The following is a 192,625-nucleotide window of genomic DNA, read 5'->3' on the forward strand; positions in this document are numbered from 1 at the left end:
CTGTTCACGTAGAGATTGTCTCTGTATTTCTTCTTGCTCTTTTACTTCATTTCGCTTACGGATTTGTTCATCATAAAATTTCTTCAACGCCTGTTCACGTAGAGATTGTCTCTGTATTTCTTCTTGCTCTTTTACTTCATTTCGCTTACGGATTTGTTCATCATAAAGTTTCTTCAACTCATCTTTGCGAACTTCTCCAACCGCAGCAATTGTGATCGAATCTAGCCATTCAGGAAGGGCATTAATAGGATTGCACCATAGTTGTTCAATATGAGCAACTAAACTATCTCGTTGCTGCTGAGGAATATCTTTTGGGTATAGCCAGACTTTACCGACATTTTCGCGATCGCTATTATCAACTTCGTACCAAAAGTTAATATTTGCGAAGGAACCCGCATCTAATTCTTTTGCCAAATTTGGGTAATCATACTTAAATTTTTTGATATGAAACCAAACATTTTTTTTATTTCGTTGATTAGCATTCCTAAATGTGCGGCTTACAAATCCGAAACCTCTTTCTGTATTGTATTCCTGAACATGACCAAATTCGACTTCCATTACTACAACTCCCAGTTAAATATTGTAGGTTATGTTGAGGGCAAGAAACCCAATTACCACCTGTCAGTTAATTGATTATAGCATAGTGGCATCCCGACCTCTGAACTAATCAACCTTGCCCAACTCCCCCAACTCCTGCTTTCCCCAACTTACGGAAACTAACCTCCACGCCTTCCCTCCAATTCCTCTGCATCGATCGCACCAAATTCGATAACGCCAACAACCCCGCCAACCATATCTACTGCATATCAAAAAATACCACTACACCAAATCCAAATAAGATAGTAGGGTGCGTCGCCATCTGCAATTTGCAAATCAAATCGACAATCGCACAGCGACGCACCGCCTGCACAGGGGTGATAGAAACCGAGTTTTTGCGCGGGGGTGAAAGAAACCGGGTTTTTTCGATAAATCAAACTGGGAAGCAAATATTGTGGCAAAAACCCGGTTTCTGATTTTAGGCATTATATGACCGCACGGATTCCCATGATGATATAATATGTCAATCCTGCAAAAAAGTCAAGCAAAATAAGTGCGATCGCCCGTAAAGATTTTGAGACATTCAAGAATGCAAGTATCAGATTAGATATAGGTTGGCGATTGAGTTGACTGGCGCTCGATCGCAACTACAAACTTATTAACACAGGACTCATAAATATGATTTTAGGTTTCGATCCAGGTAAAGATAAGTGCGGTATCGCCGTCATGGGTAGAGATAAGAAGGTCTGCTACCATCAAGTTGTGCAGTCGGAAGCAGCGATATCTACTATTCAATCTTTGTGCGAACAGTTTTCGATGGAGTTATTGGTAATCGGAGATCAAACGACTTCTAAGAGTTGGAAACAAAAACTGACGCAGAGTTTGTCGCCTGCGGTCAAAATTGTTCAGGTTGACGAGAGGTACAGCAGTTTAGAAGCGAGGGAACGCTACTGGCAAATGTACCCTCCGACGGGACTTTCGCGCTTGATTCCCGAGGGAATGCGGACACCACCGAGGCCGGTGGACGATATTGTGGCGATCGTATTGATTGAGAGGTATTTGAACAAAAGTTAGTCAATTTTATAACCGTTACCACTGATTCTCTTTGATTATGAAGGAATCAAGATGTTTTTGCAGCTCTTGAATTTTTAACTTAAATAAAATACACCCTAAATTTAGTGAATTTATCATTAAATAACTGTTAGTGTTACTTGATGACAGCTTCGGTCAAGATTACCTTACCATTCTGCCGGACTTGCAGGCGTTGCGGGTTAATCGAATAGATAATATTGCCGTTAGTCGCTTCATAAGTTCCGTCGTCACCTGTCCTTACTTGCATGACATTGATTTGGCTGCCATTTATTTTGCTGAGGCCGCGGTAAAAAATTTCGCCTTCCTGGGTTTTGCAAATGTATATAGAAAAGTTGGGCGTTGCGAAAAATTGCACCATTTGGGCTCTCGGACATCCCTCAACTTGAGCAATTTGCAGCGGTTGATTATTGCCCAAAGTGTTGGGTGCGATCGCCCGAACTTTGCCAATCGGTTGATTTAGTGCAGTTGCTTCTGCTGAGGCGGTCAAAAAGCCGTGAAACGAAGCTATCCCGTTCCCCGCAGGGGTTCCCGAAGGGTAGGGAATCGCACTAATGCCTGCTATAACTAGACCTACTCCTTTAATGCCCTTAACTCTATCTTTATAAAACATCTTGTCACTCCTGGTTTTAACTATATAATTACATCTTAAGCGATCTTTGCTGGATATTAATAATATTTAATATCAGAGGTGAAAGGTGCAGAAACACGCTACACTGTCGGTTAAAGTAAGGTGCGAGCTGTGCACCCTACACCAGTAAAAATACATAAGTATGTCAATGCGATCGAAGGAAAGCAATCTCTTGCATTTATGACATTTTTAAGATTTTATGACTTGTTCGCGCCGATCTGAGAAACCGGGTTTCTTCATATATTTCTCGTTACTAAACCTTTGATTTTCGTAGAAACCGGGTTTCTAGTCCCCCATGCGATCGCGAACTGACTCAGTTACACAGTAATTGTTTATTTGCGCTTAGCTATTTAGTGAATAATAAAAAGGGAAACAGAAGATACATTTTTTCTCCCATTTCCCATTTTTTAAATAACCGTCGTCCTGACTGCCAACCTGGTAATTAATTAACTGCTGCCAACTGTTTGCCTTTGATTTCCACAGGCGCGGTTAATGCCTCTTCCAATTCCGCACAGCCGAGTTTTTCCTCCAAAATAGCCATCACTTCGCGGCCGAAATCATTGGAATTACGCTGCCAAGCTTCTAAACAAATTTGCCCAAAAAACGAACCCAAAGGCTCGGGATTCCACAGCAACTTGCGCGCCGTCCAAGGCATCAAACTCATGGGATCGTAACCAGGTTGCAGAATCTCCTGTTTAAAAGCGTATTCTTCCAAAATTGTGTGCGGCTGCAACCCGATAAAGAAAATCGCGGGTTCTACTTTATCGGCTCCGAAAATTCGCTCTAATTCTCGGTGATAAGCAATAGTTTGCCGGATAGTTTCAAAGGTTTCGTCAATGACGTTAAACGAGTAATTAACTGAAACCACATCGTTGTAACCTGCTGCTTTTAAATCGCGACAATTTTCCAAAACTACTCGCAAGTTGTAGCCCATCCGCATTTTGCGAACCAGTTCCTGGGAACCGCTGGTGATGCCGATTTCAAAGTAATTCATCCCCGTTTTTACCATCAAATCGCACAATTCTGGTGTGAGATTGTCCGCACGGATGTAAGCGGCCCAGTGTATGTCGTCCATGCCGGCGGCGATGATTTTTTGCAATAATTCAACTGCATCGTCGATGAATTTGCGTGCTGGGATAAATTGAGCGTCGGTAAACCAGAAATTGCGGATACCTCGATCGTACAATTGCCGTATTTCCGCCACCACCTCATCCGCCGGATTAATTCGCACTTGCTTCCCTTCAATCACCGTATAAATGCAGTAACAGCAATTATGAGGACAGCCGCGCTTGGTTTGGACTCCCACGTAGAAGTCCATATCCTGTAGATAATAGGAAAATTCCGGCCAAATGGTTTCGATGTAGTTATAATCGCAGGCAGTTTTCTCGATGTTGGCGGGCTTTTCGTGAATTAGCTTCGCGCGCGGCACAGTTTCGCCCACCACATAACACCTTTCCTCGGCCAAATCTTCGCCCTTAATCAACTTCTCCAGCAAAGCTTCGCCTTCCCCCACCGAAACCACTGTTCCGGCCGGCAAACTGCGGCCCAACTGCTCGTAAAACACGCTCACAGCACCGCCTCCGACCACTGCACGAGCTTCGGGGCGGTATTTCCGGGCCCGCTTCAATCCGCGCTTAATCAGTCCCAAATTGCGCCAGAGTTCGGTGTAGTAAGACGCTGCTAAACGCAGTCCTCCGAGTGCTCCCCGGAACTTGATCAGCAGATTTTTGGCGTAGTAAAACTCGAAGGCATTTTGCAGCGGATTGCCGCCCCTGCCGCCCACGGGCGCGTAAATTTGAATGTCGCGCCAAGAGAAAACCAGCAGAGTCGGCTTAAACTCGTCTATGCTGGCATCTAAAGCTTTAGCGAAATCCAGGGGGGGTACGGCACCTAAATCAAAAATGCGCTGTTCGACATCGGGAAACAGCTTGTGTACGTGATCCGAAAGATACACAACTCCGATCGGGAAAATAGGATTGCAAGGGAGGCGAACGTACAGGACTCGGTTTTCTCGGTTTTCCATGATTGCCATATCCTAAAGTGGAACTTTTTCAGCTATGTTAATATTCTTTTAATATAACTTTACAATCTATCTAATTTTCGCAATTTGACATTAAATATTCTTAAATTTTTCTATTGGGATTAAGGCCGAGCTTGTTGGTGTCGATCGGCGACAGCAGCAGAAAAAAGCTAATTTTTAAGTCAATACAGCGTATTTTGACAGAAAATCCCAGCGGGGAGTTAAAAACCAGATATTTATCCGGTTAAATTTTAAGTTAGGTACGATCGGTCTCTAATGTGTAAGGGAGTTGGTAGTCGGCTTTACAGTAGGCTGGGATCGCCTAGTGTTAGCCTGAGAAGATAACTAAAACTTTTAGGCAAGGCTCCCTCAGCAGTTATGGCTCAAATTCTTGACCCCGTACCCTCAGACGCCGACAGCAAAATTCTGTGCTGCTACGTCAACGCCACCAGTCAGATTCAAATTGCTCGCATCGCCAACATTCCTAACTGGTACTTTGAACGAGTGGTGTTTCCCGGACAGCGCTTAGTGTTTGAAGCGATGCCGGCCGCAGCATTGGAAATTCACACCGGGATGATGGCCAGTGCAATTTTGTCGGATAAAATTCCTTGCGATCGCTTGCAGATTAACGAAGGCCCCTATTCAAACGTCAATCCTAGCAGATCCCTAGGGGAAGTTCAGGGCGATCGAGCAGTAATGGTCGGCCGCCCCAAATCCCGAGAAATCTCAGAACCTTTGACTGTCCCGGCACTAACCGCCGTCGATTAATCGCAGTTGTGAGTTTTGAGTTATAAATTGTCAGTTAATTGATAACTCCGCGCTCAAAATTCCAACTTCTGCAAAGCGGTAAAAACTCAACAGTTAAGAATCAAAGTTTCTGAAATGAATTTTAGATCAAGACTCACAACTGCAAATATTGTCTGGTTTTTCGTATTTCCCTGAGTTTTGTTGGCGGGTCCGAAAGCTGTGCAAAAATATCCTTAAACAGCTTCTCGAATTTCAGCCATGTCAGTAGAACCGATCGCCTCTTCCCCATCTTCTGCCCCAGTATTTGAGCCGGCGATATTCCGGCTTTCTCCCCTGATTAGAATCACGCTGTTGAGCTTGTACGCAGCCCTGACAATTCCGTTGCCGTTTTTGTCGGAAGTAACTAAAGCACCCGTTCCTCCCGCCGCACTCTGGGCAGCAATTGTTGTCGGCGCTGTGGGCCTGTACGGCGTGCTCAGTGAAAGGGTAATTTTGAGCGAGGAAGGGATTGAAGTCACGTATCCCAACTGGTTTCCGCGTTTTTTTCGTAAGGGTTGGTCGTTACCTTGGACTGAGGTGAAAGCTCTCAAACCTCGATCGACCGGTCAAGGAGGTTTAGTTTACTATTTTTTGAGTCATTCGGGAGAAGGTTATTTGCTGCCAATGCGGGTGGCTGGATTTGCTAAATTAGTCGGTTTGGTGGAAGCAAAAACAGGCATTGATACTAGAGATGTTCGCCCTTTGTCGCAGCCTTGGATGTATCTTATTTTGCTAGGATGTACGATGCTGTTGCTGTTGGTAGATGTGTGGACTATTGTCACGGCGATCGGGCTTAAAGGTAATCTGTAATATTACCTCGGGTATAATAACCGTTATAAATTTGGTAGTGAGGACTTCAGTCCTCATAAAACTTGCTCGGACTGAAGTCCTCACTAAGCTGTACTGCATTTAGTTTTTACCTTTGGGGCGGGCTAGAAGGCAACCCCAAAAGAGTTCCCATAAAAATACAGCATATTCCATGTAGATGTAGATCGCGAGAAACCGGGTTTATTGAACAGAATCAGTAAGGATGCGAGAACAGTAAAGAAACCCCGTGAGAGCGCGGTGTAATTCATAAAGCTGGAATACGCTGTAAAATACCTCTTATTGACTGTTATTAGAAATCAATGACAGTTTTTCGGATTTTGTAACATCGATTTCTGTGGTTTTTGATTCAGCCTCGACTTATTTTTACGTTGCGTCCAAGAGTGAAAAGCTAGTTGCGTGCCAGCACTCAAAAATTCTTTTTTGTTTGTGGTGAACATTATTGTTTAATTTTGTTTATAGCGAACTTTTTGGGAGACAATTTGGCTAATATTATTAAGTTTTTATAAAAAAAGTTACTACTAAAAGTAATTGGGATAAGATAAACATCATTGATTTTTAGGGCTTTCGACTTTCCTAAAACAACATTTTCCGCAAGAACTAATTCTTTATTAGAATTAGTTTTGGTTCCCCATGTATCTTTTACATTAAATTCAAGATGTGATTTGAATGTAAATACTTATTAACGCATTTAATCTCATTGTTGAATAGATAGACTAAAAGCTGACAAATTTAGCGTGAATATCTAGCAATTCCCAGCAAGTATAAGCGTTAAAGCTTAGCTATGAATTCCTCTTAAAGACTTTTAGTGAGAACATAGAGAATGAGTACCAAAAAGTCATTGTTTATACCTCGGCGTCAAGTAATTCGTGGGATTTTATCTACTACAGCGTTTGCAGTCACATCGCGCCTTTGGACTGGATGTAGTCCTGCTAAAGAGGTTCAAGCAAACTCGGCTGGCAAAGATAAGCCAATTGTGATGGGATTTATTTATGTTGGTCCCAAAGATGACTACGGCTACAATCAAGCCCAAGCAGAAGGGAACGCTGGGGTTTCAAAATTAGCCTGGGTAAAAACCGTAGAGGAAGCAAATGTTCCTGAAACTACATCGGTACAAGAAACCATGAGGAACATGATCGAACAGGATGGGGCAACGGTTCTGTTCCCTACGTCCTTCGGGTACTTTGACCCGCATATTCTCAAACTGGCAAAGGATTACCCGGAGGTACAATTCTTTCACTGCGGTGGACTTTATCAGGAAGGTAAGCATCCAAATAACGTTGGCAGCTATTTTGGCTACATTGATGAGGGTGAGTACGTAGCAGGCATTGTTGCCGCCCACGCCTCTAAAACCGGAAAATTAGGATTTATTGCTGCTAAACCCATACCGCAAGTATTACGCAATATCAATAGCTTTACATTAGGGGCACGGAGTATTAAGCCAGAAGTTACAACTCAGGTGATTTTTACAGGAGATTGGTCTTTGCCTGTTAAAGAAGCTGATGCTGCTAATAGTATGGCTGACCAGGGGGTTGATGTAATTACCTGTCACGTAGATAGCCCCAAAGTAGTGATAGAAACGGCTGAGAAACGAGGCATTTTCTGTACTGGCTACCATGCGAGTCAAGCCCAACTTGCGCCCAAAGGATATTTAACAGGTGCCGAGTGGGACTGGACGAATGTCTATTCTAAGTATGCTGAAATGCTTCAAGCTGGCAAGACGCTGATGAACGGAGGCATTCCCCATTTAGTACGCGGTGGCTTGAAGGATGGTTTTTTGAAGCTGTCGCCCTACGGTAGTGCCGTAACTGCCGAAGCGCAAAAGGATGCTGATGCTGCTAAGAGTAAGTTTCTTGATGGCAGCATGGTGATTTATAAGGGGGAAATAAAAGATAACACCGGGAAAGTTGTGATTGCTGAAGGTAAGGATTACAAGCAGCAAGACGCAGAACTAGAAAAGATGAATTGGCTGGCATCAGGTGTCATCGGCAAAGTTACGAGTTAATTAGGATCGCGAATTAAATAATTTACACTCTTGAAAGTGGGGAGTAGGGGTTGGGCTTATAGCCCGCCCTTTCTGGACGGGCGGGACGCCCATCCCACAAGAACCATCACGCATTGTAAGTTATTTAATTCTGATTCCTAAGAAAGTATTTCATGCCCGTCGGCAACTGCTATACAAGCAAGTTTTTCATTCAACACTCATCATTTTCTTAGTAATTCATCTTTTATTCTGATGATGATTAACCGTCAAAACTGGCGTACAACTTTGGAAGCGGTTTGTATCCCGATCGCCGCTATCCTCTTCTCATTGGTATTGTTTGGAATTTTTTGTGCTGCGGCTGGATCTAATCCCTTTGCTGTCTATGCCTCAATCTACAAAGCAGCGTTTGGCAGTTGGCATTCATTCCAAAACACCCTGATCAGGGCTGCACCGTTGATGCTGAGTTCCTTGTGCACGGCTCTACCTGCCCGTTTAGGGTTGATGATTATCGGCAACGAAGGCGCTTTAGTAGTTGGGGGTCTGGGGGCTGTCGCCGCTGGACTGGCTTTATCTTCTGCACCGCCGACGTTAGTTCAAATTGCAATGGCGGTGGCAGGAATTGTCTGTGGAGGTGTGTGGATTGGTGCAGTGGGAGCTTTGCGCTATTACCGGGCAGTGAATGAGACAATTAGCAGCTTGTTGTTGAATTATATTGCGATCGCCCTGCTGAATCATTTAGTCGGTGGCGTAATGCGTGACCCCAGCAGTGTCAATAAAATTTCTAGTTACCCGATTCCTGACGTGAATATGTTAGGAAATATTCCAGGAACCCGCGTTCACTACGGTCTAATTTATGGGTTGGTTGCTTGTGCGATCGCCTACTTCCTGATCCAGCGCACTACCTTTGGCTTTGCAGCTCGAACAGCAGGAGGTAACATCCGCGCTGCTCGAATTGCCGGACTTCCTGTCGGCAAGTTGACAATGGCAATCTGTTTCTTAGCTGGCTCTTGTGCGGGTTTGGCAGGCATGGTGGAAGTCGCAGCCGTGCATGGTCGAGCTAACGAATCACTTAATGCTAACTATGGCTACAGCGGTATCTTAGTCGCATTCATTGCTCGACACAACCCTCTTGCTGCGACTATTGTGGCAATTCTGCTTGGCGGCATTCTTGCTAGTGGTGGCATCTTGCAACGGGCACATGGACTGCCCGATGCAACGGTTTTAGTGTTCCAAGGGTTGGTCTTTTTGGTAGTTCTGTATAGCGAATCGCTCTACGGACGTTTGCCATTTTTCAAAGAACGGTCAACCGATAGCCCTCAGCAGCCACCTTCTAGCGAGCAGCCATCAGTAGCCACTATCTAACTAAGCAATACGTTAAGTCAAAATCTCAAATCGGAGGAATCAACAATGGCAGCAGAAGTATTAGGTTGGTGGGGAGTACCTTTGGGTATCTTGGCAGGAACTTTGCGGGGTAGCGCTCCGTTTCTGTTCGTCAGTTTGGGCGAATGCCTGACTGAAAAAAGCGGCAAGATTAATTTGGGGTTAGAAGGGACACTGTTAACGGGTGCGATGAGTGCCTATGCTATTTCTTATCAGACTGGATCGCCTTGGTTAGGTGTTTTAGCCGCTGGTCTAGCTGGCATGGTACTAGGTTTTATCCACGCTTGGCTGTGCATACAACCAAAAGTAAACGACATTGCCGTAGGCATCGCCATGATTATTTTTGGTAGCGGCATTGCTTTCTTTTTTGGCAAACCTTTTATTCAACCAAGTGCCCCCCAGTTGCCTAGTTTCCCTCTGGGTGCTTGGAGTCATCTGCCTCCGGTGCAATCAGCGCTGCAAATTTGTCCCCTATTTTTGTTAGGTGTAGCGATCGCCCCTCTAATGCAGTGGTTTTTTAAATCAAGTCGCTGGGGGTTATTCATTCGTGCAGTTGGGGATAGTCCCGATGCTGCCAAAGCAATGGGAATCTCCATTAATAAAGTTCGTATGCTCTGCATTATCGCGGGCAGTTTTTTAGCTGGAATTGGTGGTGCTTATTTATCCCTTTACTATCCCGGTAGTTGGACAGAACGCATCTCTAGCGGTCAAGGACTCATGGCGGTAGCGTTGGTAATTTTTGCCCGTTGGAATCCAGTTCAGTGCTTATACGCCTCATTGCTATTTGGGGGGGCGCAGGCGATCGGTCCGGCTTTGCAATCAGTAGGGGTGGATTCCTATTACTACTTATTCAATGCTTCGCCCTACATCTTGACCCTGGCGATCATGATTATTACTTGTTCGCCGAAACGAACTTTGACAGGCGCGCCTGGAGCTTTAGGAACTAGCACGTAAAACAGGAATTTATCGCAAGGAAGATAAACATGGGACGTTTTGTAGAAGCTGAACCATATCCTTATCCTTACAATGGCGATTTGCGCCCAGAAAATACGGTGCTGCTGATAATTGATATGCAAATTGATTTCTGCGGTATTGGTGGATATGTTGATAAGATGGGCTACGACTTGTCACTGACTCGCGCTCCTATTGAGCCAATCAAGCAAGTCTTAGAAGTAGCACGGGCGAAGCACTTTCATATCATGCACACCCGCGAAGGACACCGCCCCGACTTAGCAGATTTACCAGAAAACAAGCAGTGGCGATCGCGCCGAATTCAAGCCGGAATCGGCGACCCCGGACCCTGTGGCAAAATTCTAGTTCGAGGTGAAGCAGGGTGGGAAATCATTCCAGAACTCGCGCCTTTGCCTGGAGAAGCGGTGATTGACAAGCCGGGAAAAGGCTCATTTTATGCCACGGATTTAGATCTGCTACTGAAACGCAAAGGCATTCAAAATATTGTCTTGGCTGGCATTACAACCGATGTCTGCGTCCATACCACAATGCGAGATGCAAACGATCGCGGTTATGAATGTTTGCTCTTATCTGACTGTACAGGCGCAACAGATTATGGCAACCATCTGGCGGCGCTCAAGATGATCCAGATGCAGGGAGGAGTGTTTGGAACCGTCGCTGATTCAGAAGCATTTATCAAAGCTTTAAGTGTAGAAGCGTGAGGAAAAAATAAAGTAAATAGTTCCAGCATTGAAAGGAACCCCGCAATCTAATTAAAGAACCAAACCTCATAAATAGCCGAGAAACTGAAAACTTTACAGGAGATAAAAAAATGACTGAAGTGAGAGGATCTCTAGCCAAAAACTCAGCACTAAATACTCAGAATTATCTAGACACTCAAAACTCAAACTTCACAACTAAAAACTTTCTTAAACCACCAGAACTAGAGGTGGTTAACATGACTAAGCGGTTTGGCACGATGACTGCACTTGATAACTTCTCGATGACGCTAAAACCAGGGACGTTTCATGCTTTGCTGGGCGAGAACGGAGCCGGCAAAAGTACCCTTGTTAAATGTGTCATGGGTTTCTATAATCCTACTTCAGGCCAAGTCTTGATTGACAAGCAGGAAACCACGATCGCAAGTCCTCGCGATGCTCATAAGTACGGCATTGGCATGGTGTACCAGCACTTCACCTCTGTACCTGCGATGACTGTAGCCGAAAATCTGGTTTTGTCCCGCTTTGATAGCCCCAATTTGATTAATTGGAAAGCCGAGTACGAGCAGTTAAAGGCTTTTATGAAAACTGCTCCTTTCCGAGTTCCTCTAGATACCCCGGTGTTTCAATTAGCTGCCGGGGAAAAACAAAAGCTAGAAATTCTTAAACAGATATATCTTCAAAGCCGAATCTTGATTCTGGACGAACCTACTTCGGTGCTTACTCCGCAGGAAGCCGATGAGGTTTTAGGTTTACTGCGCGCAGAAGTTACTGCCGGAAGATTAAGTGTGTTAATTATCAGCCACAAATTCCGGGAAGTAATGGCGTTTTGCGATAGCATCACGGTGCTGCGTAAAGGAAAGTTTGCAGGTCAGGGTTTGGTAAAGGATCTGACTGTCTCGGATATGTCTGAAATGATGATGGGTGAAAGGCGTGAGCCAAAACAAGTTGAAAAGACAGCCCCCCCAACGACTATTCCTGTCCTTGAAGTTAAAGACCTTCACGCCAATAAAGACAACGGTCTGGAGGTATTGACAGGAGTAAACCTCACAGTTCACAGCGGCGAAATTGTTGGAATTGCAGGTATCTCTGGCAATGGTCAGCGGGAACTGGTGGAGGTGTTGGCAGGTCAGCGTTCTGCTACAGGTGGAGATGTGCTGGTCAATGGCGAAGTTTATACAGCAACACGAGCCGAGATGTTTAAACATCAGGTCTTCGCACTACCAGAAGAACCCCTTCATAATGCTTGTGTGCCACACATGAGTGTGGCAGAAAATTTAGCCCTGCGGACGTTCGATCGCCCTCCTCAAGCTAAAGCAAGTATCTTACTCATCCTGAAAGAAATTAGGCAGGCGGCTAAGAACTTAATTAATACTTTCAAAATAAAAACGCCTTCGCCAGATACACCTGTTGGCAATCTGTCGGGGGGAAATGTACAGCGCACAGTGCTAGCGCGGGAACTCTCTGCGGAACATATTAAGTTACTAATTGCAGCGAATCCTTGCTTTGGTCTTGATTTTGCTGCTGTGGAGTACATTCACGGTCAGATTGTTGAGGCGAGAAACCGAGGAGTAGCTGTGTTACTGGTGAGTGAAGACTTAGATGAACTGCTGAAATTGTCCGATCGGGTTTTGGTAATCAGTGGCGGGAATTTTACTTATGAAAGTGCGATCGCAGATGCAGATTTTGCTCAGATTGGTAAGAGCATGGCAGGACATTAATCAATTTTGGAATATTTATGACTGAATTACTGAAGCAAACTTTGCTCCTTAAGGATTTACCTAATATCGCGACGTGGCAGAATGAGTTGGCTTGGCAACCATTTCGTGATGGGGTGGAAATCTACCGACTTTATGGTGATAACGAAAGTGGATCGGCTGCTGCTCTACTGCGGTATGAGCCGGGAGCGAGTGTCCCAATGCACACCCATACTGGTTTTGAACATATTTATGTACTAACTGGCTCGCAAACTGACCAGAATGGCGAACACCAAGCCGGAACCTTTGTCATTAACCCCCCTAACAGTAACCACAGTGTTGTCAGCCAAGCTGGCTGCATAGTCTTAGTAATTTGGGAAAAACCTATATCAATATGGTCTTAATATCTGCCCAACCTTATGATTATGAACTGCCCGTCTCTGGCGGTGTGGCTTTGGTTATCATCGATATGCAGCGAGACTTTTTGGAGCGTGGGGGATTTGGTGAAGCTTTAGGCAATGATGTCAGCCAACTACAGGCGATCGTACCAACGGTAAAGCAGTTGTTAGAGGTATTTCGCGATCGCCATCTCCCGATTGTTCACACTATTGAAGGTCATCAACCTGACCTTTCTGATTGTCCTTTATCTAAGCAAAAGCGGGGTCAAAGTCAACTAAAAATTGGCGATAGAGGCCCAATGGGACGAATTTTAATTTTGGGTGAACCTGGCAATTCAATTATCTCAGAGTTGACACCTATGCCTGATGAAATAGTAATTAATAAACCCGGAAAGGGCGCTTTTTATCACACTAATTTGGAATTAATACTTCGTGAAAAAGCGATTACTCACCTAATTTTTACAGGAGTCACGACTGAGGTTTGCGTTCAAACCACTATACGTGAGGCTAACGATCGGGGGTTTGAATGTTTACTCGTTGAGGATGCTACAGCCAGCTACTTTCCAGAGTTTAAACAAAGCGCGATCGATATGATTTGCGCCCAAGGCGGTATTATTGGTTGGACTGCGAAGGCTGAAGTAGTAATACAAGCTTTGGAAAAATCGCTGGCTGGGTGACAACCCCTCAAGGGCGGCTTGTCACCCCTCCAGATGTGGAACATCTGATCAAACACGCGCAAAAAAGAAAAACCCGGTTTCTTTAAGAAGTCGGGTTTTTACGTATTCTATTGTTTATTTAAGCTACTTAACTTCAGCCGATCGCCGACTGTTAGGTGATTCGTAGTAAACTCCAGAACCTGTATCGGAGACAAAATGACAATCCCAGTAAGAGCGAATAAAGCTCTTCCAAATTGGCTCGGTTGACTTGCGATAATAATCGCCCAACACTGGTTTAATTGCTTCTGTTGCTTCCTTCAAGTGATAGTGCGGCATTGTCGAGAAAATGTGGTGGGCTACGTGGGTGCCGATATCGTGATGGATGGAATTGATGATTCCGTAGTCGCGATCGATCGTAGACAATGCACCTTTCAAGAAAGACCAATCTTTACCGCGATACCAAGGAATATCCGCTTCTGTGTGGTGCAGGAATGTTACCAAATCCAGCCACATCACGAACACTACATAGGGAACTAAGTAGAACTTGAGTAAAAACAGCCAACCAAACTGATAGGTTAGCGCGCCTAAAAAGCCTACCATCAGTACCAAGGATGCGGAACTCGTCAACACATCCCATTTTTCGGAGGGACGGAAAATCGGGCTACCGGGCATGAAGTGAGAACCTGCCCGATCGGGCGATCGGCGAAATAGATAAATTGGATAGGCAAATAACATCAAATAAAAGCGTCCCAGCTTTTCGTACCAAGGCATTTGATTGTATTTGCTCTCCGATACCGGATACCAGCTTTCATCGTTATCTAAGCTGCCTGTATTTGCGTGGTGGGTTCTGTGACTGATCCGCCAACCGTGGAAGGGCACGAGAATTGGAGCGTGGGAGAGGTGTCCGATCAGGTTGTTGAGCCATTTGCTCTTAGAAAATGAACCGTGTCCGCAGTCGTGGCCCACTACAAACAATGCCCAAAACATGGTTCCCTGCATCAACCAAAAGATTGGGTAAAAGAGCCAGGAATCGAGGGTGTAGGCGACCGCATACAAACCTGCGATAATTCCAAGATCTAAAAAGAAATAAGCCAGAGATCTCCATGCCGAGGGTTCAAAACAGTGGGCTGGAATAGCTGCCTTGATATCTTGAAGAGTAAAAGGTAACTCTGCTGTACGAGAGGATGAGCCTTGATTGCTCGGCTGATTGAGAACAGTATTTGATTGCACGAAGTTTCCGATTTAAGCTGACTTGAGAAACCGCATTCCGCCTTCTTTTAACAGTCACTTTCGGCTCGCAAGGAGCCATATTTTTTACTCTGCAAGGGTTTCTAAAGTTCTTTAGTTCGCATGAACCGCCCATCCGCAATTCTCAAGCAAGTTGGCTTGGGGAATACTTGTATGGAAAAAATTAGTGCGATCGACCCTGTTATCTGAAAAAATCTCATGTGCCCGTTGTTGGTGCGAAATGCGACTTCAATCTGAGAGTGGACATCTGGAGGAACTACCTCCAGTCTGCAGGTAGCATACAGCGTTTCGAGCAGGAATTGTGAACGAGAGTGTAGGGAAAAAGCATCGATTTTAGATTGGCGATTTTAGATTCAAGCACAAATCTCCAATCTCCAATCTCCAATCCGAGTGTTGGGTTTCACACAAGTGGTACCCAAGCGACTGTTTACTACAGTTCACCAATTCTGCAAGAATTGCTAAAGCTAAGTTAATGTAACATTTCTACACACATTCTGGCAATGACTTACCAGAAAAACTTGAAAATCCCTAAATTGCGGAAAGTGACGGGCGATTGCTTTCTCGCTTTTTGATTTTTTAGGTTCCAGCTTTTTCTAATATGAGCTTAGACCGTTTTACCATTTCTGGAACGTCGATCGGATAATCACCAGTGAAACACGCGGAACAAAAACTCATCGGGTCTTCGTTAGTCGCCTTCAGCATTCCATCCCAACTCAAGAAAGCCAAAGAATCAACCCCAATTTGGGCGCCGATTTCTGCGACTGACTTAGTAGCAGCAATCAACTGATCTTGATTGTCGGTGTCGATCCCGTAGAAACAAGGATGAGTCACCGGTGGCGAAGAAATTCTCATGTGAACTGCCGTTGCGCCCGCATCCCGCAAGGCTTTGACTATTTTGCGGCTGGTAGTGCCGCGCACGATCGAATCGTCGATAATAATTACTCGCTTCCCTTCCAACACATCTTTGAGAGGGTTGAGTTTCATGCGGATTCCTGACTCGCGCATTGTCTGAGTCGGTTGAATAAAAGTGCGCCCGACGTAGCGGTTTTTAATCAATCCTTCGGCGTAAGGAATACCGGAAGCTTGAGAAAAGCCGATCGCCGCCGGGATTCCAGAATCGGGAACGCCGATGACTATATCCGCATCAGCCGGAGATTCTGCTGCCAACAAACGCCCGATCCGCAGTCGGTAGCTGTACAAACTTTCACCTTCCATCTGGCTGTCGGGTCGAGCAAAATAGATCATTTCAAAGATACAAAGTTTGCGCTTCTGCTGCTGACTCCAGTGGAAGGAAGCCATACCTTCCTCTGTAATCCAAACTAATTCCCCCGGTTCTACGTCCCGCAAAAATTCAGCACCGATAATATCCAAGCCACAAGTTTCCGATGCTAAAACGTATCGTACCGGAGTTGTGGGGAGGATGCCAATTACCAGCGGGCGGACGCCGTGGGGGTCGCGGACTCCCATCACGCCTTGGGGGGTGGCGATCGTCAAACTAAAGGCTCCTTGGCACATACCAAAGGCACTGATCGCTGCTTCGAGCCAGTCTTTGCCCTTGTCTACCTCGGAACCGATCGCCACTGCGATCGCCTCTGAATCTGTCGTGCTGACAAATTCGCACTTCCGAGACAGCAATTCTTCCCGCAATTCTTTGGTATTGACAAGATTTCCGTTATGTGCTAGCGCGAGACTTCCCAAACGGGTTTGGACGACAACAGGTTGAGCGTTGACAACCCGCGACGAGCCGGTAGTAGAGTAGCGAGTGTGGCCTACGGCTAAGTTACCCGGCAAGTGACCTAAACTCGATTCGTTAAAGACTTGGGAAACCAGTCCCATATCTTTGTGAAGGTGGACTTTTTCACCTTCAAAGGTGGCAATTCCTGCTGATTCCTGACCGCGGTGCTGCAAAGCATACAAACCGAAGTAGGTCAACTTGGCGACATCTTCACCCGGTGCGTAGATACCGAAAACGCCACAAGCTTCCTCGGGCTTGTCGGGTTTGTTAGAATGCTCGTCAGCCGCGAAGGAATGGTTGGGAATCATAGATGAGTGGGTTCCTAATGGGGAAGGTGGGTTAGGGGGACAGTTTCAGCGGGAAATCTTGTTTGCGAAAGCGTCGCATAACTTAACATTCCCTTAATCTTGCCACGGATCTGTCATTATTTCCAAGTCGTGTAGCATTTCAGACAGAAGCGATGCGGCGTTTAATGGCATTGTAGTATCGATCGCCCCCTGATCCTATATTAACCTTGATTAATTGTGGGCGGTCGGGCGATCGATGGGGCGCGATCGATGGGGCGCGCTCTGGCGCTCGATTAGGCGATTAAAAGAGATTATTGGCGAATATCGCGGAGGGTGTTACCCCTCACATCTGGAATGCAGCATTGGGGTTCGCTATTGGTAGTTAATAGCTATATGGTTAATTAAATACTTAGTCCCGATCCACTATTTTTAGAGGTGAGGGGTGAAACCATTTTTTAAGGCACCTACAGTCTATTGAAATGGCTTCTTGTCAAACTCTCGTCCCAGCAGAGGGGGACTAAGAGATAGGCGATCGTGCAATGGAAAATAAATTATAAAATTGCTTCACGGGCTTTTTGAAATATTAGAATTTAAGGGCGATCAATCTTGACTTTTTCATTAAATTGACCTACTATATCATCATGGAAATCTGTGTGGCCATGTAAAGTCATTTTGGGCGCGGCAAGTGATGGCTATAGCACGGAGCAGATAAGTTTTTCAGTTTAATTTGTAGGGTGCCTCGCTGCGAGATTCTCGATCGAACTTGCAGATTGTTTCGGGCGACGCACCTTACTAATTTGTGGTGCGTGGGTGTGAAATAGTCGATCGAACTTGCAGATTGTTTCGGGCGACGCACCCTACGGCTTCAAGGCGCTAAATGGCTAGAGAGCAGAGAAGAGTCCTCGCCGGGAAAACTAGGACGAGGAAGAAACCGAAGCTACCACCACGCGAAAACCCCAGTTCCTCAACCTGTAGTCCGCCGAATTCCTGTCACGAAAGGCACTGCGGCAATGGACCGCATTGTAGTCCCAGGAACCACCACGCAGCACACGGTGATGACCTGTTCCAGTTTCCCAAGAACTTCCATCACTTGGTGCGCCATTGTAGTTATCATGCCAGCGATCGATGCACCATTCCCAAACATTCCCGTGCATATCATACAAACCAAACGGATTCGGCCCAAAACTCCCCACATCTGTTGTTTGTTTGCGGTAAAGTCCCTTCGGCGTAGCACCGTAGGGATAATTGCCATCATAATTAACTAAATCCGGGGTAATTGTCTCGCCAAAATAGAAAGGCGTTGTAGTTCCGGCGCGACAAGCATATTCCCATTCGGCTTCCGATGGTAAACGATAAGTCTTCCCTGTTTTTTCAGAAAGCTTGCGGCAGAATTTCACAGCCTCATCCCAGGTAACTTGTTCTACAGGGAGTTGTTTGCTTTTGAAAAAACCTTTGAAATGAGAAGGGTTATTCCCCATCAACGCTTGATATTGTGCTTGAGTGACTGGATATTTACCCATAAAAAAAGGAGAGATATTCACAGTACGCTGCGGCCCTTCCTTGTCCCTTCGTTCTGCTTCGGTATTAGGGGAACCCATCACGAAACTGCCGCCAGGAATTGCTACCATGTCTAAGGTTGCACCACTACCTAAATTTTCACTAATAAATTGTGCTTGACGGCGTTGACGGCTAGTTATATTACCCCGCACATCAACTGTCACCACTTCAAAGTCAAATCTTTGTAAAGTCTGCGCGGGAGTTGGTGTCTGTGCGGGAGTTTGTCTTGACTGATGTTGAAAATCTATTAAAACTTCCTCGGCTGATTGATAGCGCTGCTGGATATCTTTGGCCAACAACTTAGATAAAATCACTTCCAATCCTTTTTCTATGGGGCTTTTCAAATGTTGCTGCCAATTGGCCGTCCAACTATAACCTTGATCCACCCACAAATCAAAAGGATATAGCCCTGTCAGTAGATGAAAAGCAGTCGCCCCCAAGCTAAACAAATCGCTGGCTGGATAAGCTTCACCCCCTTTCATTTGTTCAAGCGGTGTATAACCATGCGTACCAACTTGTGTTCCCAGTATCGACATCACTGTTCCCGACAACTGTTTGGAAACTCCGAAATCAATCAGCAGGAACAAACCGTCACTGCGACGGCGCATAATATTCTCAGGGTTGATATCTCGATGAATAATTTTTTGTTCGTGAATAAACTTGAGAACAGGTAGAAGTTCGAGTAATAGTTGCTTAACTTGGGTTTCTTGCCAAATTCCCTGATTTTGGAAAAGCCTCAACAAATTATCCCCATCAACAAACTGTTGTACGAGATACAAATAGTTGTCTTCTTCAAAGTAGGCATCAAGAGAGGGAATTTGGGGATGTTGTCCTAGCTGTTGCAGTTGTCTGGCTTCTTGCTGAAATAATTCTACCGCTTTGCTAATAGCCCAAGTCCCCTGGACATTTGGTGCTAATTGTTTAACGACACAGGGTTGATTTAGTTTATCAATATCTTCTGCTAAATAGGTTCTGCCGAAGCCACCTTTACCGAGGAATTTGATCATGCGGAAACGATTTCGCAGGATGGGTACGAGTTTAACGCCACAACTGATGCAATATGTTTGTCCGTCGGGGTTGTCAGGCTTTTCGCAGTTGGGATTGATACAGCAAATCATTTATTTTAGGAATGATACTGTTTATATTGTATAGATTGACTGGGCGATTGACTCGACGATTAATTGGGCAATTAATTGGGCGTTTGAAATCGCTTATGCACAAACAAACTCCGCCTGCGCGGACTGAAAATTTTAAACCCGCGTCGGCGGGTTTCGTCTGTGTAGAGGCGGTTTCAACCGCCCTTTATATGGAATGCGATTAGACAGATGCAATCCGACGCTCGATCGCATTATAGAATCGATCGCCCATCTCACCCATCGCAACCTCAATTAACACTTGATTGTCAGCACTCACAACCCGCAAAGGTGATTCAGCACAGCAAACTAAACCAATTTTCTGCCACATTTTTGTCAAATGTTCTTGCAGGTAAGACTCCCAAATCTCTTGATTTTTCGGTGCGACTGAAACTACAATGCAGTTGCCCATTTCACCAAACAAAATTTCATCCCAGCGGCTGACATTTGCCGAGTTGAAACTGAGATGAATTTCCGCACCCATTTTAGCAGAAATACAAGATTCCGCGAGGGCGATCGCAATTCCGCCTTCCGCACAATCATGGGCAGAACCTACCCAACCTTGCCGAATTCCATCGCGGCAAACCGATTGCACTTTTCTTTCTAACTCAAAATCTATCCTTGGCGGTTTCCCAGCTACAATCCCGTGAATTGCCGCTAAATATTCCGAACCTCCGAGAGTAGGAGAAGTTTCGATTTTTGAGCTTTCCGATGGAAGTTCTGAGTTTTGGGATGATTCACCAATTCCCAGGACATAAATTAAATCACCTTTCTTTAGCCAAGCTTGGCCAGCAAGCTTGCTCAAATCGGGAATTAACCCCACCATTCCGATTACCGGAGTCGGATAAATTGGTTGAGGATTCCCCTCAGCATCAACCGTTTCATTGTAAAGAGAAACATTGCCACCAGTAACAGGCGTTCCCAACTCCCGACAAGCATCAGCAATCCCGCGACAAGCTGACGCTAACTGCCAATATCCGATAGGCTTTTCAGGACTGCCAAAATTCAAATTATCAGTAACTGCCAGAGGTTCAGCACCCACACAACTTAAATTTCTCGCTGCTTCCGCTACGACTGCTTTTGCACCTTCATAAGGATCGAGATAAACATAACGAGAATTGCAATCAACCGTTGCAGCAACTCCGGGAATAGCCCCCTGCGGCGCTTCCTCCTTGCTAAGGGGGGGAGAAAGTTTGGGAGTTTCCCTACCTTGTGCCTTTGTAAATAGAGGAATTACTTCTTCTTCCTGTTTGCTTTCGGAAGCTAGAGAAATAGCATTTTCTCTCTGTAGATCCCCCTTAGCAAGGGGGTGTACTTCTAACCCGTTAGCAAGGGAAGAGTGGCAAGGTTCTAGCGGACGCAATCTGACAACCGCAGCATCAGCGCCTCCCGGTAAAACAACAGTATTGTTTTGCACTTGATGATCGTATTGGCGATAAACCCAGCGTTTAGAAGCGATGGTGGGAGTATCTAAAAGCGTCAGCAAAATCTGATTCCAAGTTTGGAAATTGCCGTTAATTTCGATACCTGTAACTGTGGATTGTGGCAGGGAATCCGCCGTCCATTCCCATGCTTTTTTAGCATATTCGGGCGGCTCTGTCAACAGTTCTCGGTGATAAATTGGGGTGTTATCTGCCAAAGCAGTCGCGGTAATTTCCGCCGCGATTTCGCCTTTAAATAGAATTCGGACGATCGGCTCTTCGATGACTGTCCCCGCTACTACCGCGTGCAATCCCCAGCGGTGGAAAATATCGATTAATTCCTGTTCCCGTCCTTTTTGGGCAACAAACAACATCCGTTCTTGGGATTCTGAAAGCAGGTATTCGTAGGGAACCATACCGCTTTCTCGAACGGGAACTTTGTCTAAATCGAATTCAATGCCGACCCCGCCTTTGGCTGCCATTTCTGATGTGGAACAGGTGATTCCCGCCGCACCCATATCTTGGGCGGCGACGACTGCACCGGTTTTGAATGCTTCTAAACAAGCTTCAATTAAGGATTTTTCTAAAAATGGATCTCCTACTTGGACTGCAGGGCGATCGTCCATTGATTTGTCGGTCAATTCTGCACTGGCAAAACTTGCTCCTCCCATGCCATCTCGCCCGGTAGTTGAACCGACATAAAGCACGGGATTTCCGATGCCGGATGCCCCGGATTTGACGATTTCTTGAGTTTCCATTAAACCCAAGGCCATGACGTTTACTAGCGGGTTGCCGGAATAGGCAGGATCGAAGTAAACTTCGCCGCCAACTGTGGGCACGCCGATGCAATTTCCATAATGGGAAATTCCCGATACTACGCCTTTGAACAATCTCTGAGTTTTAGCATCGTCTAAGTTGCCGAAACGCAGGGAATTTAAAAGTGCGATCGGGCGTGCACCCATTGTGAAGATATCGCGGAGAATCCCGCCGACACCCGTTGCTGCACCTTGGAAAGGTTCGACTGCTGACGGGTGGTTGTGGGATTCAATTTTGAAGGCGAGTTGCAAGCCGTCTCCCAAGTCTACGACGCCGGCATTTTCTCCGGGCCCGACGAGAATTCGATCGCCCTCTGTGGGAAACTGTTTTAATAGTGGCCGCGAATTTTTGTAACAGCAGTGTTCGCTCCACATAACGCCGAACATTCCCAATTCAGCTTTATTAGGATGGCGACCGAGACGCTGAACGATTTCTTCATATTCTTCAGGTGTGAGTCTTTCACCGGCAATTTGTTCCGGGGAAAATGGAGATTCGGAGATGGGAGACATGGAAAGTCGTTATAAACCACAGGCTTTATTCTAAATGCCCTGTGCTTGGTTAATCTAAAATCTATAATCTAAAATCTACAATCCTAAGTATTTGGGTTGTGAATCTAAAATCTAAAATCTAAAATCTAAAATCGAATGACTCAACCTCGAAATCTCAATTTTGCTAACCAAAACTTGCGGAACCGTTCTTTTAAAGGGCTTGACTTGTCAGGGGCGAATTTCAGCGGTTGCGACATTCGAGGCTGCAATTTCACCGGGGCGATTTTGAGGGGGGCAAATTTTCAGGGTGTCAGAACCGGACAAAGCCGCAGGCGGGTGAGAAATTTGATTGCTAGGGCTGGGGTAACGGCGGTGACAGTGACGGCGGCTGGCGCTTTGACTGGACTGATAGCCGGGGCGGATGCGGGGGCTGTGGCGGTGGCTGGAACCGCTGCGACGGCGATTGCTGCGACTCGGGGCGAGGCTGGAATTGTGGCGGGGGCTGTGGCTGGGGCTGCTGCTGCGATCGGGGCTAGCGGTATTGTGACATTTTTGGGCGGGGATACTATCCGGGGAATTGTCTTATTTTTGGTTTCTGGGGTAATTCTTGGGTTAACGGCGATCGGCTTTTTTATCGCTGTTGAACAAATAGAAAAATTGTCGATAACGTCGTTTAGAAAAGCTGATTTAACTGATGCTGTATTCGATCCTGGGGCGGTTCTAGATGCCGATTTTTCCGATGCGCGAGGAGTGCGGTGGTAGACTGCACAATTACTGATTTTTTACCCATTCCCGGAATTCTCGCACTGCTGCGGTTGCGCCTGTAGTTTGAGTGCGATCGATAAATTCGTCAACTTTTGCAGTCGGTAGCATCTCACATCTTGCACCATTCTCCAGAACAGGCTTTCCGGCCTGTTCCACAACAAGTGCATTTTCTTGTGAGGTGGCCATCCTGCCCGCCCATAGAAGGCTTATCGAGAATGGTGCAAGATGTGAGTAGCATCGGGAAAGCCAGGGAAATTTTTCACTCGGTATATTCGCCATTTTGTAATTGATAAAACTCGATCCTTCGTCCGTCGTACCGCCAAATTTATGGCACGCCTAAATCTGCATATAAATCTAATTCAATTAAGGAAATGCTGATAATATCAATTAACTGCAAACTGATATTGAGGAGTAAAAGTCGCTGTTCGGGAGGCGTTGATATTGTTAGCATTTTACTTAGGTTTTAAAGCTTGAGTATATTTTAGTTTATCCTTTTCTTTTGCAAACCGCACAAAAAGTATCTGCAGACAGCTAGGGTCATGCGCTACTCTAGTTAATAATAGACTGTGGTCATTAGTCCTTGTTGTATGAAGCTGCGATCGTTCTTTTCTTTCCTCATTGCTGGCGTGTTGGCACTCTTAGGCTTGAGTGCCGGCGGTTTTTACTGGCTGACAACTCAAACTCCCCTGAATTTGCTCGCTGGCGGGCCGACAACTACTCCGGCTGCGGCTGTGTTTGTCTCGAAACAAGCACCTTTGTTAGCATCAATGCTGGTAAATCCCGATCGCCTCGAAGCATTGCGACAAGTTTTTGCCACTCCCGAAGAAAGAAGTCGATCGCACGCAGAATTTGAGCAAATCAAAAAAAGTTTCCTCGCCAATACAGGCCTGGATTACAGTCGAGATATCCAACCTTGGATAGGTGACGAAATTACTCTCGCCGTCACAACTTCCGATTTGGATGGCGACAGCAGCAACGGCAAAGAAACTGGGTTTTTGCTAGCTGTTTCTTCCCAAAATATCGCTCGCAGCCAACAATTTCTCGACTCCTACTGGCGAAAACAATCTCGGGCAGATAAAACAGTGCAGTCGGAACTCTATAAAGGCATCCAACTAACTTACAAAAAATCGCTTACAGCTAACAAAAAATCCGCTACAATTTCGCCTTTCAACCAGTTTTCCCTGCCGAATTCAACTTTGCCGCGTAGCTTCGCAACAGCGGCCATCGGCGGCAGTTCAAATTCTGGAAATAACCCCAGTTTTGTTTTATTTGCCAACAGTCCGAATGTGCTTCGAGATGCAATTAATAACGTTGAAGCAGCCACTCTAAATCTCAATAATAGCCCGGAATATCAAAAAGCTTTGCAGCAGCTAACTCAAGGCAGAATTGCTTTAGCATTTGTCAATCTCCCGCAGTCAGCAACCGAGCAAAATCCCCAAGTTTCTCTTAATTCTCTCGCAGTTGCTGTCGGAGTCAACCGACGGGGATTGCTGGCTCAAACTGCTTTAGTGACATCGCGAGAAAACACAGCTTCTCCCACACTCTCGGAACCTGTGCAAGCCTTGCAGTACATTCCCTCAGCCAGTCCTTTCGCCGTCGCCAGCACCGATTTAAAGAATTTTTGGGCTGATTTGTCATCTGCGGTGTCCACTAACCCTGAAGCCTCAAAATTAGTCGATCGCGCCCTGGCAGATATTCAGCAACTTTGGGGCGTCAACTTGCCGCAGGATATATTTGACTGGGTACAAGGAGAATATGCTTTAGCAGTGCTTCCGAATTCGTCAAATAGTGGTGACTGGATTTTCGCCGCCGAAAAATCTGCTGATTCCCAAAAGGCGATCGACAAACTCGATGAAATTGCCCGCAGCAAAGAATACAGCATCGGCAGCTTCAGTCTGAGAAACCAGAAAATTACCGCTTGGACGCAGTTGACAACAAGTCCAAATTATGGTAAAGAAAATAATAGAAAAAGTGCGCTCGAAACTGAGGCAAAAGGAGTCCGAGCAACCGTCGGCAAATACGAAATTTTCACCACCTCAGTAGAAGCAATGGACGCAGCACTAGAAGCAGCAGAAACAGGCTCTTTAGTTGCCAATCAAGATTTTCAAACCAGCATTGAACCCCTGCCACCATCTAACGACGGCTATTTTTATTTAGACTGGCCCTCCAGCAGGGCAATTTGGGAAAAACAAATCCCGCTGTTGAGGTTAATTGAACTTTCGGCAAGACCATTGTTCGACCACTTGCGATCGCTCACCGTCACCAGTACGGGAGAGATCGCAGGAATTCGCAAAGCTACAATATTTATGCGGCTCAATTAGTCAGAAGGAAGTTCGGCAACGGATTGTGTAACGGATGTAACGGATCTCAGGAAGAAGGAAGAAGGAAGTTCGGCAACGGATTCTGTAACGGATGTAACGGATGTCAGGAAGAAGGAAGAAGGAAGAAGGAAGAAGGAAGAAGGAAGAAGGAAGAAGGAAGAAGGAAGAAACTATGCCCAATGCCCAATGCCCCATTCCCAATGCCCAATGCCCAATGCCCAATTCCCAATTCCCCATGCCCAATTCCCAATGCCCAATCCCCAATAACTAAGGAGCAATCACTACTGGCTCCTTCACCTTTTTCGGTTTCCCAAAATAAGCTTGAAACACCTCTTTAGCGATCGGGGCCGCGGCAACAGAACCATAACCGCCATTTTCCACAACCGCGGCGATCGCAATTTCCGGCTTGTCAGCAGGCCCGAATGCCACATACAAAGAGTGATCCTCCTGTCCGATGACCTCCGAAGTCCCTGTTTTGCCCGCCGTCAGCGGAATCGAACCGTCATTCAATCCCTGTCCCGTACCCTCGGCAACCACCGCGATCAGTCCTTCCTTCACCACCTGAATTGTTGAAGGTTTCATCCCCGTATGTACCCGTTGAGTCTCCGCTGTGCCGGTCATAGAAGTCAAAAGATGGGGCTTCACCCGATAGCCGCCGTTAGCGATCGAACTCACCATCACCGCCGCCTCCAAAGGAGTCACCAAGACCAACCCCTGACCGATAGACATCGTTACCGTATCACCCGCATACCAAGGTTCTTTATAAATTTTCTCCTTCTCCTCCGGCGTCGGGATTTGACCGTGAGCGCCACCGCCTAGCCCCAAAAGATTCAAATCCGTATCCTTGCCAATTCCCAAGCGGTGTCCCCACTTAGAAATTTGCTCGGGCCCGGTACTAATCCCCACTTGATAAAAAAACGTATTGCTGCTGAAAGCCAAAGCATCCCGAAAGCCGATGTCGCCGTAACCGCCGCTGTGTTCGTTAAAATCAATTCCCCCCACAGTAATGTAAGACGAAGTACCGAGAATTGAGTCCGGCGAAAATTTGCCCGATTCCAGACCCGCGACGGAAGTCACAATTTTAAACGTGCTACCGGGGGGATAGCCTTGCATCGCCCGATTCAAAAATGGATTTTGCGGATCTTGAAGAGTTTCCCACTCATCCTTAGTGATTTTTCGCGTAAACAGATTGGGGTCAAAAGTCGGGTGGCTGGCCATAACTAATACCGCCCCGGTTTTGACATCCAGCGCCACTACTGCTCCCCGGCGGTTCCCCAGGGCCTTTTCGGCTGCTTTTTGCATTTCCAAGTCTATGGTTAGCTGCACCACCTCACCGGGTTTGGGCGGTGTCTCTCCCATCAGCCGTAATTCTTGATTTTGGGCATTTACCTCGATCAGCCGATCGCCCCAAACTCCCGCAATCTTCTTGTTAGAACTGGCTTCTATGCCCATCTGACCGACAATCATCCCCATCGGGTATTCCGGATGAGCTTCCAAGTCTGCTGCGGTAGCCTCGCCAATATATCCGATAACGTGAGCCGCCAAACTGCCTTCGGGATAGTAGCGGTTCGCTTCTGGGCGCACTTCCACTCCCCGCATTTGTCCCACCTGTTCTGCTAGCGGCACAAACACCTCTGGCGGCATTGCTTGCTTGAGCCGCACCGGTCTGTAGGATTGAGGATCGACCTCTTTTACTTTTTTTAAAATTTCTTGTACCGGGATTTTAACCAACGGACTCAACTTTTCTGCTGTCGCTTTCCACTCTTCCGGCGTTTGTTCTCTCGGCCACAAATATATCGATCGAGCTAAATTGTTTGCCGCTAGCAACTTGCCTTTGCGATCGATAATGTGTCCGCGATTCGCCGCCATTGGCACTAGGCGAACGCGATTGTTTTCGGCTCGTTCCCGGTTTTGCTTCCCTTGTATCAGTTGTAATTCCACCAGCCGACTAGCGTGCAGGCCCAGCAAACCTGTTGCCACCAGCATTAACACTATCGCCCGGTGTATCGGACGCTCCTGTTTCTTAGGAGTTTCTGCCAGGGTTTTGTCTGAAGAGTGAAATGCTGAGATCGAATAAACTTGTCGTTGCATCATTCTATAGGTAGATGTCAAATCCTAGATTTTAGATTTCTGATTGTCAATTGTGAAGTATACATCATCAAACCGGGGACAATCGGGCCTTGACTCTTGGGGGAAGGGGAATAATTGATGATTAACTTTTGACTAATCATTAATAACTCATGACTGGTAACTAATCCCCCAAGCACCAAGAAATAGCCAGAAAAATCAAGGTCAGGCTCAGCCAATTAGGGAGGTGGAGCCAGCCAGATAGGCCTATAGGTAACAATACCAAGGTCTGTGTCAATAGGGAACCGATCGCCAACAGCAAGGCTAGGAGTATCAAATTTATCATCTTGACACCGTACAATTTCGGACATGAGTCGCTCGCCTGTGGCAGAAATCCGAGTGGCACAAGCGAGCGCGATCGTACAGGGATTGTCCTGATAGACATAAGGAAGAGAACCCAGGAGGTTTTGAACTAATTAAAAAAAAATTCTTCTTCCTCCCCAGGTTGGATTCTAGGGGCTGCGATGGGTAAATTCTGAGTTGGGGTTTTAAGTTGTGACCGAGGAGTATTGCCATGTTGTTTAATCAGCCAGCCAATTTCAAAAACGGTGCGCTCTTGGCTGCGATCGCCGCGATCGTCGCCCTACCAGTTTTAGCAGAAACAGCCAATTTCGGCACTTTAACTTTATCGCGAGGTTTTGCAGCCCCAACAGCAGTTTTGAGAGGTTCCACAGGCGGATCGTACTCTCTATCTGTCATCGCCAACGCCGATCGCCACAAAAACAAATGTTTGGGTTTTGCCACCCCAACTCCCGACCACATCATAGTCTTGCAGGAAAAATTTTCAAAACTCACACTCCAAGTCAACAGCGGAGGCAAGGACACAACCTTACTCGTACAAGGCCCCGGTAATGCGGTGCGCTGCGGAGACGATCTAGGTCAGAATAAAGATGCTGGCATACTTGATTCTGACTGGCAAGCAGGCTCTTACAAGCTTTGGGTAGGTACTGTCGAACCCGGAGTCAAGTCTAACTATACAATCTCAGTACAGGAATAGAACGCAGCGGCGCTGTTGCATAGCCACAATAAAAAGTCGTCAAATTCTACCCCACTCTCCCCCCGGACGATCGACCGCTCACTTCCCCCGTCTAGTAAAATGTAAAATCGAAAGTGGCGTGTTTAACCAAAATAGGTAACTCCGAAAGTGCTAAAGACTCTTAGAGCTGACTTCAGTATAATTTTCGATCGCGACCCTGCCGCTCGCAACTGGCTGGAAGTTTTATTTTGCTACCCCGGTCTTCAGGCCCTAGTGCTGCACCGCCTCGCACACTGGCTTTATGTGTTGGGACTTCCCTTCATCCCCCGCTTGATTTCCCACATTGCTCGCTTTTTGACCGGAATTGAAATCCACCCAGGGGCAACCATCGGCAAAAGCGTATTCATCGACCACGGTATGGGGGTTGTGATCGGCGAAACAGCGATTATCGGCGATTTTGCCCTAATTTACCAAGGTGTCACCCTTGGCGGTACTGGCAAACAAAGCGGCAAGCGTCACCCTACCGTCGGCGAAAACGTAGTTGTAGGTGCCGGCGCCAAGGTACTCGGCAATCTGCAAATTGGCAATAACGTCCGCATCGGCGCCGGTTCCGTAGTGCTCCGCGACGTACCATCTGACTGTACAGTGGTAGGGATTCCCGGCCGCATCGTCTATCGATCGGGAGTGCGCGTCAATCCCCTAGAACACGGCAGTTTGCCGGATTCGGAAGCTGTGGTAATTCGCTCTTTGCTCGATCGTATCGAATCCCTCGAACAGCAAGTAAAAAGTTTGCTTCCTCAAGCATCTGTCTCCTTAAATTCTGTTCCCAATTCCCACAATTTCCACTCAGTATCAGAAGCTTTAAACCAAGCCAGCAATGTAGCCTTAGCCGAAAAAACACAGCTAGTTACAACCCCTAGCTGCAAGTTAAAAGATAAAGCAATTCAAGAATTTTTCGACGGCAGCGGCATCTAAAAATAGTTTTGAGTGTTGAGTTTTTCATTGGGAATTTTTCAACTTAAAACTTTCCTACTCACAACAGTCAACAGTCAACAGTCAACAGTCAACTGACTTCAAGGATTGACCGATCGCACAGACCAATTTCCCTCCCCGTCGCGCCGATAAAGCGACCGATTTTGCGGTTCCCCCCGCAACTCCAAAAAATCCACCGTTTCCGGTTCCAACAACAGCAAGCAAAAATTAGGCAGCGGCTCGATGGCATTTGGGGAAGCAGAATCAAAAGCACTAGCCTCGGCTTTGTCATCCCCCGGCTGCGGCCAAGCAAACTGCGCTCTAGCCGCCTCAGAAAGCTCCTGCCAAGTTGTACACCGCGATGAGCACAACTGGGCCTCTGGATAATCTGCCCCTACCAAAACTAGCTTTCCAGCAATCCGAAATTGTTCGCGAGTCTTAGGGAAATACCAGCAAATTTCCCCCCAAGGATAGAGGTTAATTTCCTCGGCTTTTTGGCTGCGAAGATCTGTAATAAATTTCAACTGATTAGTATCTGCTAAAAAGCCTCGAAACACCACAGTGCGGTTGGCAGGACGCCCGGTGGCGCGAACAGTTGCTAGTTGCAAGTAGCGGGCAAAAGCGAGACTGCGGTTCCGGTGGAGCGCGCGAGCTAAGGGCGATCGCCAAAGTGCTAAAGACATAATTAATAACCTATCATATTGGTAATGGGATTAGTCATTAGGAATTGGGAATTGGGAATTGGGCATTGGGCATTGGGCATTGGGCATTGGGCATTGTTAACCGTTGACTGTTGACTGTTAACGGTTAACTAATGACTACTGACTACTGACTACTGACTCTTCTTTCTGCTATTGGTAATTTTATGTCAAATTCACTTTCCAAACTAAAAACTATTGAAACTCCCCACAGCGGATACCACTGGGACGGCAGTTCCCGGCGCTTTTTTGAAGGCTGGTACTACCGAATAACATTACCGATTCACGGACAATCCTTTGCATTCATGTATTCCATCGAAGACCCCAGAGGCGGTCAACCTTACAGTGGCGGTGCAGCTCAAATTCTCGGCCCGGAAGATAGCTATTTGTGCCGCACTTTCCCCGATGTAAATAAGTTTTGGGCGCACCGAGAAAGCTTAGGTTTCGGACATTGGGGCAAAACAGATTTACAAATTAAACCCCAATATTTAGAGCCGCAAGTATTCGACAGCCGCGTCGAAGAAGGCTATCAAGCTACTGCTACTTTAAATCAAGGTTATCTGCACGATCCGGGAAGTGGCAGCCGCTGTTTTTGGCAGTACGAAATTCAACCTATTTATGGCTGGGGCAACTCTGAGGAAATCCAGAAATCTACGGCGGGAATGCTATCTTTTCTCCCCGTATTTGAGCCGGGATGGCAAATTTTAATGGCTCACGGTTTAGCCACTGGCTGGATTGATTGGAACGGCCAACGCTACGAATTTAAAGATGCTCCCGCTTACAGCGAAAAAAACTGGGGCGGTGCTTTTCCGCAAAAGTGGTTTTGGATTAATTGCAATTGTTTTCAAGGCGAAAAGGATTTAGCTTTAACTGCTGGTGGCGGCAAGCGGGGCGTGCTGTGGTGGATGGAATCGGTAGCAATGATTTGTCTGCATTACCGAGGCAAATTTTACGAATTTGTGCCTTGGAATTCGCAAGTTAGTTGGACTATTCAACCTTGGGGAAGCTGGAAAATGCAGGCTAGAAACAGCCAATTTGAAGTTGAGTTAATTGGCACTACAAACAGTCCTGGTACTTATGTGCGAACTCCGACAGAAAAAGGCATGGCTTTTTGCTGCCGGGATACGACGCACGGCGAATTGCGCTTGCAACTGCGAGAGTTGTTGGGGGGAAATGTGGAAAACAATGGCAAGCAGCGTTCTAGAATTATCTTAGAGGCTCAAAGCTCTTTATCGGGGTTGGAAGTTGGGGGCGGGCCTTGGGATGAAGTTTGGCGATCGAATTAAGTCAGCAGTCAGCAGTCAGTTAAGCTGTTGGGCCTTTAAATTGTATGTCAAAAAAAATTAAAGTCTTGTGGGGTGGGCGTCCCGCCCGCCCTCAATATACAATTTAAATGCGCGACAGCTTAATATAGCAATCCTAAATGATTCAGATAAATTTGTAGGGGTAGTGCCAAGAGTGCCTACCCCCTATCTATCGGGCAACCACGGGCGGATTGCCCCTACAATAATTATGCAAATGATTTAGGATTGCTATAGTTAACATTAGTCTGAACAGCCACGATCAATTTACTCGGTTGGCAATTAGGCCAATTCTACCGCAACCAGCGGTTACAAAAAACTTTCAAGGTGATTTTGGGAGTAATTTTATGTTTGAGTACAATCTTGATGCCGGCGGCAATTGCTAGTGCTGCCGGTGATTTGTCTCGGCAACCTGTCACCGAAATTACTGTTAGTTTGGGTAACGAAGCTGGCGAACTCAAATTTTTCCCCAATCTGCTAGAATTTGAATCGGGCAAGCGCTATAAATTAGTGCTGAAAAATCCCAGTTCCCAGAAACATTATTTTACTGCTAAAAACTTTGCTGATGCGAGTTGGACTCAAAAAGTTGAAGCGGGTAAGGTGGAAATTAAAGGAGCGATTCACGAATTGGAACTTAAACCGGGCGCTATGGCAGAATGGGTGTTTGTACCCATGAAATCGGGAAGTTACAACCTGCGGTGTACGGTAGCCGGACATACAGAGGCGGGAATGATTTGCAAAATTACGATCGCCTCTTAAATCCCAATCTCCGTCGCCTCAGCGGACATCCTATCAATTTCACATTAATTACCGAAAAACGATCGAACTTTCGGCCCTCTAGACACTTTTCAAGTAGACTCTAGCGGAGCCATTGTCAGTCCAGCACGGCTCAATTGCATATGATAAAGTTCTGCTTGCTCTTGCGGGCCAACCCAGACGGTGGCCTGGCCTTCGTGGTGGATTTGGTTGGCGAGTTTCCAAGCTTGATCGCTCGTCATCCCTGGAATGTATTTGGTCAAACATTCCACAACGTGCTGAAATGTGTTGAAATCGTCGTTGAGGACTATTACCCGATAGTTGGGATAAGGTTTGCGGGTAACTTGACTCGATCGAACGGGTGCTATGGTTGGTGAAGAGGTCATCGCGCGAACAGCCACTGAAACTACAAAATTCGTAAAATAGTTACCTCTAATATCATAACACAATTTCACAATTTTTCAACCCCTACTTGGTATTTTGATCCGCTTCGGGGTTTATTTTCACCGCCGGGCCTTGCGTTAGACTTCTCCAGAAACTCTTGTGGGAATTAGGGGTTAGGCATCCTGTCCCCCATTGACAGGCTTTTGAGGAGAAATCTATGGCACCGCACCGATTAAACGAAAGTTAACACTCGATCGACCTCAGAAGTGTCGCTGTGAGAGTACGCTTGCAGCAGAAGTTGCTTTAAATCTTCAATCAGCGGATAACGGGGGTTCGCTCCGGTACACTGATCGTCAAAAGCGCGATCGGCCATTTCCTCAACGCGAGCAAAAAAGAAATCATCGCTCATTCCCTGACTGGCGATCGCCTCCTGAATCGTGCTAGGAATATCTACCTGACGCTTCAGATTTTCTACCGCTGCGATCAACTTCTCCACTTTCTCCTCTTCTGTATCGCCGCCCAAATTCAGATAGTCCGCAATTCGAGCATAACGCCACTTGCTGTTAGGATACTTGTTTTGAGAAAAAATCGCTTGTTTGAACGGAACATCCGTTGCATTGTAGCGAATTACATGGGAAATCATCAGCGCATTCGCTAAACCGTGAGGGACGTGGCAAGTTGCACCTAATTGGTGAGCAATTGAGTGACAAACCCCCAGAAAAGCGTTGGCAAATGCCATCCCGGCGATCGTAGCAGCATAATGTACTTTCTCCCGCGCTTTCGGATCGTTAGCACCATTTTTGTAAGCGCTGGGCAGGTATTTAAACAGCAAACGAATCGCTTCTAAAGCCAAACCATTTGTATACTCAGAAGCCAACACCGAAACATAAGCTTCTAAAGCGTGGGTTAGCGCATCAATGCCACCGTAAGCAGTCAGTTTCCGTGGCATATTCAGCGTAAGTTCTGGATCGACGATCGCCATACTCGGAGTCAGAGCATAATCTGCAAGCGGATACTTAATCCCCGATCGTTCATCCGTAACAACCGCAAAAGGCGTGACTTCCGAACCCGTTCCCGAAGTAGTTGGAATTGCCACCATAATTGCTTTTGAACCCAAAGGCGGCAGTTCGTATACCCGCTTGCGAATATCCATAAACCGCATCGCCAATCCTTCAAACTCAATTTCTGGATGCTCGTACATCAGCCACATTACTTTAGCAGCATCCATCGGCGAGCCACCACCAAAGGCAATAATCACATCTGGATGGAAACTATTGCAGATTTCTAAACCTTTGCGAACAGTAGCCAGCGAAGGATCGGGTTCCACATCGTAAAATGTGTAATGATCGAGGCCGATTTCTTCCAAACTATCTGTGACTTCCTTAATCAATCCCAATTCAAACAATGGTTTATCCGTCACAATCAAAGCACGTTTCTTACCTGCAAGATCCCTCAAAGCTACAGGAAGACAACCCGACTTAAAATAAATCTTGGGAGGAATGCGGAACCAGAGCATATTCTCGCGCCTTTCTGCTACGGTTTTGATATTGAGCAAGTGATGGGGTGTCACGTTGACAGAAATAGAATTATCGCCCCAGCTACCGCAACCGAGGGTAAGGGAGGGATCGAGGCGGAAATTGTACAAATCGCCGATCGCACCTTGAGAAGAAGGCGTATTAATCAGCACCCGCGAAGTCTCTAGTTTGCTTTCAAAATAACGAATGTGCTTCTGATTGTGGGGGGCGGTGTAGAGTACAGAAGTATGTCCGTGTCCGCCAAAAATTATCAGCGCTTCAGCTTTGTCTACTGCTTCAGTAAAATCCTTGGCGCGATACATGGCAAGAATCGGCGAAAGTTTTTCACAAGCAAAGGGTTCTTCTTTACCTATCGCATCCACTTCTCCAATCAAAACCCTGATATTTGCCGGCACTACAAAACCCGCAATCTCCGCCACTTTTTGCACCGATTGTCCGACAATCTCGGCATTCAATCGCCCATCAATTAAGATTACCTGCCGCACTTTTTCCCGTTCTTGTGCATTGAGGAAATAAGCACCGCGCTTGATAAATTCCAGTTGCACTGCATCGTACACCTCATCCACAACAACCACCGATTGTTCCGAAGCACAAATCGTGCCGTTGTCAAAAGTTTTGCTGAGCAAAATTGAGCTGACAGCCATTTGGATGTGGGCGGTTTCATCAATGATGGCGGGAGTATTTCCGGCGCCGACACCGAGGGAGGGATGTCCTGAAGAGTAGGCAGCTTTTACCATTCCCGGCCCGCCAGTTGCCAAAATTAGTTTGATATCGGGGTGCTGCATCAAAGCTTGGGAAAGTGGCACAGTTGGCTCATCAATCCACCCAATAATATCCGGTGGTGCTCCGGCAGCTACAGCAGCATCGAGGAGGATTTTTGCCGCCGCAGCCGTGCAGGATTTGGCGCGGGGATGGGGCGAAAATATAATGCCATTTCTCGTCTTGAGCGTGATTAAAGACTTAAAGATGGTGGTGGAAGTCGGGTTAGTTACAGGAACGATTCCCGCCAGCAGTCCCACGGGTTCGGCAATGCGTTCGTAGCCAAAATGCCGATCGGACTCGATGATACCGCAAGTCTTGTCGTTTTTGTATTTGTTGTAAATCATTTCCGAGGCAAAATGATTTTTGATTGCCTTATCTTCGATGACTCCCATTCCCGATTCTTTGACTGCTGCTTTGGCTAAGGGAATGCGGGCGGCATTAGCGGCTAAAGCTGCTTGCTTGAATATGCGATCGACTTGTTCTTGAGTGTAGGTGGCAAATTCTGCTTGGGCTGCTTTTACTTTTTGAATTAGGACTTCTAATTCTTCTAAATTGGTAACTTTCATGTTATTTTTCCTGATGTTTCTTTCGGGGAGATTATTGCCTCAATCTTTGATTGGTAGGGAACCCGCAGATCGACGCAGATAATTTCAAGATTGTTGGTGAGTTGTGAACGCGGTCTCTTAATCACCACATACCGCTAGCTCCGATCGCATTGACCCCGCAACTGCGAAAAATATCAACTGTTTGTTGCACGAGTTCCGGTGAAGCTGGAGGTGTATCTTTTAGTTCGTAATCCAGTTTTAATTGTTCCCATTTGTATTCTCCCATTTTATGAAATGGTAATACTTCTACTTTTTCCACATTGGTCAGATTGGCAATAAAATCCGCTAGTTTTTCTACGTTTTTGATGTCATCTGTGAGGTAAGGAACTAGAACGAATCGAATCCACGTCTGTTTGCCAATTTCGCTGAGATATTTTGCCATTGCTAAAGTAGGTTCGATCGACACATTGGTGACTTTGTAATACAGTTCTGGAATGTAGGACTTGATGTCCAATAAAACCAGATCGGTCATTTCCAGAACCGGTTTAGCAACTTCTAAAACACAGAATCCTGACGTGTCTAGGGCTGTATGCAACCCCATTTGATGACAGCGGCTAAAGATTTCTCTGACAAAATCTGGCTGCATCAACGGTTCGCCGCCGCTGACTGTAACGCCTCCTTTCCGCAGGTATGATTTACATTTTGTAATTTGATCGATTAAATAATCAACGGTTACTTCTTTACCATCGTGGGAAGTGCGACAGTCGGGATTGTGACAGTAAAGACAGCGTAACGGACAGCCTTGGGTGAAGACGATAAACCGGATTCCGGGGCCGTCTACGGTACCAAATGTTTCGATTGAATGAATGCGGCCAATTCCAGACATTGATTTGGTTTTGAATTTTGCTTGGCTTCAACTCCGCTCAGTCAGCCGTCAAGTTAAAGTTTTAATTTGGGCTTCGATTCCGCTCAGCCAGCGGTTAAATCGTTAACGGAGCGAAATCGAAGTTTGAGTTTGGGCTTTGCTCAGACAGCGTTTAGGTTGGTAGCTGAGCGAAGTCGAAGCTATACCCGTTCGTGGAAAGTCCGTTTAATCACATCTAATTGCTGTTCGCGGGTAAGTTTGATGAAATTAACCGCATAACCTGAGACGCGAATTGTTAGCTGGGGATAGTTTTCTGGATGTTCCATCGCATCTAGTAATGTTTGCCGATCGAGCGCGTTAACATTGATGTGATGGCCGCCATCGTGGAAGTAGCCGTCTATAAGACTAACTAGGTTGTTAGTCCGATCGCTCTCCATTCTGCCCAAGGCCTGCGGTAGAATCGAAAAAGTATTCGATATGCCATCTTGACAATCGCTGTAAGGCAGTTTTGCTACAGAAGATAAGGATGCGATCGCCCCACAGGAATCTCGGCCGTGCATCGGATTAGCACCGGGAGCAAAGGGTTCGCCTGCTTTACGTCCGTCGGGAGTGCTACCAGTTTTTTTGCCGTACACTACGTTAGAGGTAATTGTGAGTACCGATTGAGTCGCTACAGCGCCGCGGTAGGTTTTGTGCTGGCGAATTTCGTTCATGAAGCTTTGCACAAGTTCGATGGCTAGACTGTCTACGCGATCGTCATTATTGCCGTATTTTGGATATTCTCCTTCGATCGAGTAATCCACGGCCAAACCTTGCTCGTTGCGAAGCACTTTAACTTTAGCGTGTTTAATCGCCGACAGGGAGTCCGCCACCACGGACAATCCGGCAATTCCGCAGGCCATTGTCCGGTAAACATCGCGATCGTGCAATGCCATTTCCAGCCGTTCGTAGCAGTATTTGTCGTGCATATAGTGAATGACATTCAGCGTATTGATATACGTTTTTGCCAACCACGCCATCATGTCCTTGAACCGCGCTCTTACCTCGTCATAATCGAGATATTCGGTAGTAATCGGTGGGAACTGCGGCGCGATTTGGTCGCCGGACTTCTCATCTTTACCGCCGTTAATCGCATAGAGCAAAGTCTTGGCCAAGTTAACTCGCGCGCCGAAAAACTGCATTTGCTTGCCAATTCGCATCGCAGAAACACAACAGGCGATCGCATAATCATCGCCGTATTGAGGACGCATCAAATCGTCGTTTTCGTACTGAATCGAACTCGTATCGCTGGATACCTTCGCACAGAATTGTTTGAAGTTTTCCGGCAATTTTTCCGACCACAACACGGTGAGGTTTGGTTCTGGTGCAGTACCGAGGTTTGAGAGAGTGTGCAAGAATCGGAAACTGTTACGAGTTACCAATGTTCTACCGTCATCGCTGATACCGCCGATCGCCTCTGTTACCCAAGTTGGATCGCCAGAAAACAGATCGTTATAATCGGGAGTTCGCAAAAACCGCACCATGCGGAGTTTCATGACAAAATGGTCGATCAGTTCTTGCAATTCTTGTTCTGAACTCGCGCCACTTTGCAAATCGCGATCGAAATAAATGTCTAAAAACGTCGATACGCGGCCCAGAGACATCGCTGCCCCATTTTGTTCTTTCACTGCTCCCAAGTAGCCAAAATACACCCACTGGACAGCTTCTCGTGCATTGGCCGCCGGACGGCCAATATCAAAGCCGTAGCTAGCAGCCATTTCTTTTAACTCAAACAATGCCCGAATTTGCTCGGATAACTCTTCGCGCAAACGAATTGTTGCCTCGTCCATCGCCTCTTGTTCGAGTGATTCTTGCTGTGTTTTTTTATCATCAATCAGGCGATCGACACCGTACAAAGCCACGCGCCGATAGTCACCGATGATGCGCCCGCGTCCGTAGGCATCCGGCAAACCTGTGATGATACCCGAACGTCTCGCCAGACGCATCGAGCGCGTGTAAACATCGAATACACCATCGTTATGAGTTTTGCGATATTTCGTAAATATTTCTTCTGTTTGTAGATCGAGCTGATAGCCGTAAGCTTCTAAACCTGCCTTGACAACGCGAATCCCGCCAAAGGGCATAATCGCGCGTTTCAAAGGTCGATCTGTTTGCAAACCTACTATTTGTTCTAAGTCGCGATCGATGTATCCTGCTGCATGAGCCGCGATCGATGTGGGAACTTTTGTATCAACATCCAATACACCTTTTTCGCGTTCTTGCTTCATTAATTCCAGAACTTTGTGCCAAAGCTGCTGGGTTTTTTCTGTTGGTGCTGTGAGAAATTCTGCATTCCCTTCATAGGGGGTGTAGTTTTTTTGAATGAAGTCTCTGACGTTGACTTCCTTTGTCCAGTTGCCTTCAGTAAAGCCGTGCCATTGTACTAACATAGCTTGCTTTCACCTCAATTTTTTGTTAGCGATCGATCTTTTCTGCTTCGACCACTACATCTACTATATATTTAATTTCAATATTTTAAATACCCTGTTCGCTCTTTGTTACAAAACTTGACTTGCTAATTTCGTGGGAAGAATTAAGATAGATAGTAGGCAGAACATCCTCGTGAATTGTGGAGTAAGCTCTGACCAAAGGGGTTCCCGAACTAACAGTTTGACAACCGAAATGTTGTTTAAGGGCGGGGGGTCGGAAACGCGCAATGAGATTTTTACAATGAGATTTTTTGGTCGGGAACCGCGAACAGCCGAAAAAGATGAATAAAAAGCAGAAAAAGAGCCGAAAAAGAGTTCGGATTGGATGCGGTAGTTATCGAAATCAGAGCCATATTAATTGCTGATTAATTGAAGTAGGGTACTATGCAGATAAATTCAAGAAATCAAAGCACTGCGAGCGAGCCGGCTCACGATATTTGGAAAGAACAGCGTCATCCGCTCGATCGGATTTTTCGGCCTCGCTCCGTGGCTGTAATCGGCGCAACAGAGAGAGAAGGAAGCGTCGGACGAACTCTCCTGTGGAACTTAATTCGGAATCCGTTTGGCGGAACAGTTTTTCCGGTGAATCCCCAGCGCCACAGCGTCTTGGGGCTCAAGTCTTATCCTGACATTGCTAGCGTCCCGGAAAGAGTGGATCTGGCGGTGATTGCTACGCCTGCTGCTGGGGTGCCGCAAGTGATCCGCGAATGTATCGCTGCTGGGGTGAAAGGAGCAATTATTGTTTCTGCGGGCTTTAAAGAGATTGGCGCTGCTGGGGAGGCTTTAGAACAGCAAGTTCTCGCCCAAGCGCGTCTGGGCGGAATGCGGATTATCGGCCCCAATTGCCTCGGCGTGATGAATCCTGTGCTTGGGCTCAATGCTACTTTTGCAGGTACGATCGCCCGTCCGGGTAATGTCGCCTTCATCAGTCAAAGCGGCGCCCTCTGTACTTCGATTCTCGACTGGAGTTTGGGAGAAAATGTAGGTTTTAGCGCTTTTGTGTCGATCGGCTCTATGCTCGATGTCGGTTGGGGCGATCTGATCGAGTATTTCGGGGACGATCCCCATACTCACAGTATCGTTTTGTACATGGAATCTATGGGTGATGCTCGTTCGTTCCTGTCCGCCGCCCGCCCAGTGGCGATCGACAAACCGATCATCATTCTCAAGGTAGGACGTACCGCCGCCGCCGCCCAAGCCGCCGCTTCCCATACGGGAGCTTTGACCGGTAGCGATGACGTGCTTAATGCTGCTTTCCGCCGCTGTGGCGCGTTGCGGGTACATACGATTTCCGATTTGTTCGACATGGCAGAAATTCTGGCCAAGCAACCGCGACCGCAGGGCAACCGCCTATCGATCGTCACCAATGCAGGAGGCCCAGGGGCGATCGCCACTGATGCCTTAATTAGCGACGGCGGTGCGCTGGCAAATCTGTCACCGGAGACGCTGCAGCAGCTTGATGAGTTTTTGCCCCCTCAGTGGAGTCATCACAACCCGATCGATATTTTGGGCGATGCTAGTAGCGATCTTTACGCCAAAACTCTAGAAGTTGTTGCTCCCGATCCCAATAGTGACGGATTGCTGGTCATCCTGACGCCACAAGCGATGACAAATCCCACCCAAACTGCAGAAAAACTCAAGTCTTACAGCAAACTCGGAAAGCCCTTATTAGCAAGCTGGATGGGCGGTGTGGAAGTGTCAGCGGGAACGCAAATTCTCAATCAGGCAAATATTCCGACTTTCCCCTATCCCGATACCGCCGTCAGGTTATTCAACTATATGTGGCGGTACACATACAACCTGCGCGCTATCTACGAAACGCCATCTCTCCCCGCTGATTGCGAAATCGAGACTTCCGGGTGTGCGACTGCTGCGAAGATTTTGACTGCCGCCCGCCAAAACAATCGCACTCTATTAACCGAGTACGAATCAAAACAGTTGCTGGCAGCTTACGGCATTCCCACCGTAGCGACAGAAATTGCAGGGAGTGCGGCCGAAGCTGTGGCAATTGCCGATCGCCTCGGTTATCCAGTGGTGCTAAAACTCCATTCTGAGACGATTACTCACAAAACCGATGTGGGAGGCGTTCAACTAAATTTAGTCGATGCTAAGGCTGTAATTAGTGCCTTTGAGGCGATCGCCCAGCGGGTACGGGCGATCGATCCGGCAGCGTTTCTCGGCGTAACCGTGCAGCCGATGGTGCACTTGGAAGGCTATGAAATAATTTTGGGTAGCAGTATTGACCCACAATTTGGGCCGGTGATGCTGTTTGGTTCCGGCGGACAATTAGTGGAAGTCTTTCAAGATCGATCGCTGGCACTTCCGCCTTTAAATACCACCCTAGCGCGGCGGATGATGGAGCAAACGCGCATCTATAAAGCTTTGCAAGGAGTGCGCGGTCGATCGGCAATTGACCTGGTACAACTCGAACAGTTATTAGTTCGTTTCAGTCAACTGATTGTAGAGCAACCTCAAATTTCCGAGATTGATATTAATCCGCTGTTGGTTTCTCCTGAAGGTGCGATCGCTCTTGATGCCCGCGTTGTTCTCCAAACAACGGAAAACCCCATTTCACCCGCGATTCGCCCCTATCCAACGCAATACGTTCAAACATGGGCAACTAACGGCGATCGTCCCATCACGATCCGTCCGATTCGTCCAGAAGATGAGCCGCTGATGGTGCTGTTCCACGAAGAACTTTCGGAAGAGAGCGTGTATTTGCGCTACGCTCACATGGTAAAGTTAAAGAACCGCATCGCTCACGAACGTTTGACCCGGATTTGTTTTATTGACTACGATCGGGAAATGCTCTTAGTAGCCGATCGTCAAGACCCAGAAACCTCAGAACACCGGATTTTGGCAGTAGCGCGTCTGAGCAAACTCCACGGCAAAAACGAAGCCGAATTTGCCCTGATCGTTAGCGATAGCTATCAGCAGCGCGGTTTGGGAACAGAATTATTGAGGCGACTGCTCCAAATTGGTCAGGAAGAGAAATTACAGGCGATCGTTGGCTACATTCTCAATAGCAACTACAAGATGCAGAGCCTCTGTAAAAAACTAGGATTTGAGCTCCAACCAGACCGAGGCGAAGGAATGTTGAAAGCTGTTTTTGTTTGCTAATAGCAAGTTTGGTTAAATAATTCTCATTTAAAAGTGCTCACTACAAACTTTATAGGTTGGTAGTGAGCACTGTAGTCCTCAAACTAAGATGCTACTAAGCCGCAGCCAAATTTGCTGCTGCGAAATCCCAGTTAGCCAAATTATCCAAGAAATTAGTAATGTAGTCGGGACGGCGGTTTTGGAAATCCAAATAATAAGCGTGTTCCCACACATCCAAAGTCAGCAACGGAGTTTGGCCGTGTGCTACCGGGGTGTCAGCGTTAGCAGTTTTGGTAACTTTCAAAGTGCCGTTGTCTAAAACTAGCCAAGCCCAGCCGCTACCGAACTGAGTTGTCGCAGCAGTCTTGAATTCTTCTTTGAATTTGTCGAAGCTGCCGAAGTCGGCGTTGATTTTGTCAGCTAAAGCTCCTGTCGGAGTGCCGCCGCCGCCCGGTTTGAGGGAATTCCAGAAAAAATTGTGGTTCCAAACTTGACCTGCATTGTTAAAAATGCCTGCTTTGGATGGGTCTTTAGCAGATTCCTTGACAATTTCTTCAAGGGATTTGCTCGCCATTTCAGTTCCTTCAATCAGTTTATTCAGATTGGTGACGTAAGCAGCGTGGTGCTTGTCGTGGTGGAACGAAAACGTGTTGGCCGACATATGAGCTGGTTCTAGGGCGTCAGCGGCGAAGGGTAATGGTGCGAGTTCAAATGCCATTGTGTTCAATCCTCTCTGGATTACTTTTGGTTTTTCGGTTGACTTTCCGGCTTTTGTATGATTAAAGCCGAGAGTCACTAGCTTGAGTTTATCAAGCTGTGGTAAATAATTCTTTACAATTTTCCTATTTTATAGCAGTTGCAGCATTTCAGCATTCAGACTTCTCTTTTTTAGATATCAAAGCTACTTATTGCAGCCTTCACGTAGCATAAACTATCACTAAATGTCAAGCCACCTGGGAGGCAAATAAAAGTGTGTGTGAAATTGTCAACCGATCAAAATTTTATGAGACTGATAAAGAGATTAAACCTGTAAATTATCAAAGATTAACCTAAGTTCAATTAAGCTGTAAGAAAGTCAAACAAGTTGCAGGATCTGTCAATGGAAAAGCGTTTAAACAACTCGTCCAGCCACCCCCCTCAATGGTTGAATCTGCAATTAATCGTCACCGGTCTGGAAACAGTACAAGACTTAATTGTAATTTCCCTATGTATTGGTTTGTTTTGTTTCATGGTGCTAGAACTGCGAGAAATGTTCTTCTCGCTGCTACCTCCTTTGAATTTCAAGCAAGTCACGGCCGATATTTTATTTCTATTAGTTTTAGTGGAATTATTTCGGTTGCTAATTATTTACTTGCAAGAACAAAGAGTTTCGATCGGCGTAGCTGTGGAAGTTTGTATTGTATCAGTTTTGCGAGAAGTGATAGTGCGGGGAGTGCTGGAAGCTCCCTGGGTTCAAATATTATCAACAGGCGCATTTTTGCTGGTTTTGGGAGTGTTGTTGGTAGTCCGAGTTTGGTTGCCGCCAACCTTTGAGGGAATTGACCCGGAACGTCGCATGGCTACCAGAAAGAGAAATCTATCAGACCATGAATCTGTTGCACAACCTCTCGAAGTCAATCGATTTTAGATTTTATATTACAGAAGACCCAGAGTCCCGACTTTTTAAAGAAGTCGAGACTCTAAAAGTTTTCTTTGATATAAGTCTTACTTATCAAAAAAATCCTGTTTTTTTTATGTGTAGCCAAACTCATACACAACGGATCTGCTCATTGAATATGGGTTTTCCCTGTTGATGTTTCAATGCTGTCTTGCTTTGTTCCAGCAGCAATTAATTCTTCGGTATCGTTGTGCAACTTTTTGCAAAGCCGATTCAGGGGAAAATCGTTAGCATCATATCCAAAGGGATTTTCAACTTCTAAACCGATCGCCTCAACCCCAAACAACCCAAAAGACACTATCCCAACAACGGGAATTGTCCACCATTGGAAATCTTTCACCATCTGAAAAGGCAGTGCCAAAAAATATAAAAGTAATAGATGCCGTAGGTGAATCGAATAAGCTTTTGGCATCGGTGCAGCTAAAATGCGTTCGCAGCGAGACAGACATTCTACTAATTGATCCAGGCAGCGATTGAGGGAGGCAAATTGAATACTATCGATGTGCTTTTGGGTATACTGTTTAGTTAGATCCCCCCAATCCGTTGCGTCACTTTCAATGGCATATTAGTGACATATTGCAACCCTAAACATTGTTCAGGATAAAGCACCGACTTTTTTAATTCATTGTCAAGTCCAGGGTATATTAAATGCTGTTTTATTGCCATAAAAAAAGCCGACATTAAGCGCCCAAAAGCTGCTTTTTTTTGACGATTTCCTAAAGTTTGTTCGCAAATTGTCATCCACATTTTTTTGGACACATTACGGTTAGTAAATATACTCCGATCGGCAATTAGCCAGCTTTGCCACTTTTTTTAGGCTTCATTAGTCTGAAAAACTAATAGTAATACTAAAAGAATTACTGGGATTAATCCCGTTAAAATTGGTTGGCTCGTACCTGGATATCCATTTGTGTAAATGATAGTAATAATCGCAGCCATTACCATACTCAAAAGCACTTGGCTTTTGATATCCCGAATGACGGAACTTTTTAAATCTAGATCTAGCTTAAAGCAATTATTGCGGTCAAAAATCATACAAACTGCCTCAATTAGAATGGGACATTATTTACGCCTGATGGTAAAAAATCTCCAATACTCAGAGCCAAGAAACTCGCTTAAATGATTACGTTATGGAGTTGAATAAATGATTGCGAGATAGATTCAAAGAACCCAGGCAAAAGTGGCAAGATTCAGAAGTATTAATCACAGAGACAAATCATAGTGATGATAGAATAGCCTACGCTGAATTTAATCTAAATTTTTTCGTGGATGATATAAAACGGGAAAATGGCAGAATAGGCGATCGCGTTAGCAGTCAAATCTATCAAGAAGTCTTGCACTATATTAAATGCTGTCGTACAAATTAATACTCCGAACAGTTGTGAGCTTTTGAACTGTAGCCCTACTTCCAGTTGCCGTTATCGATGAGCATCTGAAGCATCGCTTTGTCGCTTCAAAACCAGCAAGGTGATGTCATCAAATACCTTTTGCTTACCAATATGCCGCCACAAATCGCCAATAATGGCTTCTTTAATTTCGGTCGCCGATTTGTGCCAGTTCTCGCTAATCACTTCACAGAGTTTCTCGACTCCATATTGCACTTTGTTGATATCTTTCGCTTCTGGTATCCCATCAGTATAGAGGACTACTCCATCTCCCGTGTGTAGCTCAATGAAAATGTGACTGATGAACTTAACAATGTCATCGTCAAGAGCAATAGGAAAGCCCAAATCCATGGTGTCGATACGTTCTAGCTGTCCACCGTTTCGCACGACGAGCACTTCTTCGTGTTGACCGCTGATGCTGATGCGTCCTTGGGAGTAATTTAAAATCGCTAGCGTAAGACTTTTCTCGGAATTCATGCGCTGGACGTTTTTGTAAAGGGTGCGGTTGATCACATCCAGGAACCGAACTGGGTCTACTTCGGGGATTTCCTTGAGGGTGCGAACGGCGGTTTGCGCCATCAGCATCAAGATGCCACTTTCAAGTCCATGTCCAGTGACATCGCCGATGCCCAGAGTGACAACGCCATCGGTGTTTAAAACATCATAGTAGTCGCCGCCGACTTCATCGGCAGCCTCCATGTATCCAGCAATATCGAGTCCTTCAATTTCCAGTTCCTCAGCGTTTGGCAGAATCATTTGCTGCATTTGACGCACGATATCCAATTCCGCACCCATGCGAAGATTGTCTTCCTTGAGTCTCTGGTTGAGTGTATCTAACTTTTGCGCCGAGTCTGCCAGTTCCTCTATGGCTTGTTCGAGTCGATCGGATTGTACCAAGATCGATTGGTCAAAAACATCAAGCAACTGCCTCAAAGTCGCTACTTGGGATTTAAGCTGCGCTAGCTCCTGCTCAGTGTTTCTTGTGAATATTTGCCTAGAGGCTGTAGCAGATTCATCTTTTTGAGCGAAGACAGCTCCTCGATCGAAGGGCAGCAGTGCTGTCTTGACGTTCAGCGCCAGAGTGCTGAACATCTGAACCGTGCTAATAGGAATTTGGACTTTCAAGAACATGATAATTGCAAACATATTGCCTGAAGGTAATAGACCACCAAACCCCAACACAGACTTAATTCCGAAGGGAATCACAAAGGAGTCCTGAGCGGGAATATAGGGGCTGCCAATCGCTTCAGGTACATAGAAGACGTTGTATTTCCTCTGCTCGATTTCTACCAAAAGATTCGGGTCAGGGTTGATAACTGTTTTTATATCTAAGCCGAGCTGTCTGATTAGTTGTGAGATCATCGGTAGCTGATCGACTACAGATTCGCTTGCCAGTGGAATAGCCTTATGTCCAACGGATGTGTGTCTTGAGTTCCATTCCGTTTTTTCTCCTACTGTTGCCAGTGCAGTCATGCACTTCATGGCAGGCAAAGGGGGATAGTCGCCCAACATACTACGGGCATACTCGGCAAGTTCGACTTCTAAGTCTTCATAAGGGTGAGTTTTGAACAAACGGACTAGGGCGCAGGATTTCTCACCAGTTGGCTTAGTACAGAAATTTTCGTAAACATACCTAACAATTCTGTTACTCGCCTCTTCCATACTTTCAACCCCCAAGCCGAAATGGCGTAGAGCCAACCCGCATTCCGCCATGTCCCTTAAAGTGAATCTCGTCAAGTCGTACATCGGACTTCCTTATAGATCTGAAAATAACGGCAACTAAGAAAGACAGTGCCACAATCAAGTAATTATGGTGCATTTAGGCAGGTACTCGCATCGCCGCCATGCCAATATAAAGCATACTTTCGATGCCAGAGCCGATGAGAATACCGGGGATTAACAACGAGAACCTGTGTGCAAAACCTCGATGCAAGCTGTAGAAGGTGATACCAGATGCAATGACTGCGGCAAGCCAAAAGACAATCACAATAGGTAAATCGTAGGCGATCGCTACTGGCAGGTGATAAGCCAGCATTCCTATAAAGTGGATTGCCCAGATGCCCGTTCCCATTGTCAAAGAACCACCAATTAACCCACCTAGGCGAAGATATTCACCTTTTTTTGGAGTCATTATCAAAGTTAATTATAAGGTGATAGAGGAGGAAAAAATGGCAAGAAAGATGGAAAAAATGCCTATAAAAAAATCTAAGTTAATTACCATTAATAGATGAAACTCATATAAATTTAGACGGTGACGACAGCTTTGAAGATTGCTTGAGATTTAGCCTCTTTCGTGGCAGTAGGTTTGAGGTATCGTATAACCTTTTTTTTCACTACAATAAAAATTGTAATTTAAGGGCGATGTTTAGCCTTACCAATCATTAATTCCGTCACCGCTGGCAATCCACTCGTCCAAATTGTACTCGGGTTTGACAACATTAAACAAATACAAGCCAAAATCTTGAGATCAGGATCGGCACAGGGGAGATGGTATCGAGAGAAACGTCTTTTTCTACAAGCCAGGATGGGTATAAATAAATAAATAATCAAGCTTGAGTGCTTTCACCAAGCTACGAAACCCATCATTCAGCAGCTTGACATCATCATAGCCGTCCTTCAAAATTCTGGCAATTTCATCTGCTTTGACACTGGAGTGTATCAAAAACAGCTTGCCTGGACTATCTATACCGATGTTGACACTGACATCATAGGCAGCACAGCGTCTGCGATCGAACTTTTGTCCCAGAGATAATTGTTCAAGGTTTTAGAGGTTTGCTCCGGCTCCAGGCAGAACAGGTTGTGAATACCAGACGAGGGCACGTCTGTATCAACTAGGCCGACTCAATGACATTGCAGGGCTACCGTAGTTGCTAAGTTACCAGTAAATTTAGATTTACCTGTACCGCGTCGATAGGAGTGTATCGAAACAACTTTTGGCATAATTTGTTAGTTAATAATGCGATGGGGATTTTCCCAAACAATACTCACATAAAATTAGATAATACATTTTCGCCCTAATCTCACGATATTGTCAATAAAGACTCCAATGACAATTAAAGAGACATGAGTGCGGGCGCCTAGGTTAGCGACCTATCTAGAAGAAAAAACAGGAATTCGACTAAGTGGAGAGCAAGTTTGGAGAATATTAATCAAAAACCGGGCTTGGCAAATTACCGAGAGCGATCGCTATAATATCCAGACCAGATAAATTAGCGCTCGCCAGAATATAGAACAGTCCCAAAATTTCTATCAAGAGCCACGATAAAGATTAATTAAATCCTTAAATCTCACCCTATTTTTGCTGCTTGAGGATAAGCAAACTGATAGCATAAAACTGCTTTTTTCCAGCTATAAATTCGCGGACATCTGCAATCACTGGTTGTTTGATTTCCTCTGCGGATTGTTGCCAACTTTGACTCACGATCGCACAGAGTCGCTCCAATCCATACTGGGCTATGTCCATGTTCTTGGCTTCTGTAATGCCATCGCTGTAGAGGACAATGCCATCCCCTGGCTGGAGATCGATCGCGAGTGCGATCGCTCAAATCAGTGATATTTCCATCCAGGGCAATGGGCTGTCCTAAATCGATCGTGTCTAGCAGTTCCACCAGCCCTCGGGCCCGGGCGATCGGGGTTTCTTCATGTTGTCCGCTGATGCTGACTTTGCCATCAGTGTAGTTGATTGAGAATTGCCAGCGTAAGGTTGCGGTCAATGTTCATCCGCAGCACGTTCTTGTAGAGGGTGCGATTGCGGGTATGGAGAAAGCGAACGCGATCGGTTTCTCGTATTTCGTCCACTGTGAAACCTCGCATTACCCGTTAGCCTGCAATTCCCCCAAACGAGCCAACACTTCTTTAGAATGAATCGCCGGATTAATCTTCACAAAAGTTTCGCGCAAAATACCTTCAGGGTCAATGATAAAACTGTGTCGCGCGGAGATAAAACTCATCCAAGAACCGTAAGCTTTACTCACTTTACCATCAGTATCAGCTAACAGGGGAAACTTCAAACCTTCCGAATCGCAAAATTCCGCGTGGGAGTTGACATCATCAGCGCTAATACCAATAATTTGAGTATTTTTTGCCAAGTATTTCGGCAAGTCTTCCTGAAATCTCCGTGCTTCGATCGTACAACCAGATGTAAAGTCTTTCGGATAAAAATAGACTACCAGCCACTTACCGCGATAATCGGACAGGGACACTTGTCCGTCGCCGCTGTTTGTCGGCAAACTAAAATCCGGTGCCGCTTCATTCACCGCCGGAAGCTTGCCACCGAGGGCTAATGCAGGTGTGGCAAAATTGAAACTTAGAACAACTAGACAAATTGCCAATAAAGTGCTAAAAAACTTGCGACGGGACATCATAAATTTTAGAAGTAGAACTGTACTTAAGACAAGTTTACAGTTTTCTGATTAAATGGGTAAGGGCAATTCGCGGATTGCTTCTAAAACCCAAAGATCACTCACTCAAATAGCAATTTACCCATGAGCGCTGCACTCCCGTTAACAGGCAAAGCTATAGTAGTCCAGGTAATTAACGGTCAACCCGTTGCGATCGAAGTCGATGGCACTAATGCCCCGATTACTGGAGGAAATTTTGTTGACTTAGTTGAACGCGGCATTTATGACGGGGTGATGTTTCACCGAGTTGTGCGCCAGCCAGAGCCTTTTGTGGTGCAAGGAGGCGATCCGCGCAGCAGAGATTCTACAATTCCAGCAAGTCAATTGGGAACGGGTAGTTTTATTGACCCGGATACCAATCAGGCGCGTTTTATTCCTTTGGAAATTAAGCCGCAAGGGGCCGCGCAACCTGTTTACAACCAAGTTGTAACCCAGACGCCGCAGTTGCAGCACACTCGCGGGGCTGTGGCAATGGCTCGTTCTAATGCTTTGAATTCGGCTTCTTCGCAGTTTTATTTTGCTTTGGATGATTTGCCATTTTTGGATGGTAATTATGCTGTTTTTGGCAATGTTATTCAAGGTTTTGAAACGGTGAATGCGGTGCAGCAGGGCGATCGCATTTCGAGTGCAAAAGTCGTTGACGGAATCGTCCCCAGTCGGGTTTCTAGCATCATTACCGATGTTGAGTTCCTCAACGATTCCATTAACCTTACCAATTTGGCAAATCTGCCTTTGCGACCCCTCAGATTGGCCAACACCCCGAACAACTATCAAGTCACTCCCCAAGACTATGAGCAAAATCCCGGCGGTGTAGTGGGAGGTAGCGCAAACGATCGCATCCTCGGTGAAGCCACGTATGGTGATGGAATTAACGGCAGCCAAGGCAACGATACCCTCACGGGCGAAGAAGGCGACGACTTTCTCAGAGGCGGCAAAGGTAACGACTCCATTAGCGGCGGTGTTGACGACGATATTATCAACGGAAATCTCGGCGACGATAATCTCAATGGCGATGCTGGTGACGACTTTTTGCGAGGCGGCAGAGGAAAGGATGTTTTAATCGGCGGCGATGGTAACGATGTTTTAATCGGCGATGTTGACAGCGATACTCTCACTGGTGGCGCAGGTGCAGATACTTTTGTTCGGGTTACGGGTGAAATTCTGGAGTTGGATGGGACGAGCGATATAATTCTTGATTTTAGGCCGGGAGATGGCGATCGTATTGGCTTAACCAGCCCTTTATCCAACACCTCATTCACCCAATCAGGCAGCAACACACTCATTCAATTTGGAGGAGCTACTTTGGCTGTGGTTCAAAATGCCACTCCTGCAGCAGTTCAAAATGCTGCTTTTGAAATTAACTTTTCTTCTGCTTTCCTTGTCGATAGCTTGCCTTCGAGAGACGCCGCCTTGAGTATTGGCTAACTTTAACAAGACTGAGGCAATAATTATAGGTGTAGGGTGCTCTTCGGTGCACCTTACCTGATTATCAATGACCATTTCTCAATTGCCAATTGCCAATTGCCAAATTCTACTAACACCATAGCTTTGTAATTTGAGAAACTGCCTCTTGATAAGAATCCATTCTCCCCTGCAGCTTAAAAAGCCCTGCCGCTTTCTGAAAATCCTCAAATGCTCCCTCAACCTCTCTCAATTTATATCTAGTCAGTCCTCGGTTAAAGTAAGCTTTAGCAAAATCGCGATCGAGGCGAATTGCTGACTCAAAATCAGCTAGTGCTGCCAGGGAATTCTCCATTTGCAGGCGGATAGCACCTCGGTTAAAGTAAGATTGAGCTACATTAGGGTTGAGCAGCAGTGCCGAGGTGTAATCTGCGATCGCCGCTGTATAATGTTTTAAACGAGTCAGCATAAACCCCCGATTGCTGTAATACTTGGCTCGGTAAGGATTGAGTTGGATGGCTGTAGTTAAATCTTCAAGCGCAGATTGTTTGTAGCCTAATTTGTAGCGAGCCACACCGCGATCGTTGTAAGCGGAGGCGAATTGCGGATTAATGTTAATTGTGGCAGTAAAATTTTTAATAGCGCCGTGCAAGTCTTGTTGTTTGAGATTTTTTAAACCCTTAGTGTAAAACTTTTTGGTAATAACTTTTAAATTTGTCTCTTGTCGGGATTCAGCTTGCTCCCCCGGAAATACTTTGCCTGCAATATTAGTGAATCCCAAAGATTCGATCGAATTGAAAATAGTTGTGACAACTAATTGGCTGGGAAGAAGGGGGATAGTAGGCATGGGAGGAGTGGTGTTCAACTGTATGCTCTTATTTTCCTCCATACTTCAGCTACTGACAGTGATATCCGTAGTGTCAGGAACGTGATAAGTTTGATGAGATTTGGTGATGCTGGGGCTTGAGTTGTGTGATGAAAGTTGGGCTTAGTTAGTGATGACGATCGCAATTGTGAAAAAATGCGTCTACAACCCTTTAAATATAAGCTTTTCAGGCGAGCTGGGCGGTTTATTTCTTCCCATATTGAGCAGTTCCTACCGGGATTGTTTGCAGGTATGCCCCTGGGAGAGCGATCGCAACTGCCTGGAGCAAGTATTACTTTGTAGCGATATTGCACTGACAAATCCCGAGCCAACTTGCGGTTATCTTATACCAGGTTTTTAGGAAAAATATTAGTTTGGCAGCGACGCATTTGTGAATCAACCGGGTTTCTAGCTCAAAGCGGGTCTAACACAACCTGAATTAAGTTTGTGGCTGCGCCAACCCTGATTAACCTTTCACTACACTAATATTTTTGAGTAATCTTGCTGAGGGAAGTTGCAAATTATTTGCTATGCTTTGATTAGACATCAATAATTAATGGCGCAAATTAGTGTCAATGAAAAGAGTTATGAGGCTGAAAACTTTCTTCGCTGCGGTGTTGGCTATCGTCCTGTTCACTCTCTACTTAACTCCTCCTGTGATGGCCGCAAATGCGGAGGATTTGAGTCACCTATTAAAAGATAATTGGTGCGTCAGCTTTTTGTGGAAGCAATGCGATTTGAACACTGTAGATTTGCGGGGCGCTAATCTCCAAGAAGCTAATTTGAGCGGGGCTAATTTGAGCGGCGCTAATTTGTCCGGTGCTAACTTAAAAAATGCGGATCTTTCTGACGCCGACCTCACCGGCGCTAATTTAGCAAATGCTGAGATTTTAGGCACGGATCTCAGTCGAGCCAATTTGACAGAAGCTAATTTCAACGGCACGAACTTGTGGGATGCTAATCTGACTTTGGCCAATCTGAGCCGCGCCAATTTACAAGATGCTAATGTCTTAGATTCTCGACTTTGGGGAAGCAATCTTACCCAAGCTAATTTAATGGATGCGACCCTGCACGGTGCTGACTTGCAATATGCTAATTTGGCAGACACTAATTTAACAGGTGCTGACTTGCACAGCTTCTTTTTCCGAGGTTCCAAACAAGTCACAAATTTGAGCAATGCTAATTTAGAAGGCGCTATTTTAACGGGCGCAAATCTCAGAGGTGCGGTGCTGGCAGGGGCAATAATGCCGGACGGGTCTATTAATGAAGAAAGTGGCTTTAATTTAAAGTAGAGTTAAATTAAAGTCTGTTTGAATACTTTCAACGACAGGCTTTTGCGCCGATTTCGCAGTCAATGAATTATCTGGTGCAATAGGCTGCGCCCGTTGCCAACAGCTTGTTGAGGATGCTGTCAAGATATCAATTTAAACCAGGGTGCGATCGACCTTTTAACTCCCAAGCTGCGCCCGTTGCCAACAGCTTGTTGAGGATGCTGTCAAGATATCAATTTAAACCAGGGTGCGATCGACCTTTTAACTCCCAACCAGTAAATATCGCTAAAATCTTAAATCTCAAACCGAACCTGCGCGCATCTGTTACAATTTTCAAGAAAGCCAGAACAGCCCCGAACCTGAAGTCACCTGCCTAGGGATACAAGCCCCCGACAGGAGTCGTGAAGAGCAAAAAAATTAGATATTTAGTTTAAACTCCCAGATTTATCTGTAGAGGCTCTCTAAAATCTAAAATCGACTGTGGAGTCAATCTAAAATCTAAAATCTAAAATCTAAAATCGATCGACTGTGGAGAGCAAAAAAATTATATATTTAGTTGAAACTCCCAGATTCATCTGTAGAGTCAATCTAAAATCTAAAATCGCTCGACTGTAGAGTCAATCTAAAATCTAAAATCTAAAATCTAAAATCTAAAATCTAAAATCTAAAATCGACTGATGGAAACCCTGCAAACCCAACTTTACGAAATCGCACAATTTGCTAATAATTTAGTAAATACTCAACTGACAAACCTCAGTTTAGTCAGCGTCGGAGTCATCTTTCTGGCAGGGTTGCTAACGAGCTTAACGCCCTGTATGCTTTCAATGTTGCCGATCACGATCGGCTACATCGGTGGATACGAAGCAAAAAGTCGCCTGCAAGCCGCAGCCCAGTCTGCGTGGTTTTCCCTGGGATTAGCCACCACCCTTGCGGGTTTAGGTATTGTAGCATCATTGGCCGGACAAGTTTACGGCAAAATTGGCCTGGGTTTGCCGATTCTTGTCAGCATTATTGCTATTCTAATGGGGCTGAATTTACTCGAAGCTTTACCCTTACAAATGCCGTCTTTCGACGCTGTGGGGTGGGTGCCGAAAGATTTGCCGGCGGGGGTGCGATCGTACTTATTGGGCTTAACTTTTGGTTTAGTAGCGTCTCCCTGCAGCACTCCGGTTTTAGCTACACTCTTAGCTTGGGTTTCCAAAACGGGGGATACAGTTTTAGGTGGTGTGTTGCTGCTGTTTTACGCTGCTGGCTACGTCGCTCCGCTGATTATAGCAGGTACTTTTACTGCTAGCATTAAAAAGTTGTTAGAATTACGTCGGTGGTCGAGTTGGATTACGCCTGTTAGCGGTGTTTTGCTAGTAGGATTTGGCGTTTTCTCTCTGCTTTCCCGCATCCTTCCCGCTTAAGTTTAGTAGTAAGGACTTCAGTCTTTATTTAAAGATATAGCAATCTCTACTGAATGCGTGAATTAAGTTTTTTTTAACGAACCGCGAAGACGCGAAGAACACGAAGGAAGAAAGAAAAGAGAAAGAATTCAAAATTGATTGAGACTTGCTCGATAAAAATAATAATATTTTATTTTATTCATGTTTTGTTGTTCCCTCCTCTTTCTTCCTTCTTCCCTCTTCCCTCTTCCTTCTTCCTTCTTCCCTCTTCCCTCTTCCTTCTTCCTTCATAATTACCAATGACATCAAAAGAAGTATTTCTATCTAAACTATCAAACTGGGCGACTGCCCCTCAAAGGTTTTTCAAGCGAGAAATCTTGCCGGTGCTAGCAGATTTGCGGCTGGCAATTATCTTGCTGCTGACGATCGCATTTTTCAGCATTTCCGGCACTGTCATCGAACAAGGCCAATCAGTACCCTTTTACCAATCTAACTATCCAGAACACCCCGCTTTGTTCGGCTTCCTAACTTGGAAAGTTGTGCTAATTGCAGGACTTGACCACGTATACCGCACTTGGTGGTTTTTGTCCATCCTAATTTTGTTCGGCAGCAGCTTAACAGCTTGCACATTTACCCGACAATTTCCCGCATTAAAAGCCGCCCGCCGCTGGAAATTTTATGAAGAACCAAAACAGTTTGAAAAATTAGCTCTCAGTGCGGAATTAGAAACAGTTGCTTTAAGTTCCTTAGAACCACTTTTGCAGCAAAAAAACTACCGCATATTTCGAGAAGGCGAAAAAGTTTATGCTCGCAAGGGAATAATTGGCAAGGTCGGCCCGATTATTGTTCACGCCAGTATGCTAATTATTTTAGCTGGGTCGATATGGGGCGCAATGACGGGATTTCTAGGTCAAGAAATTGTTCCCAGCGGCGAAACATTTCAGGTACAGAATATCCTGGATGCGGGGCCTTGGGCCGGGCCGCAAATACCGAAGGATTGGTCGATGCGAGTTAATCGGTTCTGGATTGATTATACTCCCGAAGGCGGAATCGACCAATTTTACTCTGACCTGTCAGTTTTGGACAAAACAGGCCAAGAGGTCGATCGCAAAACCATTCACGTTAACGAGCCCCTCAGATACCGGGGAGTCACATTTTATCAAGCAGATTGGGCAATAGCCGCCGTGCGAGTTCGCCTCAACAAAAGCCCGGTTTTACAATTGCCAATGGCTCAGCTAGACACCCAAGGTCAAGGCCGGATTTGGGGTGCTTGGATTCCAACAAAACCTGATTTGAGTGCGGGAGTTTCTCTGCTAGCAAAAGACTTGCAAGGAACGATGTTAGTGTACGGTACGGATGGCAAATTGTTAACTACAGTTCGCGCAGGCACGGCGGTAGAAGTTAACGGAGTGATGCTGACAATTGACGAAGTTGTAGGCAGTACGGGATTGCAAATTAAAGCCGATCCGGGCATTCCGATCGTTTATACTGGCTTCGGGTTGCTGATGCTGAGCGTGCTGATGAGCTATCTGTCTCACTCGCAGATTTGGGCTTTGGAAAAGGACGGCAAACTATACGTCGGGGGGCGTACTAATCGCGCTCAGGTGACTTTTGAAAGAGAAGTTGTGGAGATTTTGGACAAGTTGGCAGAATCGAAAAAAGAGGAAGAAAAGAGCGAAATAGCGCCGACTTCTCTAGCTAGTCAAAATTAATTTTATGGTGGGCATTGCCCACCATTGATGTCAACAACCAGGTAAAAGGTAGTATCAGTCTTCTATCTGAGTCACAATCCCCTCGATCTCTCCTCGCCCCTTAAAAAGGGGGAAGAGCATTCAAAGTCACGCCCTACTCCCTTTTTAAGGGGATTTAGGGAGATAGAGACTCGACTACAAGCGACCTTCATTATGGGTTTGAGCCTGGTTGGTGACACGAATGCAATAGATTTTATATCGGAAAATAAGTGAATTTACGTAAATTATGGTACTGCTAATCAGGTAATTTTTAATAAAAGTCAGTGACTATACAATTGTAAATCTTCACAACAAGAGATATCATCTACCAATAGTTATTTAAATTTTAAAAAACTCAATAACTATGGATCAACTTATCCTGGTATTTTTTTATGCCAATTATCGTTCCTTTTGTCCTTCAAACAGTTTTACCTATACTCAGTGCGCTTTTCGCTCTTTTGATTCCTGTACTGGCTCCTGTTATCAAGTTCGCTCTGACTCGCATTCCCAAAATTCCCTCATATATTCGGCTCCTCAAAATTTTGTATTCAGATATTGACTCATCTGCCAAAGAGCGAAAAATTATTACTGTTGGACTACTGGTAATTAGTAGCATTGTGACTTTCATGGCTTATTCCGTTATACCTTGGACGGGTGTACCCCTGATCGGTGCTATTACCAGTCCCATTGCTGGCGCTATTGCTCTTGTGGTGGCACTGGCACTTTTAGATATGATTTTTGACATGAATAAAGGCTATTACTTAGAGCGACTAAGAGGAAAAGGTTTTGCTGGATTAAATGACATAGAAACCGATATTAAAGATTTAAAAGATATTTTTGGCCAATCCTGGAAGAAAGTTAAATCTACTATTAACGAGGCCAGCCAGAAAATTTATGAAGAGGGCTGTAAGCGTGGCATCAACTTTAGTGATAAATCTTATCAAAGCTATATCGATCGTGAATTAGAAGGATTGAATTTATATGTTGGTAAAAATTCAGTTGCAGAGTATGAAGGTATAAGTGCCGACTTATTAAAGCAAAATAAGGGGCAAGATTGGACAAAAGATGCTTTTGCACTAGGGACAGGTGCAACTGTAGGGGCTTTGGCTGGTGTTGGCGCTTCAGCAGTTGCGACCTCAGTATTTGCGCCGGCTAGTATTTGGACAACAATCCACAGCATTCCTTTGATTGGGGGCTTGGTGGGGAGTTCAACGGGTATTGTTGTCAGTGCAGGGTACTACTCATTACTAACATTTGCTGCTCCTGTTGGACTGGGAGTATTAGCAACTGTCGGGATTTACAGCGGTCTGAAGGGGTGGGAAAATCAAGAAGAAGCTGCCAAGATGAGCAAGTTTTTATCAGAGATAATTATGGCTGCTTTACCAATAGCTTGGATTGACGGTAAATTAGATGACAAGGAGAAAGATAGTATAGATAGATTGATGACTACTTCCGGTATGAGAAAGGAAGAGCGAGATTTGGTTCGGAAAGCCATAGAACAACGGCATAGTTTTGATGAAATCATGGAAACGAGTATTCTTTTTGATGAAGAACATCGGGAAAAAAGTTGTAGTCAAAGCAATAAAGAGCGACTAAAGCATCGCCTAATATTATGTACAGCTTGGGAGATTGCCGTTGCTGATGGCAAAATTGATTGGTCAGAATTGAATCTTCATAACCGGATGGCAGATAAGCTAGGTATTTGTCTGGAGGAGGTGAAAGAAATCCGGCGGGCTATAAACCTCAAGCATCAGCAAGAGCTTTGGCTGACGAAAGCCTTAGAACCAAAGGGTTCAAAGACTAAGTTATTGAGCGTCCGCGAACAATACCGCCTCCAACCAGCAGCGGATAATCTTTAGTCTTTGATAACAATTTATCTCGTTAAGTGAGCAAGGGCTAAAAAAACAGAATACTCAGATACCCGACTTCTTAAAGAAGTCGGGTATCTAACACCCCTGATAACGCACATTTAAAGGCTGAGCCTTCTACTTCTGATGCGACACCTCAATCACGGTGTGGACGTTCCCCCGCGGCGAAAAATCGCCCTTAATCGTCGCTTCCAGCGGCGCGCAAGCCGCCACAAAATCGTCTAAAATTTGATTGATCGATTCTTCGTGAGAAATGTAGCGATCGCGATAACTATTAACGTACAGTTTCAGCGCCTTTAACTCTACCACCCGCTCGTCGGGCACATAAGTAACGTGAATTGTCGCAAAATCTGGATAGCCAGAAAATGGACACTTGCAAGTAAACTCCGGCAAAGTAATGTTAATCGAGTAGCGCCGCCCGACTCGCGGATTCGGGAAAGTAATTAACTCGCCTTCCAAAATCTGGCGTTCGCCGTATTTCATTTCCTCGGTGCTTGACTTTTGCGACATAGTTTGTTCCGGTGCGTAGTTGTTCATAGCGATTGACTAAAAACTTGTAACATTAAATTAAATTTACGTTCAATATATGTAACAAATATCTTGACGAATTGTGTTGCGATCGATCTAATTGCAAATACTCTCAGGCTAAACTAAAACAAGTTCACCCTCGCCATCTACAATAATTATGCAAAATACTACCTTATCTGACAATACTTCCCCTGAAAACTCAAATAGTTACTCTCCATCGGTACCGATTTCCCTCTATCGAGAAGTCACGGCAGAGCTGCAAGCAGCCCAAGCGATGGTGGACTCCCTCAAAACCCACAATCAGCAATTAGTCCAACAAAATCAACAACTGCGGCGAGAAGTAGAAACAGTAGTTCAAGTATCCCAACAGTTACAGCAAGTAGTCAACTCGGCTCAGAGCGTCACCCAGACAGGGATGCCTCAAATGCCGTCAGTCAAATTCAATTTCAGCGTTCAACCTCCGCCCCCACCACCTCCAACCTCGCAGACTAATTCTGCCGTACCTCAACCACCTCAGACAGTGGCTTTCCCTTTCCCACTACCGGAACCGGAGCCAACACCCGCCTCGATACCGCAGCCACTTCCCGAAAAATTATTTACAGAGGTGTCGGAAACTCCTTACCGTGTCCGACCTCAACTCAAAAAAACCTCAGACTTAAGTGGATTGTGGTTGGCGAGCGCGATTTTTCTGATTGTGATTGCAGCTTTCGGTGCAGGTTATTTAGTTGTTCGCCCTTTATTAATGAAAAAGTAAATTCCAACAAGAATCCCACGACTCCAGCCGTGGGATTTTAAACAAAACCTAGCATAAATTGTTCAAAGTTACGCTAATTGGCCATCATCCTCTGGCGGCACTCGTTTCTACTGAACGAGGGGCATACTGCTCTTCACAAGCAGAACCTACGATTCCCACCCCTGGCTCGAAACCGCGCGTGAACTCAGTGAGTTTTACCTGTTTAGCTTCCAAAGCGGTCTGTAGCACCTTCATGGCTCGGTGAGGGTCGCCGGCTCCGCAGAAAAATAAGTCTGCAGCAAAATAACCGTGTTCAGGCCAAGTATGGATTGCTATATGAGACTCTGCCAAAGTAGCAGTAGCTGTCACTCCGTGAGGACTAAACTGGTGTACGCACAAATCGATGAGAGTAGCTCCTCCGGCTTCGATCGCATCGAGAATAGCGCGGCGGATACGTTCAGGATCGTTAAGCAAGTCTCCAGGAGACTGCCAAGCATCAGCGACCAGATGGGTTCCCAATTGTTTCATTCTGCGGGGTTTTACCTCTATTGATGTTAAGTCTCAAACCTTTTAACGTTAGCACGATGTCAAAAATTGTGCAAGTATGTTTCACAAAGAAAAATGAAGATTAGGAGAAATACCCACCACCAAGCGCTGGCTTTATGGTGGGGTCAAACTGTCTCACAGGCAGATGCCACTCACTAATGGAATTCGTATTATTTCAGTGCTGCCTTGTTCTTCTCAAACCACCTTTTTTGATTCAAGCGATCTCTGGTTTCCATTGGGTAAAAAAACCAAAGCTCGCTCGTTCCGGCTGTGGCCGAATTGATATGATATCCAAATGCCGCAGATGGACGGCTCTGCTCTCATGCGTAAAATTCGCCAACTCCAAGGGCGATCGCCCGGCGGGCAGATTCCGGCCATCGCTCTGGCAGCCTATGCTGGACAAGTTAACCAGCAACCGGCGATCGCCGCTGGGTTTCTGGCATCACCTACCTAAACCCGCCCGGTCAGCCTAGATAATGAAGATCGTTGCCCGTTTGTGTGGGCCCAATGGAAGGACAAGCGCATGATCCGGCAGTCTCAACTCGTTGAACAGATTTTTGCAGGCAATAGCGAGATGGCGATGCTGATGCGATCGCACAACTGGTCGCAAACGCCGCTGGGGGCTGTCGAAACCTGGCCTCAAAGCTTGAAAACCGCGATTCGGATCATCTTAGGCTCTCGCTACCCCATGTTCGTCTGGTGGGGACAGCAGATGACCAAGTTTTATAACGATGCTTACATTCCTATCCTCGGCAAGCGACATCCGCAAGCACTAGGTCAGCCTGCCTCACGGGTATGGGCTGAAATCTGGGACACGCTAGGGCCGCAAGCAGAAGCGGTTTTGAACCAGGGACAATCGACGTGGAATCAAGAATTGCTTCTGGTAATGGAGCGCAACGGGTATACAGAGGAAACCTACTTTACCTTTTCCTACAGTCCGGTGGCGAATGATGATGTTCCAGTGGGGGGCGTTTTCTGCGCCTGTAGCGAGGACACTCAGCGCGTGTTGAGCGATCGCCGCTTGGCAACGTTGCGCGAATTAGCCGCAGAAACAGTCACTGCCAAGACGGTAGAAGCAGCTTGCGAAATTTCCGCCACCGTATTGACCAAGAACGCCTATGACATCCCGTTTGCGCTGTTTTATCTACTCGATGGCGAAAGCGAGATCGCACGACTCGCAGGTACAACAAGGTTAGCAGCCGGAACCCTTGCCTCTTGTGAGGCGATCGAGCTTACATCCGCCCACAAGTGCCAGTGGCAATTGAAGCAAGTCATGGAGACGGGCGAAAGCAGAATCATTGAAGATTTGGAGGCGCAATTTGGACTTTTACCGGGCGGCGCGTGGTCCCAATCTCCTCATCAAGCAGTTGTTCTACCACTAACTCGATCGGGAGAAACCTTCGGGTTTCTGATTGCTGGAGTGAGTCCGCTTAGAACGTTTGATGATGATTACAAAGGTTTTTTTGACTTGATGGCAGGCCAGGTGACAACAGCCATCGCCAACGCCCACGCTTACGAAGAAGAGCGTAAACGTGCCGAAGCATTAGCTGAGTTAGACCGTGCTAAAACCACGTTTTTTAGCAATGTTTCGCACGAATTCCGCACGCCCCTGACCTTAATGCTGTCGCCGTTGGAAGAAACGATCGCGAATCTGGATGGAACAATTCCACCTCAAGAACGCGAACAATTACTACTGGTGCAGCGGAACGGAATCCGGTTGCTCAAACTCGTCAATAGCTTGCTCGATTTCTCGCGCATCGAAGCAGGTCGAGTGGAGGCAGCTTATGAACCTGTAGATTTGGCAACCTATACGGCAGAACTTGCCAGCACTTTTCGCTCGCTGATTGAACGGGCCCGAATGTCGCTAATTGTTGACTGTCCACCCTTGCCCGAAGCGATTTATGTCGATCGCGAAATGTGGGAAAAAATCGTTCTCAATCTATTATCAAATGCCTTTAAGTTTACCTTAGCAGGAACCATTACTGTTCGATTGCAGTGCGTCGAAAATGGGGTTGAATTATCAGTTGCAGATACAGGAGTCGGTATTCCCTCCGAAGAACTACCGCATTTATTTGAGCGATTTCATCGAATCAAAAACTCGCAAGGGCGGAGTTTTGAAGGCTCTGGCATTGGGCTATCGCTAGTGCAAGAACTCGTGAAACTACACAGTGGAAAGCTTGATGTCAGCAGCACTTTTGGGGAGGGAAGTTGCTTTACGGTGACGATTCCCACCGGAACAGCACATCTGCCGCCGGAGCGCATTGGTGCCAGTCGCACGTTAGCATCAACGGCGTTAGGCGCTATGCCCTATGTTGAAGAAGCTCAACGCTGGTTGCCAGAAGGCGATTTTAGATTGCCGATTTTGGATTTTGAATTAGACAATAATCCTACTAACTTAAATCAGGCACCAGCCGATCGGGCCGCTCAATCGAAAATCTTATTAGCAGATGATAACGCTGATATGCGCGATTATATTCGACGACTCCTGAGCGGTTCTTATATTGTTCAAACCGTCGCCGATGGCGTTGCCGCTTTGACCGCTATAAAGAAAAATCCCCCTGATTTGGTATTAACGGATGTGATGATGCCGGGGATGGATGGGTTTGAGTTGTTGCGATCGCTGCGTTCTAATCTCGCAACCCAAGACATTCCCATCATTCTATTATCAGCCCGCGCAGGCGAAGAATCTCGCATCGAAGGACTCGAAGCTGGAGCCGACGACTATCTGATTAAACCGTTCTCGGGGCGCGAACTGCTAGCAAGGGTAGAAGCAAGTTTGAAGCTGGCACGGCTGCGACAGGAAGCAACAGTGCGAGAGCGAACCCTTCTGGGGCGCGTGACCGATGGGTTTATGGCAATGGATCTCGACTTTCGCATTACCTATGCCAACGAAGCGGCACAACGACTGTCGCGAACTCCTTTAGAAGCAATTCTGGGCAAAACGATGTGGGAAGCCTTCCCAGGCACGATCGGCAATCAGTTTGAAATCCAGTATCGCCGATCGCTCAGCGAGCAAATCGCGGTGGACTTTGAGGAATATTATGCCCCGTTTGATTTGTGGGTTGAGGTTCACGTTTATCCTTCCCCGACGGGGCTGTCTTTTTTCTTTCGGGATATCAACGATCGCAAAAAAATTGAGCAGGAACGGGAACGGTTTCTTGCCGTCGCTTCGGATTTGCAAGTGATTACGGGCATAAACGGGTATTTCCACTGGGTAAGCCCCACCTTTGAACGAATCCTCGGCTGGACACCAGAGGAAATGACATCCCGCCCGTGGACTGAGTTTGTCCACCCAGAAGATCTGGACCCCTCCATTGCAGAAAGCGATAGTCTTTTCTCGGGCAACGAAACCTTTAGGTTTGAAAACCGTTACCGACACAAAGACGGTTCCTACCGCTGGTTGCTCTGGAACGCCCAGCCGTACCCAGGCGAGCAAGTGATTTACGGCGCTGCCGTTGACATCACCGATCGCGTGCGCGTCGAAAACGATCGCCAACGGGCGGAAGCAGCCTTGCGTGAAAGCGAGGATCAGAGCCGGAATATTCTGGAGAGTATTGCTGAAGCATTCTTGGCCCTGGATGAGACCTGGCGGTTCACCTACGCCAATCAATTCGCCGAAAAACTGCTCGATCGCACTCCGGGTGATTTGATTGGCAAGAATTTATGGGAAGAATACCCAGGACTGATTGGCAACGAGTTGGAGCCGATCTATAGGAGCGCAATGCGCGATCGCGTGCCTGCATCAATTACGGCGTTTTATCCCGACCACGATCGTTGGTACGAAGTCCGCACCTACCCTGCGGCACAGGGAATCACCGTTTATTTCAGGAATGTCACCGATCGAATTCAAGCGGAAGCAGCCCTGCGCCAATCGGAGGAACGCTATCGAACGCTGTTTGAGTCGATCGATGAAGGCTTTTGCATCATTGAAATGCTGTTTGATGCCAATGACACGCCGATCGATTACCGCTTCTTAGAAACCAATCCGGCGTTCGAGCAACAAACGGGACTTCGACAAGCCGTTGGTAGAACCGTGCGTCAGTTAGTCCCCGATTTTGAAGACCACTGGATTAAGATTTACGCTCAAGTCGCCCTGACAGGTGAAGCTGTTCGGTTGGAGAATGGCTCTGAAGCAATGAACCGTTGGTTCGACGTTTATGCCTGCCGCACCGGGCAGCTAGAAGCGCGAAAAGTTGCCGTCGTGTTCAAAGATATTAGCGATCGCAAGCGCATCGAAGTCGAACGAGAACAAATCCTACAACGAGAACAAACCGCACGGGAAGCCGCCGAAACTGCCAACCGAATTAAAGATGAGTTTTTGGCGGTGCTGTCTCACGAGTTGCGATCGCCGCTCAATCCCATTCTCGGCTGGTCGAAGCTGTTGCAGCAAAGCAAACTTGATGCGGCAAAAACGGCTAGCGCCCTTGCCACGATCGAACGCAACGCGCGACTCCAGTCACAACTGATTGATGACTTGCTCGACATCTCCCGCATTCTGAGCGGCAAACTGAGTTTGAATCGGATGTCCGTTGACTTGAATATGGTGATTTCGGCCGCTTTAGAAACCGTTCGACTAGCCGCCGAAGCTAAGTCACTGCAAATTCAAACAACCTGTTCACCCTCCCAGGGAATGGTAATTGGCGATTCCGGGCGTTTGCAGCAAGTAATCTGGAATCTTTTATCCAATGCCGTGAAATTCACCCCTGAAGGCGGGCAAATTACTGTTAGGTTAACCCAAACTAGAACTCATGCCCAGATTCTTGTCACCGATACTGGAAAAGGCATCAATCCTGAGTTTCTGCCTTATGTGTTTGAGCATTTTCGGCAAGAGGATGGAGCCATAACTCGTAAATTTGGGGGTTTGGGATTGGGGCTGGCGATCGCGCGTCAAATTGTGGAACTGCACGGCGGCAGAATTTGGGTTGAGAGTAGGGGTGAAGGACAGGGAGCCACCTTCACCGTTGAACTTCCGCTCTTGCATACCGCGAATCCGGTTGAAGAAGTTGCCGCTGGGGCTGAAGCTCGATCTGACGAGCTCGATCTGGCAAATCTGCGCGTGCTGGTGGTGGATGATGAACGCGATTCACGCGAGTTTGTGGCGTTTGTAGCGGAACAAGCCGGAGCCAAAGTCACTGCCGTTGGGTCTGCGATCGAGGCGCTGCAACTGCTCTCAACCACACCCTTCGATATCCTCCTGTGCGACATCGGAATGCCAGAGATGGATGGCTATATGCTAGTGCGGCAAGTTAGAACTCTACCACCAGAGCAGGGCGGGCAAATTCCGGCGATCGCCCTGACTGCTTATGCTGGAGACTTTGATCGGAAACAAGCTCTTGCTGCTGGGTTTCAACATCATGTTGCAAAACCTGTCGAAGCGAATGAGTTAGTCAAAGCAATGCTGAAATTGCCTCTGAGACTGCATCGCTGAGTCCGAATTTTAATAGATTGTCTGCGATCGACAATCTATTAAACCCGCCCCCCACAACCGATAACTGGATTCTGACTCCTGACTCCTGAATTCTTTATTGTCAAAAGTTTTGAGTTTTAAATTAAAGATTATTTAACTTAAAACTCAAAACTATTTTCGCTTAATCAACTTATCAATCCCGGCTGTGAGTAGCTCCATTCGGCAAAATCGCCCCGCCCAAAGCTGCTTCATTCAAATTATCAACATTCAAGCTTGCCCCAATCAAATTAGCCTCGGACAAATTAGTTCCTGTCAAATTCGCCCCTGTCAGAGAACTTAGCAGCAAACCCGCTCCCGACAAATTGGCGTGACTCAAATTCGCCCCCCGCAAATCCGCTTCCAGCAAGCTAGCACCTGCCAAATTCGCACCGCTCAAGTTAGCTCCCCGCAAAGAAGCTTTGTTCAAATTCGCAGCCCTCAAATCAGCATTGTGCAGAATCAAACCATTTAAATTAGCTTTACTCAAATTAGCTCCCTGCAAGTCGGCACCGCTCAAATTAGAGCCATTTAGATTGGCCGATTGCAAGTCAGCACCGCTCAAGTCAGCACCGCTCAAATTAGCAGCGCAAATAGATGCCTCCCGCAGACTTGCTTCGCTCAAAGAAGCCCCAACCAAATTGACGCCGCTGAGATTTCCGCGATTGAGATGAGCCCGAGTTAAAGTTGCTCCGCTCAGGTTTGCCCCGGTCAAGTCTACCTCGCTGAGAATCGCTCTCGTCAGATTTGCTCTGCTTAAGTCAACCCCGCTCATAATTGCTCGGCTCAGCGTCGCCCCGCTCAAATTAGCCTCAGTTAGTTTTGAGCCGCTTAGCAAACAAGCTCCTACTAAACTCGCTCCCGTCATTACAGCTTTGCTCAAGTCAGCCTGAGACAATATTGCTCCACTGAGATTGGCCCCGCTAAAATCTGCTCCGAGCGCCACAGTTCCAGTTAAACTAGAACTCCCGAGGTTAGCTTCAATTAATTTCGCCTTAGACAAATTAGCCCCGCTCAAGTCGGCGCCGTTTAAATTAGCTGCAATCAGTTTGCTTTTAATTAAGTTGGCGCCTTTCAAATTAGCGCTGCTCAAATTTGTTCGACTGAGATTAGCTTCACTCAAATGAGCTTCAATGAGGTTAGCCCCTCGAAAATCTCGTTCCCCGTTTCTATGTCTAATTAAAAGTTCATCGGCACTTAAAATTTCAGTGAAATTCATAAAAAAAGTTGAGTGAGTTTCCTTAATTTCTCGATGTTCTCTGTTGTCTGAAAATTTGTACTATCGTGTTTGGCCGTAAGTTTTTTCAACCTATACTGCCATATTAACAATTGTCAAAACTGGTTGATTCCTAGCATCACCCTGCTCACCTAGTTATAAGTCACGAAAAACCCGGTTTCTCGTAAATAATCTGGGTGTTTTCAGCGCGGCAGTCATAAAGAAACCTAGTTTCTCGCCGCGTGTAAGCCCTGTAAGTCTTATTTTGCTAGTAATTAGTTGGCGGTTGATGTTAGTTGTTAATTGTTAGTTGTATTTATACTAACTGCTAATCACTAACTATTAACTGCTAACCATGTAGCAAAATACCGAGAAGTTGTCGATCGATCTTGTCAAGGTCGATCGAATATTGGGAGTATTGCTGGCGGCATCCGCGCCGCATTCTGACCGGAAAAATTGCTGGTACAGGCGATCGAATTTATTAGTGCAATCAAGAAACAAGATCTCGGAGCTTCAACCCCAAATGCCTTCTACATAAGTGCCTTCTATCTTCGATCGCCCATGAAAGCAGAGCCCGGTCAGCTCAGCTAGTTTCACCTCCCCCCACTGTGCTGCGCGCCAGTGAAATCCAACAGGAAGGCTGTTTCCCTCGGAGTGCTGAACGAGTCGCAGGCAAAGCAAACAATACGCTGCGCTGAGCCTGAGATTTCGCGAAAAAATGAGCCGCGAGCCATTGTGCTCCCGCGCTGCTGTGCTTGCTATCAATCTTTACTCGATCCATGAGCGCTTGCGGTTCTAATTAACAGAACACCCGACACCAGACGCGCTCCCGGACATAAAAGCTGTTCCTGGGCTTCTCAAATGTTTCGCTGAGGCATTCCCAGAAAAACTGTATTCCTGTAGCAGGTCTTGCCAACGGCAATTCGGCTGCTACAGCCAACTAATGACCGGCCTAAGTCTTGCCCCAAGGCTCCGACAATATTATTATTCTAATATTTGCCGACCACCCCAGGCATTTCTGGGCGCGCGGGACTGGGTACTTCACCTGTATAAGTTGGTGAAATTAGCCACCCCATAATTAAAGATAGTCGCTCTTTGACAAACTGGGCAATATCTGCTGTAATTTATGTCATCTAATTTGATAATACTGCGGGGTTTGCAATCGAGCTGTAGTGAGTGTTACAGAGTAAAAAAACACTGCGGATTGAGGGTATAAAAATTAAGGGAGCCGATCGATCCTCCGGCGCAAAGCCCAGCTCCCGGCCTGGGCCACCCATCAAAATTCAACTGGTGACAGGTCGCGTTTTTTAATGTTTCCACTTTCCACGACAAAAGCCGACTTTCAGAGAAAAAGCCGACTTTTGAGATAATTTTACCGAGGAAGTCCAAAACTCCTAGCTCGCCGATGTTGCTTGGATCAGTTTCGACAATCCGAGTGCGCGAGTGCGACTACCCGGCAGGAAGTAGAAACAATACCCAAACAAACTCGGAAGTATTAAATCAGAGGGCGGCCGCCGGTAGTGCCATGAGTGGGATCGTAAATACCAGCGGTAGTATCAGCGCCCGGAGTGCCGGGAGCGCCGTAATCAGCCCGAGCGTTATCGACGCTGGGAGTATAGTCGTAGGTGTTCCAATGCTGAATGCCTCCGCGGCTCAAAATGGTTTCAGCTCTAGCGACTTCTGCTTCGCTGCCGTCAACCAGTACCAAGTAATCTCCCCTTGCCACGCGATCGTTGTATGCTCTAGCTTCCTCTTCGGGAATTCCCATACCGACTAAAGCTCCGATCAAGCCGCCTGCTGCTGCACCCAAAGCCGTACCGGCTAGTGTAGTGGCGATCGCCGTAGCTGAGGCTCCTGCCAGCATAATCGGCCCGATTCCCGGAATGGCCACTAGACCCAGACCTACCAACAAGCCTGTCAAACCGCCCAAAGTGCCACCTGTGAGGGCGCCTTTTGTGGCTCCTTCATCGGATTTGTTGTCTGTGCTGTCGTGCACGTCAATGCCTGCGATCTCCCCTTTCGAGTCAGCATCCTTAGCGATGACCGAAACCCGATTCATGTCGAAACCGGCAGTTCTAAGTTCTCCCAGTGCGTGTTCCGTCTCGCGGCGGGTTGAAAATACTCCCACGGCGCGCTTCTGGCTGCCCGAAGCTCTGCGGCCGGTCTCTGCCGGCACATCGTAAATGCCCCAATCCTGAATGCCCCGCACGCTCATAATTCCTTCGGCTGTGGCGAGTTCGGCATCTGTTCCTTCTACGAATACCAAATATTCTCCGCGCGAGACGCGATCGTTATAACCTTTAGCTTTTGCTTCGGGGACTCCCAAACCGACCAAACCGCCTACCAAACCGCCTGCTGCTGCCCCAATCGCGCCTCCGACAACAGTATCTGCCAGCAGAGTTGCGAGCGCGCCCCCCGCCATCACCGGGCCAACTCCCGGAATCGCCAGCGCTCCAATGCTTCCGAGCAACCCAATCAAACCGCCTGTCACGACTCCCGCTGTCGCGCCTGCTTTTGCGCCGCCGCCCGCTTTGTCGTCGGTACCCTTACCAGTACCAGTGCTAGCGCCCGCAATTTCGCTGCTATCGAGATTTTCCCCAACTACCGAAACTTTATTCATCGGAAACCCGGTACTTTGCAGCTCCATCAGGGCTAGTTCCGTATCTCGGTAATTAGAAAATGCTCCTACAGCTCGCTTGTGTTGACCTAAAGCCATTTTTTTTCTCCTTGAGAATATACTACTTTTACACAACCACAGAATTTATGCTCTGCCATCAATCACATTTATTCATTTTTTTCCAACAATTTTCATCGGTCGCTGGGAATAACTTCCCGCTCTCTCTTCAGGTTGGTTTCCCACTAATTATCCGGGCTGAAAAATCGCTAATGGGGAAGGGGAAGTTGCAGGTATTGCGCGAGTTTTGAGTGCGTTAATTTTAAATTCAATTTACACCCTTTAACTTAAAACCCCGCTTTCTCTAGAGAGTCACCTAATCGTTGTGAGCCGCTCCCAAAGCAATCTTACAATGCCCAACTTTACCCTCTTCCCTCAGACTTCTCTCCTAGATCGCTACATCGTTCTTCCTTGTTTCCCTCGGACTTCTTCTTTTTAATTTATTGATTGCTGCTAGGCGATGCCGATGCAGCGGGGGCGACAACAGCCGTAACATTCACCTCTTTGACACCCTTAATCTCTTTAGCTAGTGGCTCAATTTTAGCTAAATCAGTTTGATTGGGAACTGTGCCGCCTACGGTGACAAGGCCATCTTTTGCCTCAACAGTTAGCGCACCTTTAGTGATGTTTACTTCTAACTTGGAGCGCACTTCACTTTGCAGGTCGCCATCAGCTCTGATTGCATCGCCGCCCGTCACATTGTTGCGCTGTTCTCTGGCCCTGATATCAGAATTTGCTTGGTTTTTGCGAATCTCGCTAGTGGCGTCACCCTGAGTTTTTTGAACTGTATCGGCTGGGGGCGGGCTACTGGTATTTTCTGTGGCTGAATTAGGAGCATCAGAGCTAGTTTTAGCCCCTTCGCTGCAAGCAGCAGCTCCAAATAATAGGAGGCCGCTGAGGAGAATTGGTGTTAGTTTGTTCATAATAGGTTAATACCGTCCGGGTAAGCTTTCGATGAGTCTGACTTCGTTGAGCCAGATTTAGGAGCCAGATTAAGCAAGACAGAATCTTTGTTTCTGTCTTTGTTTCTGCTTTCTGCGTTGGTTTCTTATTGGATTTACAAATCCTTATATCAAATATATAAAGTTCAGCAAGTATCTACATCGCTCCACGGGTGTAAAATTTATCTATGTCGTTAGATAGAGTACAAAAAACAAAATAAGGTCTTAGAGCTAATTCAACTTAATTAGTCGGGCACGCACTATTCCTCAGAAACCCGGTTGATTCCGAAATTTTTAGTTACTAAAGCTAATATTTTCCTATACACCAAGTTTAAAAGCGTAAGTTTTATTAATAAATTTGAGCGCTACTCCCAACTAATTTTTCAATTTTCTCGGTTCACTCAATATCCATCCCTGAAATCCGTTAAATACCGTACACTACTCAGTGTAAAATTTCCTGCTTCAAAACAAACGAAAAGAGTCGAGAAATTTTTGAGCATTTTCTGGTTCTGGGGTAGTGGCAACCAGGCCGTAAACGCGGGTTTCCACCAAAAAAACTTGACCTACACCTACAGGTTCAGTGGGGGAAAGCGGCTGAAACTCAAATTCTTTTCCCGGATAGCCTCCGAGGGAAATATCCCGCACTTGCAAGACTTTAGCATTCGCTGCCACGACGAAAAGATCAACGGCATTATTTAAAGTAATTCTGATATTATTGATATTATTGTTCGTCAGGCGAAAATCTAGGTCAAAGTATTGAAGCAAATAAGATTCTTTGTTTTTTAAGTTCGATCGGTATGTATGAGCAATAATTTGATTTGAAAAAATTTCTGAATTAATTTTAGGAGTTCCCGGCATATCGATCGCAAACTGGCCCATCGCCGAGCAAAATGGCTGCCACTCGGGCGTCTGAATTTCTGCCCGCAGCGGGGCTGGTTGAGATGCAGCGGGACGGGCAAACTTGACCGGGTATGAAAGTAATGTAGCAGTAACTAGAAGTAAATACAAAAATTTCATTTGGGTAAAAATTATATATGCCCGATCGATCTGCGCTAGCCTAGAAATATATCTGCAAAGGGGCGATTTATGTTGAATATTATATTTACTCAACGGCGAGGCAACTCTTCAAGGCGATCTAAAATCACTAAAACCAATAAAACCAATATACTCGCTGCTGTAAATACTTGGCTGGCTGTATGTCTGCTGGCTGCTGTCACAGCTTGTGCAAACAGCCCCAACAGCAAGGCCCTCGAAGAAGCTTTAGCCGCCGATCCAAAATTAAAACAAAACCCAGTAGTTTTCTCTTCCCCGCCACGGGCAACAGCAATTGAGACAAACTCTACCGCCAAACTTCCTCCCGATTTCCCGACAGAGATTCCACTCTATCCTAATGCTGAGTTAATCGAAGTTGGTGGGCAAACCGATCCGTCGCAAAAAAATGTGCGGCTGCGCTGGGAAAGCACAGATCCTGTTAATTCGGTTCAGAACTTTTACTCCACAGAGTTTGGGCGTCGCAACTGGGAAATAGTCAGCCGCCCCACCGCCGAGGGACAAGGTTCTTTAGTAGCAACGCGAGATAATTTACGGGTAACTGTGTCGCTTTCTCCTACTCAGAAAGTAGGGGGTTCTACAGAATTTGCGATCGACTACAGCAAAGAAAGCCCCGAGATTGCCGCCAGTCCCCAACCTAACAATTCCGAGTCTAGCGCATCTCCAACCGCTTCACCAACTCCATCTAATTCAGAGGGAACTACTCCAACGCCATCCCCCTCGCCAAAATCAGCACAAGTTAGCCAACAAGACACCGAAATTCCTCAACAGTTGCGGCAGTATGTTGCTGATTTAAGTCAGTTGGAAGTGCTGAAAGTGCGATCTGCAGAAAGTGCTAATTTAGAAACAGCCGGCACTTTGGCCAAACCCAACAAAATTGTCACTCGCCGCGAATACGCCCGCTGGTTAGTAGCAGCTAACAATCAGATTTATGCTAGCCGTCAAGCCAAACAAATTAGATTAGCAGTAGACTCTAGCGAACCTGCCTTTTCTGACATACCCAAAACTGACCCGGATTTTTCAGCAATTCAAGGTTTAGCAGAAGCAGGTGTAATTCCGAGTTCGCTTTCGGGAGAAACTAAAGATGTGAAATTTCGCCCGGATGCACCTTTAACTCGCGAAACAATGATTCTTTGGAAAGTACCTTTAGACACTCGTCAAGTTTTGCCCACAGCTAACATTGACGGAGTGAAAGAAAAGTGGGGTTTTCAAGATGCTTCTAAGATTGATTCCCAGGCATCGCGGGCAGTTTTAGCTGATTTTAACAATGGAGATTTGGCGAATATTCGCCGCGTTTTTGGTTTTACTACTCTGTTTCAGCCGAAGAAATCAGTGACTCGTGCCGAAGCTGCTGCTAGTTTGTGGTATTTTGGCGTTCAAGATCAGGGATTGTCTGCTAAAGATGCCCTGGAAGCAAAGTCTCAACCTGCTGAGTAGAGTTGTTTGGGGTGGTTAAAAGTTTGGAACACAGCATCTACTTACCAATACCCAAGAAACCGGGTTTTTTCTCTGTAAGCAAACCCGGTTTCTGCGTCCAAGACTGATGAAATTGTACCAATTTTTGATAAATCGGCCTGCGATCGCCCGCCACAAAAATTGCAGCTTGAGTTTCTAGGATTTCGGTGAACATGGCTTACCCAGAAACCGACTTTTATCTACGAAAATGCCATGTAAAACGCGAGGCATATCCGGTGAAAAACCCCGTTTTTTTAATTCCTCTGGGGGAGTTTTCGTAAAAAACCCTTTTAAAAATTAAACATCGGCTTTTCTGTCCTTGTGGCCTATCCTAGGGGATAGATTTTTTTTCTTTAATCTTAATTTCTGTATCCAGCCATACAACTGCTGCATTTTGCGGGCCAATTTTATAAATATTTTAACTAACACTTTGTTCAAAACTCTCAGTAGGATTCCGGATGCCGTAGCGGCCTTAACGATAAATGAACAAGAGTGTTTGAGCTCTTGGAGAGCATTTTTTAATGTACGATATTACCTTATTTACCCCGCAAGACATGGCTAAATGCAGCTTAGTCCTGCGCCACTTAGGTAGAAATACTGCTAGTATGGAAGCCAGCAGCCAGAAGATTGTTAACTATATTTACCGACATTTTTGCGATTCGCAAACTGGAGAAAATAGCTGTGCCTTAGTGCGTTTGTTCAAAACTCATCCCTACGGGGAATTAGAAGACTCATTGCAACAATCCGCCCGCCGCTTGATGAAGGGCAATTCCCCCGCCGCCGACATGAAATGTTGGACTCTGCTAGCAGCAGCCGGCACACAACCGCAGTGGAATTCTCGGCACACAGCAGCAGAACATACAGCTATTCCATTAGTTAGCACCAAATTAGTGGCTCAAATGCCGGCGATTTCGGAAATAATCCGGCAGTTTGGTTTAGATATTCCTACATTCCTCGGAATTGAGCGAGAAAGGTTCCTGCAATTAGAACCCGCAGTATTAAATATTTTTCACGTATCAGAAGCAAAAGGCAGCCCCTTTATTCCTGAGCAAAATTCCTTAATTATCCCCTACCAAGTCAAGTCTGTCTTGGGATTTGGGGGACTTCTGCCGTCAGGAAGTTTGTTTGCGGTAGTGATGTTCCTGAAAGTTAAAATTCCCCCAAGCACGGCTGAAATGTTTAAAGATTTGGCACTTAGTGTAAAAACAGCATTGTCCATCCCCGGCGAACTAAGTGTTTTTGACTATTCAAAAAATCCTAAAAATTTTGTTACTAATAACAATTTAGCCGAAACCCAATTACTGGAATATCAAGTTGCCAATTTAATGGAAATGCTGGATTTTTCAGAACAAAAAATGCTAAGACAATCCGCTCTTTTTCAACAGAAAATTGACAACTTACAGCGCGAACTAGCCGAGTACAAAAATAAGGAACAAGCTTTGAAAGTAAGCCAAAATTCGTTTACAGGCATCCTCAATATTCCCAAAGAGGCTATTGGTAGCCTAGAGGAAAATCAAGGAATTCAGCATTTTAATCAAGGGGAAGAACAGATTTAAACCAAGCTCTGTGTTTAGCAACCCGGTTTATCAAAGAAACCGGGTTGTTGCTGTGTTTGTTCAGTGAATTTTACTTTTAGAGGAAGGAATGCCAGCATCTGGCTCGCTGTATATAGCAATCCTTGCAGGTGTCGTAAATTTTTGACCCCACCCCAACCCTCCCCTTATCAAGGGGAGGGAGTAAGAAATTCACAAATGATTTAGGATGGCTATATACATCTAAGTAGGTCGGCAGAAAAAAAATTAGGTAAATAAATGAATTTTAATGTCTGTTCCCCAAAATAATACTACAAGGACGCTGAGAGTTGGAGAAATATTTTATGCACGTAAACTACCAAGAAAAAATTGATTTAACCCCAGAGGAGTTAAAAATAATTTTGTCGTCGGCCCGTGAACTATAATTAATCGACCACAAATTCAGACACCGAGATTGGTTAAAGGCTGGATATAACCAAAGCTTTACAGATGTAGTGAACCTGCGAGGTGTAAAGAGAATCACTGTAAATAGATGGTTAAAACAATATAGTGCTGGCGGTCTGCAAAAATTGTTAAAAATACGGCACGTAACTGGTAGACCCGGAGTAATACTCTCCCCTGACACAGCCACGCCTATTAACGATTAATGTGCGAATTCCACCAGGGGCCAAACCCGGAGGCCGCATCCGTGTCAAGGGTAAGGGTCGTCCCAGTCCCTTCTCGCAAGCTAGGGGAGATTTATACCTGACTATCGAGCTACTGCCCCATCCATTTTTCCGGTTTCAAGGTGATGATATTATCAGTGAAATTCCGATTAGACCTGATGAATCTGTATTGGGTTCTCAAATAAAAGTACCAACGCCTGACTGTATGCAGAGTTCATGGAGTGCTCAAGCTAGCGTGTAACTAGAAGACTTTCGCCAAGTAGAGAAATGGTTCTCATGCTTACGGCTGGAAATTATTTTATCTGCGCTCCTTGGCACTTATTTTAGGATGCAAAAATAGTCTTACAATGACTACTTTTTTTGCGCCCACATAGAGCGAATTTTGCGGGGTGTGTTTGTCTCGGACATTGCTCGTTGCAGCATACCCGATCGCGGTTTACGGTATTGTCCAGACCACTTGATTTTGCTGTGGTCATACCCCCTGCTGTGCTTGAATTTCATTGAGCAACATCTCATCAGAGTAGGATTTTTCCCATTCGCCCTGAAGCTTGAGCCGCACTGACTTTGCGCCACCACTAGGCGTACAGACTACCCAGTACCTATCTTCTTGTCCTTTAACCTGAGCCGCATCCTGGTTTTCTGCATTGTGGGAAATCCCAGAATAGGCTTGAATACATACCCAGGTAATGCCGTTGCTATCTGTAATCTCTCGTTCCATGACTATCCTATCCATTACTATACTTCTGTAAGGTTGGGGACGATCGCCTCTTGATGTTGCTCGATCCAGTCCCATGCCCATTGAAAAGGTATACCTGCTCGTTGCGCCGCTTGTTCATCTTCGGGGCGATCGCCCACATACAGCGAATTTTGCGGGGTGTGTTTGTGTCTGACCATTGCTAGTTGCAACATACCCGATCGCGGTTTGCGGTAATGTCGGGACCACTTAGTTTGGCTGTGGTTATGAACATTGTGGCCAGTGACGCGGAAACACTTTTTACCCTCAAAGTCGGGGCAGAAGTAGATCTCTCTCAACTCTGGGAATAACTCAAGCGTGTATTGCTGTTCCTGGATGCACTCTTGCATAGACTTATGACCGGCGGCAACTCCACCTTGGTTGGTGATGCCGACAATAATCCAATCCTCTTTGTAGGCGCCAAGGGCAATCTGGGCACCTTCAATAATGCGTTGATCTTTGGGATGTTGGAAGTATTGTTGTCCGCTGAGCGGTTCACGGAGCGTACCATCCATATCTATTAGTAATAAGCTCATCGTTCCCTAGAAAATTTCCTGTTTTATTAAACATCCTAAGCTGCGATCCATTTCCTCTCCTCTAGCTAATGGAATGTACTGCTAGGGCGATCGACCTATCTTGAAACGAAAGGGGTTGCCTCACCGCCAGAGATACAAATCTCGCCCACCAAAGAATTTAGCCCCACCTCAGTGCTAGCAGAGACAACCCCTTCCTTTTGCCCCTCCTTCCTGAAACCAAGCTGATGATTACCTCAAGTCCGATGCCCCTCCAAACCCAACAACGGCAACCACCTGTACATTTATTGGCTTCAATCGAGCCTACTCCTTAAAATCCTCATTAAAAATTCTTCCGCTTGAAGATGAAGTCACTCTAGGAAATTTCAGTCGAGTTGAAATCTACGAGCTCAACTTCTAACTCCAAGAACCTTAGAGCTAGCATATCTGCACCATCCTCAGAGTTAACAACTCTATCTTGAGAAATACCCTCTAAGGATTAACTGTAAAATAATTTAACCAAATATTGTAACTGAAAGGTTAAAATTTGTTTACAAAAAACAATAATTATCTATAAAAATTTTTGTAAACTTTTTATTAAAGTTCTACTATACTAAAATATAGAGTTTTTTATATAAATTCTGTATAAAAAAACCTGACTGTTTGGGACAGGTTGTGGTTATATTTCTGGAATACTTTATGGCGTTTACTAATTGACGCTCAGCAGGTAAGGGGTTGCCATTGCAGGATTTAAATAAAGCATTTTTTAGGACATTTGTCTTTAGAAAGGCACTCAGATCAAAGCAGTAAGGTAGTTCCGATTAAGTCTTTAAATATTGCCTAGATAATATGCTCAGTCCACACGAAGATAGCATTTTAGTAGAAACGAGTCCTCTGACCCCTCTGGTTATTGAGGACACCCCAGACCATAAAGCATTATCAGAGCCGCTATTTACTGCAAACCCGCATCTTAAAATTCCCAAGGCAGAAATTCGGAAAAGCCTCAAGGCATTAACTACCGAAGGTGCGTTTGCTACGGTGTTTTACAGTATTATTGGCGGCGCGTTGCTTAGTAATTTCTTGCTAGATCTCGGTGCCAGTACAGTGGAAATTGGTCTGCTCGCCTCAATTCCTCAGGTAACCAATTTGCTGCAACCGCTGGGAGCCTATCTGGGAGACCGCATCAAGAGCCGCCACTGGTATTCCCTGTTGATTTTCGGCTCGTCGCGGCTGCCGTGGTTGCTGATTGTGCCTGGGATTTGGTTGGTGGGATCATCTCGTATGCAGCCGCGCCAGTTGGTGCTGTTGACATTGGCAATTATCTGCCTGAGTAATTTCATGGAAGCTTTGGGCCGTGCTTCCTTTCTTAGCTGGATGGCTGTGTTAGTACCAGACCGATTGCGGGGGCGGTATTTTGGCTTTCGCAATAGTGTGGTGACCTTAACCAATCTCATCGGCGTGCCGCTGCTGGGTCTAGCGGTATCGAAGTGGCCGGGTGGTTCGCTCTCTGGCTTCGGTGTGGTCTTGGTTGTGGGAGTTGTGTTCGCAATACTCAGTCTGATCTTTCAGTTCTCGATAACCGATGTCAACCCGCAGCTAGTACACGCCGCCGATTCGGATACAGACCACGGCTCGCCCTTGAAGAAAGTTTTTAGCTTCTTCAAGGATGCCAATTTTTTGAGGTTTCTGCTTTACTCTGGCTTGTGGAGCTTTGCGGTTAACATCAGCGCTCCCTTCTTTAACCTCTACTTGCTGGGGGACCTCAACCTAGATGTCAGCGTGGTAACGCTCTATAACAGCTTGGGAGCTGGGGCTAACTTACTGATGCTAATGTTCTGGGGCAAATTGGCTGACCGGATTGGCAATCGCCCGCTGATGATAACTGTCGGAATCTTGGTGGCTCTGACGCCTCTGCTGTGGCTAGAAGCTGGAACCTCTCCATTTTTCCTTTGGGCTTGGTTCCCCTTGTTGCATATAGTGGGCGGCGCGACTTGGGCAGCGATTGACCTGTGCAGTGGCAATCTGATGATGTCGGTGACGCCGTTACGCAATCAGTCGCTTTATTTTGCTATTGCGGCGGCGGTTCCTGGAATCACTGGGGCGATCGGAATCACGGTTGGTGGCTATGTCGCGACTCTGACTGATTTTGGAGGCTTGCCAACGGTGTTTGCTCTCTCAGCCGTCCTGCGGGTGTTGGCCCTCCTGCCATTGGTGTTGGTTCACGAGCAGCGCTCTGTGCGTGTGAGTGAGCTAATGCGAGTCCTGATCCCAACACTCAAGCGTCAAGCAGCGGCTATTCAAGCAGGACGCACCACTTTGAAAGCATTACCATTAATAGAAGAACTTGAGGATGAAGGTCCACCTGCAAGCTCATCCACTTAGTCTTGAGATGGCGAATTGACGAACCCTCCCCCGGAACGGGGAGGGATTTTTATTCATAGTTCATTGCAATGAACTACTGCGGGGACAAGAGCCGCCTGGTACCATTTCTGAAAATTCAACTATAATTAAGTATAATTGCTTATTACAAAAGCTTTTCAACATATCTATCCTAGTGGGGATGTGGCGAAAAACGAAATAAGCATTGGTTTTCTGCTTATCATATGTTAATGTAGCGGATATTACCAAGAACCCTCATGAATCCTCTACTGACAGGATTACTAAACTTCCAAGGAGTAATAGTTGAAGATTTTCAACACACCGAGAAAGATTTAGTATTAAAAGTCGAACAAGAGAATAGGGCATTATCAGAGACGGTATTTCCTCCAAAGCCGCCTCAAAAAATTTCCAAGCGAGAAATTCGGACAAGCCTTAAGGCATTAACTACCGAAGGAGGCTTCGCTACAGTCTTTTCCAGTATCATTGGCGGCGCCTTGCTTAGTAATTTCTTGCTGGATCTCGGTGCCAGTACAGTAGAAATTGGTTTGCTCGCCTCAATTCCTCAGCTAACCAATTTGCTGCAACCCCTGGGAGCCTATCTGGGAGACCGCACGAACAGCCGCAATTGGTATTCCCTGTTGATTTTTGGCTCGTCGCGGCTGCTGTGGTTGCTGGTTGTGCCAGGGATTTGGTTGGTGGGCTCATCTCGTATGGCTGGAGATCAGTTGGTGCTGTTGACACTGGCAATTATCTGGGTGACTAATATCATGGAAGCTTTGGGCCGTGCTTCCTTTTTTAGCTGGATGGCTGTGTTAGTACCAGACCGATTGCGGGGGCGGTATTTTGGCTTTCGCAATAGTGTTGTGACCTTAACCAATCTCATCGCTGTGCCGCTTCTGGGTCTAGCAGTATCGAAGTGGCCCGGTGGCTCGCTCTCTGGCTTCGGTGCGGTGTTGGTTCTGGGAATCGTGCTGGGGATAATCAGTCTGGGCTTTCACTTCTGGATGACTGATGTGAATCCAAAGCTTTTACAGGTCACCGATTCGGATACAGACCACCTGTCACCTTGGGAGACAGTTTTTAGCTTCTTCAAGGATGCCAATTTTTTGAGGTTTCTTCTTTACGCAGGCTTCTGGAGCTTTGCGGTTAACATGAGCGCTCCCTTCTTTAACCTCTACTTGCTGGGGGATCTCCACCTAGATGTCAGTGTGGTAACGCTCTATAACAGCTTGGGAGCTGGTGCTAACTTACTGATGCTGATGTTCTGGGGCAGACTGGCTGACCGGATTGGTAATCGCCCCGTGATGATAACTGTGGGAGTCTTGGTGGCTCTGACGCCTCTACTGTGGCTAGAAGCTGGAACTACTCCCTTTTTCCTTTGGGTGTGGTTCCCCTTGTTGCATATAGTGGCCGGGGGGACTTGGGCAGCGATTGACCTGTGCAGTGGCAATCTGATGATGTCGGTGACACCGCTACGCAATCAGTCGATTTATTTTGCTATTGCGGCGGCGGTTCCTGGAATCACTGGGGCGATCGGAATCACTGTTGGTAGCTATGTCGCGAGTCTGACTCATTTTGGTGGTTTGCCAATGGCATTTGCTCTCTCAGCCGTCCTGCGGCTGTTTGCCCTGCTGCCCTTGGTGTTTGTTCACGAGCAGCGCTCGGTGCCTGTGAGTCAGCTAATTCGCGGCCTATTCCCAGTCAGGCACCCAACCAAGCTGATTGAAGCAAAGGAATAGCAATAAATTTTTGGCCTCGCCCTGGTTGCTTCTCTGAACGATGAGTTTCTAACGTTCGTCGCCAGTCAGTTGCGTCATACCCTCCACACCATTTTGATTACCGGATCGAGGCTCTAGCGCTGCTATTCGACCGCCTAAATCCTTGCCTAATCCGAGCCTTGTCCCTGCTGGTGCATCTCATATTCTTGGATAAATTGGGCGATCGCATTTTTCCGATCTTCTGTTAACTCGCTCGTTTCACCGAGACTCCTCATTCGCTCAACGATAGCGGATGGTTCGAGATAGGGTTCGAGCCAGTAAAGGTCAAGTTTGTAGCCTGTTCTGGGAGTTTCGTTTGACCCATCCTCACTAAAATCTTTTGGCAGCAAATTCTCCAAGAAATTAACTAGCCCTTCGTCATCCTCAATAATCTTTTCAACCCATTGCTTGACTTCCTCTTCTCCTGCCCAACTTTGCCAATAGTGTAAATTTTCAGATAGCTTTGGGGATTGCAGTAGGGAGTTTTGTTGTGCAGCATCTCGCAGCCGTTTCAAGGCTATTCCTTCAAGTTCTTTAAGGTGTTCTACACTCTGGAGCCATTCCTCTGCGGGGATAAATTCCTCTGGTCCATACTTACCTTGTTCCTGACCCAAGGCTGCTACTTCGCGCACAATTATGGATAAGGCGTTACCGTTTGATATTGCCTCTTTCAAGGTTTCAAACCGTGCTTGTTCGTCAATTCGATGCAACAGTTGTGAGAGCAGGCGTTCAATTCTAATGTCATTGCCAAAATCAAACATTCCATGCGGTTCGTCTTCCGGAGGCAAAAGCTGGTCGCCGACATCAAACAAAGCTTTCACAATTGAAGGAATGCAATCGGTAGGAATTTCTTTTTCAGGGTAATCCTCAAGCCGTTCAAGAAATGCCCGAATTTGCGTCGTGCCATCAGAGCGTTTTTGATGAGCAAGTTCTACAAGATTTTTACCAAATGCCTTTGCATCTTTTGCCAAGGCAAAAATTGTTTTTATCTCAGCATCCGAGAATTCATCTTGTGTTAAGACTAAACGGAAGTAGTTGGGAAATATATCTAAGCTGCAAATACGTAATTGCTTGCCCCATATTGACTCGTCTTGGGCAGGGGGATAGGTATTATACCAAACACCTTCTAATTTAGGAAAAAGGTGCAATAGCAGCCGTTTGATTGGTTCTTTATCTTCATCTTCAAACGGAGCCAGCCACGAATAATGAAAATCTTTAATTTCGTCCCAGGTCGGAATTAGAGAACCCTCCGCATCCACATTTCCCGCAAAGAATTTAGGATTTTTGCGGATTATGTCATAGATCGTTGGGCGAAAGGCTCGCAGGGACTCAATAGCAATAAAATCAACAGGGTTCACTTCACTTTTCACCGCTGGGTATGTCACGGTTAAGAGGTTGGTTAGACGAGTAATGTCGCGAGGGTTGGTAATAAAGTGGTCTATCCCTTGTAAATAAACATTGCCCCAGCGATTTTGATTGAGTAGTGGCTTTGGTGCGTCAGTCAGTATGCCATTGAGTTTTTCAAAAAGTAGCTTGCGGAGTGAGGTTTTATCTGGAAGAGGTAACTCAAAAGAAGCTTGAACAATCTGATTTAGGTAGGTGTCTCCGGGTAAAGGTTGTTTATCTGTGAGGGTTTTGATGACAACTTCTTGATCGAAAACGAGCAAATAGACAACGTTAGTAAAGTTGGGAATTGATTTAATAAGATAAAATAATTGACTAATCTCTTCAGCGGAGAGCCTGTCAATATCGTCAATGGTTACTACGATTCGCGGATGCTGCTTTTCTAGTGTATCTTCGACTTCTTCTTTTAAGTCCGAAGTCTCCTTCTCTTTATCGTCAAATAATTTTACAAGTGCCTTACTAGCTTGAGCGTAAGGAATAGGAATTTCAGAAACTGCTTTAGCCAGATTAGTTATTCGACCTAGGATGCCTTTGGAGACAGTTTTAAATTGGCTCAAAACAGTCTGTAATTGACCAATAAAGCGCCTTGTGATGTCTTCGCCGCCAGAAAATAACCAGGGATTAAAAGGGACAATAATAGGTTGCTCGCTCTCGGGCTTTTGTTCGAGATAGTACGTTAAAAAGTTCAATAGTGTGGATTTGCCAAAACCTGAGGAACCGTAAATTGCAATAACGAACCCTTCAGGAAAGTTCATTTGGCAAATACTGTCTGCAAGATGTTTGGCGAAGGGTGCATATCCTAATCGGTCTTGTTTCGGCTCGATTAAGGCGTTATCTGCCGATGGGTCACTAAAATCCTCCGGCAAGATTTCTGAATCGTTCTTTGTTTGAGCCATACAGCCTCTCTCTTTGTTAGCTAACGTAGTCTTGCCGTTCAATGTTTGTTTTAATTAACACCCCCCTAGCGTGCTGAGTTCGGGGTGTTGAATTACGTTTTAAGTATGGGACTGCTTATCTTTATAGATGCTCAGAGAATAGCATCAATGAAGCTCTGTTTTTGTCTACTCCTAGATGGATATTAACGTTAAGCTAGGTTGTGTAGAAGGAACAGAGTTGCCAAAATTTAACACCCGTTTGCACGCACCTAAGTGGGCGATCGCAGCAAACGAAGGCATCGTGGTGAGGCAGAACACCAGCATGGGTTTTTCTCCGATCGCGCCTTAAGCCAATCGACGATAGTTTGGAGGAAGGTTTCGCTGCACTTTATTGCTGACGTAGATCCCGATGTGCCCAACTGGGAAGGAGCGCAAGGTGTAGTCTTCGCTAGCAATATATGTCTTAAGAGCTAAGGAAGATGCTGGAGGAGAGGATCTTGCTCGGCGTAAATGTTCAAAATCGGGATGCGGATGTTTCCCAGATCCACTCGCTTGTTGCCAATCTCAACCTGACCTTGAATCAGTTTTTTTCCCTGAGAGAAATCTTTCATGAACTGTCGGTAAGCCTCTCCAGCTTGGTCGGGACTATCAAAAAGCCACTTTTCCATCCGGAGAAAATTGATTAGTTTGCTTTCAAAATAGATGTTCTCCAGAAGGTCAATATACTTCTGAACTCCTAACTGAAAAGGCTTCAACATCAAGAACTCCCAATTCAGGAAGTCGCCGGGAATGTTGCCCAGAGTATCCACCATTAAATCTACATCTCTTCATCCCTTGGGCTTGTCTTGGCAACTAGAAGAAGTGCTCCCCCTACTTATTAAGCCGATACAAAAATTTCTTCTTCATTTTTCCATAAAAGGATTTTATTCACTACAAAGGCCTCTACTAAACTTTAATCCTGTTACTTTGTCTAAGGGTCTACCTAAAGAAGGGACATAATATTAACCGAGTTGAAGCTTTTCTATACAAGAGCTTGAAATACAGCGCTTTATTTACAAGTACCTCTTAGGTAAGTGGTAGGCATCAAACTGAATCCATAAAATGATGGGAAATCTATACACTTTCAGCGCAGGACGATCGCGTCGTTGAATTGGGTTCCTAGTGCCTATCCTATTCATTTTCATTGAAACGCTTCGTGTATGGCTGATGTGACCGTTAACGCATACGTTTTTATTGAGGATTGCGCTTTATGGACCCCAAACAACTGAGTGAGGAGCTGCGTCAAGGAAAGAACCCTCACATGACCGTCGGCGATGGATTATCGGCTTATCTATGCTTGGGGGTTCGATGGGACAAGCCGTGACACTCTACCAGAGTCGGATCGTTAATCACCTACCAGATCCGCCGGGACAAAAGCTTTTCAATGCAGACCGCGTTGACGCTTCTAATTACCAAAAACTTGGGTCTAAAGCCCCGTCCTTCTAGGACGGCTTTAATTCTCTTTCTTGTTGTAAAAATTTATGGAGTAAACGCATAAACGAGAAAAGTATTTGCAGGTGTGGTAAACTAATCGCATGATAGTCTTAGAGTTTAAATTAAAAGGCAAAGCAGAGCAATATCAGGTCATCGACGAGATGATCAGAACAGCTCAATTTGTCAGAAATAAAACTCTTAGATATTGGATGGACAATCAAGGAATTAAGCTTGTTGACCTATACAAACAATGTGCCGTCATGGCAAAAGAGTTTGAATGGGCAGGCAAGCTTAATTCAATGGCACGTCAAGCTTCGGCAGAACGTGCCATTTTTGCTATCCAACGTTTTTTCGCTAATTGCAAAGCTAAGCAACCAGGAAAAAAGGGCTACCCACAGTTTAAAAAACATACTAGATCCGTCGAATACAAAACTTCGGGTTGGGCGCTTTCTGCCGACAAAAGGTGTTTGACTCTTAAAGACGGTTTCGCAGCGGGAAAGTTTAAACTAATCGGTAGTAGGGAGCTGCATTTTTATGCACCCAATGAGATAAAAAGAATCAGAATTGTGCGTCGTACTGACGGATACTACGCCCAATTCTGTATCAACGTGGAGCGAAAAGAGGAGCTTGTTCTCACTGGGAAAGCTATCGGAATAGACGTAGGACTAAACCATTTCTACACCGATAGCGATGGCGAAACGGTTGCCAACCCTAGGTATCTCCGAAAAAGCGCAAAAGCTTTAAAAAGATTGCAGAGACGAGTTTCTAGAAAAAAGAAAGGCTCTGGTAATCGGAAGAAAGCGATCAATAAGTTAGGAAGAAAGCACCTGAAGGTCACGAGGCAGCGTAAAGACTTCGCCATTAAGACGGCGTTGTGCGCGGTAAAATCTAACGATTTTGTAGCCTACGAAGAACTTCAGGTTAAGAATATGGTCAAGAATCATAAGCTTGCTAAATCAATTAGTGATGCAGCGTGGTCACAGTTTGCTCAATGGCTGGAATATTTTGGGAAGGTGTACGGAAAAACGGTAATTGCTGTCAATCCTCAGTACACTTCTCAACAGTGTTCAAATTGTGGCAACTTGGTTAAAAAAAAGCTGTCAACTCGCACTCATATTTGTAATTGTGGTACAACGTTAGATCGCGATCACAATGCGGGAATTAACATTGTGAGGAAAGGATTGAAGCAGGCAGGAATTTCTTTAAATACGGCGGGGCACGCCGAAATAAACGCTTGGGGACAGAACAATCTCTACTCTTTGGTGGTGACGCCAACGAGCAAGTTGACTGAGTGATCCAAGAATCCTCGTACCTTCAGGTCGAGGAGTGTCAAGCTTACAACAAATTCAACTCACCCGACGGGCCAATAATGGTGGCTAATTATGCCATCACTGCTTGGCTAGCTGCTGCTGGTGGTCTAGACCGCGCTAGGCGCAATCCTTTGCTACCCATTGCAATGGGTATCAAGCTGGTGTTGGACGGAGTGACCAATGTCGAGTTAGCTCGTGAGGAATGGAGCGAGAACAAAGCGTTTTGTGAATACTGCCAAGTTGCGACGGTTTGCTCGATCGCCTCCATTGTACTGGCAGTGCCGGAGGTTCTTACCGCTGTTGGCACCCTGCTGGGACGCCGCGATCGGGACACCGAAGCACAGGGCAACACACGGTAATCGATACAGCGGGGAAAAGTACGGATGATTTTCTACAGCGGTGTTGGGCGTACAGCAAATGTTAAGCCCGATGGAGAATGATTGCCCATACATATTTTGTGCAACATACATATTTTGTCTAATTTTTCTCCCTCAAGACTTCCTCTAGAATTAGTGGTAGAACGAGTCATGTCTAAGGATAGAACACCTACTTGAAACTGAATGATAGCCTTGTATAGTAAGGTCAAAAACAAGTGCAAATCATGACATCACAGAATCCTCCAGATACTCGGCAAGATGATGCAAAATATGACCCTCAAGATAATCCGGGAACCCAAACAAGTATACCGACCACAGAAGAGGGTGAAACTCCACTGGATGAGAGATATCGCATGACCGGCCAACAATCCGGTACTGACGTTAGTCCCGGTAGTGAACCTGAAGCTCCTGGAGCGGCTCCCAAGGTTGTTGGAAGTCCAAATCAAGGGACTGACTCCCGTTAAAAAGATTCTTGAAAATCGCGCAAATTTGTGATGCAGATGAAAGGTAGCTCAGCAGATAAGGTGGTCGAGACACTGCCTTATTTGCAAATAATGCCGAACCCAAATCGCCTGAGCAACAGGATAGCAACAAATATCAATCAGATTATTTAACCGAGGATAACTAAACATGGTTACAACGTTAGACGATACAAAACGGCTTGCGATCGGCGAAAGATTGGCGGACTTGAAAGCGTTTCAAAATTTAATTATCTCGAACGATCAAAAGCTAATAGATGCCTGCCCTGATGAAGATGTTCGCAAGCGTCTCCAGAATATGCTTGAGGATGACCAGAAAAACCTGGGCATTATAGAGACGGTGATCGTCCAATACGGGATTCAAGCTGAACCTAGTGCTGCGACCAAGATATTTATTCCGCAGTTTGAGAAGATGATGTCCGGCGATGAGTTTACGTATTATCAGAAACTCATGCACCACGAACTGATGAAGCATGGTCAAGCCATGAGTGGAATCATTATTCACAAAGCCGCTCAGAAGGTTGGAGCTGATATTGAAGTGGCAATTGGCCCTTTGAATACCGTCAACTTTGAGGGTCGCGCTCACCAAGAACAACTCAAAGGAATGCTCGAACTGGTGGGTGTCCGGGAAATGACTGGTAAAGACGCTGACCAGGGACTCTGGGCACGGGTGCAAGATGGGATTGCTGCATTGTCGGGTGTAGTTGGCAGCATAGCCACTCAAAACACTGACAAACAAGATATGAACATCCAGACCCTCATCCGGCTGGATCATAACAAGGAGAATACCATCTTTACCGAAATCGGAGCTACTAAAGACCCTCAAAAGCTCCAAGAGTATTTCGGGCAACTCTACAAAGATTTGTTGGTACACGCTCAAGCTGAAGAAGAAGTCGTCTATCCCAAAATTCGATCGTTCTACGGTGATGACAACACTCAAGAGCTGTACGATGAGCAAGCGCAAATGAAGCAGGTGCTCGATGAAATTAAGGCTATGGACTCCACTAATGCCGACGAGTTTAGATCGAGAATTAAAGACCTGATGGAGGCGGTTGGCGACCACATTCGTCAAGAAGAATCCACGATGTTTGCGGCGATTGACAAGAATTGCAGCGACGAGCAAAAAGAGCAAATGGCAACCGAATTCAAAGCTGCCAAGAGCAAGATTCAGCAAGAAATGGCAGCCTAATTGCAATAACAGCCAAGCCTCTCATTACAAGACAAAGCATTGCCTGGTAAGCGGCTGCATGGCTTTTATTGAGAGGGGAGCTGATTGGGCAATAAGAGAATAGCTTTTTAGCTCCCACTCTCTAGCCAACCGCGATCGCCATAACAGCAGCTTCTCAACAGAAGTTCCCCTTTGAGGGAAACTTCTGTTGAGAATAAAAAAGTCTGGCTAACAACTTAAACCGAAGAGGTAGATAGGTATTGCTAATTTTAAAGGGATAGAAATAAGTCGCTGAGGAAATTGAACTGCCAGCGCTTTACCAATAAAAAATTGTAGTTTAAAATACCTTTAAAATTAACAATAACTATCATATAGCAATCCTACATGAGTCGTAAATTTTTTACCCCACCCCAACCCTCCCCTTAGCAAGGGGAGGGAGTAAGAAATTCACAAATGATTAAGGATTGCTATATCAGGTTCAGGTAATAGGGTAGATTGCGCTTCACCATACATCAGCATTTGAGTTGTAACCATGAATTCCTATATAGATAATCAGAATCCTCTTATTCTTTTTGCAGTTGGCGTGGCCGCTTTGCTCGTCGTGCTTTGGGTGGTGCGATCGTGGCGCGAACGTCAATACGATCTCACAGGCAAGACGGTGCTGCTTACGGGTGGTTCTCGCGGACTTGGTTTGGTTATGGCACGCCAGTTGGTGCAGCAAGGAGCGCGTTTGGCAATTTGTGCCCGCGATCGCGCAGAACTCGAAAGGGCGCGTGTGGAGCTGGAGCAGTGCGGTGGAGAGGTGCTGACTGTTCCCTGTGATGTCACCGATCGCTCCCAGGTTGACCAGATGGTGCAGCAGGTGCGCGATCGCTTCGGTCAGATCGACATCCTCATTAACAACGCAGGCACCGACCTTGTGGGGCCAATGGACGTATTGACGATGGAGGACTACGACGATTTGATGAAGCTGCATTTCTGGGCACCGCTATACACTACTTATGCGGTTTTCCCAGAAATGCGTCAACGACAGGCGGGACGCATCGTTAATATTTCTTCGATCGGCGGCAAGGTAGTTTCTCCGCATATGTTGGCGTATTGCGCCAGCAAATTTGCCTTAACGGGTTTCTCGGAAGGGATGCGGACAGAACTGGCAAAGGACGGGATTGCTGTCACAACGGTATGTCCGGGTTTCATCCGCACAGGCGTGATAGACCACGCTATGTTCAAAGGTCAGCACCGCAAGGAGTTTACCTGGTTCAGCATTGCTGATTCGTTGCCCTTGATCTCGACGAGTGCCGAAAAGGTTGCTCGTGAGACCATTGCGGGATTTCGACGGGGTGATGCAGAGGTAATTGTGCCACTTTGGACTTGGTTTAGTGCCAGACTCTATGCTCTTTTTCCAGGGCTTTCTACCACTGCGATCGGTTGGTTTAATCGGTTGTTACCTGGAACAGGTGGCATTGGTACTGAACGCGCTTTTGGAAAAGACAGCCACTCATCTTTATCGCCTTCGCTGTTAACCTCTTTGAGTGACAAAGCCGCACGGCAAAACAATGAGATGGGGGGCCCAGAGCAACCGGATGGCGATCGAATCCCTGAGCGATCGAGCTACGGATCGTCTGTGTCCGACGGTGAGGATGGGTGAGCCGAAAGTGCGCGATTCTGCTACATAAGACGCTAGGCGATCGGCGCGATCGTCCAATACTGTTAATACAAAAGCAATAGCTGCAAAACAAGGAGAACAGATGTCACAAAGTACGTCAAACTCAGAAATGGTATACCGAACTCTTGGCAGCACAGGAGAGAAAGTTTCTGCGATCGGATTGGGTGGTTGGCACATCGGATTGAAGTATGTGGATGAGCAACTGGGTATCCGGATTGTTCGCACTGCGATCGACCGCGGCATCACTTTTATGGATAACAGTTGGGATTACAACGGTGGAGCCAGCGAGATTCGCATGGGGAAAGCTCTCCGCGAGGGCTACCGAGACAAAGTATTCCTGATGACTAAAATTGACGGTCGCTCCAAGAAAGAAGCCGCAAGACAGCTAGACGAATCACTGCAACGCCTGCAAGTTGATTGCATCGATCTCGTCCAGCACCACGAAATTCTCCGGTTCGAGGACCCGCATCGAGTTTTCGATCCAGAAGGGGCAAATGCCGCCTTAATTGAGGCGCGGGAAGCTGGCAAACTCCGATATATTGGCTTCACCGGACACAAAGACCCCCAGATTCATCTGCATATGCTGGAAGTTGCAGCTAGTTATGGGTTTAAATTTGATGCAGCTCAGTTGCCGCTGAATGTGATGGATGCACACTACCGAAGCTTTGCGAAGCTGGTTGTGCCAGAACTGGTTAAACAGGACATCGGCATTCTTGGCATGAAAAGCATGGCAAACGGGATTTTGTTACGGTCAAATACGGTAACGCCAATTGAGTGTCTGCACTATGCGCTGAATCTACCTACATCGGTTGTGATTACGGGAATTGACAGCATGGAGATTCTCGATCAAGCGTTTGAGGCGGTGCGGACGTTCCAGCCAATGAATGACGAGCAGGTGCGATCGCTGTTAGCAAAAACGGCAGAAGCGGCATCACGCGGCGAGTTTGAGCCATTCAAAACTTCATCAATTTTCGACAGCACTGCCCAGAATCTAGATTGGCTGGGAGAGGAGCCACAGCGCATTCAGCAACTGATGCGAACGTGATCGAATAGATCGAATCGACTGATATGTCATGCAAGAGCAACGCAGCCTATAAGATTGGAGATGCACTGCCAACCAATTGTTAGGCAGATTTTTCCATCGGATTAACTAGACTTACTGTTAAAGTCATTGAGACTCTTTGTGGCCTCAAGAAATGCTCTTTGCTCTTCATTCTGCCGACTAAGTGTTTTGATTAGATAGGACAATGCAACCCGTATATATTCGGAGTTCTTTAGACACTCCTCTTCAGGAAGTCTGTGAATTCCCGCACTCAATGTGTCGTAAATTATTGCTAAAGGATTCATCCCATTTGGTCTTAAGCTATTCGGAATTGCATCTTTAGCGATCTTAATTCTTTCATCCATTACAATTCCCTTTAAAGCTCTATCAATTTGTTCTATATTCTCTGATGAGGAGCCTTGCATTGCAAGAATAGAACGAAGATTTTCAAGGATTTTTCCGATAGAGTTTTCTACAACTCTTCTGTAATAAGAAAATGCGGCAATGCCATAGCCTTGAGATTCACAGATCAAGGCTTTCTTAAAAAATTCTGAATCATCTTCCAGAAACCTCTCGATATCTTTGTCAAGATTGATTGACCAAGCAGGACTTTGACCAACTTTTCTAATCTTGCCGTTTTCTATATCTACCTCAATGAAAAAAGTATATTCACTGGAAAAACAACTATCGCACTTGAACCCAAATGAATAGAGGCTGGATTCTAGTGTTGTCCCAGGATAGCGAGGACGATTATCACTTTCTCGATCAGAGAATGGTCTACTTCGCTTACAAGTAGGACACTCCATTTCAATCTGGAACAAGTTAGTAAACTCTGTCAAATATTCGGGCAATTCAAACTTTTGCCATGAGTAAAGTGGCTTTTTTTCAAGAAACTCTCTCAACTTTTCACTGAAGTTATTCATAACTCTAACTATAGCTACGTGATGCCCTTTAATCTGCCGAACTCTTGTTATGGAGATTCTCGCTGCTTATCCCCCTTCCTCTACCGGGTTGTCTTACAACAAGAATTAGAGGGAATTGATGCTGTCCACGCCAAACGATTCTCATGGAGACGCTATGTGATCGCAATTCTCGACATACATATATTACCACTAAGCTATTCTACAAGATTTGCGATCGCGCTAAAACGTTCTGCAAAGTAGTCATAGACAAAACTTCCGGCAGGTATACTCGAACACAGAATATCGAGCTTCAGCCAACCTTATTCACCTTAAGGAGCGTGTCATCCCTCCACAATCTGGTTCGCTGCTTCAACCAAATCACTAGCGATTATCTCTGGTTGGGGGTAAACACCGAGATAGTCCTTCTCCTCCTTATTAATGAAAGCAGTTCGCAAACCAGCGCAGGCGGCACCTGCAATATCCCAAGCATGAGCCGCAACCATCCAGACATCGCCCTCGACATCTTGCTTCGCCAAGGCGTAGACATCCGGGTGCGGCTTCGTCTTCCCGATCGCATCACAGGAGAAGATGCTGGCGAAGTATTCAAGAGCATTGGCTCGTTCCAGCAGCTTGTGGGTGGAGTCCTCACTGCCGTTGGTGAGGGCGACTAGCTTCCAGCCTCCTGTCGTTAGAAGCCGAAAAGCTTCTAGAGCCTCTGGCTGCGGCTCAAGTTCGGAGAAGGCTTTTACTATATGCGATCGCATCTGGGCATCTGCCTCAATTCCCAACACCTTGAGCGTCCGGGGTAGTTCTGCCTCTAGGACTTCCTTGAGCGGCCGGTAGCTGCCTGCATGGGAGAGGGCGAAGGCATCCCGTAAGGTTTGGGCAAACCAGAGTTCGAGAGCATGAGGGGGCGCACCCAGCTCTACCAATCTGTGGCGGGGCTTGTCCAAACTGAAGCAGGTGCCGATGATGTCGAATCCTACTGTGCCTTTTGTGTTCATTGAGAGTTGATAAATTTAGATTGTACGAGAATAGCCTGCTACGCCGTGAACCAGTCCAGTGCGGAGTCTATAATCGCAGGGGGAATTGTGTGGGGGCCGTCGAACTCCCGATAAACCACATCGTAGCCAGCACCCTGCAACTGTGGCACTATCTTACGGCTACAAGGATCGATCGGTAAAACAGAGTCTCGCGTGCCGTGCGAGATGAACAGACGCGGTTCGCCAACCTGTGAAGCTGGTGCCATAAACCCCGGCGAGAACGCTATGACATGGCTGAACAAGTCGCCGTTGGTGATGCCGACACTTAGGGCATAGGAAGCCCCGTCCGAGAAGCCCTCGATCGCAATGCAGGTAGGGTCTACAGCGTAGCGGGTGAACGTCTGCGCCAGCGCCTGGTCAATCAAGGCGATATCGGGGCCGTACCCACCGACGAGCACATCCCACGTCTGGCGGCGCGAGGCAGGTGCCAGCAGGATGAGTCCAGTGGCATCGGCGAGGTTTTGGAACGGAGTCAGACCGCCGCGTGCGTCGCCACCTGCGCCGTGCAGCATCACCACCAGTGGTGCGGGTCGGGAAGCTTGGTAATTTTTAGGCACGTAGAGGAGTCCGTCGCGCTTGGTCGAAAGTCCTAACGGTTGCAGACCGCTTGGTGCCGTTCCCGTAGGCTGCGTTGGTCGTGCCAGCAGGCGTCCGTTTATAAATGCCTGATCCTGATTCTGTGGTTTGTCTGTTCTCATTGATGTAATTCTCTCCATAGAGTTGGTGGTACAGGCCGATCCAATCGCCCCAGTGATGCCTACCAAAAACATTCCAAGTAGGTGCCTTCTGCTTAATCGCGAACCGATGTCGGTTTTCTGCTTCAGCATGATGCCCTTGCTTCTCCGGTTGTGAAAAGTGAATTTTTATCCCGCCACCAATGAGAGCAAATGACATCTTGCACTAGATAAGCAAAATGTTCTCGATTAGCCATAGTGAGCGTTCCTTGTAAGGTAAAAAAGGAAGGTGTTTTCGGGGGTATGCCGGAAGGCAAGAAACTGCGATCGCAAGCTGAGCTGAAAAGATGAAAATAAATAACGGTTGGTTGATTAGCTTTCAGGTAATCGGCGACTATAACCTAGAGGCGATTTTTTTCATATTCATAAGTCGTTTGATAGGGTATCCAAACTTGCTTCTTCAGGCGATTAAGAATTTCAAAAAATCTCTCTCGCGTGGCGGTAGCAAATCGCCCACAAACTGGAAGTCTCGATGCTCCCCAAACCAAGCCCGCCTGTGCGGACTCAATTTTGCCTGGGTCGGCAGCCTTTGTTGAATAGAAGCTAAACAACTTCTGCCCCCTCCATGTTGGCGAAGCCTGCGCGTTGGCGTTAGCCTCGCGTTAGCGATAGCGCATAGGGGTAAGGGGGCTTAGCGTAGCCGCGATTTCCTTTTCTCCTAGTATTTTGCATTCCAAATAATGAGTCGGAAATGTTATTAAAAGTTAGATAACGATGGCTCTTGGCTCTACCTAATAATATTAACAGCTCGTGCTTTTTACAACGTCCTTCTCAGGTAGGAGCGTAAAGCAAAGGCGACTGTATTCGTTTTTTCAAAGTGGCTTTATAATAGGTTGTGTCCTCAGTAGGATGAGGTGACAATGGTAATCGAGATAGCGTTAAGAAGAAAAGAATTGCTCAGTAAGAGTTTAAGCTTGAGTACGTTGAATGCAGGTTGAAGCAAAAGCCTGGAAACTCTGGCTTTCGATAAGTATTTCACCGCTGTTGTGGCTGATGGTGATAGGTTCTGAAGTCCGGGGAAGTGGAAGGCTAGATATTGATACCGCAGTAATTGTTTAACAGATTTACGGAGAAATTAGAAATGAGTAACGTATCCATGCCTAATCAAGCACTTGAACCCAATCAAGAAGTTAACGCATCTCAACAGGCTCAACTTTTTGCACCCCCAAATGCGGGTGAAAGGGCTGTTTTAGATGCCAACATTACCGCAGGAACCAGCACAAACCCATAGGGAGAGGCGATCGCTCATCCCATCGCCTCCAATTTCTCATCCGCAACGGAACAGGTGAGACCAAAACTGTTGGATCTTCAACCATTCCAGGCTCTTATTCGGCAGATGGCGAGCAGACGGAAAAAGGTGTCGTTAATCTTCACAACAATCCAGACGTACCCGCTAGCGATGCTCAAGGAATGCTACCCGATACTGACGCAATTAAACTTCCAATCGATTCTGAAGTCAATCATCAAGAGTAAGAGTTCGGGATTGCCTCGCCTATATTGTCTGTAAACAAGGATACTTTTTTATGCTCATTATTAACAGTTGAGCCTTACCAATCCAATCTTTAGATATAGAGAGAATTTAAGTCTAATGGTAGACCATACCAGTAAATATACTCGATACCATGAAATCGAAACAGAATAATTAAAAACTACTCACCACTATGAAGACTTCAACGAAGAATTCAACAATCAATACTGATCCAGTCCCTACGATAACTCCGGCTTATAACGGTGCCGATCGCAATGCCTGGATTTTTGGTTGGAACCCGCAGCAAGAGCTATGGAACGGTCGTCTAGCAATGCTTGGTTTTGTCGCCTATCTTCTCTGGGATATGGCTGGTTATAGCGTTCTTCGAGATGTACTCCACCTCGCTCGCTAGGAGTTGAATGGTCAGTTACAAGCTGTTTGTGTTTCTCTAACAGCAGTAAAACACTTGTTTAGTCCACACGAAAAATTTTTGAAAATCAAAATACTGCCATGCAAACATCAACATCTTCAAATTCCTCAATTCGTTACGGTGCTCTGAGTCTAGGTCTCCTTTTCTTGTTACTGGGCGTAGCTGGATTTGTGCCTGCTTTTTTCACTCCCTCTGAGAACTTTACCTCCGTACCAGGCTTTGGCTATATATTCGGGGTATTCCCCACCAACTATTTTCATAATGCAATTGGCATTTTAGTGGGTGTTTGGGGAATTGCGGCATTTACTAGCTTAAGCGGAGCCATTGTGTTCAATCGCATCTTCGCTATCCTTTATGCAGCAGGTGCAATCTTAGGATTGCTGCCATTTGCAAATACCTTGTTCGGGCTTACACCACTTTTTGGAAATAATATCTGGCTCAATGCCCTTACTGCTGCCGTCGCTTTTTACTACGGATTTGTGAAGTCAGGAGAAATCAGTATGCAGAGTTCATCGAGTGTTCAAGCTAGCGTGTAACTAGAAGAGTTTCTCGAAGTAGAGAAAGGGTTCTCATGCTTAGCGGTGGAAATTATTTCATCTGCGCTCCTTGGCACTTATTATAGGATGCAAAAGTAGTCTTACAAAGACTACTTTTTTTGCGCCTACATACAGCGAATTTTGCGGACTGTGTTTGTGTCTGATCGGTGCTAGTTGCAACATACCCGATCGCGCGGCTTACGGTATTGTCGGGACCACTTGGTTTGGGTCTGGTCATACCCCGTGCTGTGCTTCAATTTCGTTGAGCAACATCTCGTCAGAGTAGGACGTTTCCCAAATGAAACTAGAAGGAGATTAAAAACGATTGAAGGAAAAATAATTACAGCTTTTGGAGTTAAAGCAATAGGCCAAGTTAAATAATGAAATTTAAATAACATTGAAAAAAGTCAAAAGTAAGAAAGCTTTCAGTAAAAACAATTTTTTTTACTTTTGGCTTTTGACTTTTGACTTTTAGCACATCGAGTATTCCACTCAAAACTCAAAACTCAAAACTCTTAAGGCGCTGCTGCCGCCCTGCGGTTGGCAACAATCAGATTAGCCTGATACTCTGCCGCTTTTTGCTGAGCCTTTTGATAGTTCGCGCTGGTTGACGGTACGGCTCTCATGAGCTTAACCGCTTGCTGCCACTCGCTTGCTACTGCGATCCACTCATTTTGAGACTGAGCCTTCTGGGCCGAAATTGCTGCCTTCTGAGCTGTGTTAACGGCTTCCCTCCAAGAGTCAGGCTTAGGCGCGGCGGCTTTTGGTGCAGGAGAAGCTGGAGCTGGGCTTGCTGGCGCAGCAGCAGTGGGAGCGGGTTTTGGTGCAGGGGAGGCTGCCTGTGGGGTGCCTGGAGATGCGGCTGGAGAGGATACAGCGGCTTTAGAAGGGGGAGATGAGGGTTGGGGGGAGGGGGAAGCAGCTTCGGAGGCGATGGGTTCTGGGTTAGAGTCGCCGAATGGGAAAGTTTTAGTAAAGAAAAGCCCTGCGATCGCCGCCAGAGGTACTAAGATACCCACAGGTATTACCCATTTGGGAAATTGTTTTTTCGGAGGCGGGGCTTGATCTTCGTCTTCGTCTTCGTCTTCCTCGTCCTCATCTCGATCGAATTCTCCTTCTTGATAATAGTCTCCGCCTTCGGGCTCGACATCATCTAAACCTACAGAGTCGTCAGGCATTCCACTATCCAAGGGGTAAGGCATGGGCTCGGCAGGCATCAGATCAATTTCATCTTCCCACGCAGGCGATCCGTCACCTGTTCGACGCCCGTAAACTTTTACAGTGTGAATTGATTCGAGTCCCAGCTTCGTCATGCCGGTGCGGATGAAATCGACCAATACCATTTGATCCGGTACTTTGTCTGCCTCCAGAATTATGTGGAGGCAGCCGTTGTCCCGCGTCACATCGGCGTTGATGCCTTTGGGTTTGAGTGTACGGTTGATGCTAGATGCGATCGCGTTTGGATCGCCTTGCTTGAGCAGTTCCCGCGGGTTCTGTTGTGTCATGGGTAGCGCTCTTTTTTGGGGGGGGGTGGAGAGCCGGCAAATAATATTAACCGATCGGCATTCGGCGGACAATATTTATTTACCACATTAACTTCTACTTTGGCATTCTGAGAGTATTTCTAGTATCTATTGACCTTTTGGGCCGCGATCCGGCATCAAGCACATAGCCGCTATCGAAATTTGTTGTAAAAATTTACAGTAAAGCGCCGCTCCTGTGCCCTGTCGCGCATCAGCGAAACAAGCTAGAAAGTTCTATAACTTTGGTTTGCAGGGTTGAGTTTTCTTCCCGCCCCCGCTTCAAAGAAGCTTCTAAGTCTAGCAGCAAAGGCAAACTTTTTTGCAGTTTTTCTAAGCTGGCGTTCTTGACTTCTTGCCGAAAATAGTATACTCGTTTCGGATTGCCGAGATCTAGAGCTTGAGCAATTTTATCATCGCGATCGCCCGCTTGGATCATTGCCTTTACCCAAAGCCAAATCCGAAACTTACCAGTCAAGCCGGCGACAATCCTCAAACCAGGCTCGCTGCGGCCAGTTAAGCCTGCCAATAAATCCAAAGCGGCGGAGGTATTGCCCTCGCGAATCGCATCGGCTAGCTGGAAGGTATTTTGGGCGTGACAGTGCACCAGTGCGGCAACTTCTTCCGGGTTCAGAGGTTGGCTGCGGTTGCCCGCAAACAGCAGCAATTTTTCGAGTTCGCTGTATAGCTGGCGGGTATCGCTGCCAATGGATTGAGCCAAAAGTTCGATCGCTGTGGCTGTCAATTTTACGTTCATTTCGCCCGCGACTTGGCGCACCCGCTGGGCTAATTCTTTGTCATTCCAAGGCGGAATCGGTGAAAATTCCCGCACTTGGGCTGGGGGCTGGACAAGTAACTTGGTAGATTTGAGCCGGCTGTCGGGTTTTTTGAGGGATGTCAGCAGCAACACGGTGGTAGGGGGAATCACCGGCAGCGTCCGTTCAAATTGCGCTAACAGTTCTGGAGAGCACTGCTGCGTTACAGTCGTGTTTGCCAGCCAGACAAAACGGCTGCCGGTACCGAAGGGGGGCGTTAAAGCTCGATCAAGCCCTTCGACCACAGCGTCGGCGGAATCGGCAATAATCTTGTCATAGTTAAAACTAGCCCAGTTGGGGTCGAGGACTGTTTGGCGCAAACTTGTCACAGCTTGCGCCATCGCAAAGTCGTCTTCCCCCCAAAACAGGTAAATTTGCATGAAAAACGCTCAGTAGCCAAAAAAATCACAGTTGCACGCGAGGCTTGTCCAACATATCCTGAATAGGGCTGTTGGAAGCCCGCGCCATAATATAAAATTTGGTGTGGGAGTATGTCACCGCGAGGAAATCAAGATTGGATGATACTTATCAAGCTTACGTAAATCGGGTGGCGCGAATGACGCTGCTGGACTCCTACAAGTCCCAGGTGGAACACATTCAGGAATCTCCAAAATTTAAGCCCGACGAAGCAGGCCGGAGAGATCCGGTACCTTTTCCAGGTTATTCGGTGATTACGCCCCCTGCGGGGGAAGATGCAGAAAATGCTGCATTTTATAGTAATTTGCACTCGAGCCAACAACGGCTATTGCAGGAAATAGGGGAGGGTGCGATCGTGGCACTGCCTCCTGATAGCTTCCATTTAACCGTAGCCGATTTGATTTGGAGCAGCGCTTTTCGAGATGCCTCTGATAAAAATCCCGAATTTGAGGAGCAACTGCGCTCGCGCATGGCCGATCGTTTTGCCGCCTGCAAACCCTTGGCGGGCGGCGCTCCCATTCGCTGGATAGTGCTGGGGTTGATGGTGATGACTAGAGCTGTGGGTGTTTGTTTGGCACCGACGGACGAAAACTCTTACAAGCAAATTCTGGAGTTTCGCCGATCGATCTATCAAAATCCCGATTTAATGGCTTTGGGAATTGAACAGCAATATCATTTTACGGCACACATTACTCTGGGTTATTTTGGGGACATCGGGCCGAACCTTGACCGCGCTCGCTTGTGCGCTTTGCTGTCAGAGTTAAACGAGCAATGGCTGGACACGCCGCAAGAACTGTCCGTAAACCGAGTGGAACTGCGGAAGTTTGACGACATGACCACCTACCTCCGGCAACCGGACTGGCCTGTGTTTGAGTTTTAACGAAGGAAGAGGGAAGAAGGAAGAAGGAAGAAGGAAGAAGGAAGAAGGAAGAGGGAAGAGGGAAGAGGATCGATGTGAAGATTTTTTCCATCTCCCACTCTCCCCATCTCCCACTCTCCCACTCTCTCGCCCCCTCTCCCCCTCTCCCCTGTGAAAAGAGTCAGGATATTGCCTATTAAATGCTTTAATTATTTTTGTTTGACAGTAAAGTCAAGGAAAAAATTTATGAAAAACCAGGAAAAATCAGTAATTCTGGTTTTTTACTTTTTGCTTAAAAAGTGACAGTACACGTCGTTGGTATAGGTTTAGATGGAGCTGCTGGGCTGAGCGAATCGGCGCGGCAGGTTGTAGAAATGGCCGCTCTGCTAATAGGGAGCGAGCGCCATTTGAGCTATTTTCCCCAGCACGACGGAGAGCGCTGGGCGTTGGAAGATTTGACCGAAGCAATTCTGGAAATTCGGCGCTGGTGGGCGACTGAACCCGAATTAGAACCCTCTGCAGGGACGGTGGAACCCCGTACTCAACCGATCGTAATTTTAGTGGCCGGTGACCCGCTGTTCTACGGCTGGGGAAAGTTGTTAATTGCCCAATTGCCGGCAGAAGAATTGACTTTTCACCCCCATGTCAGTTCTGTGCAGTTGGCTTTTAACCGCTTGCATATCCCTTGGCAAGACGCTCATTTTGTTGGCTCTCAAGGACGTTATTTTGAGGAACTGACGGCAAAACTCAAACTAGGTGTCGAGAAAATTGCGGTGCTCGCCGACGAAACTCATACTCCGGCGGCCCTGGCAAATTTGGTCAAAGCTCTAGATTTGCCTACACGCTACGAGTTTTGGGTTTGCGAGAATTTGGGTGCTGCTGACGAGCGGGTGGGCCTGCGTTCTCTGTCAGCTTTGCTGGGAGAGTCTTTTGCACCCCTGAGCGTGGTTGTGATGCTGCGGGAACCCCCGCCGAGGGCAGAACCTTTGGATTTGGAAAAGTTGCCTTTGTTGGGAATACCGGATGCAGCTTTTATCGGTTGTGGCGACAAGCCGGGTTTGACGGTTGAACGGGAAGTGCGGGTGTTGGTGTTGGCACAATTGGCTTTGCAACCGGGACAAGTTGTCTGGGATGTGGGTGCTGGTAACGGTTCTGTGTCGATCGAAATTGCTCGTTTATTCCCGCAGTCTGAGGTGTACGCGATCGAACAAACGGTTTCTGGTACTTCTGCGATCGAGTTCAACTACGGCCGTTTTGGGCTGCAAAATGTGTTCTCGATTCACGGAACCGCCCCGGAAATTTTGCACCGCTTGCGTCCTCCGCACCGGATTTTTATTGGCGGCAGTGGCGGAGGGTTGACTAAAATTTTGGGCGTTTGCGCCCTGCGGCTGCTTCCTGGAGGCTCGATCGTGCTGGCTTTGGATGCTTTTGAGGATATTGCTACTGTTTTGAGCTGGATGGGCGATCGGGTGCGCCGGGAACCGCACTGGAGTTACCGAATCGTGCAAGTGCAGTTATCGCGTTCTGTGGCTGGGGGGAATTCAACTCGTTTTGATGCGCTGAATCCGGTTTCGATTGTGACGATCGATCGACGATTAGATTGATGTCGGAATTTTTACCGCTGATTTAAGCTGATTAGCCCTGATTAACGCTGATTTGAGTCAGGAAGAGTAAGGTTGCGGTTGCTAGTAGCAATAAAATGCCGGCTGCACCTGCTAGCGGTTTCGCTGCTATTCCTGTAATCCATTCTGGTGCGCGGCCTGTCGGATTAATTGCGCCTTCTGTATCTACGGTAGTTATACCCCAAATCCAAGCTGCGTGAATGCCGATCGCCAATCCCAAACTACCATTGTCGGCGATGCGGGCTAATGTTAAAACCATCCCCATCAGCCACAATCCGGGCAGTTGCGGTAGAGTTTCTTTGGCTGCCCAAATTAGGTGGGCGATCGCGAAAATGAAACTGGCGATCGCTGCTGCGATTAGCATTGAGTAATCTTGCTGAAGTATCGTTTGCAAGCAGCCGCGAAAGATTAACTCTTCTGTGGCGCTAATCCACATTCCTAATAACAGAGTCAGCAGACTAGCATGGTTAAAAATTAAAGCCCAAAAATTAATTTTTTTTTCGCCTGTTTCGGTGGAAGTCTCGCTTTTTTTTATGTCGATCCAGCCTGCGGTTAATTGCAGACCGAATAAAATTACTAAGCTGATTATTCCTAATCCTAATCCCCGCAGTAATGACATCAAAACTGCGGGTTGCCAATCCCAACCCCAATTGGCAAAAGAGGTGTTTTCAATCCAAATTGTCGCCCATAAAATGAAGGGGACGATCACGTATAGGGAAGCTAGTAAAGGTAGTTTCTTGTTTCCCAGGGGTTGGGGTGGATGCCATTTGAGGGCGATCGCCAGCACAATCGCTGCAGGAAGCCACACAACAATCCAAGTTGAGAAAAACAAGATTATTTTGACAATTGCTGGTATTGACGGCGACAGCAGTCGCAGGTTGTTTATGCTATTCCACATTTAAGGGGTTGCAACTATAATACTGTTGACTGTTGGCTGTTAACTGTTGACTGTGGACTGTGGACTGTGGACTGTTAACTAATGACGACTGACTACTGCCAACTCCCAATTGACTACCGATCGAGCTTGCGCTGAATTTGCCTCAAAGACTGGTACATTTCCGGCAAACGGTTGTAGACGGCTGCGGCTTTGAGAAATAGTTTGTGGGGAATTGCTGGAACCCCCGTCACGATCGCACCTGCGGGCACGTCGCTGTGAATTCCGGCTTTAGCAGTGGCGATCGCCCCATCTCCGATTTTGGCTTGATTGGCAATTCCCACTTGGCCTGCCAAAATTACATTGTTGCCAATTCTTACCCCGCCGGCCATGCCAACGTGAGCGGCAAAGGCGCAATTTTTCCCTACTTGACAGCCGTGACCTACGTGTACTAAGTTGTCGATTTTTGTATTCTGGCCGATGCGGGTTTCTCCGACAGCGGGCCTGTCGATCGTGCTGTTGCACCCAACCTCAACGCCCTCTTCTAATACCGTGCAGCCAGACTGCTCCATTTTCACCCATCCTGTGGCTGTCGGCACGAACCCAAAACCTTCGGAACCGATCGCCGCACCGCTGTGAATCACGCAATTTGCCCCGATGCGAGTACGTTCGTGAATGACACAATTACCGTGTAAAACAGTGCCTTCGCCTATTTCCGCATCTGGGTAAATTACGACATTTGGATGAATGCAAACGTTGCTGCCAATTTTGACTTTTGCTTGAATAACGACGTTGGGGCCGATATAGACATTTTCACCAATTTCTGCTGAGGGGTGAACGACGGCGGAGGGATGAATTTCGGATGCTGGGCGAAACGGTTGATAGAAAATGGCGATCGTTTCAGCAAACAGCAATCGCGGATCTGGTGCGGCAATCCAAGCAATGTTGCGATCGTCACATTGAGCTTGGAGGCTTTCATCTAAGGGTAAAATTAAAGCCGAAGCATTTGTAGTGGCTGTATGAACGGCAAATTTAGCACCTTCTATGTAACTGATAGTACCGGGTGCAGCTTCATCGACTGGGGCCGCGCCTGTAATTTCTGGATCGGTAGCAACCGACGCTGTGAGGGTGCGACTGGTGGCTAAGTTAAGTTTTTGTACTATTTCGCTAAACTTCATCTCTAAAAAAAATTTGTTGTTAACACAGATGGATTATCAGAAAATTTGGGTAGAAACCCCGTCCTTTTAGGACGGCTTTACTGGTATGATTTGAGTGGTCAATGACCCACCCGTGACGATGGAGACATAAACCCTAACACCAAAGCTTGCAACAATTGCAACGGGGAAGAAAAATCGGTAGACCGGGAAAAGAGGATGGGGCAATGGTAAACACCGCCAGAATCAAATAGTATACAAGAATTCCTTTTGGTATTCGACACGTAAAAACCGCAGGGCTTGCGGGGTTAGTCTGTGGAGCGAGCATAAGACCAAATCTCCTTGAGGGTGGAGGCCGCTGCTAAGAAGCAGAAAGGTTCAAGAAGTGATTCTTGGAATCACCGTGCCTTTAGGTCGGTGAGGATGTCAAAGTTAAAATTACCAGCTTTGGAGCACGATCTGAGCAGTTGGCATTTAAAAAACAAAAACCCCGATTTCTTGAAGAAGTCGGGGTTTTAGCGCTCGATTATTTTTGGCAATTATTTTACAGAAACTGCATCTACGTCAACGGTGCTGCCTTGGGCTTCAGAATAATGGGCACCGGTGGCTTCGGATGCTGAGGCTGTCTCTGTTTGGCGGGATTTAAAGTAGTCGATCGACATTTGCGAAATTTCGGAAATCAGCAAGACAGCAATTGCCACATCGTCAATTTGTCCGATGACTGGCAGGAAATCTGGGGCAATGTCGATCGGGCTTATTAAATATGCCAGCGTTCCCAGAATAATCCACCAGCGGTATTTGGGGTTGCGGAGGGTGTCGCGGTACCAGTTGTAAACAGATTGTATAGAAAAGTTCATGGGGTTGTCCTCTACTTATATTTTCAATCTTGACAAATTGTCGCTCGAAATGCTTGTGGAGATATCCCCCCTAGGGTTGGCAAGAGACTTCTACCTGGGAGTATAGGGAATTGGGGAGGGAGAAGTTGTCAAGCTGTGTTGAAAGGGCGGGGACTCTTGACAACGCCCCTACAGAAACCTGACCGATGAAAGCCGATAGAATTTATCTGTGTTTATCTGTGTTTATCTGCGTTTATCTGCGTTTATCTGCGGTTTAAAAAAACATTCATATTGTTGAGGGTAGATTAGGAATCTATTACTTGTATATCGTCATTAAAGCAAGTTACTTAGATTGGGATTTTTCAATCACAGATGTCAGCAGATAAACACAGATGAACGCTGATGGGATTCATCTGCGTTTATCTGCTGTTTAAACAAATCTTCATCTATTACTCACGAATTTTGAAAGATCCATTTTTGGTCGCCGATCGCAATTTCGCAGCCATTTGGCAGCCAAAAAGGCTCGTTAGCAGCCAGCCTCTGCCCACCCACAAAAGTGCCGTTGGAACTGCCGCTATCGACAAGCTGATACCGCTGTTTGCCAAGTTCGTCAGTGGCGCGGCGGATTTGAGCGTGGTAGCGCGAACTTTGCGGATCTTGTAATACTAAAGTGTTGGTTGGTTCGCGTCCAATTGTAAAGGGATTGGCTGTTAGGGCGATCGCCTCTCCAGAAAATTTGTAGATTAAATATGCGGTTGTTTTGCGATCACTGCTTGCGAGTACGGTTGGTGCAAGTTGGGGAGGATTTCTCCCAGGAGGGAGACTGTTTTGAGTAAGTTGGTCTGTCAGTCGTTGTAAATCTCGATCGAACCCTGCTGCTGTGTCAGAAGCTGGAAGACTCGCAGGAGAATTACCTGAAATTAAGTTTAACTGCTGTACGGGAGATTGAGGAACAATCGGACGGCCTGCTTCGGCAATTCTCATTTGCAGGGCGGCGGCATTTTCTGCTTCCTGTCGGGCACTCATTCCCTCAACTTGGCGAATAACTCCGTTGGTTTCGGGAAAGCTGACATCGCCAATTCGCACGTCTTCTAAGTTAAAACCCAGAGTATAAAAATCTTGGACGCGATCGAGCAAATTTTGGCGCAGCAACAGTCGTCCTTGACTGATAAGCTGTTGTAGGGGTATTTGCGCGATCGCTAATCCCATACAATCCTTAACTGCACTTGCTAAAACAGCTAGAGGATCGGACAATTCCAAAGCTACTCGTTTCGGATCTATCACTTGATAAATAACAGTCAGGGTGGCATCAATTAAAAATCGATCCTTAGATAAAAAATCTCCGTGCGACTGTACATCCAAATTGCGGAGTTTGGTGTCTACGAGGACAATTTGAGACTGTTCCAGCAGGGGAAGGGCGAAGCTGAAATGCCGCCCGGATTTCAGGGTACGCACGGCGCGGCCGTTTTTGACCAACAAACCCGTGTAACCCGCCCCTATAAAGTCCATACTAAACCCGGCCCAGCGTTCTGGAGTTATCGTTTGAATCAGGGGAGAAGCGTTGTTCATGGGAGGGAGTTGAGGGAGGGGAGATTCTATTTTTAGGGTAACAAATTGCTGGGGGCGAGCGATCGGGCGGTGTGCCGGTTCCGCAACCTCTATTCTATACTTCTGGACTCCCTCCGATTCCGCCCGGGCTGGATCGAGTTTGCACCCCAGCAATCCACCTTCTGTTTGTACTGCATTCCCACTTTTGCCATCACCCGCCGCGAAGCAATATTTTCACTCACAGAAAGTTCAATATTGCAATTCAGTGTGAGAGATAAAATGTATAGAATACCAGGAATTGAAGTAGAGGGGTGCCCGCTTCTAGTTACAATTGAAAAACAATATTTATTCTACTTGTCAAGACTCTTTAACTAAATGGAGATAGCTCAGCCTCACCATCTCCACTAGACTGATCTTTACCACTATAATACTTATCTCGGATTATTTTTGGTTCGTAATCTTCAAATAAATCTTCTATACTTCCTTCTAATGCCATTTTATAAGCTTCGCAGAGCATATAATCATTATTATCAACAGACTCGTCACTAATGGCATCCCGCTTATACAACCCCAATATCAGCAAATAGTTTTTCTTTAATCTAGCTGTTGGTAGCGGTTCGCTGTGTAAAGCTATCGACACAGCCTCTATGTGGCTATCTTGTACAAGACCATCGCACAGATTATTGTAAGCCAAACACAACCATGTTTCTGTTGCCATAAGTCGCTCTACTAAAGTCCCATTTATTGAATATTCAACCACTTTTTCCCAAGCATACTCATTAATTGTGGGTAAAAAACGTATTGCCCGAAGACTGATAGCCCGTATATATTCACTCATTTTAATACTTCGGTTTTGATAATATGCTATTACCTCCATAAGCTCAACTAGATAACCTTGTATTGCTAGACTTTCCACAATTTGTAAGGGTTCGCGAAAAACCCACGGTTTTTCACATAAAATCTCAACAATATCTCTTACTATCTCTGTGAAGCCAAGTATAAGCAACTTATTAACTGCAAAGCGAATGTATGTTTTTAATGTTCTTTGCCTCCTGATTTTTTCACGATCGCTAGGTATTTTTTGTATTTCTTCTATTTCTTTCAAACTTTCACGAAATATATTGATTAATTTTGTCCTTAACCTATCTTTTTCTCCCATCCACTCAGAGTTTAACTTGTGAAAGTCATAAGCCCACTCTTCAATCGACATTTCACGATCGTCAGATGGTAGATGTGGCAAATTTAATTCTAGTTTTGTTTTTAAATCTTTATAGCGTTTTTTACTGTCAAATAAATACTTATATATTCTTCTGCTCAAATCGGGGACTTCGATATAAATTTTGATATGACAAAGGCACTTTTGATATTGATCCATCAGGTGTCGCCACAGATAGTCATTATTTCTATAAGCTCCTGCGAACTCATTGCGGTACTGATAATTGCCAATCCATAACCCGTTCATTACTTTATCAAATTCTAGGTTCACTTCTACAAACAAATCATCTTCTTTAATGCTTTCCACAAAATCTGAAACTCGATCGTATATTTCTGTCTTCTCATTATTGAGATTCAAACCTAGTTTTTCTAATTCGTCATTAAGTGTTTCTAAAACAGCGGTGACATCATCTGGATCGGGTACAAATAGGGTCATGTCATCAAGGTATCTAGAAAACATCACCTTCCACTCATTATCATTAGGTTGAGTACCAAATCTTAGATCGAGTGGTTTTAAATAGAGGTTAGCGTAAAATGCAGAACCAATACTTCCCTGAGTAATACCGTAACCCAATTGATGCTCCTCCAATTGCTTTGAAAGTAATATTTTAAGTAACCAACGGATACGCTCGCTTTCCGTTAAATCTTTTGTTAACTCAAGTAAACTGTCTTGTACAATTCTTGTATAGTAAGATTCAATGTCAACACGGATTACTACACCATTTTCGTATTTTTGTGCGTTCCTTCGCAGGTTTGAAAGAAAACGGCTATATGCAGTAAACCAATTTGCATATAGATATTCAGTTTCACGTTGTCCTTGTGCTGCTAAACGATAAGCATAGCTATTTCCTTGTAATCGCGATGCTTCTTTTCCTAATTTTTGAATAATTGCTGTTGACAGAATTTCAACTTCCATTCTGGATAAACCTTTAGGACGGGTATCTGATGAATTTTTTACAAAATTATAGGGAATATAGTCCTCTTTATGTGCTTCTTCTTGTACGTAAGCAATTAGTTGTTTTTGTAGTCGATTGATGTTGCCTTCAAGATTTATTTCAAATAGGCGGATCTCCACTTCATCAAAAAGTGATTCTTCAAAAAGATATTTGCGCGTGCGAACCCAAGCCCGTTCAATATTTTCTGTACTTATAACTTGATGCCAGTCGTTATCTTGCTGCAACTTGGCACTGACGATCGTACTGATATCGACATAAAACTCTGAAGGTTTAGGCACTTTTATAATATTTTTCATATTTCTCCAATAACTGCCAATAGGGTTTTCATAGTAAACTCGATGAATCTCTTTACTAAGTGAATTGGACTCAACATTATGATGACTGCTCTTAAATCCTTGAGCAAGTGCATCTGACATTTTTTGAACAGTCAATTTGTCTCGATCAGTGCCAATCGTAACTACAGATAAACGATCTATTGGAACTTCTTCAAATAACTGTTTATAGGCGAGTGCATATTCTTTGCTGTACTCATCATAATTACTAACAATTAAATCTGAGTCTATGCCTAATTTTTTTAATTCCTCATATTGTTGTTGTTGACGTTTGTGCTGACTGCTAAGCAAATCGACAACTGTAGAATGAATCATTAAAACGTGACACAAAAACGGTTGCTGCCATTGTTCCCGCTTTTGTGATAAATCACGTATTACTGAAATAAATGCCTCTCTAATACTTGTGGGTGATATACTAAATTCCAAGTTAATATTTGAGCTAATAACTTGATTTTTTACTTGTTTAATCAATTGGTTGTAGATTGCCAACGTCCATTTATTAACGTCTATACCTAGACAATAAATATTGAGTGGATGAGTGATTTTTTCTTGTTCTTTTAAACGTAAAATTATCTCCACAAAAGCAATAGAAGCCGCTCCAGCACCACATCCAACATCCACAAAACAAATATTTCGATTCTGGTCAAGCCAAGTCAGCAACTTTTCGGGAGTAATAATATTTTCTAGAGTATGGATGACTTTAAAATAGTGTGTGGGAAAATAAAGGCTATATTGAGCTGCCGCACTTTTGAAAGGTTCTTTATTATCATCACACTGCTTGTAAGAGCTTATATTTTGATATCCATTGACTTCTGGGTTAGTTGCAAGCCATTGATGTACAGCAGTATAGGCATCTGCAATATAAGGATGAAAAGAACGATGGTTTTGCATTTGTTGATTTTTTTGTCAAATTTGCGATATAATACTTGTAGGTGTCAAGCGCATAAGTCAAATGAAAATTATCAGTGCCAGTCGTCGAACTGATATTCCAGCCTTCTACTCGAGGTGGTTTCTCAACCGCATTCGAGCAGGTTTTTGCCATTGGATAAACCCATTTAGCAGGCAAGTATACCGCGTCTCACTTCAACCGGAAGACTGCTTAGCTATTGTGTTTTGGACTCGCAATCCCCAGCCTTTGCTGCCACACCTAGATTTTCTGACCGATCGCGGTTACTGCTTCTATTTTCATTTCACCATGATTGGTTATCCAAAAGCAATAGAGAGCCGCAATCCGCCTCTTTCGGTATCGATCGATACTTTTAAGCAACTTTCACAGCGTCTTTCTGCGGATCGAGTCCAGTGGCGATATGACCCCATCGTACTTAGCGATTTGACTCCACCTTCTTTCCATATAGAGCAGTTTGACTTCCTCAGTCGCCACCTGGAAGGCTACACTCGGCGCTGTTACTTTTCTTTTGTCGATTTCTACGGCAAAACAGAGCGCAACTTAGGGAAAGTGGCACAAAAGTACAACGTAAAGTTCGATCGCCCCTGTCTAGAGGAGAAACGCCAACTGCTTCAGCAATTACATGATATTGCCGCTGCACGGGGAATTAAGTTGTATTCGTGCTGTGATGATAATCTGGCAGGAGAAAGTATTGAAAAAGCCCACTGCATTGATATTGATATAGTTAGGATGCTGCGACCTGATAGAGAAAGTCGTCTCAAGGCTGCTCCTACTCGACAGGATTGTGGTTGTGTTGAGTCAGTGGATATCGGTGCTTATGAAACCTGCGTTTTTGGATGTAGCTATTGCTATGCCACGAATAGTCGCGACACCGCATTGAAACGGATGCGCGACCACGACCCAGATGATTCAATACTTTGGCGACCCCCAACATTAGAAGGGGTTGACCTAATCACACAAGAACACCGCAAGAAAGAGAAAACATCTGTTGTACAGTTACCCGTGGCTATTCAAGGAACACTCTTTGAGTAAAAGCTGTGAACCGATCAAAATCTCATGAAACAGGCGATCGCCGCTAACCCAAACCACAAATACCTAATCTTCATTCTCTGTCGAGTTAATCAGGTAAAAAGCATCAGGAACCTCATCAAAAGATTTAACCTGCAATAAATGCTATCTCACACTTAATCAAATAAGCTCGATCGCCCTTTTGATTTACCGCACCAAAAAAGCCACACACTCAACATGAGAAGTCTGAGGAAAGAAATCCGCCGGCTGCACTCGCGCTAACTTATAATCCCCATTTTCGCACAAAATCTTGAGGTCGCGAGCCAAAGTAGCCGGCTTGCAACTAACATAAACAATGCGATTTGGTTTGATTTCCTTGATAGCTTCTAAAACCGCGCGATCGCACCCTTTCCTCGGCGGATCTAACAGCACAATATCCGGTGTCAATCCCAAGGAAGGCAGCAAACTCTCTACAGTTCCCGCCTGAAAATCGACATTTCTCACGTCATTTAACTCACCATTTAATTTGGCTTGTTCGATCGCCGCCGGTTGCACTTCTAAACCAATGGCTATTTTTACTTGTTTTGCCAGGGGTAAAGTAAAAGTACCAATTCCGCAGTAAGCGTCAACCAAAACCTCGTTTCCCTGCAAATTCAATTCCCCTACAATTACCTCTAACAAAGCTTCAGCCGCCTCTGTATTGACTTGGAAAAAAGTATCAGCTCTTAGCTGAAATTTCAAACCAGCCAAGCTTTCTCGCAGATAAGAACGACCTGCAATGCAGCGAGTTTCTGCACCAAAAATCACATTTGTTTGAGCGGGATTTATATTCAAACAAACACCGGCCAGTTGAGGATATTGTTTCAGCCACTCTGATGCTTGCTCTTCGATTCCCGGCAAGTCTCCAGTGCGAACTATTAAAGTTAGCAGCATCTCGCCGGTGCGCCGTCCGATCCGCAAGGACAAGTGACGCAATTCTCCCGTATGTTTCTTTTCGTCGTAGACTTGCCAATCCCGCCAGTGGATGTCTTCTTTGACCTCTTTTAACAAAGGATTGAGGCGCGGGTCTTGCACCGGACACTGATTGAGATTGACTAATTTGTGGGTGCTTTTTTGATAGTAACCTGCTTGGACTTGACCTGTCGCAGATATTGCCACGGGATAAGTCGCTTTGTTGCGGTATCCCAAAAATTGGGAAAATCCCTCGATTTTTCCCGTTAAAATTTCATCAACTTGGGGATTGCTAAATCCGCCAATCCGTTCTAAGGCTTGAATGATTTGATTTTGCTTGGCTGCAAGCTGATATTGATAATCTACGTGCTGCCACTGACAGCCACCGCACTTGTCGGCGACAATGCAGTTAGCTCGGATGCGGTGTTCGGATGCTTCCAGAAGTGTGTCCAGCTTACCTGTAGCATAGGTGGATTTGACTTGCACGAGCCGAACAAGGACTCGATCGCCCGTCACGGTATCGGGCACAAACACTACTAACTCACCAAAACGACCAACTCCGTCGCCGGTGTCTGTCAAGTCAGTAATCTCTATCTCAATCAGTTGACCTTGCTGGCAAGGGTTTGCCAATTTCGTCGAGTTTGGGGTCGGGAATTTAGATTTGGTCACAAGTAGTCGTGGTAGGATTTAATGTGGTAATGCAATATCGCTCTCTCTTTCCTGAGATAAGTCGTAGCGAAGCGGGGCGTAAGCCATCGCACTCAAGCTCAATAGCAGGCTGTATTCCTGCTGCTGAACGTCTTGCTGCTAAAGCCAAGCTTCAACCTGCAAGTCAAGCCTGCCGTGAGTTGTCTCGATCGAGCCTGTGCGATATGCTGTTGGGGCGAGCTAGCAAAAACTCGTTAAACGGTCAAAGTGTCTGCCGACATCAAAACTCTCACTCGCAGTTTTTGAGTTTTTCCCGCAGTACCCTGCAACACAGGGAAACTGGCTTGAACATCAAGCATAACGTTTGCGGAGATTTACCCGCTACTTCTAATGTTGATAAATGTTAGAAGCAAAGTAAATCGCCCAACCAAGAATCTCATCTTTAAGGGATGAGAATGTCAATTAATCTTACTCTCAAATATCCTCAATTTTTTTGAATAACAATGAGCGTAGTTAGCCAACTAATTCTCCAAGCCGACGACGAACTTCGCTATCCCAGTACCGGCGAACTTCAAAGCATCAAAGATTTTTTTAAAACCGGAGAACAGCGGGTGCGTATTGCTACTGCGCTGTCTGACAGTGAGAGGAAAATTGTTGAAGAAGCTAGTAAAAAACTCTGGAAAAAACGACCTGATTTTATCTCTCCTGGCGGCAATGCTTACGGCCAGCGCGAACGGGCTTTGTGTCTGCGCGACTACGGCTGGTACTTGCGCCTGATTACCTACGGTATCTTGGCGGGTGACAAAGAGCCGATCGAAAGCATCGGTTTGATTGGCGTTCGGGAAATGTATAATTCTCTGGGCGTTCCTGTTCCTGGCATGGTCGAAGCTATCCGCTGTTTGAAGGAAGCTTCTTTGGCTTTGCTCAATCAGGAGGATGCTAAGGAAGCAGCTCCTTATTTTGATTATATCGCTCAAGCAATGTCTTAATTGCTTTGGTGATTGCTTTCATGAATGTGGCGGAGCATTCGCGGGTGATTTTTGGGGTGATTTTATCTCGCAATTGCTCGCAAATGTTTCGCTTCTGTTTTTGGAAAGGAAATCTGCCTCATTTTTGCTAGGAAGCAATGCAGTTTAAGCTTTCCCAGATGTTGAGTTCGTCTTGTCTTTCAATGCACATTTGATTTAAAAAGTCAAGTGTTTTTGGGAGAGATTGTTTTTTGAATTTCCGGCTGTCGTAGTGAATGGATGTTTTGAGCTGCGAGAGTTCTCCAAGGGTGGGGCAGGTTTGGATGTGATGGGCGATCGCATTTTGCCATTCTTCCAGCCTGCGGTACGAGATAAATTGTCCGCCTCTGTCCCGCCGATGCACAAAAACCACGAAAGCCCAAGATTCGACTCGCTTAATTTGATTTTGGCTGATTTTGAGCAGTTGGGCGATCGACCTGATGGTGATGCGGAGCTTTTTCGAGGGTTGGATGCGGCGAAATAGTGCTGTCATGGCTGTATACTCAGGGCTTGAGAGGCAAGTTCGGTTTAGTGTCAATTACATATTACTATATCAGACTCTTATTGCACAAGTGCAATAAGAGTAAATTTAAACTTCTTCAGCTCAGATGTTGCTGGTGAACCCTCAATCATTGATGCTGTGCTAGTTTGAGAGTTAACGTAGGTGGGAAAAATGTCAGGACTCTCTAACAAAGCTGTGGTAGACAAAGAGCAGGAATTGCGTCCCGTTCGCTTCACGGAAACGGGGCGGATGCGTTTGGGGAAGATTTTAAAAGCAGCAAGACAGACAACAGGTTGGTCTGTCAGCGAAACAGAGTTCAAAACAAAGGGATATGAAGAGGCGCTGTTCACAGCTACAAATCAACCCGTACCCAAAGATGTGGGTATCAGTGCCGCAACAGTCAACCGTTACGAACGCGGGAAGCTGGATAATTTGGATTGGCGATCGCTCTCTCTGTTATGCTTTGTCCTCAAGCCGATCGATCCGGTGACAGGGGAAGCCCTGGAACCGACAAATGCTTTATATATCGCGTGCGAACATCCCCCATACAACGATGCGGAGCTTTATGAGTAATTGATTGCTGACATCTGGCAGTATGGTTAATCAGCTTTTCAGGGCGGGCTAGAAGCCCACCCCACAAGCAAAATATTGAGTTGTTGTGGAACAGGCATCTTGCCTGTTCTTAACAATAGTGCGGGCTAGAAGCCCACCCCACAAGCAAAATATTGAGTTGTTGTGGAACAGGCATCTTGCCTGTTCTTAACAATAGCGATCGGGAGTGAGTTATTACCGATCGCCCTTTTGTTTAGCTATTAAAGCTTTAGCTTGCTGCCACAGAGATTCTAACTCTTCTGGGGCATAATCTGACAAAGGTCGATCGCACGCAGCCTCTACCTTCGCAAACCGCTGCACGAAGCGATCGTTTGTTCCTTGCAAAGCAGCCGACGGATCTAAATCGTACCAGCGAGCTAATTGAATCAACACAAACATAATATCTCCCAATTCTGACTGCTGCGCTGCCTTATCCTCGTGTTTGAGAGCGTGTTCAAATTCTGCCATTTCTTCGTGAAATTTCTCCCAAACGCCGTCTACACTGTCCCAATCAAAACTCACTTCTGCAGCTTTTTGAGAGATTTTCATCCCGGCGGCGATCGGCGGCAAAGTGCTGGCATAACGGCTCATTTTCGAGGCTAAAGTTGGCGGCTTGTCCGAAGTCGTGCCTTTTTCTGCTGCTTTGATTTTTTCCCAGTTTTCGTTTACTTCATCGACGCTGTTGAGTTCGACATCGCCGAAGACGTGGGGATGTCGCCGAATTAGTTTTTCTGTAATGCCCGCAGCGATTTCGGCGAAGGTAAACTGATTGGATTCGCTGGCAATTTGAGCTTGCAGAATTACCTGTAACAGTAAGTCGCCCAATTCTTCGACGATCGCATCTTTATCTCCTTTGCGAATCGCGTCGGCGGTTTCATAAGCTTCTTCTATGATGTGAGGAACTAGAGTTTGGGGAGTTTGGGCTAAATCCCAGGGACATCCGCCGTCTGGCGATCGCAATTTCGCCACAACTTCTATAAGTTCTTTGAGTGCTGTGAGCGATCGACTTTCAGAATTAGACATAATAATTTACCTTTTATATCAACCGCCAAGACGGTTATAACGTTGTTAAGGGCTCCAACCATTAATTTTATTACTTCTTCCTTCTTCCTTCTTACTTCTTCCTTCTTCCTTCTTCCTTCTTCCTTCTTCCTTCTTACTTCTTCCTTCTTCCTTCTTCCTTCTTCCTTCTTCCTTCTGCTATGGATTTGCTAGATGTGCGAGTGGGAGCTTTGATTTTGGGTCTCTTAATTCTCTTAGGAGGGCGCAACCCGCTCAACCCTTTCTTTTTGAATCTTTTGTAAGCAGAGCCCCCCCAATCGCTCAGATAGTGGCTCATAGCGCCCAATTCTAGACCGATGTAAACGGCTAAAATTTCGATGTGGTGTTCCCAGAGCGATCGCCCATAACTTAAAACCACATCCTGCCAATTCCCGCCTAAGTTCCCGACTTTTTCGGCAATTGCCAATCCCAGCACTCCGAAAACCGCGATCCAGATAGCGAGGTACAAGATTCGCAAAGCAGTGCCGATTAGAGGGCCGTGGGACAAAAAAGAGCGGTGGCGCAGGCTTTTTTGGTATGGGAGCCAAATGGGTTTGAACCATCCCCAGCGCTGATACTGGCAAGAGTAGATATCCAAGTCGGGGCCAAACATCAGCCCGCCGAATAAGAAGCTGCCGGAAACGAGCAAAGTCAGGTTGCTGCTCTGAGTCTGGCCAAAGGTGAGGGCTGCCACCAAGGGCAAACTCCACATGGTTATTTGATCGTGGGTGCGGCCAGAGGGCATTTAAAGTTTAGGATTTTTTTTACTTGATCTTTCTGAGTTACTGTGATATGATAAATCCCGGTGAGTGCAATTGGGTGATTAGCTCAGTGGTAGAGCGCCTGCTTTACACGCAGGATGCCGTAGGTTCAAATCCTACATTACCCATCCGATAACTCAATATCAACAGTTTCAGCCGTTTTTAGCCTTCAAGCCGAGAACGGCTGTTGCTGTTGAGGGTTGAATTGGGTGACGACTAAATTTAACATTCTGTGGCGGATGTCTCAAAAGTTGACACCCAATGCTAGAAAATTAATTTATTGATTTTCTTTTTTAGAACCGTGTATATGAAGCCTAAAATAACTAGCCCGATCGCGTGGCAGCAAGCTGAACTGCTCATGCAGCCAGCGATGATCCGAGTGCTCGACAACATCCGCAAACAATTAGAGGGGTCTGTCTGGACGGGCACTTATCAAGAAGTGCAGATTCCAATTCCGGGCTATCAACTAATTTTAGAGAATCAAGGCGAGCAAAGATGTGTCGATATTTGGGAACTTTGCTATCGAGTCTGCTTTGTCAACTACCAGCCCGCCCACAGTCAAATCCAAAGCCAAGAAGTTGTAATTGATACTAGCTTGATTGATGATGAGACTGGCGACGTAGATTGGAATCGTCTTGATGCTAAAGCCAGCCAATTAATACAAGAAATATTCGCCAATTTGGGCAAATAGTCAGTTGACAGTTGTCAGTTGACAGTTGTCAGTTGTCAGTGGTGAGCTTTCCAGCCAACAGCGAACAGTCAACAGTCAACACTCATCAGTTAACAGTCATCAGTCAACAGTCATCAGTCAACAGTCATCAGTCAACACTAATCAGTCAACAGCCAACAGTTAACAGTCAACAAAATCTTATGATTCAAGAATTGCACGACATTCAAGCAGCGGCTGGTGCTACTTTTGTAGAGTTAACAACCAAAGAAATTGTGCCAGTGAGTTTTGGTAACGACGCAGAAGCGCTCGCGGCAACTAAACAAGGTGTGGCTTTGTACGATCGCACTCACTGGGGACGCATTCAAATCTCAGATAGCGATCGACTGCGGTTCTTGCACAATCAAAGTACCAATAACTTCAATATACTCAAACCAGGTCAAGGTTGCGACACCGTTTTCGTGACTTCCACCGCCCGGACGATCGACCTCGCCACCGCTTACGCGACAGAAGATGCCGTACTGCTGCTAGTTTCAGCCAACCGCCGCCGCCAACTGCTGGAATTGCTCGATCGCTATATTTTCCCAATGGATCGCGTCGAGTTAACAGATTTAACCGATACAACTGTTGCTTTCAGTTTCCTCGGCCCAGAAAGCACTCACCTATTAGAAAAAATCGGAGTTACCGAACTAGAAAATCAACCTTACGCTACTCACAAATTGATAAAAACCCCCCCTCTTTCCCCCCCTTACCAAGGGGGGGATGAAGGGGGGGTTCGAGTTGCGGTTGGTAGCGGTTTAGCAACTCCCGGATACACGTTAATTGCGCCAGCAAGCGATGCAGCCAACTTGTGGAAGGAATTAGTCAAAGCTGGGGCCGTACCGATGGGCGATCGAGTTTGGGAACAACTGCGAATCGAACAAGGACGCCCCGCACCCGATTTTGAACTCACAGACGATTACAACCCCTTAGAAGCCCGCCTTTTACACACGATTACCTATGACAAAGGCTGCTACATCGGTCAAGAAACAATTGCCCGGTTGAACACCTACAAAGGAGTCAAACAGCAACTTTGGGGCGTGCAGTTGAGCGGTGCGGTTGAACCCGGAACAACCGTCACTATCGGAGAGGAAAAAGTCGGCAAACTCACCAGTTTTACGGAAACTGAATCGGGCTTTTTTGGTCTTGCTTACATCCGCACAAAAGCGGGCGGTGAAGGACTGAAAGTGCAAGTCGGATCGGTGTCAGGGGAAGTAGTAAATGTACCTTTCTTGAGTTCCTAGTTGCGATCGATCGCCTGTTGGCGCCGCAGCGCCCAAAACTTTTTTGTTGAGGTTGATTTATGTGAACGTTAACGCAATAAATTGACACGAAGTCCTATCTTTAGATAGATTTGCAAACCAACAACAGCAATTATTGTATATTACAGTCGTCATAGAAAAAACAGAGTTTTTCAATGAAAAAGTTTACATCGCGCTTAGTTACAATTTGCCTGCGAGTAGGAATAATCTTTGCTGTAGGAATAGCGCTGATTTTTAGCTCCGAATTGGAATTGTCGGGCAACAAAATGCAAGCGCTCGCTACATCTTTAACCCCTGAAGCTAAGTCTTACGAAGTTGCCCGTCCCGCTCGGCAGCCAACAAGCGATACAGAGAAGGATGCCACGGGTGTACTTGACAATATCCGAGAAAAGCTGAATCTCGACCAACCGATTGCCCCCAGTACCAAAAGATTTATAGAATCGGTAAAAGATAACGTGGGCGAAGCAGTTACGCCGGCACAGGCAGCAGTAGAAAAAGCTACAGATCTAGGTAGCAGCGATCGATCCAACTAATTCAATCGCATCCAGTTTTCAAATATCATATTCTTAGTCCGCCTGCGCGGACTTTGTTTGTTTAGTAGCGATTTCCAGATCCGAATCATGGAAGGGATAATGAACCCCGATTCGATTGTTCACATCGGCACTTCAGGCTGGAGTTACGACCATTGGGAAGGTGTGCTTTATCCCCACCAGCTACCGCCTCGCTCTAGGCTCGATTGCTATATCCAGCACTATCAAACCGTCGAAGTTAATAGCACCTACTACCGCTGGCCACCAAACACTACCTTTGCTAACTGGCGAGAGCGCCTCCCCCAAGGATTTTTGATGACCGTAAAAGCGCCCCGCGGTCTAACGCACTCCAAGCGTCTTTACTCGCCAGAAAAGTGGTTGGAACGGATGAGTGAGGGACTTGAATGCCTGGGCGATCGACTGGGTATTCTGCTCGTCCAGCTTCCTCCCCAGTTCGCCTGCGATTTGGCCCGCCTAGCCTACTTTCTAGAACAGGTGCCCTCCTGGATCAAAGTAGCTGTGGAATTCCGACACCCAAGCTGGCACACAGAAGAGGTATTTTCGCTGCTAGAACGCGAAGGAGCGGCTTACTGCGTGATGAGCGGGGCCCTCCTCCCCTGTATCCTGCGCGCAACGGGTTCATTCGTCTATGTGCGCCTCCACGGCCCCGACCCCAACAATCTCTACGGCGGCTCCTACTCGGATGATGATTTGCATTGGTGGGCCGATCGCATCCACGAGTGGGAAAGCCAAGGGCGAAGCGTGTTCGTCTACTTCAACAACGACGGAGAGGGAAATGCAGTTCGCAACGCTTCAAAGCTGAAAACTTTTGTGGAGAACGGTACTTCCTGACAAGCGAAAAATGAGAGCGTCCCCATTCTTTTGGGTGCATTCAACAACGCTCCGCACTTCCCTGAAGTTGAATTAGAAATCGGAGGTGGCGTTCGTCTAGGTTGTTGTTTGACGATCGCACTCACCCCGAACCCGCACATCCAACTCAACATCACCCAGCACAAGCCGATCGCCTGCTGCTCAACATTACTGAGCACTCTTGCTTCCATTTCAAACAAACCCCGTAGGGTGCGCTTGACATTGAGAAACACGAAATACTCCGTCAGTTTCTCGATGCGATAATTAAACACTTTGTAGCGGTGTTTGAAGTACAGTTCCCCATTCCCTCGGTGTTCCCACAATCCCAGCAAGTTGATGGCCACCTCTGAGTAATGGACTCTCACATCCCGCTGCACTGCGGCTATCCCTTCCTCAATTAGTCGAGTCGTAATTCCAATTTTAGAGAAGCTCTTGCCGTCAGCTTTTACCTCAAGAAAGTAGAGCAAGTTCACTCTTGATGCGCCTCAATAGTGCGCGGTAAATATTCAAGTCAGCCCGCCGTTCGTCCAAACAAGATAACTCTTCCACGCGGGCAACATCTACGGAGCGATCTAACTTAACTAACAGGGAATTGAAAGCCCCTGCTTGCGATCGCTCGGTCAGGAATCAGGGAGTATTTGGATTCTAGATATCAATGCCCGTCGATTGTATGTGTTTTCGGAGCCAGGGGCAGAGTGTTATGCTAGCCCGCTTGTGTTGGCAGAGTCGGATTTAATCCCACCTTTGGCATTTCCAGATTGTCAGGTGTCTGTGGAGGATTTGCTCAAGAGGAGTGCAGATCCCAGTTGTGAGTGAGGAAACTTTAAAAATTTATGGACACACTGAAACGGCCTTGCAATGCTGTATCAGCCAGCCGCTACAGACAGGACTTTTCAAGGCAAGCGTTGTTTTTTGGACGCTTGCTACACAAACGCCAAACTCTAACTTAACTGGTTGTAACGAAGTATACACTTGATTGTCGTTATAAGTCCCTCTAAAGAATTATTTGTATATTCTCCTGAAGACAGATGATAGCAGCGACCAACGCCAATAATATACAAGGTGTACAGAGCTATTAGGTAATCTAAGGGCATAATTTAAAAGCAGTCTAGCGCCTGATAGGAAAGACATTCGACTTATCCACTTGTCCAAGCTAAACAAAGTGGCAGTATGTGGCGTAGTCTTGTGCCTTACTTCAGGTTAATGACCAATTGAGCTTTGATTCTTAATTAATTAAGTTTACCTGATTTCTTCTTTCTCTGTTCTACCTGTCAGACCCTAATTACCCTGTTGTTATAAGTACCTATAAAGAATTGTTTGTAGATTCTCCTGAAAAAGGAGGAGAGCAGCGACCAAGGGAAATAACATCAAAGTCTACAGAGTTATGGGGGAATCTAAAGCCAGAATAAAAAGCACTCTTTTTGGGCCTTATAGGACATACATTCGGCTTACGCACTTGCCAAAGTTGAACAAAGTTGCAGTAGGTGGCGTAGTCTTGTGCCTTACTTCAGGTTAATGACCAATTGAGCTTTGATTCTTAATTAGGTTTACCTGATTTTTTCTTTCTCTGCTCTATCTGTCACACCCTAACTACCATCTGGTAATACGCTTCTTTGTAGATGGCACAAAGGTTACCCGACATTTTCGCAGTTTAAGACATTTGTGTTGCTTGTAGGTCATTGGGTATACCCAGACTGACAAATTTTCCTTTTACCCGATCACACTTATTTAAGAAGTATCATGGTTAACTTACTCAGACCGCCCAGTGTTTCTTCAAGCTCTCGCTTCAGTACTGTAACTGGTTTGTGGAGGCAACAGTCTCTTTACGACAGGAGGGCGCTGAAGACTGGTATCGTCCATTTCGGGCCAGGTCGTTTTTTTAGGGGTCACCTTGCCTACATAATACATAACTATCTTGCACAGAAGGGTTTCCAAGAGCAGAGATGGGGGATTTGTGGGGTTAGCCTCAAGAGTCAACAGACCATTACTAGGTTGAAACCCCAGAGATTCCTTTACACTTTGACCAAACACTCTAGTTGCGCTCAAAATCGTGAGGAAGCGGAAGTTATAGGTTCTATCAGGGAAATAGTTAATGGTAGAGAGAAGTGCGAGTATGTGCTTGAAAAGATGGCGTCTCCCTCTGTGCATCTGGTGACTCTTACTATTACTCAAGGAGGGTACCATCTAGACAAGAATTTTAATCTCGACACAACGCATGAAGACATCGCGCACGATCTGCGAAATCCTTCCACTCCAACAACTGCAATTGGCTTTATAGTAGAGGCGCTACGCCGACGACGCGATCGCTCAATGACTCCGTTCACCACCCTTTCTTGCGACAACCTCCCAAGAAACGGGGAGATCCTGCGAAAAGCAGTGCTAGCTTACGCTGAAGAGATCGATCCTCAGCTTGCAGAATACATCAGGGATAACGCCACGTTCCCTAATTCGGTTGTAGACAGGATTGTGCCTCAAGAGCAAGAATCCGACTATAACTACCCCAGCAGACTGTTGCAAGTTCGCGATCGCGCACCCATTGTAACGGAACCATTTTGGCAGTTTGTCGTGGAAGACAACTTCACAGGCGATCGACCCAAGTGGGAAGAGACGGGGGTGATTATGACTAGCGACATCACTCCCTTCCTCTATATGAAGTCGAGATTCTTGAATGCAGTACACTCTTTCATAGCCTGTTTAGCTGTAAGAGCAGGTATAGAGTATATGCACGAGGCGATCGCGGTACCGGAATTCCAGTTGTTTACTCGGCTTCTCATGGACGATATCGCAGCAGCAACACCAGTGCCTCGCGAGATGTGCGAACAATATATGGAGCAGGTGTTACTAAGGCTCAGTAACGAGGCTCTTCCCGATACTACTGAGAGAATCTCTTCAGAAACCTGTAGAAAAGTAGGCAAGTATATATTTCCGATACTTCAGGATGCTTATAGCCGAAAGGTCAGCATGAAGCGGATTATACTTCCCGTTGCGGCGTGGCTGCTTGCAGTCAGAGAAGAGGCGTGCGAGTCTGGTCAACCCTATCAGGCCAAGGATACCCAAAGCGCAATTACAGCAATTCAAGAAGGCGCAGTGATTAGCGGGATTCTGGGATTGGAGAATTGCGAACAGACACAGGTCGTAGATAATGAATGCCTCCAAGCTTTGCGAGATCTCCAGACCCACGGACTATTAACTACGCTTAAAAATTACAGTGAGGGAGGTCTTTTAAATGAAAGCGCTTCAGCATGATTTGGTGGTGCTTTTCGATCATGACGGAACTGTCGTTGACAGTGAAACCATAGCACTTAAGAGCGCCTGGAGACTGACAAATGAAGTGGCTCGTGAGTTCCCTGGCGCTCAACACTATGAACTTGAGGACTTTGTTAAAAGCTTCGCCGGGAAACCCTACAGGGAAATACTCAAAAAGATCTACCCAGACTCATTAACCAGTCTTAATGAGCGCGATATTGACAGGCTAGTGGCTGAAGAAGAAAAGAGAGCGATTGAACGGCTTACTGTAGAGGCAAAAGCGACGGTCGGAACGCCGCAAGTGCTGTCTTCCCTGCGCGACGACGGATTTGAATATGCACTTGTAAGTAACAGCAGCTTGCAGCGGCTGAGTGCTTGCCTTACTGCTGCTGCCCTGACCGACTTTTTCCCAAGCGAGCAGGTATTTAGTGCTCACGACTCTCTCCCTGTTCCGCGTCCCAAACCGCTTCCTGACATCTACCTACATGCAGTGAAGTGTCTGGACGCAGAAGTTTCGGGTTGCGTGGCAATTGAAGATTCTGTCAGTGGGGTAAGGGCTGCGGTTGCTGCTGGAATTGGGCAGATTATCGGTTATGTAGGGGGAACTCATATAAGCGAGGATGAACGAAGCAGCCGTGCAGATGGTCTTGTGTCGGCTGGTGCCCACCAAGTTATCGAGCGGATGGACGATCTAATCGGTCTATTATCAGCAACCCCAGTGTAAAAACACGGAGTATCAGGCGATTGCTTGATGCCCTTAGCTCGGTGTGTAAAAAATTAGATTTTGTCAAGAATAGCTCGGGCGACAACTTCATCGGAGCTCGGTCATGCGATCGACTTGCCATGCAGAGCCGCCAAAATTGACTCCACCTTTTTCACCCATCCTGCAATACTCATAATAAGCGGTCATCACAAGGTCATAAATTAAGGTCACTAACCCCACCCTAAAGGGATGGGGCTTGTAAGGAAACCAAGCCATAGGTAGAAAACAAGCGCAAGTAGGACTAGACAACGGTTGAGAAACCAATTTGAACTAACTCTTATGTGGCACTTTCATTGGACGTTACAGGCGCTCTTCCTAACCCGTAACCACTCCGTTAGTCAAAGTCGAAGGAAATTAAACAGTTAGGCTTATCGCCAAACAAACACCATGCAATATGTTCCTGTAGTGGATTTTGAGCAACGTCCTTTAATGCCAACAACACCCGCAAGGGCAGAACGTTGGATTAAATCTGGAAAAGCAACACCATTTTTCCGTAAAGGGATCTTTTGTGTTCGCTTAAACGTTGAACCTTCAAATCGTCATACTCAACCTGTAGCAGTTGGAATCGATCCGGGTTCTAAACGTGAGGGGTACACAGTCAAATCAAAAGCTCATACCTACTTAAATCAGCAGTTTCATGCTGTTGATTGGGTCAAAGAGGCTGAGGAGACAAGTACAAACGCCAGACGTGCAAGGCGCAATCGAAAAACACCTTGTCGCCAACCTCGTAAAAACCGTAAGCGTGGCGGGATTCCTCCAAGCACTAAGGCGCGTTGGCAATTCAAAATCCGAGTAGTCAAAGTTTTTGATACCATCTTTCCTATCTCAGACATTGGAATTGAGAATGTAAAAGCATTGACCAAAAAAGGTTGTCGCAAATGGAACAAGTCATTTTCGCCCTTAGAAGTTGGCAAAAAATGGTGTTATTCCGAGTTGGAAATAATTGCACCTGTCACCCAATTTGATGGCTATACCGAGACCTACTTAACTCGTCAAAAATTAGGTCTAAAAAAATCTAAGGTCAAGTTATCCAATGTTTTTTATGCCCATTGTGTCGATTCTTGGGTGCTAGCTTACCTGTTGGTAGGTGGCGATATATCACCAAAAAATATGGTGGTGATGGAATGTAAGCCCATCCGCATTTATCGCAGACAATTGCACGTTTTTAACCCTGGGAAAAACGGATATCGCCGTCCTTACGGTGGCTCCATGTCACAAGGATTGAAGCGCGGGGGGATTGTCAAGCATCCTAAGTATGGAAAGTGTTACGTAGGTGGCGAAGATTCTAAAAAATCTCGCTGTCTTCCTGCACAGTCTTGGTACAGGAAAACGCCTGTGTCAAAACGCAAAGCCCACAGATTGTAAGTTTCTGGCTTACAACTCATGGCGAACTGTAAAGCCGTCCTAAAAGGACGGGGTTTCAAACCCATTTTTCTGATGAACAGCAATACCAGCACAGGCTCAACAATCAAGCTGAATCAAGCATCCCTGTCTCTTTTACCTGGAAACGTGCGCGTACCCAAGTACGATCGCCATCAAATTACTAATGGAATTGTGCATATTGGGGTGGGTGGATTTCATCGATCGCACCAAGCGCTCTATCTTGATAATTATTTCCATCAGAATCCTGGTAGTGATTGGGGAATTTGTGGTGTTGGATTGCTGGACAATGACTATGACAGGCGTATGCGGGATGCGCTGCTGTCCCAAGATTGTTTGTATACCTTAGTTGAGCGATCGCTAGAAGGAGACCCCGCTCGAATCATTGGCTCAATCACTCGATACCTGTTTGCACCAGACAATCGTCAAGCAGTTATTGAAGCATTAGCAGATCCCAAATGCCGAATTGTTACTCTAACGATCACTGAAAGCGGCTACTACTACATTGAAGGAAGTGGCAATTTTGATGTAAACCATCCGACGATGCAGCACGATTTGCAACATCCTGACCAACCAATTGGAACCTACGGTTTTTTGACAGCCGCACTCGAAAAGCGGCGTAAACAGGGGTTGGCACCGTTTACAGTGTTGTCCTGCGACAATATCCAGGGCAACGGCAACATGGTGCGGAAAATGCTAACAACATTTGCCGAAATGGGCGATCCCGAGTTAGGACGTTGGATTGCTGAACACGTTGCGTTTCCCAACTGCATGGTCGATCGCATTACTCCGCTGACAACCCCAGCAGATATCAAAATGGTGGCCCAACAGTTTGGTATTGATGATGCTTTTCCATGCGTCGCGGAGCCTTTCACCCAGTGGGTAATCGAAGATACCTTTTGTGCAGGCAGACCCGATTGGGAATCCGTTGGCGTACAGATGACTAAGAATGTTCATCCCTATGAAATGATGAAAATTCGGCTGCTCAATGCCAGCCATATGCTGATTGGCTATCTCGGCTCTGTTGCAGGTTATACCTACGTTTATGAAGTCATGGCCGATCCCTTGTTTCAGCAAGCAGTCGCTAACCTCATGGATGAGGTGACACCAACACTCCAACCCGTTCCTGGGATTGATTTAGACGATTATAAAAAAACTTTAATAGAACGGTTTTCCAATCCCAAAATTCGCGATCAGCTTCCGCGCCTTTGCCTGAATGGATCGGCCAAAATTCCTAAGTTTGTTTTGGGATCGCTCCGCGATAAATTACAGCTTGAAGGTGCGATCGATTATCTAAGTTTGACGATTGCTGCTTGGTGTCGATACATCAATAGTCATGATGAACAAGGGCAACCTATTCCCATTGATGACCCATTAGCAGACATCCTGACTCAACGCGCCAGTTTGAGTCAATTAGATCCCAGACCATTACTGGGCCTCACTGAAATTTTTGGAGATTTAGTCGAGTCACCACGTTTCGTTGAGGCTGTTGGTGACCAGTTGCGTAGTTTGCATGAGTTCGGTGCTAAAGGAACGCTAGCCCGATTGTCGTAGGCACCATCCGCATCCGTGAGGAAACTTATTTGACACTGCCACGGCTGCACTACGTTAAAGCCGTGGGATTCTCCCGTCTAGCCCAGCTCTATGTCTACGAGTGCAAAGGGAAATTCAGCAGCCAGTACAGCGCAATATTTATTGAGGTCATTCTTTCCTATCTTCCCTCTCGCCAAAGCATCTATCTTAAGGCGGATTCTTCTGAGCGAGTAACTCAGGTTCAATAGAGAAGACCGTGTATGCCTACGGATGGATATTCATGAAGCGCGACGCCACAGGCAAGTTTGTTAGCAATTGGAACTCGGAGACGAAACAACGAGTGAGCGTATCTCTTACCAATACAGCATGGCGATCGCTCGATAAAGAGGCTAACAGGCGAGGAATTTCTCGCTCTGAAGTCATCGAACGCTTTGCCCGCACTCTTGAGAGCGAAGAGTTGTTCTGTGCCCAAGAAACTGAGGGCAAGGTAGCAACGATTCTTGAAAGCATTACGGATGCTTTTGTCGCCTTCGATCGCGACTGGCGCTACACCTACGTGAATCGGGCGGCGGCGAAAATCCTGCACAAAACGCCCGAAGAGCTAGTGGGAAAGCACGTTTGGAACGAGGTTTTTCCTGAGTTGGTCGGTGGAATTGCCGATCGGGAACTACATCGGGCAGTGATGGAACAGGTTCCTGTTTCCTGGGAAGAATTTGGGGAACCGGTTCAGCGTTGGTTAGAGGCGAATGCCTATCCCTCTGCGGAGGGTGTAGCAGTTTATTTTCGAGATGTGAGCGCTAGCAAGCTTGCGGAGGCAGAACGAGAACGGTTGTTGCACGAGCTGGAAATTGAACGCGCCCGATTTGAAGCCGTTTTGCGACAAATGCCTGCTGGAGTCATGATTGCCGATGCGGCATCCGGTAAATTAGTTCTGGCGAACGAACAAACCAAGCAAATTGTTGGGTATGGCTACGAACAGTTGCTTGCTATTGAGGAATATGCACCCATTATTCCAAGTGAAATCTTTCACTTAGATGGTCAACTCTATTCGCCTCATGAGTATCCATTGGTGCGCTCGCTAAAAACAGGTGAAGTCGTTACCAACGAAGAGATAGAAATTCATCGAAATGATGGTAGCCGCATTTTCATTAACGTCAACTCAGCACCAATTTTAGATAACCAGGGGCAGATTGTTGCAGCCGTTGTTGTCTTCCAAGACGTGAGCGAACGCAAACGTGTAGAGCAAGCCTTACGCGAGAGTGAATGGCAGCTACGAGGTTTATTTGAAGCAAATCTCATTGGCATTATTATTGGCGATTTTCAAGGCAATATTCTGGAAGTCAACGATGCTTGGTTAGCAACTTTAGGCTACACGCGAGAAGAAGTTTTATCGGGAGAGGTAAACTTCCTGGAGATTACTCCACCAGAGTTTCGGCATTTAGACGAGCAAGCAATGGCACAGATGAAACAAGTTGGTCGCCATGCGCCGTTTGAGAAAGAATACATTCGTAAAGATGGTACTCGCGTTCCAGTTTTAATTGGGACTGCCTATTTAGGAGGGCCCAACAATTTAGGTGTAGGCTTCTTAATCGACTTAAGAGAGCGCAAACGCTTGGAATTAGAACTGCGGCAGCGAGAGCAACAGTTCAAAATGGTGGCTGAAAATGCGCCGGATATTATTAGCCGAATTGATGCAGAGTTTCGCCATCTTTATGTCAGCCCTTCTATAGAACTGGCAACAGGTATTCCATCAGAGCAATTTCTCGGCAAGACTAATGCCGAGCTAGGAATTCCAGAAGACAACTATCGCGTTTGGCATGAGAGTTTGCAGCAAGTGTTTGAAACCGGCTCCGAACAGGCGATTGAATTTAAGTTTCCGACTTCTTACGGTATTCGATGGTATCAGTCGCGTATTGTCCCTGAATTTGCTCCCGATGGCTCCGTAGAAACGGTACTGGGGATTACTCGTGATGTGACCGATTACAAACAAGTTGAACAGGCATTACGAGAGAGCGAACAACGCTTGCGATTAGCACTGACAGCGGCTCAGATGTTTGTCTGGGATATGGATTTGCAGAGCAATCGAGTGGTGTGTTCTGCTAATGCTCTAGAAGTTTGGGGTCTTTATGAAGGGACGGGAGAAGAGTTTGTTGCGCTCATTCATCCAGACGATCGACAACAGGTGCTCCAAGCGACGGTAGGGGCATTGGCTGGAGAACAGCCCTACGCACCGGAGTATCGGGTAATTTGTCCAGACGGCGTTGTGCGCTGGCTCAACAGTCAGGGGCAAGTCTATCGGGATGAGACGGGGCAAGGAGTTCGCATGATTGGCGTTTCGGTTGATATTACAGAACGCAAACTGATCGAAGCAGAACGCGATCGCCTTTTAAAACGAGAACAAACTGCCCGACTCGAAGCCGAAACCGAACGCAAGCGGTTGCATGACATCCTGATGCAATTGCCTGCCATGATTGCCATTGTTAAAGGTGCCGATCTTGTGTATGAATTTGCCAATCCAAGCTATCTGCAAGGGACTGGACGCACTCTAGACATCATTGGTCAACCACTGCGGCAGGTTTTCCCGGAGTTAGAGGGACAAATTTACTTTGACGTGCTTGAACAGGTTTATCGAACGGGAGAAACATTTATTCGGGAGGAGTCACCTACTTACTGGGATCGGAACGGCGATGGGGTGTTGGAAGAAGCATTTTTCCACTGCATCTTTGCGGCTTGGCGGGATGCTGAGAGAACCATTCAGGGTGTGTTGATTTACAACATTGAAGTGACAGCCCAGGTGCGGGCAAGGCAACAAATTGAGGAATTACTGGCAGAACTTCAGCACAAGGAGAGACAGCAGCAATTCCTAATCGAATTGAATGATGCGATTCGTGCCATTCAAGACTCCCAGGAAATTATGTGGCAAGTGGTTTGTTCCACAGGGCAACATTTCCAAGTCACTCGCTGTACCTACGGCGAAATTGATTCTACTCAGGAATACGTCATTGTCGATCGCGACTATTGCAATGGTGTCATCAGCGTGGTGGGTAGCCATCACATGGATTCGTTTGGTCGTGAACTCATTGCTGAATTAAAGCAGGGCAAAACTATTGTCGTAGATGATGTCGATCGCGATCCTCGGACTGCTGGATCGGGGGCTGCTACCTTTGACGCAATTCAAACCAAATCTCTCCTGTGTGTTCCCTTAGTGAAAGAAGGGCGATTTGTGGCATTGTTGGTATTGCACCATGCCTCTGTTCGCCACTGGACGGAGGAAGATGTGGTGCTGATGGAGCGAATTGCTCAAAAAACCTGGCTAGCCGTGGAGCGGGAGCGGGCGGAAGAGGAATTGCGAGAAAGTGAAGCTCACCTGCAACTCGCGCTCAAGGTCGGACGCATGGGAACGTGGGACTCGGACATGCAGACCGATGCCTTGCTTTGGTCAGAAGGACACTTTACGGTGCTGGGTTTGCAACCGAATGAGTGCGAACCCAGCTATGAAGTTTGGGCAAGCCGGGTTCATCCCGATGACTTAGCAGAAGCTGAGGCGAAATATCAGCAAGCCATAGCTGACAACAAGGAGTTTCACCATGAATATCGCCTGCGTTGGTTAGATGGCTCCATTCACTGGGTCGAAGCCAGAGGACAGTTTACTTATGATGTTCAGGGAAATCCCAAGCACTCGATTGGTGTCGTCATAAATATCACAGAACGCAAGCAAGCGGAAGAGGCGTTGCGTCAAGCCCTACAAAAGCTCAACTTCCATGTTGAAAACTCTCCAATGGCAGTGGTTGAATGGGATCGAGACTTTCGAGTCATTCGGTGGTCTGTTGGTGCAGAGCGCATTTTGGGCTGGAAAGCCGAAGAAATCCTGGGCAAATCTTTAACCGAGATACCTTTTGTCTTTGAGGAAGACTTGGAAACGGTTGCTGAAGTCTGCCAACGGCTGGTCTATGGTGAAGAACCCCATATTTTTTCATACAACCGCAATTACACCAACGATCGCAACATTGTGCATTGCGAGTGGTATAACTCCAGTCTCAGGGACGAATCGGGACGGATGATTTCGGTGTTATCGCTGGTGCTGGATGTGACAGAGCGCAAGTATGCCGAACAAGAACGAGAACAACTGTTAGAGCGCGAACGTATTTCCCGTTCTCAGGCAGAAGCCGCACAGCGCCAACTGGCAACTATTTTTGACACGTCTCCGGTTGGACTTGCCCTGTTAGATGCCCAGCAGCGATTTATTGCTATTAACGAAGCATTAGCAGAAATTAATGGATTAACCCGCGAGCAACACTTAGGCTATTCAATTCCAGAACTTTTTGGTCAATCCGATCCTCAATTAGTTGAAGTCTTTGATCAGATCTACACCACAGGAAATCCCTTCACTTCACCCAACTTTGCGGTGAATGTTCCCGGACGCAGCGATCGCCGTCCCGGTTACTACAACGTTTACTATCTTCCGACTGTTAACTCAAATGCTCAGGTTGAAGGGGTTTTAGTTTATGTAGTCGATGTGACTGAGCGCGTCAGATTAGAGCTTGCCCAACGCTTTCTCTCTGAGGCAAGTACGGTGCTGGCATCCTCACTCGATTATCAAACGACTCTAGAGCGAGTCGCGCAGCTTACAGTGCCGGAATTAGCGGACTGGTGTACGGTCCACATGATAGAAGAGGATGGTGCGATCGAGCAGATTGCAGTGGCTCACGTTGACCCTGCCAAACTGGAATGGGCACATCAGATTAGAGATAAGTATCCTATGAACCCGGATGACCCTCGCGGTGCTGCATTTACACTGCGAACTGGACAACCTGATTTGGTGCCGGAGATTCCCGATGAACTGTTGGTACAGGCAGCGCGTGACTCAGAGCATTTAGAGATTCTGCGGCAGGTTGGATTCAAATCGGTAATGACGGTGCCACTACGAACTCAGGCACGAATTCTAGGGGTCATTTCCTTTATCTCCGCCGAATCTGGACGACAGTACACCCCGGCAGATTTGCAACAGGCAGAGGAATTGGCTCGTCGTGCTTCCTTGGCGATCGACAATGCTCAGTTGTACCGGGCGGCTCAACGCGATCGCGCCAAAGCAGAAGCCGCTAACCGAATTAAAGATGAATTCTTGGCGGTGTTGTCCCACGAGTTGCGATCGCCCCTCAATCCGATTCTGGGCTGGACAAAATTGCTACGAGGTGGGCGATTAGATGGCACAAAAACGCAGCAAGCGCTGGAAACAATCGAACGCAACGCCAAGCTGCAAGCGCAATTAATTGAGGACTTGTTGGATGTCTCGCGCATTCTGCAAGGAAAAATGACGTTAAACGTTGCTCCTGTGAATCTAGCGGCAATGATTGAGGCTGCCCTAGAAACGGTACGACTGGCAGCCGAAGCCAAACACATTCAAATCCAGACCACATTTAATCCTATTTCAGGAACGGTTTCAGGCGATACCAATCGCCTCCAACAAGTAGTCTGGAACCTGCTTTCCAACGCTGTCAAGTTCACCCCAACCGGAGGACGCATCGAGGTGCAACTAGAGCAGGTTGGTATGTACGCTCAGATTCAAGTCAAAGATACTGGAAAAGGCATCAAACGAGACTTCTTACCCCATGTGTTTGACTACTTCCGTCAAGAAGATGGTACAATAACCCGACAATTCGGCGGATTGGGATTAGGGCTGGCGATCGTCCGTCATTTTACCGAACTGCATGGAGGAACCGTTCAAGCAGACAGCTTAGGACAGAACTTAGGGGCTACATTTACCATCCGGCTACCGATAAACATCGTAGAGCCGGAACCCTCTTCTGATGACAGGCACGCAGAAAGTGCGGCAGACGACTTAGCAGGTGTTCGGGTCTTGGTTGTGGACGACGATGCAGATATGCGGGAGTTGGCAGCATTCACCCTGATGCAATCTGGCGCACAAGTTACGACAGCCGCTTCGGGGGTACAGGCGTTGGCCCTCCTGAATCAATCTGTCCCCGATCTGCTCTTATGTGACATTGGAATGCCAGAGATGGATGGCTATGCCCTGATTCGGCAAATTAGAAAGTGGTCGCCCCAACAGGGAGGCACGGTTCCTGCGATCGCACTTACTGCCTATGCTGGAGAGATCAATCAGCAGCAAGCCTTAGCTGCCGGATTTCAGATCCATGTATCCAAGCCTGTTGAACCTGAGGAATTGGTAAAAGCGATCGCCCGTTTGCTGAGACACTGAATGATTTGAGGATTAGCTATCATGCTGCTTGGTATAGATTTAGGAACAGGCTCTGCTAAGGCATTGCTCCTAGCGACAGACGGAACCACTATAGGTGAAGCATCAAGCTCTTATCCTGTTCATTCACCCCACCCAGGATGGGCTGAGTCGGAACCAGAAGATTGGTGGTTAGCTGTTGCCTCGGCTGTTAGGAAGGCAGTGGGAGATCGCGCCGATCGGGTAGAGGCGATCGCACTTTCAGGACAAATGCACGGCGTTGTCCTAGCTTCGGAGTCGGGTCAGCCCCTGCGCCCTGCTATCCTCTGGGCAGATACTCGCTCTAGTGCCACGCTTAACACTTATCATTCGCTCGATGCAGCTATTCTAGAGCGCTTGGGCAACCCGATTACGGCTGGAATGGCTGGTCCAACTTTGTTGTGGCTACGAGAAAACGAGGCTACTGTCTACACCGAAGCGCGTTGGGCGCTTCAGCCAAAAGATTGGCTGCGGTTACGGCTGACTGGAGAAGTTGCAACCGAACCATCTGATGCTAGCGGTACTTTGCTTTACGATATTGTGTCGGACAACTGGGCTGGGGAAGCAATTGGGGCGCTGAATCTACGTGGTGATTGGTTACCAAAAATTATCCCCTCTAGTGCGATCTCCGGCTACCTAACAACTATTGCTTCAGAGCATCTCGGCTTACCTGTTGGCTTACCGGTGATCGCTGGTGCTGCGGATACCGCAGCGGCTGCACTTGGTAACGGACTACTAGAGCCTGGATTGGTTCAACTAACGATCGGCACAGGCGCTCAAATCATTACACCTCGATCGCAACCAATTATCGATCGTCATGGTCGTACCCATCTCTATCGAGCCGCCGTACCTAACCAGTGGTACAGCCTTGCAGCCATGCAAAATGCCGGCTTAGCGCTTGAGTGGGTGCGAGGTATCCTCGGCTTGAGCTGGCAGGAAGTCTATACTAAAGCGTTTTCTGTTCCCCCAGGATGTGAAGGGTTGACATTTTTGCCGTACCTCACGGGTGAGCGAACTCCACACCTCGACCCCTATGTACGCGGGGCATGGGTGGGGCTGGGACTTCATCACACACAGGCGCACCTGATGAGGGCAGCTTTAGAGGGAGTTGCTTTTGCTTTGCGACAAGGTTTTGAGGCACTTGAAGCAACAGGTTTTAAAGCGACAGAACTGCGTTTAGCAGGCGGTGGAACTGCAGAAATGCCTTGGAAACAATTACTGACCGATGTATTGAGAATACCCCTCTATTCAACTACAGTTGCTGCGGCTTCCGGACGTGGTGCTGCTCTACTGGCGGGTATCGGAATTGGCGTATACGCAGATGCTAATGACACCATCAAACTGGCAGCCACACCAATGCTTGCTGCCACTCCCCAATCAGTTGATCCAATCCTAGAAGAGGCTTGGTTTCGATATCAATCCCTTTATCCACGACTTAAAAAAATGTCATAGGAGTTATGCCTAAAGGAGGAGGTACTAGAACCTATGCACAAATTACTCTTAAGCTAAGACTGATTAACATCAGTCAAATAAAATAACTAAGTCTACTACAAGAAGAGGGAGATATTACATGAATATATTAGCTGGAATTAAGCTACCAAAATCAGTCGAGGCCTCGGATGTATATATACGGTGTAATGAATCTGCCTCTATAAGCTACCAGGAAGATGACAAAAAAGTTGTTTTATCTCGGGGTGGTGTTGTCTCCTCAAATTCTTACTTTAATTCGTTTTACGAGAGATATTATACTCAATATACAACTCTTAGCTCTATCTACTATGTGCTGAAACTTGAAGGCGATTTTAAAGTTTCTGTTTACCGAGAATTTGATGGACAAAAAAACAAAGAAATTATTTCTGAAGAGAGCTTTGAGAAATGTCAATTCTCTGATCCGGTAAAAATCTCACCAATAAATCTCCTTCAAGGTAAAAAAGCGGGCAGAATATATTTTGAAATAACTTGTTCTAGTGAACAGGGTGAATTTAAAGGGGCCTGGATAGCAACAGATCAAAGTAAAACTAGAGAAGCATCCTTGGGGATTGTAATTTGCACCTTTAAAAAAGAGGACTTCATACAAAATACATTAAGTGCAATTTTTCAAGATGAATTGCTAGAAACCAAGGACTTTAAAGTATTCGTGGTTGATAATGGTAGAACTTTAGATGAAGCTGATTTCGGAAAGCCAAAACTGAGGCTAGTTCCTAATATAAATGCTGGTGGAAGCGGGGGCTTTACCAGAGGGTTGGTGGAAGCTTTAGAGGAAGAAAAATATTCTCACTTTTTGCTTATGGATGATGATATAGAGTTAGAAAGTGAATGTATTTATAAATTATTTCCTTTGTATGAATACGCCAATTCGGATTTTGCTGTAGCGGGTGGACTGCTAAATTTACAAAAAAAGCATATGTTGTATGAAGCAGGAGCATCGTACAACGCCTATTCTAAAACTAGAGGATTTGGACCTGGGGCATTAATTGCTTTAAATTATAATATCGATTTACGAGATTCTAATTCTCTCAACAGGTTGCTCAAGGAAGAAGATGTAGATTATGGCGGATTTTGGTTTTTCTCTTTTTCTAAGGAACTCGTTGAACAAACTAAATTACCGCTACCTTTATTTATCAAAATAGATGATGTAGAGTTTGGTTTAAGAATAAAAGAGTTGGGCAATAACATTGTAGCTTTTCCATCACTGGCGGTGTGGCATCAACCAGCGGCGGCCAAAAATGTAAATTGGGAAAATTATTATTATATCCGCAATGATTTAATAGCTTATTCCATCCATTATTCTCCAGAATATATGGCTGCAGTTGAGCATTTGACAAAAGTAATACTTCAGGCTTTAGCAAAATTTGATTACAATCATGTAGAGATGGTTGTAAAAGCTTTTGAAGACTATCTAAAAGGCCCAGATTTTATCAAAAACACTGACCCAGAAAGCTTTCACATGAGCATTGTAAAGCTTAGTAAAAGCTATAACAACCAAAATGAGGTAGATAAAGTAGCTGGTACTAACCTTTTGACTAGGTGGTTTAAAGTTGCTGCTGAAGGTAGTAATGAATGGTCATCCGTAAGGGAAAAATGGAAAAGTGCTGCCCAGGAGATAACATCTACTATATTTTGGCAGCAATACCTTGGGCTAAAGAAATAGAATTGACCGCCTCCACTGGTTGATGGTTGACAGCTTAGGCCGCCAGCAACTCAACGATTCACAACAAAAGCGCCTTGGGATTAATTCTGGTAGTTGACACTCCCCCGTCATAACGTAGCTTGACGGGGGATTCTTCCTTCACAGCTTGATGCCAAGTAAAAGCAGTGCCTTTACTTGGTCTTACTCTAGGTCCAGAAGCTACTGAGGTATGCCCTACGTCTCAAAATCGGAATAGTAAATTCGAGTTCACTCTTGACGGTTGACTGTTCACTGTCAACAGTCAACCGTCAACAGTCAACAGTCAACAGTCAACATCATTCCGGTGTAACCGGAAATGATATGAAAGCCAATTTACAGCAGATTGCAACCTTATAGACGGCAATAGCAGCATTTAGAAAACCAGTTTTTTAGATGTTGAGGATTAATTAAATCAAGTACGAAGTGCGACCCGAATTTAGTATCAGATGGAAGCAACTTGAGTTAAATTATGACATAATCTTCGCCCACAACAGATTGAGTGACCTGTGGTTCCGGCTCTATTGGCTCGCTGTAATGAGTGTCTATGTATTTCATGAAACTTTCCCGATAAGCTTTGAGATGCGAGTTAAGTGCTTCGATATCCTGCTCTCCTGTCGCGAAACCCCTCTCTCTTCTGAAGTGACCGGATTCCTTAACAAAAGCCATGTCAACTTGCCACAAAGCTGAATCAACCGGGCGATATGACAAATCAACAATATCGTAAGCTGCGAATCCTTGGGACTTCATAAAACTCATTACATCATACATCTGACCGAACAAAGTAACTTCTACAATTACATATTCAGTCTGCTGCAAAATCTCAGTTGCTCCTGCTAAAACATCTAATTCCTGTCCGTCTACATCAACTTTAATTAAATACGGGCCTGGCAAATTTCTTTCCCTGCATATTCCATCCAGGGTAATTGCTGGTATTTTTCTCAAATAAGGATCGCTGCTGTCAGTAACGCGATTTTCAGAAATGGAAGAATGCAACATAGAGGGACTGACGTTGAGCGTGAAAACTCCCGCTTCTTTGGTCGCTGCAGCGATAATGTATTCTGCACTTTTGAGCTTGCGGCAAATTTTGGCGAGATAAGGTTCATTTTCGGCGATGGGTTCAATTAGCAAATGTCGCGAATCGGGGAAAGTGTCGTAAAGGTTAAAAGTTCCCAATGCCGCGCCGACATCAATCACAGTTTTTGGTTCAAAACCTAAGTTTTTAGCCAGCAGCAAGCTGCCTGACATCGAGTTTCTGAGAATTCCTGTTTGTTGGCTCACAATTTTTTCCTGATTTCAATGTGGATATAATTAATATTATGTCTGGCAGCAGAGTTATTGTAGATCCGAATAAAGAAACGAAGCAATCGCAAACCTCGACGATTGCTTCGTTTCGGATCGCAATGACAGAAATAGGTTTTAACTGAGATGTTGCACCATCCTAAAGCAGTTTTTTAGGAACAGGCAAGATGCCTGTTCCACGAGTAAATTTTCTTGTGGAACAGGCATCTTGCCTGTTCTTGAGAATGGTGCCCGATGTGAATTTCAACGCAACCTGCGACTATTTCGCGGATTTCTGCGCCTTGTTTTCCGGTTCGACAGATTGCAAAGCTTCGTCGAGAATTGCCCGTGCTTCTTCGGCTTTACTTCTAGCTTCTCGATAGCGGACATTAGCTTGAGCGAAGTTTTTGAGAACCTTGAAACCATCTTTCAAACGACCAATTTCCTCGGCAGTCACAGCCTCATCTGTAAACAAAATGTCGATCGCCGCCCGGATTTTGAGTGCTTCTTCGCGGGATTCCATGACTTTCAATTTGAGACTTGCCAAATTGCTCAAAATCTGGACGGCTTCAGTAATCGCGTCCTCGCCTTCAGACGCAGCATCTTCGATATCCTTAACTTCAACAAACTGCTTGGGCCCAAATCCCTCCACGAGTTCCGTAGGCAGCTTGCCCTCATCCATGAGATCCATCAGGCGATCCATCGCTTCTTCCCGGGCTTTGGCTGAATCTTTCCCTTTGACAGTTAAAATAATTTCGGGGCTTTGAGGAAGTGTATAGCGAACCATATTTTGACAGCCTGTGCGCGAAAACAATTGAATGATATTTTATCTTTATTCGATCGCCAGTTGCAGCTATCAATCCGCTCCATTACCAACCGCTTGCCAAAACTTGACACATATACACTCAAAAGGAACCCTCGACAATGAAAGATAAATTTCTTAACTTTCTCAACTTGCTTTTAGTAGCTGATGTGTTTTTCGTCTTTGCCATTTTTGGGTGGTTTGTGATCGCAGTAGCAGGTCGATCGACTGGGGTGAATCTCGGTTTTGATTTGTGGTACAGTCTGTGGCAGCCCGTATTTAATCCCGCCCTCGGAATTCTCATGGGCGGTGCTATTCTCAGCGGTATAGTTAACCAAGTTTCTAAACGCCTCAATCCCAAGTAAAATTTATGTTTTGTTTGAGACGGTGATTGGCGATGCGACTGAGTTGGCGATCGAACTTGTGGGATGCGTCAGAGATGAGGCACTCCATTAGGTCGATGAAGCTTGAAAATACATAAGTAGTCAAAAGTGAGTGAAACGCTCCCCAAAGGAGCGAGATCTTATAAAAGCAATCACAAAAGTTATGATTGCTTTACATTCTGTTACAGGGTAAAGTTTATTTTCGCCTACCTATTTAGGTCGGAAATAAGGATTGGACGATCGGGATCTAAAAAAATCAAGTCATGTTCTGAGTAACAAAAGTCGGGCATTAATTATGGGAGAACAAAAATGTATCGGTATCCTCACCAGCGGGGGTGACTGTGCAGGCTTAAACGCAGTTATCCGAGCCGTTGTCCACCGCGCAACGGGAACTTACAATTGGAAAGTGATGGGCATTCGTCAAGCTACCAAGGGATTGATGAGTCGTCCCCCTCAAGCAATTCCCTTGGATATTGAGAAAGTAGACTCGTGGCTCACCATTGGCGGTACGATGCTAGGCACGACAAATGAGGGCAATCCTTTTGCCTTCCCGATGTCTGATGGGACTCTACGCGATTGTTCTGAGGACATTATCGAAGGCTATCACCAACTAGGTTTGGATGCCTTAATTGGCATTGGTGGCGATGGCAGTCTTGCCATTCTCAGGAAGATTGCTCAACAAGGTAATTTGAATTTAGTTGCTATTCCTAAAACTATTGATAATGATGTCGGAATTACCGAGCGTTCTATCGGTTTTGATACGGCTGTCAATATTGCCACTGAAGCACTCGATCGCTTGCATTTTACTGCGGCTAGTCACAGTCGCGTCATGATTGTTGAAGTCATGGGACGCGACGCTGGACATATTGCTATTAGTGCCGGAATTTCTGGGGGAGCTGATATAATTCTGATTCCGGAAATCCCTTACAAAATTTCCCAAATCTGTGCCCAAATTCAAGAACGCCAAGACCGGGGAAAAAACTACTGTTTAATTATAGTAGCGGAGGCAGTTCGCACAGAAGCAGGCGAGTTAGTAATGCACACAAATCGCTTAGGTCAAAGTCGATTAGGCGGAATTGGTCAGTATTTAGCTGATACAATTTCTGACTGTAGCGGTGCAGAAACTCGCGTCACAGTTTTGGGACATACTCAACGCGGGGGAACTCCTTCACCGCTAGAAAGATTAATTGCTTCGGCTTTTGGCGTGGCAGCAGTTGATTTAGTTGCCGAAGAGAAATACGACTGCATGGTATCTTGGCAAAAGCGGGAAGTTGTGAGCGTTCCTCTGGAAGATGCGATCGCCAAATACAGACCTGTAGAGTTAAATGGTACTCTGGTTAAAACGGCCCGCGGTTTAGGAATTTGTCTGGGAGACTAAACAATTACCCGTCCGATTTCTCAAAGTTTTAGTCCGGGACGCACTCAGAACCACGAAACTGGGTTAACCGAGACTGAGGTGTGCTTAAAAAACCACGGTGCTCACCGGCCTTGCTTCCACGACTAATATTAACCTGGAAGTAGTGGCGTTTCAACTATTATTAGTGTACCTTGCAATTAGTTCCGAGCGAGTATCGACATCGAGTGCGATCGCACTCGGAACTACAAAATACCGCAACAAGTGGAAAGGTGAGAAATTGACACCATTTACTGCACAAATTAGAGTGCGCCATTACGAAATGGACGCCCTCGGTCACGTCAATAATGCTGTCTACCAGCATTATTTAGAACACGCTGCGATCGAACATTTAGAACACTTGGGATTTACACTCGATCGCTACCGGGAACTGGGCGGCGTCTTTGTAATGCGGCGGATAGAGATTGACTATCTGCGATCGGCAGCCGCGGGCGATCGATTGGAGATATCCACTTGGATCGAACAAATGCGCGGCCCGCGCGCTGTCCGCCGCTACGAAATTCGCTTAGCTGGAAGTGACGAAATCTTGTTAAAAGCCGAGGCGCTTTGGGTTTGGGTTGAAGTTACCACCATGCGACCGCGAGCAATTCCCAAACAAATAATTGATATTTTTGAATCACAATCTCAAGCATTACCAACATAGAGAAAAAATCAACTATTATATTTGCAAAATCCTGTAAAAATCTATTGGTTTCTAGTGAGGACTTCAGCCCCCTATTCCCCGTTTGTAGAAGTGCAAAAAGTTGATTGTCGCCGGGGCCGCAAATCCCGATGGCAAAAAGTCGGATCGCCCGCCTGCCAGTTTGGAGGTCACAGAGGTACGATGGAATATAGGGAGGGAGGCCAAGCCGGCGAAGGTTAAGCTTGGTGACAATACCCACAGGAAGGAAAAAATGACACTTAACTTGCGGCGACCGATTTTAATAGGCGGAATAGGACTTTCAGCAGCGCTGTGGCTGCTGGAAACTCTACAGCATTCGGGTTCAGAAATGGGCGAAACGGCACTCATCGGCTTGGCTGCTGCCGGTGCGGGGTATTGGTGGTGGAAGCAACAATCCCCCAAACTCGAACTCGCACTCCCGCAACCCCTGGCGAACCGGGAAGCAGCCGAAAAAGCGCTCGCGACTTCCGAAGCCACTATTAAATTGCTGGCTTCAGAAGCTCCAAACTCCGCCGATCCGGCGAATCTAACAGCAAAGCTCGATCGGCTCAGAAGCGAATTAGACAGACAAGATTTGCGGATTACCGTAACTGGCGGCAAAGCTGTCGGCAAAACTGCCTTAATTCAAGTTTTAAATTCTAATTGGGCATCTCAACACCCGCAAAAGCTTAGTTTACAAGAAACGGCACCGCTGTTTGCTAATACAAATGCCGATGCCAAAATCAATGGTGATTTAGCGCTGTTTGTGACAGCGGGCGACATCACAGATTCCGAATTTCAAACATTATCTCAGCTAGCGTCCGCTGGTCAGCGCGTGCTGCTAGTCTGGAACAAACAAGACCAATATTTGCCAGAACAGCAGTCGCAGGTTTTGAACTCTTTGCAGCAGAAAATGCAAGGAATATTGGGAACCGAAGATATAATTGCGATCGCAGCTTCTCCCAATTCTATTAAAGTGCGCCAGCACCAAGCGGACGGCACGTTTAAAGAACGCATCGAAAAACAAGTCTCTCAACTCGACGCGCTGACGGAAAGATTGACTAAAATCTTAACTGAAGAACGGCAACAGTTGGTCTGGGCGAGTGCAGTGCGCGAGGCTGCAAGTATCAAATTAGAGGCAAAAACCTTATTAAATGCGGTCAGGCGCGATCGGGCAATTCCCATTATCGAACAATATCAGTACATCGCCGCCGCCACCGTGTTTGCCAATCCGGTTCCCGCTTTAGACTTGCTAGCAACAACCGCCATCAGCACCCAGCTCGTAATCGACCTCGGCGCTATCTACCAGCGAAAGTTTTCCTTAGACCAAGCTAAGACAGTAGCGGCTACTTTGGCTAATCAAATGTTCAAATTGGGATTAGTAGAACTGTCTACCCAAACTATTACTGGACTGCTGAAAAGCAATGCCGTCACCTATGTAGCAGGAGGCGCGGTGCAGGGAATTAGTGCAGCATATTTTACCAGAATAGCAGGACTGAGTTTAATTGAATATTTCCAAAGTCAAGAACTGGAAAATGCTGCCAAAGGCATTTTCAATCTCGACCAGTTGACTAAAACTTTGCAAGCAGTATTTACGCAAAATCAGCAAGTTTCCTTCTTGCAGTCTTTCGTCAACCAAGTGGCGAGTCGCCTTTCCTCTCAGGTATCTGGGCCCGAAACCGTTAAGTCGGCGGCCAATTAGAAGTAGTCCAGCATCTGATGTTAAATTGGGTCGATTGCCCAGGATATCCGTAGGGACACGGCAGTGCCGTGTCCCTACCTAATTCCAAAAAAAAAATTTATAAATTTATGAAATATTGTATTAAAATAAGAAATAGGATTTATAATTCGACGATAAATTATACCTGCTTAAAAAAGCCGATCGCCAATGGCTGACAATTCCCTTCAAGAAAATCGCTTATCCCTTGCCCGCGCCAGTTTGCGCGAAGCCCTGGCGCGCTATTCCCACCTGCGCCAAGGGAAAAAAAACTCGAATAATACAGAATTAGAAGCGGCGCTGCAATATCAGTTAGATATCTTAACTTCCACCTCAGAAAAACTAGACCACAACGTCATTCGCATTGCTACTTTCGGCTTAGTCAGCCGTGGCAAGTCAGCCGTATTAAACGCGCTTTTAGGTCAAAAAATTCTGCAAACAGGCCCTCTCAACGGCGTGACTCAGTGGCCGCGTTCCGTGCGCTGGAGTGTGCCTTTATCCTTCCTTGACAGCGACGAATCCCCCCAACCCCCCCTTGGCAAGGGTGGGAAAGGAGGGGTGCAAGTAGAATTAATCGATACTCCCGGACTTGATGAAGTTGGCGGCGAAGTGCGCGGCGAAATGGCGAAACAAGTAACTCGCCAAGCTGACTTAATTCTGTTTGTCGTTGCAGGCGATATCACCCGAACTGAATATCAAGCACTGTGCGAATTGCAAACAGCTCAAAAACCAGTAATTTTAGTTTTTAATAAAATTGACCTTTATCCAGAATTAGACAGAAAAGCTATTTACCAAAGTTTGCAAGCGCTGGGAAATTCTGAAGAGTTAGCAGCCGCTGCGGTAACAGAGGAAACAGATAGCGAAAATTTGTCCGATCGCCCAAACAACTCCTCCGATAAATCTACCGCAAAATCACCGCCTAAAATTGCCAAATCATTAGAAATAGTCATGGTAGCCGCCGAACCCGCGCCGGTGCAAGTCCGAGTGGAATGGTCCGACGGAAGAGTAACTAACGAATGGGAGTCACCACCCCCGCAGATTGACGAACTCAAACATAAAATTCTCACAATTCTTAACAGAGAAGGTCGATCGCTCCTCGCTCTAAATGCTTTAGTTGAAGCTAGAGATGCCGAAGCACACATTGCCCGTCACGTTCTCAAATTGCGGCAAACAGAAGCCGAAGATTTAATCTGGCAATTTGCCAAATATAAAGCTTTGGCTGTCGGTTTAAATCCAGTGGCATTCTTGGATGTAATGGGAGCAAGTGTCGCAGATTTAGCCTTAATTCGCTCTTTATCCAGACTTTACGGCTTACCCATGACTGGTTACGAAGCCGGGAAACTTTGGCAGACTATTTTCTCCAGTGCTGGCGGCGTACTTTTGGGAGAATTGGGTAGCAGTTTTCTGTTGGGATTTGGCAAAAGTGCAGCGGCTGCGGCCCCGCACATCGGCTTTTCTACTTTTGCCGGAGTTGCTGTCACTCAAGCTAGTTTAGCAGCTTACGGAACCTACGCTGTCGGTCGGGCCGCCCAAGTTTATTTAGAAAAAGGCTGCACCTGGGGCCCCCTGGGACAAGATACGGTAATTCAAGAAATTCTCGCCACCATCGAGCGTAATACAATTATCGATCGCTTGCAGCAAGAGTTTAAAATTGGCAATTAAAAATTGCCCTAGTAGTTGAGTCGGGTACGTCAGCAGATGGTTATTTGTGGATAATCGAAGAGCTAGGAGCTGACGCACCCTACTGCTTTTATTCTTATACAATTGTCAAAAAAGAATGCAACTGTAGCTAAGCTTCCAACCACGCTCTTCATCAGTGATTCCCAATTATTTAATCGAAAATCGAAAATTGTATTACCGCCTCGCGATTCTCACACCTTCCCTAAAATGGGCGATCGTCGCAATTACCGCTATAGAAAAGTAAAATATTCTAATCAGCCAAAAACAAACCCGCATTGACCAAGAAACAATAGTCGGAGCAATACCAGTGAACTGTACAAATCTGGAATTAACTCTTTTTTCAAAGCTGTCAAGGTCTTTCATCTCCGATTGTTTCGTCGGAATAACGGGAAACTGACCAGTATATACGTAATAACCGATAAAACCCGGCAATCCTACTTTTCTATTCAAAAAGGAGTTAGTTAAGGTTGCAGTTTGCGGAGGCGATAATTTATCCGATTCTTCCACTTTTTCCAGCCAAGAATTATATCGAATGGCTGGCGTAATCATGAAAACTAAGGGAACTATAACTATCAACACAGCAGCACTAATTTTGCGACCGTATTGAGGGTGTAAAAGCCTTGTCGCCACACCCACTCCCATACCGATAAAAGCAAATACCAATATATTTAACAGTTCAATAATTTCGATACCCCTCAACAAATCGCCGATAATCAGAAGTGTATATAATAATTTGTCGGCTAGTAGCAGAGCGGCCCACTTGATGAGAATTGAAACGCCTACAATAGTAGCTACAATCGCCACATACCCGATGGCACCTAGAACGTACAGGAAAATCGAACCGGCTTGTTTGAATGATTGCATGGAATTATTCACTCTTGTGAAAGTTTAGGAGTCTGATTGACAAAAATTTTGAAATTTTAGAGCAATCTGGAGTGCCAAATTTGATTTTTAAAATAGATTAGCTTGACATCTTGAAATCAATCTACAATCTACAATCTACAATCGATCGACAAGTTCCCGCGCCGCCGCTTTGGTGACTTGTGCGATCCGTTCCTTCACAACATCCTCTTCGATCGCCCTCGGCTCTGTTTCTTGTTCGCGATCGATCCCCAACCATAAAAGATACTCGATATTACCCGCCGGGCCAAGTAAAGGCGACCACGTTAAGCCCCTTTCCTGCCATCCTAAAGCTGTGGCTGCCTTCCACACTTGAAAAATCGCATCGGCTTGAGTTGCTGAGTCTCGCACTACGCCTTTTTTTCCGACTCTCTCGCGCCCTACCTCAAACTGCGGCTTTACCAGCAACACCGCTTCTCGCGGTGGTACCAACAATTCCCACAGCGCCGGTAAAATCTTATCCAGGGAAATAAACGACACATCTACTACCGCCAAATCTGCTCGCGCAGAGTCGCCGTAAAGCTCAGCAGCAGTCATGTACCGCAAATTGGTGCGTTCTTTCAAAATTACCCTCGGATCGTTACGCAAGCCCCAATCTGCTTGACCGTAGCCAACGTCTACGCCGTACACTAGGGCGGCGCCGGCTTGCAGCAAACAGTCGGTAAAACCGCCTGTGGAAATGCCGCCGTCGAGACAAATTCTGCCTGCAACGGGAATCGCAAAAACTTCTAAAGCTTTGGCTAATTTGTCGCCGCCTCTAGAAACATAGCGCGATCGCTCTTTGATCTGAATTTTTGCTGAAATATCGACCTCAGTTCCCGGTTTGTCAACTACCTGTTGGTTGATAGAGACTTTCCCAGTCCGAATCAAGGCCTGAGCTTGCTGTCTGGAACTGCACAAATCTAGGCTGACCAATAATGTGTCTAGTCGCTGTTTAGCCAAGGTTTTTAATCTGTACGAATAGGGTTAAGAACAGTACCAGATTAGCACTTACGCACAAGCCCCACTGCTAATTTTTGGCGATTATTTTGGTTTTGCGATTGTCGCGGGGCGATCGCCCCCAGCTCGCATGATGTGACTGAGATCGCTGTGAGTGTGTAGTTTTATCACAGATAAACATTCATAGAATCACACAATAATTTTTGTTACTAGCGGATGATTTATATGCAGCTAAAAGCGCTACAAATACCATCAAGGCGATCGACCATGAAAACAATTAACTTTCCTATCAGAAATCCTGGCAATTGTCAAGAAAATCCCCTCGCATTCGTCAGCGGTGACATCATCCACATTCTTTACCCCAACGGCGAAGTAGAAGCAACAACCGCCGAACAAGTGGATTTGGGTCAAACCAAAAATCCCCTGGACAAATGCCTCGTCTGGGGATGTGTTGACGATTTTTAGCACCACTTTCAAACAAGAATGCAATTGTAGGGAAGCTCCAAACCCTTAATTCATCAGTCATTCCCCATTATTCAAATTTTTAATCTATTATTTTTAATCTATTATTTTTAATCTGAAATCTTTAATCTAAAATTGTATAACCCATAAAAAAAGATCGCTTGGAGGCTGTGAGGCCAAAAAAAGCGATCGATCTAACTGCTGCTAACTGCCAGCCACAAGTGCAATTTGCTGTTAAAAGAATTAGCAAATTGACTTAAATATCTTGTTCGCTCAATTCGCGAATCATGTAATCAAAAGGCTGATCCAAAAAAGGCCCCACAGACAAGCCAGCAGCGGCCACCTGAGCCTTAACCATCTCCTTCATAATGCCAATCCCCATCACCGTCGGGCCAATGGGAACGCTTAGAGAATTGTAAGTTTCCCGCAAACCTTGCAGCACGCGCTCGTCGAGCACGTCGGTACTTCCAGCCACCAGGGCGTAAGTAGCATAGCGCAAGTAGTAGTCCATATCCCGCAGACAAGCCGCGTAGCGACGAGTCGTGTAGGCATTTCCCCCGGGACGGATCAGTTCCGGCTGTTCAGCAAATAGCTGGATACCAGCTTGCTTGACAATTGCCGCAGCATTGCTGTTAATCGCAGCCGCCGCCTGTACCCGTGCCGTGCCCGTTGCAAAATAAGATTTCAACCGATCGATACCATCTCGGTCTAAATACCTACCAGCAACATCATAATTTTCAATCAGGCTCGTCACTGCATCGCGCATAAGTTTCTCTCCCAAAAATCTTTATCAATACTTTGCTATCTGAGACAGACCGCCTATTGTAGACTACTACAAATCGGCGTTTGATTAAGATTTGAGATGGGATTTTCAGGGAGCGTAGTCTATCCTCGGCAAACTGCAGCAAAATTCAGCCGTTTGCCTTGTATCTTCAGCCGAAAAATAATCCACAGGGCAAGAATCACGAACTGCCCGGCCGCACTGGGTACCAATTTCAAAATTTTGTAGCCATAGATACAAAATAGTGGGTACTGAAGGCCTACGATCGCCCAAACAGTCTGAAATCGGCCGATCGCCAAGACACAACCAATATCAGGAGTAAGTCATGTTCCAGACACCCCAAGAAGCCTTAAACTACATACAAGAAAATAAGATCCAGATCGTTGACCTCAAATTCATCGATATGCCGGGGATCTGGCAGCACCTTTCCCTGTACCACGACCAAATCGACGAAAGCTCATTCACAGACGGCGTACCCTTCGACGGTTCCAGCATTCGGGGCTGGAAAGCCATCAACGAATCAGACATGACGATGGTCATCGATCCGACAACCGCTTGGATGGACCCGTTCATGGCAGAACCGACCATCAGCTTCATTTGCAGCATCAAAGAACCTCGAACCGGCGAACCGTACAGTCGCTGTCCGCGCACCATTGCCCAAAAAGCCATAGACTACTTGCTTTCGACCGGTCTCGGCGATACAGCATTCTTTGGCCCGGAAGCAGAATTCTTTATTTTTGACGACGTTCGCTTCGACCAAACCCAAAATTCCGGCTACTATTACGTAGATTCGATCGAAGGTCGTTGGAATTCCGGCAAAGAAGAAGTAGGCGGCAACCTCGGCTACAAACCGCGTTACAAAGAAGGTTATTTCCCAGTAGCACCAACCGACACCTCTCAAGACATGAGAACGGAAATGCTGCTGACAATGGCAAAATGCGGCGTACCCATCGAAAAACACCACCACGAAGTCGCCACCGGCGGTCAATGCGAACTCGGTTTCCGCTTTGCAACTTTAGTACAAGCCGCCGACTACTTGCTGACTTACAAATACGTCATCAAAAACGTCGGCAAAAAATACGGCAAAACCATCACCTTCATGCCCAAACCGCTGTTTAACGACAACGGTTCCGGGATGCACGTTCACCAGTCGATTTGGAAAGACGGCCAACCTCTATTTGCAGGCGATCAATATGCTGGTTTCAGTCAAATGGGACTGCATTACATCGGCGGCATTCTCAAGCACGCACCGGCACTTTTGGCAATCACCAACCCCACGACCAATTCCTACAAGCGTTTAGTTCCGGGCTTTGAAGCACCTGTAAACTTAGCTTACTCTCAAGGGAATCGATCGGCATCAGTGCGGATTCCGTTGTCGGGAACCAACCCCAAAGCCAAGCGGTTAGAATTCCGCTGTCCCGATGCTACATCCAACCCGTATTTAGCATTTGCAGCCATGCTGTGTGCCGGCATAGACGGCATCAAGAATCAAATCGATCCGGGCGAACCTTTGGACGTGGATATCTACGACCTTTCCCCTGAAGAATTGAGCAAAATTCCTTCAACTCCCGGTTCCTTGGAAGGCGCATTAGAAGCTTTAGAAAAAGACCACAGTTTCTTAACTGAAACCGGCGTATTTACCGAAGACTTCATCCAAACCTGGATTTCCTACAAACTCGACAATGAAGTTAATCCGATGCGGCTGCGTCCTCACCCCTACGAGTTTGCTTTGTATTACGATTGTTAGAAAATCATCAATTAAAAATGGAAATTATACCATTTTTAATTGATGATTTTTAATTAATAAGAACGCCGCCCTTAAAAGCGGCGTTTTTTTTAAATTTAGAACTTCTGGATCAGCGCCCAAACTCTCCCGTTACCCGACACTATCTGGGCAACGCTGTTAGTAGTAGCACCCATTGTAGCCTCATAGACATCCTCTACAGCCCATTTATTTGCTTTCTCATCAACAATAAACAAATCCTCAGCGGTAGTGCCTTCCTGAACCCGATATATCTTATTCAGAATAAAACGCCGCCGCGCTTCAGCTTTTGGTATGCCAACCACATCATCTGGATCGACTGAGATGGCACTGCCTTCTTTTAATGTACCTTTTGAGTTGCTTAAATTGCGATCGTCCCTTTGAGAAACCCGCACGCCGTGAATCTGCAAACAAGGCTCTGTCTCAGAGATATTCAAGACAGTAGCTAGCGCCCCACTTTTTCCCAAACCGAGAACCGCTGCACTAATAGTCAAAGTTAGCAAAAACTTGAAATAATTCACCGTATTTATGCTCCTTTGTTTGTGAGATTCTGCACTCATTCTAAATTAGCAATTAGTAATTACCAATGACCAAATGATGTCCGATATTTTTGTGATGATCCGCAATCAGAGTAACGTCGCCATGACTTCAGTTGACGGCATTGCGTTTGTCACTTTACTGACTCAAGAAGGACGAGTGCTGGCCGAGGAGAGAGTTGACCTGTTTGAAGCCGATGTGAATTTTGATAACCTGAAGCAGGGAAAATATACTGTAGTTGTCAGGCACGAAGGCGTTGAACCTCGATCGGCAACCTGTAGTGTTACAATCACCGATGAAGATAAAGTAATCATGCTGACATTTGTTTACTTGGAGCTAGAACGGGTGCTACTCCGCATTCAAACTTCAACCGAAGAAAGACTATGACCGTGAAAGTTACTCCGCCAAATTCAATTAAAATGTTTCGCTATCGAGTACATTTCTTGGCAAAAGACCTCTGGAGGGAAAAAAACCCGATTTGTCGGATGAATCTTGCTTTACAGTTAGCCGATGTGGCGACAACTCTGGCTAGATTAGAAGTAGAAGAGGCGCGAAAATTTCAACAAGAGTCTGCTAGTGTTGAGGCTTCAGACTCGACGGAACCTGAAAAGTTTTGAGTGTATGAGGTTGCTTTGTGTGATCCACGCAACCCTTGCGTGATAGCAGTTTAAAAAAATAATGTAACTGTAGAAAAGCTCCAAACCCTGATAGTCATCAGTCATTTTTAACCTAAAATCTAAAATCTAAAATGGCATGACTCGCAACTCCAAACTATTGTCATTGGTTGAGCTAGTAAAAAAATTGTCTGTATAAAATTCAATCTGCTTGCTACACAACAACTTTCAGCCCTGCGAGGGAATTGGTTGTCGAAAAAACTGCGTTACACTTATACAAGTATCTTTACAAAACAACATAAAAGTATGACAGTTGCCTATCCCCGCAAGCCGCGTAACGCAATGGGAGCGCGCGAAATTTTAGCTAATGTAGTGCGCGATCGCGAAATTCACCTGATCACCCTCAACCGCTACCGCTACAGCGAACAGCGCAGTTGCAAAGACCTCACCGACGTGATCGAACGGCTAGACGGGGAACCGGCCGAACTCGTGCGCGACCTCTCCCGGCACATTTCCGACGAAGCGCGACACGCGATGTGGCTCACCGACTTGCTGGTAGACCTCGGCCAAAATGTGGGAACGCCACCGGGAATCTCCTACATTGACGAATTTGACCGCCTGCTGAACAAAGACCAATACCGCAACCTCGATGACGGTATAATTGCAGTTTTAGCAGCAATCAATGTCACCGAAAAGCGGGGCTGCGAATTCTTCTCAGCGCACATCCACGCCCTCAAACAAGCTCCCCAAACCGCAGAAAACGTCAAAATCCGCGAAACCATCGAAAAGATTTTTCCAGAAGAAGCTGGTCACGTCCGCTGGGGCAACCGCTGGCTGGCCCAAATGGCCAACAAAAGCCCGGAACACCGCCAGAAGGTGGAACAGGCAAAGCGCAAGTATGTGGCGATCGAACAAGCAGCTTATGAATCGGGAATGGATATCATGCTGGGGGCAGAACTCCGCCGCGTCACCCGCCTAGTGGATATTGCCAACACCATGCCCATGTGGGAACGCCCGCAATACCTGATGGAACGCTTGCCCGCAAGCCTGCTGGCCCCCGACCTGCAAATGACCAGAGTCGATGTAGCTCAGCGCGCCTGGAACCGCGACCCGCAGGCATTTGTGGAGAAATTGGTGCCCATGTTCCTCAACGGCTTGAATACCATTGAGAAGAAGCCGGCGGCGACTAAGCCCAAGGCTTAAACAGGATCGCGAACCTGGTTGAAACCGCTCTGCAAGTCAAACTTGCGTCTGCCTCCGCAAACAAGCGAGATATACTGGTTCCCAGGCATAGCCTCGGAACCAGTTATTTAAAGTCATAATTTTAAGCTTTAGCCAGTAAACTGATTATTGGAATAGTTTTCCATCTAAATATAATTATGACTACCAGCGAGCCGAACATACAAACAGCTTCCGCAGAAAGCGAATCGAGGGAAAGCGCGATCGCCTCCGAGCAGGTCGAAAAAGCCACAGCCGTCACCTATGCAGAAGAAATTGAAACTGTCATCGCCAGCATGGCTGTAGACCAAAAAGTGATGGTCGGTCAAAGTGAAGCTGGCGGACATCTTTGGAAGTTCAGGTACGGCAGTGTTGAAGTGTTCGTGCAACTCACGGGCGAAACCGAAGATGATACTTTGACTGTTTGGGCTTTTGTACTGCAGTTGCCAGCGAAGAATGAAGCTCAATTAATGCGGAAAATTCTAGAAATGAATTGGCTGTCTACTTTGGAATCTCATTTTGCAATTGTTGATAATCAAGTTGCCGTAGTATCGACTCGGACGATGGCGGAAATCTCGACCGGGGAAATTTCTCGGGTTATTACTATTGTCGCCACGATCGCCGATGACAACGATGACCTGCTGCAAGCAGAATTCGGTCAGTAGTCATTAGTTAACAGTTAACAGTCAACAGTTAACAGTTAACAGTTAACAGTTAACTAATATGCAGGCCCTGCGATCCAAGCAATAGTGATTCCCAGCCCCAAACCTACAAGCACTTGAAAAGGAGTGTGTCCCAGCAACTCTTTCAGGCGAGCCTCATTAAGGTTGTGATCTTCTTCAAAAAACTCGTCAATAATTTGGTTGAGGATGCGAGCTTGCTTGCCTGCTGCTTGGCGGACGCCTGCTGCGTCGTACATCACAATAATTGCAAAGATCGCAGCGATCGCAAAGTCCGGACTTTCCCATCCCATCGTTTGTCCGACTCCAGCAGCCAAAGCGCCCACAAAAGACGAGTGAGCGCTGGGCATTCCCCCCGTTGTTACCAAATACTGAAGATTAAACTTGCGATTTTTGACCAACTCGATCGGCAACTTCATGATCTGAGCCGCCAGACAAGCGAGCAAAGCAACCACGAGTACATGATTGTTGAATATGCCGCTGCAAATTTCCTGCATAGTGTTTGGTATTTCTAGTTACTGCGGCTGGTAATATAATCGGCGATCGCCAGCAGCGGTAGAGCTTTGCTCCCAAACACTGCCAATTGAGCCTTAGCATCAGCAACAAGCTGCGAAGCTTGGCGCCGAGACTCCTCAATTCCCCACAAACTCGGATAAGTGACTTTTCCTGCTTGAACATCTTTGCCAGCAGTTTTGCCCAGTTCTTCTTGGGTAGCAGTAATATCCAGAATGTCGTCAATTATCTGGAAAGCCAGCCCAATATTTTGAGCGAAACGAGACAGCCGCTGCAAATCCGCAGCCGAGGCCCCAGCCAGAATTGCCCCACACACTACGCAAGCCTCTAACAGCGCCCCTGTTTTGTGAGCGTGAATGTAATTCAAAGTTTCCAGAGAAACATCCGTCTTTCCTTCCGATTCCAAATCAACCACCTGACCGCCTACGAGTCCAGCAGCACCCGATGCCCGCGCTAAATGGGCGATCGTCTGCAACACCTGCAGGGGGGGTACGTTCTCAGTTTTAGTAGCGATAAATTCAAAAGCATAGGTCAGCAAACCATCGCCAGCCAAAATGGCGATATCCTCGCCGTAGACTTTGTGGTTCGTCAGTTTGCCGCGCCGGTAGTCGTCATTGTCCATTGCCGGCAAATCGTCGTGAATCAGCGACATCGTGTGAATCATTTCCAAAGCGCAAGCTGTCGGAATTGCCATAGATGTAGTGCCGCCGGCCAGTTCGCAGCTAGCCAGACACAGGATCGGACGCAGGCGCTTGCCCCCCGCTAGCAGCGAGTAGCGCATTGCTTCGTAGATTTTCTCTGGGTAGATGACCGGCAGTGCACTGTCGAGAGCTACCTCGATCGCCTCTTTTCGATTGACTAGATAAGTAGATAAATCGAAAGAGGATTCCGGTTGGGACGAACCCAATTCTGTTGCCAATACCATCCCTTGCTCTCTTGTACTGAATAGTTATGTGGGATATTGTGAGCCGTTCAGGTCGCATCGTGCCGACTTTTACGGCAGCAGTTGCTCGAACTCCGAGCATCAATTAATCATTCTACGGGTGTTGTTGCACAGAAAATCTTTGAGTTTTGATAACTTTGTCAAATTGCCAGTCAATCTAAAATTTACAATCTCAAATCTCATATCCGCTAATGTGTCTGGCGACTTCCAAAAACCGCTGCACCGCCGCCGTTGGATCGCTGCGCCAAATCAGAGCGATCGCCACAATGCAGGTTGATTCTGGTAACGCTTTGTAAACTACCCCGCTGCGCTGGAAATTTTGCATCGACGCCGGGACGATCGCCACTCCCATGTCGGCGGCTACCAGACTCACAATGGTTTGCATTTGAATTGCTTCTTGAGCGGCGATCGGGCTAAAACCTGCTTGCTGACAAAGACTGACGATCGCATCGTAGAGTCCCGGAGCCTGGGAACGCGGAAACAAAATGAACGGTTCGGTGGAAAGTTCGCGTAATTCAAGATGCGTGAGATCGGCCGCCGGATGCGTTTCTGGCAGTGCCACGATCAGCGGTTCTCGAAAAACGATTTCAGAATTTATCCCCTCTTCCTCAACCGGAGGGCGCACGAAGCCGATATCAATTTGCCCGAACCGCAGCCGCTGCAACTGTTCGTTTGTTGTCAGCTCGTGCAGTTCGAGTTTGACGGCGGAACACCGAGTGCGAAAGGCCTGCAAAATAGCTGGAACCACGTTGTGTGCTGCAGAACTCACAAAGCCGATCGTCAGTTGGCCGAGTTCGCCCCGACTGGTTTGTCGGCCGAGTTGAATTGCTCGATCGACTTGCTGCAGAATTTTCCCGGCTTCCTCGAAAAAAACCTGTCCCGCTGCCGTTAAATGCACCGTCCGCTTGGTGCGGCGAAACAATTGAAACCCCAACTCTGCCTCTAAATGCTGGATTTGTTGACTCAGGGGAGGTTGGGCAATATGCAGTTTTTCGGCTGCGCGAGTGAAATTCAGTTCCTCTGCAACTGCAATGAAATAACGCAAATGCCGAAGTTCCATAAGTCCCCATGATTAATATTTTAAAAGTATAAGTGGTTAGTTAAACATATATTGGACATTTATGATGGCATTTAATACAGTGATTAATAGGCGAGATTGAGAATTAAACAATGGCTAATTTGGATATCAAAATTAGAGAAGCAGAGCTGGCAGATTTGGAATTAATTGTGAATTTTATTTCACAAAAAAGCGAGTTTGATGGATGTAAAATTTTGTTGGCAGCAACAGCCGATAAATTGCAGCAGACGTTGTTTGGCCAGCCTCCGCTAGTGCGGGTTTTGTTGGCTGAAGTTGCCGGAACAGCGGTAGGATTTGCTCTTTTTTATTCCTCCTATTCAAGTTTATTGACGCAGCCGTGTCTTTGGCTTGATGATTTATTTGTGCAATCTCCTATGCGCGGAATGGGAGTCGGTACATCGCTGTTAAAGTATTTGGCACAAATTGCTGAGTCCACAAATTGCGGGCGGATTGAATGGACTGTTAATACTGGCAATGCGCCGGGAATTGCTTTTTACCAAAAGCAGGGAGCGCGGATTTTGGAAAATATTAGGGTTTGCCGAATAGAGCGGCATGGAATTGGTCTGCTTGCTAGCAAATAATTTAATAACGAACCGCGAAGACGCGAAAAACGCGAAGAGAAGAAGAGAGAAGAGGAAAGAAGAGAAGAGATGTCAGAAAATTATTGGAATTCAGCGCTTTATGAGCAAAATCATGCTTTTGTTTGGCAGTACGGCGAATCACTTTTGGAGTTACTCGCTCCGAAGGCTAGTGAACGCATTCTCGATTTGGGCTGCGGTACGGGACAGTTAACTGAAAAGATTGCTCAAAGTGGTGCTTTTGTGCAAGGTATTGATTCATCTTTGTCGATGATTTCTACGGCAAAAGTTAACTATCCTCAGATTAATTTTTCTGCAGCAGATGCGATGAGTTTCCACGTAGAAGAGCCGTTAGATGCTGTGTTTTCTAATGCGGTTTTGCACTGGATTAAACAGCCGGATGCTGTGATTAATTGTGTGGAAAAAGCGCTGAAGCCGGGAGGGCGTTTTGTGGCTGAGTTTGGGGGTAAGGGGAACGTGGGGGCGATCGTCCGCGCACTTGTGAGTGTTTTGTCAGAAATTGGCTGCCATGAGCCTGAAGCGCTTAATCCTTGGTATTTTCCGAGTATTGGCGAGTATGCTGGGCTTTTGGAAAAGCAGGGATTTGACCTGGGTTATGCGGTTTTGTTTGATCGACCGACTCCCCTAGAAGGCGGCAGCGCGGGTATGGTAAATTGGATTGAAATGTTTGCTGGCGGGTTTTTGTCGGGGTTGTCTGATGATGTGCGATCGCAGGTAATTAACTCCGTTGAAGAGCGTTTGCGATCGGCGCTGTACCGCGATGGTAATTGGAGTGCAGATTATCGCCGAATTCGCGTTGTTGCTATCAAGGACTCCTCACGGTAAATCATAGTGATTAGTGATGTCGCTCCGAGCTTGAAAGCGCTACAACAACTTTCGTCCACTCCAAGGGGACTCAAAGAATAAATAATTTTACAGGACTTACGCTGCACAGTCAATTTTTACACTACCCATAGTAGTAAGGTGCGAATTTCGCACCTTACTACTAGCGTTTCTGCGTAAGTCGTGTAAATATCAGGAGTTAATTTGTGGCTAACAATATGATAAGTTTTTCATGCCACCAGTGATTGTCCTGAAATTAGAAACCCTGAACGGAAACAATGCTGCTTTGTAGTTCATTAGGGGTTACATCCTCTACCAAACCTAAAATCGCGTTAGAATTCCTGACTCTGATTACAGTTCCTGAAGAAAGTCCGCTAATTCCGCTGACTAAAGCTGGAGGAATTAATGGTTGTAAAGCTTGCGACACATCGAACCTAAATGTTAATGTCACATTCTCTACCGGCTCCAACACTATATCATTGACCGTTAAGCCACTCGCTAATCCAATGCTATCAACACCAGGAACAAAACCTGCGATCCCATCACTAGAATTGATATCTGTAGTGGCAGGATCTATTCCCAGAACGCATAAATTAATGCCAGACTCACAATTTAAGAAGTCTCTGCCCAAGCCGCCAACCAGAGTGTTATTCCCCTCTGCGCCGTTTAAAAAATCGTTGCCTCTACCCCCAAATAAAATATCATCGCCAGCTTCTCCAAGAAGAAAATCAGCATCTAGACCACCACTGAGGGAGTCATTTCCCTCGTCTCCATACAGGGCATCTCTTCCTTTTCCCCCAAATACAGAATCGTTGCCTACAAAACCTGCGAGAAAATCTTCCCCTTCATTTCCCAGGATTAACTCGCTAGCCCCTGAGCCAAGTACTGTATCGTCGCCATCGAGTGCCCAAGCTCCTAAAGGGAAGTTTGTTAGCTCTCCAGGAGAAAGTTGAATTCCTTCCGAGGTGTTGTCGCCAATTAAGCGCACTATCCCTGACGCATCTGGTTTTAAAGCCATAGTTAAAATCCTTGTCTGTTGGTAGATTACTAACCCTACTAATAGAGCCAATACTGGCTCACAAGTTGGCACTAATTCAATTAGAACCGTATTCAATATAACTCGAAACGGTATTTTCCAAAAGCATAGCAACAGTCATCGGCCCGATTCCTCCCGGCATTGGTGTGATAAATTCGGTTACTGTTTTAACAGCATTAAAATCCCCATCTGGGGCCAAACGACTCGTACCGTCAGGATTGAGGACGCGATTGATACCGACATCAATATAATAGTCAAATTTTACACAACCGATAGTAGTAGGGTGCGAAATTCGCACCCTACTACTAGCGTTTATGCGTAAGTCCTGTAAACATCAGGAGTTAATTTGTGGCTAACAATATGATAAGTTTGTCAGGCAACCAGTGATTGTCCTGAAATTAGAAACCCTGAACGGAAACAATCCTGCTTTCTAGTTCATTAGGCGTTACAGCCTCTACAAAACCTAAAATCGCGTTAGAATTTCTGACTCTGATTAGAGTTCCTGAATAAACTCCGGTAATTCCGCCTCTGGGTTGAGTTGCTGAAGCAGATCCACTTGCGCCGGCCGGACCTGGAGGGAGTAATGGTTGTAAAGCTTGTGGGAAATCGATCGTATATGTTAATGCCACATTCTGTAGCGGCTCCAACACTATATCATTGACCGTTAAGTCACTCGCTAATCCAATGCGATCTAAATCAGGATCAAAACTTTCGATTATATCACTAGAATTGATATCTGTAGTGGCCGGGTCTATTTCCAGAACGCATAAATTATTGCCAAACCCACAACTTAATAAGTCTCTGCCCAAGCCGCCAACCAGAGTGTTATCCCCCCCTGCGCCGCTTAAAGCATCATTGCCTCTCCCCCCAAATAAAATATCATCGCCAGCCTCTCCAATAATAAAATCAGCATCTAGACCACCACTGAGGGAGTTATTCCCCTCCTGTCCAAACAAGGCATCTCTTCCTTTTCCCCCAAATAAAGAATCGTTGCCTGCAAAACCTGTGAGAATATCTTCCCCTTCATTTCCCAGGATTAACTCGCTAGCCTCTGAGCCATTTACGGTATCGTCGCCATCGAGCGCCCAAGCTCCTAAAGGAAAATTTGTTAGCTCTCCAAGAGAAAGTTGAATTAATTCCGAGGTGTTGTCGCCCATTAAGCGCAATGCCCCTGACGCATCCGGTTTTAAAGCCATAGCTAAAATCTTTGTGTGTTGGTAGATTACTAACCCTACTAATTGAGCCAATACTGGCTCACAAGTGGGTCATAATTCAATTAGAACCGTATTCAATATAACTCGATACGGTATTTTCCAAAAGCATAGCAACAGTAATCGGCCCGATTCCTCCCGGCACCGGCGTGATAAATTCGGCTACTGTTTTAACAGCATTAAAATCAACATCTCCGGCCAAACGACTCGTACCGTCTGGATTGACGACGCGGTTAATACCGACATCAATTACTACTGCTCCAGGTTTGACCATATTAGCTGTAATCATTTCTGTGCGGCCGACTGCGGCTATTAAAATATCGGCTTGATTGGTAATCGATTCTAAGTTTTGCGATCGCGAATGAGCTACAGTAACAGTACAATCGGCTTCTAACAGCATCAGCGCCATCGGTTTACCTACCAAAATACTCCGTCCCAAAACAACGGCATTTTTTCCTTTTAAATCAATCTGGTATTCCTGCAATAAGCGCATCACTCCGGCGGGAGTACAACTCCGCAAACCTTGCTCCCCGCGCACGAGACGGCCTAAATTTACAGGGTGAAGTCCGTCAGCATCTTTGTCGGGGGCAATTTGGTACAGCAGCCCAATTGCATCTAAGTGTTCTGGTAGCGGTAATTGAACTAAAATGCCATCTACTCGATCGTCCTCGTTGAGTGCACGAATTGCAAGTTCTAGTTCGGCTTGAGTAGCGTTTGCGGGGTAATGCTGACCGAAGGAAGCTATGCCAACTTTAGCGCAGGCTCGCTCTTTATTGCGAACATAGGCTGCGCTAGCTGGGTTGTCGCCCACCATCAGCACCGCAAGTCCGGGAGGACGCCCCTTTTGGGGTTGTAGGGCGCGAACTCGATCGCTCAGCTCGGTTTGAATCTTTGTCGCTAAAGCTTTGCCATCTAGTATTTGAGCAGTTTTGGCATCCATTGTAGACTCTGGGTTAGGGGCGGACGATTTTAGATTTTAGCTTAATCCCCGCCAAGGACTACACTAGAGAAATTTATTACTTGCGATCGATTCTTGGGATTCTGTTAAAGTAAGTCGTATCTCACATCTCAAATCTCAAATCAGTTGACCAATGACTACTGCAATTAAGCAAGTTTGGGTTCAAAGATTCTGCACCGGCTCTTTATCGCTAATCCTCGCCAGCGGTTTTTTCAGTTGTGGCAATTTACCTCTGTCTCAACTTAATCTTGGTTTTAATGTGGCTAGCATTGGCGACGTTCAACAAAAGCGGCAAGTGGATGCTGAAGTTTATCTCCGGGGAAAGGTGGAAAATCGCGCTCCGTTTGTGGGGAATGCGGCCTATCAACTGGAGGATGGTACTGGCAGTATTTGGATTTTAACCACGCAAGATTTGCCCCAGCTTGGCGATGAAGTGTTGCTGAAGGGAGAAGTCCGCTACAAGAGTATTACTCTGAAGGAATTGGCAGGAAAGGATTTAGGTGAAGTTTATGTTGAGGAAATGGAGCAATTAAAGCGCACTCCAGCGGCTAATAAATAAAAATACGAAGCTGCTAATTTATTTCAATAAGTAAGTCTATTTCCTACAAATCAAAGGTTTATAGTTGTGCTTGGGCGATTTGGAGCTGTTTATTTATCTTCAAAGTTCATCAACCATAATATTATGGTCTGGGCGGGTTTACCTATATTTTTGGTTAATTTTACAGATGTTGCTGAACCCGCTCCTACAGCACTTTTTTCCTTCTCTTTTCTTTCTAACACATGACTAAAATTCACGTTGCGATCGCGATTTTGTACCGAGAGGGCAAGTTTCTCTGTCAGTTGCGGGACGATATTCCTCATATCAGGTATCCCGGACATTGGGCTTTGTTTGGCGGACACTTGGAACCGGGAGAAACGCCGGAAGTTGCTGTAGTGCGGGAATTATCAGAGGAAATTGGCTATGCTCCTGCAAGTGTTTCTTTTTTCTGTTGTGATGTCGAAAAAGATGTCGTTCGCCACGTTTTTCATGCACAACTTAGTGCGGATGTCAAGGATTTAGTTTTGCTTGAGGGGTGGGATATGAAGTTGTTGACACCCGAGCAGATTCGGGCTGGCAAATGCTATTCTGAGCAGTCAGGAGATGTGCGACCTTTTGGCATTGCTCACCAGCGCATTTTATTGAATTTTATTGAGTCGATGTGAGAAAATTTCCCCGCACCCTAGATGGGAGCGGTTTGAGCGGGGAGATATTCGTAAGGTGCGCCCGGTGGTACACCCTACACTGCAGGGTTTTAAAAGTTAAGAGCGAGCCGCAATCATTCCCGTTTGGCGCGCGTACTCAAACAGCCCTCCGGCATCTATTACCGGGCCTACTTCTCCTAAAGGTTTGAGCGAGAAAGTTCGATCGAGAGTGTGGTTGATAATTTGCTCTGCTGTAAAGTCGATCGTCACTTCTTGGCCGGTTACAAACAAGTCGCAGAGTCGCTCGACTGATTCCATCGGGTACAATTCGCCAGTAGCCGAGCAATTGCGAAAGAAAATGCGGGCGTAAGACAAAGCCACCACTGCTGTGACGCCGGCGGCCCCGAGAGCTATCGGAGCGTGCTCCCGCGAAGAACCGCAGCCAAAATTTTCGCCTGCTATGATAATCGGATACCGGGTTTTCTGTTCACCGGATTCGATAAACTTACCGTAGCGATCGGGCAAGCCAATCATAGCGTAACTGCCTAGTTTCTCGTACTCATCCGGCTTCGAGGGAACCAGGGTCAGGTATTCGGCCGGGATAATTTGATCTGTATCAATGTTGTCGTCTACAACAAAAATGTGACCGCTAATTACTTTACCCATAGTTTATTTCCTGTTAGCCTCGCTCGATGCTGTGGTGATAATTTTAAGTGGATCGGTATGCAAGATTTGCATCTGTTTATTTTAACCTGGCAGTGTCAGTGATAACCTGTATGAGTAAAAATTAGATCCGAGACTTTGGGTTAACAATTAACAGATTGCTAAGCGTCAAGATAGTTTTATGGCAAATCCAATAGATGACATTGCTCGACAAGCTCGCGAGGGCTCGGTTGCATCGATTATTCAAATCCTTAATGACGAACTGGCACAGGTAGGGGTCAGGGCCCGAGCTGTGTTTGCAGACGGGGTGCTGCAACTGCTGTGCGAAGCTGCAACGCCCCAAATGCTCGAAGAGTCTAGTTTGGTCGATCGAGTCCGAGAAATTTTGGAACGCATTTCGCCCCACAATATTCGCCGAGTCAACATCAACAGTCGGCTTGTCCGAGAACACCAACTGCTGTGGCTCGAAGAAATTAGCCGCGATCCCGATAATCAACTGTTGTGGTCTCAAGAAATTAAACTCCGAAAGCCGAATTTGTTCAAGCGTTTAGCTCTGAGCAACCATCACGAACGCCAAGCTCTCTCCGGCAAGCGGGCTTTGCCGAGAATGGCTATACCTCGATCGATGCAGCAACCGCGGCAATTTCAGCGCGGTATCGTCGGCGGCATCAGCTTGACCGTGCTGTTACTTGCAGCAGTGGCAGCCATCTACAAAGGACTTAATTCCCAAGTGCCAAACAGCACACAAGCCACCACCCAAGCCGTAGCAACTGCCCCTGCCTCGGAGGCAAAACCTGCTTTGAAAATTTCTAAGGAGACTGTTAATTCTGCTGTTGACTCTTTTGCCCAAGCAGTGCGAGTAGCCGAACAAGCAGCCACCCAGGGCAAAACCGCTCAATCTCGCCAGGATTGGTTAGTCGTAGCTGCTAAGTGGCAGCAAGCTTCCGATTTGATGGCCGCCGTGCCTTCCAAGCATCCCCGCTACACAACGGCTCAGAACCGGACTGCACTTTACCGCCAAAATAGCGATAAAGCCCAACAGGAAGCACAAAATAAGTAAGCAGGTAAGTGGGAGAAATTTAACCAGAGACTTGGCTGCACGGCTCTAGGTGTTGTGAAAAATGAGTTTTTGAGCAAAAACTCGAAAACTCTCAACTATGTTATGATTGATAATTTTTTGAATGGGAATTTTTGCGATCGCTGTCACTCGATCGGCGGATTTGTATCCAAATAAAAATTTGTTAATATCGCAAACTTAAATAGGAAACATCACAAAGTGAGGAGAAGGGTGTCACTAAGCGGTCTCTAGAAAAGCTTCATACTATACAATAACAGTCAAAATTAGCGGGAATCGATTGATAATCATCCGGTAAAGGATGGTAAAGTTCATCCCGTACAGCTCGAAGGGTAGAAAACGGGAAAATAGAACTCTGTCAGCTCGGGGTATATTTTCAGATATCTAGTGACCCGCCGACAGGCTGCACAAACACAGAAAGCAGGGTCATAACAGTCAAGCCGACAGTTATGGAAAAGTTCTATATTTGTTGCAGCGGGAGCCGGCTCAAACATCTTAGAATAAAGGCTTGGTTGCCATGATCGATTGCCAGGGAAATCAAGACTTTAGTCCGATCGACCGATCGCCGTCCGAGTCTTGCACTTTGCATTTACCGCAAATCGCAGAACCAGTATCAGTCCAAAAATTTCTGGATCGTCTTATGCAGTTCCAGGTCGATCCTGCCCTTCTCGGGCGACAAATTTGCCAAATTCTCGCCACCAGCTTTGATCGAGAACTCCTGCTGCTGCAAATAGCCAATACTTTGGGGGTTGCATGGGGGGCAGATTTCTGTTGGGTTACTGCTGTGGTTGACCAAAAAGTAGTAAATCCGAATGCTTACTGGCAAAATAGCAGCGATTTCCCCTATGTTGCCGGTGTTGCGGATTCCACCGAAACACCGGAACACCCGCAAACCCCAAGATTAAAACCGCCTAGCATATCACTCGAACATCCCGCTTGGGCAAACGTCCTAGCAGACGGCGAGATAGTGGCGATATCCGATTATCTTGATAGTCCGGCAGCTTCATCGCCCAATTCTCCTGTGACTGCGCTGCCTTTGCGGGCAATTTTGGCAGGGCCTGCCCGATTTGGAGGGGCTGTAAATGGCATGGTGATTGTTGGTAAGTCGCAACCTCACGAGTGGTCGGTAGCCGATCGGCAGCGCCTTGAAGCAGCATCAGAGGCGATCGGCATCGCGATTTCTCACATTCAAAAAACTCAAGAAATTGCCAGCTTAAACGAACAGTTACAGCGACAAGCTAAATACAAAAATCTACTCATGTCAGTTGCTGCATCGCTCGACACAAATTCAGAAGTCGATCGAATATTGCAGCAAGTTATTGAAAATACCGTCGATACCCTGGAAGTAGATAGAGGTCAAATCCTGCTATTGAAATATAGAGACCCTCTATTTAAAGATCGCTCCCCCAATCAAACGCCCAAAGCGAAAGTCGAATTCCTCTGCGAATCCGTTGTAAAAAAAGCTCCAAACAAACAGGCAATAACACAAAGCGCTACTGGGAAAAAAAGCTCAACATCCAAAACAAAAAACAAGGATAAAACTGCTAATTCCCAATCCAAAATCCCCAACTCCAAACCAAATAACTCTCCCGCTTTTTGGCTGTCAGAATCTAATTTGTGCCGCCAAGCATTCCACGGCGCACCCAAACCCCTCGCCCTCGCTGACGCAGGCGAATTAATCGGCAAAGAACAAGAAGCAGCCAAAGAAATTTTGAAACTCCAAGGTATTCGCGGCTTGCTGCTGGTTCCCCTCACGGGCGGTTGCTGCCAGGAAACAGTTTTGGGTTTCTTGGTTTTGCAGCACTCCGAGCCGCGCACTTGGACCCCGGAAGAATTAGAAGTTCTGGAATCAGTCAGCGCTCAAGCGAGCAAGATGATTATCCAAACTCAAACGCTTAAGGAATTGCAAACAGCAGTCTTAGACAGAACCGCTCAGTTGCAGCAAAGCCTCGACCTGCAGGGGAAACTGTACGAACAATCTGCCAATCAGCTAGAGCAAATGCGGAAATTGAAGGTGATTAAAGACGAGTTTCTCAGCACTCTGAGTCACGAGTTGCGTACCCCTTTAACAATCATGAAGCTAGCGATTCTGATGCTCAAACAAGCTGAACTGCCGTCAGCGAGTCGGACTAAGTATCTCGACATTCTCGAACAGCAGTGTTCTAAGGAAACTGCTCTGGTTAACGATTTGCTGGCCCTCAAGCAGTTTGAGCCTCAGCAAGTCCCGATTTCTCTAATCAAAATCGATCTCAACCGTTTATTTCAAGATTTAGTTAAGGATTTTGAAAAACAGTGGGCGGATAAGCAATTGACTCTGAAGGTGGATTTGCCCAAGTTAACCCCTTGCTGGGAAACCGACCCGGACATTCTCAATCGGGTGCTGCTGGAACTGCTGACGAATGCTGGAAAATACTCTGCTTCTGGAACGGCGGTAGTTTTGGAGGCGTCTGAGGCAGCCGGCTATATTGTCCTGAGCATTTCTAATTTCGGGCGCGGCATTTCTGCTGCTGATTTGCCCCACATCTTTGACAAGTTCCGCCGTGGCACTGGCATTACTGACCAAGCTATCGCCGGTACGGGTTTGGGTCTGGCTCTGGTAAAGTCTTTAGTGCAGCACTTGAATGGTACTATTGATGTATCTAGCTGTCCGGCAGAAAGTTCAGAATCTGACAATTTGTGGCGCACATCTTTTACTCTGACTCTGCCGCAATTTGCAGCGGAACTCTGTAATGTAGAAGAATAGTTCGGTTGAGAAGCTGCTGGGAATTGGCAGCGAACAGGCGAAACTAGAAAACTTGCCAGAAGAGGGAGATTTGGAAATGTCGTAAACCCTACCAAGTCCTCTGTTTTGAATTATTGGTCTGGTTGCAGTCTAAATTGCCGGTTCTCAATTGCTGATTTTCCCCAAGACTTATATTATGTCTAGTTATTGGGCTGTAATTAGCGCGTGTTTGTCGTGAGTACGACTGTCCTCTATTTATGAATAATTAATGAGGACTTGCATTACTTACTAGGAACTTAATTATAATTGTATAGTTGGAGATGACATTACGCAGTATAGACCAAAGAAACTGAGTTTTTTAACTGTTTCAAAGGCCTGCCACCCGTCTTTTCGTACAAGCCGGTTTCTGCGTCCTGGATTGTCCCCAAAAAATTGTCACGGTGCATGAAATTCGATAGCCAATATTATGCTCACAAAAGCTGCACCTAAAACCCTGCGTTGGCAACGTTCTAAATATTCGCCACTGGCACGGCAAATAGACATTTTTGCAGCGGCGGGAAAGTTTATGTTTTTTTTGTGGTGGGACGGACTGCTGCAAAATAATTCGCCTCAAACTAGAAGAATTCGGGCTCATTGGTTGGTCAATACTTTGCTGAATTTAGGCCCGACTTTTATTAAAATCGGGCAGTCTCTCTCGACTCGGGCGGATTTGCTGCCGCTTGAGTATGTCAAGGAACTCGAACAGTTGCAGGATCGGGTTCCTCAGTTTAGTTCCGAAGAGGCGATCGCTCTTGTAGAATCAGAGTTAGGCAAGGATATTTATGCTTTGTACCGCGATTTTGACCCGTCGCCGATCGCTGCTGCGAGTCTGGGACAGGTACACAAAGCGAGGCTGCACACCGGGGAAGATGTGATTGTGAAGGTGCAGCGTCCGGGTTTGGAAAGTTTATTTGATTTGGATGTGAAGGCGGTGCGCCAAGTGATGCGTTTTTGCGATCGCTATTTGCCTGGGACGCGCAAATATGACCTGGAATCTATTTATCACGAGTTTTTTAAGATTTTATATCAAGAAATTGACTACGTGCAAGAAGGTAAAAATTCCGATCGCTTTAGCCATAATTTTCGAGAATATCCTCAGGTTATTGTCCCGAAAGTCTACTGGCAATACACGACTAAAAAAGTGCTGACTCTAGAATACGCACCAGGCATTAAGGTGGACGACCGAATTAGTTTAGAGGCGATTGGAGTGGATATTGTGAAGCTCAATCAACTCGGAATTTGCTGTTATTTAAAACAGTTGTTAATAGACGGTTTTTTTCAAGCTGACCCGCATCCGGGAAATTTGGCGGTGACAGAAGATGGTAGCTTGATTTTTTACGATTTTGGGATGATGGCTGAGATAAAGTCTCTGGCTAAAGACCAAATGGTCAAGACTTTTTTTGCTGTGATGAGAAAGGATACTGACGAGGTACTCAATACTTTAATTTCGATCGGCTTGATTGAGCCGATGCCGGATATGATGCCGGTACGCAGGCTGATTGCTTTTCTGTTGGATAAGTTTATTGATAAGCCCATCGACCTTCAAGCTTTTAATGAAATTAAGAACGAACTTTACATCATGTTCGAGCAGCAACCGTTTCGCTTGCCTGCAGAAATGATGTTTATTGTCAAGTCCGTGACGACTCTCGACGGCATAGCTAGAACTCTCGACCCTAACTACAATTTCATAGCATCGGCTCAGCCTTTTGTCAAGAGTATTGCGGTGAGCAAGGGGCGGGGAAATGCGATCGGAGAATTGGCAAGGCAAGCGCGAAGTTTTATTACATATAAGTTACGGCAGCCGAGCAAATCGCAGGTTTTTATCAAGCGTTTGGAGCAGCGAATTGAAGAGGGCGAACTGCAAATTAGAGTGCGAAATATCGAGAGCGAAAGAGCCTTGAAACGCATTAATTTAGCCCTGAAAACTCTAATTTTTGCTTGCCTGACTGGTTTTGTGTTTTTGTCGGGTGCAGTGCTGCTAGTGGGCGGATACAAAACGGGGGCGATCGCAGCTTTTGCGGTTTCGGGATTTGGTGGCTTGTTTGTGTTGCGCTCGTTGTTAGACTTGTTGGTTAAGGAAAAGCTCGATCGAATGGTCGATCGATAAATATACTGGGTAATTGGGAATTGCGATCGCAGTCAGGACTTTAGCCCTCATTAAAAAGACTAATGCTGACTCATTTCTCCTGCATTTGTAGGTTATTTAATGCTGTCCAACGCTCATATTCCGATTCTTGGGCCACTAACTCTGCTTCTATCTCTGCTCAATTTTCGTGATAATCAGTGCAGGATAAACCTGCGCTAAGCAGAGACGATCCAATTCTGCTGCTATTTAGTCAGCAATATTACCTTGTTATATAACGCTGTAATTCGCTGCACTAATGTGGCAGTACCTGCAATAATAGGGATACAATTGCGAAGGTGTGGAGCGCGGATAATTAAAGTGGCAATATCCGTTAAGTTTAGCCTATGCGAATCAAAGGTTAAAAATTAGGTAGCCCTGCACAGTCAATAATTAAGGGTTTTATTTGATAGGTCAACTGGCGTTCTACTCATCAATAAAATACCAAAGAGCTGCCTATAATATTGGAGAGTATTTTAAAGTGGTGATTTCCCCCTACAAAATATTCTTTGTATCAGAGTATTATTAAATTTTTCTAGTTAGTCTGACCACTATCCTTTCCTACTGCTATATCTTGTTAAACAGGAGGATTGGTGATTTTTTGAGTGATCAAGTTTTTAATCTCGTGAGGCTCACTCTTGATGAGAGAAAAAGGAGATCCCTTTTTTGGCACACTATATATAGTGGGCCTGCGTAAGTCCTGTCAAAGCTAAAGTCCTCTTAGATATGACTCAAGAACTCATTAGTCCTCATAGCGAGCTCTTTAGCTAAAAAACCCGTGGGTTTCCACCCCTGGAGGACTTGCGGACGGTCGGCTGACGTTGGTACTGCAAAGTAAACTTGTTAAAATAATTTGCGACTTTAGGTAGGGGCGGATGCTCAAAGCACGAAGTTATACTCCTAAAATATATTAAACGCGATCGCCCGCCCCTACAAAAAATGTACGCCCAAACATTGCTAAAACCAGACGGCCGCCCACTCACACTGTACAGTCGCTACCCAATCCCAGAAGGTATCGCGGCCGTAAGTCCCAGCAATGAACCAGTAGAGGCAAACCCCCACTTTCGGTGGCATCCTTTGCGGGGGGAATGGGTAGCATACGCCAGCCACCGTCAGGGAAGAACTTTCATGCCGCCGCCGGAATACAACCCGCTGGCAGCTACAATTAACCCTAAGTTTCCGACAGAATTGCCACCGGGAGAGTACGATGTAGCAGTGTTTGACAACCGCTTTCCCTCGCTGACTGTGCAAGCAAAAAATGCACCTGCAAATATTGTCGAAACTTTGCCTGCCAAGGGCATTTGCGAAGTCGTTGTTTTCACTCAAGATCCGCTAGCTTCATTGGGTTCTTTGGAGTTATCTCACTTGGAATTATTGTTAGAAGTATGGGCCGATCGCACTTCAGTTATTGGCAGTAATCCCGAAATTCAATACGTTTTGCCCTTTGAAAATCGCGGCGTCGAAGTCGGAGTAACTTTGCACCATCCCCACGGTCAAATTTACGCTTATCCGTTCGTGCCACCGGTGCCGGCACGGATGTTAGAGTGTCAATCGGTTTATTATGAAAAAAACAGTAGCGGTTTGCTGCAAGATTTGATTCAAAAAGAGATTTCCGACAAACAGCGAATTATTTATTTAGACGAAGAGGCGATCGCCTTTGTCCCCGCTTGTGCCCGCTACCCTTACGAAGTGTGGATTGCCCCGATCGCCCCCGCTGCTACATTTATCGATTTGACGGAAAAACAGCGTCAATCACTCGCTAAAGCCTTAAAAACAGTCACCCTAAAATATGACGGTTTGTGGCATCGCCCATTCCCTTATTTGATGGCTTGGTTTCAAGGGCCAACAGACGGGAAACCCCATCCAGAAGCGCATTTGCACGCCCAATTTTATCCGCCCTATCGATCGAGCGAGCGGCTAAAATACCTCGCAGGAACCGAACTCGCCGCCGGAATGTTTGCCAACGACGCTTTACCCGAAGAAAAAGCTAAAGAATTGCAAGCCGTATCGGTCAATCTATCTTAGATTTTAGATTTTAGATTTTGGGTCAATATATGATAAACTCATTCAACAAAGAAGTCGATATAAAACTCGAATTCATCCGCCAAGCCTTAACCGAAACAGGAGCGATCGCCCTTCGCTTGCGAGGCACTGATTGGTTTGCCTGGGCAACAGCCGGCGGTTCCCATACAGTATTGCTAACGGCAGAAACCGGAGTTGCAGAAATATTAATTACTGCCGAAAACGCTTGGGTTCTCACCGATGAAATCGAAGCTCAACGCTTGCAGGACGAGGAATTGCCAGCCAACTTTCAAATGCACATCTATCCTTGGGCAGATGTTGCACAGCGCGAAGCTTTCGTCAAAGAAATTACTGGTGACGGTAACGTCATGAGCGATCGGCCAATTTATCCCAAAGAAACGCCAATAATCGCATCTTTACAGTCTCGCAAACAGACAATGATGTCAAGCGAATTAGAGCGATACCGGCGAGTCGGGCGTTTAGCCAGCGAAGCGATGACAGAGGTACTTTCCGCAGCCAAACCAACATGGACAGAATATCAGCTAGCGGGAGCCGGTGCAGAGGCTTTGTGGGCGAGAGGTTTGCATCCAGCCCTGACATTAGTTGCTGGAGAAAGGCGTTTACCAATGTACCGCCACGCCACAGCTACCGCCGAACAAATTGGACGACAAGCAATGTTAGTATTTTGCGCGAGGGGATGGGGTTTGTATGCAAATTTAACCAGATTTGTCTGTTTCGATTTTCTGGGGGAAAAGTATTCAGAGTTGCACCGACAAGTCAGGGAAATTGAAGCAGCGGCGCTAAATTTGTGTAGACCGGGAGTAACGCTGAATGCGGTTTATGATACGCTTAAAACTACTTACGAAGAGCACGGATATCCTCAAGCAATTGCGGAACACCATCAAGGCGGAACTACCGGATATTTGGCGCGGGAAATTGTGGCGAATCCGGCTACTTCAGATATTTTGGCAGAAAATATGGCTGTGGCTTGGAATCCGAGTTTGTCGGGAGCAAAAATTGAGGATACGTTTTTAATTCACAGCGATGGAACGTTGGAAAATTTGACTTTTGATCCGAATTGGCCGAGTGTAGAAGTAGCGGGAAGGTTGCGGCCAGTACCGCTGGAAATATGGCACGATCGACCGTCGTCAATTTAACTTATCGCTTTATTTTTATCTCAGGCGCGATCGACAAGTCCTATCAATTCCGGTTGCACTTTTCATCATAGCTTGACGAGTGACTGTCAGTCGAAAAACTGAATGATTGTTAAGTTTTGAATGTTGACTCGATTTTATTATTCCTTCCTATGCAACCGGAAACGATATCATGGCTAAGGCATTATATCAATTCCGGTTGCACCGGAATTATTGTTGACTGTTGACTGTTGACTGTTGACTGTTGAATGTTGACGGGCGAGTCGAAAAACTGAATGGTTGAGCGTTAACTGTTGACTCGATTTTATTATTCCGATGCAACCGGAAACGATATTATTTAGAATAAAATAGCCCTGTCTAGAGGAGTTTAGGCAAAACTTGAAGATGTAGTAAGACAAAGGCGTTTATCTCAAAAAAAAATAGGCTAGCCATATTTCACAGCGCCTATCTCAATCGAAATTTTAATGGCTCCCCGCAACGCCGTCTTACCTCAGCTTTTGACCTGGTATTTTACCAGGTGGGTACCGTTGGCTCGGACTTAAAGTTTCTGGGTACAAGCCCAGTTTACTGCTGTCCAAACATCTTGATTCCCGAGAGTTAAGAGTTATAGATCAAAAAAACATTATTGGCAGTCACCAACGTCGCAGTAGAACCTTTATTTAATATATACCAACTAACCAGATTTTGGCAACCTTCGAGCAATTTAACTTGCATACCAGATGGATTCTACGGTTTGAGCGAGATCCTCTGCTGACGATCGCCCCTGAGCCACCATGTCCGCGTCGAGCACAACTGTAACGTGACCGAGTTTGCGGCCCGGACGCGATTCTTTCTTACCATACCAATGTACAAAAGCACCGCTAATTTGTGCCAGTTGTTTTCTTTTTGCTAAATAATCGGACTGGGCCGACTCGTAGCCAAGCAAATTTACCATGACAGCGCCTGCACATTTCATATCCGAATTGCCTAAAGGCAGTTGACAAACTGCGCGCAAATGCTGTTCAAATTGTGAAGTTTTGCAAGCATCAATTGTAAAATGTCCCGAGTTGTGAGTGCGGGGTGCAATTTCATTGACTAACAGCTTATTATCGGCGGTTAAAAATAATTCAATGCCGAATACGCCGACAGCTTGCAAACTGTTGAGGAGAGTGCGGGCGATCGCACAAGCTTCAGTTTTGACATCTAAACTAATATCAGCGGGCGCAATCACCAGATGACAAACCTGATTTTGCTGCTGAGTTTCCACTATCGGATAAATCGCAATTTCGCCATTTGCCGATCGAGCCGCAATCACTGCCAATTCGCGATCGAACGGCACAAACTCTTCCACTAGCAAAGAGTGACCTTGGAGTTTAGCACGAATTGACTCCAAACTCCCCGGATCGTTAACAATAAAAGTACCTTGGCCGTCATAACCGTGGCGGCGAACTTTGACGACAAAGGGAAAGTCGATCGATCCAGCATCCGAGTCTCCTTCCATCTGCACGCTGTCGGAAACCGAAATTGCCGGAAAGTTGATCGCCACCGCCTTAAACAATTCTGGGGGCAAATCCGCGCTGCAATCCCATTCCCAAAACCTCGGAGTTGGCAAACCCAAACCTTGTAAATAACAGCGCTGAACGTACTTATCCAACAAAGGAGAAAGCGACGACAAACTCGGCTGAAATAACACACCTTGCTGTTCTAGCGGCCGCAAACCATCCAAATCCACAAACTCATTTTCAAAAGTAATAACATCGCAGCCAGCCGCCAATTGAGCCGTAGCCAAAACATCATCAACAGCAGCCAAAACAACACCAGCAGCAACAGAAACTGCCGGGTCAGTAGCGTGGGGAGTTTGTACTACCAATTCAATACCTAGCGCCCTAGCAGCATCCCCCATCATCGAAGCTAGCTGGCCGCCGCCGACAACGCCCACCCGCTTAAATTGGGCAGACGAACTCGCAGCGGTTTGATTTGATTTCATGTGAGTAAAAATTCGCAGAGTCAACCTGCCTATCTTATCGCTATTTGGCCCTAGCTCTATTGCAGTAATTGAAGAGTTAAAAGCCAGAAAAGAGTTTTAATTGCAGGATTAAATCGAGGCAGAATCCATAAAAATTGGGCAGCTAAAGTCTTTAATTATTGCACGCTCCCAGCCATTGAGAAACAGCGGTCGAAGCCCGCTCCTCCAGAAAAGTGCCACATCTAGCAATTCCCTAGCGCCAAGCATGGCATAATTGACAGCACTGCAAAAAGCAGATAGACAGATGCCAACACTGAAAATCAGACATTCAGGAAACAAAATTTATAGGTGAGGATACTGTGAAAGTTTTAGTTGTGGGAAACGGAGGGCGCGAACACGCCATCGCAAAAAAACTGCTAGAATCTACGCGGATTAAACAAGTATTCTGCGTACCGGGCAACGGCGGCACAGCTACGACCCCAGGCTGTCAAAATCTGTCGCTCAACATCGACGACTTCCAAGGCATCGAACGCTTTGTGATGGTCAACAACATCGGATTAGTCATCGTCGGCCCCGAATTGCCCCTATCGCTAGGCATCGCCGACTATTTCCAACAGAAAAAACTCATGATTTTCGGGCCCACCAAAGCCGGTGCCCAAATTGAATCCAGCAAATCCTGGGCCAAAGAATTGATGCTCCAAGCAGGCATCCCCACACCCAAAGCTGCCGTATTTACAGACGCAGAAGCAGCCAAAGCATACGTTCTGGAACAAGGAACCCCAATAGTCATCAAAGCAGACGGACTCGCATCAGGCAAAGGAGTCACCGTTGCCACCACCGTTAAAATGGCTCACAGCGCCATCAACACCATTTTCCGAGGCGAATTCGGCACCGACAACCTCCGAGTCGTCGTCGAAGAATTCTTAACAGGTCAAGAAGTCTCGATTCTCGCCCTCACCGACGGCATCACAGTGGAACCGTTGCTGCCGGCCCAAGACCACAAAGCTATCGGTGAAGGCGACCAGGGAGCCAACACCGGCGGTATGGGAGCCTACGCCCCAGCGCCCATTGTCACCCCGGAACTCATGGAAAGGATTCAAGAAGAAATTCTCGAACCCACCCTCGCAGCACTGCAAAAACGCAAAATCGACTACCGGGGTGTACTCTACGCAGGTTTAATGATTACCCCCGACGGAGAACCCAAAGTCTTAGAATTCAACTGCCGTTTCGGAGACCCGGAAACTCAAGCGGTTTTGTCGCTGCTGGAAACTCCTTTGGAAGATTTGGTGCTGGCCTGCTGTCACCAGCGTCTCGGTGAATATTCTATTCGCTGGAAGTCGGGGGCCTCTGTTTGCGTAGTTTTGGCTTCTGGGGGCTATCCTGGAACTTATCAAAAAGGCAAAGTTATTACAGGTATTGAGGAAGCTGAAGCCAAAGGAGCAGAAGTGTTTCACGCCGGCACTCAGTTGAAGCAGCAGCAGTTGGTGAGCGACGGCGGCCGGGTTTTGGGCGTCACTGCGACGGGAGAAACTTTGGAACAAGCTATCTCCAAAGCTTATGCAGCAGTTGATTGCATCCAATTTGAAGGCGTCTACTGCCGTCGGGACATCGGTCGCCGAGCGCTTGGCGATAAAAATTAGGAACTGCGACATCGGCCGCCATCCCACAGCCAAGCAATCTCAATGTAGAAATGTAACAATGAAGTTTGGTATCTCTGCGGTGGCGGTAGCGGACAAGTCGCTGCAGAAAATTCGATCGGGAGCCAACTGAATTGATCTTGCTTTTAATATTGAACTGGTGAACAGGTGAAATGCTGGCCATACTAAACAAAATCGGAGAAATTATTGCCCGCTGGTGGTCGGATTTTACCCTCCAGACCCGCCTGATGGCCGCTGCTACCCTCGTAGTATCGTTAATTATGAGCGGCCTGACATTCTGGGCCGTGAATACTATCCAGCAAGACGCCCGACTTAACGATACTCGCTACGGCCGCGACCTCGGTCTGCTGTTGGCGGCAAATGTGGCGCCGCTGATTGCCAAAAACGATCGCTCCGAAGTAGCCCGCTTTTCCCGCCAATTTTACAGCAGCACCTCCAGCGTCCGCTATATGCTTTACGCAGACGAAGCGGGGGATATTTTCCTGGGCATACCCTTTTCGGAATCCGAGGTGGAAACTTCCCTGACGCTGCGCCGCCAGATCAAACTTCCCGATAATTTTCTCGCCGATATTGAGGCGAGAAATTTAACTTCTTTGCCTTTGGTGCGGCAGCATTTGACGCCAGATGGAGAAGTTACCGATGTATTTGTGCCGTTAATTCATGAAGACAAATATTTGGGAGTTTTGGCGATCGGCATTAACCCAAATCCTGCAGCAGTTATCTCTTCAAATCTAACTAGGGATGTCACTTTAGCAGTATTTGTCACTATTTGGGTAATGGTAATTTTGGGAGCTGTATTTAATGCCCTGACAATTACTCAGCCGATCAAACAATTAGTTTTTGGGGTCAAAAACATTGCCAGCGGTAATTTTAAGCAGCGAGTTGACCTGCCTTTAGGGGGAGAATTGGGCGAGTTGATCGGCAGCTTTAATGAAATGGCCCAGAAACTCGAAAGTTATGAAGAACAAAATATTGAAGAGCTGACAGCGGAAAAAGCTAAGTTAGAAACTTTGGTTTCAACGATTGCTGATGGCGCGCTTTTATTAAACGCAAATTTGCAGGTTATTTTAGTTAATCCGACGGGGATGCGGATTTTTGGATGGCAAGGCAAAAAAGCGATCGGAGTAAATGTTCTGAACATTTTGCCTTCGGAAGTGCAGCAGGAATTGGCTAGACCTTTGCAGGAAATAGCTGCGGGCGATCGCGAAGGCGGCGAATTTCGCATCTCTATGAGCGAACCAGTTAACCGTACAATTCGGATTGTTTTAACTACAGTCATTCTGCACAAAGCGCCCGGGGCAGAACCGCTGTGCAAAAGCTGCATCCGCCATGAGGAAGATACCTGTACCGAACCACAACGCCCGGTAGCTGTAGAGTGTACTTTCTACGAGCAAACCTCCAAGCATCAAGGTTCCGGAAATTACCGAGAAAGTCTCAAAGGCATTGCAATGACAGTGCAGGATATCACTCGGGAAGTAGAACTCAATGAGGCTAAAAGCAATTTTATCAGCAATGTTTCTCACGAATTGAGAACACCTTTATTTAATATCAAATCTTTTATCGAGACTCTCCACGAGTACGGAGAAGACCTTCTAGAAAGCGAGCGCAGGGAATTCCTAGAAATTGCCAATCGAGAAACCGATCGACTAACTCGTTTAGTTAACGACGTGTTAGACTTGTCGCGACTGGAATCCTGCCGAGTTTATCACTTGGAGGCTGTTGACCTCCCGCAAGCTGTGGAACAAACCCTGCGGACTTATCAGTTAAATGCTAAGGATAAAGGCATTGAATTAGAGCAAGAAGTTGACCCGTATTTGCCGCCTGCTTTAGGTCATTACGATTTGTTACTGCAAGTATTTGCAAATTTAGTAGGAAATGCCTTAAAATTTACTCAGTCAGGCGGCAAGGTGGCCATTCGAGCGTATTTGCTAGAGCCGGAGGCGCCAACCCACAAAGACGGTCACTCCCTCAACCAAAACTTGTCACCGGATGCCAAACATTTTCCGGTAGTGCGGATCGAAATTTCTGATACTGGAATTGGCATAGATCCTGAAGACCAACAAGCAATATTCGATCGCTTTTTCCGGGTAGAAAACCGAGTACACACTTTAGAAGGAACGGGATTAGGTCTTTCTATTGTCAGAAACATTATTGACAAGCACCACACTAAAATTAATTTAGTTAGCGAAGTTAATGTGGGTACGACTTTCTGGTTCGACTTGGCAGTTTATCAGCCGAAACAAACACTAGAGATGGAAAATTCTTGGCCAGTGGAAGCAACGGTGGAGAGTGAAACAATTGCAAGTCATATTAAGTGAACCCACTTAATTAAACGTAAAATGCGATCGGTGTTAAACCCCCGACTTCTTTAAGAAGTCGGGGAGATGCCTATTCTGTTTAAAGATTCTCCTAATAAGCCTGACCAAAGGCTGACATCATCAGTGTGGATTATCCTTAGCTGTCCTATCTAAGCTCAATTTTACCGATAAAACTATATACAAACACCAATAAGTACCAACCCCGAATATTCCCCCCTCTGTCAAATTGGTCATGAGCGTAAATGTTAATAAATACAAAGGCAAACCTGACTCTGGAAAACTTCCTTTAACTAGGTACTTTATACCTCTAAATATATTATTAAAAAATGACCCAATAAACAACAATAATCCAGCCCAACCCAGTTCGCAAAGTATTTCAAGAAAACCATTGTGAGAGTGGGGTGGCACAAAACCCGTTTTAGCTACTAAAATTCCGTAAGCGGGGTTGTCCATGCCACGCCAAGACTGCCAAAATCCTTGCACTCCATAACCAAATATGGGATTATTTTGATTAACTCTATCAATAATTAAAGGCCAAAAATCGGTTCTACCGGTTAAAGTCATATCTTTTTGCAAGCCATCCACAATAATAGCCTCTAAATTATTTAACACCAAAATACTTATACCTATACTACCGACCCAAAATAAGATAAAGCAGACAAAAGCCCATTTTACAGGTAATTTTTTTAAGAGTGCTAAATAACTCCACAAACAGATTAATACCACTGTCAAAATCCGACTAGCACCACTACAACCTTTTTGCAATCCTACTAAAGCTATTAAAATAATAAATAATGAGAAATATCGATACTTACGCTCCTGAAAAGCATATAAAATCCATAAAGAAGCTGTATTAGCCATTTGAAAAGAAAAAGGGTTTTTATGACCTAACACTCCTGTCCAACAACCGTCCGGTGCTGGATTTGGGTTCACAACTGCCCATAAAGCTAATAGACCAGTTAGCCATCTCAATAATCCATAAATTTCCAACCAACTATACATTTTCCCTACATAAATAGCAACCAGTGTGATTCCCCACATAGCAAAAATAGCCCTAAAAGTAATTTCAGGAGTTTGTGACCACAATCCCGACAAAGTCATAATCAACAAAAACAAACCTAAAAAAATGTCTCCTGCTATCCATTTAATGACTAGAGAGACTGTTTTTTGGGTAGTTTTAGTTAAGCGGGGAAATAACATTAATATCATGGACCCATAAATTGCAATTTGACCAATTATAGTTGGGGGTGTAGTTTCTAAGTTGTAGAAAATGTTAGGATGGAGTTTGGTAAAGGGCATGGCCATGATACCTGATCCACCAGTGATGGTAAAAAAAAGTATCCCCACAAAAATCTTTTCTAATCTGGCACCCAATTTGGGATGGCGTGCGACTAAAATATAAATAGTCACAAACACGATCACCGCTACACAAAACAACATCAACGCAAACATCGGCACCCTTAAAATATCTTTCATGGCTTTACCTCTATCATCAAATTTCTTACTACCTATGAAATGGCTTACCCTGCGTGCTTTACAACTGCCACTGCTGGCGCTGGTACTCACTCTCTCCTACCCTCAAACTAACCTCGCTCAGTCCCCTGCCCCCGCAATAAGCATTAATACTGACTACTATCTAGGTGGTGGAGACAATATTAGAATTGATATCTACGATCTGCCCCAGCTTAGTGGGGAGTATCAAATTCCCGCTGGGGGAGCTATTCAAATCCCGATTATTGGTAGTATTCCCCTTCAAGGATTAACTTTAGAACAGGCAGCCCAAGTTATCACTAGAGCTTATGGCCGCGTTGTAAAAAGACCTTTAGTTACCATCAGCTTACAAGCTGCCCGCCCGATCAATATTTGGTTGTCTGGTGAAATAAGCCGTCCCGGCTCCTACTTATTGCCCCTAGCTAATGGAGGTGGCAACAGACCATCTGTTCAGTTTCCCACCCTTCCTCAAGCTTTAGAAAAAGCTGGGGGTATTCGAGCTAGCGCTGATATCCGCCGAGTAATTGTGCGGCGTCGGCTCACACCTAACAAAGAAATAACTATCACTTATAATCTGTGGGATTATTTACAAACTGGTCAGACCACCCAAGATATCACGTTGCGAGATGGAGATCAAATCTTGGTTCCCCCTCAAGAAACAATTAATTTAGCAGAAACAAATCAAGTTAGTGAATCTACTTTTTCTATACCAGCAGAGCAACCCCGTAGTGTCTCAGTATTCGGAGAGGTAAAGCGTCCCGGTAGATATGTAGCGATCGGTGGTGATACCCAAAATGGTCAAAGAACCAACGGACAGCCGACAATTATCCGTGCTCTACAACTAGCTGGTGGCATCACATCAATCGCCGATATTCGCCAAATCCAACTCCAACGTTATACTAGAAGTGGCAAACAACAAATCCGCACTATTAACCTCTGGCAATATTTGCAAGAACAAGATACCTCTCAAGATACTATACTACAAGAAGGGGATATCATCTTTGTCCCGACAGCGACGGCTATCGACCCAGGAGAAGTTTCTGTTCTAGCTACTGCTAGCTTTGCTCCGGGGACTGTGCAAGTGAGTGTTATCGGAGAAGTAAATACTCCGGGTGGGCTCAAATTACCTCCTAATACTACCTTAAATCAAGCAATTATGAGTGCAGGGGGTTTCCGACTAACTCGCGCTAACTCTAGAGCCGTGGAACTGATCAGGCTGAATCCTAATGGAACTATATCCCGATCGGAAGTAGCTATTAATTTGAATCAAGGAATCGATGCTCAAACCAACCCACTTATTCAAGATAATGACATAATTATAGTGGGACGATCGAGGACTGCTACCTTGGTAGACACCATTACCACTGTTCTCACACCAGCTGGTAGTATTATTGGTGGACTTCTCGTTCCCACCCGACTAATAGAGCTACTCAGACTCTTAGGAAATTAGGAATTTCATAAAATTAGCCTTATGGATAAAAAGCTGTTTTCTCCCCTAAAGGATGATCTTAATGGTCACTATCTGTCTGCTGCCTCCCCTAACTACGTAGCTAGTACCCCAGAAGGAGATGACCAAGCCCTTGATATTGGATGGGTAGTAGCTGTCGTCAAACGTCGCCTTCTGGTGATGGCTATAGTAGCTGCCAGCATAGGTACTTTGACCGGTACTTTCGTGTTCAGGGCTGCCAAAAAATCTATTACTGAGTATGAAGGAAAATTTACAGTTTTAGCAGAACCGCTTACGACAGACGATCGGCTATCAAAGCTCTTAGTCCAAGCTCAAAGTAACGGTATAGGCATCACAGACTTGAACAGAATTAAGTCATCAGCGGAAGACGGTTCCTCGGTGGATTATCAAAGTTTAACGCGGGTTTTAAAAAGCCCCGAAGTGCTAATACCATTAGTTAATAAATTGCAACAAAGATATCCAAATTTTGACTATAAAAATCTCAACAACCGCTTGACTATCCAACGTGTTACTTTCTTGCGAGATGGGAAGCAGGGGGGTACTAAACTCCTAGATATTAGCTACCGTGATCGAGACCCCAAGCGCATCAAATATGTGCTGGAAGAAATTGCCAAATATTACCGAGAATATATGGGCAAAGAGCGCTTAAGGGTTAGCAAACAAAGTATTGATTTTATCGCTAGACAAATGCCACCCCTCCAGCAGAAAGTAGATAACTTGCAGCAAGAATTACAAACCTTAAGAATTAAGTATAACTTTAATCAACCAGAAGTACGCAGCCGCAGCCTATCAGATCAGCTAGATAGTGTAACTAATCGTCGCCTAGAAGTGCAAGTACAACTAGCAGAAAGTAGGCAGCAATATGAAAACTACAAAAAAAGATCTTTAAATGGCGATAATCGTTGGATTATTGATATTAGCCCTAAGTCTTATGAAAGTTTAATTGGCAAAATAACTGAAATAGAGTCGCAATTAGCTTTAAGCTCTACTCAATTTTATGAAAATAGCCTTCCCATTCAATCTTTGCGGGAAAAGCAGCAAAGTTTGCGCGATTTAATGAAAACAGAAGCTGAGTCGGTTCTCTTTCAGATGAAATCACAACTAGAACAGTTGGAAGTTCGCGAGCGAGTGATAACTAATAGCCAAAATTTACTGCAAGCAAAAATCACTCAAATGCCCCAAGCTCAACGTCGCTATGATGACCTACAATTAAAACTAGAACTAGCTAAAGATACTCTCAAGCTGTTCATGGAAAAACAAAAAACTTTACAAATAGATGCTGGTCAAATTTATGACTCTTGGCAAATTATATCTAAACCACAGTTAGTCACAAACGAAAAAGGTGAGCTCGACCCAGTAACAGAAAAACAAACCCGCCGGCAGCTAGCGATCGCGCTCGTTATTAGCAGTTTACTAGGCATTGCTGTAGGTTTTCTAGTAGAAGTTTTAAATACTGTTTTCCATACTCCAGAAGAAATTAAATCAGCAACTAAACGCCCTCTTTTGGGAGTCATTCCGATCGCCAAAGCGATGAAAATTAAATCTCGTAGAGGTGAAAGGGTTCCCGCTCAATTCACTAGCATAACTTCAAATACTAACGGTGCAAGCTTAAAACGAATAATAGTTTCAAATTCCCAAGATTTTCCTGTAATCGAGGCATTTCACTACTTATATACAAATATTCAATTATTAAATGCTGAACACCCAGTAAGTTCTTTAACCATCACTTCGACTCTTAAAGGTGAGGGTAAGTCAACTGTAGCACTTTATTTAGCTAAAACTGCTTCTGCTGTGGGTAAACGAGTATTATTAGTGGATGCTAATATGCGTTCTCCTCAACTCCACACATACCTTGGTTTATCAAATCTGAAAGGTTTAAGTAATACTTTAAGTTCTGATTTAAGCTTAAATGAGGCTATTCAGCGATTACCCGACGATGACAATCTTTTTGTCCTCACTGCTGGTACTATTCCCCCTGATCCAATTAAATTACTTTCTTCGAGAAAGATGCACTATTTAATGGAACAATTCCTAGCGTTATTTGATTTAGTCATTTACGATACACCACCTTTAATTGGTTTAGCAGATGGTCATTTACTAGCCTCTCAAACTGATGGTACAGTGCTGATAGTAAAAATAGAAAAAACAGATCGCGCACTGGTAAACAAAGCTTTAGATCAACTAAATGTAGCCGATTTTAAAGTATTGGGAGTAGTAGCTAATGGGGTTAAATAACGAACGCTGAAATGGAGTTAGACCGCCAAAGGAAGAAGTAAGACAATTTTGGATTTTTGATGTTTGAATGACCAGAGGTATTCACTTACTAGATAGGGGTTGGGAGTTAGCCTATAGTTGGATTCTTTTGGGAAACTGGTATAAGAAGTCGATGTACAATGCAAAATAAGTAAATCAAGCTAATTAAACGTAAAACGATCGCGCTCTTAGAGCCCCGACTTCTTTAAGAAGTCGGGGTGGTAATTATATCAAGACTTAAGAAAGAGTTTTTCGAGCGCGTTCCGATCGCTCTTCTGCGGTATCCATAACATCCGCCATTTTATCCACCATTTCCCCTGGGTAATTTTCCAGTACCCGAGTAGAAAGTGAAATCCGGCCACGACTTTCATCAAGGTCAAGCACGATCGCTTTCAGGGGTTGACCGGGAGCAAACACCTTTCCAAGGTTATCAATATATTTTTGGCTAACTTGCTTGATGTGCAGCAAACCGCTAACTCCTTCCAAGTCCACAAACACCCCAAAAGGCTTGATGCTGCTGACTTTTCCTTCCACCAACTGACCAATTTGCAAATCCTTGAAGGCATTCGATTGAGTGGCCATCCGCTGGGAAAGTACGAGTTTTTCTCGTTCGCGATCGACCTCCAAAAAATTAACGCTCAAAGATTGACCGATCAGCGATTCTAGGTTATCGCGATCGACTAAGTGCGATCGGGGAATAAAACCGCGCATTCCCTGAACATCTACTGTCACGCCGCCCTTATTCGCCCCAGTAACCCGCACCTGAAGAACTTTACCGGTTTCCTGCAATTCAATTAAATCTTCCCAAGCTTGCTGAATTTGTAACTGCCGCAGAGACAAGGTAACTTGGCCATCTGCATCTTGTTCGCGGATAATCAAAAAGTCCCGTTCCTCGTCCAGGGGAACCACTTCCGACAAATCCGTTACTGTTCTCAAAGCAGCCTCTTCGATCGGCAAAAAAGCCGAAGACTTGCCGCCGATATCAACATACGCGCCGTTTGAGTCGTACTCGAACACTTTGCCGCGCACTACTTGTCCCTTCTGGAACTCATAATTGTGCTGTTCGAGGGCTTTAGCAAAATCATCCATTGAAAAGGATGCTTTTGCGCTTTGAGAACCTGTAGATTTGGAATTCATGTCAGTTTAGTTGTCAGTTGTCAGTAATTTAGTTGGCAGTCGTCAGTAGAAAAAATTTTCCCACTCTCCCCATCTCCCTATCTCCCCATCTCCCACTCTCTAAGCTGGTTGAAGTTGCTGATGAAATAGCTGCTTCACCTGCACCCACGAGTCGGCTGCTGCCGTAGCGTCGTAACTGCCGCGGTGGTCGCAGAAGAAGCCGTGATCGGCATTGTAGCGGAAAATTTGGTGAGAAATACTGTGTTTTTGCAATTCTGCGGCGATTTGGTCAACTTGTTCTAAGGGAATGCTGGGGTCTTGAGTGCCAAAAAAGGCGTATAGAGTGCCTTTAATGTCTGCTGTGCGGGCGATCGTCGGGGTTCCTCCCCCGGGGGTTTGGGTGGCGATACCGGCGCCGTAGAAGGACGCTGTAGCCTTGATTTCTGGCAAAGTAGCGGCGAGGTAGGCGACGTGTCCTCCAAAGCAGAAACCAATGCAGCCAAAACCTTCTGGTTTGACAGAGGGTAGAGTTTTGAGGTAATTGATGGTGGCTTGGATATCGCCCAGAAGTTCGGAAGCTGTGGTTTTTTCTTTGTATTCTCTGCCGATTTGGATGGCTTCGGGTGTGTAACCGGTTTCAAAGCCGGGGGCTTGACGCTGGTAAATGGCTGGGGCGATCGCCACATATCCTTCTTTTGCTATTCTTTCAGTAACTTCGCGGATGTGCGAGTTGACGCCAAAGATTTCTTGAATTACGATCACTGCGGGAAATTGCCCTGGGGAGGTTGGCTGGGCTAGGTATGCAGCTATTTGTAAATCCCCGTTAGGAACTGTGATGTTTTCGGTGCTAATTTCGGCTTTTGTCATAGGTAGTTTTAAGGTAAATGCCACTCTACTGATTTTAAGTTAATTTGGGGAACTTGTAGGCAATTCGCCAATAATATTTTTCGGAAGCGCGAATCGCAAATACCGCAAATATGGCAGGTAAAAATTCGCTATTTATTGAAGCTTTAGGTTTGGCTGAATAGGTCGGGTTCGATCGCTCCTAGCACTTAATTGGGGTAAAATATCGGCAAAATATAAGTTGTGGTCTGTGATTTTCTAAAGCATAGATTTTGATAAGTCTACGACTTGGCAGCTTTTATCTGGCTTTTTCGTGAGATTTTAGAGATAAGTGTCTAAGTCGTTAGCTGTTGAATATGAGCTAATTTTTTTTGATATATCGAAGTTGTTTTTTAATCGCTTTGCTTTCTGGTTGGCGGAATCGTTTGAGGAGATTGATGCAGGCTAGGACTCAATTCTAAGTTACGATCGCCACGCCCAACAAAGTCATCCAACCCAAGGAAGAGAGTATTTGGTTTTTTCCGCTGTGCACTGGGTGTCAGGCTAAGATCGAAGGTATTGGTGGGGTAGAGCCCGTTGAGCGAAGAATATTTTTTGCTGAGTTTCCGTGAATGGGTAGGTGTTAAAATCGGGCTATCAAATTTTTCGCCTCGAACTCATGTGCAGCAACAGTTTGATGCCCTTAGCCTGAAAAAACGATTGACGGAAAGTCTGTAAGCTTTACAGCATAAGGTTTTGCAGGGAGTAGGGAAAATCTGGTATTGACAAGCCGAAGGCTGCAATGGTACTTTTGCTGTTGACTGACGCAACTGCACCTTGAAAACCAAATACACCCAGGCTTCTGGAACGGGCGGCCGGAAAAAACCTAAAACCCTATCAGGGATTGAAACCCAAATCTCGCAAATTGACGACTACGTGGGCAAAAAGCCGGAAAAAACCTAAAACCCTATCAGGGATTGAAACTCAATTGTTAATGCGATAGCTTAAAGTTTAGGGTTGCCGGAAAAAACCTAAAACCCTATCAGGGATTGAAACCGGGAATCCATACCGGAACGATGAAAACCACTGTACACAAGCCGGAAAAAACCTAAAACCCTATCAGGGATTGAAACCAAGTAAAGCAATTTTTATAAATGCAAACTCTTACGCCGGAAAAAACCTAAAACCCTATCAGGGATTGAAACCCGCAAACCTTGGGATATAGTTTTTTGCCCGCCGCGGCCGGAAAAAACCTAAAACCCTATCAGGGATTGAAACTTTCGAGCTCTTTTTCGGCTTCCTTCTTGGTTTCTGCGGCCGGAAAAAACCTAAAACCCTATCAGGGATTGAAACAGTATTTTAATCACGGCCATTGATGAAGCCTCAGAGCCGGAAAAAACCTAAAACCCTATCAGGGATTGAAACCTTTTGTTCCCTCCTTAAGCTTGTTCCGAGCTTCGTCTAGGCCGGAAAAAACCTAAAACCCTATCAGGGATTGAAACAAAAAACGCAGCCTCTGCACAGCGGGTAAATCTGTAGCCGGAAAAAACCTAAAACCCTATCAGGGATTGAAACGTAGGCAATCTCAACTGGTCGGCCTGGTACGCAAAGCCGGAAAAAACCTAAAACCCTATCAGGGATTGAAACAAAAGATTAATCGAGTTGCTTAGTCAGTGCGACCCTGACGCCGGAAAAAACCTAAAACCCTATCAGGGATTGAAACGTTTTGTATTTGCCTATCCCGCCTCTGTACAATGCCGGAAAAAACCTAAAACCCTATCAGGGATTGAAACCGATCGCCTGACGGACAATTGATGGCTCATCCCCTGCCGGAAAAAACCTAAAACCCTATCAGGGATTGAAACAGCGTCCCGTCGCGCTTCAAAACAGCAAACAAAACCAGCCGGAAAAAACCTAAAACCCTATCAGGGATTGAAACCGAGCAAGTTCACTCGGTTTACAAAGTGATGGAACGCCGGAAAAAACCTAAAACCCTATCAGGGATTGAAACCAGGACTGGCAGCTCGGAGCATACAAGCCCATCTCAGCCGGAAAAAACCTAAAACCCTATCAGGGATTGAAACCGGAAAACCAAGCGTGAGAAAGCGAGTCAATGAGCCGGAAAAAACCTAAAACCCTATCAGGGATTGAAACGCAAACGCTGGAACTCCCCCCACATCTACTCAAGTAGGCCGGAAAAAACCTAAAACCCTATCAGGGATTGAAACTTAATCATCATTGAGTTTATGTGGTCGCATCTTTGCCGGAAAAAACCTAAAACCCTATCAGGGATTGAAACCTTGCACTTGGTATTCGCAGCGCTGAAAGTGCGCCGGAAAAAACCTAAAACCCTATCAGGGATTGAAACGCAAAAGCAAGAGGCTGAAGTTCAGATCAAGATAACGCCGGAAAAAACCTAAAACCCTATCAGGGATTGAAACTAGGGTTTGTCCGGCACGGGATTAAATATTCGCGCCGGAAAAAACCTAAAACCCTATCAGGGATTGAAACGCAGCAGAAAACTTAGAGCGAGCGCGCCAACCAAGCCGGAAAAAACCTAAAACCCTATCAGGGATTGAAACCAACGTCACTGCCCAAAAGTCTCAAGATGGTGTTGTAGTGCCGGAAAAAACCTAAAACCCTATCAGGGATTGAAACTTGGCCGCTTGCTCGATCCGACTTTTGCCGTCGCCGCCGGAAAAAACCTAAAACCCTATCAGGGATTGAAACACGCGCAATCGGTGGCAATTCCCAAACTTCCAATTAAGCCGGAAAAAACCTAAAACCCTATCAGGGATTGAAACTCGGTCGCTGATTCCCGGCGGCGCTCGTCAGGCGGTCGTAAGCCGGAAAAAACCTAAAACCCTATCAGGGATTGAAACAGTGAGGTGAGAGATGGCAGATGTTTCTCCTCGATGCTGCCGGAAAAAACCTAAAACCCTATCAAGGATTGAAACACTGCATCTCGCCACTAACCACGACTACTTCCCTGCCGGAAAAAACCTAAAACCCTATCAGGGATTGAAACTGATTGCAGCGAGAGATTTCAGCCAGTTTGCTGCGGCCGGAAAAAACCTAAAACCCTATCAGGGATTGAAACGAGCACTTCCTAAACCTGTGCTGACTTTATGCGCTTGCCGGAAAAAACCTAAAACCCTATCAGGGATTGAAACCGGGTAAATCAACATTTATGAAATTGGCAACAATGCTAGGCCGGAAAAAACCTAAAACCCTATCAGGGATTGAAACTTGCTTGAGAAGTTTCCGACAGTTGCACTCAGGGACTTTTGCCGGAAAAAACCTAAAACCCTATCAGGGATTGAAACTTATCTACGTGTTGTCGCAGGCGAGCGAATTTTGGCCGGAAAAAACCTAAAACCCTATCAGGGATTGAAACGTTGGCAAAGCGGCATATTCTGCAATCCAGGCAGGCCGGAAAAAACCTATTTCCCATTTAGGGCTTGAAACGCCCAAACTACAAAATTATTGGCTCAAAAATAGACTTCTCCTCTCTCTTTTTATCTCCTCCCATAACCTCAAGCAATCGATCGACTACGCGCCTCCAAGTAAAATTTTCAGCCACAAAAGCCGGGCCCGCAACCCTCGCTTTCGCAGCCAATCCAGGCTGTTCGATCGCCCCTTGCATCAAATCAGTCAAATGTTCCCACTCAGGAGCTAAGATAAATAACGTTTCCCCATCGCTCGCCACAGCCGTAAATTTACTCTGAATCCGCAGTGCAAAGTTCGATCGCGTAAAATCATCCGTAGGGCCGCCCGCAGTGCAAATTACCGGCAAACCACAAGCTGCAGCTTCCAACACCGGCAGGTTAAAACCTTCTGCCAAATATGGAGAAACATAAGCATCTGCAGCTTGGTAAAACTCTGCTATTTGAGCAAAAGATAGCTGGCTACCCGTATAAATTAATCTTGGTAAAACTCTCGCTCTTTCCGCATCGTTGAGCACAACTCGGCAGGCTTCCGCAATCTCGTCTCTCGACGGATAAAGCAGTTCAGAACCTTTTAAAACTAATCTCGCATCTGGATATTTGTCAACTACCGCAGCGAAGGCTTTTAATAAAGGGCGAATACCTTTGCGATCCGTTTGCCCTCCGATGTTTAAAAATATAAAATAGTTTGACCAGCCCAAGCTTTCGCGCAGTGATTGACGCCGATCGCCCGCAGCAGGATAATAAATCTGAGGATCGACTCCCAAAGGTACCACGGCAATGCGATCGGCCTCAACTCCGCTGCGAATTAAGCCGGCTTTTGACCACGCTGAAGGTGTAATAATTTTCGTTTCTGAGTTAATGGGGGTTTGGGCGATCGACTTAACACCCATCGCCTTTAATACTGTACTGGTAACAATCCCCCATTCTGTCGCTGCAAATACCCAAGTTTGAGCGCTGCTGGATGCCGAGAAGTCCCACGGGCAGTACATTCGCAGGGTAACATCGGCTGACTGATTTACCGCAGGGCTCTTAATGCTGCGAAGTAAGGTTTCATTTGGGCGATCGAACAAACTAATTTTCGTCTCCCAAGCTGCGTCAATGTAGGGCATATCGCGGTGGAAAAGCTCAATTTGGCTTCGCGGGCGATTCCCTACGGGATAGCTGCGCTTCACGAGCATTTCCAGCAGTTGAAATTGATTGGCTACGCAATAGGAATGATAAATAAAACGCCAGCCTTCAACAATAATCTGCAATTCAAAACTCCCGCTTTTGGAATTAAAAATTCACCTAATAATCAGAACTTGGTAATTAGTAATTAGCCACCAGAAATTACCAATTACCAATTACTAATTACCAATTCCTTACTTAATCACTTGCCAATCCATAATCCGCCACTGTCCCTCTTGACGGATCAAGTCGTAGCGCACCCGCAGGTTTTCATTGCGGGAAGAAACGAGCTGAGATCGATCGAACACTTCGGCTTTTTCCCCTACTTGGGCTTCTACTTGAGCGCGATCGGGATTAGTCGGATTCGTCTTAACTCCATTAACTTGCAGCTTGTGTACGTAACGCTGGTGCGCGTTGTTTCGCTGTTGAGCTTCTGCCATCAATTGCCAGCGAGACAAAGCCGGTTCTGTCAGAACTTGCTTTAATTCTTCGACTGCGTGATTGGGGCCCAAAGCCGCTGCTTTCGCCGACAGCCAGCTTTGAACTATTTGTTCCGCTGATTCCTGAGTGATTTCTCCCGACACTGCGCCTGCAGCGATCGGCTCTGGGGCCGCGGCCAAGGCAGGGATTTCTAGGGGCGGTTCTTCCAGGCGGACAAGGGCTTGCTCTCCTCGCAGGGGGCCCGATAGGGCTTGCATGGCGCTAGCCAACAGACTGAGTATTAACCACAGGAGTAACAGACTCAGGACACCTGCGACTAGAAACAAAGCCAGCCTTTTTGGAGGCATGGACTTGACTTGGGCGGTAAGTTCTGCTGCCTTGGTGCGCGCTCGATCGACCAAATCGCCCTTTAGCCCATTGCCGCTTGCTCCGCTGCGCCCTGAATGTTGGCGTCTGCGTTGTTTGGAAGTCGAGTCTGCAGGGTGTGGCACTGTAGCTATCGGCATAGAGACGGCCGCAGCAGCGGGGCTCGGCGCGGCCACCGTTGCCTGGGATTTAGCGCCCGAGGCTGCGGTGGAAGCCTCACCCGGTACGGCGGTCAAGGTGACGGTACTGGCTCCCTGCTTGGCTGCAGGTGGCTGTGCGGGTATGGCAGCGGGCGATCTGCCTGCTGCCGGTTGCAGTCGCCCTGGGACTTTGCCGGAGCGGGGCTGCACGACGACCCATTCGTTGGCGGTTTCTGCGTCCTGCGGCAAAGCTTCTAGGTAAGCTTGTACTTTCGGGTCGGCAAAGTAGTCTTTCAAGGACACTGACTCGTTAGCCAAGTCGCGGAAGTGGGGAAACACTTCTTCTTGTAGCCAGTGTTCGGCGTACAAGCACAGTCCGGGCAACAAGTCGGGTGAATCTTGGGAATGTTCGCGAATGAAGGCCAGGGGTTCTTTTTCCGAACTGAGTTCGAGGGCTCTGCTGGCTTCTTCTGTCTGGCCCAGCAGCAGGGAACAGACGGCTTTTTCCAGGTGAACGTCTTGGCGGCGACCTAGCTGCATCAGCATCAGCTTGGCGCGACGGATCATCGATGGCTGTCTGGCGGCAAATCCTTGGGCTAACAGGGTGTAGACCGAGAGGTAAGTGGCGACTGCGGAGGGGCGGCCGGCTTCGGCTTCAAATAGCGCCTGCTGCTCGCTGCTGGTTAGGTGTTTACGCATTTGCTGCACGAACCGGAGGAAGTCTTCTATTCCTAAACCCGATCGATCGTCTCCCGAACCGTCGATACCGCCTCGTTCTTGAAGCATTTCTCGCAGGATTTGCAGTCCCTTGCGACGCTCGTCAACTTTTTCTTCGGGGAGTGATAATAGCTCTAAAATGTTGTACGGACGGAGTTTGTATATGTCGGCTTGCATTTCACCCCTCACGCTTGCAAATAGGCTTTCGCGCAGCAGCAATTCTTGACCTGCTTCTAATGATTTTGCGGCATTTTCGTACTGACCTTGCTGCCACTGTTCGCGGCCGAGTTCTAGACAGGCAAGGCTGACAGTTAAAACTATATCTGGCCTCACGAGCTGGGGGTCGCCGAAACGACCTTCTGCGATCGCGATGCTGCCATTGTTAAGATACGGGCGACCCAGCTTCTGTACGAGTTCGTATTCCCCCAGTTCTTGAAGTATGAGCAGGGCTCCTACGAATTGGTTGTCATCGATTTCAATACTTGGAGTGTGGGGGTCGGGAGCAGCCTCTAAAGCCTTGGACTCTGGCGGAGCAGTTTCTCCTGCCTCTTGCAGGAAGGTGGCCGTGCCTGCTGAGGTTTTTGACCTCTGGTGCTTGGCTTCCTGTGCGGCTTCCGACTCTCGATCGTAAGTTTTGGCTAAAAAACTGGCATCGTAAGCTTTGCGCCCCTCTGAGTCTGACAGAACGGCGCAGGCTTCATCGAGCAGTTGTTTGCGGGCGACGATCGCAACTTCAGAATACTCCCTGCGCGGAAGCTGTAAAGTTCGATCGCGGTGAGCCTGCTGCAACTGTTCGGCAGTAGCTTGAATCGGTAGACCCAAAATCCGGTAGTAATCTAGTGGAATTAACACTCGTCCACTTCCCCAAAGCGCTAGCAACTGAATTAGCCTATCTTAAGTGAGATACTCCCGCAAACCAAATCAAAAATTCTGGTGTTGGCTTCCAACCGCCCAATTCACGGTATCTTGGACTTGTCGTAGAGATACTCTGACTTTTTTCCCTCTACAGCGTTTTACAGTGAGCAAAATGCCTTGCCCCACTGCCCGTCAGCTAAAGGAGTGGTTTGACTCTTGAGCATTTTCGGGTTTGAGAGTAATGGAATTATATCATTCGTTGGCATCGGGTTTAGATGGGACTTGGTTCTCGGACTCCTGGCCATCCGCCCCGCCTGCCAAACTCATTTTAACAATTGGTGAACTGCTGCACAGAAAACCTTCGATCGTTTTCTGCTGCGGTTGTGTCCCATCTGGGTTTAAATTTAGATGTCTAGGAAGCCGATCGTCGGGTATTAATTATTTATGGTTCAGGAACGGACTTTACCAGTTTTTGACGCGCAAAGCGTAAACATTTCTCGGGATGAGGGCTTGATGCTCTACGAGGATATGGTCTTGGGGCGCTATTTTGAGGACAAGTGTGCTGAGATGTACTACCGGGGCAAAATGTTTGGTTTTGTCCACTTGTACAACGGTCAGGAAGCTGTCTCTACTGGCGTGATTCGATCGATGCGCCGGGATGACACTGATTACGTCAGCAGCACCTACCGCGATCACGTTCACGCTTTGAGCGCGGGCGTCCCGGCGCGGGAGGTAATGGCGGAGTTATTCGGGAAGGAAACTGGTTGCTCGAAGGGCCGCGGCGGTTCGATGCATATGTTTTCGGCCGAACACCGACTGTTGGGAGGTTATGCTTTTGTGGCTGAGGGGATTCCTGTAGCTACGGGGGCGGCTTTTCAATCGAAGTACCGCCGTGAAGCTTTGGGGGATGAGAGTTCCGATGGCGTAACTGCTTGTTTTTTTGGCGATGGCGCTGCAAATAACGGGCAGTTTTTTGAATGTTTGAATATGGCGGCTTTGTGGAAGTTGCCGATTATTTATGTTGTGGAAAACAACAAATGGGCGATCGGGATGGCCCACGAACGAGCTACTTCCGATCCGCTGATTTACAAGAAAGCTCATGCTTTTGGCATGGCTGGTTTTGAGGTTGACGGGATGGATGTTTTGGCGGTGCGGGAAGTGGCGAAAGAAGCTGTAGCGCGGGCGCGAGCCGGCGAGGGGCCGACTTTGATCGAGGCTTTGACTTATCGCTTTCGCGGCCATTCTTTGGCCGATCCAGATGAGTTGCGTTCTAAGGAAGAGAAGGAATATTGGTTCCCCCGCGATCCAATTAAGAAGTTGGCTGCTGATTTGATCGATCGAACTTTGGCAACTGCTGAAGAATTGAAAGAGATCGATAATAAAATTCAAGCAGTAATTGATGATGCAGTCGATTTTGCTGAGAAAAGCGCTGAGCCAGATCCTAGCGAATTGTATCGGTTTATCTATGCAGAAGATGAGTAAGCTGTTGTGATTTAACTTGTATGTTTAGGGCGGCCAGGATGCCCACCCCACAAGAGTGATAGATCCCCGTAGGGACGCGGCGAAAGCCTTTGTCCCTACAGCACTTCCTAAACCTAGAATACGCTGTCAGACTTACGTACCAACTCTACTTGTAGGGTTTGCACTGCGAACCTTATTACTCTAAATTGTGGCTAGAATCAAAGGTAGACTTTATAGACGAAAAGAGGCGATCTCATAAATCTCGATCGCGATCTAACTCAAGCCAGCAAAAATAAGGGTGCAGTTCGAGTCAAAGTCAAGCTAACGAATGCCATTGATGAAGAGTTAGTCAAGAGAGGATTGCTCAATCCAAATCAGTTGCGCGTGTACGAAGCAGAAGCACTCATAGATACTGTTGCAGTACGCACAGCTATTCCTGTAGAAGTCTGCGAACACCTAGCTTTAAGAATTAGGAGTCATGAAATAGTAAAATATGCTGATGGCCGACAAGAAACAGTGGGGTTGACTGGGCCTATTATCATTGAAATAGAAGGGCGCGAAACGAGTGAGGCGGCAATGGTTTTAGGCGATATGGTGCTAACGGGTAAAACTGTGTTAGAAACTTTAGATTTGCTAGTAGATTGCAAAAATCAGCGTCTAATTCCTAATCCAGAAAATCCCGAAAGGCCTGTATTGAGAGTTTAATACTAAATCCCGCTTAAATACCTCCTTGATTTATTATGTTCGAGTGCCGCGATCGGCATGATGGCAGCATTTTTAATCAGCACAAATTCAACGGTTTACGAAGGCTTTTAGTCGTAGAGCCATTCTTGAAACTCATCTTGATTCATTTCGACGGCTTCATCATTTCGCGGAATGTTGTCTCGCTGTCTGGCTTGTAGGATCGTTCACCCTGATGTTATAGGTCGCGATCGCGCCCGCCTACTTTTGCAAGAAATCTCTTTTATGAATTAGTGCGTGAGTGTATATTATCAAGCAGAACCTACATCATGTCACACGAAGCGCGATTAGCTTCGCTAGTGCTCAAGGCAATCGCTTTCGTCGGTGCTTTTAACCGTATCTAAAAATGAGTGAAACCCCAACTTTCGATATCGCCATTATTGGTGCAGGCCCAGGCGCACTATGTGCAGCCCATGGGCTAGCCAATTTAGGTTTTTCGGTAGGTGTGTTTGAACGAGCTAGAGCTTTACGTCCCATCGGCGCTGCCCTAGGGTTGGCAGAAGCGGGGTATAAGGCATTGGCCCTCATCAATGCCGATCTCGCTACCCAAGTTCGTGCCGCTTCTGCCAACCCACAGCGACAACTGCTGATGAGACCCAATGGCGAGGTTCTGTTTTCTGATGAATCGCCCTTGGCGGGTACTCCCTTCACTTGGCTAGCGTGGTATAACCTACAAACCTCATTGCACAACACACTCCCACCTACCGTCTCCCTTCACCTCAACCATAAGTTTGTCAACTTTACTAAGGTCGCCGATCCGTCCGAGGCTGCCTTACGTTTGCACTTTGAGAATCAGGCCGATGTTGGCGCACAACTGTTAATTGGTGCCGATGGTTATCACTCTGCGGTTCGCGGGCTTACCGTGGGAGATGGTGCCCCTCTCTACACTGGAACCATGACTTGGCGAGGAATCTTGCCCCGTCAAATCCTAGCCCCGCTCGCTGAACCCTTTGCAGAAGGGGCTGGTTTTCAACTGGTGGTCGGCGACCAGAAAAATTTTTGGATTATGGATGCAGGAGGCGAGGCACTGGCTTGGACAGGGACTGCACTCCATCCGACTTCAGAGAAGAGTACCGATGTTTTAGCTATGGTTCTCCAAGTTTTTGACCAATGGACTCCCTTTGTTGAAAGGGTTATTCGAGCAACTGACCCTACCACCATTGTGGAAACTGGCGTGTTCGATCGGGAACCAGTATCCCAATGGGGGGATAGAGAGAGAATCACCTTATTAGGGGATGCCGCTCACCCGATGCGACCGTCGTTAGGATTAGGGTCTACTATGGCATTTGAGGATGCTGTTGCTTTAACAAAAGCACTCAAGGGGCTGAACTTGCAGGATACTGCTTGTGTTGCTAAAGCTCTTACGCACTATGAAGAGGAACGGATTGCGATCGCCGCACCGTTACAACTAAAAGCAAGGCAAGCAGGAGAAGCGTCCCATGCCTCGAACCAGGCTGACCAACTCAAGGCAGGCTTTGAATTAGCCTTAGCTGCTCGCAGACAAAAGGAGATGACTATATCCGATTAATTCGGTTACTCCCACATTTTTTGATAATGCAAGCGGGAGTAAATGTGGATCGGGGGTTTACGTCAGCAGTTTTTCATGCTCTGTTTTTTCTTCTTCTTTTCTGGGGAGTTCGGTCTTTGAGTGGCTGCATTGTTAGTTAATAGGTTGAGTCAGTCGAGCGATCGGCTGCTTTGCTTGTACTCAGTCGCACGCAGAGCCTAGCCAGCCCTGGCTCTTTCGCCCCCTACCCTGGCGCGGCGTTCACTTCGTCGGATTTGTCGCTAGCAACACGCGCCAGTTCAGTAGACCTCTTGCAAAAGTAGGCGGGCGCGATCGCGACTTATAACAAGCGTGCATAGCAACTATAGCTCAATACGGTTCAGTTAAGGGCTATGCAGTGCTTAAAACAATAAATACAGGAGGATTCATTATGATTCCAGTACCTCTGTGTTTAACTTGTTTATAGCGAAATTTTGAAACAGGCTTTTTGACAACTCTTGGGTTGTTTCTCTGAACTCTTTCCGGTATAATTTGAGCGATA

The 192,625-nt window shown here is 46.2% G+C and carries 160 protein-coding genes, 1 tRNA gene, 1 other RNA gene, 1 pseudogene and 1 CRISPR repeat array; of the genes and pseudogenes, 89 read left to right on the forward strand and 74 right to left on the reverse strand.

Going from position 1 to position 192,625, the window contains the following annotated elements; translation table 11 throughout:
• A partial coding sequence (locus tag QUB14_RS00220) for a hypothetical protein (protein ID WP_333297050.1) occupies window positions 1-558 on the reverse strand: 558 nt, incomplete at its 3' end.
• A gap of 657 nt (window positions 559-1,215) precedes the next feature.
• Here QUB14_RS00220 and QUB14_RS00225 point away from each other — a divergent pair.
• Window positions 1,216-1,611 (forward strand): pre-16S rRNA-processing nuclease YqgF, encoded by a 396-nt coding sequence (locus QUB14_RS00225; RefSeq protein ID WP_333213822.1) that lies wholly within the window; start codon window positions 1,216-1,218, stop codon window positions 1,609-1,611.
• A gap of 133 nt (window positions 1,612-1,744) precedes the next feature.
• On the opposite strand, the gene QUB14_RS00230 is transcribed toward QUB14_RS00225, so the two are convergent.
• On the reverse strand, window positions 1,745-2,239 hold the full coding sequence (locus tag QUB14_RS00230; RefSeq protein WP_333213820.1) for a hypothetical protein: 495 nt from the start codon (window positions 2,237-2,239) through the stop codon (window positions 1,745-1,747).
• Window positions 2,240-2,699: 460 nt separating this feature from the next.
• Window positions 2,700-4,280, reverse strand: a complete 1,581-nt coding sequence (locus QUB14_RS00235; RefSeq protein ID WP_333213818.1) for a photosystem II high light acclimation radical SAM protein — start codon at window positions 4,278-4,280, stop codon at window positions 2,700-2,702.
• 375 nt (window positions 4,281-4,655) lie between these two features.
• On the opposite strand from QUB14_RS00235, the gene QUB14_RS00240 reads away from it, so the two are divergent.
• From QUB14_RS00240 to QUB14_RS00280, 9 genes are all read left to right on the forward strand, one after another.
• Window positions 4,656-5,045 carry a DUF1830 domain-containing protein gene (locus QUB14_RS00240; protein ID WP_333213816.1) on the forward strand — a complete coding sequence of 130 codons (390 nt, stop codon included), beginning with the start codon at window positions 4,656-4,658 and terminating at the stop codon, window positions 5,043-5,045.
• Between the two features lie 237 nt (window positions 5,046-5,282).
• Complete coding sequence (locus QUB14_RS00245) at window positions 5,283-5,873, forward strand: hypothetical protein (RefSeq protein WP_333213814.1); 591 nt, start codon at window positions 5,283-5,285, stop codon at window positions 5,871-5,873.
• A gap of 838 nt (window positions 5,874-6,711) precedes the next feature.
• Window positions 6,712-7,893 (forward strand): BMP family ABC transporter substrate-binding protein, encoded by a 1,182-nt coding sequence (locus QUB14_RS00250; RefSeq protein WP_333213812.1) that lies wholly within the window; start codon window positions 6,712-6,714, stop codon window positions 7,891-7,893.
• A 231-nt stretch (window positions 7,894-8,124) separates the two neighbouring features.
• Window positions 8,125-9,234 carry an ABC transporter permease gene (locus tag QUB14_RS00255; protein ID WP_333213810.1) on the forward strand — a complete coding sequence of 370 codons (1,110 nt, stop codon included), beginning with the start codon at window positions 8,125-8,127 and terminating at the stop codon, window positions 9,232-9,234.
• A 45-nt stretch (window positions 9,235-9,279) separates the two neighbouring features.
• The gene (locus QUB14_RS00260) at window positions 9,280-10,206 is read left to right on the forward strand and encodes an ABC transporter permease (RefSeq protein WP_333213808.1); all 927 of its coding nucleotides are present in this window, start codon (window positions 9,280-9,282) and stop codon (window positions 10,204-10,206) included.
• 29 nt (window positions 10,207-10,235) lie between these two features.
• Complete coding sequence (gene biuH / locus QUB14_RS00265; RefSeq protein WP_333213806.1) at window positions 10,236-10,925, forward strand: biuret amidohydrolase; 690 nt, start codon at window positions 10,236-10,238, stop codon at window positions 10,923-10,925.
• Window positions 10,926-11,035: 110 nt separating this feature from the next.
• Window positions 11,036-12,643, forward strand: a complete 1,608-nt coding sequence (locus QUB14_RS00270) for an ABC transporter ATP-binding protein (protein ID WP_333213804.1) — start codon at window positions 11,036-11,038, stop codon at window positions 12,641-12,643.
• A 17-nt stretch (window positions 12,644-12,660) separates the two neighbouring features.
• Window positions 12,661-13,023 (forward strand): cupin domain-containing protein, encoded by a 363-nt coding sequence (locus QUB14_RS00275; protein WP_333213802.1) that lies wholly within the window; start codon window positions 12,661-12,663, stop codon window positions 13,021-13,023.
• Window positions 13,014-13,694 (forward strand): cysteine hydrolase, encoded by a 681-nt coding sequence (locus QUB14_RS00280; protein WP_333213800.1) that lies wholly within the window; start codon window positions 13,014-13,016, stop codon window positions 13,692-13,694. The genes QUB14_RS00275 and QUB14_RS00280 overlap by 10 nt, the downstream gene beginning before the upstream one ends.
• Window positions 13,695-13,817: 123 nt before the next feature.
• Here the strand turns inward: QUB14_RS00280 and QUB14_RS00285 are convergent, their stop codons facing one another.
• The 4 genes from QUB14_RS00285 to purL form a co-directional block, all read right to left on the reverse strand.
• Window positions 13,818-14,903 (reverse strand): DUF3474 domain-containing protein, encoded by a 1,086-nt coding sequence (locus QUB14_RS00285; protein ID WP_333213798.1) that lies wholly within the window; start codon window positions 14,901-14,903, stop codon window positions 13,818-13,820.
• 594 nt (window positions 14,904-15,497) lie between these two features.
• On the reverse strand, window positions 15,498-16,964 hold the full coding sequence (gene purF, locus QUB14_RS00290) for an amidophosphoribosyltransferase (RefSeq protein ID WP_333213796.1): 1,467 nt from the start codon (window positions 16,962-16,964) through the stop codon (window positions 15,498-15,500).
• A gap of 893 nt (window positions 16,965-17,857) precedes the next feature.
• A complete protein-coding gene (locus QUB14_RS00295; RefSeq protein ID WP_333213794.1) occupies window positions 17,858-19,618 on the reverse strand; it encodes a bifunctional serine/threonine-protein kinase/formylglycine-generating enzyme family protein in 1,761 nt (586 codons plus the stop codon).
• 199 nt (window positions 19,619-19,817) lie between these two features.
• The gene (gene purL / locus QUB14_RS00300; RefSeq protein ID WP_333213792.1) at window positions 19,818-22,379 is read right to left on the reverse strand and encodes a phosphoribosylformylglycinamidine synthase subunit PurL; all 2,562 of its coding nucleotides are present in this window, start codon (window positions 22,377-22,379) and stop codon (window positions 19,818-19,820) included.
• A 135-nt stretch (window positions 22,380-22,514) separates the two neighbouring features.
• Here purL and QUB14_RS00305 point away from each other — a divergent pair, with 135 nt between their 5' ends.
• Complete coding sequence (locus tag QUB14_RS00305; protein ID WP_333213790.1) at window positions 22,515-23,120, forward strand: pentapeptide repeat-containing protein; 606 nt, start codon at window positions 22,515-22,517, stop codon at window positions 23,118-23,120.
• Between the two features lie 9 nt (window positions 23,121-23,129).
• On the opposite strand, the gene QUB14_RS00310 is transcribed toward QUB14_RS00305, so the two are convergent.
• Window positions 23,130-23,309 carry a hypothetical protein gene (locus tag QUB14_RS00310; RefSeq protein WP_333213788.1) on the reverse strand — a complete coding sequence of 60 codons (180 nt, stop codon included), beginning with the start codon at window positions 23,307-23,309 and terminating at the stop codon, window positions 23,130-23,132.
• 139 nt (window positions 23,310-23,448) lie between these two features.
• Window positions 23,449-23,574 carry a hypothetical protein gene (locus QUB14_RS00315; RefSeq protein WP_333213786.1) on the reverse strand — a complete coding sequence of 42 codons (126 nt, stop codon included), beginning with the start codon at window positions 23,572-23,574 and terminating at the stop codon, window positions 23,449-23,451.
• A 136-nt stretch (window positions 23,575-23,710) separates the two neighbouring features.
• Here QUB14_RS00315 and QUB14_RS00320 point away from each other — a divergent pair, with 136 nt between their 5' ends.
• Together QUB14_RS00320 and QUB14_RS00325 are read left to right on the forward strand one after the other, a co-directional pair.
• Entirely contained in the window at window positions 23,711-25,444 is a 1,734-nt protein-coding gene (locus QUB14_RS00320) for a DUF3352 domain-containing protein (RefSeq protein WP_333213784.1), read from the forward strand.
• 100 nt (window positions 25,445-25,544) lie between these two features.
• Window positions 25,545-25,715 (forward strand): hypothetical protein, encoded by a 171-nt coding sequence (locus tag QUB14_RS00325; RefSeq protein WP_333213782.1) that lies wholly within the window; start codon window positions 25,545-25,547, stop codon window positions 25,713-25,715.
• Here QUB14_RS00325 and mrdA read toward each other — a convergent pair.
• Complete coding sequence (gene mrdA, locus QUB14_RS00330) at window positions 25,712-27,538, reverse strand: penicillin-binding protein 2 (protein ID WP_333213902.1); 1,827 nt, start codon at window positions 27,536-27,538, stop codon at window positions 25,712-25,714. The two genes, QUB14_RS00325 and mrdA, sit on opposite strands and share 4 nt — an antisense overlap.
• Before the next feature lie 547 nt (window positions 27,539-28,085).
• On the opposite strand from mrdA, the gene QUB14_RS00335 reads away from it, so the two are divergent.
• Window positions 28,086-28,568, forward strand: a complete 483-nt coding sequence (locus QUB14_RS00335) for a hypothetical protein (protein WP_333213780.1) — start codon at window positions 28,086-28,088, stop codon at window positions 28,566-28,568.
• A gap of 147 nt (window positions 28,569-28,715) precedes the next feature.
• The gene (gene cysE / locus QUB14_RS00340) at window positions 28,716-29,522 is read left to right on the forward strand and encodes a serine O-acetyltransferase (RefSeq protein WP_333213778.1); all 807 of its coding nucleotides are present in this window, start codon (window positions 28,716-28,718) and stop codon (window positions 29,520-29,522) included.
• Window positions 29,523-29,620: 98 nt separating this feature from the next.
• Here the strand turns inward: cysE and QUB14_RS00345 are convergent, their stop codons facing one another.
• Window positions 29,621-30,202: an Npun_F5749 family FMN-dependent PPOX-type flavoprotein gene (locus QUB14_RS00345; RefSeq protein WP_333213776.1), complete on the reverse strand. Its 582-nt coding sequence runs from the start codon at window positions 30,200-30,202 to the stop codon at window positions 29,621-29,623.
• 182 nt (window positions 30,203-30,384) lie between these two features.
• Here QUB14_RS00345 and QUB14_RS00350 point away from each other — a divergent pair, with 182 nt between their 5' ends.
• Together QUB14_RS00350 and QUB14_RS00355 are read left to right on the forward strand one after the other, a co-directional pair.
• Complete coding sequence (locus QUB14_RS00350; RefSeq protein ID WP_333213774.1) at window positions 30,385-31,503, forward strand: tocopherol cyclase family protein; 1,119 nt, start codon at window positions 30,385-30,387, stop codon at window positions 31,501-31,503.
• A 366-nt stretch (window positions 31,504-31,869) separates the two neighbouring features.
• Window positions 31,870-32,277: a sulfocyanin-like copper-binding protein gene (locus QUB14_RS00355; protein ID WP_445251799.1), complete on the forward strand. Its 408-nt coding sequence runs from the start codon at window positions 31,870-31,872 to the stop codon at window positions 32,275-32,277.
• Between the two features lie 89 nt (window positions 32,278-32,366).
• Here the strand turns inward: QUB14_RS00355 and clpS are convergent, their stop codons facing one another.
• The 4 genes from clpS to pflB all read right to left on the reverse strand — a co-directional run bounded on the left by clpS (window position 32,367) and on the right by pflB (window position 38,794).
• The gene (gene clpS / locus QUB14_RS00360) at window positions 32,367-32,660 is read right to left on the reverse strand and encodes an ATP-dependent Clp protease adapter ClpS (protein ID WP_006633998.1); all 294 of its coding nucleotides are present in this window, start codon (window positions 32,658-32,660) and stop codon (window positions 32,367-32,369) included.
• 230 nt (window positions 32,661-32,890) lie between these two features.
• Window positions 32,891-35,521, reverse strand: coding sequence for a bifunctional acetaldehyde-CoA/alcohol dehydrogenase (adhE, locus tag QUB14_RS00365; RefSeq protein ID WP_333213772.1), 2,631 nt, complete (start codon window positions 35,519-35,521; stop codon window positions 32,891-32,893).
• A gap of 121 nt (window positions 35,522-35,642) precedes the next feature.
• On the reverse strand, window positions 35,643-36,386 hold the full coding sequence (pflA, locus tag QUB14_RS00370) for a pyruvate formate-lyase-activating protein (RefSeq protein ID WP_333213770.1): 744 nt from the start codon (window positions 36,384-36,386) through the stop codon (window positions 35,643-35,645).
• Window positions 36,387-36,565: 179 nt separating this feature from the next.
• Complete coding sequence (gene pflB, locus QUB14_RS00375) at window positions 36,566-38,794, reverse strand: formate C-acetyltransferase (RefSeq protein ID WP_333213768.1); 2,229 nt, start codon at window positions 38,792-38,794, stop codon at window positions 36,566-36,568.
• A gap of 423 nt (window positions 38,795-39,217) precedes the next feature.
• On the opposite strand from pflB, the gene QUB14_RS00380 reads away from it, so the two are divergent.
• The gene (locus QUB14_RS00380; protein WP_333213766.1) at window positions 39,218-41,953 is read left to right on the forward strand and encodes a bifunctional acetate--CoA ligase family protein/GNAT family N-acetyltransferase; all 2,736 of its coding nucleotides are present in this window, start codon (window positions 39,218-39,220) and stop codon (window positions 41,951-41,953) included.
• Between the two features lie 94 nt (window positions 41,954-42,047).
• On the opposite strand, the gene QUB14_RS00385 is transcribed toward QUB14_RS00380, so the two are convergent.
• Window positions 42,048-42,650, reverse strand: coding sequence for a superoxide dismutase (locus QUB14_RS00385; RefSeq protein WP_015178829.1), 603 nt, complete (start codon window positions 42,648-42,650; stop codon window positions 42,048-42,050).
• A 381-nt stretch (window positions 42,651-43,031) separates the two neighbouring features.
• Here QUB14_RS00385 and QUB14_RS00390 point away from each other — a divergent pair, with 381 nt between their 5' ends.
• A complete protein-coding gene (locus tag QUB14_RS00390) occupies window positions 43,032-43,559 on the forward strand; it encodes a phosphate-starvation-inducible PsiE family protein (RefSeq protein ID WP_333213764.1) in 528 nt (175 codons plus the stop codon).
• 139 nt (window positions 43,560-43,698) lie between these two features.
• Here the strand turns inward: QUB14_RS00390 and QUB14_RS00395 are convergent, their stop codons facing one another.
• The 8 genes from QUB14_RS00395 to QUB14_RS00430 form a co-directional block, all read right to left on the reverse strand.
• Complete coding sequence (locus QUB14_RS00395) at window positions 43,699-44,148, reverse strand: bestrophin family ion channel (RefSeq protein WP_333297055.1); 450 nt, start codon at window positions 44,146-44,148, stop codon at window positions 43,699-43,701.
• Window positions 44,115-44,330 carry a hypothetical protein gene (locus QUB14_RS00400; RefSeq protein WP_333213762.1) on the reverse strand — a complete coding sequence of 72 codons (216 nt, stop codon included), beginning with the start codon at window positions 44,328-44,330 and terminating at the stop codon, window positions 44,115-44,117. The genes QUB14_RS00395 and QUB14_RS00400 overlap by 34 nt, the downstream gene beginning before the upstream one ends.
• 677 nt (window positions 44,331-45,007) lie before the next feature.
• Window positions 45,008-46,720, reverse strand: coding sequence for a SpoIIE family protein phosphatase (locus QUB14_RS00405; RefSeq protein WP_333213760.1), 1,713 nt, complete (start codon window positions 46,718-46,720; stop codon window positions 45,008-45,010).
• Between the two features lie 73 nt (window positions 46,721-46,793).
• Window positions 46,794-47,105 (reverse strand): MHYT domain-containing protein, encoded by a 312-nt coding sequence (locus tag QUB14_RS00410; protein ID WP_333213758.1) that lies wholly within the window; start codon window positions 47,103-47,105, stop codon window positions 46,794-46,796.
• A 381-nt stretch (window positions 47,106-47,486) separates the two neighbouring features.
• Window positions 47,487-47,636 carry a hypothetical protein gene (locus QUB14_RS00415; RefSeq protein ID WP_333213756.1) on the reverse strand — a complete coding sequence of 50 codons (150 nt, stop codon included), beginning with the start codon at window positions 47,634-47,636 and terminating at the stop codon, window positions 47,487-47,489.
• Between the two features lie 625 nt (window positions 47,637-48,261).
• Window positions 48,262-48,687 carry a hypothetical protein gene (locus QUB14_RS00420; protein ID WP_333213754.1) on the reverse strand — a complete coding sequence of 142 codons (426 nt, stop codon included), beginning with the start codon at window positions 48,685-48,687 and terminating at the stop codon, window positions 48,262-48,264.
• Window positions 48,644-48,772: a hypothetical protein gene (locus QUB14_RS00425; RefSeq protein WP_333213752.1), complete on the reverse strand. Its 129-nt coding sequence runs from the start codon at window positions 48,770-48,772 to the stop codon at window positions 48,644-48,646. Before QUB14_RS00425 ends, QUB14_RS00420 begins: the two co-directional genes overlap by 44 nt.
• Window positions 48,773-48,786: 14 nt before the next feature.
• Window positions 48,787-49,338: a peroxiredoxin gene (locus QUB14_RS00430; protein ID WP_333213750.1), complete on the reverse strand. Its 552-nt coding sequence runs from the start codon at window positions 49,336-49,338 to the stop codon at window positions 48,787-48,789.
• 120 nt (window positions 49,339-49,458) lie between these two features.
• Between QUB14_RS00430 and QUB14_RS00435 the strand changes: the two genes are divergently transcribed.
• Window positions 49,459-50,799, forward strand: coding sequence for a peptidylprolyl isomerase (locus QUB14_RS00435; RefSeq protein WP_333213748.1), 1,341 nt, complete (start codon window positions 49,459-49,461; stop codon window positions 50,797-50,799).
• 109 nt (window positions 50,800-50,908) lie between these two features.
• Here the strand turns inward: QUB14_RS00435 and QUB14_RS00440 are convergent, their stop codons facing one another.
• Window positions 50,909-51,622 (reverse strand): tetratricopeptide repeat protein, encoded by a 714-nt coding sequence (locus tag QUB14_RS00440; protein ID WP_333213746.1) that lies wholly within the window; start codon window positions 51,620-51,622, stop codon window positions 50,909-50,911.
• A gap of 593 nt (window positions 51,623-52,215) precedes the next feature.
• Here QUB14_RS00440 and QUB14_RS00445 point away from each other — a divergent pair.
• The 5 genes from QUB14_RS00445 to QUB14_RS00465 all read left to right on the forward strand — a co-directional run bounded on the left by QUB14_RS00445 (window position 52,216) and on the right by QUB14_RS00465 (window position 57,888).
• On the forward strand, window positions 52,216-52,932 hold the full coding sequence (locus QUB14_RS00445) for a pentapeptide repeat-containing protein (RefSeq protein WP_333213744.1): 717 nt from the start codon (window positions 52,216-52,218) through the stop codon (window positions 52,930-52,932).
• Window positions 52,933-53,045: 113 nt separating this feature from the next.
• A complete protein-coding gene (locus QUB14_RS00450) occupies window positions 53,046-53,288 on the forward strand; it encodes a hypothetical protein (RefSeq protein ID WP_333213742.1) in 243 nt (80 codons plus the stop codon).
• 300 nt (window positions 53,289-53,588) lie between these two features.
• The gene (locus tag QUB14_RS00455) at window positions 53,589-54,320 is read left to right on the forward strand and encodes a cytochrome c biogenesis protein CcdA (RefSeq protein ID WP_445251798.1); all 732 of its coding nucleotides are present in this window, start codon (window positions 53,589-53,591) and stop codon (window positions 54,318-54,320) included.
• A gap of 278 nt (window positions 54,321-54,598) precedes the next feature.
• Window positions 54,599-56,011 (forward strand): cytochrome c biogenesis protein, encoded by a 1,413-nt coding sequence (locus QUB14_RS00460; protein ID WP_333213740.1) that lies wholly within the window; start codon window positions 54,599-54,601, stop codon window positions 56,009-56,011.
• Window positions 56,012-56,421: 410 nt separating this feature from the next.
• Window positions 56,422-57,888, forward strand: coding sequence for a TerB family tellurite resistance protein (locus QUB14_RS00465; protein WP_333213738.1), 1,467 nt, complete (start codon window positions 56,422-56,424; stop codon window positions 57,886-57,888).
• A gap of 126 nt (window positions 57,889-58,014) precedes the next feature.
• On the opposite strand, the gene queF is transcribed toward QUB14_RS00465, so the two are convergent.
• Window positions 58,015-58,434, reverse strand: coding sequence for a preQ(1) synthase (queF, locus tag QUB14_RS00470; protein WP_006633986.1), 420 nt, complete (start codon window positions 58,432-58,434; stop codon window positions 58,015-58,017).
• Window positions 58,435-58,582: 148 nt separating this feature from the next.
• On the opposite strand from queF, the gene QUB14_RS00475 reads away from it, so the two are divergent.
• A complete protein-coding gene (locus QUB14_RS00475; RefSeq protein WP_333213736.1) occupies window positions 58,583-59,179 on the forward strand; it encodes a hypothetical protein in 597 nt (198 codons plus the stop codon).
• 84 nt (window positions 59,180-59,263) lie between these two features.
• Here the strand turns inward: QUB14_RS00475 and speD are convergent, their stop codons facing one another.
• Window positions 59,264-59,686 (reverse strand): adenosylmethionine decarboxylase, encoded by a 423-nt coding sequence (gene speD, locus QUB14_RS00480; RefSeq protein ID WP_006633984.1) that lies wholly within the window; start codon window positions 59,684-59,686, stop codon window positions 59,264-59,266.
• 322 nt (window positions 59,687-60,008) lie between these two features.
• On the opposite strand from speD, the gene QUB14_RS00485 reads away from it, so the two are divergent.
• Together QUB14_RS00485 and QUB14_RS00490 are read left to right on the forward strand one after the other, a co-directional pair.
• Complete coding sequence (locus QUB14_RS00485) at window positions 60,009-60,158, forward strand: hypothetical protein (protein WP_333213734.1); 150 nt, start codon at window positions 60,009-60,011, stop codon at window positions 60,156-60,158.
• 69 nt (window positions 60,159-60,227) lie between these two features.
• Window positions 60,228-65,132: an ATP-binding protein gene (locus QUB14_RS00490; RefSeq protein ID WP_445251801.1), complete on the forward strand. Its 4,905-nt coding sequence runs from the start codon at window positions 60,228-60,230 to the stop codon at window positions 65,130-65,132.
• Between the two features lie 172 nt (window positions 65,133-65,304).
• On the opposite strand, the gene QUB14_RS00495 is transcribed toward QUB14_RS00490, so the two are convergent.
• The 4 genes from QUB14_RS00495 to QUB14_RS00510 all read right to left on the reverse strand — a co-directional run bounded on the left by QUB14_RS00495 (window position 65,305) and on the right by QUB14_RS00510 (window position 70,995).
• Window positions 65,305-66,366 carry a pentapeptide repeat-containing protein gene (locus tag QUB14_RS00495; protein ID WP_333213730.1) on the reverse strand — a complete coding sequence of 354 codons (1,062 nt, stop codon included), beginning with the start codon at window positions 66,364-66,366 and terminating at the stop codon, window positions 65,305-65,307.
• 1,492 nt (window positions 66,367-67,858) lie between these two features.
• Entirely contained in the window at window positions 67,859-69,079 is a 1,221-nt protein-coding gene (locus QUB14_RS00500) for a histidine kinase (protein WP_333213728.1), read from the reverse strand.
• Window positions 69,080-69,477: 398 nt separating this feature from the next.
• Window positions 69,478-69,960, reverse strand: a complete 483-nt coding sequence (locus QUB14_RS00505) for a BON domain-containing protein (RefSeq protein WP_333213726.1) — start codon at window positions 69,958-69,960, stop codon at window positions 69,478-69,480.
• A gap of 480 nt (window positions 69,961-70,440) precedes the next feature.
• On the reverse strand, window positions 70,441-70,995 hold the full coding sequence (locus QUB14_RS00510; RefSeq protein WP_333213725.1) for a hypothetical protein: 555 nt from the start codon (window positions 70,993-70,995) through the stop codon (window positions 70,441-70,443).
• A gap of 69 nt (window positions 70,996-71,064) precedes the next feature.
• On the opposite strand from QUB14_RS00510, the gene QUB14_RS00515 reads away from it, so the two are divergent.
• A complete protein-coding gene (locus tag QUB14_RS00515; protein ID WP_333213723.1) occupies window positions 71,065-72,465 on the forward strand; it encodes an S-layer homology domain-containing protein in 1,401 nt (466 codons plus the stop codon).
• A 37-nt stretch (window positions 72,466-72,502) separates the two neighbouring features.
• On the opposite strand, the gene QUB14_RS00520 is transcribed toward QUB14_RS00515, so the two are convergent.
• Window positions 72,503-72,658 (reverse strand): hypothetical protein, encoded by a 156-nt coding sequence (locus tag QUB14_RS00520; RefSeq protein WP_333213721.1) that lies wholly within the window; start codon window positions 72,656-72,658, stop codon window positions 72,503-72,505.
• 346 nt (window positions 72,659-73,004) lie between these two features.
• Between QUB14_RS00520 and QUB14_RS00525 the strand changes: the two genes are divergently transcribed.
• Together QUB14_RS00525 and QUB14_RS00535 are read left to right on the forward strand one after the other, a co-directional pair.
• Window positions 73,005-74,039, forward strand: coding sequence for a histidine kinase (locus tag QUB14_RS00525; protein ID WP_333213719.1), 1,035 nt, complete (start codon window positions 73,005-73,007; stop codon window positions 74,037-74,039).
• Window positions 74,040-74,663: 624 nt separating this feature from the next.
• Complete coding sequence (locus QUB14_RS00535; protein ID WP_333213716.1) at window positions 74,664-74,921, forward strand: DnaJ C-terminal domain-containing protein; 258 nt, start codon at window positions 74,664-74,666, stop codon at window positions 74,919-74,921.
• A gap of 231 nt (window positions 74,922-75,152) precedes the next feature.
• Here the strand turns inward: QUB14_RS00535 and QUB14_RS00540 are convergent, their stop codons facing one another.
• Together QUB14_RS00540 and QUB14_RS00545 are read right to left on the reverse strand one after the other, a co-directional pair.
• A complete protein-coding gene (locus QUB14_RS00540; RefSeq protein WP_333213715.1) occupies window positions 75,153-75,398 on the reverse strand; it encodes a hypothetical protein in 246 nt (81 codons plus the stop codon).
• Between the two features lie 17 nt (window positions 75,399-75,415).
• Window positions 75,416-75,949 carry an HAD-IIIA family hydrolase gene (locus QUB14_RS00545; RefSeq protein ID WP_333213713.1) on the reverse strand — a complete coding sequence of 178 codons (534 nt, stop codon included), beginning with the start codon at window positions 75,947-75,949 and terminating at the stop codon, window positions 75,416-75,418.
• A gap of 825 nt (window positions 75,950-76,774) precedes the next feature.
• On the opposite strand from QUB14_RS00545, the gene QUB14_RS00550 reads away from it, so the two are divergent.
• Window positions 76,775-78,307 carry an MFS transporter gene (locus tag QUB14_RS00550; RefSeq protein WP_333213711.1) on the forward strand — a complete coding sequence of 511 codons (1,533 nt, stop codon included), beginning with the start codon at window positions 76,775-76,777 and terminating at the stop codon, window positions 78,305-78,307.
• Window positions 78,308-78,561: 254 nt separating this feature from the next.
• The gene (locus QUB14_RS00555) at window positions 78,562-80,043 is read left to right on the forward strand and encodes an MFS transporter (protein WP_333213709.1); all 1,482 of its coding nucleotides are present in this window, start codon (window positions 78,562-78,564) and stop codon (window positions 80,041-80,043) included.
• A gap of 146 nt (window positions 80,044-80,189) precedes the next feature.
• Here QUB14_RS00555 and QUB14_RS00560 read toward each other — a convergent pair whose 3' ends face one another.
• Window positions 80,190-82,361, reverse strand: a complete 2,172-nt coding sequence (locus QUB14_RS00560) for a P-loop NTPase fold protein (protein ID WP_333213707.1) — start codon at window positions 82,359-82,361, stop codon at window positions 80,190-80,192.
• A gap of 175 nt (window positions 82,362-82,536) precedes the next feature.
• On the opposite strand from QUB14_RS00560, the gene QUB14_RS00565 reads away from it, so the two are divergent.
• Window positions 82,537-82,689 (forward strand): hypothetical protein, encoded by a 153-nt coding sequence (locus tag QUB14_RS00565; RefSeq protein WP_333213705.1) that lies wholly within the window; start codon window positions 82,537-82,539, stop codon window positions 82,687-82,689.
• Between the two features lie 121 nt (window positions 82,690-82,810).
• On the opposite strand, the gene QUB14_RS00570 is transcribed toward QUB14_RS00565, so the two are convergent.
• On the reverse strand, window positions 82,811-83,152 hold the full coding sequence (locus QUB14_RS00570; RefSeq protein ID WP_333213703.1) for a hypothetical protein: 342 nt from the start codon (window positions 83,150-83,152) through the stop codon (window positions 82,811-82,813).
• A 762-nt stretch (window positions 83,153-83,914) separates the two neighbouring features.
• Here QUB14_RS00570 and QUB14_RS00575 point away from each other — a divergent pair.
• The 6 genes from QUB14_RS00575 to QUB14_RS00600 all read left to right on the forward strand — a co-directional run bounded on the left by QUB14_RS00575 (window position 83,915) and on the right by QUB14_RS00600 (window position 89,858).
• On the forward strand, window positions 83,915-85,108 hold the full coding sequence (locus QUB14_RS00575) for a transposase (RefSeq protein WP_333213701.1): 1,194 nt from the start codon (window positions 83,915-83,917) through the stop codon (window positions 85,106-85,108).
• Window positions 85,105-85,482, forward strand: a complete 378-nt coding sequence (locus tag QUB14_RS00580) for a vitamin K epoxide reductase family protein (RefSeq protein WP_333213699.1) — start codon at window positions 85,105-85,107, stop codon at window positions 85,480-85,482. The genes QUB14_RS00575 and QUB14_RS00580 overlap by 4 nt, the downstream gene beginning before the upstream one ends.
• 242 nt (window positions 85,483-85,724) lie before the next feature.
• Complete coding sequence (locus QUB14_RS00585; RefSeq protein WP_190655907.1) at window positions 85,725-85,964, forward strand: hypothetical protein; 240 nt, start codon at window positions 85,725-85,727, stop codon at window positions 85,962-85,964.
• A gap of 166 nt (window positions 85,965-86,130) precedes the next feature.
• Window positions 86,131-87,168, forward strand: a complete 1,038-nt coding sequence (locus QUB14_RS00590) for a hemerythrin domain-containing protein (RefSeq protein ID WP_333213696.1) — start codon at window positions 86,131-86,133, stop codon at window positions 87,166-87,168.
• A gap of 511 nt (window positions 87,169-87,679) precedes the next feature.
• Window positions 87,680-88,795, forward strand: a complete 1,116-nt coding sequence (locus QUB14_RS00595) for an SDR family NAD(P)-dependent oxidoreductase (protein ID WP_333213694.1) — start codon at window positions 87,680-87,682, stop codon at window positions 88,793-88,795.
• A gap of 100 nt (window positions 88,796-88,895) precedes the next feature.
• Complete coding sequence (locus QUB14_RS00600) at window positions 88,896-89,858, forward strand: aldo/keto reductase (protein WP_333213692.1); 963 nt, start codon at window positions 88,896-88,898, stop codon at window positions 89,856-89,858.
• Window positions 89,859-89,959: 101 nt separating this feature from the next.
• On the opposite strand, the gene QUB14_RS00605 is transcribed toward QUB14_RS00600, so the two are convergent.
• The 5 genes from QUB14_RS00605 to QUB14_RS28670 all read right to left on the reverse strand — a co-directional run bounded on the left by QUB14_RS00605 (window position 89,960) and on the right by QUB14_RS28670 (window position 93,085).
• Entirely contained in the window at window positions 89,960-90,778 is an 819-nt protein-coding gene (locus tag QUB14_RS00605; protein ID WP_333213690.1) for a hypothetical protein, read from the reverse strand.
• 320 nt (window positions 90,779-91,098) lie between these two features.
• Complete coding sequence (locus tag QUB14_RS00610) at window positions 91,099-91,761, reverse strand: haloacid dehalogenase type II (protein WP_333213688.1); 663 nt, start codon at window positions 91,759-91,761, stop codon at window positions 91,099-91,101.
• A 38-nt stretch (window positions 91,762-91,799) separates the two neighbouring features.
• A complete protein-coding gene (locus QUB14_RS00615) occupies window positions 91,800-92,357 on the reverse strand; it encodes a hypothetical protein (protein WP_333213686.1) in 558 nt (185 codons plus the stop codon).
• Window positions 92,350-92,694: a hypothetical protein gene (locus QUB14_RS00620; RefSeq protein ID WP_333213684.1), complete on the reverse strand. Its 345-nt coding sequence runs from the start codon at window positions 92,692-92,694 to the stop codon at window positions 92,350-92,352. The genes QUB14_RS00615 and QUB14_RS00620 overlap by 8 nt, the downstream gene beginning before the upstream one ends.
• 181 nt (window positions 92,695-92,875) lie before the next feature.
• Window positions 92,876-93,085, reverse strand: a complete 210-nt coding sequence (locus QUB14_RS28670; protein ID WP_445251878.1) for a PIN-like domain-containing protein — start codon at window positions 93,083-93,085, stop codon at window positions 92,876-92,878.
• Window positions 93,086-93,461: 376 nt separating this feature from the next.
• Here QUB14_RS28670 and QUB14_RS00625 point away from each other — a divergent pair, with 376 nt between their 5' ends.
• The 4 genes from QUB14_RS00625 (at window position 93,462) to QUB14_RS00640 (ending at window position 94,968) form a co-directional block, all read left to right on the forward strand.
• The gene (locus QUB14_RS00625; protein WP_333213682.1) at window positions 93,462-93,593 is read left to right on the forward strand and encodes a hypothetical protein; all 132 of its coding nucleotides are present in this window, start codon (window positions 93,462-93,464) and stop codon (window positions 93,591-93,593) included.
• A 22-nt stretch (window positions 93,594-93,615) separates the two neighbouring features.
• On the forward strand, window positions 93,616-93,765 hold the full coding sequence (locus QUB14_RS00630; protein WP_333213680.1) for a hypothetical protein: 150 nt from the start codon (window positions 93,616-93,618) through the stop codon (window positions 93,763-93,765).
• A gap of 430 nt (window positions 93,766-94,195) precedes the next feature.
• A complete protein-coding gene (locus QUB14_RS00635; protein WP_006634090.1) occupies window positions 94,196-94,414 on the forward strand; it encodes a chlorophyll a/b-binding protein in 219 nt (72 codons plus the stop codon).
• 98 nt (window positions 94,415-94,512) lie between these two features.
• Entirely contained in the window at window positions 94,513-94,968 is a 456-nt protein-coding gene (locus tag QUB14_RS00640; protein ID WP_333213678.1) for a DUF4383 domain-containing protein, read from the forward strand.
• Window positions 94,969-95,483: 515 nt separating this feature from the next.
• Here the strand turns inward: QUB14_RS00640 and QUB14_RS00645 are convergent.
• Both QUB14_RS00645 and holA read right to left on the reverse strand, forming a co-directional pair.
• A complete protein-coding gene (locus QUB14_RS00645; protein WP_333213676.1) occupies window positions 95,484-96,473 on the reverse strand; it encodes a hypothetical protein in 990 nt (329 codons plus the stop codon).
• A 229-nt stretch (window positions 96,474-96,702) separates the two neighbouring features.
• Entirely contained in the window at window positions 96,703-97,683 is a 981-nt protein-coding gene (holA, locus tag QUB14_RS00650; protein ID WP_333213674.1) for a DNA polymerase III subunit delta, read from the reverse strand.
• 176 nt (window positions 97,684-97,859) lie between these two features.
• Between holA and QUB14_RS00655 the strand changes: the two genes are divergently transcribed.
• Both QUB14_RS00655 and cbiE read left to right on the forward strand, forming a co-directional pair.
• Entirely contained in the window at window positions 97,860-98,600 is a 741-nt protein-coding gene (locus QUB14_RS00655; protein ID WP_190655984.1) for a DUF1868 domain-containing protein, read from the forward strand.
• A 278-nt stretch (window positions 98,601-98,878) separates the two neighbouring features.
• The gene (gene cbiE, locus QUB14_RS00660) at window positions 98,879-100,183 is read left to right on the forward strand and encodes a precorrin-6y C5,15-methyltransferase (decarboxylating) subunit CbiE (protein ID WP_333213672.1); all 1,305 of its coding nucleotides are present in this window, start codon (window positions 98,879-98,881) and stop codon (window positions 100,181-100,183) included.
• Between the two features lie 31 nt (window positions 100,184-100,214).
• Here the strand turns inward: cbiE and QUB14_RS00665 are convergent, their stop codons facing one another.
• The 5 genes from QUB14_RS00665 to QUB14_RS00685 form a co-directional block, all read right to left on the reverse strand.
• Window positions 100,215-101,099 (reverse strand): CPBP family glutamic-type intramembrane protease, encoded by an 885-nt coding sequence (locus QUB14_RS00665; RefSeq protein ID WP_333213670.1) that lies wholly within the window; start codon window positions 101,097-101,099, stop codon window positions 100,215-100,217.
• A gap of 113 nt (window positions 101,100-101,212) precedes the next feature.
• Window positions 101,213-102,253, reverse strand: coding sequence for a UDP-3-O-(3-hydroxymyristoyl)glucosamine N-acyltransferase (gene lpxD / locus QUB14_RS00670; protein WP_333213668.1), 1,041 nt, complete (start codon window positions 102,251-102,253; stop codon window positions 101,213-101,215).
• Between the two features lie 515 nt (window positions 102,254-102,768).
• Complete coding sequence (locus QUB14_RS00675; protein WP_333213666.1) at window positions 102,769-103,086, reverse strand: YkvA family protein; 318 nt, start codon at window positions 103,084-103,086, stop codon at window positions 102,769-102,771.
• Window positions 103,087-103,518: 432 nt separating this feature from the next.
• Window positions 103,519-104,787, reverse strand: a complete 1,269-nt coding sequence (locus QUB14_RS00680; RefSeq protein WP_333213664.1) for an SPFH domain-containing protein — start codon at window positions 104,785-104,787, stop codon at window positions 103,519-103,521.
• Window positions 104,788-104,980: 193 nt separating this feature from the next.
• A complete protein-coding gene (locus QUB14_RS00685; RefSeq protein WP_333213662.1) occupies window positions 104,981-108,007 on the reverse strand; it encodes a reverse transcriptase domain-containing protein in 3,027 nt (1,008 codons plus the stop codon).
• A gap of 61 nt (window positions 108,008-108,068) precedes the next feature.
• Here QUB14_RS00685 and QUB14_RS00690 point away from each other — a divergent pair, with 61 nt between their 5' ends.
• Window positions 108,069-109,055 carry a DUF1848 domain-containing protein gene (locus QUB14_RS00690; RefSeq protein WP_333213660.1) on the forward strand — a complete coding sequence of 329 codons (987 nt, stop codon included), beginning with the start codon at window positions 108,069-108,071 and terminating at the stop codon, window positions 109,053-109,055.
• 183 nt (window positions 109,056-109,238) lie between these two features.
• Here the strand turns inward: QUB14_RS00690 and rlmD are convergent, their stop codons facing one another.
• Window positions 109,239-110,651: a 23S rRNA (uracil(1939)-C(5))-methyltransferase RlmD gene (gene rlmD, locus QUB14_RS00695; protein WP_333213658.1), complete on the reverse strand. Its 1,413-nt coding sequence runs from the start codon at window positions 110,649-110,651 to the stop codon at window positions 109,239-109,241.
• Between the two features lie 8 nt (window positions 110,652-110,659).
• Between rlmD and QUB14_RS00700 the strand changes: the two genes are divergently transcribed.
• Both QUB14_RS00700 and QUB14_RS00705 read left to right on the forward strand, forming a co-directional pair.
• On the forward strand, window positions 110,660-111,037 hold the full coding sequence (locus QUB14_RS00700; RefSeq protein WP_333213656.1) for a hypothetical protein: 378 nt from the start codon (window positions 110,660-110,662) through the stop codon (window positions 111,035-111,037).
• 96 nt (window positions 111,038-111,133) lie between these two features.
• Window positions 111,134-111,619, forward strand: a complete 486-nt coding sequence (locus tag QUB14_RS00705; protein ID WP_190655955.1) for an allophycocyanin subunit alpha-B — start codon at window positions 111,134-111,136, stop codon at window positions 111,617-111,619.
• Window positions 111,620-111,746: 127 nt separating this feature from the next.
• On the opposite strand, the gene QUB14_RS00710 is transcribed toward QUB14_RS00705, so the two are convergent.
• Window positions 111,747-112,130 (reverse strand): hypothetical protein, encoded by a 384-nt coding sequence (locus QUB14_RS00710; RefSeq protein WP_333213654.1) that lies wholly within the window; start codon window positions 112,128-112,130, stop codon window positions 111,747-111,749.
• Window positions 112,131-112,310: 180 nt separating this feature from the next.
• On the opposite strand from QUB14_RS00710, the gene QUB14_RS00715 reads away from it, so the two are divergent.
• Window positions 112,311-112,712 (forward strand): helix-turn-helix transcriptional regulator, encoded by a 402-nt coding sequence (locus QUB14_RS00715; RefSeq protein WP_333213652.1) that lies wholly within the window; start codon window positions 112,311-112,313, stop codon window positions 112,710-112,712.
• Window positions 112,713-112,925: 213 nt separating this feature from the next.
• Here the strand turns inward: QUB14_RS00715 and mazG are convergent, their stop codons facing one another.
• Both mazG and QUB14_RS00725 read right to left on the reverse strand, forming a co-directional pair.
• Window positions 112,926-113,753: a nucleoside triphosphate pyrophosphohydrolase gene (mazG, locus tag QUB14_RS00720; protein ID WP_333213650.1), complete on the reverse strand. Its 828-nt coding sequence runs from the start codon at window positions 113,751-113,753 to the stop codon at window positions 112,926-112,928.
• Window positions 113,754-113,886: 133 nt separating this feature from the next.
• Complete coding sequence (locus QUB14_RS00725; RefSeq protein ID WP_333213648.1) at window positions 113,887-114,516, reverse strand: metal-binding protein; 630 nt, start codon at window positions 114,514-114,516, stop codon at window positions 113,887-113,889.
• Window positions 114,517-114,588: 72 nt separating this feature from the next.
• On the opposite strand from QUB14_RS00725, the gene QUB14_RS00730 reads away from it, so the two are divergent.
• The 5 genes from QUB14_RS00730 (at window position 114,589) to QUB14_RS00750 (ending at window position 117,882) form a co-directional block, all read left to right on the forward strand.
• Window positions 114,589-114,660, forward strand: a tRNA-Val gene (locus tag QUB14_RS00730).
• Window positions 114,661-114,839: 179 nt separating this feature from the next.
• Window positions 114,840-115,223, forward strand: a complete 384-nt coding sequence (locus QUB14_RS00735; RefSeq protein ID WP_333213646.1) for a hypothetical protein — start codon at window positions 114,840-114,842, stop codon at window positions 115,221-115,223.
• A gap of 179 nt (window positions 115,224-115,402) precedes the next feature.
• Window positions 115,403-116,482 carry a CAF17-like 4Fe-4S cluster assembly/insertion protein YgfZ gene (gene ygfZ, locus QUB14_RS00740; protein WP_333213893.1) on the forward strand — a complete coding sequence of 360 codons (1,080 nt, stop codon included), beginning with the start codon at window positions 115,403-115,405 and terminating at the stop codon, window positions 116,480-116,482.
• Between the two features lie 173 nt (window positions 116,483-116,655).
• Complete coding sequence (locus tag QUB14_RS00745) at window positions 116,656-117,033, forward strand: hypothetical protein (RefSeq protein WP_333213644.1); 378 nt, start codon at window positions 116,656-116,658, stop codon at window positions 117,031-117,033.
• 99 nt (window positions 117,034-117,132) lie between these two features.
• Window positions 117,133-117,882: a DUF72 domain-containing protein gene (locus QUB14_RS00750; protein ID WP_333213642.1), complete on the forward strand. Its 750-nt coding sequence runs from the start codon at window positions 117,133-117,135 to the stop codon at window positions 117,880-117,882.
• Here the strand turns inward: QUB14_RS00750 and QUB14_RS00755 are convergent.
• A complete protein-coding gene (locus QUB14_RS00755; protein WP_333213640.1) occupies window positions 117,801-118,373 on the reverse strand; it encodes a hypothetical protein in 573 nt (190 codons plus the stop codon). The genes QUB14_RS00750 and QUB14_RS00755 overlap by 82 nt on opposite strands.
• A gap of 1,267 nt (window positions 118,374-119,640) precedes the next feature.
• On the opposite strand from QUB14_RS00755, the gene QUB14_RS00760 reads away from it, so the two are divergent.
• The 7 genes from QUB14_RS00760 (at window position 119,641) to QUB14_RS00790 (ending at window position 134,205) form a co-directional block, all read left to right on the forward strand.
• On the forward strand, window positions 119,641-121,146 hold the full coding sequence (locus QUB14_RS00760; RefSeq protein ID WP_333213638.1) for a mannitol dehydrogenase family protein: 1,506 nt from the start codon (window positions 119,641-119,643) through the stop codon (window positions 121,144-121,146).
• Entirely contained in the window at window positions 121,127-121,870 is a 744-nt protein-coding gene (locus tag QUB14_RS00765; RefSeq protein WP_333213636.1) for an HAD family phosphatase, read from the forward strand. Before QUB14_RS00760 ends, QUB14_RS00765 begins: the two co-directional genes overlap by 20 nt.
• A gap of 426 nt (window positions 121,871-122,296) precedes the next feature.
• Entirely contained in the window at window positions 122,297-123,274 is a 978-nt protein-coding gene (locus QUB14_RS00770; protein ID WP_333213634.1) for an RRXRR domain-containing protein, read from the forward strand.
• 18 nt (window positions 123,275-123,292) lie between these two features.
• On the forward strand, window positions 123,293-124,843 hold the full coding sequence (locus QUB14_RS00775; protein WP_333213632.1) for a mannitol dehydrogenase family protein: 1,551 nt from the start codon (window positions 123,293-123,295) through the stop codon (window positions 124,841-124,843).
• A gap of 259 nt (window positions 124,844-125,102) precedes the next feature.
• The gene (locus QUB14_RS00780; RefSeq protein ID WP_333213630.1) at window positions 125,103-131,039 is read left to right on the forward strand and encodes a PAS domain S-box protein; all 5,937 of its coding nucleotides are present in this window, start codon (window positions 125,103-125,105) and stop codon (window positions 131,037-131,039) included.
• A 21-nt stretch (window positions 131,040-131,060) separates the two neighbouring features.
• Complete coding sequence (xylB, locus tag QUB14_RS00785) at window positions 131,061-132,506, forward strand: xylulokinase (protein WP_333213628.1); 1,446 nt, start codon at window positions 131,061-131,063, stop codon at window positions 132,504-132,506.
• Between the two features lie 118 nt (window positions 132,507-132,624).
• Window positions 132,625-134,205, forward strand: a complete 1,581-nt coding sequence (locus QUB14_RS00790) for a glycosyltransferase (protein ID WP_333213626.1) — start codon at window positions 132,625-132,627, stop codon at window positions 134,203-134,205.
• Between the two features lie 480 nt (window positions 134,206-134,685).
• On the opposite strand, the gene QUB14_RS00795 is transcribed toward QUB14_RS00790, so the two are convergent.
• Both QUB14_RS00795 and QUB14_RS00800 read right to left on the reverse strand, forming a co-directional pair.
• Window positions 134,686-135,501, reverse strand: a complete 816-nt coding sequence (locus QUB14_RS00795; RefSeq protein WP_333213624.1) for an FkbM family methyltransferase — start codon at window positions 135,499-135,501, stop codon at window positions 134,686-134,688.
• 280 nt (window positions 135,502-135,781) lie between these two features.
• On the reverse strand, window positions 135,782-136,288 hold the full coding sequence (locus tag QUB14_RS00800; RefSeq protein ID WP_006634121.1) for a hypothetical protein: 507 nt from the start codon (window positions 136,286-136,288) through the stop codon (window positions 135,782-135,784).
• 137 nt (window positions 136,289-136,425) lie between these two features.
• Here QUB14_RS00800 and QUB14_RS00805 point away from each other — a divergent pair, with 137 nt between their 5' ends.
• The 5 genes from QUB14_RS00805 (at window position 136,426) to QUB14_RS00825 (ending at window position 142,119) form a co-directional block, all read left to right on the forward strand.
• Window positions 136,426-136,668: a hypothetical protein gene (locus tag QUB14_RS00805; RefSeq protein ID WP_333213622.1), complete on the forward strand. Its 243-nt coding sequence runs from the start codon at window positions 136,426-136,428 to the stop codon at window positions 136,666-136,668.
• A gap of 313 nt (window positions 136,669-136,981) precedes the next feature.
• Complete coding sequence (locus QUB14_RS00810) at window positions 136,982-138,064, forward strand: ATP-dependent 6-phosphofructokinase (RefSeq protein WP_333213620.1); 1,083 nt, start codon at window positions 136,982-136,984, stop codon at window positions 138,062-138,064.
• A gap of 97 nt (window positions 138,065-138,161) precedes the next feature.
• Window positions 138,162-138,743 carry a thioesterase family protein gene (locus QUB14_RS00815; protein ID WP_333213618.1) on the forward strand — a complete coding sequence of 194 codons (582 nt, stop codon included), beginning with the start codon at window positions 138,162-138,164 and terminating at the stop codon, window positions 138,741-138,743.
• A gap of 250 nt (window positions 138,744-138,993) precedes the next feature.
• Window positions 138,994-140,442, forward strand: a complete 1,449-nt coding sequence (locus QUB14_RS00820; RefSeq protein ID WP_333213616.1) for a slr1306 family protein — start codon at window positions 138,994-138,996, stop codon at window positions 140,440-140,442.
• Window positions 140,443-140,628: 186 nt separating this feature from the next.
• A complete protein-coding gene (locus QUB14_RS00825; protein ID WP_333213614.1) occupies window positions 140,629-142,119 on the forward strand; it encodes a DUF697 domain-containing protein in 1,491 nt (496 codons plus the stop codon).
• A 192-nt stretch (window positions 142,120-142,311) separates the two neighbouring features.
• On the opposite strand, the gene QUB14_RS00830 is transcribed toward QUB14_RS00825, so the two are convergent.
• Complete coding sequence (locus QUB14_RS00830) at window positions 142,312-143,001, reverse strand: hypothetical protein (RefSeq protein WP_333213612.1); 690 nt, start codon at window positions 142,999-143,001, stop codon at window positions 142,312-142,314.
• A 135-nt stretch (window positions 143,002-143,136) separates the two neighbouring features.
• The gene (locus QUB14_RS00835) at window positions 143,137-143,979 is read right to left on the reverse strand and encodes a TlyA family RNA methyltransferase (protein ID WP_333213610.1); all 843 of its coding nucleotides are present in this window, start codon (window positions 143,977-143,979) and stop codon (window positions 143,137-143,139) included.
• Window positions 143,980-144,243: 264 nt separating this feature from the next.
• Here QUB14_RS00835 and QUB14_RS00840 point away from each other — a divergent pair, with 264 nt between their 5' ends.
• Window positions 144,244-144,441: a hypothetical protein gene (locus QUB14_RS00840; protein WP_190735057.1), complete on the forward strand. Its 198-nt coding sequence runs from the start codon at window positions 144,244-144,246 to the stop codon at window positions 144,439-144,441.
• Between the two features lie 253 nt (window positions 144,442-144,694).
• Here QUB14_RS00840 and apcB read toward each other — a convergent pair whose 3' ends face one another.
• Window positions 144,695-145,204 (reverse strand): allophycocyanin subunit beta, encoded by a 510-nt coding sequence (gene apcB / locus QUB14_RS00845; protein WP_190658240.1) that lies wholly within the window; start codon window positions 145,202-145,204, stop codon window positions 144,695-144,697.
• A gap of 340 nt (window positions 145,205-145,544) precedes the next feature.
• Here apcB and glnA point away from each other — a divergent pair, with 340 nt between their 5' ends.
• A complete protein-coding gene (glnA, locus tag QUB14_RS00850; RefSeq protein ID WP_190658238.1) occupies window positions 145,545-146,966 on the forward strand; it encodes a type I glutamate--ammonia ligase in 1,422 nt (473 codons plus the stop codon).
• A 95-nt stretch (window positions 146,967-147,061) separates the two neighbouring features.
• Here glnA and QUB14_RS00855 read toward each other — a convergent pair whose 3' ends face one another.
• Window positions 147,062-147,541, reverse strand: coding sequence for a hypothetical protein (locus QUB14_RS00855; RefSeq protein WP_333213605.1), 480 nt, complete (start codon window positions 147,539-147,541; stop codon window positions 147,062-147,064).
• A gap of 34 nt (window positions 147,542-147,575) precedes the next feature.
• On the opposite strand from QUB14_RS00855, the gene QUB14_RS00860 reads away from it, so the two are divergent.
• The 4 genes from QUB14_RS00860 (at window position 147,576) to QUB14_RS00875 (ending at window position 150,015) form a co-directional block, all read left to right on the forward strand.
• Entirely contained in the window at window positions 147,576-147,905 is a 330-nt protein-coding gene (locus tag QUB14_RS00860; protein WP_333213604.1) for a hypothetical protein, read from the forward strand.
• A complete protein-coding gene (locus tag QUB14_RS00865; protein WP_333213602.1) occupies window positions 147,902-148,135 on the forward strand; it encodes a hypothetical protein in 234 nt (77 codons plus the stop codon). The genes QUB14_RS00860 and QUB14_RS00865 overlap by 4 nt, the downstream gene beginning before the upstream one ends.
• Before the next feature lie 303 nt (window positions 148,136-148,438).
• A complete protein-coding gene (locus QUB14_RS00870) occupies window positions 148,439-149,335 on the forward strand; it encodes a ferritin-like domain-containing protein (RefSeq protein WP_333213600.1) in 897 nt (298 codons plus the stop codon).
• Between the two features lie 176 nt (window positions 149,336-149,511).
• Complete coding sequence (locus QUB14_RS00875) at window positions 149,512-150,015, forward strand: YbjN domain-containing protein (protein WP_333213598.1); 504 nt, start codon at window positions 149,512-149,514, stop codon at window positions 150,013-150,015.
• Between the two features lie 53 nt (window positions 150,016-150,068).
• On the opposite strand, the gene QUB14_RS00880 is transcribed toward QUB14_RS00875, so the two are convergent.
• The 3 genes from QUB14_RS00880 to QUB14_RS00890 form a co-directional block, all read right to left on the reverse strand.
• Window positions 150,069-150,527: a divergent PAP2 family protein gene (locus QUB14_RS00880; RefSeq protein WP_190658220.1), complete on the reverse strand. Its 459-nt coding sequence runs from the start codon at window positions 150,525-150,527 to the stop codon at window positions 150,069-150,071.
• A gap of 14 nt (window positions 150,528-150,541) precedes the next feature.
• Window positions 150,542-151,468 (reverse strand): geranylgeranyl diphosphate synthase CrtE, encoded by a 927-nt coding sequence (gene crtE, locus QUB14_RS00885; RefSeq protein ID WP_333213595.1) that lies wholly within the window; start codon window positions 151,466-151,468, stop codon window positions 150,542-150,544.
• A gap of 190 nt (window positions 151,469-151,658) precedes the next feature.
• A complete protein-coding gene (locus QUB14_RS00890; RefSeq protein ID WP_333213593.1) occupies window positions 151,659-152,546 on the reverse strand; it encodes a LysR family transcriptional regulator in 888 nt (295 codons plus the stop codon).
• 110 nt (window positions 152,547-152,656) lie between these two features.
• Here QUB14_RS00890 and QUB14_RS00895 point away from each other — a divergent pair, with 110 nt between their 5' ends.
• Together QUB14_RS00895 and QUB14_RS00900 are read left to right on the forward strand one after the other, a co-directional pair.
• Entirely contained in the window at window positions 152,657-153,145 is a 489-nt protein-coding gene (locus QUB14_RS00895) for a GNAT family N-acetyltransferase (RefSeq protein WP_333213591.1), read from the forward strand.
• Window positions 153,146-153,214: 69 nt separating this feature from the next.
• Complete coding sequence (locus QUB14_RS00900) at window positions 153,215-153,988, forward strand: methyltransferase domain-containing protein (RefSeq protein ID WP_333213590.1); 774 nt, start codon at window positions 153,215-153,217, stop codon at window positions 153,986-153,988.
• Window positions 153,989-154,241: 253 nt separating this feature from the next.
• Here the strand turns inward: QUB14_RS00900 and QUB14_RS00905 are convergent, their stop codons facing one another.
• From QUB14_RS00905 to folD, 4 genes and pseudogenes are all read right to left on the reverse strand, one after another.
• Complete coding sequence (locus QUB14_RS00905) at window positions 154,242-155,003, reverse strand: calcium-binding protein (RefSeq protein WP_333213588.1); 762 nt, start codon at window positions 155,001-155,003, stop codon at window positions 154,242-154,244.
• A 76-nt stretch (window positions 155,004-155,079) separates the two neighbouring features.
• Window positions 155,080-155,268, reverse strand: a pseudogene (locus tag QUB14_RS00910) (bifunctional 5,10-methylene-tetrahydrofolate dehydrogenase/5,10-methylene-tetrahydrofolate cyclohydrolase); the annotation flags it as partial.
• A 151-nt stretch (window positions 155,269-155,419) separates the two neighbouring features.
• Complete coding sequence (locus QUB14_RS00915; RefSeq protein ID WP_333213586.1) at window positions 155,420-156,217, reverse strand: calcium-binding protein; 798 nt, start codon at window positions 156,215-156,217, stop codon at window positions 155,420-155,422.
• A 76-nt stretch (window positions 156,218-156,293) separates the two neighbouring features.
• Entirely contained in the window at window positions 156,294-157,172 is an 879-nt protein-coding gene (gene folD / locus QUB14_RS00920) for a bifunctional methylenetetrahydrofolate dehydrogenase/methenyltetrahydrofolate cyclohydrolase FolD (protein WP_333213584.1), read from the reverse strand.
• Between the two features lie 151 nt (window positions 157,173-157,323).
• Here folD and QUB14_RS00925 point away from each other — a divergent pair, with 151 nt between their 5' ends.
• The gene (locus tag QUB14_RS00925; RefSeq protein ID WP_242722186.1) at window positions 157,324-157,749 is read left to right on the forward strand and encodes a DNA-binding protein; all 426 of its coding nucleotides are present in this window, start codon (window positions 157,324-157,326) and stop codon (window positions 157,747-157,749) included.
• 221 nt (window positions 157,750-157,970) lie between these two features.
• Entirely contained in the window at window positions 157,971-158,393 is a 423-nt protein-coding gene (locus QUB14_RS00930; protein ID WP_333213581.1) for an NUDIX hydrolase, read from the forward strand.
• A 96-nt stretch (window positions 158,394-158,489) separates the two neighbouring features.
• On the opposite strand, the gene QUB14_RS00935 is transcribed toward QUB14_RS00930, so the two are convergent.
• On the reverse strand, window positions 158,490-159,038 hold the full coding sequence (locus QUB14_RS00935) for a LeuD/DmdB family oxidoreductase small subunit (RefSeq protein WP_333213579.1): 549 nt from the start codon (window positions 159,036-159,038) through the stop codon (window positions 158,490-158,492).
• A 178-nt stretch (window positions 159,039-159,216) separates the two neighbouring features.
• Here QUB14_RS00935 and QUB14_RS00940 point away from each other — a divergent pair, with 178 nt between their 5' ends.
• The 5 genes from QUB14_RS00940 (at window position 159,217) to QUB14_RS00960 (ending at window position 168,172) form a co-directional block, all read left to right on the forward strand.
• Window positions 159,217-160,095, forward strand: coding sequence for a hypothetical protein (locus tag QUB14_RS00940; RefSeq protein ID WP_333213577.1), 879 nt, complete (start codon window positions 159,217-159,219; stop codon window positions 160,093-160,095).
• A 532-nt stretch (window positions 160,096-160,627) separates the two neighbouring features.
• Window positions 160,628-162,853, forward strand: coding sequence for a GAF domain-containing sensor histidine kinase (locus tag QUB14_RS00945; RefSeq protein WP_333213575.1), 2,226 nt, complete (start codon window positions 160,628-160,630; stop codon window positions 162,851-162,853).
• A gap of 445 nt (window positions 162,854-163,298) precedes the next feature.
• The gene (locus QUB14_RS00950) at window positions 163,299-164,978 is read left to right on the forward strand and encodes an AarF/ABC1/UbiB kinase family protein (protein ID WP_333213574.1); all 1,680 of its coding nucleotides are present in this window, start codon (window positions 163,299-163,301) and stop codon (window positions 164,976-164,978) included.
• 954 nt (window positions 164,979-165,932) lie between these two features.
• A complete protein-coding gene (galT, locus tag QUB14_RS00955) occupies window positions 165,933-167,018 on the forward strand; it encodes a galactose-1-phosphate uridylyltransferase (protein WP_333213572.1) in 1,086 nt (361 codons plus the stop codon).
• A 29-nt stretch (window positions 167,019-167,047) separates the two neighbouring features.
• Window positions 167,048-168,172: a M24 family metallopeptidase gene (locus QUB14_RS00960; protein ID WP_333213570.1), complete on the forward strand. Its 1,125-nt coding sequence runs from the start codon at window positions 167,048-167,050 to the stop codon at window positions 168,170-168,172.
• A gap of 462 nt (window positions 168,173-168,634) precedes the next feature.
• Here QUB14_RS00960 and ssrS read toward each other — a convergent pair.
• Window positions 168,635-168,822, reverse strand: a non-coding RNA gene (ssrS, locus tag QUB14_RS00965) — 6S RNA.
• A 50-nt stretch (window positions 168,823-168,872) separates the two neighbouring features.
• Window positions 168,873-170,135 (reverse strand): 5-(carboxyamino)imidazole ribonucleotide synthase, encoded by a 1,263-nt coding sequence (locus QUB14_RS00970; RefSeq protein ID WP_333213568.1) that lies wholly within the window; start codon window positions 170,133-170,135, stop codon window positions 168,873-168,875.
• Between the two features lie 338 nt (window positions 170,136-170,473).
• Here QUB14_RS00970 and purD point away from each other — a divergent pair, with 338 nt between their 5' ends.
• Together purD and QUB14_RS00980 are read left to right on the forward strand one after the other, a co-directional pair.
• Window positions 170,474-171,754: a phosphoribosylamine--glycine ligase gene (gene purD, locus QUB14_RS00975; RefSeq protein WP_333213566.1), complete on the forward strand. Its 1,281-nt coding sequence runs from the start codon at window positions 170,474-170,476 to the stop codon at window positions 171,752-171,754.
• A gap of 170 nt (window positions 171,755-171,924) precedes the next feature.
• Window positions 171,925-174,090: an ATP-binding protein gene (locus QUB14_RS00980; RefSeq protein ID WP_333213563.1), complete on the forward strand. Its 2,166-nt coding sequence runs from the start codon at window positions 171,925-171,927 to the stop codon at window positions 174,088-174,090.
• Between the two features lie 120 nt (window positions 174,091-174,210).
• Here the strand turns inward: QUB14_RS00980 and QUB14_RS00985 are convergent, their stop codons facing one another.
• On the reverse strand, window positions 174,211-175,566 hold the full coding sequence (locus tag QUB14_RS00985) for an O-antigen ligase family protein (protein WP_333213560.1): 1,356 nt from the start codon (window positions 175,564-175,566) through the stop codon (window positions 174,211-174,213).
• Between the two features lie 34 nt (window positions 175,567-175,600).
• Between QUB14_RS00985 and QUB14_RS00990 the strand changes: the two genes are divergently transcribed.
• Window positions 175,601-177,031 carry an SLBB domain-containing protein gene (locus QUB14_RS00990; protein ID WP_333213558.1) on the forward strand — a complete coding sequence of 477 codons (1,431 nt, stop codon included), beginning with the start codon at window positions 175,601-175,603 and terminating at the stop codon, window positions 177,029-177,031.
• A 21-nt stretch (window positions 177,032-177,052) separates the two neighbouring features.
• Entirely contained in the window at window positions 177,053-179,284 is a 2,232-nt protein-coding gene (locus QUB14_RS00995; protein WP_333213556.1) for a polysaccharide biosynthesis tyrosine autokinase, read from the forward strand.
• Window positions 179,285-179,539: 255 nt separating this feature from the next.
• On the opposite strand, the gene QUB14_RS01000 is transcribed toward QUB14_RS00995, so the two are convergent.
• From QUB14_RS01000 to QUB14_RS01015, 4 genes are all read right to left on the reverse strand, one after another.
• The gene (locus QUB14_RS01000; protein WP_333213554.1) at window positions 179,540-180,439 is read right to left on the reverse strand and encodes a S1 RNA-binding domain-containing protein; all 900 of its coding nucleotides are present in this window, start codon (window positions 180,437-180,439) and stop codon (window positions 179,540-179,542) included.
• A 99-nt stretch (window positions 180,440-180,538) separates the two neighbouring features.
• The gene (locus QUB14_RS01005) at window positions 180,539-181,285 is read right to left on the reverse strand and encodes a dienelactone hydrolase family protein (protein WP_333213552.1); all 747 of its coding nucleotides are present in this window, start codon (window positions 181,283-181,285) and stop codon (window positions 180,539-180,541) included.
• An 829-nt stretch (window positions 181,286-182,114) separates the two neighbouring features.
• Window positions 182,115-184,708: direct repeats of the CRISPR family, unit length 37 nt; unit sequence GCCGGAAAAAACCTAAAACCCTATCAGGGATTGAAAC.
• A gap of 7 nt (window positions 184,709-184,715) precedes the next feature.
• Window positions 184,716-185,942 carry a glycosyltransferase family 4 protein gene (locus QUB14_RS01010; protein WP_333213550.1) on the reverse strand — a complete coding sequence of 409 codons (1,227 nt, stop codon included), beginning with the start codon at window positions 185,940-185,942 and terminating at the stop codon, window positions 184,716-184,718.
• A gap of 108 nt (window positions 185,943-186,050) precedes the next feature.
• Window positions 186,051-188,372, reverse strand: a complete 2,322-nt coding sequence (locus QUB14_RS01015; protein WP_333213548.1) for an IMS domain-containing protein — start codon at window positions 188,370-188,372, stop codon at window positions 186,051-186,053.
• 447 nt (window positions 188,373-188,819) lie between these two features.
• Between QUB14_RS01015 and pdhA the strand changes: the two genes are divergently transcribed.
• The 3 genes from pdhA (at window position 188,820) to QUB14_RS01030 (ending at window position 192,105) form a co-directional block, all read left to right on the forward strand.
• Complete coding sequence (gene pdhA / locus QUB14_RS01020; RefSeq protein WP_006634162.1) at window positions 188,820-189,857, forward strand: pyruvate dehydrogenase (acetyl-transferring) E1 component subunit alpha; 1,038 nt, start codon at window positions 188,820-188,822, stop codon at window positions 189,855-189,857.
• A 339-nt stretch (window positions 189,858-190,196) separates the two neighbouring features.
• Window positions 190,197-190,541: a clan AA aspartic protease gene (locus tag QUB14_RS01025; protein WP_333213546.1), complete on the forward strand. Its 345-nt coding sequence runs from the start codon at window positions 190,197-190,199 to the stop codon at window positions 190,539-190,541.
• A 382-nt stretch (window positions 190,542-190,923) separates the two neighbouring features.
• Window positions 190,924-192,105 (forward strand): NAD(P)/FAD-dependent oxidoreductase, encoded by a 1,182-nt coding sequence (locus QUB14_RS01030; RefSeq protein ID WP_333213544.1) that lies wholly within the window; start codon window positions 190,924-190,926, stop codon window positions 192,103-192,105.
• The last annotated feature ends 520 nt before the right edge of the window (window positions 192,106-192,625 follow it).

Origin of the sequence: Microcoleus sp. B3-D2, assembly GCF_036705345.1 — a bacterium.
In the GTDB taxonomy this organism is placed as follows: domain Bacteria; phylum Cyanobacteriota; class Cyanobacteriia; order Cyanobacteriales; family Microcoleaceae; genus Microcoleus.

Coding starts and splice junctions, on each gene's coding strand:
- QUB14_RS00970 (WP_333213568.1), bottom strand. CDS start 170,135: ATGAAATCAAATCAAACCGCTGCGAGTTCGTCTGCCCAATTTAAGCGG.
- QUB14_RS00260 (WP_333213808.1), top strand. CDS start 9,280: ATGGCAGCAGAAGTATTAGGTTGGTGGGGAGTACCTTTGGGTATCTTG.
- QUB14_RS00350 (WP_333213774.1), top strand. CDS start 30,385: ATGTCAAATTCACTTTCCAAACTAAAAACTATTGAAACTCCCCACAGC.
- QUB14_RS00875 (WP_333213598.1), top strand. CDS start 149,512: ATGACTACCAGCGAGCCGAACATACAAACAGCTTCCGCAGAAAGCGAA.
- mrdA (WP_333213902.1), bottom strand. CDS start 27,538: ATGATGCAACGACAAGTTTATTCGATCTCAGCATTTCACTCTTCAGAC.
- QUB14_RS00275 (WP_333213802.1), top strand. CDS start 12,661: ATGACTGAATTACTGAAGCAAACTTTGCTCCTTAAGGATTTACCTAAT.
- queF (WP_006633986.1), bottom strand. CDS start 58,434: ATGAACAACTACGCACCGGAACAAACTATGTCGCAAAAGTCAAGCACC.
- QUB14_RS00745 (WP_333213644.1), top strand. CDS start 116,656: ATGAAAAAGTTTACATCGCGCTTAGTTACAATTTGCCTGCGAGTAGGA.
- QUB14_RS00900 (WP_333213590.1), top strand. CDS start 153,215: ATGTCAGAAAATTATTGGAATTCAGCGCTTTATGAGCAAAATCATGCT.
- QUB14_RS00430 (WP_333213750.1), bottom strand. CDS start 49,338: ATGATGTCCCGTCGCAAGTTTTTTAGCACTTTATTGGCAATTTGTCTA.
- QUB14_RS00860 (WP_333213604.1), top strand. CDS start 147,576: ATGATGTCCGATATTTTTGTGATGATCCGCAATCAGAGTAACGTCGCC.
- QUB14_RS00560 (WP_333213707.1), bottom strand. CDS start 82,361: ATGGCTCAAACAAAGAACGATTCAGAAATCTTGCCGGAGGATTTTAGT.
- QUB14_RS00245 (WP_333213814.1), top strand. CDS start 5,283: ATGTCAGTAGAACCGATCGCCTCTTCCCCATCTTCTGCCCCAGTATTT.
- QUB14_RS00890 (WP_333213593.1), bottom strand. CDS start 152,546: ATGGAACTTCGGCATTTGCGTTATTTCATTGCAGTTGCAGAGGAACTG.
- QUB14_RS00610 (WP_333213688.1), bottom strand. CDS start 91,761: ATGAACACAAAAGGCACAGTAGGATTCGACATCATCGGCACCTGCTTC.
- QUB14_RS00555 (WP_333213709.1), top strand. CDS start 78,562: ATGAATCCTCTACTGACAGGATTACTAAACTTCCAAGGAGTAATAGTT.
- QUB14_RS00450 (WP_333213742.1), top strand. CDS start 53,046: ATGCTGTCAAGATATCAATTTAAACCAGGGTGCGATCGACCTTTTAAC.
- speD (WP_006633984.1), bottom strand. CDS start 59,686: ATGAAACAATTGGGAACCCATCTGGTCGCTGATGCTTGGCAGTCTCCT.
- QUB14_RS00380 (WP_333213766.1), top strand. CDS start 39,218: ATGCAGATAAATTCAAGAAATCAAAGCACTGCGAGCGAGCCGGCTCAC.
- QUB14_RS00315 (WP_333213786.1), bottom strand. CDS start 23,574: ATGCTAACAATATCAACGCCTCCCGAACAGCGACTTTTACTCCTCAAT.
- QUB14_RS00515 (WP_333213723.1), top strand. CDS start 71,065: ATGTTGAATATTATATTTACTCAACGGCGAGGCAACTCTTCAAGGCGA.
- QUB14_RS01030 (WP_333213544.1), top strand. CDS start 190,924: ATGAGTGAAACCCCAACTTTCGATATCGCCATTATTGGTGCAGGCCCA.
- QUB14_RS00800 (WP_006634121.1), bottom strand. CDS start 136,288: ATGGTTCGCTATACACTTCCTCAAAGCCCCGAAATTATTTTAACTGTC.
- QUB14_RS00595 (WP_333213694.1), top strand. CDS start 87,680: ATGAATTCCTATATAGATAATCAGAATCCTCTTATTCTTTTTGCAGTT.
- QUB14_RS00870 (WP_333213600.1), top strand. CDS start 148,439: ATGACAGTTGCCTATCCCCGCAAGCCGCGTAACGCAATGGGAGCGCGC.
- clpS (WP_006633998.1), bottom strand. CDS start 32,660: ATGACCTCTTCACCAACCATAGCACCCGTTCGATCGAGTCAAGTTACC.
- QUB14_RS00995 (WP_333213556.1), top strand. CDS start 177,053: ATGGATAAAAAGCTGTTTTCTCCCCTAAAGGATGATCTTAATGGTCAC.
- QUB14_RS00400 (WP_333213762.1), bottom strand. CDS start 44,330: ATGACAATTTGCGAACAAACTTTAGGAAATCGTCAAAAAAAAGCAGCT.
- QUB14_RS00960 (WP_333213570.1), top strand. CDS start 167,048: ATGATAAACTCATTCAACAAAGAAGTCGATATAAAACTCGAATTCATC.
- QUB14_RS00780 (WP_333213630.1), top strand. CDS start 125,103: ATGAAGCGCGACGCCACAGGCAAGTTTGTTAGCAATTGGAACTCGGAG.
- ygfZ (WP_333213893.1), top strand. CDS start 115,403: ATGATTCAAGAATTGCACGACATTCAAGCAGCGGCTGGTGCTACTTTT.
- QUB14_RS00630 (WP_333213680.1), top strand. CDS start 93,616: ATGAGTAACGTATCCATGCCTAATCAAGCACTTGAACCCAATCAAGAA.
- QUB14_RS00405 (WP_333213760.1), bottom strand. CDS start 46,720: ATGTACGACTTGACGAGATTCACTTTAAGGGACATGGCGGAATGCGGG.
- QUB14_RS00905 (WP_333213588.1), bottom strand. CDS start 155,003: ATGGCTTTAAAACCAGATGCGTCAGGGATAGTGCGCTTAATTGGCGAC.
- QUB14_RS00690 (WP_333213660.1), top strand. CDS start 108,069: ATGAAAATTATCAGTGCCAGTCGTCGAACTGATATTCCAGCCTTCTAC.
- QUB14_RS00320 (WP_333213784.1), top strand. CDS start 23,711: ATGAAGCTGCGATCGTTCTTTTCTTTCCTCATTGCTGGCGTGTTGGCA.
- QUB14_RS00390 (WP_333213764.1), top strand. CDS start 43,032: ATGGAAAAGCGTTTAAACAACTCGTCCAGCCACCCCCCTCAATGGTTG.
- QUB14_RS00565 (WP_333213705.1), top strand. CDS start 82,537: ATGGATATTAACGTTAAGCTAGGTTGTGTAGAAGGAACAGAGTTGCCA.
- QUB14_RS00880 (WP_190658220.1), bottom strand. CDS start 150,527: ATGCAGGAAATTTGCAGCGGCATATTCAACAATCATGTACTCGTGGTT.
- QUB14_RS00585 (WP_190655907.1), top strand. CDS start 85,725: ATGACATCACAGAATCCTCCAGATACTCGGCAAGATGATGCAAAATAT.
- QUB14_RS00225 (WP_333213822.1), top strand. CDS start 1,216: ATGATTTTAGGTTTCGATCCAGGTAAAGATAAGTGCGGTATCGCCGTC.
- QUB14_RS00590 (WP_333213696.1), top strand. CDS start 86,131: ATGGTTACAACGTTAGACGATACAAAACGGCTTGCGATCGGCGAAAGA.
- QUB14_RS00830 (WP_333213612.1), bottom strand. CDS start 143,001: ATGCAATCATTCAAACAAGCCGGTTCGATTTTCCTGTACGTTCTAGGT.
- QUB14_RS00500 (WP_333213728.1), bottom strand. CDS start 69,079: ATGGCTTTAGGTCAACACAAGCGAGCTGTAGGAGCATTTTCTAATTAC.
- QUB14_RS00620 (WP_333213684.1), bottom strand. CDS start 92,694: ATGTCATTTGCTCTCATTGGTGGCGGGATAAAAATTCACTTTTCACAA.
- QUB14_RS00495 (WP_333213730.1), bottom strand. CDS start 66,366: ATGAATTTCACTGAAATTTTAAGTGCCGATGAACTTTTAATTAGACAT.
- QUB14_RS00770 (WP_333213634.1), top strand. CDS start 122,297: ATGCAATATGTTCCTGTAGTGGATTTTGAGCAACGTCCTTTAATGCCA.
- QUB14_RS00250 (WP_333213812.1), top strand. CDS start 6,712: ATGAGTACCAAAAAGTCATTGTTTATACCTCGGCGTCAAGTAATTCGT.
- QUB14_RS00635 (WP_006634090.1), top strand. CDS start 94,196: ATGAAGACTTCAACGAAGAATTCAACAATCAATACTGATCCAGTCCCT.
- QUB14_RS00735 (WP_333213646.1), top strand. CDS start 114,840: ATGAAGCCTAAAATAACTAGCCCGATCGCGTGGCAGCAAGCTGAACTG.
- QUB14_RS00895 (WP_333213591.1), top strand. CDS start 152,657: ATGGCTAATTTGGATATCAAAATTAGAGAAGCAGAGCTGGCAGATTTG.
- QUB14_RS00915 (WP_333213586.1), bottom strand. CDS start 156,217: ATGGCTTTAAAACCGGATGCGTCAGGGGCATTGCGCTTAATGGGCGAC.
- QUB14_RS00540 (WP_333213715.1), bottom strand. CDS start 75,398: ATGGAACGAGAGATTACAGATAGCAACGGCATTACCTGGGTATGTATT.
- QUB14_RS00990 (WP_333213558.1), top strand. CDS start 175,601: ATGAAATGGCTTACCCTGCGTGCTTTACAACTGCCACTGCTGGCGCTG.
- QUB14_RS00305 (WP_333213790.1), top strand. CDS start 22,515: ATGACTCAACCTCGAAATCTCAATTTTGCTAACCAAAACTTGCGGAAC.
- QUB14_RS00820 (WP_333213616.1), top strand. CDS start 138,994: ATGACACTTAACTTGCGGCGACCGATTTTAATAGGCGGAATAGGACTT.
- QUB14_RS00490 (WP_445251801.1), top strand. CDS start 60,228: ATGATCCGGCAGTCTCAACTCGTTGAACAGATTTTTGCAGGCAATAGC.
- QUB14_RS00685 (WP_333213662.1), bottom strand. CDS start 108,007: ATGCAAAACCATCGTTCTTTTCATCCTTATATTGCAGATGCCTATACT.
- QUB14_RS01005 (WP_333213552.1), bottom strand. CDS start 181,285: ATGACAAAAGCCGAAATTAGCACCGAAAACATCACAGTTCCTAACGGG.
- biuH (WP_333213806.1), top strand. CDS start 10,236: ATGGGACGTTTTGTAGAAGCTGAACCATATCCTTATCCTTACAATGGC.
- QUB14_RS00980 (WP_333213563.1), top strand. CDS start 171,925: ATGCTGGCCATACTAAACAAAATCGGAGAAATTATTGCCCGCTGGTGG.
- purL (WP_333213792.1), bottom strand. CDS start 22,379: ATGTCTCCCATCTCCGAATCTCCATTTTCCCCGGAACAAATTGCCGGT.
- QUB14_RS00510 (WP_333213725.1), bottom strand. CDS start 70,995: ATGAAATTTTTGTATTTACTTCTAGTTACTGCTACATTACTTTCATAC.
- xylB (WP_333213628.1), top strand. CDS start 131,061: ATGCTGCTTGGTATAGATTTAGGAACAGGCTCTGCTAAGGCATTGCTC.
- QUB14_RS00435 (WP_333213748.1), top strand. CDS start 49,459: ATGAGCGCTGCACTCCCGTTAACAGGCAAAGCTATAGTAGTCCAGGTA.
- QUB14_RS00840 (WP_190735057.1), top strand. CDS start 144,244: ATGAAAACAATTAACTTTCCTATCAGAAATCCTGGCAATTGTCAAGAA.
- QUB14_RS01000 (WP_333213554.1), bottom strand. CDS start 180,439: ATGAATTCCAAATCTACAGGTTCTCAAAGCGCAAAAGCATCCTTTTCA.
- QUB14_RS00665 (WP_333213670.1), bottom strand. CDS start 101,099: ATGTGGAATAGCATAAACAACCTGCGACTGCTGTCGCCGTCAATACCA.
- QUB14_RS00235 (WP_333213818.1), bottom strand. CDS start 4,280: ATGGAAAACCGAGAAAACCGAGTCCTGTACGTTCGCCTCCCTTGCAAT.
- QUB14_RS00385 (WP_015178829.1), bottom strand. CDS start 42,650: ATGGCATTTGAACTCGCACCATTACCCTTCGCCGCTGACGCCCTAGAA.
- folD (WP_333213584.1), bottom strand. CDS start 157,172: ATGGATGCCAAAACTGCTCAAATACTAGATGGCAAAGCTTTAGCGACA.
- QUB14_RS00985 (WP_333213560.1), bottom strand. CDS start 175,566: ATGAAAGATATTTTAAGGGTGCCGATGTTTGCGTTGATGTTGTTTTGT.
- QUB14_RS00465 (WP_333213738.1), top strand. CDS start 56,422: ATGCCAATTATCGTTCCTTTTGTCCTTCAAACAGTTTTACCTATACTC.
- QUB14_RS00725 (WP_333213648.1), bottom strand. CDS start 114,516: ATGCCCTCTGGCCGCACCCACGATCAAATAACCATGTGGAGTTTGCCC.
- QUB14_RS00460 (WP_333213740.1), top strand. CDS start 54,599: ATGACATCAAAAGAAGTATTTCTATCTAAACTATCAAACTGGGCGACT.
- QUB14_RS00825 (WP_333213614.1), top strand. CDS start 140,629: ATGGCTGACAATTCCCTTCAAGAAAATCGCTTATCCCTTGCCCGCGCC.
- QUB14_RS00310 (WP_333213788.1), bottom strand. CDS start 23,309: ATGGCCACCTCACAAGAAAATGCACTTGTTGTGGAACAGGCCGGAAAG.
- QUB14_RS00655 (WP_190655984.1), top strand. CDS start 97,860: ATGACGCTGCTGGACTCCTACAAGTCCCAGGTGGAACACATTCAGGAA.
- QUB14_RS00950 (WP_333213574.1), top strand. CDS start 163,299: ATGCTCACAAAAGCTGCACCTAAAACCCTGCGTTGGCAACGTTCTAAA.
- QUB14_RS00485 (WP_333213734.1), top strand. CDS start 60,009: ATGGACGGCTCTGCTCTCATGCGTAAAATTCGCCAACTCCAAGGGCGA.
- QUB14_RS00440 (WP_333213746.1), bottom strand. CDS start 51,622: ATGCCTACTATCCCCCTTCTTCCCAGCCAATTAGTTGTCACAACTATT.
- QUB14_RS00625 (WP_333213682.1), top strand. CDS start 93,462: ATGCAGGTTGAAGCAAAAGCCTGGAAACTCTGGCTTTCGATAAGTATT.
- QUB14_RS00455 (WP_445251798.1), top strand. CDS start 53,589: ATGGAAACCCTGCAAACCCAACTTTACGAAATCGCACAATTTGCTAAT.
- adhE (WP_333213772.1), bottom strand. CDS start 35,521: ATGAAAGTTACCAATTTAGAAGAATTAGAAGTCCTAATTCAAAAAGTA.
- QUB14_RS00550 (WP_333213711.1), top strand. CDS start 76,775: ATGCTCAGTCCACACGAAGATAGCATTTTAGTAGAAACGAGTCCTCTG.
- QUB14_RS00475 (WP_333213736.1), top strand. CDS start 58,583: ATGCAAAATACTACCTTATCTGACAATACTTCCCCTGAAAACTCAAAT.
- pflA (WP_333213770.1), bottom strand. CDS start 36,386: ATGTCTGGAATTGGCCGCATTCATTCAATCGAAACATTTGGTACCGTA.
- QUB14_RS00865 (WP_333213602.1), top strand. CDS start 147,902: ATGACCGTGAAAGTTACTCCGCCAAATTCAATTAAAATGTTTCGCTAT.
- QUB14_RS00705 (WP_190655955.1), top strand. CDS start 111,134: ATGAGCGTAGTTAGCCAACTAATTCTCCAAGCCGACGACGAACTTCGC.
- QUB14_RS00570 (WP_333213703.1), bottom strand. CDS start 83,152: ATGGTGGATACTCTGGGCAACATTCCCGGCGACTTCCTGAATTGGGAG.
- QUB14_RS00605 (WP_333213690.1), bottom strand. CDS start 90,778: ATGAATAACTTCAGTGAAAAGTTGAGAGAGTTTCTTGAAAAAAAGCCA.
- lpxD (WP_333213668.1), bottom strand. CDS start 102,253: ATGAAGTTTAGCGAAATAGTACAAAAACTTAACTTAGCCACCAGTCGC.
- QUB14_RS00810 (WP_333213620.1), top strand. CDS start 136,982: ATGGGAGAACAAAAATGTATCGGTATCCTCACCAGCGGGGGTGACTGT.
- QUB14_RS00270 (WP_333213804.1), top strand. CDS start 11,036: ATGACTGAAGTGAGAGGATCTCTAGCCAAAAACTCAGCACTAAATACT.
- apcB (WP_190658240.1), bottom strand. CDS start 145,204: ATGCGCGATGCAGTGACGAGCCTGATTGAAAATTATGATGTTGCTGGT.
- QUB14_RS00790 (WP_333213626.1), top strand. CDS start 132,625: ATGAATATATTAGCTGGAATTAAGCTACCAAAATCAGTCGAGGCCTCG.
- QUB14_RS00525 (WP_333213719.1), top strand. CDS start 73,005: ATGTACGATATTACCTTATTTACCCCGCAAGACATGGCTAAATGCAGC.
- QUB14_RS00230 (WP_333213820.1), bottom strand. CDS start 2,239: ATGTTTTATAAAGATAGAGTTAAGGGCATTAAAGGAGTAGGTCTAGTT.
- QUB14_RS00255 (WP_333213810.1), top strand. CDS start 8,125: ATGATGATTAACCGTCAAAACTGGCGTACAACTTTGGAAGCGGTTTGT.
- QUB14_RS00410 (WP_333213758.1), bottom strand. CDS start 47,105: ATGACTCCAAAAAAAGGTGAATATCTTCGCCTAGGTGGGTTAATTGGT.
- QUB14_RS00445 (WP_333213744.1), top strand. CDS start 52,216: ATGAAAAGAGTTATGAGGCTGAAAACTTTCTTCGCTGCGGTGTTGGCT.
- QUB14_RS00545 (WP_333213713.1), bottom strand. CDS start 75,949: ATGAGCTTATTACTAATAGATATGGATGGTACGCTCCGTGAACCGCTC.
- QUB14_RS00715 (WP_333213652.1), top strand. CDS start 112,311: ATGTCAGGACTCTCTAACAAAGCTGTGGTAGACAAAGAGCAGGAATTG.
- QUB14_RS00520 (WP_333213721.1), bottom strand. CDS start 72,658: ATGTTCACCGAAATCCTAGAAACTCAAGCTGCAATTTTTGTGGCGGGC.
- QUB14_RS00925 (WP_242722186.1), top strand. CDS start 157,324: ATGACTACTGCAATTAAGCAAGTTTGGGTTCAAAGATTCTGCACCGGC.
- QUB14_RS00765 (WP_333213636.1), top strand. CDS start 121,127: ATGAAAGCGCTTCAGCATGATTTGGTGGTGCTTTTCGATCATGACGGA.
- QUB14_RS00335 (WP_333213780.1), top strand. CDS start 28,086: ATGTTGTTTAATCAGCCAGCCAATTTCAAAAACGGTGCGCTCTTGGCT.
- purF (WP_333213796.1), bottom strand. CDS start 16,964: ATGATTCCCAACCATTCCTTCGCGGCTGACGAGCATTCTAACAAACCC.
- QUB14_RS00930 (WP_333213581.1), top strand. CDS start 157,971: ATGACTAAAATTCACGTTGCGATCGCGATTTTGTACCGAGAGGGCAAG.
- QUB14_RS00345 (WP_333213776.1), bottom strand. CDS start 30,202: ATGTCTTTAGCACTTTGGCGATCGCCCTTAGCTCGCGCGCTCCACCGG.
- QUB14_RS00325 (WP_333213782.1), top strand. CDS start 25,545: ATGTCAGGAAGAAGGAAGAAGGAAGAAGGAAGAAGGAAGAAGGAAGAA.
- QUB14_RS00240 (WP_333213816.1), top strand. CDS start 4,656: ATGGCTCAAATTCTTGACCCCGTACCCTCAGACGCCGACAGCAAAATT.
- QUB14_RS00575 (WP_333213701.1), top strand. CDS start 83,915: ATGATAGTCTTAGAGTTTAAATTAAAAGGCAAAGCAGAGCAATATCAG.
- QUB14_RS00645 (WP_333213676.1), bottom strand. CDS start 96,473: ATGACACAACAGAACCCGCGGGAACTGCTCAAGCAAGGCGATCCAAAC.
- QUB14_RS00805 (WP_333213622.1), top strand. CDS start 136,426: ATGAAAGATAAATTTCTTAACTTTCTCAACTTGCTTTTAGTAGCTGAT.
- QUB14_RS00855 (WP_333213605.1), bottom strand. CDS start 147,541: ATGAGTGCAGAATCTCACAAACAAAGGAGCATAAATACGGTGAATTAT.
- QUB14_RS00760 (WP_333213638.1), top strand. CDS start 119,641: ATGGTTAACTTACTCAGACCGCCCAGTGTTTCTTCAAGCTCTCGCTTC.
- glnA (WP_190658238.1), top strand. CDS start 145,545: ATGTTCCAGACACCCCAAGAAGCCTTAAACTACATACAAGAAAATAAG.
- crtE (WP_333213595.1), bottom strand. CDS start 151,468: ATGGTATTGGCAACAGAATTGGGTTCGTCCCAACCGGAATCCTCTTTC.
- QUB14_RS00280 (WP_333213800.1), top strand. CDS start 13,014: ATGGTCTTAATATCTGCCCAACCTTATGATTATGAACTGCCCGTCTCT.
- QUB14_RS00935 (WP_333213579.1), bottom strand. CDS start 159,038: ATGGGTAAAGTAATTAGCGGTCACATTTTTGTTGTAGACGACAACATT.
- pdhA (WP_006634162.1), top strand. CDS start 188,820: ATGGTTCAGGAACGGACTTTACCAGTTTTTGACGCGCAAAGCGTAAAC.
- QUB14_RS00640 (WP_333213678.1), top strand. CDS start 94,513: ATGCAAACATCAACATCTTCAAATTCCTCAATTCGTTACGGTGCTCTG.
- QUB14_RS00940 (WP_333213577.1), top strand. CDS start 159,217: ATGGCAAATCCAATAGATGACATTGCTCGACAAGCTCGCGAGGGCTCG.
- galT (WP_333213572.1), top strand. CDS start 165,933: ATGTACGCCCAAACATTGCTAAAACCAGACGGCCGCCCACTCACACTG.
- QUB14_RS00505 (WP_333213726.1), bottom strand. CDS start 69,960: ATGAACAAACTAACACCAATTCTCCTCAGCGGCCTCCTATTATTTGGA.
- QUB14_RS00675 (WP_333213666.1), bottom strand. CDS start 103,086: ATGAACTTTTCTATACAATCTGTTTACAACTGGTACCGCGACACCCTC.
- holA (WP_333213674.1), bottom strand. CDS start 97,683: ATGCAAATTTACCTGTTTTGGGGGGAAGACGACTTTGCGATGGCGCAA.
- QUB14_RS00295 (WP_333213794.1), bottom strand. CDS start 19,618: ATGATTTGCTGTATCAATCCCAACTGCGAAAAGCCTGACAACCCCGAC.
- QUB14_RS00775 (WP_333213632.1), top strand. CDS start 123,293: ATGGCGAACTGTAAAGCCGTCCTAAAAGGACGGGGTTTCAAACCCATT.
- QUB14_RS00600 (WP_333213692.1), top strand. CDS start 88,896: ATGTCACAAAGTACGTCAAACTCAGAAATGGTATACCGAACTCTTGGC.
- QUB14_RS00945 (WP_333213575.1), top strand. CDS start 160,628: ATGATCGATTGCCAGGGAAATCAAGACTTTAGTCCGATCGACCGATCG.
- QUB14_RS00710 (WP_333213654.1), bottom strand. CDS start 112,130: ATGACAGCACTATTTCGCCGCATCCAACCCTCGAAAAAGCTCCGCATC.
- QUB14_RS00750 (WP_333213642.1), top strand. CDS start 117,133: ATGAACCCCGATTCGATTGTTCACATCGGCACTTCAGGCTGGAGTTAC.
- mazG (WP_333213650.1), bottom strand. CDS start 113,753: ATGTCTAATTCTGAAAGTCGATCGCTCACAGCACTCAAAGAACTTATA.
- pflB (WP_333213768.1), bottom strand. CDS start 38,794: ATGTTAGTACAATGGCACGGCTTTACTGAAGGCAACTGGACAAAGGAA.